This is a genomic window from Roseovarius tolerans, from assembly GCF_028885395.1.
Classification (GTDB): Bacteria; Pseudomonadota; Alphaproteobacteria; order Rhodobacterales; family Rhodobacteraceae; genus Roseovarius; species Roseovarius tolerans.
Genome location: NZ_CP118494.1, coordinates 2,361,625 through 2,583,228, shown reverse-complemented (window position 1 = coordinate 2,583,228; position 221,604 = coordinate 2,361,625). Strand labels below are relative to the sequence as shown.

At 63.6% G+C, this 221,604-nt stretch carries 232 protein-coding genes and 4 tRNA genes (2 of these 236 cut by a window edge); 141 read left to right on the top strand and 95 right to left on the bottom strand.

Features of this window, described 5'->3' with window-relative positions; translation table 11 throughout:
* Positions 1-684: the 3' portion of a dihydroorotase gene (gene pyrC, locus PVU19_RS12805; RefSeq protein WP_050662513.1), read on the top strand. It extends 597 nt beyond the left edge of the window; the window shows 684 of its 1,281 coding nt (coding positions 598-1,281); its start codon lies off the left edge, out of view; it ends in the stop codon at positions 682-684.
* The gene (gene plsY / locus PVU19_RS12800; RefSeq protein WP_050662514.1) at positions 684-1,292 is read left to right on the top strand and encodes a glycerol-3-phosphate 1-O-acyltransferase PlsY; all 609 of its coding nucleotides are present in this window, start codon (positions 684-686) and stop codon (positions 1,290-1,292) included. The genes pyrC and plsY overlap by 1 nt, the downstream gene beginning before the upstream one ends.
* A 334-nt stretch (positions 1,293-1,626) precedes the next feature.
* Here plsY and PVU19_RS12795 read toward each other — a convergent pair whose 3' ends face one another.
* From PVU19_RS12795 to PVU19_RS12785, 3 genes are read right to left on the bottom strand one after another with little or no spacing between them, the layout of a single operon-like run.
* The gene (locus PVU19_RS12795) at positions 1,627-2,673 is read right to left on the bottom strand and encodes a YeeE/YedE family protein (protein WP_050662634.1); all 1,047 of its coding nucleotides are present in this window, start codon (positions 2,671-2,673) and stop codon (positions 1,627-1,629) included.
* A 42-nt stretch (positions 2,674-2,715) separates the two neighbouring features.
* Positions 2,716-3,030, bottom strand: coding sequence for an ArsR/SmtB family transcription factor (locus tag PVU19_RS12790; RefSeq protein ID WP_082237557.1), 315 nt, complete (start codon positions 3,028-3,030; stop codon positions 2,716-2,718).
* 33 nt (positions 3,031-3,063) lie between these two features.
* Positions 3,064-3,432 (bottom strand): thioredoxin domain-containing protein, encoded by a 369-nt coding sequence (locus PVU19_RS12785; protein WP_050662632.1) that lies wholly within the window; start codon positions 3,430-3,432, stop codon positions 3,064-3,066.
* Between the two features lie 81 nt (positions 3,433-3,513).
* Between PVU19_RS12785 and PVU19_RS12780 the strand changes: the two genes are divergently transcribed.
* The 15 genes from PVU19_RS12780 to serS all read left to right on the top strand — a co-directional run bounded on the left by PVU19_RS12780 (position 3,514) and on the right by serS (position 16,979).
* Complete coding sequence (locus PVU19_RS12780) at positions 3,514-4,251, top strand: cytochrome c biogenesis CcdA family protein (RefSeq protein WP_050662631.1); 738 nt, start codon at positions 3,514-3,516, stop codon at positions 4,249-4,251.
* A gap of 14 nt (positions 4,252-4,265) precedes the next feature.
* Complete coding sequence (locus tag PVU19_RS12775; RefSeq protein ID WP_050662630.1) at positions 4,266-4,835, top strand: thioredoxin family protein; 570 nt, start codon at positions 4,266-4,268, stop codon at positions 4,833-4,835.
* 116 nt (positions 4,836-4,951) lie between these two features.
* Positions 4,952-5,422 carry a sulfur oxidation c-type cytochrome SoxX gene (soxX, locus tag PVU19_RS12770; RefSeq protein ID WP_050662629.1) on the top strand — a complete coding sequence of 157 codons (471 nt, stop codon included), beginning with the start codon at positions 4,952-4,954 and terminating at the stop codon, positions 5,420-5,422.
* Positions 5,423-5,467: 45 nt separating this feature from the next.
* On the top strand, positions 5,468-5,884 hold the full coding sequence (gene soxY / locus PVU19_RS12765) for a thiosulfate oxidation carrier protein SoxY (RefSeq protein ID WP_050662628.1): 417 nt from the start codon (positions 5,468-5,470) through the stop codon (positions 5,882-5,884).
* A gap of 24 nt (positions 5,885-5,908) precedes the next feature.
* Positions 5,909-6,238, top strand: coding sequence for a thiosulfate oxidation carrier complex protein SoxZ (soxZ, locus tag PVU19_RS12760; protein WP_050662627.1), 330 nt, complete (start codon positions 5,909-5,911; stop codon positions 6,236-6,238).
* Between the two features lie 30 nt (positions 6,239-6,268).
* The gene (soxA, locus tag PVU19_RS12755) at positions 6,269-7,126 is read left to right on the top strand and encodes a sulfur oxidation c-type cytochrome SoxA (RefSeq protein WP_050662626.1); all 858 of its coding nucleotides are present in this window, start codon (positions 6,269-6,271) and stop codon (positions 7,124-7,126) included.
* Between the two features lie 98 nt (positions 7,127-7,224).
* The gene (soxB, locus tag PVU19_RS12750) at positions 7,225-8,922 is read left to right on the top strand and encodes a thiosulfohydrolase SoxB (RefSeq protein ID WP_050662625.1); all 1,698 of its coding nucleotides are present in this window, start codon (positions 7,225-7,227) and stop codon (positions 8,920-8,922) included.
* A gap of 26 nt (positions 8,923-8,948) precedes the next feature.
* The gene (gene soxC, locus PVU19_RS12745) at positions 8,949-10,232 is read left to right on the top strand and encodes a sulfite dehydrogenase (protein WP_050662624.1); all 1,284 of its coding nucleotides are present in this window, start codon (positions 8,949-8,951) and stop codon (positions 10,230-10,232) included.
* Positions 10,216-11,268, top strand: coding sequence for a c-type cytochrome (locus PVU19_RS12740; protein ID WP_050662623.1), 1,053 nt, complete (start codon positions 10,216-10,218; stop codon positions 11,266-11,268). Before soxC ends, PVU19_RS12740 begins: the two co-directional genes overlap by 17 nt.
* Before the next feature lie 4 nt (positions 11,269-11,272).
* Positions 11,273-11,974 carry a c-type cytochrome gene (locus PVU19_RS12735; RefSeq protein WP_050662622.1) on the top strand — a complete coding sequence of 234 codons (702 nt, stop codon included), beginning with the start codon at positions 11,273-11,275 and terminating at the stop codon, positions 11,972-11,974.
* Between the two features lie 28 nt (positions 11,975-12,002).
* Positions 12,003-13,271: an NAD(P)/FAD-dependent oxidoreductase gene (locus PVU19_RS12730; RefSeq protein ID WP_050662621.1), complete on the top strand. Its 1,269-nt coding sequence runs from the start codon at positions 12,003-12,005 to the stop codon at positions 13,269-13,271.
* Positions 13,272-13,310: 39 nt separating this feature from the next.
* A complete protein-coding gene (locus PVU19_RS12725) occupies positions 13,311-13,739 on the top strand; it encodes a DUF302 domain-containing protein (protein WP_050662620.1) in 429 nt (142 codons plus the stop codon).
* Between the two features lie 136 nt (positions 13,740-13,875).
* Positions 13,876-14,940 carry a YeeE/YedE family protein gene (locus PVU19_RS12720; protein WP_050662619.1) on the top strand — a complete coding sequence of 355 codons (1,065 nt, stop codon included), beginning with the start codon at positions 13,876-13,878 and terminating at the stop codon, positions 14,938-14,940.
* 12 nt (positions 14,941-14,952) lie between these two features.
* Positions 14,953-15,570, top strand: coding sequence for an MliC family protein (locus PVU19_RS12715; RefSeq protein WP_050662618.1), 618 nt, complete (start codon positions 14,953-14,955; stop codon positions 15,568-15,570).
* 116 nt (positions 15,571-15,686) lie between these two features.
* Positions 15,687-16,979 (top strand): serine--tRNA ligase, encoded by a 1,293-nt coding sequence (gene serS, locus PVU19_RS12710; RefSeq protein ID WP_050662637.1) that lies wholly within the window; start codon positions 15,687-15,689, stop codon positions 16,977-16,979.
* 31 nt (positions 16,980-17,010) lie between these two features.
* On the opposite strand, the gene PVU19_RS12705 is transcribed toward serS, so the two are convergent.
* From PVU19_RS12705 to urtA, 15 genes are all read right to left on the bottom strand, one after another.
* Positions 17,011-17,955, bottom strand: a complete 945-nt coding sequence (locus tag PVU19_RS12705; RefSeq protein ID WP_050662617.1) for an MBL fold metallo-hydrolase — start codon at positions 17,953-17,955, stop codon at positions 17,011-17,013.
* Positions 17,956-17,959: 4 nt separating this feature from the next.
* The gene (locus PVU19_RS12700) at positions 17,960-18,874 is read right to left on the bottom strand and encodes an MBL fold metallo-hydrolase (RefSeq protein WP_050662616.1); all 915 of its coding nucleotides are present in this window, start codon (positions 18,872-18,874) and stop codon (positions 17,960-17,962) included.
* 84 nt (positions 18,875-18,958) lie between these two features.
* Positions 18,959-19,588 (bottom strand): urease accessory protein UreG, encoded by a 630-nt coding sequence (gene ureG / locus PVU19_RS12695; protein ID WP_082237554.1) that lies wholly within the window; start codon positions 19,586-19,588, stop codon positions 18,959-18,961.
* Positions 19,585-20,217: an urease accessory protein UreF gene (locus PVU19_RS12690; protein ID WP_050662614.1), complete on the bottom strand. Its 633-nt coding sequence runs from the start codon at positions 20,215-20,217 to the stop codon at positions 19,585-19,587. The genes ureG and PVU19_RS12690 overlap by 4 nt, the downstream gene beginning before the upstream one ends.
* Positions 20,217-20,714 (bottom strand): urease accessory protein UreE, encoded by a 498-nt coding sequence (locus PVU19_RS12685; protein ID WP_050662613.1) that lies wholly within the window; start codon positions 20,712-20,714, stop codon positions 20,217-20,219. Before PVU19_RS12685 ends, PVU19_RS12690 begins: the two co-directional genes overlap by 1 nt.
* A gap of 9 nt (positions 20,715-20,723) precedes the next feature.
* A complete protein-coding gene (gene ureC / locus PVU19_RS12680) occupies positions 20,724-22,433 on the bottom strand; it encodes an urease subunit alpha (protein ID WP_050662612.1) in 1,710 nt (569 codons plus the stop codon).
* 1 nt (position 22,434) lies between these two features.
* Positions 22,435-22,740: an urease subunit beta gene (locus PVU19_RS12675; protein WP_050662611.1), complete on the bottom strand. Its 306-nt coding sequence runs from the start codon at positions 22,738-22,740 to the stop codon at positions 22,435-22,437.
* Between the two features lie 10 nt (positions 22,741-22,750).
* Positions 22,751-23,317, bottom strand: coding sequence for a HupE/UreJ family protein (locus PVU19_RS12670; RefSeq protein ID WP_050662610.1), 567 nt, complete (start codon positions 23,315-23,317; stop codon positions 22,751-22,753).
* A 13-nt stretch (positions 23,318-23,330) separates the two neighbouring features.
* On the bottom strand, positions 23,331-23,633 hold the full coding sequence (locus PVU19_RS12665; RefSeq protein WP_050662609.1) for an urease subunit gamma: 303 nt from the start codon (positions 23,631-23,633) through the stop codon (positions 23,331-23,333).
* A 10-nt stretch (positions 23,634-23,643) separates the two neighbouring features.
* The gene (locus PVU19_RS12660) at positions 23,644-24,462 is read right to left on the bottom strand and encodes an urease accessory protein UreD (protein WP_050662608.1); all 819 of its coding nucleotides are present in this window, start codon (positions 24,460-24,462) and stop codon (positions 23,644-23,646) included.
* 130 nt (positions 24,463-24,592) lie between these two features.
* Positions 24,593-25,288 (bottom strand): urea ABC transporter ATP-binding subunit UrtE, encoded by a 696-nt coding sequence (gene urtE / locus PVU19_RS12655; RefSeq protein WP_050662607.1) that lies wholly within the window; start codon positions 25,286-25,288, stop codon positions 24,593-24,595.
* A 3-nt stretch (positions 25,289-25,291) separates the two neighbouring features.
* On the bottom strand, positions 25,292-26,032 hold the full coding sequence (gene urtD / locus PVU19_RS12650; RefSeq protein ID WP_050662606.1) for an urea ABC transporter ATP-binding protein UrtD: 741 nt from the start codon (positions 26,030-26,032) through the stop codon (positions 25,292-25,294).
* A complete protein-coding gene (gene urtC, locus PVU19_RS12645; protein ID WP_050662605.1) occupies positions 26,029-27,213 on the bottom strand; it encodes an urea ABC transporter permease subunit UrtC in 1,185 nt (394 codons plus the stop codon). The genes urtD and urtC overlap by 4 nt, the downstream gene beginning before the upstream one ends.
* A 3-nt stretch (positions 27,214-27,216) precedes the next feature.
* Positions 27,217-29,190 carry an urea ABC transporter permease subunit UrtB gene (gene urtB / locus PVU19_RS12640; protein WP_050662604.1) on the bottom strand — a complete coding sequence of 658 codons (1,974 nt, stop codon included), beginning with the start codon at positions 29,188-29,190 and terminating at the stop codon, positions 27,217-27,219.
* 73 nt (positions 29,191-29,263) lie between these two features.
* Positions 29,264-30,544 carry an urea ABC transporter substrate-binding protein gene (gene urtA, locus PVU19_RS12635; protein WP_050662603.1) on the bottom strand — a complete coding sequence of 427 codons (1,281 nt, stop codon included), beginning with the start codon at positions 30,542-30,544 and terminating at the stop codon, positions 29,264-29,266.
* 287 nt (positions 30,545-30,831) lie between these two features.
* Here urtA and PVU19_RS12630 point away from each other — a divergent pair, with 287 nt between their 5' ends.
* The 6 genes from PVU19_RS12630 to PVU19_RS12605 all read left to right on the top strand — a co-directional run bounded on the left by PVU19_RS12630 (position 30,832) and on the right by PVU19_RS12605 (position 34,348).
* A complete protein-coding gene (locus PVU19_RS12630; RefSeq protein WP_050662602.1) occupies positions 30,832-31,062 on the top strand; it encodes a hypothetical protein in 231 nt (76 codons plus the stop codon).
* A gap of 69 nt (positions 31,063-31,131) precedes the next feature.
* The gene (locus tag PVU19_RS12625; RefSeq protein ID WP_050662601.1) at positions 31,132-31,737 is read left to right on the top strand and encodes a VOC family protein; all 606 of its coding nucleotides are present in this window, start codon (positions 31,132-31,134) and stop codon (positions 31,735-31,737) included.
* Positions 31,734-32,213: a GNAT family N-acetyltransferase gene (locus PVU19_RS12620; protein WP_050662600.1), complete on the top strand. Its 480-nt coding sequence runs from the start codon at positions 31,734-31,736 to the stop codon at positions 32,211-32,213. The genes PVU19_RS12625 and PVU19_RS12620 overlap by 4 nt, the downstream gene beginning before the upstream one ends.
* Before the next feature lie 45 nt (positions 32,214-32,258).
* Positions 32,259-32,957, top strand: a complete 699-nt coding sequence (locus PVU19_RS12615) for a molecular chaperone DjiA (protein WP_050662599.1) — start codon at positions 32,259-32,261, stop codon at positions 32,955-32,957.
* Positions 32,938-33,945: an endonuclease/exonuclease/phosphatase family protein gene (locus PVU19_RS12610; RefSeq protein WP_050662598.1), complete on the top strand. Its 1,008-nt coding sequence runs from the start codon at positions 32,938-32,940 to the stop codon at positions 33,943-33,945. The genes PVU19_RS12615 and PVU19_RS12610 overlap by 20 nt, the downstream gene beginning before the upstream one ends.
* A gap of 28 nt (positions 33,946-33,973) precedes the next feature.
* The gene (locus PVU19_RS12605) at positions 33,974-34,348 is read left to right on the top strand and encodes a hypothetical protein (RefSeq protein ID WP_050662597.1); all 375 of its coding nucleotides are present in this window, start codon (positions 33,974-33,976) and stop codon (positions 34,346-34,348) included.
* 29 nt (positions 34,349-34,377) lie between these two features.
* Here the strand turns inward: PVU19_RS12605 and PVU19_RS12600 are convergent, their stop codons facing one another.
* From PVU19_RS12600 to PVU19_RS12590, 3 genes are all read right to left on the bottom strand, one after another.
* Positions 34,378-35,025: an SDR family NAD(P)-dependent oxidoreductase gene (locus PVU19_RS12600; RefSeq protein WP_050662596.1), complete on the bottom strand. Its 648-nt coding sequence runs from the start codon at positions 35,023-35,025 to the stop codon at positions 34,378-34,380.
* 19 nt (positions 35,026-35,044) lie between these two features.
* On the bottom strand, positions 35,045-35,467 hold the full coding sequence (locus PVU19_RS12595; RefSeq protein ID WP_050662636.1) for a DUF1178 family protein: 423 nt from the start codon (positions 35,465-35,467) through the stop codon (positions 35,045-35,047).
* A 71-nt stretch (positions 35,468-35,538) separates the two neighbouring features.
* Entirely contained in the window at positions 35,539-36,015 is a 477-nt protein-coding gene (locus tag PVU19_RS12590; protein ID WP_050662595.1) for an NUDIX hydrolase, read from the bottom strand.
* Positions 36,016-36,270: 255 nt separating this feature from the next.
* Here PVU19_RS12590 and hemP point away from each other — a divergent pair, with 255 nt between their 5' ends.
* Genes hemP through bfr form a run of 4 tightly spaced genes read left to right on the top strand, consistent with a single transcriptional unit; the run spans position 36,271 to position 37,648 of the window.
* Positions 36,271-36,435, top strand: coding sequence for a hemin uptake protein HemP (hemP, locus tag PVU19_RS12585; RefSeq protein WP_082237552.1), 165 nt, complete (start codon positions 36,271-36,273; stop codon positions 36,433-36,435).
* Entirely contained in the window at positions 36,432-36,902 is a 471-nt protein-coding gene (locus tag PVU19_RS12580) for a hypothetical protein (protein ID WP_050662594.1), read from the top strand. The genes hemP and PVU19_RS12580 overlap by 4 nt, the downstream gene beginning before the upstream one ends.
* Positions 36,903-36,921: 19 nt before the next feature.
* Positions 36,922-37,215 (top strand): (2Fe-2S)-binding protein, encoded by a 294-nt coding sequence (locus PVU19_RS12575; RefSeq protein WP_074786144.1) that lies wholly within the window; start codon positions 36,922-36,924, stop codon positions 37,213-37,215.
* Positions 37,163-37,648, top strand: coding sequence for a bacterioferritin (bfr, locus tag PVU19_RS12570; RefSeq protein ID WP_050662593.1), 486 nt, complete (start codon positions 37,163-37,165; stop codon positions 37,646-37,648). Before PVU19_RS12575 ends, bfr begins: the two co-directional genes overlap by 53 nt.
* Positions 37,649-37,696: 48 nt before the next feature.
* Here bfr and PVU19_RS12565 read toward each other — a convergent pair whose 3' ends face one another.
* Both PVU19_RS12565 and PVU19_RS12560 read right to left on the bottom strand, forming a co-directional pair.
* A complete protein-coding gene (locus PVU19_RS12565; RefSeq protein WP_050662592.1) occupies positions 37,697-38,401 on the bottom strand; it encodes a CDP-alcohol phosphatidyltransferase family protein in 705 nt (234 codons plus the stop codon).
* An 88-nt stretch (positions 38,402-38,489) separates the two neighbouring features.
* Entirely contained in the window at positions 38,490-39,086 is a 597-nt protein-coding gene (locus tag PVU19_RS12560) for a cytochrome P460 family protein (RefSeq protein ID WP_235575793.1), read from the bottom strand.
* Positions 39,087-39,316: 230 nt separating this feature from the next.
* Between PVU19_RS12560 and PVU19_RS12555 the strand changes: the two genes are divergently transcribed.
* The 3 genes from PVU19_RS12555 to PVU19_RS12545 all read left to right on the top strand — a co-directional run bounded on the left by PVU19_RS12555 (position 39,317) and on the right by PVU19_RS12545 (position 40,429).
* Positions 39,317-39,724 (top strand): universal stress protein, encoded by a 408-nt coding sequence (locus PVU19_RS12555; protein ID WP_050662590.1) that lies wholly within the window; start codon positions 39,317-39,319, stop codon positions 39,722-39,724.
* Between the two features lie 87 nt (positions 39,725-39,811).
* A complete protein-coding gene (locus PVU19_RS12550; protein WP_050662589.1) occupies positions 39,812-40,045 on the top strand; it encodes a TFIIB-type zinc ribbon-containing protein in 234 nt (77 codons plus the stop codon).
* Between the two features lie 42 nt (positions 40,046-40,087).
* Positions 40,088-40,429: a VanZ family protein gene (locus PVU19_RS12545; protein WP_235575791.1), complete on the top strand. Its 342-nt coding sequence runs from the start codon at positions 40,088-40,090 to the stop codon at positions 40,427-40,429.
* 4 nt (positions 40,430-40,433) lie between these two features.
* Here PVU19_RS12545 and PVU19_RS12540 read toward each other — a convergent pair whose 3' ends face one another.
* The 4 genes from PVU19_RS12540 to uvrB form a co-directional block, all read right to left on the bottom strand.
* Positions 40,434-40,733 carry a hypothetical protein gene (locus PVU19_RS12540; RefSeq protein WP_050662588.1) on the bottom strand — a complete coding sequence of 100 codons (300 nt, stop codon included), beginning with the start codon at positions 40,731-40,733 and terminating at the stop codon, positions 40,434-40,436.
* A gap of 63 nt (positions 40,734-40,796) precedes the next feature.
* The gene (locus PVU19_RS12535; protein ID WP_050662587.1) at positions 40,797-41,186 is read right to left on the bottom strand and encodes a PIN-like domain-containing protein; all 390 of its coding nucleotides are present in this window, start codon (positions 41,184-41,186) and stop codon (positions 40,797-40,799) included.
* Positions 41,179-41,856: a hypothetical protein gene (locus PVU19_RS12530; RefSeq protein WP_152911629.1), complete on the bottom strand. Its 678-nt coding sequence runs from the start codon at positions 41,854-41,856 to the stop codon at positions 41,179-41,181. The genes PVU19_RS12535 and PVU19_RS12530 overlap by 8 nt, the downstream gene beginning before the upstream one ends.
* Before the next feature lie 52 nt (positions 41,857-41,908).
* On the bottom strand, positions 41,909-44,107 hold the full coding sequence (uvrB, locus tag PVU19_RS12525; RefSeq protein ID WP_050662586.1) for an excinuclease ABC subunit UvrB: 2,199 nt from the start codon (positions 44,105-44,107) through the stop codon (positions 41,909-41,911).
* A gap of 414 nt (positions 44,108-44,521) precedes the next feature.
* Between uvrB and acs the strand changes: the two genes are divergently transcribed.
* The 13 genes from acs (at position 44,522) to PVU19_RS12460 (ending at position 59,182) form a co-directional block, all read left to right on the top strand.
* Positions 44,522-46,462 (top strand): acetate--CoA ligase, encoded by a 1,941-nt coding sequence (gene acs, locus PVU19_RS12520; RefSeq protein WP_050662585.1) that lies wholly within the window; start codon positions 44,522-44,524, stop codon positions 46,460-46,462.
* Positions 46,463-46,476: 14 nt separating this feature from the next.
* On the top strand, positions 46,477-47,163 hold the full coding sequence (locus tag PVU19_RS12515) for an adenylate kinase (RefSeq protein WP_050662584.1): 687 nt from the start codon (positions 46,477-46,479) through the stop codon (positions 47,161-47,163).
* Between the two features lie 69 nt (positions 47,164-47,232).
* Positions 47,233-47,493 carry a DUF4212 domain-containing protein gene (locus PVU19_RS12510; protein WP_050662583.1) on the top strand — a complete coding sequence of 87 codons (261 nt, stop codon included), beginning with the start codon at positions 47,233-47,235 and terminating at the stop codon, positions 47,491-47,493.
* Between the two features lie 14 nt (positions 47,494-47,507).
* Positions 47,508-49,292, top strand: a complete 1,785-nt coding sequence (locus tag PVU19_RS12505) for a sodium:solute symporter family protein (protein ID WP_050662582.1) — start codon at positions 47,508-47,510, stop codon at positions 49,290-49,292.
* A 119-nt stretch (positions 49,293-49,411) separates the two neighbouring features.
* Positions 49,412-51,253, top strand: coding sequence for a DUF294 nucleotidyltransferase-like domain-containing protein (locus tag PVU19_RS12500; protein ID WP_050662581.1), 1,842 nt, complete (start codon positions 49,412-49,414; stop codon positions 51,251-51,253).
* 3 nt (positions 51,254-51,256) lie between these two features.
* Positions 51,257-51,763 (top strand): hypothetical protein, encoded by a 507-nt coding sequence (locus PVU19_RS12495; RefSeq protein ID WP_050662580.1) that lies wholly within the window; start codon positions 51,257-51,259, stop codon positions 51,761-51,763.
* A gap of 34 nt (positions 51,764-51,797) precedes the next feature.
* Complete coding sequence (locus PVU19_RS12490; RefSeq protein ID WP_050662579.1) at positions 51,798-52,178, top strand: response regulator transcription factor; 381 nt, start codon at positions 51,798-51,800, stop codon at positions 52,176-52,178.
* The gene (locus PVU19_RS12485) at positions 52,175-54,241 is read left to right on the top strand and encodes a 3'-5' exonuclease (RefSeq protein ID WP_050662578.1); all 2,067 of its coding nucleotides are present in this window, start codon (positions 52,175-52,177) and stop codon (positions 54,239-54,241) included. Before PVU19_RS12490 ends, PVU19_RS12485 begins: the two co-directional genes overlap by 4 nt.
* 56 nt (positions 54,242-54,297) lie before the next feature.
* Positions 54,298-54,371 (top strand) — tRNA-Gly (locus tag PVU19_RS12480).
* Positions 54,372-54,459: 88 nt separating this feature from the next.
* Complete coding sequence (locus PVU19_RS12475; protein ID WP_050662577.1) at positions 54,460-56,256, top strand: ABC transporter transmembrane domain-containing protein; 1,797 nt, start codon at positions 54,460-54,462, stop codon at positions 56,254-56,256.
* A 190-nt stretch (positions 56,257-56,446) separates the two neighbouring features.
* The gene (locus PVU19_RS12470) at positions 56,447-56,758 is read left to right on the top strand and encodes an ETC complex I subunit (RefSeq protein ID WP_050662576.1); all 312 of its coding nucleotides are present in this window, start codon (positions 56,447-56,449) and stop codon (positions 56,756-56,758) included.
* Between the two features lie 96 nt (positions 56,759-56,854).
* Positions 56,855-57,307 (top strand): hypothetical protein, encoded by a 453-nt coding sequence (locus PVU19_RS12465; protein WP_050662575.1) that lies wholly within the window; start codon positions 56,855-56,857, stop codon positions 57,305-57,307.
* A gap of 382 nt (positions 57,308-57,689) precedes the next feature.
* Positions 57,690-59,182 (top strand): IS3 family transposase gene (locus tag PVU19_RS12460; RefSeq protein WP_274789769.1). Its coding sequence is split into 2 segments (ribosomal slippage): positions 57,690-58,119 and positions 58,119-59,182, totalling 1,494 coding nucleotides; the frame shifts between segments, so codons are not numbered across the junction.
* A 235-nt stretch (positions 59,183-59,417) separates the two neighbouring features.
* On the opposite strand, the gene PVU19_RS12455 is transcribed toward PVU19_RS12460, so the two are convergent.
* The 3 genes from PVU19_RS12455 to PVU19_RS12445 form a co-directional block, all read right to left on the bottom strand.
* The gene (locus PVU19_RS12455) at positions 59,418-59,762 is read right to left on the bottom strand and encodes a hypothetical protein (protein WP_050664450.1); all 345 of its coding nucleotides are present in this window, start codon (positions 59,760-59,762) and stop codon (positions 59,418-59,420) included.
* Positions 59,763-59,848: 86 nt separating this feature from the next.
* A complete protein-coding gene (locus PVU19_RS12450; RefSeq protein WP_162838269.1) occupies positions 59,849-60,019 on the bottom strand; it encodes a hypothetical protein in 171 nt (56 codons plus the stop codon).
* The gene (locus PVU19_RS12445; protein WP_152911729.1) at positions 60,009-60,626 is read right to left on the bottom strand and encodes a hypothetical protein; all 618 of its coding nucleotides are present in this window, start codon (positions 60,624-60,626) and stop codon (positions 60,009-60,011) included. The genes PVU19_RS12450 and PVU19_RS12445 overlap by 11 nt, the downstream gene beginning before the upstream one ends.
* Positions 60,627-61,363: 737 nt before the next feature.
* On the opposite strand from PVU19_RS12445, the gene tnpC (PVU19_RS12440) reads away from it, so the two are divergent.
* Positions 61,364-62,779 carry an IS66 family transposase gene (gene tnpC, locus PVU19_RS12440; protein WP_274789764.1) on the top strand — a complete coding sequence of 472 codons (1,416 nt, stop codon included), beginning with the start codon at positions 61,364-61,366 and terminating at the stop codon, positions 62,777-62,779.
* A 137-nt stretch (positions 62,780-62,916) separates the two neighbouring features.
* Here the strand turns inward: tnpC (PVU19_RS12440) and PVU19_RS12435 are convergent, their stop codons facing one another.
* The 3 genes from PVU19_RS12435 to PVU19_RS12425 all read right to left on the bottom strand — a co-directional run bounded on the left by PVU19_RS12435 (position 62,917) and on the right by PVU19_RS12425 (position 65,585).
* The gene (locus PVU19_RS12435) at positions 62,917-63,861 is read right to left on the bottom strand and encodes an IS1595 family transposase (RefSeq protein ID WP_274789768.1); all 945 of its coding nucleotides are present in this window, start codon (positions 63,859-63,861) and stop codon (positions 62,917-62,919) included.
* Between the two features lie 260 nt (positions 63,862-64,121).
* The gene (locus tag PVU19_RS12430; protein ID WP_274789767.1) at positions 64,122-64,691 is read right to left on the bottom strand and encodes a hypothetical protein; all 570 of its coding nucleotides are present in this window, start codon (positions 64,689-64,691) and stop codon (positions 64,122-64,124) included.
* A 555-nt stretch (positions 64,692-65,246) separates the two neighbouring features.
* Positions 65,247-65,585: a helix-turn-helix domain-containing protein gene (locus tag PVU19_RS12425; RefSeq protein ID WP_160316354.1), complete on the bottom strand. Its 339-nt coding sequence runs from the start codon at positions 65,583-65,585 to the stop codon at positions 65,247-65,249.
* Between the two features lie 381 nt (positions 65,586-65,966).
* Here PVU19_RS12425 and ppk2 point away from each other — a divergent pair, with 381 nt between their 5' ends.
* From ppk2 to PVU19_RS12405, 4 genes are all read left to right on the top strand, one after another.
* Positions 65,967-66,860, top strand: a complete 894-nt coding sequence (gene ppk2, locus PVU19_RS12420; protein ID WP_050662261.1) for a polyphosphate kinase 2 — start codon at positions 65,967-65,969, stop codon at positions 66,858-66,860.
* 73 nt (positions 66,861-66,933) lie between these two features.
* Positions 66,934-67,578 (top strand): DUF1007 family protein, encoded by a 645-nt coding sequence (locus PVU19_RS12415; protein ID WP_050662199.1) that lies wholly within the window; start codon positions 66,934-66,936, stop codon positions 67,576-67,578.
* On the top strand, positions 67,560-68,456 hold the full coding sequence (locus tag PVU19_RS12410) for a nickel/cobalt transporter (protein ID WP_050662200.1): 897 nt from the start codon (positions 67,560-67,562) through the stop codon (positions 68,454-68,456). The genes PVU19_RS12415 and PVU19_RS12410 overlap by 19 nt, the downstream gene beginning before the upstream one ends.
* 42 nt (positions 68,457-68,498) lie before the next feature.
* The gene (locus PVU19_RS12405; RefSeq protein ID WP_050662201.1) at positions 68,499-69,854 is read left to right on the top strand and encodes an MATE family efflux transporter; all 1,356 of its coding nucleotides are present in this window, start codon (positions 68,499-68,501) and stop codon (positions 69,852-69,854) included.
* Between the two features lie 238 nt (positions 69,855-70,092).
* Here the strand turns inward: PVU19_RS12405 and PVU19_RS12400 are convergent, their stop codons facing one another.
* The 3 genes from PVU19_RS12400 to PVU19_RS12390 are packed head-to-tail and all read right to left on the bottom strand — an operon-like array spanning position 70,093 to position 72,069.
* Positions 70,093-70,497, bottom strand: a complete 405-nt coding sequence (locus PVU19_RS12400; protein WP_050662202.1) for a hypothetical protein — start codon at positions 70,495-70,497, stop codon at positions 70,093-70,095.
* Between the two features lie 4 nt (positions 70,498-70,501).
* Positions 70,502-70,870, bottom strand: coding sequence for a bleomycin resistance protein (locus tag PVU19_RS12395; protein ID WP_050662203.1), 369 nt, complete (start codon positions 70,868-70,870; stop codon positions 70,502-70,504).
* Positions 70,867-72,069 carry a pyridoxal phosphate-dependent aminotransferase gene (locus tag PVU19_RS12390; protein WP_050662204.1) on the bottom strand — a complete coding sequence of 401 codons (1,203 nt, stop codon included), beginning with the start codon at positions 72,067-72,069 and terminating at the stop codon, positions 70,867-70,869. The genes PVU19_RS12395 and PVU19_RS12390 overlap by 4 nt, the downstream gene beginning before the upstream one ends.
* An 85-nt stretch (positions 72,070-72,154) precedes the next feature.
* Here PVU19_RS12390 and PVU19_RS12385 point away from each other — a divergent pair, with 85 nt between their 5' ends.
* The 3 genes from PVU19_RS12385 (at position 72,155) to PVU19_RS12375 (ending at position 73,407) form a co-directional block, all read left to right on the top strand.
* Entirely contained in the window at positions 72,155-72,556 is a 402-nt protein-coding gene (locus PVU19_RS12385) for a helix-turn-helix domain-containing protein (protein ID WP_050662205.1), read from the top strand.
* 34 nt (positions 72,557-72,590) lie between these two features.
* Positions 72,591-72,815 (top strand): succinate dehydrogenase assembly factor 2, encoded by a 225-nt coding sequence (locus PVU19_RS12380; RefSeq protein ID WP_050662206.1) that lies wholly within the window; start codon positions 72,591-72,593, stop codon positions 72,813-72,815.
* A 91-nt stretch (positions 72,816-72,906) separates the two neighbouring features.
* On the top strand, positions 72,907-73,407 hold the full coding sequence (locus PVU19_RS12375) for a MarR family winged helix-turn-helix transcriptional regulator (protein ID WP_050662262.1): 501 nt from the start codon (positions 72,907-72,909) through the stop codon (positions 73,405-73,407).
* Here PVU19_RS12375 and PVU19_RS12370 read toward each other — a convergent pair.
* Positions 73,401-74,057, bottom strand: a complete 657-nt coding sequence (locus PVU19_RS12370) for a DUF1194 domain-containing protein (protein ID WP_235575741.1) — start codon at positions 74,055-74,057, stop codon at positions 73,401-73,403. The two genes, PVU19_RS12375 and PVU19_RS12370, sit on opposite strands and share 7 nt — an antisense overlap.
* Positions 74,058-74,071: 14 nt before the next feature.
* Positions 74,072-74,500 (bottom strand): VOC family protein, encoded by a 429-nt coding sequence (locus tag PVU19_RS12365; protein ID WP_050662208.1) that lies wholly within the window; start codon positions 74,498-74,500, stop codon positions 74,072-74,074.
* Between the two features lie 172 nt (positions 74,501-74,672).
* On the opposite strand from PVU19_RS12365, the gene thyX reads away from it, so the two are divergent.
* On the top strand, positions 74,673-75,590 hold the full coding sequence (thyX, locus tag PVU19_RS12360) for an FAD-dependent thymidylate synthase (protein WP_050662263.1): 918 nt from the start codon (positions 74,673-74,675) through the stop codon (positions 75,588-75,590).
* A gap of 46 nt (positions 75,591-75,636) precedes the next feature.
* Here the strand turns inward: thyX and PVU19_RS12355 are convergent, their stop codons facing one another.
* The gene (locus PVU19_RS12355; protein WP_268784885.1) at positions 75,637-75,765 is read right to left on the bottom strand and encodes a hypothetical protein; all 129 of its coding nucleotides are present in this window, start codon (positions 75,763-75,765) and stop codon (positions 75,637-75,639) included.
* A gap of 2 nt (positions 75,766-75,767) precedes the next feature.
* Between PVU19_RS12355 and PVU19_RS19395 the strand changes: the two genes are divergently transcribed.
* The gene (locus tag PVU19_RS19395) at positions 75,768-76,160 is read left to right on the top strand and encodes an SLATT domain-containing protein (protein WP_200901847.1); all 393 of its coding nucleotides are present in this window, start codon (positions 75,768-75,770) and stop codon (positions 76,158-76,160) included.
* A 197-nt stretch (positions 76,161-76,357) separates the two neighbouring features.
* Positions 76,358-76,642, top strand: a complete 285-nt coding sequence (locus tag PVU19_RS12350; protein ID WP_050662209.1) for a hypothetical protein — start codon at positions 76,358-76,360, stop codon at positions 76,640-76,642.
* Between the two features lie 70 nt (positions 76,643-76,712).
* Here PVU19_RS12350 and PVU19_RS12345 read toward each other — a convergent pair whose 3' ends face one another.
* Positions 76,713-76,919, bottom strand: coding sequence for a cold-shock protein (locus PVU19_RS12345; RefSeq protein WP_050662210.1), 207 nt, complete (start codon positions 76,917-76,919; stop codon positions 76,713-76,715).
* A gap of 209 nt (positions 76,920-77,128) precedes the next feature.
* On the opposite strand from PVU19_RS12345, the gene PVU19_RS12340 reads away from it, so the two are divergent.
* Both PVU19_RS12340 and PVU19_RS12335 read left to right on the top strand, forming a co-directional pair.
* Positions 77,129-77,443: an arsenate reductase family protein gene (locus PVU19_RS12340; RefSeq protein WP_050662211.1), complete on the top strand. Its 315-nt coding sequence runs from the start codon at positions 77,129-77,131 to the stop codon at positions 77,441-77,443.
* Positions 77,444-77,489: 46 nt separating this feature from the next.
* Positions 77,490-77,858, top strand: coding sequence for a hypothetical protein (locus PVU19_RS12335; RefSeq protein WP_050662212.1), 369 nt, complete (start codon positions 77,490-77,492; stop codon positions 77,856-77,858).
* Between the two features lie 8 nt (positions 77,859-77,866).
* Here the strand turns inward: PVU19_RS12335 and thrS are convergent, their stop codons facing one another.
* Positions 77,867-79,813 carry a threonine--tRNA ligase gene (gene thrS, locus PVU19_RS12330; protein ID WP_050662213.1) on the bottom strand — a complete coding sequence of 649 codons (1,947 nt, stop codon included), beginning with the start codon at positions 79,811-79,813 and terminating at the stop codon, positions 77,867-77,869.
* A 266-nt stretch (positions 79,814-80,079) separates the two neighbouring features.
* On the opposite strand from thrS, the gene PVU19_RS12325 reads away from it, so the two are divergent.
* The 6 genes from PVU19_RS12325 to PVU19_RS12300 all read left to right on the top strand — a co-directional run bounded on the left by PVU19_RS12325 (position 80,080) and on the right by PVU19_RS12300 (position 84,464).
* Positions 80,080-80,325: a hypothetical protein gene (locus tag PVU19_RS12325; RefSeq protein WP_050662214.1), complete on the top strand. Its 246-nt coding sequence runs from the start codon at positions 80,080-80,082 to the stop codon at positions 80,323-80,325.
* A 24-nt stretch (positions 80,326-80,349) separates the two neighbouring features.
* Positions 80,350-81,585, top strand: coding sequence for an MFS transporter (locus PVU19_RS12320; protein ID WP_050662215.1), 1,236 nt, complete (start codon positions 80,350-80,352; stop codon positions 81,583-81,585).
* A 67-nt stretch (positions 81,586-81,652) separates the two neighbouring features.
* A complete protein-coding gene (locus PVU19_RS12315) occupies positions 81,653-82,411 on the top strand; it encodes an alpha/beta fold hydrolase (protein ID WP_050662216.1) in 759 nt (252 codons plus the stop codon).
* The gene (locus PVU19_RS12310) at positions 82,411-83,394 is read left to right on the top strand and encodes an alpha/beta hydrolase (protein ID WP_050662217.1); all 984 of its coding nucleotides are present in this window, start codon (positions 82,411-82,413) and stop codon (positions 83,392-83,394) included. Before PVU19_RS12315 ends, PVU19_RS12310 begins: the two co-directional genes overlap by 1 nt.
* A 97-nt stretch (positions 83,395-83,491) precedes the next feature.
* Entirely contained in the window at positions 83,492-84,220 is a 729-nt protein-coding gene (locus PVU19_RS12305; RefSeq protein WP_050662218.1) for an alpha/beta fold hydrolase, read from the top strand.
* On the top strand, positions 84,213-84,464 hold the full coding sequence (locus PVU19_RS12300) for a hypothetical protein (RefSeq protein ID WP_050662219.1): 252 nt from the start codon (positions 84,213-84,215) through the stop codon (positions 84,462-84,464). The genes PVU19_RS12305 and PVU19_RS12300 overlap by 8 nt, the downstream gene beginning before the upstream one ends.
* Here the strand turns inward: PVU19_RS12300 and PVU19_RS12295 are convergent.
* Both PVU19_RS12295 and dapE read right to left on the bottom strand, forming a co-directional pair.
* Positions 84,461-85,036: a TIGR04282 family arsenosugar biosynthesis glycosyltransferase gene (locus tag PVU19_RS12295; RefSeq protein ID WP_050662264.1), complete on the bottom strand. Its 576-nt coding sequence runs from the start codon at positions 85,034-85,036 to the stop codon at positions 84,461-84,463. The genes PVU19_RS12300 and PVU19_RS12295 overlap by 4 nt on opposite strands.
* A gap of 8 nt (positions 85,037-85,044) precedes the next feature.
* Positions 85,045-86,196 carry a succinyl-diaminopimelate desuccinylase gene (dapE, locus tag PVU19_RS12290; protein WP_050662220.1) on the bottom strand — a complete coding sequence of 384 codons (1,152 nt, stop codon included), beginning with the start codon at positions 86,194-86,196 and terminating at the stop codon, positions 85,045-85,047.
* A gap of 363 nt (positions 86,197-86,559) precedes the next feature.
* Here dapE and PVU19_RS12285 point away from each other — a divergent pair, with 363 nt between their 5' ends.
* Both PVU19_RS12285 and PVU19_RS12280 read left to right on the top strand, forming a co-directional pair.
* Positions 86,560-88,140, top strand: a complete 1,581-nt coding sequence (locus PVU19_RS12285; protein WP_050662265.1) for a Hint domain-containing protein — start codon at positions 86,560-86,562, stop codon at positions 88,138-88,140.
* An 82-nt stretch (positions 88,141-88,222) separates the two neighbouring features.
* On the top strand, positions 88,223-89,233 hold the full coding sequence (locus PVU19_RS12280) for a Hint domain-containing protein (RefSeq protein WP_235575742.1): 1,011 nt from the start codon (positions 88,223-88,225) through the stop codon (positions 89,231-89,233).
* A gap of 13 nt (positions 89,234-89,246) precedes the next feature.
* On the opposite strand, the gene PVU19_RS12275 is transcribed toward PVU19_RS12280, so the two are convergent.
* A complete protein-coding gene (locus PVU19_RS12275) occupies positions 89,247-90,533 on the bottom strand; it encodes a sensor histidine kinase (protein ID WP_050662221.1) in 1,287 nt (428 codons plus the stop codon).
* A gap of 127 nt (positions 90,534-90,660) precedes the next feature.
* On the bottom strand, positions 90,661-90,993 hold the full coding sequence (locus PVU19_RS12270) for a hypothetical protein (RefSeq protein ID WP_050662222.1): 333 nt from the start codon (positions 90,991-90,993) through the stop codon (positions 90,661-90,663).
* A gap of 120 nt (positions 90,994-91,113) precedes the next feature.
* Here PVU19_RS12270 and PVU19_RS12265 point away from each other — a divergent pair, with 120 nt between their 5' ends.
* A complete protein-coding gene (locus PVU19_RS12265) occupies positions 91,114-91,506 on the top strand; it encodes a rhodanese-like domain-containing protein (RefSeq protein WP_050662223.1) in 393 nt (130 codons plus the stop codon).
* Positions 91,507-91,829: 323 nt separating this feature from the next.
* On the opposite strand, the gene dapD is transcribed toward PVU19_RS12265, so the two are convergent.
* From dapD to PVU19_RS12220, 9 genes are all read right to left on the bottom strand, one after another.
* Positions 91,830-92,657 (bottom strand): 2,3,4,5-tetrahydropyridine-2,6-dicarboxylate N-succinyltransferase, encoded by an 828-nt coding sequence (gene dapD, locus PVU19_RS12260; protein WP_050662225.1) that lies wholly within the window; start codon positions 92,655-92,657, stop codon positions 91,830-91,832.
* A 324-nt stretch (positions 92,658-92,981) separates the two neighbouring features.
* Positions 92,982-95,429 carry a GcvT family protein gene (locus PVU19_RS12255; protein WP_050662226.1) on the bottom strand — a complete coding sequence of 816 codons (2,448 nt, stop codon included), beginning with the start codon at positions 95,427-95,429 and terminating at the stop codon, positions 92,982-92,984.
* A gap of 57 nt (positions 95,430-95,486) precedes the next feature.
* The gene (locus tag PVU19_RS12250) at positions 95,487-96,383 is read right to left on the bottom strand and encodes a homocysteine S-methyltransferase family protein (protein ID WP_050662227.1); all 897 of its coding nucleotides are present in this window, start codon (positions 96,381-96,383) and stop codon (positions 95,487-95,489) included.
* Entirely contained in the window at positions 96,380-97,432 is a 1,053-nt protein-coding gene (locus PVU19_RS12245) for an alcohol dehydrogenase catalytic domain-containing protein (protein ID WP_050662228.1), read from the bottom strand. The genes PVU19_RS12250 and PVU19_RS12245 overlap by 4 nt, the downstream gene beginning before the upstream one ends.
* Before the next feature lie 73 nt (positions 97,433-97,505).
* The gene (locus PVU19_RS12240; protein WP_160316355.1) at positions 97,506-98,135 is read right to left on the bottom strand and encodes a DUF429 domain-containing protein; all 630 of its coding nucleotides are present in this window, start codon (positions 98,133-98,135) and stop codon (positions 97,506-97,508) included.
* A complete protein-coding gene (locus PVU19_RS12235) occupies positions 98,132-100,576 on the bottom strand; it encodes a GcvT family protein (protein WP_050662229.1) in 2,445 nt (814 codons plus the stop codon). Before PVU19_RS12235 ends, PVU19_RS12240 begins: the two co-directional genes overlap by 4 nt.
* A gap of 12 nt (positions 100,577-100,588) precedes the next feature.
* Positions 100,589-100,960, bottom strand: coding sequence for a GFA family protein (locus PVU19_RS12230; RefSeq protein WP_200901845.1), 372 nt, complete (start codon positions 100,958-100,960; stop codon positions 100,589-100,591).
* Positions 100,960-101,580, bottom strand: a complete 621-nt coding sequence (locus tag PVU19_RS12225) for a LysE family translocator (protein WP_050662231.1) — start codon at positions 101,578-101,580, stop codon at positions 100,960-100,962. Before PVU19_RS12225 ends, PVU19_RS12230 begins: the two co-directional genes overlap by 1 nt.
* A 10-nt stretch (positions 101,581-101,590) precedes the next feature.
* Complete coding sequence (locus PVU19_RS12220; protein ID WP_050662232.1) at positions 101,591-102,163, bottom strand: helix-turn-helix domain-containing protein; 573 nt, start codon at positions 102,161-102,163, stop codon at positions 101,591-101,593.
* A gap of 178 nt (positions 102,164-102,341) precedes the next feature.
* On the opposite strand from PVU19_RS12220, the gene rnr reads away from it, so the two are divergent.
* Positions 102,342-104,600, top strand: a complete 2,259-nt coding sequence (gene rnr, locus PVU19_RS12215) for a ribonuclease R (protein WP_050662233.1) — start codon at positions 102,342-102,344, stop codon at positions 104,598-104,600.
* Between the two features lie 19 nt (positions 104,601-104,619).
* Here rnr and glmM read toward each other — a convergent pair whose 3' ends face one another.
* On the bottom strand, positions 104,620-105,960 hold the full coding sequence (gene glmM, locus PVU19_RS12210) for a phosphoglucosamine mutase (protein ID WP_050662234.1): 1,341 nt from the start codon (positions 105,958-105,960) through the stop codon (positions 104,620-104,622).
* Positions 105,961-106,145: 185 nt separating this feature from the next.
* Here glmM and PVU19_RS12205 point away from each other — a divergent pair, with 185 nt between their 5' ends.
* The 5 genes from PVU19_RS12205 (at position 106,146) to mltG (ending at position 111,710) form a co-directional block, all read left to right on the top strand.
* Positions 106,146-107,495: a UDP-glucose dehydrogenase family protein gene (locus PVU19_RS12205; RefSeq protein WP_050662235.1), complete on the top strand. Its 1,350-nt coding sequence runs from the start codon at positions 106,146-106,148 to the stop codon at positions 107,493-107,495.
* Entirely contained in the window at positions 107,492-108,253 is a 762-nt protein-coding gene (locus PVU19_RS12200) for an SDR family NAD(P)-dependent oxidoreductase (protein ID WP_050662236.1), read from the top strand. The genes PVU19_RS12205 and PVU19_RS12200 overlap by 4 nt, the downstream gene beginning before the upstream one ends.
* Before the next feature lie 170 nt (positions 108,254-108,423).
* Positions 108,424-109,167 carry a 1-(5-phosphoribosyl)-5-[(5-phosphoribosylamino)methylideneamino]imidazole-4-carboxamide isomerase gene (locus tag PVU19_RS12195; protein WP_050662237.1) on the top strand — a complete coding sequence of 248 codons (744 nt, stop codon included), beginning with the start codon at positions 108,424-108,426 and terminating at the stop codon, positions 109,165-109,167.
* 123 nt (positions 109,168-109,290) lie between these two features.
* Positions 109,291-110,550, top strand: coding sequence for a beta-ketoacyl-ACP synthase II (gene fabF, locus PVU19_RS12190; RefSeq protein ID WP_074787324.1), 1,260 nt, complete (start codon positions 109,291-109,293; stop codon positions 110,548-110,550).
* Positions 110,550-111,710 carry an endolytic transglycosylase MltG gene (gene mltG, locus PVU19_RS12185; protein ID WP_050662239.1) on the top strand — a complete coding sequence of 387 codons (1,161 nt, stop codon included), beginning with the start codon at positions 110,550-110,552 and terminating at the stop codon, positions 111,708-111,710. The genes fabF and mltG overlap by 1 nt, the downstream gene beginning before the upstream one ends.
* Before the next feature lie 115 nt (positions 111,711-111,825).
* Here mltG and PVU19_RS12180 read toward each other — a convergent pair whose 3' ends face one another.
* Complete coding sequence (locus PVU19_RS12180) at positions 111,826-112,413, bottom strand: riboflavin synthase (protein WP_050662240.1); 588 nt, start codon at positions 112,411-112,413, stop codon at positions 111,826-111,828.
* 137 nt (positions 112,414-112,550) lie between these two features.
* Between PVU19_RS12180 and PVU19_RS12175 the strand changes: the two genes are divergently transcribed.
* From PVU19_RS12175 to PVU19_RS12165, 3 genes are all read left to right on the top strand, one after another.
* The gene (locus PVU19_RS12175; protein ID WP_050662241.1) at positions 112,551-113,843 is read left to right on the top strand and encodes a capsule biosynthesis protein; all 1,293 of its coding nucleotides are present in this window, start codon (positions 112,551-112,553) and stop codon (positions 113,841-113,843) included.
* Positions 113,844-113,941: 98 nt separating this feature from the next.
* Complete coding sequence (locus PVU19_RS12170; RefSeq protein WP_082237502.1) at positions 113,942-115,090, top strand: polysaccharide biosynthesis/export family protein; 1,149 nt, start codon at positions 113,942-113,944, stop codon at positions 115,088-115,090.
* Positions 115,087-117,093: a capsular polysaccharide biosynthesis protein gene (locus PVU19_RS12165; RefSeq protein ID WP_050662242.1), complete on the top strand. Its 2,007-nt coding sequence runs from the start codon at positions 115,087-115,089 to the stop codon at positions 117,091-117,093. The genes PVU19_RS12170 and PVU19_RS12165 overlap by 4 nt, the downstream gene beginning before the upstream one ends.
* Before the next feature lie 270 nt (positions 117,094-117,363).
* On the opposite strand, the gene PVU19_RS12160 is transcribed toward PVU19_RS12165, so the two are convergent.
* Together PVU19_RS12160 and PVU19_RS12155 are read right to left on the bottom strand one after the other, a co-directional pair.
* Positions 117,364-118,227, bottom strand: coding sequence for a DUF2189 domain-containing protein (locus PVU19_RS12160; RefSeq protein WP_050662243.1), 864 nt, complete (start codon positions 118,225-118,227; stop codon positions 117,364-117,366).
* Positions 118,228-118,350: 123 nt separating this feature from the next.
* Positions 118,351-119,238: a LysR family transcriptional regulator gene (locus PVU19_RS12155; protein WP_050662244.1), complete on the bottom strand. Its 888-nt coding sequence runs from the start codon at positions 119,236-119,238 to the stop codon at positions 118,351-118,353.
* A 164-nt stretch (positions 119,239-119,402) separates the two neighbouring features.
* On the opposite strand from PVU19_RS12155, the gene PVU19_RS12150 reads away from it, so the two are divergent.
* From PVU19_RS12150 to PVU19_RS12125, 6 genes are all read left to right on the top strand, one after another.
* Positions 119,403-120,623 (top strand): pyridoxal phosphate-dependent aminotransferase, encoded by a 1,221-nt coding sequence (locus PVU19_RS12150; RefSeq protein WP_050662267.1) that lies wholly within the window; start codon positions 119,403-119,405, stop codon positions 120,621-120,623.
* 217 nt (positions 120,624-120,840) lie between these two features.
* Positions 120,841-121,959 carry a porin gene (locus PVU19_RS12145; protein ID WP_082237507.1) on the top strand — a complete coding sequence of 373 codons (1,119 nt, stop codon included), beginning with the start codon at positions 120,841-120,843 and terminating at the stop codon, positions 121,957-121,959.
* Between the two features lie 104 nt (positions 121,960-122,063).
* A complete protein-coding gene (locus tag PVU19_RS12140) occupies positions 122,064-122,897 on the top strand; it encodes a sulfotransferase domain-containing protein (protein WP_050662245.1) in 834 nt (277 codons plus the stop codon).
* Complete coding sequence (locus tag PVU19_RS12135) at positions 122,894-123,763, top strand: sulfotransferase domain-containing protein (protein WP_050662246.1); 870 nt, start codon at positions 122,894-122,896, stop codon at positions 123,761-123,763. Before PVU19_RS12140 ends, PVU19_RS12135 begins: the two co-directional genes overlap by 4 nt.
* A gap of 70 nt (positions 123,764-123,833) precedes the next feature.
* Positions 123,834-124,328 carry a hypothetical protein gene (locus PVU19_RS12130; RefSeq protein WP_050662247.1) on the top strand — a complete coding sequence of 165 codons (495 nt, stop codon included), beginning with the start codon at positions 123,834-123,836 and terminating at the stop codon, positions 124,326-124,328.
* A gap of 117 nt (positions 124,329-124,445) precedes the next feature.
* Positions 124,446-125,579: an ABC transporter substrate-binding protein gene (locus PVU19_RS12125; protein WP_050662248.1), complete on the top strand. Its 1,134-nt coding sequence runs from the start codon at positions 124,446-124,448 to the stop codon at positions 125,577-125,579.
* A gap of 128 nt (positions 125,580-125,707) precedes the next feature.
* Here the strand turns inward: PVU19_RS12125 and tkt are convergent, their stop codons facing one another.
* The gene (tkt, locus tag PVU19_RS12120) at positions 125,708-127,723 is read right to left on the bottom strand and encodes a transketolase (protein ID WP_050662269.1); all 2,016 of its coding nucleotides are present in this window, start codon (positions 127,721-127,723) and stop codon (positions 125,708-125,710) included.
* A gap of 213 nt (positions 127,724-127,936) precedes the next feature.
* Between tkt and PVU19_RS12115 the strand changes: the two genes are divergently transcribed.
* The 3 genes from PVU19_RS12115 to PVU19_RS12105 are packed head-to-tail and all read left to right on the top strand — an operon-like array spanning position 127,937 to position 129,260.
* A complete protein-coding gene (locus PVU19_RS12115) occupies positions 127,937-128,434 on the top strand; it encodes a hypothetical protein (RefSeq protein WP_050662270.1) in 498 nt (165 codons plus the stop codon).
* Entirely contained in the window at positions 128,434-128,829 is a 396-nt protein-coding gene (locus tag PVU19_RS12110) for a cell division protein ZapA (RefSeq protein WP_050662249.1), read from the top strand. The genes PVU19_RS12115 and PVU19_RS12110 overlap by 1 nt, the downstream gene beginning before the upstream one ends.
* A 29-nt stretch (positions 128,830-128,858) precedes the next feature.
* Complete coding sequence (locus tag PVU19_RS12105) at positions 128,859-129,260, top strand: DUF1499 domain-containing protein (protein ID WP_050662271.1); 402 nt, start codon at positions 128,859-128,861, stop codon at positions 129,258-129,260.
* Here PVU19_RS12105 and PVU19_RS12100 read toward each other — a convergent pair.
* Entirely contained in the window at positions 129,195-129,479 is a 285-nt protein-coding gene (locus tag PVU19_RS12100) for a hypothetical protein (RefSeq protein WP_050662250.1), read from the bottom strand. The genes PVU19_RS12105 and PVU19_RS12100 overlap by 66 nt on opposite strands.
* Positions 129,480-129,545: 66 nt before the next feature.
* On the opposite strand from PVU19_RS12100, the gene prfA reads away from it, so the two are divergent.
* From prfA to PVU19_RS12070, 6 genes are all read left to right on the top strand, one after another.
* Positions 129,546-130,592 carry a peptide chain release factor 1 gene (gene prfA, locus PVU19_RS12095; RefSeq protein WP_050662251.1) on the top strand — a complete coding sequence of 349 codons (1,047 nt, stop codon included), beginning with the start codon at positions 129,546-129,548 and terminating at the stop codon, positions 130,590-130,592.
* The gene (gene prmC / locus PVU19_RS12090; protein WP_050662252.1) at positions 130,589-131,434 is read left to right on the top strand and encodes a peptide chain release factor N(5)-glutamine methyltransferase; all 846 of its coding nucleotides are present in this window, start codon (positions 130,589-130,591) and stop codon (positions 131,432-131,434) included. Before prfA ends, prmC begins: the two co-directional genes overlap by 4 nt.
* Positions 131,435-131,663: 229 nt before the next feature.
* Positions 131,664-132,287, top strand: coding sequence for a DUF4167 domain-containing protein (locus tag PVU19_RS12085; RefSeq protein WP_050662253.1), 624 nt, complete (start codon positions 131,664-131,666; stop codon positions 132,285-132,287).
* Positions 132,288-132,452: 165 nt separating this feature from the next.
* Complete coding sequence (locus PVU19_RS12080) at positions 132,453-133,196, top strand: RNA methyltransferase (RefSeq protein WP_050662254.1); 744 nt, start codon at positions 132,453-132,455, stop codon at positions 133,194-133,196.
* 55 nt (positions 133,197-133,251) lie between these two features.
* Positions 133,252-134,400 carry a heme A synthase gene (gene ctaA / locus PVU19_RS12075; protein WP_050662255.1) on the top strand — a complete coding sequence of 383 codons (1,149 nt, stop codon included), beginning with the start codon at positions 133,252-133,254 and terminating at the stop codon, positions 134,398-134,400.
* Positions 134,397-135,863, top strand: a complete 1,467-nt coding sequence (locus PVU19_RS12070) for a carboxypeptidase M32 (RefSeq protein WP_050662256.1) — start codon at positions 134,397-134,399, stop codon at positions 135,861-135,863. The genes ctaA and PVU19_RS12070 overlap by 4 nt, the downstream gene beginning before the upstream one ends.
* A 255-nt stretch (positions 135,864-136,118) precedes the next feature.
* On the opposite strand, the gene PVU19_RS12065 is transcribed toward PVU19_RS12070, so the two are convergent.
* From PVU19_RS12065 to gyrA, 3 genes are all read right to left on the bottom strand, one after another.
* Entirely contained in the window at positions 136,119-137,630 is a 1,512-nt protein-coding gene (locus tag PVU19_RS12065) for a UDP-N-acetylglucosamine 4,6-dehydratase family protein (RefSeq protein ID WP_235575743.1), read from the bottom strand.
* A 149-nt stretch (positions 137,631-137,779) separates the two neighbouring features.
* Positions 137,780-138,628, bottom strand: a complete 849-nt coding sequence (locus PVU19_RS12060; RefSeq protein ID WP_050662272.1) for an NAD-dependent epimerase/dehydratase family protein — start codon at positions 138,626-138,628, stop codon at positions 137,780-137,782.
* Between the two features lie 14 nt (positions 138,629-138,642).
* Positions 138,643-141,339 carry a DNA gyrase subunit A gene (gene gyrA, locus PVU19_RS12055; protein WP_050662257.1) on the bottom strand — a complete coding sequence of 899 codons (2,697 nt, stop codon included), beginning with the start codon at positions 141,337-141,339 and terminating at the stop codon, positions 138,643-138,645.
* 229 nt (positions 141,340-141,568) lie between these two features.
* Between gyrA and PVU19_RS12050 the strand changes: the two genes are divergently transcribed.
* The gene (locus PVU19_RS12050) at positions 141,569-141,838 is read left to right on the top strand and encodes an usg protein (protein ID WP_050662258.1); all 270 of its coding nucleotides are present in this window, start codon (positions 141,569-141,571) and stop codon (positions 141,836-141,838) included.
* A gap of 166 nt (positions 141,839-142,004) precedes the next feature.
* Positions 142,005-144,197 carry a selenide, water dikinase SelD gene (gene selD, locus PVU19_RS12045; protein ID WP_050662259.1) on the top strand — a complete coding sequence of 731 codons (2,193 nt, stop codon included), beginning with the start codon at positions 142,005-142,007 and terminating at the stop codon, positions 144,195-144,197.
* Here selD and mnmH read toward each other — a convergent pair.
* Positions 144,188-145,225, bottom strand: coding sequence for a tRNA 2-selenouridine(34) synthase MnmH (gene mnmH, locus PVU19_RS12040; protein ID WP_274789766.1), 1,038 nt, complete (start codon positions 145,223-145,225; stop codon positions 144,188-144,190). The genes selD and mnmH overlap by 10 nt on opposite strands.
* Positions 145,226-145,359: 134 nt before the next feature.
* Between mnmH and PVU19_RS12035 the strand changes: the two genes are divergently transcribed.
* The 4 genes from PVU19_RS12035 to modC all read left to right on the top strand — a co-directional run bounded on the left by PVU19_RS12035 (position 145,360) and on the right by modC (position 148,370).
* Positions 145,360-145,743, top strand: coding sequence for a winged helix-turn-helix domain-containing protein (locus PVU19_RS12035; protein ID WP_050664368.1), 384 nt, complete (start codon positions 145,360-145,362; stop codon positions 145,741-145,743).
* A 62-nt stretch (positions 145,744-145,805) separates the two neighbouring features.
* Positions 145,806-146,585 (top strand): molybdate ABC transporter substrate-binding protein, encoded by a 780-nt coding sequence (modA, locus tag PVU19_RS12030; protein WP_235575911.1) that lies wholly within the window; start codon positions 145,806-145,808, stop codon positions 146,583-146,585.
* Between the two features lie 4 nt (positions 146,586-146,589).
* The gene (gene modB, locus PVU19_RS12025) at positions 146,590-147,285 is read left to right on the top strand and encodes a molybdate ABC transporter permease subunit (protein WP_050664370.1); all 696 of its coding nucleotides are present in this window, start codon (positions 146,590-146,592) and stop codon (positions 147,283-147,285) included.
* A complete protein-coding gene (gene modC, locus PVU19_RS12020) occupies positions 147,285-148,370 on the top strand; it encodes a molybdenum ABC transporter ATP-binding protein (protein ID WP_050664371.1) in 1,086 nt (361 codons plus the stop codon). The genes modB and modC overlap by 1 nt, the downstream gene beginning before the upstream one ends.
* Before the next feature lie 101 nt (positions 148,371-148,471).
* On the opposite strand, the gene PVU19_RS12015 is transcribed toward modC, so the two are convergent.
* Together PVU19_RS12015 and PVU19_RS12010 are read right to left on the bottom strand one after the other, a co-directional pair.
* Complete coding sequence (locus PVU19_RS12015; protein WP_050664372.1) at positions 148,472-148,930, bottom strand: DNA polymerase III subunit chi; 459 nt, start codon at positions 148,928-148,930, stop codon at positions 148,472-148,474.
* Positions 148,930-150,402 carry a leucyl aminopeptidase gene (locus PVU19_RS12010; protein ID WP_050664373.1) on the bottom strand — a complete coding sequence of 491 codons (1,473 nt, stop codon included), beginning with the start codon at positions 150,400-150,402 and terminating at the stop codon, positions 148,930-148,932. Before PVU19_RS12010 ends, PVU19_RS12015 begins: the two co-directional genes overlap by 1 nt.
* 150 nt (positions 150,403-150,552) lie before the next feature.
* Between PVU19_RS12010 and lptF the strand changes: the two genes are divergently transcribed.
* From lptF to rsmA, 6 genes are read left to right on the top strand one after another with little or no spacing between them, the layout of a single operon-like run.
* The gene (gene lptF / locus PVU19_RS12005) at positions 150,553-151,680 is read left to right on the top strand and encodes an LPS export ABC transporter permease LptF (protein WP_050664374.1); all 1,128 of its coding nucleotides are present in this window, start codon (positions 150,553-150,555) and stop codon (positions 151,678-151,680) included.
* Entirely contained in the window at positions 151,677-152,768 is a 1,092-nt protein-coding gene (gene lptG, locus PVU19_RS12000) for an LPS export ABC transporter permease LptG (RefSeq protein WP_050664375.1), read from the top strand. Before lptF ends, lptG begins: the two co-directional genes overlap by 4 nt.
* Positions 152,765-154,936, top strand: coding sequence for an LPS-assembly protein LptD (locus PVU19_RS11995; protein ID WP_274789765.1), 2,172 nt, complete (start codon positions 152,765-152,767; stop codon positions 154,934-154,936). The genes lptG and PVU19_RS11995 overlap by 4 nt, the downstream gene beginning before the upstream one ends.
* A gap of 5 nt (positions 154,937-154,941) precedes the next feature.
* Complete coding sequence (locus tag PVU19_RS11990; RefSeq protein WP_162838264.1) at positions 154,942-156,189, top strand: peptidylprolyl isomerase; 1,248 nt, start codon at positions 154,942-154,944, stop codon at positions 156,187-156,189.
* A complete protein-coding gene (pdxA, locus tag PVU19_RS11985) occupies positions 156,186-157,157 on the top strand; it encodes a 4-hydroxythreonine-4-phosphate dehydrogenase PdxA (protein ID WP_050663843.1) in 972 nt (323 codons plus the stop codon). Before PVU19_RS11990 ends, pdxA begins: the two co-directional genes overlap by 4 nt.
* Entirely contained in the window at positions 157,154-158,005 is an 852-nt protein-coding gene (rsmA, locus tag PVU19_RS11980) for a 16S rRNA (adenine(1518)-N(6)/adenine(1519)-N(6))-dimethyltransferase RsmA (RefSeq protein ID WP_050663842.1), read from the top strand. The genes pdxA and rsmA overlap by 4 nt, the downstream gene beginning before the upstream one ends.
* Positions 158,006-158,266: 261 nt before the next feature.
* On the opposite strand, the gene PVU19_RS11975 is transcribed toward rsmA, so the two are convergent.
* Positions 158,267-158,845 (bottom strand): retropepsin-like aspartic protease family protein, encoded by a 579-nt coding sequence (locus PVU19_RS11975; RefSeq protein ID WP_050663845.1) that lies wholly within the window; start codon positions 158,843-158,845, stop codon positions 158,267-158,269.
* Positions 158,846-158,862: 17 nt separating this feature from the next.
* A complete protein-coding gene (locus PVU19_RS11970) occupies positions 158,863-159,489 on the bottom strand; it encodes a MarC family protein (RefSeq protein ID WP_050663841.1) in 627 nt (208 codons plus the stop codon).
* Positions 159,490-159,737: 248 nt separating this feature from the next.
* On the opposite strand from PVU19_RS11970, the gene PVU19_RS11965 reads away from it, so the two are divergent.
* The gene (locus tag PVU19_RS11965) at positions 159,738-159,977 is read left to right on the top strand and encodes a hypothetical protein (protein WP_152911680.1); all 240 of its coding nucleotides are present in this window, start codon (positions 159,738-159,740) and stop codon (positions 159,975-159,977) included.
* 77 nt (positions 159,978-160,054) lie between these two features.
* On the opposite strand, the gene PVU19_RS11960 is transcribed toward PVU19_RS11965, so the two are convergent.
* Entirely contained in the window at positions 160,055-161,902 is a 1,848-nt protein-coding gene (locus PVU19_RS11960) for an ABC-F family ATP-binding cassette domain-containing protein (RefSeq protein ID WP_050663839.1), read from the bottom strand.
* Between the two features lie 135 nt (positions 161,903-162,037).
* Between PVU19_RS11960 and ndk the strand changes: the two genes are divergently transcribed.
* Positions 162,038-162,460 (top strand): nucleoside-diphosphate kinase, encoded by a 423-nt coding sequence (ndk, locus tag PVU19_RS11955; RefSeq protein WP_050663838.1) that lies wholly within the window; start codon positions 162,038-162,040, stop codon positions 162,458-162,460.
* Positions 162,461-162,748: 288 nt separating this feature from the next.
* Here ndk and PVU19_RS11950 read toward each other — a convergent pair whose 3' ends face one another.
* The 5 genes from PVU19_RS11950 to PVU19_RS11930 form a co-directional block, all read right to left on the bottom strand.
* Positions 162,749-163,798, bottom strand: coding sequence for a zinc-dependent alcohol dehydrogenase family protein (locus PVU19_RS11950; protein WP_050663837.1), 1,050 nt, complete (start codon positions 163,796-163,798; stop codon positions 162,749-162,751).
* A 106-nt stretch (positions 163,799-163,904) separates the two neighbouring features.
* Positions 163,905-164,786 carry a succinate--CoA ligase subunit alpha gene (gene sucD / locus PVU19_RS11945; protein WP_139194554.1) on the bottom strand — a complete coding sequence of 294 codons (882 nt, stop codon included), beginning with the start codon at positions 164,784-164,786 and terminating at the stop codon, positions 163,905-163,907.
* A complete protein-coding gene (locus PVU19_RS11940; protein ID WP_050663835.1) occupies positions 164,786-165,979 on the bottom strand; it encodes a malate--CoA ligase subunit beta in 1,194 nt (397 codons plus the stop codon). Before PVU19_RS11940 ends, sucD begins: the two co-directional genes overlap by 1 nt.
* A gap of 15 nt (positions 165,980-165,994) precedes the next feature.
* Positions 165,995-166,936, bottom strand: coding sequence for an HpcH/HpaI aldolase/citrate lyase family protein (locus PVU19_RS11935; RefSeq protein WP_050663834.1), 942 nt, complete (start codon positions 166,934-166,936; stop codon positions 165,995-165,997).
* A 12-nt stretch (positions 166,937-166,948) separates the two neighbouring features.
* Positions 166,949-168,154: a pyridoxal-phosphate-dependent aminotransferase family protein gene (locus PVU19_RS11930; protein WP_050663833.1), complete on the bottom strand. Its 1,206-nt coding sequence runs from the start codon at positions 168,152-168,154 to the stop codon at positions 166,949-166,951.
* A gap of 227 nt (positions 168,155-168,381) precedes the next feature.
* Between PVU19_RS11930 and PVU19_RS11925 the strand changes: the two genes are divergently transcribed.
* The gene (locus PVU19_RS11925; RefSeq protein ID WP_050663832.1) at positions 168,382-169,023 is read left to right on the top strand and encodes a LuxR family transcriptional regulator; all 642 of its coding nucleotides are present in this window, start codon (positions 168,382-168,384) and stop codon (positions 169,021-169,023) included.
* Here the strand turns inward: PVU19_RS11925 and PVU19_RS11920 are convergent.
* A complete protein-coding gene (locus PVU19_RS11920; protein WP_235575871.1) occupies positions 168,974-169,300 on the bottom strand; it encodes a hypothetical protein in 327 nt (108 codons plus the stop codon). The two genes, PVU19_RS11925 and PVU19_RS11920, sit on opposite strands and share 50 nt — an antisense overlap.
* A 341-nt stretch (positions 169,301-169,641) precedes the next feature.
* Between PVU19_RS11920 and PVU19_RS11915 the strand changes: the two genes are divergently transcribed.
* Positions 169,642-170,892, top strand: coding sequence for a Zn-dependent hydrolase (locus PVU19_RS11915; RefSeq protein WP_050663830.1), 1,251 nt, complete (start codon positions 169,642-169,644; stop codon positions 170,890-170,892).
* A 114-nt stretch (positions 170,893-171,006) separates the two neighbouring features.
* On the opposite strand, the gene PVU19_RS11910 is transcribed toward PVU19_RS11915, so the two are convergent.
* Positions 171,007-171,558, bottom strand: a complete 552-nt coding sequence (locus tag PVU19_RS11910; protein ID WP_050663829.1) for a cupin domain-containing protein — start codon at positions 171,556-171,558, stop codon at positions 171,007-171,009.
* 254 nt (positions 171,559-171,812) lie between these two features.
* On the opposite strand from PVU19_RS11910, the gene PVU19_RS11905 reads away from it, so the two are divergent.
* The 7 genes from PVU19_RS11905 (at position 171,813) to PVU19_RS11875 (ending at position 179,879) form a co-directional block, all read left to right on the top strand.
* Positions 171,813-173,426, top strand: coding sequence for an ABC transporter substrate-binding protein (locus tag PVU19_RS11905; RefSeq protein ID WP_200901874.1), 1,614 nt, complete (start codon positions 171,813-171,815; stop codon positions 173,424-173,426).
* A 65-nt stretch (positions 173,427-173,491) separates the two neighbouring features.
* Positions 173,492-174,433: an ABC transporter permease gene (locus tag PVU19_RS11900; RefSeq protein WP_050663827.1), complete on the top strand. Its 942-nt coding sequence runs from the start codon at positions 173,492-173,494 to the stop codon at positions 174,431-174,433.
* Positions 174,434-174,464: 31 nt separating this feature from the next.
* A complete protein-coding gene (locus PVU19_RS11895) occupies positions 174,465-175,349 on the top strand; it encodes an ABC transporter permease (protein WP_050663826.1) in 885 nt (294 codons plus the stop codon).
* A gap of 4 nt (positions 175,350-175,353) precedes the next feature.
* Entirely contained in the window at positions 175,354-176,406 is a 1,053-nt protein-coding gene (locus tag PVU19_RS11890) for an ABC transporter ATP-binding protein (RefSeq protein WP_050663825.1), read from the top strand.
* A complete protein-coding gene (locus PVU19_RS11885) occupies positions 176,403-177,380 on the top strand; it encodes an ABC transporter ATP-binding protein (protein ID WP_050663824.1) in 978 nt (325 codons plus the stop codon). Before PVU19_RS11890 ends, PVU19_RS11885 begins: the two co-directional genes overlap by 4 nt.
* Before the next feature lie 24 nt (positions 177,381-177,404).
* Positions 177,405-178,535 (top strand): M20 family metallopeptidase, encoded by a 1,131-nt coding sequence (locus PVU19_RS11880; RefSeq protein ID WP_050663823.1) that lies wholly within the window; start codon positions 177,405-177,407, stop codon positions 178,533-178,535.
* Positions 178,536-178,736: 201 nt separating this feature from the next.
* The gene (locus PVU19_RS11875; protein ID WP_050663822.1) at positions 178,737-179,879 is read left to right on the top strand and encodes a M20/M25/M40 family metallo-hydrolase; all 1,143 of its coding nucleotides are present in this window, start codon (positions 178,737-178,739) and stop codon (positions 179,877-179,879) included.
* A gap of 286 nt (positions 179,880-180,165) precedes the next feature.
* Here PVU19_RS11875 and tnpC (PVU19_RS11870) read toward each other — a convergent pair whose 3' ends face one another.
* Positions 180,166-181,581 (bottom strand): IS66 family transposase, encoded by a 1,416-nt coding sequence (gene tnpC / locus PVU19_RS11870; RefSeq protein ID WP_274789764.1) that lies wholly within the window; start codon positions 181,579-181,581, stop codon positions 180,166-180,168.
* Positions 181,582-181,914: 333 nt separating this feature from the next.
* On the opposite strand from tnpC (PVU19_RS11870), the gene PVU19_RS11865 reads away from it, so the two are divergent.
* The 7 genes from PVU19_RS11865 (at position 181,915) to PVU19_RS11835 (ending at position 187,787) form a co-directional block, all read left to right on the top strand.
* On the top strand, positions 181,915-183,225 hold the full coding sequence (locus PVU19_RS11865; protein ID WP_082237323.1) for a tyrosine-type recombinase/integrase: 1,311 nt from the start codon (positions 181,915-181,917) through the stop codon (positions 183,223-183,225).
* On the top strand, positions 183,222-183,755 hold the full coding sequence (locus PVU19_RS11860) for a hypothetical protein (protein WP_074784653.1): 534 nt from the start codon (positions 183,222-183,224) through the stop codon (positions 183,753-183,755). Before PVU19_RS11865 ends, PVU19_RS11860 begins: the two co-directional genes overlap by 4 nt.
* Before the next feature lie 330 nt (positions 183,756-184,085).
* A complete protein-coding gene (locus PVU19_RS11855; RefSeq protein WP_074784649.1) occupies positions 184,086-184,271 on the top strand; it encodes a helix-turn-helix transcriptional regulator in 186 nt (61 codons plus the stop codon).
* Between the two features lies 1 nt (position 184,272).
* Entirely contained in the window at positions 184,273-184,680 is a 408-nt protein-coding gene (locus PVU19_RS11850) for a winged helix domain-containing protein (RefSeq protein ID WP_235575657.1), read from the top strand.
* 91 nt (positions 184,681-184,771) lie between these two features.
* Positions 184,772-185,650 carry a DUF7146 domain-containing protein gene (locus PVU19_RS11845; RefSeq protein ID WP_050661283.1) on the top strand — a complete coding sequence of 293 codons (879 nt, stop codon included), beginning with the start codon at positions 184,772-184,774 and terminating at the stop codon, positions 185,648-185,650.
* Positions 185,647-187,149, top strand: coding sequence for a YfjI family protein (locus tag PVU19_RS11840; protein ID WP_050661282.1), 1,503 nt, complete (start codon positions 185,647-185,649; stop codon positions 187,147-187,149). The genes PVU19_RS11845 and PVU19_RS11840 overlap by 4 nt, the downstream gene beginning before the upstream one ends.
* A 305-nt stretch (positions 187,150-187,454) precedes the next feature.
* Entirely contained in the window at positions 187,455-187,787 is a 333-nt protein-coding gene (locus tag PVU19_RS11835) for an HGGxSTG domain-containing protein (RefSeq protein WP_074784647.1), read from the top strand.
* On the opposite strand, the gene PVU19_RS11830 is transcribed toward PVU19_RS11835, so the two are convergent.
* The 3 genes from PVU19_RS11830 to PVU19_RS11820 all read right to left on the bottom strand — a co-directional run bounded on the left by PVU19_RS11830 (position 187,722) and on the right by PVU19_RS11820 (position 190,058).
* Entirely contained in the window at positions 187,722-187,979 is a 258-nt protein-coding gene (locus PVU19_RS11830; protein WP_160316343.1) for a hypothetical protein, read from the bottom strand. The two genes, PVU19_RS11835 and PVU19_RS11830, sit on opposite strands and share 66 nt — an antisense overlap.
* 85 nt (positions 187,980-188,064) lie before the next feature.
* Positions 188,065-189,717, bottom strand: a complete 1,653-nt coding sequence (locus tag PVU19_RS11825; protein WP_152911572.1) for a hypothetical protein — start codon at positions 189,715-189,717, stop codon at positions 188,065-188,067.
* A gap of 251 nt (positions 189,718-189,968) precedes the next feature.
* Positions 189,969-190,058, bottom strand: a tRNA-Ser gene (locus PVU19_RS11820).
* 163 nt (positions 190,059-190,221) lie between these two features.
* Between PVU19_RS11820 and PVU19_RS11815 the strand changes: the two genes are divergently transcribed.
* From PVU19_RS11815 to PVU19_RS11780, 8 genes are all read left to right on the top strand, one after another.
* Positions 190,222-191,031 carry a DUF2059 domain-containing protein gene (locus tag PVU19_RS11815; RefSeq protein ID WP_050661299.1) on the top strand — a complete coding sequence of 270 codons (810 nt, stop codon included), beginning with the start codon at positions 190,222-190,224 and terminating at the stop codon, positions 191,029-191,031.
* Between the two features lie 2 nt (positions 191,032-191,033).
* Complete coding sequence (locus tag PVU19_RS11810) at positions 191,034-191,837, top strand: hypothetical protein (RefSeq protein ID WP_050661280.1); 804 nt, start codon at positions 191,034-191,036, stop codon at positions 191,835-191,837.
* A 198-nt stretch (positions 191,838-192,035) separates the two neighbouring features.
* Positions 192,036-192,677 (top strand): 50S ribosomal protein L21, encoded by a 642-nt coding sequence (locus PVU19_RS11805; protein WP_050661279.1) that lies wholly within the window; start codon positions 192,036-192,038, stop codon positions 192,675-192,677.
* Between the two features lie 11 nt (positions 192,678-192,688).
* Entirely contained in the window at positions 192,689-192,958 is a 270-nt protein-coding gene (gene rpmA / locus PVU19_RS11800) for a 50S ribosomal protein L27 (protein WP_050661278.1), read from the top strand.
* Positions 192,959-193,148: 190 nt separating this feature from the next.
* On the top strand, positions 193,149-193,688 hold the full coding sequence (locus PVU19_RS11795) for a GNAT family N-acetyltransferase (RefSeq protein ID WP_050661298.1): 540 nt from the start codon (positions 193,149-193,151) through the stop codon (positions 193,686-193,688).
* A 38-nt stretch (positions 193,689-193,726) separates the two neighbouring features.
* Positions 193,727-194,764: a GTPase ObgE gene (gene obgE / locus PVU19_RS11790; protein ID WP_050661277.1), complete on the top strand. Its 1,038-nt coding sequence runs from the start codon at positions 193,727-193,729 to the stop codon at positions 194,762-194,764.
* Positions 194,752-195,858: a glutamate 5-kinase gene (proB, locus tag PVU19_RS11785; RefSeq protein ID WP_050661276.1), complete on the top strand. Its 1,107-nt coding sequence runs from the start codon at positions 194,752-194,754 to the stop codon at positions 195,856-195,858. The genes obgE and proB overlap by 13 nt, the downstream gene beginning before the upstream one ends.
* A gap of 23 nt (positions 195,859-195,881) precedes the next feature.
* A complete protein-coding gene (locus PVU19_RS11780; RefSeq protein WP_050661275.1) occupies positions 195,882-197,147 on the top strand; it encodes a glutamate-5-semialdehyde dehydrogenase in 1,266 nt (421 codons plus the stop codon).
* Here PVU19_RS11780 and PVU19_RS11775 read toward each other — a convergent pair.
* Positions 197,144-197,743 carry a histidine phosphotransferase family protein gene (locus PVU19_RS11775; protein WP_160316342.1) on the bottom strand — a complete coding sequence of 200 codons (600 nt, stop codon included), beginning with the start codon at positions 197,741-197,743 and terminating at the stop codon, positions 197,144-197,146. The genes PVU19_RS11780 and PVU19_RS11775 overlap by 4 nt on opposite strands.
* A 32-nt stretch (positions 197,744-197,775) precedes the next feature.
* On the opposite strand from PVU19_RS11775, the gene PVU19_RS11770 reads away from it, so the two are divergent.
* The 3 genes from PVU19_RS11770 to olsA all read left to right on the top strand — a co-directional run bounded on the left by PVU19_RS11770 (position 197,776) and on the right by olsA (position 199,662).
* Positions 197,776-197,958 (top strand): DUF3553 domain-containing protein, encoded by a 183-nt coding sequence (locus tag PVU19_RS11770; RefSeq protein ID WP_050661273.1) that lies wholly within the window; start codon positions 197,776-197,778, stop codon positions 197,956-197,958.
* A gap of 106 nt (positions 197,959-198,064) precedes the next feature.
* The gene (gene olsB, locus PVU19_RS11765; protein WP_050661272.1) at positions 198,065-198,832 is read left to right on the top strand and encodes an L-ornithine N(alpha)-acyltransferase; all 768 of its coding nucleotides are present in this window, start codon (positions 198,065-198,067) and stop codon (positions 198,830-198,832) included.
* Positions 198,829-199,662, top strand: a complete 834-nt coding sequence (olsA, locus tag PVU19_RS11760; protein ID WP_050661271.1) for a lyso-ornithine lipid O-acyltransferase — start codon at positions 198,829-198,831, stop codon at positions 199,660-199,662. The genes olsB and olsA overlap by 4 nt, the downstream gene beginning before the upstream one ends.
* A 4-nt stretch (positions 199,663-199,666) precedes the next feature.
* On the opposite strand, the gene PVU19_RS11755 is transcribed toward olsA, so the two are convergent.
* The 3 genes from PVU19_RS11755 to rocF all read right to left on the bottom strand — a co-directional run bounded on the left by PVU19_RS11755 (position 199,667) and on the right by rocF (position 202,343).
* On the bottom strand, positions 199,667-200,203 hold the full coding sequence (locus tag PVU19_RS11755) for an isochorismatase family protein (RefSeq protein WP_050661270.1): 537 nt from the start codon (positions 200,201-200,203) through the stop codon (positions 199,667-199,669).
* Positions 200,204-200,353: 150 nt separating this feature from the next.
* A complete protein-coding gene (locus PVU19_RS11750) occupies positions 200,354-201,403 on the bottom strand; it encodes an ornithine cyclodeaminase (RefSeq protein ID WP_050661269.1) in 1,050 nt (349 codons plus the stop codon).
* Between the two features lie 10 nt (positions 201,404-201,413).
* Positions 201,414-202,343, bottom strand: coding sequence for an arginase (rocF, locus tag PVU19_RS11745; RefSeq protein WP_050661297.1), 930 nt, complete (start codon positions 202,341-202,343; stop codon positions 201,414-201,416).
* 119 nt (positions 202,344-202,462) lie between these two features.
* Here rocF and PVU19_RS11740 point away from each other — a divergent pair, with 119 nt between their 5' ends.
* Entirely contained in the window at positions 202,463-202,891 is a 429-nt protein-coding gene (locus tag PVU19_RS11740; protein ID WP_050661268.1) for an Lrp/AsnC family transcriptional regulator, read from the top strand.
* Between the two features lie 270 nt (positions 202,892-203,161).
* Here PVU19_RS11740 and PVU19_RS11735 read toward each other — a convergent pair whose 3' ends face one another.
* Positions 203,162-203,626, bottom strand: a complete 465-nt coding sequence (locus PVU19_RS11735) for a disulfide bond formation protein B (RefSeq protein ID WP_050661267.1) — start codon at positions 203,624-203,626, stop codon at positions 203,162-203,164.
* Positions 203,626-204,204, bottom strand: a complete 579-nt coding sequence (locus tag PVU19_RS11730; RefSeq protein ID WP_050661266.1) for a YqaA family protein — start codon at positions 204,202-204,204, stop codon at positions 203,626-203,628. Before PVU19_RS11730 ends, PVU19_RS11735 begins: the two co-directional genes overlap by 1 nt.
* Positions 204,205-204,336: 132 nt before the next feature.
* Between PVU19_RS11730 and PVU19_RS11725 the strand changes: the two genes are divergently transcribed.
* Positions 204,337-204,422: transfer RNA gene (locus PVU19_RS11725), tRNA-Leu, on the top strand.
* A 711-nt stretch (positions 204,423-205,133) separates the two neighbouring features.
* The gene (locus PVU19_RS11720) at positions 205,134-208,826 is read left to right on the top strand and encodes a Hint domain-containing protein (protein ID WP_152911571.1); all 3,693 of its coding nucleotides are present in this window, start codon (positions 205,134-205,136) and stop codon (positions 208,824-208,826) included.
* Positions 208,827-208,973: 147 nt separating this feature from the next.
* Here the strand turns inward: PVU19_RS11720 and PVU19_RS11715 are convergent, their stop codons facing one another.
* The 9 genes from PVU19_RS11715 to PVU19_RS11675 all read right to left on the bottom strand — a co-directional run bounded on the left by PVU19_RS11715 (position 208,974) and on the right by PVU19_RS11675 (position 214,838).
* Positions 208,974-210,050, bottom strand: a complete 1,077-nt coding sequence (locus tag PVU19_RS11715; RefSeq protein WP_050661295.1) for a 2'-deoxycytidine 5'-triphosphate deaminase — start codon at positions 210,048-210,050, stop codon at positions 208,974-208,976.
* A gap of 79 nt (positions 210,051-210,129) precedes the next feature.
* Positions 210,130-210,206: transfer RNA gene (locus PVU19_RS11710), tRNA-Pro, on the bottom strand.
* A 56-nt stretch (positions 210,207-210,262) separates the two neighbouring features.
* The gene (locus PVU19_RS11705) at positions 210,263-211,168 is read right to left on the bottom strand and encodes a MerR family transcriptional regulator (RefSeq protein WP_235575656.1); all 906 of its coding nucleotides are present in this window, start codon (positions 211,166-211,168) and stop codon (positions 210,263-210,265) included.
* 14 nt (positions 211,169-211,182) lie between these two features.
* Positions 211,183-211,485 (bottom strand): integration host factor subunit alpha, encoded by a 303-nt coding sequence (ihfA, locus tag PVU19_RS11700; RefSeq protein WP_050661265.1) that lies wholly within the window; start codon positions 211,483-211,485, stop codon positions 211,183-211,185.
* A gap of 63 nt (positions 211,486-211,548) precedes the next feature.
* A complete protein-coding gene (locus PVU19_RS11695; protein ID WP_152911570.1) occupies positions 211,549-211,737 on the bottom strand; it encodes a hypothetical protein in 189 nt (62 codons plus the stop codon).
* 69 nt (positions 211,738-211,806) lie between these two features.
* Complete coding sequence (locus PVU19_RS11690; RefSeq protein WP_050661264.1) at positions 211,807-212,781, bottom strand: beta-ketoacyl-ACP synthase III; 975 nt, start codon at positions 212,779-212,781, stop codon at positions 211,807-211,809.
* The gene (gene plsX / locus PVU19_RS11685; protein ID WP_050661263.1) at positions 212,778-213,884 is read right to left on the bottom strand and encodes a phosphate acyltransferase PlsX; all 1,107 of its coding nucleotides are present in this window, start codon (positions 213,882-213,884) and stop codon (positions 212,778-212,780) included. The genes PVU19_RS11690 and plsX overlap by 4 nt, the downstream gene beginning before the upstream one ends.
* Before the next feature lie 22 nt (positions 213,885-213,906).
* Positions 213,907-214,113: a 50S ribosomal protein L32 gene (gene rpmF / locus PVU19_RS11680; RefSeq protein ID WP_050661262.1), complete on the bottom strand. Its 207-nt coding sequence runs from the start codon at positions 214,111-214,113 to the stop codon at positions 213,907-213,909.
* Between the two features lie 167 nt (positions 214,114-214,280).
* On the bottom strand, positions 214,281-214,838 hold the full coding sequence (locus PVU19_RS11675; protein ID WP_082237321.1) for a YceD family protein: 558 nt from the start codon (positions 214,836-214,838) through the stop codon (positions 214,281-214,283).
* Between the two features lie 88 nt (positions 214,839-214,926).
* Between PVU19_RS11675 and PVU19_RS11670 the strand changes: the two genes are divergently transcribed.
* From PVU19_RS11670 to PVU19_RS11635, 8 genes are all read left to right on the top strand, one after another.
* Complete coding sequence (locus PVU19_RS11670) at positions 214,927-215,394, top strand: outer membrane protein assembly factor BamE (RefSeq protein WP_050661261.1); 468 nt, start codon at positions 214,927-214,929, stop codon at positions 215,392-215,394.
* 77 nt (positions 215,395-215,471) lie between these two features.
* Positions 215,472-216,203: a GNAT family N-acetyltransferase gene (locus PVU19_RS11665; RefSeq protein WP_050661260.1), complete on the top strand. Its 732-nt coding sequence runs from the start codon at positions 215,472-215,474 to the stop codon at positions 216,201-216,203.
* 41 nt (positions 216,204-216,244) lie between these two features.
* Positions 216,245-218,062, top strand: a complete 1,818-nt coding sequence (locus PVU19_RS11660) for an ABC-F family ATP-binding cassette domain-containing protein (RefSeq protein WP_050661259.1) — start codon at positions 216,245-216,247, stop codon at positions 218,060-218,062.
* Between the two features lie 64 nt (positions 218,063-218,126).
* Positions 218,127-218,891 carry a potassium channel family protein gene (locus PVU19_RS11655; protein ID WP_050661293.1) on the top strand — a complete coding sequence of 255 codons (765 nt, stop codon included), beginning with the start codon at positions 218,127-218,129 and terminating at the stop codon, positions 218,889-218,891.
* A gap of 160 nt (positions 218,892-219,051) precedes the next feature.
* The gene (locus PVU19_RS11650; RefSeq protein WP_050661258.1) at positions 219,052-220,245 is read left to right on the top strand and encodes a phage portal protein; all 1,194 of its coding nucleotides are present in this window, start codon (positions 219,052-219,054) and stop codon (positions 220,243-220,245) included.
* Entirely contained in the window at positions 220,238-220,477 is a 240-nt protein-coding gene (locus PVU19_RS11645; RefSeq protein ID WP_050661292.1) for a GTA head formation protein, RCAP_rcc01685 family, read from the top strand. Before PVU19_RS11650 ends, PVU19_RS11645 begins: the two co-directional genes overlap by 8 nt.
* Before the next feature lie 25 nt (positions 220,478-220,502).
* Positions 220,503-221,054, top strand: coding sequence for an HK97 family phage prohead protease (locus tag PVU19_RS11640; protein WP_082237319.1), 552 nt, complete (start codon positions 220,503-220,505; stop codon positions 221,052-221,054).
* A 36-nt stretch (positions 221,055-221,090) separates the two neighbouring features.
* A protein-coding gene (locus PVU19_RS11635) for a phage major capsid protein (RefSeq protein ID WP_050661256.1) crosses the window boundary here: on the top strand, positions 221,091-221,604 show its 5' end (the start). The gene runs 665 nt beyond the window's last position; 514 of the gene's 1,179 nt are visible here — the first part of the coding sequence; the start codon lies at positions 221,091-221,093; its stop codon lies off the right edge, out of view.

Below are 221,604 nucleotides of genomic sequence, written 5' to 3'. Positions count from 1 at the left end.
AGCCTGCGCGGCCTGCCTGCCGTCTCGCCGATGGCCGAGCGGATGGGGCTCGATCGGGACATCGCGCTGCTGGAGATGACCGGCGCGCGCTATCATGCCGATCAGATCACCACGGCGCGCGCTTTGCCCGCCCTGCAACGGGCCAAGCGCAACGGGCTGGATATCACCGCTGGCACCTCGATCCATCACCTCACGCTCAATGAGCTGGACGTGTCGGACTATCGCACCTTCTTCAAGGTCAAGCCGCCGCTGCGCTCCGAGGAGGACCGTCAGGAGGTGATCGAGGCGCTGCGCGAGGGGCTGATTGATATCGTTTCCTCGATGCACACCCCGCAGGACGAGGAAAGCAAGCGCCTGCCCTTCGAGGCGGCGGCGAGCGGGGCGGTGGCGCTCGAGACGTTGTTGCCCGCCGCACTCAGGCTTTATCATGCCGAGGCGCTCGATCTGCCGACGCTGTGGCGGGCGATGTCGCTCAACCCCGCGAAACGGCTGGGGCTATCCTGTGGTCGCCTGACCAAGGGCGCGCCCGCCGATCTGGTGCTGTTTGATCCGGGCAAGCCGTTTGTGCTGGACCGCTTCGCGCTCAAGTCGAAATCCAAGAACACCCCCTTTGACGGGGCGCGGCTACAGGGTAGGGTCACAGCGACCTATGTGGCCGGAACCCGCGTATACGAGGCCGAGTGATGCCCCCCTTTGACAGCGATTTGAGCGTTCTCCTGCTCTGGGCCGTGATTGGCTACGGTCTCGGCTCGATCCCCTTCGGCATTGTCCTGGCGCGCCTCATGGGGTTGGGCAACCTGCGTGACATCGGCTCTGGCAATATCGGCGCGACCAATGTGCTGCGCACCGGCAACAAGACGGCGGCGGCGCTGACGCTGTTGCTCGATGGCGGCAAGGGCGCGGTCGCGGTGCTGCTGGCGCGGGCCTATGCGGGGGGCGACGCGGTGCAGCTGGCCGCGCTCATGGCATTTGTCGGCCATTGCTATCCGGTCTGGCTGGGGTTTCGCGGCGGCAAGGGGGTAGCGACATTCCTCGGCATCATGCTGGCGTTGGCTTGGCCGGTAGGGATCGCCTGTTGCGTGACCTGGCTGGCGGCGGCCAAGCTGTCGCGGATCTCGTCGATGGGCGCGCTGGTGGCGGCGGCCTCGTCGGTGATCTGGGTGCTGCTGATGGGCTATGGCGGGGCCTTGGTGCTGGCGGTGCTGCTGACGGGGCTGATCTTCTGGCGACACCGCGACAACATCGCGCGGATCAACGCAGGGACCGAACCGAAGATCGGTCAGAAGGGGTGAGACGGATACGGTCTGGTGCTGGTTTGGTGGATTTGGGTTTGAAGCGGGCGTTGAAGTTCAGCCCCAATGCGCGGAATCAAGGTGCCGCAGGCACCGCCGCGCAGCGCCCGACCGCCCCGTCGCACCAAAGGTGCGCCGATAGCACCGGCACGCCTCCGGCGTGGCGGGCGGGCGCTTTTGCAACGTATCAAGCCATTGAAAACGCGGGAGTGCTTGGCTGGCATAAAGTGCGGTCCACCGAGGTTGCTGCGCCCACCCGGCGGTCGGGCCCCGCGCGGCTCGCGGCAACGCCAGCTCCAGGCCAAAACCGATGCCGCGCCCCGCTCGGTCCCCTTCAGGCAAAACCCGTGATCAGTTGCCGCAACCCGAGCGCCGCCCCCGCAAAGATCGCCGCAAACGTCACCGGCGCGCTGAGCGACAGCACCGAAAACGCCGAGATGCCCTGACCCACCGTGCAGCCGAAGGCCAGCACCGCGCCGAAGCCCATGCAGACCGCGCCGAGGATCTGCCGCTTGAGTTCGCGCGGGTCCTCGCAGGCCTCCCACCGAAAATGCCCCTTGATCAGGCTGCCACAGAACGCGCCCGCCAGCACGCCGAAGACCGAAGCCACGCCAAAGCTGAGCCCGCCACCGCTGGCGGTCATCAGGAACAGGATGGATTCGCCAAGTGGTGCGGAAAACGTGTGGCTCTGCACCGGTTGCAGCATGAAGCCATGCGTCGCCACCCATGACGTGCCGACCCAGCCCGAGGTGATGGCAAGGCCCACCAGCGCACCCCAGAGCATTGACCGGCGATCGCGCAGGAACCCGCGCGAGCCAAGCGCCAGAAGTGCTGCGCCGCCCGAAATGAGCAGCCCCGCCCAGATCATCGGCACCCCGGTCAGCCGCTCGACGATCTGGGCATAGCTTTGCGTGTCGAGCGCGGGCGTGGTGGCCTCGGTCGCCATGATCCGCAGCCGCGCCAGCGGGCCCGACATCATCGCATAGGCGGCAATGCCCATCACCAGCACGATTACGAAAGACCGCAGATCACCGCCGCCGAAGCGCGCCAGTGCGCCAAAGCCGCAATTCCCGGCCAGCGACATGCCATACCCGAACAGCAGCCCGCCCAAAATGGACGCAAACGGCGACCAGGGCGTGATCCAATAGGCGTTCATCGCGATATCGAACCCGCCGAGCGCCACGGCGGCAAAGGCCGACAGCCCCGCCACGCCAATCGCCAGCCCCCACATCCGCAGGCGCGTGTCGCTGTGCTGATAGAGATAATCCTCGATCGCACCAAGGGTGCAGAACCGCCCCAATCGCGCCGCGAGGCCAAGGATCAGCCCGCCGCCGAACCCGAACAGCGCAATCAGCAAAGGTTCCGGAATGCCGCCGGGCATGTGTCTCCTCCATGTGTCGCTGGCAAGGCCCCGGCTCCTCCGTCAAGGCTGCTTGCAAAAGAGATCGTAGACCACTTCGAGCATCGTGATCGCGCGGTGGTCTGTCAAACGGTAATAGATCGCCTTGCCTTCACGTCTGGGTGTGACAAGCTGCTCTGTCCGCAGCCGCGAGAGCTGTTGCGAGACCGCCGCCTGCCGCGCCGAAAGCAGGTCTTCGAGTTCGGTCACGGTCTTTTCACCGGTGGCAAGGTGGCACAGGATCATTAGCCGCCCCTCGTGGCTGATCGCCTTCAGAAACTCGGCGGCGTCATGGGCATGGCCCAGCATCGTGTCGAGGCTCTCTGACGTGATGTCCATGTTTGGCGGAGGGGCTTTGCGCAGCATGGCCGGTTACCGCAGGGCCGTGGCGTCGGGATGCGCGTTGAGCAACTGCCCCAGCAGGAACCAGAAAAACTCGGCGCCGGCATAGCCCTCCATCCGGCCCAACTCCTGACCCTCGTGGACCAGCACGAAAGTGGGGGTGAAGACCGGGCGCGAGGTGAACGCCACATCCTCGGGCAGATCACTGATCAGCACGCGGCGCAGCGGCGCGCGCGCGCCTTCCTCGGTGTTGGGGTAAGCCGGGGCGATCTCGGCGTTCCATTGCTCGCACCAGTGACAGCCGTGTTGTTCGACCATGATCAACTCTGCCGCCCGAAGCGGGCCGGTGAGGCCAAGCGTCAGCCCGAGGCTGACCAGAACGGCGGCGCATATACGCATTCTTTTGTTCCGATTGACGGAGGCAATAAAACATATAATAGTTTGAATGTGTTTCAGGATCAACCCATGTAAGGCTGCGTGATGTTCGATGTCTCCCTGCTCAGCGCGTTCATCGGCGGGCTGATTGTCTTTTTCTCACCCTGCGTGCTGCCGATCGTGCCGTTCTACCTGAGCTACATGGCAGGCGCCTCGATGTCGGAAATCAGCGCCGAGGGGCGGCTGGCCCCCGGCGTGCGGCGCCGCGCCTTTGCCGCGTCGGTGATGTTCTCGGCGGGGATCATCACGGTGTTCGTGCTGCTGGGGGCGGCGGCCTTCGGGCTCAGCCAGGCGTTTCGCGGGTTTCAGACCGAATTCCGGTTGTTCGCGGCATTGGTAGTGTTGATCCTCGGACTGCATTTTCTGGGCGTGCTGCGCATCGGGTTTCTCAACCGCGTTTTCCAGATGGAGGCGGGCGACACCAAGAACATGTCGGTCCTGGGGGCGTATGTGGTGGGCTTTGCTTTTGCCGCCGGGTGGACCCCCTGCGTCGGCGGCGTGCTGACCGCTGTCGTCTTTACCGCGAGCACCGAATCCACGGCGATGGAGGGGCTGGGGCTGCTGCTGGTCTTTGGCTTTGCGATGACCACGCCGTTCATGGCGGCGTCGCTTTTCATCGGGCCGTTCCTGCGGTTCGCGTCGAAATTCCGCCGCCACCTGCCCAAGGTGGAAAAGGCGATGGGGCTGCTGCTGATCGTGTTTGCTGCGCTGATTGCCACCGACAGCGTCAACCACATCGCGCAATGGATGCTGGAGACCTTCCCGGCGTTTCAAAATATCTAGGAGAGGAGGAGATCATGACACGTTTTCTGAGCCTGCTGGCGGCCTGTCTGCTGGCGCTGCCGGTTGCCGCCGCCGAGGTGGGCGATGACGGGCTGCACAAGACCGACTGGATGCGCGACACGTTCAAGGACCTGCGCGAGGATCTTGACGAGGCGAATGCCGAGGGCAAGCGACTGATGGTCATGGTCGAGCAACGCGGCTGCATCTACTGCACGCGGATGCATGAGCACGTATTCCCGCGCCCCGAGATCGCCGACTATATCCGCGAGAATTTCTTTGTCGTGCAGCTCAACCTGCATGGCGACATCGAGGTGACCGATTTCGATGGGGAATCACTGAGCGAGAAGGCCGCGACCCGCAAATGGGGTCTGCTTTTCACGCCGTCGATTCTGTTCCTGCCCGAAGAGGTGCCCGAGGGCCAGACGGCGGCGCAGGCGGCGGTGGCGCTGATGCCCGGCGCGTTCGAGGCGGGGACCACGCTCGATATGCTGACATGGGTGAACGAAAAGCGGTATGCGCTTGATACGGATGAAGATTTCCAGCGTTATCACGCAAGGCGCATTCAGGAACGCGCCGCGGAGTGATACGGGATAAGGCGTGTGCCGGATTACATTAAATTCAAAAATAAGAATTTATTGTTGTGCGCTCACTCCATTGTGTCCTATGATATACAAAAATGTGAATGTGTTAGGGAGGACGCATGAAACGAACACTGATGACGATCGCGCTGATCGGTGCCGCAACAGGTGCCGCAGCTGCCGAGATTGCCCCGGGTGAGGTCCCCTTCGAGGATGGTGCCGTCACCGTATCGCTGACCGGAGCGCCCGGTGATCCTGCCCGTGGCCGCGAGGTGGTGGGCAACAAATCGCTCGGCAATTGCGTGGCCTGCCACGCCAATTCCGACATGAGCGACATTCCGTTTCATGGTGAGATCGGCCCGATGCTCGACGGCGCGGGAGAGCGCTGGAGCGAGGCAGAGTTGCGCGGAATCGTGGCCAATGCCAAGATGATGTTCCCGGACTCGATGATGCCGTCCTTCTACCGCGTGGATGGCTTCACCCGCCCCGGCAACGCCTATACCGGCGAGGCGGCGGATGACAGTTTCGGCCCGCTTCTCACCGCGCAGCAGATCGAGGACGTGGTGGCCTATCTCGCCACCCTCAAATACTGACCGCCGCCCCTGCACCGGGTCGGCTTTGAACAGGAGTTCAGCACAATGACAATGACGAGACGTAGCGTGATGGTGATGGGCGCGGGCGCTTTGGTGGCCTTTGGCCTGCCGATGCGCGCGAGCGCCGCAGGCGAGGACGCCATCGCCGCATTCACCGGTGGGGCGGATATGGGCAGCGAGGGTCTGACCCTGACCGCGCCCGAGATCGCCGAGAACGGCAACACCGTGCCGATCGAGGTCGACGCACCCGGCGCCGAGGCGATTCTCGTGCTGGCGATGGGCAACCCGACGCCCGGCGTGGCCGAGTTCAAGTTTGGCCCGCTGGCCGGTTCGCACAGCGCCTCGACGCGCATCCGCCTTGCTGGCACGCAGGACGTGGTGGCGATCGCCAAGATGAAGGACGGCTCTTTCGTCAAGGCATCGAGCAACGTCAAGGTCACCATCGGCGGCTGCGGCGGCTGAGGCAGGAATTAGGAGAATCCGACAATGGCAGACAATGTGAAACCCCGCGTGAAAGCGCCGCGCAAGGCAAGTGCCGGCGAGACGGTCACGATCAAGACCCTGATCAGCCACCCGATGGAATCCGGTCAACGCAAGGACGCCGATGGCAACACCATCCCGCGGTCGATCATCAACCGCTTCACCTGCGAATTCAACGGCGAGATGGTGGTCGACGTGACCATGGAACCCGCGATCTCGACCAATCCGTATTTCGAGTTCGAGGCCGTCATTCCCGATGCCGGTGACATGAAGTTCACCTGGTACGACGACGATGGCTCTGTCTACGAAGAGACCAAGAACATCGCGCTGGGCTGATTGAGGCATCACCGTCAGGGAGGGACGACAATGAAAAAAACAGCACTGATAACAGCGCTTCTAGGAGCGAGTGCAATCACGGCGGGGGCGGCATGGGCCGAACCCGTCGAGGATACGCTGATCATCAACGAAGAGACCGAACTCACCACCTGGACCGACGCCCCGGCAGCGGTCGAGGGCGCGCTGCCCGAGGTGATCTCGGGCTGGCATTTCCGCGGCACCGAGACCCGCGCCATGCAGGCCGACGATTTCGACAATCCCGGAATGATCTTTGTCGAGCAGGCGATGGATGCCTGGGACACGGTCGAAGGTGAGGCGGGCAAGTCCTGTGCAAGCTGCCATGGCGATGCCGGAGAGAGCATGAAGGGCGTGCGCGCGGTCTATCCCAAGTGGAACGAGGACGCGGGCGAGGTTCGCACGCTGGAGATGCAGGTCAACGCCTGCCGCACCGAGAACATGAAGGCCGAGCCGCTGAAATACACCGGCACCGAGATGACCAGCATGCTGGCGCTGATCTCGTCGGTGTCGCGCGGCATGCCGATCAACGTGGCGACCGATGGTCCCGTGGCCGAGACCTGGGAGGCGGGCAAGGAACTCTACTACACCCGCACCGGTCAGCTGGAGCTGAGCTGCGCCAATTGCCACGAGGACAATTACGGCCGCATGATCCGCGCCGACCACCTGAGCCAGGGCCAGATCAACGGCTTTCCGGTCTACCGGCTGAAGAACACCAAGCTCAACTCGGTGCATGCCCGCTTCAAGGGCTGCGTGCGCGACACCCGCGCCGAGACGTTCAGCCCCGGCAGCCCCGAATTCGTGGCGCTGGAGCTTTATGTCGCGAGCCGCGGCAACGGTCTGTCGGTCGAGGGGCCGTCTGTCCGCAACTGAGTGAAGACCCCCGCCTGGCCATGGTCCGGGCGGGGTTTTTCTTGACTAAAACATTCAAAATTCCGCATGTGATCCCTGCGGTAGTGGAAAGGTCAGACATGATCTCGCGTCGCGATTTTCTTCAAACGAGCATGGCGGCTTCGGCCATCCTTGGGGCGTCGTCCTTCGGCAACTGGGCCAAACTGGCGGCGCAACAGGCGCTGACGCAGGACCAGCTCTTGCAGTTCGACACGTTCGGCAATGTCAGCCTGATCCACATCACCGACATTCACGCGCAGCTCAAGCCGATCTATTTCCGCGAGCCGTCGATCAATATCGGCGTGGGCGACAACAAGGGGGCTGTGCCGCATGTCACCGGCGCAGATTTCCGCAAACTTTACGGCATCGACGATGGCAGCCCGTCGCATTACGCGCTCTCTTCGGGCGATTTCAGCGCGCTGGCGCAGGGCTATGGCAAGGTCGGCGGGCTGGACCGCATGGCGACCGTGATCAACGCGATCCGCGCCGACCGCCCCGATGCGATCCTGCTCGATGGTGGCGACACCTGGCACGGCTCCTACACCTGCTATCACTCGCAAGGCCAGGACATGGTCAACGTGATGAACGCGCTCAAGCCCGACGCGATGACTTTTCACTGGGAATTCACGCTCGGCTCTGACCGCGTCCACGAGATCGTCGAGGGCCTGCCTTTTGCCGCCCTCGGCCAGAACATTTTCGACGCCGAGTGGGACGAGCCCGCAGAGCTTTTCCCGCCCTACAAGTTCTTTGAACGCGGCGGTGCCAAAATCGCCGTGATCGGTCAGGCCTTCCCATATATGCCGATTGCCAATCCCGGCTGGATGTTCCCCGAATACTCCTTCGGTATCCGCGACGAGAACATGCAGGCGATGGTCGACGAAGTGCGGGGCCAAGGGGCGGACCTCGTGGTCGTGCTCAGCCATAACGGCTTTGACGTGGACAAGAAGATGGCGGGCATCGTTTCGGGCATCGACGTCATCCTGACGGGCCATACACACGACGCGCTGCCCGAGCCTGTTCTGGTGGGCGAGACGATCCTCATCGCGTCGGGCAGCAACGGCAAATTCGTCAGCCGCGTGGATCTGGATGTGCGCGATGGCCGGATGATGGGCTTTCGCCACAAGCTGATCCCGATTTTCAGCGATGTGATCGAGCCGGACAAGGAGGTGGCCGCGCTCATTGATGAGCAGCGCGCGCCGTTCAAATCCGAGTTGGAGGAGGTGATCGGCCAGACCGAGAGCCTGCTGTATCGGCGCGGCAACTTCAACGGCTCGTGGGATGATCTCATTTGCGACGCGCTGATCGAAGAGCGCGAGGCGGATATCGCCATGTCGCCCGGCGTGCGCTGGGGGCCGAGCCTCATCCCCGGACAGGACATCACCCGCGAGGATATCTTCAACGTGACCTCGATGACCTATGGCAAGGCCTATCGCTCCGAGATGACCGGCGAATTCATCAAGGTCATTCTCGAGGACGTGGCCGACAACATCTTCAACCCCGACCCCTATTACCAGCAGGGCGGCGACATGGTGCGGATCGGTGGCATGGGCTACCGGATCGACATCAACCGGCCACAGGGCAGCCGGATCAGCGACATGGTGCTGCTCAAGACCGGCGAGGCGATCGATCCTTCGAAGAATTACGTGGTCGCCGGGTGGGCATCGGTCAACGAGGGCACCGAGGGGCCACAGATCTGGGACGTGGTCGAGAACCATATCGCCAAGCAGGGCACCGTGCGTGTCGCACCCAACGACAGCGTCAAGGTGATTGGCGCATGAGATCCAGTCGAGAGGAGGCATTCGAGATGTCTGAGCTTTTCAAGGGAAAACCCACCTCGCGCCGCGCGTTTCTGCGCGGCAGCGTGGCCGCTGCAGCCGGGGCCGTCACGGCGGGCGCGGCACAAGCGGGCACGCCTGATCCGTTGATCACGGATGTGCAGCCCTGGGCCACGGGCCTTGGCGACGGTGTCGATGCCTCGCCCTACGGCTTGCCCATCGAATACGAATCGGACGTGGTGCGCCGCAATGTCGAATGGCTGACCGCTGACACGATCTCCTCGATCAATTTCACGCCGATCCACGCGCTTGACGGCACCATCACGCCGCAGGGCTGCGCCTTCGAGCGGCACCATTCCGGTGCGATCGACCTCAAGAAGGAAGATTACCGCCTGATGATCAACGGGCTGGTGGATAAGCCGCTGGTGTTCACCTATGCCGATCTCGAACGCTTCCCGCGTGAGAATCACGTATATTTCTGTGAATGCGCTGCCAATACGGGCATGGAATGGGCGGGCGCGCAACTCAATGGTGCGCAGTTCACCCACGGCATGATTCACAACATGGAATATACCGGCGTGCCGCTGCGCACGCTGCTGGAAGAGGCCGGGCTCGATGTGGCGGGCGAGTTGCAGGACAAGTGGGTCTATGTCGAGGGGGCCGATGCGTCCTCCAACGGCCGTTCGATCCCGATGGGCAAGGCGCTTGGCGATTGTCTGGTGGCGTTCAAGGCCAATGGCGAGGCGCTGCGCAAGGAGCATGGATACCCTGTGCGCCTCGTCGTGCCGGGCTGGGAAGGCAACATGTGGGTCAAGTGGATCCGCCGTATCGAGGTGACGGACGGCCCGGTTGAAAGCCGCGAAGAGACCAGCAAATACACCGACACGCTGGCCGACGGCACCAGCCGCAAATGGACCTGGGTGATGGACGCGAAATCGGTCGTCACCTCGCCCAGCCCGCAATCGCCGATCACCCACGGCAAGGGGCCGCTGGTGATCACCGGGCTTGCCTGGTCCGGCCACGGCGCGATCACCCGCGTTGATGTCTCCAAGGATGGCGGCAAGACATGGGAGACCGCGCGCCTCGCCAAGGAAGGCGAGGCCAAGGCGCTCACCCGTTTCTATCTCGACACCACATGGGACGGCGAGGAAATGCTGCTGCAAAGCCGCGCGATGGATGACACCGGCTATATCCAGCCCACCAAGGCGCAGCTGCGCGAGGTGCGCGGCGAAAACTCGATCTATCACAACAACTGTATTCAGACATGGTGGGTGCGGCCCAACGGGGAGGCAGAGAATGTCGAAGTTTCTTAAGTTCACGCTGGTCGCAGGCATCACCGTCAGCGCCACCGCCACCGCCGTCTGGTCCGGCGAATACGGGCTGGGGCGCGAGGCGCTGCCCGAAGAGATCGCCGCCTGGGACGTCAAGATCATGCCCGACGGGCGCGGCCTGCCGGAAGGGTCGGGCGATGTGTGGACCGGTGACGAGGTCTTTGCCGAACATTGCGCCGTCTGCCACGGTGATTTCGCCGAAGGCATCGGCAACTGGCCCAAGCTGGCGGGCGGGCAGGGCACGCTCGACCGCAAGGACCCGCTCAAGACCGTGGGCTCGTATTGGCCGCACCTGTCGACGGTGTGGGATTACGTCAACCGCTCGATGCCCTTCGGCAACGCACAAAGCCTGACGCCCGACGATGTCTACGCGATCACCGCCTATATCCTCTACTCCAACAACCTCGTGGAGGATGATTTCGTCCTGAGCCACGAGAATTTCGCCGAGTTCGAGATGCCCAATGCCGACGGCTTCATCGTCGATGACCGGGCCGAGACCGAATACGCGATCTGGCATGGCGAGCCCTGCATGGAGAACTGCAAGGACAGCGTCGAGATCACGATGCGCGCCGCCGTGCTCGACGTGACCCCGGATGAGGAAGGCACCGAGACCGAGGCCGCAGCGCCCGCCGCCGAGGCAGAGCCGGTCGAGGCGGCCGCCACCGAGACTTCACCGGAGCCCGCAGCCGGCCCCGATCCGGAACTTGTCGCCGCCGGCGAAAAGGTGTTTCGCAAATGTAAGGCTTGCCACCAGGTGGGCGAGGGTGCCAAGAATCGCGTAGGCCCGCAGCTCAACGGTGTGGTGGGGCGTGCCGCCGGTGCCGTGGACGGGTTCAAGTATTCCTCGGCCCTCGAAGGCATGGCCGGTGACGGGCTGGTCTGGGACAATGAAAGCCTCGCCGCGTTTCTGGCTGATCCGCGCGGCTTCATGAAGGGGACACGCATGGCCTTTGCCGGGCTCAGATCCGACGAGGATATCGCGGCCATTGCCGCCTATCTCTCGACTTTCGGAGAATAACACGGTGCGGCCGCTCCTGCCCGCGCTGACGCTCGCCGCGCTTCTGGCGGCGGGTGGCGCGCGGGCAGAGCTGATCGGCGATGCCGAGGCGGGCGCGCAGGCCTTCAACGCCTGCAAGGGCTGTCATCAGATCGGGCAGGGGGCCGAGGACCGGATCGGCCCGCATCTCAACGGCATCTTCGGGCGGCGCGCAGCGGTGCATGACGGCTACGCCTATTCCGCCTCGATGGAGCGGGCGGGCGTTGATGGCCTGACCTGGACGCTGGAGACGCTCGACGCTTATATCGAAAATCCGCGCGCGCTCGTCTCCAAGACCCGGATGAGCTACCCCGGCATGAAGAACGAGCAGGCGCGGGCGGACCTTCTGGCCTATCTGCGGACCTTCTCGGACAATCCCGCCAACATCCCCGAGGCCGCGCCGACGGCGATCGGCACAGATCATTCGGTCGATCCCGATATTCTCGCGATTCAGGGCGATCCGGAATACGGCGAATACCTCAGCAGCGAATGCGTGAGCTGCCATCAGGCGGATGGCTCAGCCCTCGGCATCCCCTCGATCACCCGCTGGCCGGAAGAGGATTTCGTGATCGCAATGCACGCCTACAAGGATAGACTGCGTCCCCATCCGGTGATGCAGATGATGGCCGGACGTCTGTCGAACGAGGAGATCGCGGCACTGGCGGCCTATTTCAAGGACCTCGACTAAACGCGGTCCGTTTCTGGGAGGAGACACCATGACTTTCAACCGACGCAAATTCATTGCCGTGGGAACCGCTGCGGCTGCCACGCTTTCGGCACCCGCGGTGCTGGCTGACGGGCATGGCAAGCCGCGCGTTGTCGTGATCGGCGGCGGCTCGGGCGGGGCCACTGCCGCGCGCTATATCGCCAAGGACAGCAAGGGTGCGATCACTGTGACCCTCGTCGAGCCGTCGCGCAGCTATTTCACCTGCTATTTCTCCAACCTCTATATCGGCGGGTTCACCGACCTTGAGGATATCAGCCACACCTACGGCACGCTGGCCGCGAAATACGGCATCAACGTGGTGCATGACTGGGCGGTGGACGTGGACCGCGACAGCAAAACCGTAAGCCTCGCCGGTGGCGCGGTGCTGCCCTATGACAAGCTGATCCTCAGCCCCGGCATTGATTTTGTCGAGGATGCCGTTCCGGGCTGGTCGGTGGCCGCACAAAACAAGATGCCCCACGCCTACAAGGCCGGATCGCAGAGCGAGCTCCTGAAGGCGCAGATCATGGCGATGCCCGAGGGCGGGCGCTTTGCCATGGTGGCTCCGCCCAACCCGTATCGCTGCCCCCCTGGCCCCTATGAGCGGATCTCGATGGTGGCGCATGTGCTCAAGCAAATGAACCCGACCGCCAAGATCCTCGTGGCCGATCCCAAGCCGAAGTTTTCCAAGCAGGCGCTCTTCGAGGAAGGCTGGCAGCGTCACTACGGCGGCATGGTGGAGCGCATCGGCCCCGATTTCGGTGGTGAGAATGTGAGCGTCGACACCGAGGCGATGACCATCGACATCGACGGCATGGTCGAGAATGTGGATGTCTGCAACGTGATCCCGGCGCAGAAGGCGGGCCGCATCGCCGACATGGCAGGCGTCACCGAGGGCAACTGGGCCCCGGTGAATGCCGCCGACATGTCGTCGAAGGCTGACCCGGACGTGCATGTTCTGGGCGACGCCGCCGCACAGGGTGACATGCCGAAATCCGGCTTTGCCGCCAATTCACAGGCCAAGGTTTGCGCCATGGCGGTGCGCGGAGCGCTGACCGATTCCAAGGTGTTCCCGGCCAAATTCACCAATACCTGCTGGTCGCTCATCGCCGAGGATGACGGCGTCAAGGTCGGAGCCACCTACGAGGCGACCGAGGAAAAGATCGCCAAGGTCGACGGCTTCATCTCGCAGACTGGCGAGGATGCGGCGACCCGCAAGGCCACCTTTGAGGAATCGGTGGGTTGGTATGCGGGCATCACCACGGACATGTTCGATTGATCGGCGCGCGAACGCCTGTCTGACAAAGGAGTAAAGGCAATGAAACGGACAATTCTGGCCGGAGTTTTCGGCCTCATGGCGCTGCCCGCTATGGCGCAGGAGGCGGTGACCTACCCGTTCAACGGCACCTTCGGCGATGCGACCTTCGCGGTCGAAAGTGCCATCCTCGACCGGGGGCTGGTGATCGACCTGACCAGCCATGTGGGCGAGATGCTCAACCGCACCGGCGCGGATGTGGGCAGCGACGTCAAGATATTCGAAGAGGCTGATATCTTCCTCTTTTGCTCCGCCACCCTCTCGCGCGACGTGATGGAGGCCGACCCGATGAACATCGCGCATTGCCCCTACGGCGTGTTCGTTGCCGAGCGCGAGGGCGAGGTGATGGTGGGCCATCGCACCTACCCAGAGGGCGAGATGCAGAAGGTGCAGGCGCTTCTGGACGAGATCGTGCAGGACGCGCTGGAATAAAGCACCGGTGCCGGGCCGCCCCCACGCGGCCCGGATTGACCCCCCTGATTGACCCAAGTCCTGATTGACCCAAGTCAAGACATGCGCGCCCGTGAATGTGTATGCTGGCAGCATAACGTCATGATGGAACCCTGCCATGCTGGAAACACTCATCGATACCTACGGCGACGGGGCCGTGCTCGCGATGGCGGGCGCGCTCGTTGGCGTGATCTTCGGGGCGGCGGCGCAGCATTCGCGGTTTTGCCTGCGGGCCGCGACCATCGAGGTGGCCGAGCGCGGGCTGGGCCCGCGCCTGTCGATCTGGATCATCGCGTTCTCCGCCGGGGTTCTGGCGGTGCAGGGGGCCATCGCGACGGGTGTTCTTGACGTGAGCGAGGCGCGGCCACTGGCCGCCACCGGCAGCATGTCCGGCGCGATCATCGGCGGGCTGATGTTCGGCGCGGGCATGATCCTCGCGCGCGGCTGCGCGAGCCGTTTGCTGGTGCTGTCGGCGACCGGCAACCTGCGCGCGCTTGTCACCGGGCTGGTGCTGACCATCGTGGCGCAATCGGCATTGCGCGGGGCGCTGTCGCCTGCGCGCGAGGGGCTTGCAACGCTCTGGCTGGTGCCGGGCGGCGAGGCGCGCAGCATCCTGTCGCAGCTTGGCATGAGCCCTCTGGTCGCGGCTTGCATCGCCGCGTTGGTGCTGATCGCGGGCTTTGCGCTGGCGCTCGCGCGGCACGTCCGGCTGAGCCATGCGATTGCCGGAATGGCTGTCGGGCTGGCCGTGGGGCTGGGCTGGCTTGTGACCTACATGATCGCGCAGACCTCGTTCGAGGTGATCGCGATTTCCTCGGTCACCTTCACCGGCCCCTCGACCGACACGCTGATGGGGCTCGTGAACAGCACTTCGCTGCCCCTTGGGTTCGGCGTGGGCCTGGTGCCGGGGGTCTTCGCAGGTGCCGCCACGATGGCACTGCTCACCCGCGACTGGAAGATCGAACGCTTCGGCCCCGACACCCCGATGGAGCGCTATCTGATCGGCGCGGCGCTTATGGGCTTCGGCTCGATGCTCGCGGGCGGCTGTGCCGTGGGCGCGGGCATGTCGGGCGGCGCGATCTTTGCGCTGACGGCCTGGGTTGCCGTAGGATGCATGTGGATCGGCGCGATGGCCACGCATCTGATGCTGGGCCGGGGGGTCGTGATGGTGCCGACGACCTGAAGGGAGACGATCATGCGATACATCCTGTCCGGACTGCTTTTGCTGGTGGCCACCGGTGCCACGGCACAACAAGGCCCCTCGTTTGACTGCGCCAAGGCCGAGAGCTCAGCGGAAAAGCTTGTCTGTGAAGACCCCGAGCTTGCACGGCTCGACCGGCTGGTGGCGCGCCGGTTCGACGAGGCGGTTGCCGCGATCCGGGCCGCCGATGCCGGGGCCGAGGCGGGCGAGCGCGAGTTGCGCGCCTTTCAGCGTGGCTGGATCAAGGGCCGTGACGAGTGCTGGAAAGCGGGCGACGCGTTGCGCGATTGCGTCGAAGCCTCCTACTTGCGTCGTCAGGGCGAACTGGTGGCGCAATGGATGCTCGAGCCACCCGTCTCTACGGTGATCTGGGCCTGCGACGGCAATCCGGCCAACGAGGTTGTGACCTATTTCTTCGACACTGAACTGCCGAGCGTCCGCTTCGAGCGCGGCGACCAGATCGACACGGGCGTGCTTGTCCCGACCGCATCCGGAAGCCGCTATGAGGGCAGTTTTGGCCGCTCGATCTGGATCAAGGGCGAGAGTGCCACCTATCGCGAGCCAGACCCCGACGGGCAAATCTACGACTGCACACTCGCACGCACATTGTGAGGTAAAGCCGCGTCTGCCGCGGTTCGGAACGTGTCTCGCATCAACCCGCCCTACACATGGCCGCAAAACCGGTTTATCACGCGCTCAAACGACTCAGGCAGTTCGAGGACAGACCGATGCACGATATCCGCGCGATCCGTGAAAACCCCGCAGCGTTTGACGCCGCAATGGCGCGGCGGGGGGTGCAGAACGCGTCAGGCCCCGTTCTGGCCCTGGACGAGGCGCGGCGCGCCAGGATCCTAGCGGCAGAAACCGCGCAGGCCGATCAAAACCGCGCCTCCAAGGAAGTCGGTGCCGCCAAGGCGCGCGGCGATGAGGCCGAGTTTGCCCGGCTGCGGGTGCTGGTCGGCGAGAAAAAGGCCGAGGTGGCGGCGATGCAGGCCGAGGCCAAGGATCTCGACGCGCAGCTGACCGAGATGCTGATGGGGATGCCCAACCTGCCACAGGAAGACGTGCCCGATGGCGCGGACGAGGCCGACAATGTCGAGTTGCGCCGCTGGGGCACGCCGCCCGTGCTCGATTTCGAGGCGCGCGAGCATTACGAGATCGCCGGCGTCAAGCCGGGCATGGATTTCGAGAGCGCGGCCAAACTCTCGGGTAGCCGGTTTGTCGTGCTCTCGGGGTCGGTGGCGCGCATTCACCGCGCCCTCGCACAGTTCATGATCGACACGCATGTCGAGGAAAACGGCCTGACCGAGACATGGACGCCCGTGCTGGTGCGCGACGAGATGATGCGCGGCACCGGGCAATTGCCGAAATTCGGCGAGGACAGCTATCGCACCACCAATGGCTGGTGGCTGGTGCCGACGGCGGAGGTGACGCTGACCAACCTTGTGCATGGCGAGACGGTTGACGAGACCAGCCTGCCGCGCCGGATGGTGGCGCATACGCAATGTTTCCGCTCAGAGGCCGGATCGGCCGGGCGCGATACCGCAGGCATGCTGCGCCAGCATCAGTTCGAGAAGGTAGAAATGGTCTCGATCACTCACCCGGATGCCAGCCGCGACGAGCTGGACCGGATGACCGGCTGCGCCGAGGGTATTCTTGAACGGCTTGGCCTGCCTTATCGCACCGTGGCGCTCTGCACCGGTGACATGGGCTTTGGCGCGCGGCGCACCCATGATATCGAGGTCTGGTTGCCCGGACAGAACATGTATCGCGAGATTTCATCGGTCTCGGTCTGCGGCGATTTTCAGGCCCGGCGGATGACCGCGCGGTTCAAGCCTGCAGGCGGAGGTAAGCCGGAATTCGTGCATACGCTGAATGGCTCGGGGCTGGCCGTGGGGCGCGCGCTGATCGCGGTGCTGGAAAACGGCCAGCAGACGGACGGGTCGGTGCGCCTGCCCGAGGTCCTGCACCCCTACCTGCGCGGCCGGAGCGTGCTGGGCGCCGATGGCGTGCTGAGCTGACCCCGAAGGGTCAGCCCGGCGGGCTGTGCGCTCACTCCCACTCCATCTGCTCGTAGACGCGGCCCGCGTTCTTGGTCGCCAGTTCCTCGAACGTGTCGAGATGGCGGTAGGGGGACTGATCGACGTAATAGGCATCCGCAAGGTCGCCGCCCGCGTCGATATGCTCGGCGATGCGTGCGCGCAGATATTCGAGGTAGCCCTTGGTGTAGCGGCGCACCTGATCCATGTTGGTGGGGTGGCCGTGGCCAGGGATCACATAGGTCGCCCCGAGCGCCTCGAACTCCGCATCCCATGTCTCCAGCCAGTCGCGGGTGATCGTCTCGGGAAAGATCGGCAGCATGCGTTCGTGAAACGCCATGTCGCCGGAAATCACCAGGCTCTGTTTGGGCAGCCAGATCACGATATCGCCGGGGCTGTGGGCCGGGCCAAGATACCGCGCCTCGATGCGGGTGTCACCCATGTCGAGCGTGTAGTCATCCGAGAATGTCTTGGTCGGCAGCACCACCTCGGTGCCCTCGGCGCGCTCCTTGGTGACACGGCGGGCGGTCTCCAGATCCATTCCGCCATATTGCTCGATCTCGTGCAACGCGTCCTCATGCGCGATGACGGGCACGCCCTGTTCCACCCAGTAGGAATTGCCCAGCATGGCATGGCCCTGGCCGTTCTCGTTGAACACATGGGTGACGGGCTGATCGGTGATCGTCTTGATCTCTTCGTGCAGGGCACGGGCGAGGCCATACGAGGCCCCGCCATTGATCACCACGACGCCCGCGCCGGTGACGATGAAGCTCAGGTTGTTGTTATGGCCCGCGTTTTCGTAGGTGGGGGGCGCGGTGGCCCCGATCGCGGACCAGACGCCGGGGATGAATTCCACCGGTTTGGAATAGAGCAGTGAGTCGGGGTATTGATCGGCTATGTCCTCGCTGGCGAGCGCGGGGGCGGCGGCGAAAAGGGCGGCTATGAGGAGGCTGCGCATCGGCTCAGACCTCCGCCACAAAGCGGTAGGCGTCGCCGTTGCGCTCCACCCGGCCAAGACCGCCTTCGGGCAGGTGAAAGCCGACCATCGCCATCTGGTCGGTGGCCAGTTGGTCGAGCAGGCGCACGCGTGTCGCGATGCCCTGATCGGCGTCCTGATCCGAGCCGCTGGCCCAACCGGGGCGCGCGAGGGCAAGATGCCCGTTGCCGATGGCATCGCCCACCACCATCACGGCCTCTGATCCCTGACGCAGCTCAAACGCCATGTGCCCGGGCGTGTGGCCGGGGGTGTCATGCGCCATGATGCCGGGCAGCACTTCTTGTCCCCCGGCGATGAAGTCCAGTCGGTCCTCGATGGCGGCCAGGCGGCGGGCCGCGCCGACGGCAAAGCTGGCCCGCGCCGTCCCGATGCTGTCGACGGTGGCGGGGTCTGTCCAGTAGTCCCATTCGGCCTGTCCGATCATGTGGGCCGCGTTGGTGAAGACCGGATCGTCGAAATCGTCAAGCACGCCCCAAAGGTGATCGGGATGGGCATGGGTGAAGATGACATGGGTCACGTCATCCGGCGTCACGTCCAAGGCGTCGAGCGCGTCGAGCAGTTCCCCTGCGCTCGGCATGAAGGCATGGCCGGAGCCCGCGTCGAACAGCACCGTGTTCGTGCCGTCGCGGTAGAGGGTCAGGTTGCAGGGCGGCTCGACCGTGTCGCCGGTGATGCCGTATTCGGCCAGCACCGGCGCGGCCTTGGCCGGGTCGAGATCGCCCAGCAGGAAATCGCGCGGCAGCACGAGATGCCCGTCGCTGAGCGTGGTGATCGTGGCCTGCCCAAGAGTGGTTTCGGTCGCGGCAAAGCCCCCGCGAGGCAAGCCGCAGAGCGCGCCTGCGCCCATCGCCCCCAGCATCCGGCGTCTGGTGAATGTCATGATATCCTCCCTTGAAATTCGAATTTATGAATATGATGGGCGGATCAGAGAGTAAATACAAGTCCGAGAATGTGCGGGCCGAGATCAGGGGGCGAGCGGAACGCCGCCTTCGTCCTCGATGAAGCGGATCACCTGATCGAGCCCCGCACCGCTGCGCAATTGCGCCAGCACATAGGGCCGCGATCCGCGTGCGCTCGCCGTATCGGCCTCAAGCTGCACCAGATCAACGCCGACATGCGGCGCAAGATCGGTCTTGTTCACCACCAGCAGGTCGGATTTCGTCAGCCCGGGGCCGCGCTTGCGCGGGATGTCCTGGCCTGCGGCGGTGTCGATCACATAGATCGTCAGATCGGCCAGTTCCGGGCTGAACGTGGCGGCGAGGTTGTCGCCCCCCGACTCGATCAGCACCAGGTCGAGATCGGGAAAGGCGGTGTTGAGGTCGGTCACGGCGGCGAGGTTGATCGAAGCATCCTCGCGGATCGCCGTGTGCGGACAGCCGCCTGTTTCCACCCCGCGAATACGGTCGGCGGGCAGGACCTGCGCACGCACCAGCGCCTCGGCATCCTCGCGGGTATAGATGTCGTTGGTGATCACCGCCATCGAACAGCGATGCGCAAGTGCCCGCGCCAGCCCCTCGGTCAGCGTGGTCTTGCCCGCGCCCACCGGGCCACCAATGCCCACCCGCAGGGGGCCATTCATGCGATGTGCGCTCATGTCCTGAAAATCCTCACATCCATCCTCTCATGTTGCAGCGCCGCGAGGTCGCCCGCAAGAGCGCATGTGCCGAGCGTGTCGAGCGGCGCGCAGGCGGCGCGATCTGCCAGATCGTGGATCAGCGGCGCAAGGCGTGAGAGGACGGCCTGCCCCTCGGTCTGACCAAGCGGCACGTGGCGGATACCGATGGTGACGAGGTTCCCTGCAAAGCCTTGCAGATAGAGCGCGATCACGTCCTCACGGGCCAGACAGAGCGGCGCGGCTGCCTCCCCCACAGCCACGGGCAGCATCCGGGGTGGCAGCGCGCGCCCGGTGATGCCATTGACGGTGCGGGCGAATGCGGCCCCCTGTTCCAACCCCTCTTGCAGCCGTTCGGCGCAGGGCGCGAGGGCGCGGGCCAGATCGTCGAGCGCGTCGCACCCGCCCTCCAGCGCGTGGCTGAGCAGCACCGCATCCTGCCAGCCCGCACCAAACCGCAGGATGTTCTCCAGCCATGCCGCAAGGCTGGCAGCGTCCCTGACCACCCCCGTCGCGATCTCCCGCTCCAGCCCGTGCGAATAGGCGAAAGCCCCGGTCGGAAAGGCCGGGGAGAGCCATTGGGTGAGCGTGAGATGTGCGGGCGTGAGCATCAGGCGTGGTGATGGGTGTGGCCATGCTCGTGGCCCCCATGATCATGTCCGCCGTGATCATGCCCCATCGTGCGACCCTTGCCATAGGCCCCGCCCTCGGGCCGGAACGGTCCCGTGACGGGGGTCATATCCGCGCCCAGATGCGCCAGCATCGCCTCGATCACATGATCCCGGCGGATGCACAGATGATCCGCGCCGATCTGGCAGGGCGTGTGCCGGTTGCCGATATGCCAGGCCAGCCGCGCCAGATCGCCACGCACCTCGATCAGATCCTCCGGCGCCGGTTCCACCGCCACCGCCCGGCCATCGTCGAGCGCGAAACCCCAGTGATCGTCTAGGTTTGTGACCTCCGCCAGATCGACCAGAAAGATCAGCCCGGCCTTGCCCACCAGCCGCTTGCGCCGCATCAGCCGCGCGTCATAGTCGAGCACGACCGTATCGGCGATCCGGTCAGGGGCGTGAGGCAGCAGGTGGCGGGCAACGGGCAGGTCGGTCATGGCATGGCCTCAGAACAGGAAATAGCGTTGCGCGAGCGGCAGCTCAGAGGCAGGCTCGCAGGTGAGCAATTCGCCATCCGCCCGCACCTCGTAGGTTTCGGGATCGACCTCGACCTCGGGCGTCTGGTTGTTGTGAATCATGTCGCGCTTGGTGATAGTGCGGGTGTTCGAAACCGCCACCGTCTCCTTGGCAAGTCCCAGTGCCGCGCCGATCCCGTCCGCCTGCGCGGCCTCACTGACGAAGATCACCGAGGACCGTTCCAGAGACCGCCCATAGGCCCCGAACATGGGCCGCGAATAGACCGGCTGCGGCGTCGGGATAGAGGCATTGGGATCGCCCATCTGCGCCAGCACGATTGTGCCCCCCATCAGCACCATCTCGGGCTTTGCGCCAAAGAACGCCGGGTTCCACAACACCAGATCGGCGCGCTTGCCCGGCTCAATGCTGCCAATATGGGCGCTCATCCCGTGAATGATGGCGGGGTTGATGGTGTATTTGGCGATGTAGCGCTTGACGCGGACGTTGTCGTTGTCGCCGGTCTCTTCCGCCAGCCGCCCGCGCTGCTTGCGCATCTTTGAGGCGGTCTGCCAGGTGCGGATGATCACCTCACCTACGCGCCCCATCGCCTGACTGTCCGAGGCCATCACCGAAAACGCGCCCATGTCGTGCAGGATATCCTCGGCGGCGATGGTCTCGCGGCGGATGCGGCTCTCGGCAAAGGCCACATCCTCGGGGATCGCCTTGTCGAGGTGGTGACAGACCATCAGCATGTCGAGATGTTCTTCGATCGTGTTGACGGTGTAGGGCATTGTGGGGTTGGTGGACGAGGGCAGGATATGCTCATACCCCACCACCTTCATGATGTCGGGGGCATGCCCGCCGCCCGCGCCCTCGGTGTGAAAGGCGTGGATCGTGCGGCCCTTCATGGCAGCGAGCGTGTTCTCCACAAAGCCGCTTTCATTCAGCGTGTCGGTGTGGATCATCACCTGCACATCCATGTCGTCGGCCACGCTGAGACAACAGTCGATGGCGGCAGGCGTCGTGCCCCAATCCTCGTGCAGCTTCATCGCGCAGGCCCCGGCGCGCACCATTTCGACCAAAGCCTCGGGCTGGCTCGCATTGCCCTTGGACGACAGGCCGAAATTCATCGGAAAGGCATCCAGCGATTGCAGCATCCGCCCGATATGCCACGCCCCCGGCGTGCAGGTGGTGGCGAGCGTGCCATGCGCGGGCCCGGTGCCGCCGCCCAGCAAGGTGGTGATGCCCGAATGCAGCGCGTCCTCGATCTGTTGCGGGCAGATGAAATGGATATGCGCGTCAAACCCGCCGGGGGTGAGGATGCGACCCTCGCCCGCGATCACCTCGGTGCCGGGTCCGATGACGATCTCGACACCCGATTGCGTGTCGGGGTTGCCCGCCTTGCCGATGGCCGCGATCAGCCCGTCGCGCAGACCCACATCGGCCTTGGTGATGCCCTGATGATCGACGATCAGCGCATTGGTGATGACCGTGTCCATCGCCCCGCCCGCGCGGGGGATCTGGCTCTGCCCCATGCCGTCGCGAATGACCTTGCCACCGCCGAATTTCACCTCCTCGCCATAGGTGGTGAGATCCCGCTCCACCTCGATGATGAGATCGGTATCGCCAAGCCGCAGCCGGTCGCCCGTGGTGGGACCATACATGGCGGCATAGGCGGCGCGGGGGATGGTTGTGGCCATGTCAGAGGTCTCCCATCACCTTTTGATTGAACCCGAACACCCGCCGCGCACCGCCATAGGGGATGAGCCGCACCTCGCGTCTCTGCCCCGGCTCGAAGCGGACGGCGGTGCCTGCGGGAATGTCCAGCCGCTGCCCGCGCGCCGCAGTTCGGTCAAACGAAAGCCCGGCATTGGCCTCGGCGAAATGGTAATGGCTGCCCACCTGCACCGGCCGGTCACCGGTATTGGCGACCTCCAGCACGGTCACCTCCGCGCTCGCGTTCAGGGTGATCTCGCCATCGGCGGGAATGAGTTCTCCGGGGATCATGATCTACGCCTCATCCTGCGGCCACAAGCCACGCGCCGAGCGCCGCGACCAGCCCGCCGCCCCCGCGCACCACGCTTTGCGAGCCAAGCCGCATGACAAGCAGCCCCAGAGCAAGGCCCGCGAGATGCAGACCCATTGTTGCTATGGCAAAGCCCGCGAAATAGTCCAACGCCGTTGCCGCTCCGATTTCGGCGCCATGGGCACCGCCGTGAAACAGACCGAATACCGACACGATACCGACAGCCCAAATCGCGGGCAGCCGCACGGCGAGAGCCACCAGCAGCCCCAGGATCAGCACCGAGGCAAGGATCAGCGGCTCCACCGCCGGAAGGGTCAGCCCGAGCAGCGCGCCGCCAAATCCAACCGCCATCGCCGTGACGAAACCCACCGGCAAGAGCCAGATCGCGCGCCCCGAAAGCACTGCGGCCCAGAGACCGACAGCGAGCATGGCAAGCACGTGATCCGCCCCGAAGAGCGGATGGGTCGCCCCGGCAGCGAAAGAGCCATGCGCCCCAGGATCGAGATGCGCAAAGGCCAGTGAAGGTGTCAGCAGCAGAACGGCGAGGATGTAGCGCATCAGAATTATCCTTTCAGCGTATGGGGTTATGGACGGTCACCAGCTTGGTGCCGTCGGGGAATGTCGCCTCGACCTGCACGGAATGGAGCATTTCTGGAATGCCCTCCATGCAGTGCTCGGACGCAATGACATGCGCGCCCGCCTCCATCAGGTCGGCCACGCTGCGACCCTCGCGCGCGCCCTCGACCACGAAGTCGGTGATCAGCGCCACTGCTTCGGGGTGGTTGAGTTTCACGCCGCGCGCGAGCCGCCCGCGCGCCACCATGGCGGCGACGCTGATCAGCAGCTTGTCCTTTTCGCGGGGGGTGAGGTTCATCGCGGGTCTCCTAATTCTGCCAGACGCGGGGCAGGGGGCCGGGGCGCAGGGCGCTGACCAGCCGCATGATCTGACGGCGCAAGGGCCAGCCATCACCGGCCATGAGGCGGATCACCAGCTTGCCGTCAAAGCCCGAGGCGCCACCGGTGACGCCCGGCTCATCGAGCAGATCCCGCACGCGGGGCGCCGCATCCTCGGCCCCTTGCGCGACAAGCGCCAGCGTGGCGAAGGCGCGCGCGCCGTTCAGGATTGCGGGGCCAGCGGTCAGGGCATCGGTGGTGAGGTGGAGCGGCTCGACCAGAACCGGCTTACCTTCGCGCATGATGCGGCGGGTGTCGCACAGGGCGGTGCGCGCGACGGTTTCACCCATGGCGGCGCGGCCAAGGACAATCGACTCGAGGATCAGGCAGGAGGCATCCTTTGCCAACTCGATGGCGGTCTCGCGGTTAAGATGGCTGCCGTCGAAGAGGATCGTCTCTTGCGGCAGCCAGTCGAGATGCGCGCCGCTTGCGACCCGGTGATGCACCGTGACCCGCGCCGCCGCACCGGTGCTGCGATAGGCGCGCTCGGCGGTCTGCGTGGTGCCGGTGGCGCGACATCCCGCCGCCAGATCGAGCCGGTAGGACAGACGGTCGCCGCCTGTCAGCCCACCCGAGGTGTTGAGCAGCACGATCTCGGGGCCGGAGGGTCCGGGATGCAGAAATGCCTTGGCCGATCCCTTTTGATGCAGGCGATCGAGCCGCCCGCCATTCGGCCCGGGCAACAGCGTCACATGCGCGGCACCAAAGCTGCGTTCCTGTGACGGGGAGGTTGCGGGGCAGGCGGTCATGCGGGGTCTCGTACTATGGTCCACCCGAGGCTACCGCTCTTGCGCGGGACCGCCAGCGGTCGGCCGTGGACTTGCATGCGCCGCACGCATCCTCGATGCCCATATGCCCAAATAGCAGGCAGGTCGCCCATTAGATGGACACTTCGCGCAACAGCCGCTCACGCTCCACCGTGGCCGCAGGCTCCGAGAGCCGCACCTCGCCGCGATTGAGCACCACCAGATCGTCAGCCAGATCATAGGCGAAATCGAAGAACTGCTCGACCAGCACGATGGCGATCTCGCCCTCGTCGCGCAAAAGGCCGATCACCGTGCCGATCTGCTTGATGATATTGGGCTGGATGCCCTCGGTCGGCTCGTCGAGCAGGAGCACGCGGGGGCGTGCGATGAGGGCGCGGGCGATGGCCAGTTGCTGCTGCTGCCCGCCAGACAGATCGCCGCCGCGCCGGTCGCGCATCTGCTCCAGCACCGGGAAAAGCTCGTAGATGCGGGGTGGGATGGTGTGATCGGATTTCGGCAGGCAGGCAAAGCCGGTTTGCAGGTTCTCGGTGACCGTCAGCAGCGGGAATATCTCGCGCCCCTGCGGGACATAGGCGATGCCCGATTGCGCGGCTTGAGCGGCGGAGAGATGGGGCAATTCGCGCCCGTCGAGGCTGATCCGCCCGTCCGAGTAGGGATGCCGCCCGGCGATGGCCTTTAGCAGGCTGGTCTTGCCGACACCATTGGTGCCCATCACCGCCGTCACCGCGCCGGGCCGGGCGGTGAGGCTGACGCCGTGCAGGATCTGCGAAGCCCCGTAATGCAGGGTGAGGCTGTCGACGCTCAGCATGGATTATCTCCCGAGATAAACATCAATGACCTCGCGGTTTTGCGTGACGTGATCGAGGCTGCCTTCGGCCAGCACCGACCCTTCGTGCAGCACCGTCACCTTGCAGTCCAAACGGCGGACGAATTCCATGTCATGCTCGATCACCACCACGGCGCGGGTCTGCGCCGCGCGTTTGAGGATGTCGGTGGTGTGCTCGCGCTCGGCCGGGGTCATCCCGGCGGCGGGTTCATCCACCAGCAGAAGGCGTGGGTCTTGCGCTAGCAGCATGCCGATCTCCAGCCATTGCTTTTGCCCGTGGCTGAGGTCACCGGCGCGGCGGGGCAGGTCGTCCGCGAGGCCGATTTCCTGGGCCAATTCCGCGATGCGTGCGGCCCCCTTTGACGAACGGCGATAGAGCAGCACGTCAAACGGCCCGCGCTTGTTCTTGAGCGCCATGGCGAGGTTCTCGCGCACGGTCTGTTCCTCGAACACCGTGGGTTTCTGGAACTTGCGCCCGATGCCCGCCCGCGCGATGGCGCTTTCGCTCATCCCGAGAAGCGAGATGTTTTTCTCGCCCCACACAACCCGGCCCTCGTCGGGCCGCGTCTTGCCGGTGACGATATCCATGAAGGTCGTCTTGCCCGCGCCGTTGGGGCCGATCACCGCGCGCAGTTCCGGCTCTGCCACCTGAATCGAGAGGTTGTTGATGGCGCGGAAGCCGTCGAATGTGACCGAGACGCCGGAGACTTCGAGAAGGGTGGTCATGATTTCCTCACCAGCATGTCAAAGAGCCCGCCGATGCCGCGTGGAAAGAACAGCGTGACGGCCACGAAGCCGAGGCCCAGAAGCACCAGCCACCAGTCGGTCCAGTTGATCGTGTAGAACCCGAGGTCGATATCGGGCGCGCCGCCGCCGGTGAACCAGCTTGAGGCGAGGCTGACGACCGCTGCCCCGATTACCGCGCCGTAAAGCCGCCCGCGCCCGCCGATGGCGACCCAGACGGCGAGGTAAATCGACGCGATGGGCGCGATCTCGGCGGGGTTGATGATGCCAGCCTGCGGGTAATAGAGCGCACCGGCAAGGCCCGAGACCACCGCCGTCAGCGTGAAGATCACCAGCTTGTAGCTTTCGACGTGGTAGCCGAGGAAACGCACGCGGTTTTCATTGTCGCGGATGCCACGAATGACCGAACCGAACTTGCCCGAGATGAGCCACGCGAAGAAGAGATAGCCCAGGCCAAGGGCTGCGGCCGAGGCCCAGAAGAACCACAGCGCTATGGTGGATTGCGGCAAGTGCAGCAGGCCGGGGATGTTTTGCAGGCCCGAGAGGCCATTGTTGCCGCGCAGCCCGGTGTCGTTCTGGAAGAGGTAGAGCGACAGCGCCAGCGTCATCGCCTGTGTCAGGATCGAGAGATAGACGCCGGTGACACGGCTGCGGAAGGCGAGCCAGCCAAAGACGAGCGCCAGCAGCCCCGGCACCAGCACCACCAAGAGAAGCTGTATGAAAAGGCTGTCGGCGAAGGCCCAGATCAGCGGCAACTCGTTGCTGCCCACCACGCCGAAAATCTGCGTGGCGATGGCGTCGTTGATTTCCTCTTGCGTGGGCGGGATTGCGGCGTTTGCGAGCGAGTCCACCACGATACCTTCAGTGCGGGCATACATCAGCCACATGCCGATCGCGTAACCACCCAGCCCGAAAAAGGCGAAATGCCCGAGGCTGAGGATGCCGCAATAGCCCCAGACCACGTCCATCGCGACGGCAATCAGGCACAGGCAGAGCGTCATCCCGAGGATCTTGACCATCGAGGTCGACAGGAGCGCCACCCCGAACCCTTCGGCCAGCACGGTGACGCCGAGGGTGAAGAGGCCGAGCAGGCCCAGAAACCACATCACCGAAGGATTTTCTGCCAGAAAGCTGCGACGCGGCGTGATGTCAGGTTTGCTCATGGCTCAGTCCCCCGCCGCGCGGCCCTTGAGGGCGACGATGCCCTTGGGCCGGAATTGAATGAAGAGGATGACGAAGAGCACCATGTAGGTCTGTGCCGCCAGCGTGTTGGAGGGGTTGAACCATTCGATGCCCTTTTGCAGAAAGCCGATCAGCGAGGCCCCTGCCAGCGTACCCCAGACATTGCCGACACCGCCCACCACCACCGTCATGAAGCTTTGCACGATGTAATTGGCGCCCATCTCGGAGGTGACCTGCGCGTAGAGCCCGATGGCCACGCCCGCGATCCCCGCGATGCCGGAGCCGAGGCCGAAGGTGAGCATGTTGATGCGGTCCGGGTTGATCCCCATCGAGGCGGCCATGCCGGGGTTTTGCGTGACGGCCCGCACCTCGAGCCCCAGCCGCGTGCGTTTGAGAATGTAGAGCAGCAGCGCGAGGAAGATGAGGGCCAGCACGAAGATCGCCACGCGGATGGTCGAGATGCTGACGATGTCGTTGAGGGTGATCGCGCCGCCCAGCCAGTCCGGGGCGGTGAGAGGCCGCGCCTGCGTGCCGAAGATGTTCTTGGCCAGTTGTTGCAGGGCGATGGAGATGCCGAAGGTGGCCAGCAGCGTCTCGAGCGGTCTTGTGTAGAGGTGGCGGATCACCAGCCGCTCCATCGCGACGCCCGCGCCGAAGGTGACGACGAAGGCCAGCGGCAGGGCGATCAGCAGGCTGACGGTGTAGTCGGGGATGAAGAGTTGCACCACATAGCCGGTATAGGCCCCCATCATGATGAACTCGCCATGCGCCATGTTGATCACGCCCATCACGCCGAAGGTGATGGCTAGCCCGATGGCCGCGAGAAAGAAGATCGAGGCGAGCGACAGCCCGTCAAGCACAAGATCGGCGGTCTGGTAGAGGCCGAGGGTGCGCGAGGTGGCGGTGAGGGCATCCTCGGCGGCCTGCGTGATCTGCGGGTCGGGCTGCAGGTATTCGGCGTAGAAGACATGGGCGGCGACGGCCTGTGCCACTTCGTCGGGGGCAGCGCGGGGCGGCACGGCGCCTGCCTGTTCCAGCGCCTCGTAGGCGCGGGCGCGGGCGACCGTGGTATTGAGCTGGTGCAGCGGCACGCCGCCGACGCTGCCATCCACGATATGTTGCGCCAGCACGTCGCGCAGGCCGGTCGCGGTCTGGCGCGGTGGGGCGAGGTCTGCGGCCACGAGCCGGTCATGGGCCTCGGCCTCGGTGAGGTCGGTTCCGACCTCCAGCACGCGGGCGAGGTTTGCATCGTCCGGCAGGGTCTCGGCCACGCCGTCGCGGGTTGCGGTCAATTGGTTGAGCACGCTGCGCGCCTCGATGCTGGTATCGCCGCCGAGACCTGCGATGGCGTCGAGACGCTCGGATTTGGTCGCCCCGAATTGTGCGATCAGCAGGGTGAGCAGCCGCTCTTTGCGGGTCTTCAGGCCGGGGTCGGTCTCGCCCTCGATACTGCCTGCCAGCGGCGCGATCTGGCTTGCATCCGCGCTGCGCGTGATGGCCTCCAGTGCCTCTGCGCGGCGGGCGGGGTCGGGGGCGTTCAACTCATATGGCACGAGGGCTGCGGCGAGTTCGCGGCGCACGCCCGCATTGGGGCGTATCTGATCGACGTCGCGGCTGCCCACTTCGGCCACCGCCTCACCACTGTCGATGTCTATCAGGCGCAGGGTGTCGCCCGCGTCCTCGGCGTAGAAGAAGAGCCCATCATCGGGGCGCAGATAAACCTCGCGCGCCTCCCATTTGCGCAGGAAATCGGCCATGCCGGGGTGATCCGAGGCCAGCAGATCCGCGATCACCGGGCCAATGGTCTGGCGCGATGGCTTGGCGAGATCGGCCTGGTGCTCTTGCAGGAGCGGTTGCAACGTGGCCTGCGCCCTTGCCTCATCCGGGCGCAAGACCAAAGCGCAGGCGACGATGATCAGCAGCGCCACGGCGCGGGCAAGGAGGGCGGTGAAACGCATGGAAGGTTCAGTCCTGAGCGGGAAAACTGCTAAAAGGGGGCCGCGCGGGGGGTGATCCGCGCGGCCCGGCAGCTTAGTAGTTCGAGGTCATCTGCACGCAGGTGCCGGTCTCGGTATTGTACATGCCGCAGCCCAGCTCCTTCCAGTCGCTCTTGAGCGGCGCGCTCTCGGGCAGATGGTCGGTCCAGGCGTCGCCGGGCACTTCCGCAGTCTGGCTGATGATGTCGAACTGACCATCATCGCGGATCTCGCCGATCAGCACCGGCTTGGACAGGTGGTGGTTGGCGTTCATCACCGCCGTGCCGCCGGTGAGGTTGGGGTATTCCTGCCCCCACATCGCCGCGCGCACCGCGTCCACATCGGTGGTTCCCGCCTCGGTCACGGCGTTCACCCACATGTTGAAGCCGATATAATGTGCCTCCATCGGGTCGTTGGTGACGCGCTCTTCCCCGGCATAGGCCTTCCATGCCTCGACGAATTCGGCGTTGATCTCGGTATCGGCGGATTGGAAGTAATTCCACGCCGCGAGATGGCCGACGAGCGGCGCGGTATCGAGGCCCGAAAGTTCTTCTTCACCCACTGAGAAGGCCACCACGGGGATATCGGCGGCGTCGACGCCTTGCGCGGCCAGTTCCTTGTAGAAGCCGACATTGGCATCACCGTTGATGGTCGAGATCACGCCCACCTGCTTGCCCGACGCCCCGAGGGCGACCACGTCCGACACGATGGTGGCCCAGTCGGAATGGCCGAACGGGGTGTAGTTCACAAATATGTCCTCATCCGCGATGCCCTTGGACTTGAGGTAGGCGTCGAGGATGTTGTTGGTGGTGCGGGGATAGACATAGTCGGTGCCCAGAAGCGCGAAGCTCTCGACGCCCAACTCTTCGAGGAAGTAATCCACCGCCGGGATCGCTTGCTGGTTGGGCGCGGCCCCAGTGTAGAACACGTTCTTCGAGCTTTCCTCACCCTCGTACTGAACGGGATAGAACATCAGCCCGTTCAACTCCTCCAGCACCGGCAGCGCCGATTTGCGGCTGACGGACGTCCAGGAGCCGAAGATCACATCGACCTCGCTAACGGTCAGCAATTCGCGCGCCTTTTCGGCAAAAAGCGGCCAGTCGGAGGCGGGATCGACCACCACCGCCTCGATCTCGCAGCCCAGAAGACCGCCCTTTGCGTTCTGCTGTTCGACCAGCATCAGGACGGTATCCTTGAGCGTGGTCTCGGAAATGGCCATCGTGCCCGAAAGCGAGTGCAGCACACCCACCTTCACCGGGCAGTCCTGCGCCAGTGCGGGCGCGATAAAGAGTGCAGTTGTCGTGGCGAGGCTCGCCATCAGGGTCTTGGTTTTCATCTCTCGGAAACTCCCATGTCAGGGCTGCGCGGGCGGCACGGGGCGGCTTTCCAAGCCGATTTCCCGCTGCTAGGCTTGCGCGGCAGCATCTTGTGTGTTGTTGCCGTCCAGCGGTTTCTAGTCTGCCCGGACCGGGGCCGCTGGTCGGTATTTTCGCCCTATCGGGCAGCGTCATCCAACATCGCAAGATGAGGCTGCGCCAATGATTGGCGCTTGGTGGCGCGTTATATGCAGCGCGCAGCCGCTTTTTTGGGCGGTTTTGGTGCAACCTGCCTATTTGTTTCGCAGTGCCGCACGGCAAATTCGCTGCACCGCGGCATTTCCTGTCCTCGATCATGGTCTCGATCAGCGACTATCTGTCGGTTGCCGAAAAGCACGGCACCGTCGCCGCCCCCACACGCGCGGCGCCGATCTCGTTACGCATGATGGGCTGGAGTCCGTGGAATTCAGCATCGCGCCGCAGCTGGACGGCCTATTATCAATATGGTGGCGCGCGCGCCGTGGATGTGGTGGATTAAAGGGCGCTGCCCCCGTCGCGCCTGCGCGCGACTCCCCCGGGATATTTGCAGCAAGATGAAGGACAGGGCATGCGGCTGGATCATCTGGCAGTGGCGGCGAAAAGCTTGGACGAGGGCCGCGCCGTGGTCGAGGAGGCGCTGGGCCTGACCTTGCAGCCGGGCGGGCAGCACACGCATTTCGGCACGCATAACCTGCTGATGGGGCTGGCGGACGGCCTTTACCTGGAGGTGATCGCGGTCGATCCCGAGGCGCCTGTGCCGGGCTATCCGCGCTGGTTCGATCTGGACCGGTTCCATGGCGCGCCACGCCTGTCGAACTGGATCTGTGCGGTTGATGATCTGGAGGCCGCGATGACGCATCATCCGCAGGCGGGCGTGGCCGTCGATCTGGCGCGCGGCGATCTGCGCTGGCGGATGGCGGTGCCGGAGGGTGGCGTGCTGCCCTTCGACAACCGCTTTCCGGCGCTGATCGAGTGGCAGGCGGGCGGGCACCCCTCGGCGCGGCTGGCGGGGTCGGGCGCGCGGCTGGAGCGGCTGGTCGTGGCGCATCCCGAGGCCGCGGCGTTGCGCGCGGAGTTGAGTGAGTTGAGCGATCCGCGCGTGGTGGTCGAGCCGGGTGCGCCGGGCCTGCGCGCCGAGATCGCGACGCCGCACGGGGTGAGGGTGCTGGAATGATCATCCGGCGGGCGGAGACGGGGGATATCCCCGCGATCCTCGACATATGGAACCCTCTTATTCGCGACACTTCTGTGACCTTCACCACGGTGGAAAAGGCGGCGCCGGGGCTGGTGGATGATCTGGCCGCGCGCGGCGATGCGTTCCTGGTGGCCGAGGCGGCGGGCCAAATCCTCGGCTTTGCCACATATGGCCCGTTTCGCGGTGGGCCGGGTTATGCCCACACCGCCGAGCATAGCGTGATCCTCGCGGCGGATGCGCGCGGGCGCGGCGTGGGCCGCGCGCTGATGGCGCGGTTGGAGGCGCAGGCCCGCGCACAAGGCATCCACGTGCTGATCGCCGGGGTGAGCAGCGAAAATGAAGGGGCCATCGCCTTTCACCGCGCCATCGGCTTCACCCAAGGCCCGCGCCTGGCCGAGGTCGGGCGAAAATTCGACCGCTGGATGGATCTGGTACTTTTGCACAAGCGGCTGTGACGGTTTGCGCTGACACCGGTCGCGATTGGCGCTAGGCTCCGGCCCATGTCAATTTGGACACGCATATCAGAGGCGCTGCAGGCGCTGGCCAATGGCGAGAGCCTGACGGCTGTTTTCGACCGCCTGCGCAGCCCGCCCGAGCGCAGCGTCGCCTTTACCATCGCGGTGATCGCGCTGTCGGCCAAGATGGCCAAGGCAGATGGTCTTGTGACGCGCGACGAGGTGACGGCGTTTCGCGAGGTGTTCCAGATCGCGCAGGAGGAAGAGGACAATGCCGCGCGGGTCTTCAACCTCGCGCGGCAGGACGTGGCGGGATACGAGGATTATGCGCGCCGGATCGCGCGGATGTTTCAGGAGGCCCCCGATACGCTGAGCGATCTGATGGAGGGGCTGTTTCATATCGCGCTGGCCGACGGGATCTATCACCCCAAGGAAGATGCGTTTCTTGCGCGCGTGTCCGAGATTTTCGGGCTGGAGGAGGCGCGCTTCCGCCGGTTGCGGTCGCGCTTTGTCGAAGGCGAGCATCCTGATCCGTGGTCGGTGCTGGGGGTGACGGCGGACATGCCGCTGGATGACATTCGCAAAGTCTGGCGGCAGATGGTGCGCGATTGCCATCCCGACCGGATGCAGGCGCGCGGCGTGCCGAAAGAGGCGGTGAAGCTGGCCGAAAAGCGGCTGGTGGATATCAACCGCGCCTGGGAGGAGATCAGCGAGGCCCGTGCCGATGCGGATCGCCACCTATAACGTCGAATGGTTCAACGCGCTTTTCGACGATGCCGGGCGGATGCTGGAGGATGCGGAGTGGTCGGCGCGCTATGACGTGACGCGGGCCGATCAGCTGGCTGCACTTCGGGTGGTGTTCTCGGCGCTCGATGCCGATGCGGTGATGGTGATCGAGGCCCCCGACCAAAACGGGCGGCGCAGCACCGTGACGGCGCTGGAGGCGTTTGCAGACTGGGCCGCGCTCAGGGCGCGGCGGGCGCTGATCGGGTTTGCCAACGACACGCAGCAGGAGATTGCACTGCTTTATGATCCGGACGTGATGAGCGCCGTACATGACCCGCAAGAGGATGACGTGCCACGCTTTGACGGGCAGTTCCGGATCGACCTCGATATCGACGATCGCGCCGACCGGGTCAGCTTTTCCAAGCCGCCGCTGGAGGTGGCGGTGAGCATGGCGTCGGGCCGCACGCTGCGGCTCATCGGCACCCATCTCAAATCCAAGGCACCGCACGGGGCTAGGACCCGCGACGAGGCGATGCGCATCGGCATCGCCAACCGCCGCAAGCAACTGGCGCAGGCGGTCTGGCTGCGCCAACGGATCGAGGCGCATCTGGCGGCGGGCGATGCGCTGATGGTTATGGGCGATCTCAATGACGGTCCGGGGCTGGATGAATACGAGCATCTCTTCGGCCGCTCCTCGGTCGAGATCATCGCGGGCGAGGGCAACGACGCGGCGCAATCCCTCTATGATCCGCATGCGCGCGCGGCGCTGACGCAGAGGATCGGGGCAGGCCACAGCACCTCGCGGTTCTACCTGCGCGATCAGAAACGCTATATGCAGGCGCTGCTGGATTACATCCTGATTTCACCCGATCTGATGGCGCGGCGTCCGGTCTGGCGTATCTGGCATCCGTTCGACGACCCCGAATGCTGGGGCAAGCCGCTGATGCGCGACGCGCTGCTGACAGCGTCGGATCATTTCCCGCTGACGCTGGATATCGAGTTGTGATCTTAAAATCGTCATCGGGGGGTGTTATATGAAACACATGACATACCGGCCACTGATCCTTGCCCTCGCTCTTGCCCTCTCCGCTCCCGCCTTCGCGCAGGAGACCGAAGACGAGGGCCGCTCGCTCATGGAAGAGGGCGCGCGTCTGTTCTGGGAAGGCATCCGCCGCGAGATGGGCCCGGCGCTGGAAGAGTTTCAGGACCGCGCGCAGGAGATGGAGCCGGCGTTGCGCGAGTTTGTCGAGGAGATGGGCCCGGCGCTGCGTGGCCTGATGGATGAGGTCGGCGATCTGAGCGCCTATCACGCGCCCGAGGTGCTGCCCAATGGCGATATCATCATCCGGCGCAAGACCCCGCAGGAATTGCAGGACGCGCCCGCGCCGGATGGCGAAATAGAACTGTAAACGAGGCGGCAGACGGGCAAGGCTTGCGCTCAGTAGGCGTGGTCGTGCCCATCCCATGTCTGGAAACAGCCCGTGGCGGCCATATCGAGCGCGGCGAAGCGATCGAGCAGGCCGTCGGCCGCCTGATCCACCGAAATCTCGGCCGCGTCGCCGCCCATGTCGGTGCGGACCCAGCCGGGGTGATAGATGCCCACGGCGATCCCCTCGGTGGCCAGATCCGCGGCAAGGTTGCGCCCCAGGTTGAGGGCCGCAGCCTTGGAGGCACGGTAGATATAGCTGCCGCCGGGCGCGCGGGTATGGCTGGCCATCTGGCTGGAGATGATGGCGATCTTGGCACCCTGCGCGGCGCGCAGGTTGGGCAGCAGGCTCTGGATGCTGAGGAACACGCCGGTGACGTTGGTGGCGAAGGTTTCGGCCCACATCGCCGCCGGATAGCCGGTATCGAGCGGCTGGCCCTTGTCGGGATAGATGCCCGCATTGCAGATCAGCAGATCGACGGGGCGATCGCCCAGATGTTCTGCGAGGTTGGCGCAGGACACCGGGTCGGTCACGTCGAGGGCCAGCAGATCATCGACGGGCACCCGCGCGGTGCCGGTGACCTCATGCCCGGCGGCGCGGTAGCGGTCTGCCATGGCGTGGCCGATGCCGCGATTGGCACCTGTGATGACGATATGCATTGTGACGGGCTCCTCTGGGTCAGTTCGACTTGCGGCGCGGCACGAAGGGCAGGGGGGCCACCGGCACGCCGTCTTCGATCAGCTTGCGCGCCTCTTCGGGTTTGGCCTCGCCATAGATGCTGCGCTCGGGGGTGAGGCCGTCATGCATGTCGCGGGCCTCGCGGGCGAAGTTCACGCCGACGTAATCGGCGGTGCCCTCGACCTTTTGGCGCAGCGCGGCCAGGGCCTTCTCGCGGGGCGTGACCTCTGTTTCGGAGGCTGTGCTCGGAGCGGGACCGCCGGATTGGAGGCGCGGGGCCATCAGCGCCTTTTCCACGTGGGTCGAGCCGCAGACGGCGCAGCTGACCATGCCTGCGCCGAGCAGCTTGTCGAAGGCGGCGGCCGATTGAAACCAACTGTCAAAGTGATGGTCGGCCTCGCATCTGAGGCTGAAGTGAATCATGTTGCGATCCGTTTGATCATCCACGCATAATTACGCCGCGCGGGGGCAAGATCAAGCGTGTTCGGCGCGGCTCAGAGACCCAGCTTGCGGGGGTCGAAACTGCGGATGATATGCGCCAGTTCGGACTCGTCCACCCGTTTGGCGGCCTTCTTGCGGCGCATCCACTTGCTGCGGCGCTGTCCGGCCTCGGGAAAGTCCTCGGCCAGCGATTTGACCAGAATCGGGTAAATCATCACCAGACAGGGCAGGCCACGATCCGGCTCGACCTCCTTGGTATAGGAATAGAGACCGAGGGCCATGCTGTGCGCGATGCCACGCACGCCCGCCTCTTCCCAGGCTTCTTTCAGAACCATCTCTGTCGGGGTGAGCCCCGGCATCGGCCAGCCCTTGGGAATGATCCAGCGCCCCGATCCGCGACTGGTCACCAGCAGGATGTCCGGCTCGCCGTCCCGCATCCGATAGCACAGCCCGCCGAACTGCGTGCGCACTTCGGTCTTGGGGGCCGCCGGAAGGCTGAGCGGCATCTGCTTGATCGTCTGAAGGGTCATCGGCACATCCGGCCCGTTATCGCTGCTCGAACCCCAAGGGGTACACGAAAACGATAACGCGTGAACCCTGAGTCAGGCCAGCGGGAATTTATCTTTTTAATTCTGACTGAAAATATCAGAATTGACATTCCCTACAAGAATGATCAGAATTGAAAAGCCAAGCCAGTCCAGACCCGAGGCCAGCCCGGCGTAACAGCAACCAAAGGGAATCACCGGCATGGCAAATCCGATGACCGAACGTGCGAGGGCAGGGGCATGATCCGCGCGCAAACCAGAACCGAACCCGATCTGGTGGCCGAGGCCGCCTGTCACGACGCCCGCACCCTGACCGAGGGTGCCAATACCGCGCTCATCGTGCTGGATGGGCAGGTCTATACCCTGCGCATCACCCACGCGGGCAAGCTGATCCTCACGAAATGAAGCACGTGCGCACCATCACTCCCGACGCGCCGGTGGCGCAGATGGACGACATGACCGGCCTGCCCGGCATCGTCATCGCCTGTCTGCGCCACTGGAACCGCGGCGGTGCCGCGGCCGCCCTTGGTCTGCTGCGCGCGCATATGTCCGAGGCGACGGCCTGCGCCAGTTTCGAGGCGTTGCAGGACCTGACCGATGTGCTGGGTCCGCATATCCGCCGCCCGCTGCGCTGTCATGCGCCACAGTGCCAATGCGTGGGGCTGGACGAGGCGGCCTTTGCCCGGTTCGTCGAAGAGGCGGCGCTGGGCGAGCGCGAAGAGGCGCTGATGCTGGCGAGCCTTCTGGTCGCGCCGCGCGGCATCATGCCGCTGGCCGATGCGGCCCACCGGCTTGGCCTGACCCTGCATCGTGCTGTATTGCAGCAGCGCACGCAGGGGTTTCCTGACCCGGCAAACCAGACACGACATTGAGGCACAGGAGCACCCCCCGATGATGATCTGTCACTGCATGGCCATCACCGATGGTGATATTCATCGCGCCATGGACTGGATGCGTGCGTCGGATCCCGACACGCTGATCACCCCCGGCAAGATTTACCGCGCGCTGGGCAAGCGCGCCGATTGCGGCGGGTGTCTGCCGCTCTTCGTTGACACCATGCGCAAGGCAGATAGCCTTGGGATACCTATGCAATTGCGCGGACTTCGCCGCGCCACCACACAGGGAGACGCACATGAAGGGCGACGCCAAGGTAATCGACTATCTCAATCAGGCGCTCAGGAGTGAGTTGACCGCCGTCAGCCAGTACTGGCTGCATTACCGCCTGCAGGAGGACTGGGGCTATGGCCGCATCGCCGCCAAGTCGCGCGAGGAAAGCATCGAGGAGATGCATCATGCCGACAAGCTGATCGAGCGGATCATCTTTCTGGGCGGGCATCCGAACCTGCAGAAACTCGACCCGCTGCGCATCGGGCAGACCCTGCGCGAAACGCTCGAATCAGACCTCGCGGCAGAGCATGACGCGCGCACGCTCTACATCGAGGCGCGCGACCATTGCGACAGCGTGGCCGACTACGTCTCGAAGAACCTTTTCGAGGCGCTGATCGCCGACGAGGAAGGTCATATCGACTTTCTGGAGACGCAGATCGACCTGTTCGACGATCTCGGGGCCGAACGCTACGGGCTGCTCAATGCGAGCCCGGCGGATTCGGGCGAATAAGCCCGATCTGGCAGCAAACCGGGGCCGTCGCGATGATCCGCGGCGGCCTTAGTCGTTTCTGGCCGCCCTTTCGGGGATGAGTTGCTGCGCGATGCCTGCAAAGACCAGGTAGACGCTGGTCACCACCAGCCCCCAATGCGCCCAGCTTTGCGGGTCGAAATGCACCCAGGCCGCCCAGCCTGCGAAGAACGTCCAGGCCAGCGCCATCGGCAGGGTCAGCCAGCGCCAGCGCTGCGTGCGCACCGGATGCACGAACTTGAGCGGCAGGAACATCGCCACCGACAGGATCACCACCAGCGCGAGGATGATCCAGAAAGACGGCTTGATCGCGAACATCACGATCACCATCATGTTCCAGCAGCCGGGAAAGCCGGAAAAGGAATTGTCCGTGGTCTTCATCCGTGTGTCGGCGAAATACATAGCACTGGCATAGGTGATCACGATGATCGCCACCCACCCCGTCCAGCCCGGCAAGAGGTCGGAGCTGAAGAGCGCGAAGGCGGGGATGAACACGTAGGTCAGGTAGTCGATGATCAGGTCGAGCAGCACGCCGTCGAATTCGGGGGCGTATTTCTGAACGTGATACTTGCGCGCCATCGGCCCGTCGATGCCATCGACAGCAAAGGCCACCACCAGCCACAGGAACATCAGCTCCCACTCGCGGTCGATCGCGGCGAGCATGGCAAGCATGGCGAAAACCGCGCCGGTGGCTGTCAGAAGGTGAACGAGGAGGGCGCGGATCTGTGGTGTCATGCGGGTTTAATGGCGCAGCCATTCGGGATTTGCAAAGAAAAACCCGGCCCCCTTGCAGGGACCGGGCGGTTGCCGTGAGTGGAATGCCTCAGTTCGAGACGCGGACTTCTTCGAGCGGATAGGCGAGCATGTCCTGCGCCTCCCAGGCGACGTGGCAATCATGGCAGAAGCTCTGCTTGAACTTCATCGGCTTGCCGTTGGGCTGCACGCCCGCATAGACCCAGTCGGCGGTGTCGGGCGCGCTGCCCTCTTCGCCCTTGGTCATGATGAAGAGCGGGCCGGTGCGGGCCTCTTTCTTCTTGGAACTGATCGAGATGCTTTCCTTGGCCAGCACCGAGCCTGCGGGCATTTCCACGCCCTCTTCGGCGAATTTCAGGTATTGCTCGGCGGCGACGTCATTGGCGAAGGTCTGCAACAGGCGATTGCCATGCGCGCCCGCAACGGCGGGGCGGGTCGAGGACACGGTCCAGTCGCGATAGGCGGCGGCCACCTCGTCGCCTTCCTTGGCGTATTTCTCGGCCATCTCGTCCTTGAGGCAGGTGTAGATTTCGTCGATCGCGGCTGCGTCAAGCTCGAACGGGTCGGTCACGTCGACGGCACAGGCCGCATGTGCGAGCGGGGCCATCGTCAGGCTGGCGACAAAGGTCGCGGCGGCGGCGAAAAGCTGGCGTTTCATAATGTTCATTCTCCATGTCGGTCATTGGACGCAAAGGTCACCCGAGGCGGAGCGTTGCATAATTCGATTGTAATTGAACCTAACTATTGCGTGAGGAAACCGTGCCCTTGCGTGCGGGGCGGGGGTGTGTTGCGATCGTCAGTACGGCGTGCCCGTGATGATCCGTTGGTGATCTGGATCAAGGCGCGCGGGCCCGATCTGCGCGACTATTGCCCATCGACAACGCGAAAGGAAATCCGATGTATAAGCACGTTCTGGTTCCGGTTTCATTCGACAACGAGCGCGACGGGGCAGGGGCCCTCGCGGCGGCAAAGCTGCTCGCGGGTGACAGCGGCAAGATCAGCCTGCTGCACGTGATCGAGCAGGTGCCGAGCTATGCCATTTCCTACCTGCCATCGGGCTACCAGTCCGAGGCGCGCAAGGCGATCGAGGCGGAGCTGTCGAGCATGGCTGCCGCCCTGCCCAATGCCGATTCCTTCGTGGTCGAGGGGCATTCGGGGCGCACCATTCTGGACTGGGCCGAGGCGCAGGGCCCCGATTGCATCGTGATCGCGAGCCATCGTCCGGGCATGCAGGATCTGCTGCTGGGCTCGACCGCGGCCAAGGTGGTGCGGCACGCGACCTGCGCGGTGCATGTGATCCGCTGACCTGCGGCAGATCGCGCGCGCCCTTGCGGGGCTACGCGCGCGACCCCACCTGTCAGGTCGTGTTCAACAGCCGACAGGAGACCGTTCATGCAATGCCCGATCGATGGAACCGCGCTTGTGATCGCCGAACGTGCCGGGGTGGAGATCGACTATTGCCCGCAATGCCGGGGCGTCTGGCTGGACCGGGGCGAGCTTGACAAGATCATCGACCGGTCGGCCTCCGAGACGGTCGCACCGCAACGCTCGGATGATCGCGGTTATTCCGGCGGCAAACCGCGCAAGAAGCGGGGCGGCTTCCTCGAAGATCTGTTCGACTTCTGATCATCGCTTGATCGAAGCGGATCGCGGGCGTATGGCGCGGGCATGACCCGTTTCATGATCCATTGCGTAACCTTGGTGCTTGCCCTGATCATCGCCACGCTGACCCTGCTCCAGGTGACGCCCGGCCCTCAGGGGCTGCCCGGGCTGGACAAGCTGGCGCATTTTCTGGCCTTTGGCGCGCTCGCCGCGCCGTTGGCCTTTGCCTATCCCCGGCACTGGCGGGCTGTGGCGCTGGCGGTGCTGGCCTATGGCGGGTTGATCGAGATCGTGCAGCCTTATATGGGGCGCAGCGCCGAGTGGGCGGATCTGCTGGCCGATGGGGTTGGTGCCTTCCTTGGGGCGTGGGGCGCGGTACGGATCGGGCGCGGACGGCGTGCGGTGTGAACGATCACGGCTGATGGTGTGCGCCGAAATCTTGAAAAGATTTCGGTCCGATTTCTTTTGAAGAAATCGGGGTCGGCGTGAGCCAGCGGACCGGCGCGCGGTTGCAGAAGATGATGATCTGGCCCGAGTTTTCCGCCACCTGAAACCCGCGCCGGTCGATCTCGCGCAGGAACAGGTCCATCCCAGCGAAGCGCTCCACATCCCGTTTCTTTCGTCTGATCACGGTGCCTTGTTGCACCGCGCGGGAGGTGAACAGGTCATGCAGCCAGACCTCGGGCGAGAGCGGAGAGTTGCGGTTTTGCATGATGTGACCATGCGGGACGGTTGGTTAAGGGGAGGTTAATGGATGTAGGGTGGCTGGAAACGGTCAAAGCGACCTGAATTTTGACTTGTTCTCCGGCAACTGAAACAAGCCGTTCTCCACCGCGTTTCGTTGTACGAGTATCTTGTCCCAATGCCAGATGATTGCCGCTGCTTGCTCGTTAATCTTCTTCTTCAGCAAAGCTGGAGACAAATAGAAAGCAACCACTTTATTCCGTAGAATTGCCGCCCTTTCGGCCTTCTTTCGGGAGTTTTGTAAGTCTTTCGAAATCACTATCCATCCTATCCCCAATTGATTGAAGTAATCGATGTCCGAAATGTTGGTTGGGAATTTATCTCGAAGTGGAAAAGCTTCGTGGCCGTCGAGTCTTATTAGCTCATTCAGCGCACGAGCAATACTTGGAGGCATGTTGTGGTCAAAAAGTACCTTAGCCATGTGCCTCGTCTAAGCTTTGTTCAAACGAGATACATGCTTTTAGCTCGGCAGAGGGAATTTCGTAGATCTTTGAAAGATACGCCAAGTCATTGAATTCTTGAAACTCTCTCGAGACGACGCCAGTGGAAACGCCGTATTTATCCAAGATCGGATCGCCAAAATGACGAGATGGATCAATGATTACCGATGAAAACTGTCGCGGCCTCCACCTAGCTGCTAAGTTGCCTTCGTATTCCAAATCATTGAGCGATTGAGATATAATTTCGCGGAAGACTTTCTGGCCGGGCCGCTTCTTCGAAAGGCTAACGAATTCACCGTCTTTTTCTACGGCATCCATTAATATCTCAGTTCCGTCAGTTTTGAATGACTGTGAGGCCAAGGGCCGATCCAATTCGTATTTTTCTTCAGCAAAGGAAATTGCAAAGCGAATTGCCTGTAGCGAAATTGAGGCACGCCTAAGCGCCGCTACAACTCTTACCTCGACGAGATCAAGAAAGCTGATCTCGGTTATGTCCTCATCTAAGAATTGATAGTGTGCGTGCCAGAGGGGGGGATTGGGACCGCTTCCTCGTGTCCATCTTAGGACTTGCTGCGCACTCGTTCCAATGAGACGCGCTGCTTCCCTCGGTGTGTAAACACCTCTTCCAAGAATCGCGTCATCTAGCGGCATTCACGTCCTCCTAGCAGTCTTCTACCTCTGAAGTATTGCTCCTGAATAGTCCTTATCTCCCCCGCCGCTTCACATTCCCCCCGCGTTGGCCCGGCCTCCCCGCCGTTGACCGCCCGCGTGACCCGACAGCGGCGTCGCTGGCCTTTTCCACCGCCTGCTGCCGGGCCAAAGGATCATCCGCCACGGCCAGATCGACCGCCTCCAGCCGTTTGACCTCGTCGCGCAGCCGCGCGGCCTCTTCGAACTCGAGGTTCTCGGCGGCCTTGCGCATGTCGGTGCGCAGCCCTTCCAGCACCGCCTGCAGGTTGGCGCCTGCCATCGGCTTGTCGACCTTGGCGGTCACCCGGTTCATGTCCACATCACCCTTGTAGAGCCCCTGCAGGATGTCATCGACATTCTTGCGGATCGTGGCCGGGGTGATGCCGTGTTCCTCGTTATAGGCGATCTGCTTGGCGCGGCGGCGGTCGGTTTCGTCCAACGCGCGCTGCATCGAGCCAGTGATGCGGTCTGCATACATGATCACCCGGCCATCGGCGTTGCGCGCGGCGCGGCCAATGGTCTGGATGAGCGAGGTCTCGGAGCGCAGAAAGCCCTCCTTGTCCGCATCGAGAATGGCCACCAGCCCGCATTCGGGGATATCCAGCCCCTCGCGCAGCAGGTTGATGCCGATCAGCACGTCGAAGGCGCCAAGGCGCAGGTCGCGCAGGATCTCGATGCGCTCGATCGTGTCGATGTCGGAATGCATGTAGCGCACGCGGATGCCTTGCTCGTGCATGTACTCGGTCAGGTCCTCTGCCATGCGCTTGGTCAGCGTGGTGCAGAGCGTGCGATAGCCCGCCTCGGCCACCCGGCGCACCTCGTCCAGCAGATCATCGACCTGGGTGTCGACGGGGCGGATTTCGACTTGCGGATCCAAGAGCCCGGTGGGCCGGATCACCTGCTCGGTAAAGACGCCGCCGGTCTGCTCGATCTCCCACTTGGCGGGGGTGGCCGAGACAAACACCGATTGCGGCCGCATCGCATCCCATTCCTCGAACTTGAGGGGGCGGTTGTCCATGCAGGACGGCAGGCGAAAGCCGTGTTCGGCAAGCGTGAACTTGCGCCGGTAGTCGCCCTTGTACATGCCGCCGATCTGCGGGACCGAGACGTGGGATTCGTCGGCGAAGACGATGGCGCTGTCGGGGATGAACTCAAAGAGGGTGGGGGGCGGCTCGCCGGGGGCGCGGCCCGTCAGGTAGCGCGAATAGTTCTCGATGCCGTTGCAGACGCCGGTCGCCTCCAGCATCTCCAGATCGAACTGCGTGCGCTGCTCCAGCCGCTGCGCCTCCAGAAGCTTGCCGTCGCCGACCAGCTGATCGAGGCGGGTGCGCAGCTCTTTCTTGATGCCGATTATGGCCTGCTGCATCGTCGGCTTGGGGGTCACATAGTGGCTGTTGGCATAGACCCGGATCTGGTCGAAGTTGTCGGTCTTTTCGCCGGTGAGCGGGTCGAATTCGGTGATGCTCTCCAACTCCTCGCCGAAGAACGACAGCCGCCAGGCGCGATCCTCGAGGTGGGCGGGGAAGATTTCGAGGCTGTCGCCGCGCACCCGAAAGCTGCCGCGCTGGAAGGCCTGATCGTTGCGCTTGTATTGCTGCGCCACCAGATCGGCCATGATCTTGCGCTGGTCATAGCTCTCGCCGGTCTTCAGATCCTGGGTCATCGCGCCGTAGGTCTCGACGCTCCCGATGCCGTAAATGCACGACACCGAGGCCACGATGATCACGTCGTCGCGTTCCAGAAGCGCGCGGGTGGCCGAGTGGCGCATCCGGTCGATCTGCTCGTTGATCTGGCTCTCTTTCTCGATATAGGTGTCGGAACGGGCGACATAGGCTTCGGGCTGGTAATAGTCGTAATAGCTGACGAAATATTCCACGGCGTTGTCGGGGAAAAACCCCTTGAATTCCCCGTAGAGTTGCGCGGCGAGCGTTTTGTTCGGCGCGAGGATGATCGCGGGGCGCTGTGTCTCCTCGATGATCTTGGCCATGGTGAAGGTCTTGCCGGTGCCGGTCGCGCCCAAAAGCACCTGATCGCGCTCGCCCTCGCGCACGCCTTCGCTGAGCTCGGCAATGGCGGTGGGCTGGTCGCCCGCAGGCTCGAACGTGGTCGCCATTGTGAAGCGTTTGCCACCTTCGAGCTTTTGTCGGGTTTTCACATCCGGCGCGGGGTGGGCGAGGACCGCTTCGGAGCTGTCGGAATTGGCATAGGGCATCGCGGGTCTCCTTTGTGCCAAAGATGGCGTGTCTCGCGGCGGGTGCAAGCCCAATCCTGCGGTCGGTGCCCTGCGGTGCGAATCGTTGGCGGCAAATGTGACGCGACGTCATTTCAATGCCTTGCGGCAGAGTGCCGCAGTCGCGCTGATGCCGGGCTTTTGTTGCCGGAATGCGGCAGCGCAACATGGCTCACGCGTATAAATTGCGACGCCGGGTGCGAAAAACCTCAGGGAAAGTCAAATAGTAAAAGAATTTACAAAAAATCCCGAGAAAAAGTTAGAGATTTTCACACAATTTGTCATGTTTATGGCTGAACTGTTAATTTTTTACGCATTTCTGGGTATAGTATTCCATGGAGCACAACACCGCATGACCGGCTGTCATATGGTGTCAGGGATGGAGGAATTAAAGCCATGGATGATGTCATTAATGCTGCAGGCGCAACGGCGCGCGGGTATCACATCGACGCGGATGAGTATGCCCGCATGTACGCGCAGTCCATTCAGGACCCCGAGGGGTTCTGGGGTGAGCACGGCAAGCGGCTCGATTGGATCAAGCCCTACACCAAGGTCAAGAACACTTCGTTCGCCTATGACGACGTGTCGATAAAGTGGTTCGAGGATGGCACTTTGAATGTCGCCGCGAACTGCGTCGACCGCCATCTGGCGACACGCGGCGATCAGACCGCGATCATCTGGGAGCCGGATGAGCCCACCGACGAGGCGCTGCATATCACCTACCGCGAATTGCACGCGCAGGTCGGCAAAATGGCCAATGTGCTGAAATCGCTCGGCGTTGAAAAAGGCGACCGGGTGGTGATCTACCTGCCGATGATCCCCGAGGCGGCCTATGCGATGCTGGCCTGTGCGCGGATCGGCGCGATCCATTCCATCGTGTTCGCAGGCTTTTCGCCCGACGCCTTGGGCGCGCGGATCAACGGCTGCGACGCCAAGGTTGTCATCACCGCCGATCACGCCCCGCGCGGCGGACGCAAGACCAAGCTCAAGGACAACGTCAATCAGGCGCTGTTGCATGACACCGATGACGTCAAATGCCTCGTGGTGCAGCGCACCGGCGATCAGGTGGCGTGGCGCAATGGCCTCGATTTCTGGTGGCACGAAGAGGCCGAAAAGGTCAGTTCCGACTGCGCGCCCGAGGAAATGAATGCCGAGGACCCGCTGTTCATTCTCTACACCTCCGGCTCCACCGGCATGCCCAAGGGCGTGGTGCATAGCACCGGCGGCTATCTCACCTACGCGTCGATGACGCATGAATATATTTTCGACTATCACGAGGGCGATATCTACTGGTGCACCGCCGATGTGGGCTGGGTCACCGGACACAGCTATATCGTCTACGGGCCGCTGGCCAACGGGGCCACAACCGTGATGTTCGAGGGCGTGCCGACCTATCCCGATGCGGGCCGCTTCTGGCAGGTCTGCGAGCGCCACAAGGTGACACAGTTCTACACCGCCCCCACCGCCATCCGCGCGCTGATGGGCAAGGGGACCGCGCCGGTCGAAGGGTCGGATCTCAGCAGCCTGCGCCTGCTGGGGTCTGTCGGTGAGCCGATCAACCCCGAGGCGTGGAACTGGTATAACGAGAATGTCGGCAAGGGCCGTTGCCCCATCGTTGATACGTGGTGGCAGACCGAAACCGGCGGCATCCTGATCACCCCGCTGCCCGGTGTGACGCCCAACCCCAAGCCCGGCTCGGCGACCAAGCCGTTCTTTGGCGTGGCCCCCGTCGTGCTCGACGATCAGGGCAATGAATTGGACGGCGCGACCGAGGGCGTGCTGGCGATCAAGGATAGCTGGCCCGGTCAGATGCGCACCGTCTGGGGCGATCACAAGCGCTTTGTCTCGACCTATTTCGAGATGTTCAAAGGCTACTATTTCTCCGGCGATGGCTGCCGCCGTGACGCGGATGGCGATTACTGGATCACCGGCCGTGTCGATGACGTGATCAACGTCTCGGGGCACCGCATGGGCACGGCGGAAGTCGAAAGCGCGCTGGTTGCGCATTCGACCGTCAGCGAGGCGGCGGTCGTGGGCTATCCGCATGATATCAAGGGGCAGGGCATCTATTGCTATGTCACCCTGATGGACGGGGTCGAGGCCACGGACGAGCTGCGCACGCAGCTGGCCAACTGGGTACGTCAGGAAATCGGCCCGATCGCCAAGCCGGATGTCATTCAATGGGCGCCGGGCCTGCCCAAGACGCGCTCGGGCAAGATCATGCGCCGCATCCTGCGCAAGATCGCCGAGAACGACTTTGACAGCCTTGGCGACACCTCGACGCTGGCCGATCCCTCGGTGGTCGATGATCTCATCACCAACCGCACCGGCGCGTGAGAGGGGGCATGACAATGGACGGAACCAAGACAGCGCAAACCGCCGCCAATCTGGTCCTGCTCGGGCCGCCGGGCGCGGGCAAGGGCACACAGGCGCGGATGCTGGAAGACGCGTTCGGGCTGGTGCAACTCTCGACCGGGGATCTGCTGCGCGCCGCCGTCTCGGCGGGCACCGAGGCGGGCCAACAGGCCAAGGCCGTGATGGAAGCGGGCGATCTGGTCTCAGACGAGATTGTCATCGCGATCCTGCGCGACCGGCTGGCAGAGCCGGACTGCGCGCAGGGCGTCATTCTCGACGGCTTTCCGCGTACCACGGTGCAGGCCGAGGCGCTGGATGGGCTGATGGCCGATCTTGGCGCGGGCATCCGCGCGGCGATCAGCCTCGAGGTGGACGACGCCGCGATGGTGACACGGATTTCCGGGCGCTACACCTGCGCGGGCTGCGGCGAGGGGTATCACGACACGTTCAAGACCCCCGCTGTAGAGGGCACCTGCGACAAGTGCGGCGGCACCGAAATGATCCGCCGCGCCGATGACAATGCCGAAACGGTGGAGAGCCGCCTGCGCGCTTATCACGCACAGACCGCACCGCTGATCGACTATTACGACGGCAAGGGCGTGCTCGTCCGCGTCGATGCCATGGCCGAGATCGGCACCGTGGCGCAAGAGCTGAACACGATCGTCAAGCAGGCGACCGCGTAAGGGAAGGCCCGCGCCGGGATGGTCCCGGCCCGGGCAGGAGGAAACCTTTGACAAAAGGGAGGACACGCTTTGTCCGATAAGGAAGCCGCAAAGGCATATTGGAAAACCAATGTGCGTATTATTCTCTGGAGCCTGGTGATCTGGGCTCTGGTCTCGTTCGGGTTCGGCATTCTGTTGCGCCCCATGTTGTCGGGGATCGCCGTGGGCGGCACCGACCTTGGGTTCTGGTTCGCACAGCAAGGCTCGATCCTGGTCTTTCTGGCGCTGATCTTCTTCTACGCCTGGCGGATGAACAAACTCGATGCCGAACACGGCGTCGGTGAAGAATAAGGGAGCCGGGGACAATGGATCAGTTTACACTCAACCTGCTGTTCGTGGGCGCAAGTTTCGCGCTCTATATCGGCATCGCGATCTGGGCACGCGCCGGATCGACCTCTGAATTCTATGCGGCTGGCCGGGGGGTTCACCCCGTGACCAACGGCATGGCGACCGCCGCCGACTGGATGTCGGCTGCCTCGTTCATCTCGATGGCGGGCCTCATCGCCTTTACCGGCTATGACAACTCGACCTTCCTGATGGGCTGGACCGGTGGCTACGTTCTGCTGGCGCTGCTGCTGGCACCCTACCTGCGCAAGTTCGGCAAGTTCACCGTCTCCGAGTTCATCGGCGACCGGTTCTATAGCCCGACCGCGCGCATGGTGGCGGTGGTCTGTCTGATCGTCGCATCGCTCACGTATGTGATCGGCCAGATGACCGGCGTCGGCGTGGCCTTTGGCCGCTTCCTGGAGATCTCCAACACTGCCGGTCTGCTGATCGGGGCCTGTGTGGTCTTTGCCTACGCGGTCTTTGGCGGCATGAAGGGCGTGACCTACACGCAGGTCGCGCAATATGTCGTGTTGATCATGGCCTACACCATTCCGGCGATCTTCATCTCGCTGCAACTGACGGGCAACCCGATCCCCGCACTGGGTCTTTTCGGCGATCACGTCGCGAGCGGCGAGCCGCTTCTGGCAAAACTCGACCAGATCGTGCGCGAACTGGGCTTCAATGAATATACCGCCCATCATGGCGATACGTTCAACATGGTTCTGTTCACGCTGTCGCTGATGATCGGCACCGCCGGTCTGCCGCATGTGATCATGCGCTTCTTCACCGTTCCCCGCGTGGCCGATGCCCGCTGGTCGGCGGGCTGGGCGCTGGTCTTCATCGCGCTGCTTTACCTCACGGCCCCGGCTGTGGGTGCGATGGCACGGCTCAACATCACCGAGCTGATGTGGCCCAACGGCACCGATGCGCAGGCGGTCTCCGTCGAGCAGATCGAAACCGATCCCAAGTATGACTGGATGGCCACCTGGCAGAAAACCGGTCTTCTGGGCTGGGAAGACAAGAACGGCGACGGGCGTATCCAATACTACAACGACGCCAATGCCGAGATGCAGGAGAAGGCTGCGCAAGAAGGCTGGGCTGGAAACGAGCTCACGAACTTCAACCGCGATATCCTCGTGCTTGCCAACCCCGAAATCGCCAACCTGCCGGGTTGGGTGATCGGTCTGGTGGCTGCCGGTGGCCTTGCGGCTGCTCTGTCGACGGCTGCCGGTCTTCTGCTCGCGATCTCCTCGGCGGTCAGCCACGACCTGATCAAGGGTCAGCTCAATCCGGGGATCTCGGAAAAGGGCGAGCTCTTGTCGGCGCGTGTCGCGATGGCGGCGGCGATCGTGGTGGCCACCTATCTGGGCCTCAACCCGCCGGGCTTTGCCGCGCAAACCGTGGCGCTGGCCTTTGGACTGGCGGCGGCCTCGATCTTCCCGGCGCTGATGATGGGCATCTTTACCAAGGTGAACAACAAGGGCGCCGTGGCGGGCATGATCTCGGGTCTCGCGGTCACGCTGATCTACATCTTCCTGCACAAGGGCTGGCTGTTCATTCCTGACACCAACAGCTTTACCGACGCCGATCCGCTGCTTGGCACGATCAAGTCGACCTCCTTTGGGGCTGTGGGTGCGATGATCAACTTCGCGGTGGCGTTCACCGTGTCGAAGATGACGGCCCCGATCCCGCAAGAGATTGAGGACCTGGTCGAAAGCGTCCGCGTGCCCAAGGGCGCTGCGGCGGCTGCGGCCGATCACTAAGCAAACCGGGCAGGGGCGGCGCACAACGCCGCCCCTGTGTTTTCCGCCCGCCGATATTTTCGGCCATGACCGGGCGCTTTTAGGTTATTGATCCCGAACACCCCACGAAAGGCCCGGCGATGCCCGAGACCGACCCCGCCCTGATCGACACGCTGTGTGCGCAGGCCCCCTTTGACGCGCTGACCGATGCAATGCGCGCGCGGCTTGCCCCCGGTCTGACGGCGGTCGAGGTGGCGCAGGACGAGACGCTCTTTGCCAAGGGCGCGCCGCTCAAGGGGCTTTACGTGATCGTGTCGGGCGCGTTCGATATTCAGACCGGGGCCAATGACCTCGTGTCGCATCGCGGCCCCGGCGATATCATGGGCGAGCGCGGCTTGCTGCGGGACGGCACCGCGCAACTGACCGCCCGCGCGTCCGAGCCTGCGCGCCTCATCCTCATTCCCGGGTCAGAGTTCCTGGCGCTGATGGAGGAATGCGACGGGATCGCCCGCTGGTTCGCCCGCGCGCGGCCCACCGACCCCTCGGATGCCGGCCCCTATGCGACCGGCCTCACTGCGCTTCAGGTCTCGGACCTGATGGCGAAACATCCCGTCACTTGTGGCCCTGAGGCGACGATCACTGATGTCGCGCGGCTGATGCGCGATCACGTCATTTCCTCGGTCGTGGTGATGGAGGCGGGGCAGTTGACCGGCATCATCACCGCCCATGACCTGACCAATAAGGTCTTGGCCGAGGGGCTGGACGGCCAGATCAAGGTGGCTCAGGTGATGACGCCCGACCCGGTGACCATCGCGCCGAACCGTTTGGGCCTCGACGCGCTGATGCTGCTGTCGGAGTTGAAGGTCAACCATCTGCCGGTGGCACAGGGTGGCCGTGTGGTGGGCATGATCGGCAAGACCGACCTTTTCCGCCAACAGGCCGCCACGGCGAGCCATATGGTCGCCGATATCACCCATGCCGATACGCCCGATGACATGGCCCATGTGATGGAGCGGGTGCCGGGCCTTCTGGCGCAACTGGTGCAGGCTGGGGTGAAGCCCGCCTCGATCACCCGGCGGATCACCGATATCACCGATGCGATCACAAGGCGGCTCTTGCGGCTGGCCGAGACACGGCTGGGGCCTGCCCCGGTTCCTTACCTCTGGGCCGCCTGCGGTTCTCAGGGGCGGCGCGAGCAGACCGGCGTCAGCGATCAGGACAACTGCCTGATCCTGGATGATGCCTTCGATCCCGCGCACCACGACGCCTATTTCGCCGATCTCGCCAAGTTCGTCAGCGACGGGCTGGATACCTGCGGGTTCTTCTACTGCCCCGGCGACATGATGGCGACTAATCCGCGCTGGCGCCAACCGCGCCGGGTGTGGCGGGATTATTTCTCGCGCTGGATCGCGCAGCCCGACAACGAGGCGCAGATGCTGGCCTCGGTCATGTTCGACCTGCGCGCTATCGCGGGCGAGACGGCGCTCTTCGAGAACCTGCAGGCCGAGGTGCTGGCGCAGGCCAAGAAGAACTCGATTTTCGTGGCGCACATGATCTCCAATGCGCTCAAGCATACCGTGCCGCTGGGCCTCTTGCGGGGCTTTGCGCTCATTCGCTCGGGTGAGCACAAGAACACCATCGACCTCAAGCATTCCGGCGTCGTGCCGGTGGTCGATCTGGGGCGGATCTACGCGCTCTTGGGATCACTGGAAGAGGCGGGCACCCGCGACCGGATCGAGGGCGCGCGCGCGGGCGGCGTGATCTCCGAGAGCGGCGCGCATGATCTGCTTGATGCCTATGACCTCATCGCCGAGACACGGCTGCGCCATCAGGCGGCGCAGATCGCGGGCGGCAAGGTGCCGGATAATTTCATGAACCCGTCCGATCTGTCGGATTTGGAGCGCAATCACCTGCGCGATGCCTTCATGGTGGTCAAGACAATGCAATCGGCCCTCGGACAGTCGCGCGGGGCAAGAGGATAACCCATGTTCTTTGAACTCATCGCCACATTCGCCGCAGGCGCGGTCGCGGCCGGTCTCGCCCTCATCGCGGGGCATCTGAGCGGCGGGCGTCTGCCCAAATGGATCACGCCGGTCATGGCCGGGATCGCCATGCTGGGCTATGCGATCTGGTCGGAATATAGCTGGGCCGGTCGCACCACCGACGGGCTGCCCGAGGGGGTGGAGGTGCTGGTCACGGTCGAGGAAACCCGGTTCTGGAAACCCTGGACCTATGTCGTCCCGCAGACCACGCGGATCATGGCGCTCGATCGCGAGAGCGTGCAGACCAATCCCGATGCCCCCGGTATCCTGTTGGCCGACCTTTATTTTTTCGCACGCTGGACACCGCCCGCAAAACGCCCGCAACTTGTGAACTGTGCGCAAGCTACGCGCGCCGATGTCAGTGGCGCGGCGCTGGCCGACCCGTCCGAGGCCACGTGGAGGAGCATGGCCGAGGACGACCCGCTGAGCGAGGCGCTCTGCCAGACGTGAGTGCGTCGGACATGACCGGGAGAGGAGGCCCGCAATGTCGCAAAAAACCGTTCTGCTCGTCGAGGACGAGGATAATATCGCGCTGGCGCTCACCCATCTGATCGGGCGGGCGGGCTATGCCCTGCGCCGGGTGGCGAGCGGAAATGCCGCCCTCGAGGCGCTGGCCGAGGCGCGCCCCGATCTGGTGGTGCTCGACGTGATGCTGCCCGAACGTTCGGGCTATGAGATTTGCCAGCTCATTCGCCGGGACGCCGCCCTCAGGGGCATCAAGGTGCTGATGATCACCGCTGGCGGCGGCGAGGTGGAGCGGCGCAAGGGCATGGCGGTGGGGGCCGATGCCTTCATGACCAAGCCTTTCGCGGCTGCGGATCTGACTGCGCAGATCAACGCGCTGCTGGCGGAGGAGGGGGCATGATCGAGCGTCTGACCAAGCGGCTTGGCCTGCGTGTGCGCTTTGCGCTCTTCTTTGCCGCCCTCGGGCTGGGCGGGGCTGTGCTGATCGCGGGGGCGCTGATCTTTGGCTATTCCCGCGCGGGCGGGCCACCCGATGGCTACGTGATCGCTGGGCTGATCGGGACGCTCGGGCTGCTGGGGCTGGCGGCGTGGATCGGGCTGCTGTTCGATGAAAACGTCGCCAAGCCGATCCTTGCGCTCGCCTCGGACCTCACCACCCGCGCCCGCGCCGATGTGGATTTGCAGATCGACGAGGGGCAGGCCAAACATCTCAGCACGCTGGCCCCCGCCGCCAACGCGATCAACGCCGCGCTATCAGAGGCGCGCGCCGCGCGGCAACGCGCGGTCGAGCGTGAGACCGCTCGCATCGCCCGGGAAAAGGCGCTCTTCGAGGCGCTGTTTCGTGATCTGGGCGAGGGTGCTGTGGTGGCCACGCCCGACAATCGCGTGATGCTGTACAACCGCATGGCGCAGGACCTTCTGGGCGAGATCGGCCTTGACCGCCCGCTCTCGGCCTTCCTGCGGCCAGAGCCGGTGATGGATGCGCTGTCGCGGATGCAAAAGGCCCGCGTGCGCGGTGAGGTTACCGCCGAGACGTTTCTGGCCGCCTCCGCCGATGGCCACCGGTTCCTGTTGGGCCGTGTCAGCCCGATCCTGTCGGATGAGGAACTGTCGGGCCATGTCCTGATCTTCCGCGACGCCACCGAGGATCTGAGCGCCCATGCCGCCCATGATCACCTCTTCACCGCGCTGATGGAGGGGGTGCGCCGCCCCGCGGGCACCATCGGTGCGCTGCTTGAGGTGCTGCAATCGGTCGATGATCTCGCCCCCGAGCAGCGCGCGCAGATGCGCCAGGGGATCGAGGACGAGGTGGCGCGGCTGTTCTCCTGTCTCGATGATTTCAGCACCCGTCATGCCGCGATCAAGTCGCGCCGCTGGCCGATGTCGCCGGTCGCGGTCAGCCATGTGTTCGACGGGGTGCGGGCGCATTCCAATACGGATGTCAGGATCACCCGCAGCGAGGCGATGCTGGCCTGCGACGGCTTTGCCGTGACCACGCTTTTGGCGCAGCTCTCATGCCACCTGACCGAGGACGGCACGCGTGACGCGCTGACCCTCTCGGCAGAGGTTGAGGCAGGCGAGACCCGGCTCATTCTTGGCTGGCAGGGCGAGGCGGTGACTGACGGGCAGTTGACCGGCTGGCTGCGCGCGCCGCTCACCGAGGCCTATGGCGACTATTCCGGGCGCGACGCGCTCGCCGCGCATCAGACCGATCTCTGGGCCGAAACCGGTGCGGATGGCCACCGCATCGTGCTGCCCCTCGCCTCGGCCGCGCCCCCGCTGGCCCCCGGCGATGCGCGGCCTGAATTCTATGATTTCAACCTGCCCGAGGCCCCCGGCACCGATCTGGCCGAAACGCCGCTGTCGGATCTGAGTTTCGTGGTCTTTGACACCGAAACCACCGGCCTCTCGCCGCGTGGCGGGGATGAGATCGTGCAGATCGCCGGTCTGCGCATCGTCAATGGCCGCATTCTGCGCGGCGAGACCTTTGACACATTGGTCAATCCGGGTCGCGCCATTCCGCCCGCCTCGACCCGGGTGCATCACATCACCGACGCGATGGTCGAGGGCGCGCCGGACATTTCCGAGGCCGGGCAGCGGTTTCACGAGTTCTGTCGGGGCGCGGTGCTGGTGGCGCATAACGCGCCGTTCGATCTGGCCTTTCTACGGCTCAAGGAGCAGGTGATCGGGCGGCGCTTCGACAATCCGGTGCTCTGTACCGTGTTGATGTCGGCGGGGCTCTTCGATCACACCGGTCAGCACACGCTCGATGCGCTCTGCGACCGCTTCGGTATCACCATCCCGCCCGAGGCGCGCCATACCGCCATGGGCGACACGGTGGCCACGGCCGAGGTCTTTGTGCGCATGCTCGATCTCTTGCAGGCCAAGGGCGTGACCACGCTTGGCGGTGCGATCACCGAAGAGGGGCGCATGACCCGCATCCGCAAGGCGCAGAATTATTGAGCGCCGCTTGGCGTCTTGACCCTCGCCTCATGCTCCACTAACAACGGGGCCGTTGAGCGGGCGTTGTGTAATGGTAAGACCTCAGCCTTCCAAGCTGATGATACGGGTTCGATTCCCGTCGCCCGCTCCAATCCTTTCTCCCTGCGGCTGAACAGCCCCTTGACCCCGGCGCGCCCGCGCGCCAAGACCCTGTGCAAAACGACGAGGGAAGAGAACCGATGGTGCGAAAGGCCGAAAACGGGGCCGATCAGCTGGATCGCGAGAGATCGAAGCGGGTTGGGGCGCTGGCCGAATTATGGCCGTTCCTGCGGCCCTATCGCGCGCTTCTGGGCGCGGCGATTGCGGCGCTGGTGCTGACTGCGGCGGTGGCTTTGGTGCTGCCGATGGCGGTGCGCCGGGTGGTGGATAATTTCGGCACCGAGGACGGCGCGCTGCTCGATCAGTATTTCGGCGGCGCGCTCTTCATCGCGGCGCTGCTGGCGCTTGGCACCGGCGCGCGGTACCTGCTGGTCACCCGTCTGGGCGAGCGCGTGGTTGCCGATATCCGCAAGGCCGTGTTCGACCGGGTGATCGGCATGAGCCCCGCGTTCTTCGAACGGCTGATGACCGGCGAGGTGCTGAGCCGGATCACCACCGATACCACTCTGATCCTCTCGGTCATCGGCTCGTCCGTCTCGATCGCGTTGCGCAACCTGCTGTTGTTCATCGGCGGCATGGTCCTGATGCTGCTGACCTCGGCCAAGCTGACCGGGCTTGTCCTGCTGATCGTGCCGCTGGTGATCTTCCCGATCCTCTTTCTGGGCCGTAAGATGCGGGTGCTCAGCCGTGAGAATCAGGACTGGATCGCCAACAGTTCCGGCAACGCCTCCGAGGCGCTCTTGTCGGTACAGACGGTGCAGGCCTTCACCCATGAGGGCGAGAGCCGGGCGCGGTTCGCCGATGTGACCGAGCGCAGCCATGACGCGGCGCGCCGCCGGGTGAACACCCGCGCGCTGATGACGGTGATCGTGATTTTCCTCGTGTTCACCGGCATCGTCGGCGTGCTCTGGATCGGCGCGCGCGACGTGCGGGCAGGCGACATGACGCCCGGCAGCCTTGTGCAATTCGTGATCTATTCGGTGATGGTGGCGGGGGCCGTGGCGGCGCTGTCGGAAATCTGGGGCGAGTTGCAGCGCGCGGCGGGCGCGACCGAGCGGCTGGTGGAGTTGCTGCAGGCCGATGACCCGGTCAAGGACCCGGCCGCCCCGGTGGCGGTGCCGCGCCCCGCGCGCGGCGGGATCGAGTTCGACGCGGTGCGCTTTGCCTATCCCGCGCGGCCCGAGACCCCGGCGCTTGACGACTTCAACCTGAGCATCAAGCCCGGCGAGACGGTGGCGCTGGTCGGGCCGTCGGGGGCGGGCAAGACCTCGGTCATTCAGCTGATCCAGCGGTTCTATGACCCCGATGAGGGGCAGATCACGCTGGATGGCGTGCCGCTTTGGGATATGGCCCGGCACGCGTTCCGCGCCGATCTTGCGCTGGTGCCGCAGGACCCGGTGATCTTCGCCGCCTCGGCGCGCGAGAATATCCGCTTTGGCCGTCTCGATGCGAGCGATGCCGAAATCGAGGCCGCGGCGCGCGCGGCCAATGCGCATGACTTCATCTCGCGGCTGCCCGAGGGCTATGACACCTATGTGGGCGAGCGCGGCGTGATGCTCTCGGGCGGGCAGAAACAGCGCATCGCCATCGCCCGCGCGATCCTGCGCGACGCCGCCGTTCTGCTGCTTGACGAGGCGACATCGGCGCTCGATGCCGAGAGCGAGCGCGCGGTGCAGCAGGCGGTCGATGCGATGGCGCGGACCCGCACCACGATCATCGTGGCACACCGTCTGGCCACGGTGAAAAAGGCCGACCGGATCGTGGTGATGGACCAGGGCCGGATCGTGGCGCAGGGCACACACGACAGTCTGGTGGCGGAAAACGGGCTATACGCGCGGTTGGCGCGGTTGCAATTTACCGATGGCGAGGCGGCGTGACGGCGCGGAGTCGGGGCAGAGCCAAGAAATTTCAAAACTTTCTTGAGCGGAATTTTTTCAAAATTCCGTCGCCTGACAGGGCTTCAGGCACAAACCTGCAAGATGCGTCTTGCGGTCCCCGGCCATTCGCCCCTTGCCCAAACCCCTGCGATTTGGGATAACCTGCGGCAGATCAAACACGGAGAGGCTCATGCCCGCGCGCATCTACAAACCGGCCCGTAACGCCATGCAGTCCGGCACCGCCAAGTCCAGGCACTGGGTGCTGGAATTCGTGTCGGAGACCCGGCGCGAGGTTGATCCGCTGATGGGCTGGACCTCGAATGAGGACACGCAGGCCCAGGTGCGGCTGCGTTTTTCCACCAAGGAGGCGGCGCTGCAATACGCCAAGGAGCACGGTATTGACGCCGTCGTTCAGGAGCCGCACAAGCGCAAGACAAACATCCGCCCCGGCGGATACGGTGACAATTTCGCCACCAATCGTCGTCAGGTCTGGACCCACTGACAGAGGCGCTCTGACAGGGGCCCGCGTTTTTCCATAATCCTGCCGCTTTCGGGGGGTATTGCCCCTTGCGATGTATCTTGTCGCGAGGACCCCCTGATGACACCTACCATCGAATCCCCGCGCCCTGTCTGGGGCCTGGCCGGCGTCATCGCCGGTCTGATCGCTGTCGCCTTGGTGACGCTCAGCCTGTCGTCGATCTTTGCCGAGCCGCAGCCCGACATGGCCTCGCAGATCGGCGAAATGGCCGCTGAAATCCGCAAATCGGCCATGCGCAGCATGATGGGCGAAGCTCAACCGGTGCCCGAAACCCCGGCGATGACCCTGGCCATGATCATCACCCTCGCCATTCCGGTTGTAGCCGGAGGGGCCGCGCTGTGCGGGGCGATCGGTCTCTTTCGTCGTGAACCGCGCAGCCTGCCGCTCCTGGCCCTCGGCTTTGGAACCGGTGCCTTTCTGATGCAATACCTGTTCTGGATGGCGCTGTTTATCGGTGGGGTATTCCTGATGGTCGCGATCCTCAACAACCTCGACAGTATCCTCGACTTCTGAGGGCTGCGCCAAAGCCGTTTGCAAAGGCGATTGTATATTTGACAAACCCGTGAGGTAAAGGCACGCTTGGACTCCATTTAAAGGAGATTCGAGATGTCAGTTCTTCTGGTCGGTTATGACCTAAACTCACCCGGACAAAACTACGTGGATTTAATCGAGTCAATTGAGGAATACACTTGTTGCCACGCGCTAGACTCCATGTGGTTCGTTGATACACAAAAAGCCCCTAAGGAAGTTCATAAAGACTTAAGTGCTCACCTTGATAAGGGCGACCAACTATACGTTATGCGGCTACACAAGCACTGGGCGGCCCTCCGTGCCAATAATAGTGAGACATTCGACCGGCTGAAGTTTACACTTGAGGGCGCAGGAGAACGAACCGATGGTCATGCCCTCACGGACACCACTTTCATCGGATGCCGGGTCCGACGCCATTTCGCCCGACGTCACACCTGCCCGCGTCGTAGCCGCACCGGCAGCCCCCACGGCCGAGCTGACGCGCACGCCGAAGCGGCGCAGCTTCACTGCGAAATACAAACTGCGCATTCTGGATGAGACGGATCGAGCAGCAGGCACTGGCGAGGTCTCCAGCATTCTGCGGCGTGAGGGGCTTTATTCCTCGGCCCTGACCGATTGGCGCCGGGCGCGTGCGGCAGGCACGCTGGGGGCATTGCAGCCCCGCCGACGCGGCCCGCAACAGGCGCCGGTCAACCCGTTGCAGGCCGAGCTGGACAAGGCCAACCGAGAGGTTGCGGCATTGCAGCGCCGCCTGAACAAGGCGGAAGCCGTCATCGCCATCCAAAAAAAAGTGGCGGCGCTGCTGGAGGAGATGGAACAGACATCCGAGCGCGGCGGAACATCATGATGGCCGCGGCGATCGCCTTGCCAGCCGGCAGCGGTTTGACATCGGCCGTCTGTGCCGCGCTGCCGGTGTCGCGGGCAAGCGTTTTGCGGCACCGCGCGGCCCTCACGGCCCCGCCACGCGCAGCAAAGCCGCGCCCGCCGTCGCAACGCGCCTTGCCGGAGCGTGAGCGGGCTCGGGTCCTGGACTATCTGCGCAGTCCCCGCTTCGCCGATCAGACGCCCACGGAGGCCTTTGCGAGCTTGCTGGATGAAGGCACCTACCTGTGTTCGATCCGCACGATGTATCGGATATTGGCCGCGCAAGGCGAAGTTGCCGAGCGCCGCCGTCAACGCACACATCCCGTCTACCAAAAGCCCGAACTGCTGGCCGAGGCCCCCAACCAGGTCTGGTCCTGGGACATCACCAAGCTGATGGGCCCGGTGAAATGGTCCTACTTCTATCTCTATGTCATACTGGACATCTTCAGCCGCCGCGTGGTCGGCTGGCGCGTCGAGCACGCCGAGAGCGCAACCCTGTTCAAAGCCCTGTTCATCGACGCGATGGAAAAGCATGCCGTCCCGCGCGATCAGTTAACGCTGCATGCCGATCGCGGAGGGCCCATGAAGGCAAGGACAACCGCCCTTATGCTGGTCGATCTCGGCGTGCTCAAGTCCCACGGCAGGCCGCACACCTCGAACGACAATCCGTTCTCGGAGGCTCACTTCAAGACGCTGAAATACCAGCCGGAATTTCCCAGGAACTTCGAAACCATCGAACAGGCCCGCACCTTCTGCCGTCGCTTCTTCGCATGGTATAACCAGGAGCATCATCACGCCGGCATCGGGTTGATGACACCCGACCAGATCCACTTCGGACAGGCCGAAGCAATCCAGACAGCCCGTCAAGCAACCCTCGACGCCGCGTTCCTGAGCACGCCAGAGCGGTTCGTGCGCAAACCGCCGCAACCACCAAAAATCCCGACTGCCGTCTGGATCAACCCACCAAAGACAACCGAAGGAAATCAAGCTTAAAGTCCAGAAGCTGCTGTCTCAAAGTCGTTGACACGTTCCGCGGCGAGCTTCAAGGATCACTGCACGGAGTGGCTGAAGTCGTCATCACGGACTTGGGATTAGCGCCAAAAGGCAAGCCATTCACCTTGAAGGTAATGCCCAATAGGCGAGCGACAAAGCTGAGAAATGCAAGTTTCATAGGTATTATAATACCGCGCCTAACGCGGTATATCAATACCCAAAGCAATGCCTAGATTTACTCCATGACTTCGGCAGGTAGAACGCGGAACCCGGAAAGAAAATCCGTTGCCGCCTCTGGTTTCATCCCCCTATCAATGAATTCAGCGCGCACAGGTTCGGACGGGAAAACCCAAATATCCTTGCGGATTACAGCCGCATGGAACGCATCGTCCTCTGACACAGTGCCTGTCGCCATGAGGATGGATTTTAAGTCGGATTGATCAAGTTCAATTCTAGACTCCACTAAGTCAAACCTCCCGTCTAGATGCTCTTGCAAGTCCTCAATGGCAGTGGTGTTTTCATCAACCGCGGTTTTGAGGGTGGAGAGAGCCGTGTTGCTCTGCCCTAGCTGGTAACTCATGGTGAAGCCAGCGGCCACCAGAGCGAGAAAACCGCCAATGCAAATTTCGCCTATGTGTCGATTAGCCCAATTAGCCACGGTTGACCTCAATCACTGTCACGTCCCTTCCTATTACTTGGGTTGTCACCTCCCTCATCGCTAGTGCGGTTGCGAACGATCTTACGCAACTTCTTCTCAAAGCGATCTTCATCGTCGTCCGTCTCTAGCTGGCGGGCGGCTTCCTTGAACTTGTCGAGTTGGGATTTCTTATTGGACATTTCGGGTCAACAGCTTGTGAACTCCATCTGGGCCGGCCACCGTGGCTACATTTTGCAGAAGCAAAATATCTTCGGCGCTCAGGTCATTATTGTGCGCCACAATTTTATTTACCTGGGCGTCGTGGGGAACGTCTGCCAGTGCCACGTATTTTGAATTAACAGAAATCGCATGCGCGGTGACTGTTTCAATCAGCGTGATTCCACTCCTGGACTGAACAGCAAGGTCGAACTTGTAACGACGCCCGCTTGCCCCCTTATAAGGAAAGCCTTTTGTTATCGCACCCTTCGGCAAACTTGGCTCAAGTAACTGATATAGATTTTCAGCAAGGGCCTGTTCTGTTTTTTTGCTGTTTTCTTTAAGCGCATTTCGTGCGGACATTGCGCAAGTATTTGCAACAGAAACAATCGCAGTTTCCAGCCAATCTATGGCCTCAATTTTCAAAGATATACGACGCTTACCAAAGCTAAGCCCATATCGCTTACATTCTGATTTTATTATTTTCTTAGCAGTGTCTCCAGACTGACCATGAGCCATTATAACAGCAACTGTTTCCCCCGCATCGTGAACGATGAAGCCATCCCCCAGCTTCACGATATAAACGAACACAGGCTCAAAAGATGGATAGACGCACATGGTTCGCATCTGCGCGCCATTTTCCGTCTCGACGCAAGACGAGAAATTGCTGGTGCTTTTCTGTAGCGATTCACACAGTGTAAGCATTAGAAAAGCCCCTCTCGCGCAGGCGGGTTTAAATCCCTCTGGTCTGGACTAAATTGTATATTACATTCGCTACAAATGTAAGCCAGCAAATGTCCAAGCTTTTGAGTCGCTTGGGAAATTTCTTCCTTGATTGGGATTTCCCACTCATCTGCTGGTAACGCATCAAGGATAAATTGTCGGTTATTCTCCCATTTATGAATGTGCGTTCCAAAAACATGGGGAGGGAGGCCAAGTTTATCCGCTTGAGGCGGATTGCCGTCGCTAACGTCTGACGGCTTAATGTCTACACGACAAACTTTCTTGCCCTTGTAAATCAATGAAACGCTTGGTTGCCCAGTAGAGGCCCTGTTGTAGCGGAAGCTAAGGTGTGACCGACTAATCCCCCCATCTTCTATAATTGGCCACTTCGCATCTACTTGATCTAATCTTCCATTCTCACGCCAAATTGGGTGCTGCCCCTTTAATGACTTTGGCAAACGTAAAAATTCGTAACTCCCAAGCACCCCCGCGGTAGGGGTTATTGTCAGTTTCGGGGTGAGTCCAATTTGCCATTCGGCGCGTGAAGTTTTCGTTCCGGGCTGAATTCCGTGGCGCCGGGTCGATTTCTCTGAATCAGTGGTGGCATGGATCGGCTTACCACCCTTGAACAACAACTCGCCACGGCTCTGCGCAGGATCACTGAGCTTGAAGCCGCGTTGGCGACCATGGCGGAAGAAAACGCGGATCTGCGCCGACAGTTGGCCAAGAACAGCAACAATAGCAGCAAGCCCCCTTCGAGTGATGGCCTGAAGAAACCGTCACCGCGCAGCCTGCGTGGCAAGTCCGGCAAGAAAAGCGGCGGCCAGGTTGGCCACCGGGGCAACACCCTGCGCCAGACGCCAACACCCGATTTTGTCGAACGGCATGAAGCGACGCGTTGTGGCGCGTGTCAACGCGCCCTGACGGCGGAGATGACGAAGGGGATGGAGAAGCGTCAGGTGTTCGACCTGCCCGCGCCGCGCCTGGAGGTCACCGAGCATCAGGCGGCGGTTTATTGTTGCGACCATTGTCGAGCCATGACGACGGCTGGCTTTCCCGATGGCGTGAACGCGCATGTGCAATACGGCACGCGCATGCGGGCGGCGGCGGTCTATTGCAATGTTCAGCAGCTGATACCCGAGGATCGGGTCTGCCTGCTCCTGCGCGACCTGTTTGGGGCCACCAGCCTGTGCGCAGCCAGCGTGACCAACTGGGTGAACCGCGCGGCGCACACCTTGGGTGGCGTGGTCGAGCACATTCTTGCCCGCCTCACCAAAGGCGGCGTTCGGCATCTGGACGAGACCGGACTTCGTGTTGCCGGCAAGCTGCACTGGCTGCACTCGATCTGCGATACCGCCTTCACGCATTACCGCATCGACACCAGGCGCGGTGCCGTTCCAACCTTCCTGACCGGCGGGACGATCGTTCATGATCACTGGAAACCCTACTACGCCCATATGAGTGGGGTCGACGCCCACGCCCTCTGCGGGGCGCATCACTTGCGCGAACTCAAGGCCATCGAAGAGATCGAAAAGGAGCCGTGGGCGAGAGAGGTGAGCGCGGTGCTCAACCGCGCCAATCAGCTCAGGTGCGAGGCTCAGCACCGAGGCGAGACCGAACTTCCGGAACCGGTTCGCCAGGGTATCGTCACCAGATACATGGCGATCCTCGCCGAAGGGCTCGCCTTCCACGAACGTCAGCCCCCACTGGCCAAAAGCCCCGGCACCCGCGGCCGACAAGCCAGGCGGCCAGGCCATAACCTGCTCATCCGCCTGCGTGACTACCGCGACGACGTCCTGCGGTTCCTCGCCGACTTCGCAGTCCCCTTCACCAACAACCAGGCTGAACAGGACCTGCGCATGATGAAGCTGCGCATGAAAATCTCGGGCACCTTCCGCACAGTTGAGGGTGCGCAGGTCTTCGCCGACATCAGGTCCGTCATCTCGACGGCCAGAAAACACGGGCTCAATGTCCTCGACACCCTGACCCTGTCACCATCTCAGATCATCGCTCGGCTCTGAAGGCAGCCCCCCGCACAACCTTATCGGAGAGGGTGCTTGGGAGTTACAAAAATTCATCAATTTCACCGCATAGGCGAATCTTATCTTGCTTACTCATGCAGATAAATTACTCGCTGTCAGGCAGTGTGTCACTGCTATTAGACGTGAGCCCTTTGATAGGTAAGGCGCTTCCCAATCACGCCAGTAAGAGCAATCAAGCCCCGCTCAGCATCCTCAACACCATTCGCTGTCCGGTTATTGTAACGGAACTCAAATTCAGCCGCATAGCGGTGCAAGTGCTTCTTGCTGCAATGCTGATAGACGCCCTTCATGCCCCGCTTGAAGATGCTGAAATAACCCTCAATCGTGTTCGTGTGAACGTCGCCGCGCACGTATTCTTTGGCGCGGTGGCTGACCCACTCATGCGCGCCGAACTCTTTGCCAACTGCGGTGTAGTGCTTCGCTTCGTCTGTGTAGAGGTGCGCTTCCTTCGCCATGTTATCGCGCAGGATCGGGGCCAGCGTGTCCTTGCGCAGATCATCGACCACCATGGAGCGGGCGCGGCCTGTGTCGCGGTCTACAAGGCTCAGAACCTTCATTTTCCAGCCAATACCGCGCTTGGGAGACTGGCCCGGCTCTTTACCGATGAAGGTCTCGTCAACCTCGACAATGCCGCCACCCGCGCCGAAATCAACGGACGTGTCGCTGCGCATAGCCTCGCGGATACGGTGAGACATGAACCACGCGCTCTTGTGCGTGATTTCCAGAACGCGGTGAAGCTGGTGACTGCTGATACCCTTCTTGCTGGATACCATGAGGTGAATGGCTTGCAGCCACTTGTGCATTTCGATGTGGCTATCTTCAAAGATCGTGCCCTTGCGCACCGTGAACTGCTTACGGCACTCGCGGCACTTCCACAGACCATGACGCTCTTTGCCTTCGGGGTTCTTCTTGCTCGCCTTGGTGCGAACGCCAGTCAGGCGATAGGCGCTGTCCACCACTCCACAATGCGGGCAGACCGGGCCATTGGGCCAGATGATGCTTTCGACATGCGCAAAGGCTGCGGCTTCGTCGTGCATATACGGTTTGCTCAGAACAGACATAACAGGCTCCTAACTCTATGCACTAAAGATAGGATTCCGGGTTGGGTTTGTCAAGTATACAATCGCCTTTGCAAACGGCTTGAAACGCGGTTTTCAAACCGCGTTGCCAAGGTCTTTGCAAAGACCTTGCGCGCTCGGCCCGGACCAGCACTGAAAAAGGGAAGCAGCACCGGGGAGGGATCTGGGGGAACCCGCATCCCGGCGCTGCTTGCGCGGTCAGTGAAAGCTGGGGACTGACACTGACCGATCCTGTGCGGCGTTCAGCGGCACTTGCCGTTGAACGCCATATCCGCGGCCGTCTTGATGGCCAGCCAAAGCGTGGTCTGCGCGACCGGAGCCCTGAGCGTGATATCCCATTTGTCCTGCCAGCTCGGCGCGAAATCATTGGCCGCGAAATCCTCGGACATCACGATCACCGGGATGTCGTCGCAGGCCTCCTCGGCGGCGCTGAGAAAGGTGCCGAAGGCGGGCCGCTCGTCGGTAAAGCTATCGCGGTCGATCACCACGAGGTCGGTCAGACCCGCAAACCGGAACAGCCATTCATAGAAAAAGGACGGGTCATGGACCACCGTGACATCGAGCCCGAAGATCGATTCGAGCCAGATCTGAAGGTTGGTGATGTTATGCGACGGCTTGGCCAGGATAAGCACGCTCTGATGCGTGAACGCGCCGCGCAGCTCGATCTCGCGGGCGGTCGCCTGCGGGCTGTCCAGACCGACCGCGTCGAGGCGTCGCTCGCTTTCCCGGAACAGGCGGGTTGCGAGGCCGGGCAGGTGCGGCTCTTCCCAGCTGCGCGGCGCAGGTGCCGGGGCGGGCTTGAGATATGACACCAAGCGCTCGAAAAGCGATGACCGCAAGGGCATTTTTAGCGATTCAAAGCTCATTGGCATCCTCCATCTCAACCTTGATTCCAGTATATGTGATAAAACACATTAATCAAGCATATGTTACAACTTTAAGGGGAGCATTCAGGACATTTCATTATCCATGATGCACCTATAAGGTGTAAGCAATCATATTTTACCTTTAAAAACTGAATTTTCTCGCAGGAATGCTGACCTAGGCGAAATATTGCGCAACCTTAGGTAACCCATCACTTGCATTGACCGCTCAAGAAGATATGTGATTAATCAATGATGAGGGTAACAATTCTCAACACGGTTCAATGTATTTAAACCACCATTTTTGGTCATTGGCAGCTAGGGTTCATGCCCAGATTATGAGTTATCGGTTTCAGAGGGGGATATCTGTCGGTGCGCCAATCGTCCAGCAAGGCAATTGAGGTGCCCCTGCAATGAACGAAAGTCACTTCATGACAGAGTTCGACGCCACCATGGATGAGACGGCCCGCCTTATTTTCGCCATGAAGTTGAAATGCTCTGGATTCACATCTTGCGCAGCGATCGAAGCGTCACCAGCAGCTGTTGCTGCGTTGCTTCGTCAAGCTCATTCAGAAGCTCTTGCAATTCCGACGACACCGCCGCCGGACCAAAACCAAGAAGGGCCCCGGGACTGAGCCCGAGCGCCTTTTCGAGGGCCATCACCGTTTGCACGCGGGGGCTCTTGATGCGGCCTTGCTGAATATCGGTCACCGCACGGGCATTGAGCCCTGCACGTTTCGACAGTTGTGCAGGGTTCATGCCTTCCTGCGCCATGTAACGTGCAAGGCGCTTGCAAAATGCGTCCATGTCGAACTCGGCCTGTTCCGGATGTTCAAGCGGCATACTCGCGCGCTCCATACATACTCACCGTCCTCAAGTTTAGAATGCTTTCGCCCATCGTGGCAACAACGCCGGAGGATGGGAGGTTTCAGAGTGTCCTGTTTCCACATCTTCTGGCATAAATCACAGCACTCCGCGACTATGCATAAGTCTAGGTTTTGAATTCAAAATAGCACGTAAAATATAAATATATATATATTTCAGATGCTTGTGAGGCGAAGCTGTAGTTATGACGTAACGTCAATTATGCCGAATCATGCGGCAACAGGCTGGATTGACACGCATCAAGGCAGTTTTGCACCTGTTGCGGTAAGCTGCCTCTCATCAAAACAACAACAGATGAGGGATCGCCATATGACAGAAACTCAGACCGCGCCGACCGATATGGCGGACACGCAAACCCCTCCATCCCCGCCGCGCCAGCAAGAGGTGACCGCGCTCCGGTTGGCCTTCGAGAATGGCGAATACCCCTACGCGACGCGGCTCAGCCGCCGCAGCTATGAGGCGCAAAAGGCGAAATTGCAGGCGGAATTGCTCAAGGTGCAGCTTTGGGCGCAGGATGCGGGTGAGAAATTCGTGCTGCTCTTTGAGGGGCGTGATGCCGCGGGCAAGGGCGGCACGATCAAGCGCTTTACCGAGCATCTCAACCCCCGCACCGCGCGGGTCGTGGCGCTCAACAAGCCCACCGATCAGGAACGGGGCCAGTGGTATTTCCAGCGTTACGTGGAGCATCTGCCCACCGCCGGCGAAATCGTGCTCTATGACCGCTCTTGGTACAATCGCGCCGGGGTCGAGCGGGTGATGGGCTTTTGCGAGCCGTGGGAATACCTGGAATTCATGCGCCAGACGCCCGATTTGGAGCGCATGCTGGTGCGCTCCGGCATCCGGCTTTTCAAATACTGGTTCTCGGTCACGCAAGGCGAACAGCGCGCCCGTTTTGCCAGCCGCGAGACCGACCCGCTGAAACACTGGAAGCTGAGCCCGATCGACCGCGCCAGCCTCGACAAGTGGGAAGATTACACCGAGGCCAAGGAGGCGATGTTCTTTTACACCGACACCGCCGATGCGCCGTGGACCGTGGTCAAATCCAACGACAAGAAGCGTGCGCGCCTCAATTGCATGCTGCATTTCCTCAATTCGCTGGATTATCCGGGCAAGGATCCGAAAGTGGCGCATGCGCCCGATCCGCTCATCGTCTCAACCGCGCAGCATGTGCTGCACAAGAGCGATCACATCCTGGGCAAGTCGTTGCATCCCGGCGACCGCAAGCCGCGCTGATTTTTGCTGATCGCGGTCGGTCGGGCGTGCTGCGCGCTTGCCCGCGCGCGGCGGCCCGAGTAATCATGTCGCCATGATCTGGACCCGCCGCCTCGCGCTCGCGCTCTGCCTCTGTCTGCCTGTCGGCGGTGTGGGCGCCCATCCGCATGTATTTGTCGATGTGGCGCTGAACTTCACCGGCGACGGGGAGGGCAATCTCTCCCGCGTCGAGGTGACGTGGACCTATGACGATTTCTTCTCATTGCTGATCCTCAGCGATATGGGGCTCGACCCCGATGGCGATGGGGAACTGACCGAAGATGAACTGGCGAGGCTCAAGGGCTTTGATCTGGTGGAGTGGCCCGAGGGGTTCGAGGGCGATCTTTATATGCATCACGGCGATGACAAGATCGCGCTCGATCATCCGGTGCCCACCGGTATCGCGCTGGAGCAGGGCCGCATCGTCGCCACGCATGAGCGCAGCTTCGGCCCGGTGCCCGGCGACGGGCTCAAGGTCGAGGCCTATGATCCGACCTATTACGTCGAGCACACGCTGACCGGCCCGATCCGCCTGCCGCAGGGCTGCAGCTACACGATCCGCGAGCCGGATCTCGACGCCTCGCAACGCGCCTTCCGCGAGATGCTGGGGCAACTCAGTGCCGAAGAGCAATATGAGGGCGTCGAGGTGGGCAATCTCTTTTCACAGGCGATGTATCTGTCATGCGCCGCCCCGTCCTGAGCCTTGCGGCCCTTGGTCTGCTCGCTCTAGTGATCTGGCTTTGGGGGTTCGGCGGGGCCGGGGCCGTGTCGGCCTGGGCCAATGCCGGGCAGGCCGAGACGCAGCAGGCGATGGCGCGGCTGTTGCGCAGCCTGCGGGCGGGCGATCCGGGGGCGCTGACCGGTCTCATGGCGCTGTGTTTCGCCTATGGCTTTTTCCACGCGGCGGGGCCGGGGCATGGCAAGTTGCTGATCGGCGGCTATGGTATGGCCGCGCGCGTCAGCGCGCTGCGCCTGTCGGGGCTGGCGCTCGCCTCCAGTCTGGCGCAGGCGGCATCAGCGGTGGTGCTGGTCTATGCGGGCGTGTTCGTCTTTGATCTCACGCGCCAGCGCATGACCGGGCTGGCCGAGGATATCATGGCCCCTGCCAGTTATGCCGCCATCGCCGCCGTGGGGGCATGGCTGGCCCTTCGCGGGCTGCGGCGGCTGCGCGCCGCGCGCGTCGTGCGTCATGACCACGACGGCACCTGTTCCAGTTGCGGGCACACGCATGGCCCCACGGCGGACGAAGCCGCATCGGTCACCGGCTGGCGCGATGCGCTGGCGCTGATCGCCGCCGTGGCGATCCGGCCCTGCACCGGGGCGCTGTTCCTGCTGATCCTGACATGGCGCATGGGGCTGGAGATGGCGGGCATCCTCGGCACCTTTGCCATGGGGCTGGGCACCGCCAGCGTGACGCTTGCGGTGGCGCTTGCCTCGGTCACGCTGCGCGAGGGGGCGCTGGCGCGGTTTGCTGCGGGGCAGGGGGGCGCCCTTGCCCGCGCCCTGCCGCTCTTGGAGCTTGCGGCGGGTGTGGTGATTGCGGCGCTGTCGCTGCAACTCATGCTGGCGGTGCTTTGACGGGGCTTGCGCGCGAGGACGGCCCCGGCTAACGCCAATCCCATGCAACACCGTCTTTCATATCGCCAGCACGCCCGCGCCGTGATGGGCCTTGGCCTGCCGCTCGTCGGCAGCCACGTCGCGCAATTCGCCATCACCCTGACCGATGCGCTTATGCTCGGCTGGTATTCGGTCGAGGCGCTGGCCGCCGAGGTGCTGGGCGGCACGATGTTTTTCGTCCTCTTCATCATGGGCTCGGGCTTTGCCTGGGCGGTGATGCCGATGGTCGCCTCCGCCGAGGCCAGCGGCGAAGGCGCGCAGGTGCGCCGCGTCACCCGCATGGGGCTCTGGGCGTCGGTGCTCTTCGGCCTTGTCACATTGCCGCTGATGCTGGGTTCCGAGACGGTGTTCGGCCTCTTGGGACAGGCCCCGTCCACCTCGGCGCTGGGGGCCGATTACCTCATCATTGCCGGCTGGGGCATCCTGCCCGCGCTGATGGTGATGGTGTTGAAATCCTATCTCGCGGCGCTGGAACGCACGGCGGTGGTGCTGTGGATCACGCTGGCGGCAGTGGCGATGAATATCGTGGTCAACTACCTGTTGATCTTCGGCAATTTCGGATTTCCGGAACTGGGCGTGCGCGGCGCGGCCATCGCCTCGCTCGCGGTGCATATCGGCTCTCTGGTGGCACTGATGCTCTATGTGCGCCTCGTGGCCCCCGAACACGCGCTCTTCACCCGCCTCTGGCGGCCCGACTGGGAGGCGCTGACACGCGTCTTTCGCCTGGGCTGGCCGATCGGCATCACCAACCTGGCCGAGGTCGGGCTGTTTGCCGCCGCGTCGGTGATGATGGGCTGGCTGGGCACGCTGCCGCTGGCGGCGCATGGCATCGCGTTGCAAGTGACATCGGTGGTGTTCATGGTGCATGTGGGCCTCTCGAACGCCGCCACGGTACGCGCGGGTCAGGCGTTTGGCCGTGGCGACGGGCAGGGGTTGCGCGACGGGGCGCGGGTGGTGCTGGGGCTGTCGGGGGCCGTGGCGCTGGTGACGATGACGCTGTTTCTGGCGCTGCCCGACCCGATGATCGGCCTCTTTCTGGACCCCGGTGACCCGGACCGCGCTGCCGTGATCGAGATCGGGCGCGGGCTGCTGGCGGCGGCGGCGCTGTTTCAGTTGGTCGATGCGGCGCAGGTCATGGCGCTTGGTCTCTTGCGCGGGGTGCAGGATACCCGCGTGCCGATGGTGATCGCGGCGCTGAGCTATTGGGCCGTCGGCGTGCCGGTGAGCTACGTTCTGGGCTTTACCCTCGGCTATGGCGGGGCGGGCATCTGGCTTGGCCTTGCGGCGGGGCTGGCACTGGCGGGGGTGTTCATGCTGCTGCGCTTCTGGGGCTGGTCGGCGCGCGGCGTGGCGGCGTGAGGGAGAACAACGGATTCCGATTTAAGCACCAGCGCGATACGCGGCCGTCAGGCCGCCGCGCATCGTCATGCCAGAGGCATGCCTTCGGCCTGACGCCGCCCCGACGGCACGGCGATTTGGCTGCAACCTGGGCATCGCGTTAATGTTTTCCCAACGTGGCAGAGATAAAGGTCTACCAAACTAGCGTTGGATCGCCGCACCGCGGCCCGTCGATGCGCGGCTCACGGCGACATCCCCCTCACCCGTCCTTCAGCAACCGGTCCGCCTTCTTGCGTACCAGCACGGTGCGCAAGTCATGCATCGCCAGCAACAGCGCATCCGTCACCTGTTCCAACTGCTCTTCCGTGGCCCGCGACTGGGCCCAATGGGTTGTGGTGTTGAGATAATCCACCGCCCGCAGGATATCGTCGATATCGCGATGCTCGATCAGCTTGAGCCGCTCAGTCATCCACTCGGTGATCGCGGCGACATCCGCCTCGCTGAGTTCACGGTCGCCATGCGGCTTGATCTCGGATTTGCGGATGTTGACGACGGCGATCTGGTCCATGTCGATCCGGCGCTGACGGTTCTCGGTATCCACCCGGAACACGAACGCCCCGTTCTCTCGAACCCGAAAGTAATAGTCTGGAAGATCACCCGCCATCGCGTCACTCGCTTTCCAGCACGCGCCAGAGCGATCCATCGGGATCGACCAGCGCGAACATGCGCGGCGCGTCGGCCAGCTTGAACGGGTCCGTCAACCGGGGGATCGCGTCACGTGATCCAGTCAGGCCCGTTGTCGCGCGCCAATCGGCATGCAGTCCGTCGATCTTTGGCAGCCGCAGGCAGGCCGAGAAACAGCTCTGGCCAGGGTCCAGATCGGGATGCGGGAAGAATTCGACAGTCATGCCATCCCGGCTCAGGATCATCCAGCCGTCATTGCGAAAATCGGTCTGAAAGCCGAGCGTCGCGTAAAATCGCTCGGTTGCATCGAAATCCCGGCTGGGCAGGTTTGCGGTGATCTGGCCTGTGGTCATGTCATCCCTTCGCAGAACGCCTGTATCCGCCCGCAGGCCTCTTTCAGCGCCGTGTCGGAGGTAGCGTAGCTGACCCGGAAGTTCGGCGAAAGCCCGAAGGCGGCGCCGAAGACCACGGCGACGCCGGTTTCCTCCAGTAGCGCCGTGGCAAACGCCTCGTCATCCTCGATTAGCGCCCCCCCGGCACTCGTCTTGCCGATCAGCCCGGCAATCGACGGGTAGACGTAAAAGGCCCCGTTGGGCACCGGGCACTCGACGCCCTCGATCTCGTTCAGCATCGACACCACCAGATCGCGGCGGCGCGTGAAAACGGCGTTGTTCTCGGTGATGAAGTCATGGCTGCCATTCAGCGCCTCGACCGCCGCCCATTGGCTGATCGTGCAGGGGTTTGACGTGGACTGCGACTGGATCTTGCGCATGGCCCCGATCAGCCGCTCCGGCCCCGCCGCATAACCGATCCGCCAGCCGGTCATGCAATAGGCCTTGGAGACGCCATTGCAGGTCAGCGTCCGGTCATAGAGCGCCGGTTCGACCTGCGCAGGGGTGCAGAACTGAAAATCGTCATAGGCGAGGTGTTCGTACATGTCGTCGGTCATCACCCAGACATGGGGGTGACGCATCAACACGTCGGTCAGGCCCTTCAATTCGTCCCATGTATAACCCGCCCCGGTGGGATTGCTGGGCGAGTTGAAGATGAACCAGCGGGTTTTCGGCGTGATCGCCGCCTCCAGCGCCTCGGGCGTCAGCTTGAACCCGGTCTCGATGCCCGCAGGCACCACCACCGGCTCGCCGCCCGCGAGCAGCACCATGTCGGGATAGCTCACCCAATAGGGCGCGGGGATTACCACCTCGTCACCGGGATTGAGCGTCGCCATCAGCGCATTATAGAGGATCTGCTTGCCGCCCGAGGCGACGCTGACCTGTGCGGGCACATACTCCAGCCCGTTATCGCGCTTGAACTTGGCGCAGATCGCCGCCTTCAACTCGGCGATGCCATCGACGGCGGTATATTTCGTCTTGCCTTCCTCGATGGCGCGGATGCCCGCCGCCTTGATATGATCGGGCGTGTCAAAATCCGGCTCGCCCGCGCCAAGGCCGATCACGTCGCGCCCCGCTGCTTTCAACTCCTGCGCCTTCGTCGTCACCGCGATGGTGGGCGAGGGCTTCACGCGCGATAATGTCGCTGACAGATCGGACATGGCCGCCTCCGGTTTGAATTCACCTGACAAATCTCATAGGTTGCCGCCAAAGGTTGATCAAGGACGATCGCCGGAAAGGGATGAGATGACGACAGACACCAATGACAGCTGGTTCGACCCCGATGCCACCACCTTCGGCGATCGCGTAGCGGGCGCGCGCGAACGTGCGGGCATGACCCAAGGCGATCTCGCCAAGCGCCTCGGCGTGAAGCTCAAGACACTCAAGGCCTGGGAGGACGACCAGTCCGAGCCGCGCGCCAACAAGCTGTCGATGATGGCGGGGCTCTTGAATGTCTCGCTGCTCTGGCTGCTCTCGGGCGAGGGCGACGGGCCCGATACGCCTGCGGTCGGCGAATTGTCCCCCGATATCAGCCAGATGCTGACCGAAATCCGCGACATCCGCGCGCAGCTCACCTTTTCCACCGACCGTCTCGGCCGGATCGAGAAAAGCCTGCGCGCCAAGCTGCGGGAAGAAGCCGTTGAGTGACGAGCCGCGCGAGCACCGTCTCAAGCGTCTCTCTATGCGCTCCATGCGGCGCGGCATCAAGGAGATGGACATCATCCTGAGCCGCTATGCCGAGACCCGGCTGGCGGCAATGGACGATGGCACCCTCGGCACCTACGAATCGCTCCTGTCGGAAAACGATCAGGATCTCTACCAGTGGGTGACCGGCCAGGTCGCCCCCCCGCCGCGCTTTGCCGATCTGGTCAGCGATATCTCGGGCGTGGCCTGTTCGGGAAAATAGATCGGATTTTACACGTCATTGTCGCGATTTAACCGATTATTGGGCTTTTTGCCCCAGTTTCCGATGCGAGCAGACACGCACGGAGATGGATATGAGCTTTCAAAAACCCCTGAGCCCCCCGACCGGGCAGACCGCGTTCATCATGGCCTATCTCGACGCGCTGTCGCTGGTCGAACGGCTTCACCGGCTGTTGCTCGACGTCATCAAGGACGAGTTCGAGCGCGTCGGCATCCTTGATATCAACGCGGTGCAGGCGCTGCTCTTGTTCAATATCGGCGATCACGAGGTCACCGCCGGGGAGTTGAAATCGCGTGGCTACTATCAGGGCAGCAATGTCAGCTACAACCTCAAGAAACTGGTCGAGATGGGCTATATGCACCACCAGCGCTGCGAGGTCGATCGCCGCTCGGTCCGGGTGCGCCTGACGGAAAAGGGGCGCGGCATCCGCGATGTGGTGGCCGGGCTTTTCGCGCGACACGCCGAGGGGCTGGAAGGGCGCGGCGTGCTCGGCCCCGACGGGATCGACCAGATCACCTCGTCGCTGCGCCGGGTGGAGCGGTACTGGACCGACCAGATCCGCTATATCTACTGAGCGGGCAGCGCGCCCAGCACGATATCGCTGATCTCGCGGTACAGCTTGCGGCCCATGGCACGCTCGAAATCCTCGAACCCTTGCGCCAGTTCCAGAAACGCGCCGGGCCCGCGCAGCACCTCGTCGCGGTAATGCCGCAGCACGGTGGTATCATGCCCCAGGATCACCAGCCCGTTCACCGTGATCCCCTGAAACGGAAAATGCTTGTAGGCCAGCGCGGGCGCAAAACCCTGATTGTTGATCCCATCGCCCGACACGTCGATCACCCGCCGCGCACAATCGGGCGCGCGGGTCATCACCTGCGCGCCATAGCCCAGGGCCGAGCCGAGTGCCGTGGGATAATCCGAGGTCGAGCGTTCCATCCCGACCAGCACCGCCACAGCACGGGTGATGTCGGCGTGACCGCGCAGATAGGTCCAGTCGAGATGCAGCTTTTCCTGAAACCGCCCGCTCCATTCATAGACCGAGAGGGCCACATCGCCCTCGCCGGTCAGGATCGCGTGGCGGATATCGGGCGCATCGAGCGCCGCCGCCAGCCCCGCACGCTGCAGATCATATTCCCGCGCATCGACCGAAGACGACACATCGAGCGCCAGCACCAGCGCGAGGCGGCAGGCCGCCTCTGCCGGGGCCGCAATCAGCCCCGACAAAAGAACCGCCCATCTTACCAATGGCCGGTGTTTTCCATGCTCGCCCAAGGCTCGGCGGGCTCCAGCGCGTCGCCCTCCTGCAGCAACTCGACCGAGATATTGTCGGGGCTGCGCACGAAGGCCATGCGCCCGTCGCGCGGCGGGCGATTGATCACCACGCCATTGTCCTGCAGATGCTGGCACATCTCGTAGATATTGCCGACCGAATAGGCCAGATGCCCGAAATGCCGGCTGTCATCGGGCAGCGCATCATCGCCATCCCAATTATAAGTCAGCTCCACCGGGCACTCCTCCTGCCCCTCGGGCGCCATGAAGACCAGCGTGAACCGGCCCCCGTCATTGTCCCAGCGACGCGTTTCCTTCAGGCCCAGCAGGCCAAAGAACCGCATCGTCGCGTCCAGATCCTTGACCCGGACCATGGTGTGCAGATACCTGATTTTCATCGCGTGCCTCCTTATTTACGTCCCGCCAGAGGATAGTGGCCCGCGCCGCGATGTCGAGAGGCGCAATTCCGGCAGCGAAACCACCCGATATCGGCTTGGCGCATCGCCCCCCCGCAAGATATAGTGGGCAGCGACTCATCTCCGCCCTGACCAGCCCATGAAAGGCCCCGCCATGCCCCTCAGCCCAGACCAGCAGGCCGAAATCGACGCGCAACGCAGCGAGACGCAGCAGACCCTGCGCGCCACCGCCCCGGGGATGGAGAAACATCTCTATACCGCGCATCCCGTGCTCGACCACGGTTTCGTGCGGGTGATCGACTATATGGGCGACGATGCCGCGATCTGTCAGGCGGCGCGGGTGTCCTACGGGCGCGGCACCAAATCCGTGAGCAATGACGAGGGGCTCATTCGCTACCTCATGCGGCACTGGCACTCGACCCCGTTCGAGATGTGCGAGATCAAGCTGCATGTGAAACTGCCCGTGTTCGTGGCGCGCCAGTGGATCCGGCACCGCACCGCCAACGTCAACGAATATTCGGCCCGCTACTCGATCCTCGACCGCGAATTCTACATCCCCGCGCCCGACGCGCTCGCCGCGCAATCGACCACCAACAATCAGGGGCGTGGGGCGGCGCTCGAGGGCGAGGAGGCCGACCGCGTGCTGCGCCTGCTGACCGAGGACGCGATGCGCTGCTATGACCATTACGAGGCGATGATCTCGGACGAGGGGCAGCAGGGTCTGGCGCGCGAACTCGCCCGCATGAACCTGCCCGCCAATATCTACACCCAGTGGTATTGGAAGGTCGATCTGCACAACCTCTTGCATTTCCTGCGCCTGCGGGCGGATGCCCACGCGCAATACGAAATCCGGGTCTATGCCGACGCGATCTGCGACATCGTCGCCGATTGGGTGCCTGCGGCCTACAAAGCCTTCGCCGACTACCGTATGGGCGGTGCCACGCTGTCGTCCACCGCTCTTGATTGTATCCGCCGGATGTTGAAGGGTGAGCAGGTGACGCAGGAGAATTCCGGCATGAGCAAGGGCGAATGGCGGGAGTTTGAATTAGTGATTGGAGTACAAGATGTCTAAGCGACTGTTTATAAGCCATTCTTGGTCTTACAGTGAACGTTATGGTTCAATGGTTAATCTGCTTGATAACAGACAATAGCACGGCATCGGCAATCGAGCTGCCTTGCCCCTGCAACACTTCAACCTGCCGCAGCTTCAGCACGATCTCTTCGGGTTTGTCTCTCTTTCCAGCCATCTCTGCTCCTCCTGAAATGGGATAATACTATCCCAGTTGGTGGACCACTTCAGTGGGGGCACTCCAATCGAAGAAAGTTCTGGTTCGGATTTTCAGTTTTACTCTACATCGTAGCCGCAGTCCTGTTGCTCTCGGAAGAGCTAGATGGTCCCGACCTGACTTGGGGTTTTTCATTTCTTCTGGTCGTAGTGACATCGAGTTTTGGTTGGATTCAAGTGAAACGGCATGGTGAGTTGGCGGCAAGCTATACCCTTACGGCCCATGAAATTGGGTCTATACAAACGCTTGCATTAGAAATTAGCGATGAGACAAAACTGTCGGAATTTGTAAATGCCGCTGAGTTTGCGTTCTCAAGAGAACACACGCAATGGCAGGCTCGGCGCGATTTCGGCTAGGACATCTGAGTTTAGCCAACGAACGGTGGGATTCCAACCCACTACCCCCGCACGACACCCGCACACCATCGGCAAGGTGAAACCCCACCCTCCGCCCCCACACACCCAGAACACCTTGTTTACTCGAAAGAAATTGACAGGCGGGGTGGAGTGGTTACCATCCAAGCCACCTGCATCACCTGTTCAAGAGGTTTCCCATGCGCGTTTCCAAGACATCGCTTTTCCCCGCCCTGGCGCTCGCCCTTCTGGCCGGTCCGGCCCTCGCCGAGGCGCCGAAAGTCTATGCTTATCAAAGCCATGCCAATTACTGCCCCTCGGGCCTGCAACCGGTCAGCCTGAATGGCGTGATCTGCTGCGGCAAGCCGACCGCCGATCAGACCTATCAGCAGGCCAAGTCGCATCCGGTCACGTACAAGCCGCGCCCGACGCGCAGCGCGCGGGCGAATTTCGATTGCCCGATCGGGGCCAAGGGCTGTAACTGAGCCGGATCAGCGCATCCTCATGCAGGGGCACCATGGGTCGGCACCCCTGCATCTGGTGTGCGCCGAGGGCTCAGAGCAGTTTGAGATCGGACGCCATCTGCCGCCCGTCGCGCCCATCCTGAAGCTCGAAACCGACCTTCTGATTGTCCGCCAGCCCCGTCAGCCCGGACCGCTCGACCGCAGAGATGTGGACGAACACATCCTTGCCGCCGTCGTCCGGCGCGATAAAGCCGTAACCCTTTGTCGTATTGAACCATTTCACGGTGCCAGTCGGCATGCCGCTTCTCCTTTGTCTTCGCTTCCCGGGAAAATGCCCGACCATGACACGAAAAATCGCGCAAACCCCCGAAATCGCACGCAAAATCGGAGGTATTACCCGGATCGTGACGGTTACAATGATTGCACCGCCAATGTAAAAATCAAGCGAAACTCCGTGACCTGTGTGGAAATGCCGGATAAGCAGGCAAAAAATGACGAGGCGACGCAATGATCCTGTACGGCTTGAAAACCTGCGATACGTGCCGCAAGGCATTGAAATCCCTTGAAAAGGCCGAATTCCGCGATGTCCGCGCCGAGGGCTTGCCCAAAGATTTGGCGCAGGCGGCACTGGCGCAATTCGGTGACGCGCTGCTCAATCGCAAATCCACCACGTGGCGCGCGCTCCCCGATGATGACCGTAGCCGCGACCCGCTTGCCCTGCTGACCGATCACCCGACGCTGATGAAGCGCCCGTTGATCGACGATGGCGGCACGCTCTATCTGGGTTGGGGTGCGGACACGCAGGCCGCACTGCTTGGATAACGCGCGGCAATCCCTATATAGAACAGAGATTTAGGAGGTATAGTTCATGCGCAGCGCGGCAATGGTTCTGGGGATTATCGGTGGCTGTCTGGCGATCCTCGTGGGGTTTTTCAGCTATGGCTATACCGAGGCGGTCAACCGGTTTGGAGAGGTCGAGGGGCTGATGACGCAGGTGACCGACCCCGCGCTCATCCGCACCGCCAGCTTTCTCGCCCCGATGCTGGCAATCGCCGGCGGGGCGATGGCCAAGATTCGCGCGCTCAGCGGTGGCTTGCTGCTGATCCTGTCGGCGGGGCTGATGTATTACGCCTTCGGCTTCAACGTGTTCACCATGTTCCCCATCGGCATGACCGGTCTCGCCGGGCTGCTCGCGGTGACCGCGGGCAAGCCGGACGAGCCGAAATCACATTTCTGAGGCCGCCGTCAGAGCAGGTCCGGCGGCGTCGCCTCGCGCGCCAGCGCCTCGGCCATCTCGTCAAGCCCGCGCATGCTGGTCTGTTTTTCGCCAAGGCGACGAACCGATAGCGTGCGCTCCTCGACCTCGCGCATGCCACAGGCAAGGATCACCGGCACCTTGCCGACCGAGTGCTCGCGCACCTTGTAGTTGATCTTTTCGTTGCGAATGTCGGCCTCCGCGCGGATGCCGAGAGCGGTCAATTTCTCAACGACTTCATGCACATAGTCATCCGCCTCTGAGGTGATCGAGGCCACGACAACCTGACGCGGGGCCAGCCAGAAGGGCAGGCGCCCGGCATGTTCCTCGATCAGGATGCCGATGAACCGCTCGAAGCTGCCCAGCACGGCGCGGTGCAGCATCACCGGGCGATGCTTGGCCCCGTCGGTGCCGATATAGGTCGCGTCCAGCCGCTCGGGCAGGACGAAATCGACCTGCAGCGTGCCGCATTGCCAGTCACGCCCGATGGCGTCGGTCAGCACGAACTCGAGCTTGGGGCCGTAAAACGCGCCCTCGCCAGGATTGAGGCTGAAGTCGCAGCCCGCCGCCTCGGTCGCGGCCTTCAGGGCGGTTTCGGACTTGTCCCAGACGTCATCACTGCCGGCCCGCGTGTCGGGCCGATCAGAGAACTTGACCGAGAAATTCTCGAACCCGATGTCGCGATAGATGTCGGACAGGAAGTCGATGAAGCGGCGCGTTTCCGCTTCGATCTGATCCTCGGTGCAGAAGATATGCGCGTCATCCTGCACAAAACCACGCACCCGCATGATGCCATGCAGCGCCCCCGAGGGCTCGTAGCGGTTGCACGAGCCGAATTCGGCCATGCGCAGCGGCAGGTCACGATAGCTTTTCAGCCCCTGATTGAAGATCTGCACATGGCAGGGGCAGTTCATCGGCTTGAGCGCGTTTACCGATTTTTCGCGGGCGTGATCCTCGTCGACCTCGACGATGAACATGTGCTCCTGGTACTTCTCCCAATGGCCCGAGGCCTCCCACAGCTTGCGGTCGACAACCTGCGGCGTGTTCACCTCGACATAGCCGCCACGGGTCTGCTGGCGGCGCATGTAGTCCTGCAGCGTGGTGTAGATTTTCCAGCCGTTGGGGTGCCAGAAGATCTGACCGGGGGCCTCTTCCTGCATGTGGAACAGATCCATCTCACGGCCCAGCTTGCGGTGATCGCGGCGCTCGGCCTCCTCCAGAAAGGTGAGGTAGTCCTTGAGCTTTTCCTTGGACTGGAACGCCACGCCATAGATGCGTTGCAGCATCGGGCGGCTGCTGTCGCCGCGCCAATAGGCCCCGGCGACGCTCATCAGCTTGAAGGCGTCAGCGGGCACTTGACCGGTATGTTGCAGATGCGGGCCGCGGCACAGATCCTGCCAGTGTCCGTGCCAGTACATGCGCAGCGGCTCGTCGCCCGGAATGGCCTCGATCAGCTCGATCTTGTAGGGCTCACCGGTGCCGCGATAATGCTCGATGGCGCGCGGGCGCTCCCAGATTTCGGTGCGCACCGGATCGCGCAGGTTTATGATATCCTTCATCTTTTTCTCGATGAGGCCGAGATCTTCGGGGGTGAAGGGCTCTGCGCGGTCGAAATCGTAGTACCAGCCGTTCTGGATGACGGGGCCGATGGTGACTTTCACGTCGGGCCAGAGCTCCTGCACCGCGCGGGCCATGATATGAGCGAGGTCATGCCGGATGAGTTCGAGCGCCGGGGCCTCGTCCTTCACCGTGTTGATGCTGATCGCCGCGTCCTGCGCGATCGGCCATTGCAGATCCCAGTGCTGGCCATCGACATGCGCCGAAATGGCCTTTTTCGCCAGCGAGGTCGAAATGCTCGATGCGACTTCGGCAGGGGTGATGCCTGCCGGGTAGTCGCGCGCATTGCCATCGGGGAAGGTGAGGGAGATATCGGCCATTGCTCTGGCTCCTCGTCGGTTTGGCGCCCACGGAACGCCCGGTTGCGGGTATGGTTGCCGCCTAATGCCCGCCGCGCGCCTGCAGGTCAAGACCTGCCTCCGAAAGAGGCAGACCGCATCGGCGCAAGACACCATACCGATGCATACCCAAAAAGAATTGGACATGTCGGAATTGATGGCCTAAATGCCGTTTATCGGTCGCGAAACAATATTACGCTGCGCCTGCACAATAGCGGGCAGCAGCAAGGGCTGAGGAGGCCACAGACATGCCGGGTTACAATTCCAAATTCGAACTGTCGGTCGAGGATATGGATCTGATCGAGGCGGCGCTGCGTCAGACCAAATCCGAACTTTCGGCGCGTGTGCTGCCCGACATGGAACAGCACGACAAGACCGAGGACAGCATCGGCGAGGCCGATGAGACGCTGCGCCAGATCCACGATCTGCTGGGCCGTCTGCACAACCAGAAGGTCTTTTACCGTCCGCGTCGCGGGGCCTATATCGGCGGGTGATCGAACGGGCCTGCCGCTGATCTGATGTCTTTGCTCACCGACCGGCTGATCGCGCCGGATATGGCGCCGCATGAGGCGCGCAATGCCCGGCGGCACGTGGCGGCGCTCAGTCTTAGCAAGCTGTCGGACGGGCTGGTTGATCCGAAACTGGTCCTAAGCTGGCTGTTGGGCACCATGGGTGTGCCCGCCGCCTTCATCGGCATGCTGGTGCCGATCCGCGAAGCCGGGGCACTTCTTCCGCAGATTGTGCTTGGTGGCTGGCTGACCCGGTTGCGGCAACGCCGGTGGGTCTGGGTCACCGGCAGCGCCGTGCAGGGGGCTGCGGCCATCGGCATCGCGCTCGCCGCGCTATGGACCGGGGGCGTATTGGCCGGGGTGCTGGTCTGCGCCTTGCTTGCCTGTCTCGCGGTGGCGCGCGCCGCCTGTTCGGTCTCATACAAGGATATTCTGGGCAAGACCGTGGGGCAATCGCGCCGCGGCGCGGTGACGGGCCTTGCGGGGTCGGTCTCGGCGGCGGCGGTGGTGATTTTCGCGGCGCTGATGCTGACCGGGGTGCTGAAATCCCAAGACGCGCTGATCGCGGCTATCGCGCTCGCCGGGCTGGCGTGGCTGGTGGCCGCTATGGTTCTGGCGGGGCTGCGCGAGCAGGACAGCACCCCCGATGACGCCTCGCCGGTCGAGACCTATCGAGAGATTTTGCGCCGGGACGCCAACCTGCGCCGCTTTATTCTGGTGCGGGGCCTGCTGGTCTCGACCGCACTTGCCCCGCCTTACATGGTCCTGCTGAACGCACAGGAGGGCGGTGCATTGGGCACGCTGGGGGCGATGCTGCTGGCCTCGTCGGTGGCGGCGTTTGCCAGCTCCTACGTCTGGGGGCGGCTGGCGGATCGCGACAGCGCCCGGGTGCTTGCCCTGGCAGGCGGTTTTGCCGGGCTGGCGATGCTGGCGGCGATGGCGGCGCAGGTGATGGGGCTTGCGCAAGGGCCTGGTGTGATCCCGGCGATCCTGTTTGTGCTGATGCTGGCCTATCAAGGCGTGCGGCAGGCGCGCTCGGTCTACCTCGTGGATATCTCCGACCCGGAGTTGCGGGCGCAGAATGCCGCGATTGCCAATACCGCCATTGGGGGCATCCTGCTTTTGGCCGGGGTCATCGGCGGCGGGCTGTCCTTTGTCGGGCCGCTTGGCGCGCTGGCGGGCTTCGCCGCAATGGCGCTGGCAGGCGGTGCCTTTGCCCTGACGTTGCGTCGCGTGGCAAAGTGATCCGAAACCGGTTTGCCCTGATCGGGCCGCGCGTGCATGATCGTCCCGGACAACGCGGGAGGACACGATGCAAGAGCCGTCTTATCTGACCACCGCCGAGGGGCGTCAACTGGCCTATCACCTCACGCCGGGGCAGGGGCCGGGCGTGGTGTTCCTGGGCGGGTTCAAATCCGACATGGAAGGGACCAAGGCGCTCTGGCTGGAGGAGTGGGCGCAGCGCACAGGCCATGCCTTCCTGCGGTTCGACTATTCCGGCCACGGGCAATCCTCGGGGGCGTTCACCGACGGGTGCATCGGCGATTGGGCAACCGATGCAAGGGCGGCGATCGAGGCGCTGACCAAGGGGCCGCAGATCCTCGTGGGCTCATCCATGGGGGGCTGGATCGCGCTCTTGCTGGCGCGTGCGATGCCGCAGCGCGTGGCGGGGCTGGTCACGATTGCCGCCGCCCCGGATTTCACCGAGGATTCGATGTGGGCCGGCTTTGACGCGGCACAGCGCGCGACGTTGCAGACTGAGGGGCAACTCGCCCTGCCAAGCGACTATGGCGAGCCCTATATCATCACCCGCCGCCTGATCGAGGAGGGGCGCGAGAACCTGGTTTTGCGCAGCTCGCTCGATTTGCCCTTTCCTGTTCGATTTCTGCAAGGAACCGCCGATAAGGACGTGGATAAATCCGTTGCATTGTCGCTTTTGGACCATTCTATCGGGCCCGATATGCGGCTTGTTCTGGTCGATGGGGCCGATCACCGGTTCTCTGATCCCGACTGTCTGGCGCTGATCGGGGCCTCGGTCGAAGAGGTGATCGCACGGGCGGGACAGGTGTGATGCGGCGGGTACTGCGCGGGCTGGGGCGGCTGGCGCTGGGGCTGATCGCTGTCAGTGCCGTGGCGCTTGTCCTTGCCCCGCGCGAAGAGGTGGCCGCGCCCGCACCGTTCGAGCCGCGCAAGTTCGGCGAGGGGATCGGCGTTTATCTCGAAGTAGTCGAATCCGCCTATGACGACATTCGCCCCGACAGCGAAAAGCGCGTGATCTGGGCCGGGCAACGCGAGACGCGCACGCCGATTTCGATCGTCTATCTGCACGGCTTTTCCGCATCGAGCCAGGAAATCCGCCCGGTGCCGGACCGGCTGGCCGAGGCGTTTGGTGCGAACCTCGTCTATACCCGGTTTCGGGGCCATGGGCGCACGCCTGACGCCATGGGCGAGGCAACGGCGAGCGACTGGCTCGAGGACGCGGCCGAGGCGCTGGCGCTCGGCCGGGCCACCGGCGAGCGGGTGATCGTCATCGCCACCTCGACCGGGGCAAGCATCGCGGCGGTGGCGCTGCAGGAGGCGGCCCTGCGCGACGGCGTGGCGGGGCTCATCATGGTCTCGCCGAATTTCGGGATCAACAACCCGGTGGCGCCCCTGCTGACGCTGCCGGGCGCGCGTCACTGGCTGCCGCTGCTGGCCGGACAGAGGCGCAGTTTCGAGCCGCGCAATCCCGGACAGGCGGCGGAATGGACGACGGAATATCCCAGTGCTGCGGTCTTTCCGATGGCCGCCATCGTCGCCCATGCGCGTGATCTCGATTACACCGGCATGACGCTGCCTGCGCTCTTTTATTATTCCGACGCCGACCGCGTCGTGCGGCCCGATATCACGGCAGAGGTGGCGGCCCGCTGGGGCGGCCCGGTGACGCGCGGCACCCCCGATCTGGGTCCCGAGGATGATCCCTTTGCCCATGTCATCGCGGGCGATATCATGTCACCGGGGAACACGGCGCGCGCGATTGACGCGATGCGCGACTGGATTTCCGGCGTAATCTGACGCACCGGCGCAGCCGGGGCTTGCCCTTTTGCCCTGAGCGGTGTCATGCTTTGGCACAGTAGCGGGGGCGCAGACCCCCGGGAGAGCGAGATGTCCGATGAGCAGTGACCCGGTTGTGTTTCTTCCAGGCATGATGTGCGACGCGCGTCTTTTCGCGCCACAACTCGCCGATCTGAGCCGCGACATGGCGGTCACGGTCGCGCCGGTCACCGGCGGCGACCGGATCGAGGAAATCGCCTCGGGACTTCTCGACGTGCTGCCGCAGCGGTTTGCCCTGGCGGGGCTGTCGATGGGCGGTATCGTGGCGATGGAGGTGTTGCGCCGTGCGCCCGACAGGGTGACGCGCATCGCACTGATGGATACGAATTCCCTGGCCGAAACCCCGCAATCCGCCGCCGGGTACGAGCCTTTCATCATCAAGCTGCGCGCCGGGCGCATTTCTGAGGCGGTCGAGATGATGCTGGGGCGCGATGTTCTGGCACCCGGCCCGGCCCGGGCGGGCGTGATGTCGGCGCTGGTCGAGATGGCCGAAGATCTGGGCGTGGCGGCGATCATCCGCCAGACGCGTGCCCTGCAGCGCCGCCGCGATTACCAATCAGTGCTGCGTCGCTGCAAGGTGCCTGCGCTTGTGCTCTGCGGCGCGTATGACACGCTCACCCCGCTCAAACGGCATGAATTCATGGCCGAAATGATCCCCAATGCGACGCTGACGGTGATCCCGGATGCCGGACATCTGCCGGTGCTGGAGCAGCCCGAGGTGACGACAGCGGCGCTTCGGGGGTGGTTGAAACGGCCCTTGATGCTGCAGAACCGCGTGGATGCCTGAGAAAGACCAAAGGCCCGAGCCCTCTGCTAAGGGAAAGCTGCGGCAATGGCGACGCCGGGTGCAGCTGTGGACCGGGCGTAACCTGCCGCCCGGCCTGCGCCTTGTCGCGGGGCTGTTGCTGATCTGCGGCGGTTTTCTGGGCTTCCTGCCGGTGCTCGGCTTCTGGATGATCCCGCTCGGCCTTGCGGTTGCGGCGCTCGACGTGGTGCCGCTCTGGCGGTGGCTGCGGGGGCGGCGGCGCTAGCGGGCCAGGTCCGCGACCGTGTCCACGTCTTGCAGCCGGTCGATCAGGGCCACGCTTTGGCCGCCAAGGCTGCGCGCCGTATCATCGAGCGCGTGTTCGCTCGACCAGCGCACCCCGTCGAATAGCGTTGTGGGCACGCGCTGCGTGCGGCGCAACCCGACCAGCCAATAGCCGCCGTCATGCGCCGGCCCGAACACCGCGTCATGCCGCCCGAGAGCATCAAAGGCGCGCGCGACATGGGCGGCGCGAATGCCCGGGATATCCGCTCCGATGACACAGACCGGCCCCGGTGGCGCGCCGCGCAAGAGCCGCCCCATGCGGTCGCCCAGATTGCCCGGCCCTTGCGGGAGACGCGGCAGATGCGCGGGCCAGAAGCGACTTTGCAGGCCCGCACGGTCGGGGCTGACGGCAAGGCTCAGATGCCAGCGGGGGTCCTCCACCTCGCGCAAGAGCCGCGCCACCTGATGGCGAAACCACCACGCCGCCGCCGTCATGCCGATATCGCGCCCGAGCCGGGTCTTGACGCGGCCAGGGCGCGGTTCCTTGACCATGACGATCAGTTGCCGCCGCATCCGGTGCATCAGGCGAAATAGTCGCGCAGGATACGGGCATAGATCGCCTTGAGCTGGTGGATTTGCGCCACCTCCACGCGCTCATCCACCTGGTGCATGGTCTGGCCCACAAGGCCGAATTCCACCACCGGGCAGTGATCTTTGACAAAGCGCGCGTCCGATGTGCCCCCGGTGGTCGAGAGCACTGGGCTGACGCCGGTCTCGGCCTTAACCGCGCCCGCCACCAGATCCGAGAGCGGGCCGGGCGGGGTCAGGAACGACTCCCCCGAGACCTTCACCTGCATCGCGCCCGACACGCCGAATTCCTCCGCCACGCGGTCGATCTCGGCTTGCATCCATTGGGTGAGGCTGGCGCTGTCATGGGCATCGTTGAAGCGGATATTGACCGTGGCGCGGCACTCGGCGGGGATCACGTTGGTGGCCGGGTTGCCGGTGTCGATGGTGACCACGGCCAGCGTCGAGGGATCGAAATGCTCGGTGCCCTCATCGAGGGTATGCGAGGCCATCCGGTCCATCAGCCGGGCCATGGCAGGCAGCGGGTTGCAGGCGCGGTGCGGATAGGCGGAATGGCCCTGCACCCCGGTGATCGTGATCCGTGCGACAAGCGAACCGCGCCGCCCGATCTTGATCATCTCGCCCATGCGCTCTGGGCAGGTGGGCTCCCCCACGAGACAGGCGCTCATCCGCTCGCCATTCGCGTCCATCCAGTCGAGCAGGGCGGTGGTGCCGTCCACGGCGTCGCCTTCCTCATCTCCGGTGATGGCGAGGATCAGCGCGCCCTCGGGCGGGGTTTCGGCCACGAAATCCACCGCCGCCGCGACAAAGGCCGCGACGCCGGACTTCATGTCCGTGGCACCGCGCCCGTATAGCACGCCGCCGTTCTCGACCGCGCCGAAGGGCGGCACCGACCACGCCGCCTCATCGCCCACCGGCACCACATCGGTATGACCGTTGAAGCCGAAGCTGCGCGCCGCCGCCTTGTCGCCCCACCGCGCAAAGAGGTTGCTGACCCCGCCACGATCCACCCGCGTGCAGGCAAAGCCCGCGCCGTCCAGCACCTTTTCGAGCAATTGCAGCGCGCCGCCCTCTTCGGGGGTGACCGACGGGCATTTGATCAGATCAGCGGTCAGTTGCGCGGCATCGAGCGGGCTATGTGGCATTTCGGCGGGTCCTCTGAGATCGACATCCCCGACCGGTTAGCGCGGATCGCGCCCAAGCGCAAACCCGGACCCCGTGGCCGGTTTGCAAGGCTGACTCTGCGTCACGCGAATAAACCTTAACACCGATGGAAGTTTTTGGTATCTAAGGACAGTCAATAAAAAAACCCGAGGCAGGGCAAGACAGACTTACGGGCCACCAGTTCCGCAAAAGGACATAGATCCTCAAGGACAATGGCCCCGACATCCGGGCAGGCCGCGTGTCATCAGGCAAGGACGCGCGTCCCCGTCATTCAGGATCGGATGGCCCCGTTCGGGCCATGTAACGCTGCGTTTGCACTGCCTTTCAAAGAGGTGGGGCAGAGCATGGTTTCAGGCGTCGAGATACCGATCGACCGCGGTGCGTCCGCGACGGAAATGGCGCAGACGATCTTTGGCGACGGCGTCACGGTGATCGGGGCCTCCTACACGGGCGACCGCGACAGTTCGGGCATCTACACCAATGGCGACAGCATCTCGCCGGGGGTGACCCCGGGCGACACCGGCGTGATGTTCTCGACCGGCGATCTGCGCGGGTTCACCAACAATAATTTCTTCCAGTCGAACCAGAGCGCCAGCACGACGACGACGTCGAGCGGGCCCAACGGGGTCAACGACTTTGACAATGCGGCGGGCGCGCGGACGTACGACGCGTCATACCTCGATGTCGATTTCATCCCGACCGGCGACGTGATGACGATGCAATTCGTCTTCGCCTCCGAGGAATATCCCGAATTCGCCACCGGCGCGTTTCAGGATTTCTTTGGCGTCTGGGTCAACGGCAATCTCGTGCCGCTCAGCATCGGCGATGGCGATATCGACCCCAACAACCTCAATGCCGGGTCGAACGGCAACCTCTTCATCGACAACACGGCCGACCAGTTCAACACCGAGATGGACGGCTTCACCGCGACGCTGACGCTGACCATGCCGGTGAATGCGGGCGAGGTGAATTCGATCCGGATCGGCATCGCCGACGTGACCGACAGCAACTACGATTCCACGGTGATGATCGCGGCGGACAGCGTGCAGACCACGCTCGTGGCGGGCGATGACACGACCACGCTGTTTCCCGATGGCTCGCGCACGCTCGATCTTCTGGCCAATGATATCAACAACACGGCCGGAACGCTGTCGATCACCCATCTGAACGGGCAGGCGGTTTCGGCGGGCGATATCGTCACGCTCAATTCCGGGCAGCAGATCCAGCTCAACGCCGATGGCACGATCGAGGTGATCGGCGATGGCGATACCGAACTTTTCAACTTTACCTACGAGGTCGAAAGCAGCACCGGGCAGACCGATGTCGGCTTTGTCACGGTGGATTCGGTGCCCTGTTTCGTCGCCGGAACCCTCATCCGCACGCCCGGTGGCGAGGTGCCGGTCGAGATGTTGCAACCGGGCGATCTGGTCCTGACCCAGGATGAGGGCGCGCAGCCGCTGCGCTGGATCGGCCGGCGCCGCGTGATGGCGGCGGGCGATTTTGCGCCCATTCGCATTGCCGCCGAAACCTTTGGCACGCATCGCGAATTGCTCTTGTCGCCGCTGCACCGGGTGCTCATTCGCGACAGTCTGGCAGAGTTGCTCTTTGGCGAGCGCGAGGTGCTGGTGGCGGCGCGCGATCTGGTCAACGACCGCTCGGTCCGGCGGATCGAGGGCGGCGAGGTGGAGTATGTACATATCCTTTTCGACCGGCATCAGGTGGTGTTCTCCGAAGGGTTGCCAACCGAAAGCTTCCTGCCCGGACCGCAAACCGCCAACAGCTTCGAGGCCGAGATCGTCGACGAGATCTGCGCGCTCTTTCCCGAGATCGACCCGGCAACCGGCGCGGGCTACAGTGCCGCCGCGCGGCGCACGCTCAAGCGATACGAGGCGCGGCTTCTGATGACCCACGCGCGCGCGGCCTAAGATGGGCTGGATCGCGGTCACCGATCACGACGGCGGGCATTTCATGCCGCAGGGCCTCGGTGCGCCGTAATCGGACCGCGAGGTGATCCCGGATGCCAGCGATCTGATGGCGCGCGGCACCCTGATGATCGAGACGCGCCCGGCGATGGAGCCGCGCCCGCAGACCTTGCTGTCCTTCAGCCGCAGCCATCCGTGGCATGGCGGGTTCTCGCTGCAGGCGCTGCCCTCGGGCGGGATCAGCCTGATCGAGACGCAGGCGGGCGACGTGCGCCATGCCACGCTGCCCTACAGGCTCGATGATCGCACCGACAGCCTGCGCATCACCTATAGCTGGGATGCGCCCGCGCGGTGGGGGCGGCTCTCGGTCGAGCGGCCAGAGGTGTTCGGCGTGGCCTCGATCGCGCTGCCGCCGCCGCATCCGATACCGCTTTCGGACATGCGCACGGTCTTCACCGATCCGCGCCAGCGGCAGATGGACCGGGACGTGATCTTTGCGGCGCTCTCGTCGCGGATCGAGCCGGTCGGGCCGATGCCGGGGCTGAGCGGGTCGGTCCCGGTTCTCACGCCCGGCGGCTATGTGGCGGTGGGGCGGTTGAAGCGCGCCGACAAGGTGTTGACCACCGAAGGCGCGCCGGTGCCGGTGCTGCAAAGCCTGCATCGCCGGGTGCCCGCGTTCGGCAGCTTCCGGCCCGTGCGCTTGCGTGCGCCCTATTTTGGCCTGCGCCGCGATATCGTGGTGGCCCCGCATCAGCGGCTGGTGATCCGCGGCTCCGAGGTGGAATATCTCTTCAACTCCGAGGCGGTGCTGGTGCCCGCCCGGCATCTGGTCAACGGGTTTTCGGCGCTTTTTGCCGAGAGCCCGACGATGGTAAGCTATCACAACCTGCTGTTGCCGGGGCACGAGGAACTCGATGCCGCCGGAACGCAGACCGAGAGCCTCTATGTCGGACGGTTGCGACGCAAGCCCGATCTGGTCGGATTGAGCGTGCTGGCGGGATGTGATCGCGCCCGCCTGCCCGAACATCCCAAGCCGCTCTGGCCGGTGCTGAAACCCTATGAGGCGATCACCCTCGCGATGAACCGCGCGGCCTGATCCGGGGTCTCTCTCAGGCGCTGGCACCCGTGGCGCGGGGCAATTCGACCCAGACCAGCGCGCCTTGCGACACTGTCCGGTCAATGCCGACGCGGCCCTGCATGGCCTCGGCCTTGAGCCGCGCGATGGCCAATCCCATGCCTGCGCCAAAGGTCGTGCCGGTCGCCTGATCCAGCCGCTCGAACGGGGCAAAGGCCTGTTCGGGATCGTCGGTGAGAAACCCGGGCCCGTCATCGGCGACCGTCACCCTCACCTGATCATCCCGCGCCGGGGTGATGCCGATGCTGACGGTGCCCTCCGGCCCGCTGTAGCGCAGCGCGTTTTCAACCAGATGCGACAGGATGTCGGTCAGCATGGTCCGGTCCGCCCACACCTCCAGCGGGCTGTCCGCCTGCGACAGCCGTATCGCGTCCTCGCGCACCGTCGCGCGATACTGCGTGCGCACATCCTCGATCACCGTCGCGACGCGCACGGCGCTCGGCGTGACAGGCGCGCGCCGCGCGGCGAGATCGGCGAATTGCACCGTGTTCTCGATGGTCGACAGAAGCGTCTTACCGGCCTCCATGATGCGCCCAGCATAGAGCGCCTGTTGACGGTCCTCGCGTTTGGCCGCGTCCTCCTCGATCAGGTCCGCCAGCCCGATCACCGCGCTGAGCGGGGTGCGCATTTCGTGGCTGATACCCGACAAGAGCACGGTCTTGGCGCGGCTCGTCTGGTCGGCCTGACGCGTCGCCTCTTCCAACTCTGCCTCGTAGGTCTTTGATACAAAAGCGAAATAGAACACTTGAAAGATGATGATGCTGAAGGCCGTGGCCCCTGACATGGGGGCGTAGAACCGGGTGGCCATCTGCGCCCCGATCAGCGGCGACAGCCCGTCATGCAGCACGAACCACGTCACCCAAAGCAGCACCGGCACCGCGATCATCGCCGCGATATGCCCGCGCTCGCGGTGCAGTGAAAACACCGCGAAGGGAAAACCGGCCATCGGTATGAGGATCGTCGCCACACCGCCCGCCGGGTGCACCACGCAGGCCCCGAGGAAGATCGCCAGATTCGTCGAGCCGAGCCAGAGGGTGTTGCCCCAGGCAAGCGGCAGATGCGAGGCCAGCAGACGTGCCGCGACAAACCCCAAAAACGCAAGCGCGCCGATCAAAAAGACTGGCAATTCCCCGCTGAGCGCCGTGAGAGCGAGCCAGGCACTGGTAAAGACCAGTCCGAAGAGCACGAAGGCAAAGGAAATGCGGGCGCGGATGATCGCCTTTTCCGAGCCCTTGCGCGCCTCTGCCATGTCGTCAAGCATTCGCGTCTCTCCGCCAGTCTGGCCTTTGATGATCTTTCGCTGTGCAACGCGTGCCCGGCACGCGGGACGGTTTCGCTATATGCGCAGCGCGGAGCCGTCCTGCAAGCGCCGTGCCCCGCTCGGGAACCTAGTCGAAAAACGGGGTCATCTGCGCAACGATCACTGCATTCTCGTCGAGGGCCCGCTGCATCAGGGCGCGTTCCTCGTCTGATATCTCGTGGCCCTCGGCCTCGCGCTCTGCCAATGTGCCATAGCCCGACACGTCGAGCGGCGCGGTATCGGCCTGTTTGAGGATCGCCACCGTCTCGCGCACCGCTTCGGCCTCGTCCACGCCGGAGGCAAAGACCATGAGCGCGGCCCCGGTCGCCTTGGCAGGCAGACCGTCCCCGGCCTTGCGGCCAATCTCGACCAGCAGGGTATAGACCTGCTGGCGTTTCGGTTTCTTCTCGGTCTCGCTCATTTCCGGCCCTCCGTTGCCGCGCAGCCCTGCGCCAAGCCGCCCGTGAAGTCAAGCTGGCCGGGTTTTCATTGGGGCCGGGTGGCGTTAGCCTTGACGGGATCGTGACAGGAGGACGTGCGGATGAAACGGATCAAGGACATGGTGGCCGAAGCGAATGCGGTTGTGACGCATGCGCCTGCGGCGCAGATGCTGGACCTGCATGGCACCGAAGGCGTGACCTTCGTCGATCTGCGCGATCCGCGCGAGTTGGAGCGCGAAGGCATGATCCCCGGTGCGTTTCACTGTCCGCGCGGCATGCTGGAATTCTGGATCGACCCCGAAAGCCCCTATGCCAAGCCGCAATTCCAGAGCGGAGGGCGGTTCGTGTTCTATTGCGCGTCGGGTTGGCGCTCGGCGCTCGCGGCACGCACGGCGCAGGAGATGGGGCTGGCGGGGGTGAGCCATGTGAGCGACGGGTTCTCGGGCTGGAAGGCGGCCGGGGGTGCCGTGGCCGAGAAACCGCGAAAGGGCTGAACGGCTGGGGCAGTCGCGCCGTGAGGCAGCGATTGGCCTGGAGCGTACGTTTAGGTGCAGCCCCAATGCGCGGAATCAAGGTGCCGCAGGCACCGCCGCGCAGCGCCCGACCGCCCCCTCGGGCGGGCGCTTTTGCAACGTTTCAAGCCATTGATAACGCGGAGGTGTTTGGCTGGCATAAAGTGCGGACCACCGAGGGTGCTGCGCCCACCCGGCGGTCGGGCACCGCGCGGCTCATCTCTGAAATCGCCTAGGTCCGCTCAAGGCCAAAATCGCCTCGCACAAAACGAAACGCTTTCCTCGCCACCATGCCTGGCCCCGGATCAGTCGCGCAGCAACTCGTTGATCGCGGTCTTCGAGCGGGTCTGCGCATCCACGCGCTTGACGATCACCGCGCAATAGAGGTTGAGGTTGTTCTTGGTCGGCATCGAGCCCGAGACCACCACCGAATAGGGCGGCACCTCGCCGATGAAGACCTCACCGGTCTCGCGGTCGACGATCTTGGTCGACTTGCCGATATAGACACCCATGCCCAGAACCGAGCCCTCGCGCACGATGCAGCCCTCGACCACCTCCGAGCGCGCGCCGATAAAGCAGTTGTCCTCGATGATCGTCGGCCCCGCCTGCATCGGTTCCAGCACGCCGCCGATCCCGACGCCGCCCGACAGGTGCACACCCTTGCCGATCTGCGCGCAGCTTCCCACCGTGGCCCAGGTATCGACCATCGTGCCCTCATCGACATAGGCACCCAGATTGACGAAGGACGGCATCAGCACCACGCCGGGCGCGATATAGGCCGATTTGCGCACCACGCAGTTCGGCACGGCGCGAAAGCCTGCGGCGCGCCATTCGGCTTCGCCCCAGCCGTTGAACTTGCTGTCGACCTTGTCCCACCAGCCGCCCGCCTGCGGACCACCGGGATGAATTTCCATATCCTTGATGCGAAAGCCCAGAAGCACCGCCTTCTTGGCCCATTGGTTGACGTGCCAGTCGCCGGTCTCCTGCCGCTCGGCCACGCGCAGCGTGCCGCTATCCAGCGCGTTCAGCGTCGCCTCGATGGCCTCGCGGGTTTCGCCGCCGGTTTTGGGCGTGATGGTGTCGCGCGCCTCCCAGGCGGCTTCGATGGCGGTCTCAAGGGCTGCGTTGGACATGGGCGTTTCCTTCGGATCAATGGCGTGTGTCGTGTTCGCCTATAAGCGCAAGCCGGGACGGGATCAATGCGACCAACCGCAAAGCACGCGCGACCTCAGCCCGCCAAACCCCGTCATCCTCCGGCCGTACACGGCGAAACCTCAGGCCCCGACACTGCGTCATCCTCCGGCTTGACCGGAGGATCTCCCCGGCACCCGCGCGATGTCTGCCTGCGCGTGGCGCGACCTCGGCCGCTCCAAAGCCCGTCATCCTCCGGCCTGACCGGAGGATCTCCCGCTGCCCGACAGATACCCGCCTGCACCGCCATGACGGGGCGCGCGACCTCAGCCGCGCATGCGCTCGGATTTCGGGTCATACATCGGCCGCAGGCTGGCCTCGGCCTGCACCCGCGTGCCCGCCACGTCGATCTCGTAGCTTGAGGCCAACACCTGCTCCACGCTCTCACCCTTGCACGGCACGTAGCCCATCCCGATGGCAGCACCAAGATGATGGCCATACGCCCCCGAACTCAAATAGCCCACGATCTCGCCATCGCGCAGCACCGGCTCGTTGTGATAAAGCATCGGCTCCGGCTCGGTCAGCCGGAATTGCAGCAGGCGGCGCTCCAGCCCCGTCTCGCGCTTTCTCAGCACCGCGTCGCGTCCGATGAACTCGGGCTTGTCGGTCTTGACGGCAAAGCCCAGTCCCGCCTCCAGCACATGATCCTCGCAGGTGATGTCATGGCCGAAATGGCGAAACGCCTTCTCGATCCGGCAACTGTCCATCGCGTGCAGCCCGCACAGTGTCACCCCGTGATCCGCGCCCGCCTCGCTCAGCACCTCGAAGACATGGCCGCACATGTCGGCGCTCACGTAAATCTCCCAGCCAAGCTCACCCACGTAAGACACCCGATGCGCCCGCGCCAGCCCCATGCCGATCTCGATCTCGCGCGCCCATCCAAAGGCATGCGCCTCGTTCGACAGGTCATCCGGCGACACCGTCCGCATGAGATCCCGCGCCTTCGGCCCCATCACCGCCAGCACGCCCTCACCAGCCGTCACATCGGTAATGACGGCCTGCCGCCCCCCCAGATGCCGCCGCAGCCATGTCTCATCCGCCAGCCGTGTGGCGGCGGGGGTGACCACCAGATAAGCGGTCTCGCTCAGCCGCGTCACCGTCACATCCGCCTCGATGCCGCCGCGCGCATTCAGAAACTGCGTATAGACGATGCGGCCCACCGGCACGGACATCTCCGCCCCGCAGACATGGTTGAGAAACGCCTCCGCCTCCGGCCCCTCGACCCGCAGCTTGCCGAAACTCGACATGTCATAGAGGCCCACGCCCTGCCGGATCGCCCGGTGCTCCGCAGCGGCATTGTCGAACCAGTTCTGACGGCCCCAGCTATAGCGATAGTCGCGCTCCTGCCCCGGCGCGGCATACCAGTTCGCCCGCTCCCAGCCTGCCGTCTCGCCCATGACAGCCCCACGTTCCAGCAATTGCGCATGAAACGGCGTGCGCCGCACGCCGCGCGCGGTGGTCTTCTGCCGGTAGGGGTAGTGATCGGCATAAAGCAGCCCGAGCGTTTCCTTCGACCGCTCGAACAAATACCGCCGGTTGCCCTGAAACGGCTGCATCCTGGAAACATCCACATCGCCCAGGTCAAAGGGCTTCTCGCCATCCTCCATCCATTGCGACAGCGCATGCCCCGCGCCGCCCGCCGACTGAATCCCGATGGAGTTGAACCCCGCCGCGACCCAGACATTGTCCATCTCGGGCGCCAGCCCCAGATGATAGGCATCATCGGGGGTAAAGCTTTCGGGACCGTTAAAGAACGTGTGAATCCCCGCCTCGGCCAGCATCGGCATCCGGCTCACCGCGGCCTCCAGAATCGGCTCGAAATGGTCGAAATCCTCCGGCAACTGGTCGAATTCGAAACTCGCAGGGATGCCGTCCATACCCCAGGGCTTGGCGTTCGGCTCGAACGCGCCCAGCATCATTTTCCCGGCATCTTCCTTGTAATAGGCGCATTCATCCGGCACCCGCAGCACCGGAAGCTGTGACAGCCCGGCGATCGGCTCCGATACGATATAGAAATGCTCGCAGGCATGCAGCGGCACGTTCGTGCCCGCCATGCGCCCCACCTCATGCCCCCACATGCCCGCGCAATTCACGATCATCTCGCAGGCGATATGGCCCGCGCTGCCATCCTCACCGCGCCAGTCCACACCGGTCACGCGGCGACCAGCGCGGGCAATGCCCGTCACCTTCACCCGCTCCTGCACCTTCGCACCGCGCCCCCGCGCGCCCTTGGCCAATGCCAGCGCGATATTGGCCGGATCAGCCTGCCCGTCGGTGGGCAGCCAGACGCCGCCCGTCACGCCATCGAGGTTGAGATGCGAGTAGCGGTCCCCGATCTCGGCGGGCGACAACTCCTCCACCGGCACACCAAAGGCGCGCGCCATCGCCGCGCTGCGCTTGAGCTCCTCCAGCCGCTCGCCCGTCAGCGCCGCCGAGATCGACCCCACCTGCCGGAACCCCGTGGCGATGCCGGTCTCGGCCTCCAGCCCGGTATAAAGCTCGGCTGAATAGCGCGCGAGCCGGGTCATGTTGGCACTGGCGCGCAACTGTCCGATGAGGCCTGCGGCGTGCCACGTGGTGCCCGAGGTGAGCGCCTTGCGTTCCAGCAGCACCACGTCGGTCCAGCCCAGCTTGGTCAGGTGATAGGCGACGGAACACCCCACCACTCCGCCGCCGACGATGACCACGCGGGCCTGTGTTGGAAGATCGGTCATGTTTCGCCTCTCGTCAGCGTTGGGCATTGAGTATTTTTACCAAAAAGAAACGCCGGGTCAGACAATCTCATGCCCGGCCTCGCGAATGCGCCGCGCCAGTTCGGCGATGTGATCGGGGCCGACCTCGCAGCAACCGCCGACGATGCTGGCCCCGGCGGCGATCCAGCCCATGGCGGCCTCGGCATAGACGGCCGGGCCGAGATCGCCGCGCTGCTCCAGCGCATCGACGGTCGGGGCCGCGCCCAGAAACCCCTCGCTGATCCGGGTAAAGCCGTTGGCATAGGCCCCGAACGGCAGGCCGAACGCCGCGATATGCGGCAGGCCTTGGGTGATCGCCTCGGGCGGGGAGCAGTTGATCAGGATCGCGGCGGGCGTGAATTCGGCCAGCAGCGGCGCAAGCGCCGACAGCGGCTCGCCCGAGCGCAGCCGCGTGCCGTCCTCGTCCATCGCCGATACTGCCAGCCAGAGCGGCAGGCCCGCCGTCTGTGCTGCCAGACACGCACCGCGCGCCTGATCGACTGAACACATGGTCTCGAACAAAAGCAGATCGACGCGGGGCGCGATGGCCGCCACCGGTTCGGCATAGATCAGGGCCGCCTCCTTCGCCGGGGGGCAGAGATCGGGGCGGTAGGATTGCACCAACGGCCCCACCGCGCCCGCCACGCGCCCCGCGCCATGCGCGTCGCGGGCGGCGATGGCGGCACTGACAGCCACATCGGCAAGGTGCCCAACCTCGTCTTCCAACCCCACCCGCACCAGCCGGTCGCGCAGCACCGCGTAGGTGTTGGTGGTGGCCACCGTGGCCCCGGCGGCGAAATAGGCGTCATGCACGTCGCGCACGATCTGCGGGTGATCCATCATCACCTGCGTCGACCAGAGCGGCGTCGCCCGGTCGCCCGAGCGTTTGACAAGTTCCTGACCGATGGAGCCGTCGAGCAATGTGATGTCTGTCATGTGTCTGTCTCCGGTGGCAAGAGGACCAGCTTGCCGGCATGGGCCTTGGTCTGGAAATCCGCCTGCGCCCGCGCGATGTCGCGCAGCGGATAGGTGGTACTGATCCGGGGTCTTACCTCTCCGGCGCGGACCATGTCCATCAGTCGGGCAAAGACGCGGGGGGCCTGATAGGTGCAGCCGTGAATGGTGACGTCGCGCAGGTAGATGCGGCGCAGATCGGCATGAATCATCGGCCCCGCAATGGCCCCCGCCACAGCGTAATGCCCGCCCGGGCGCAGCGCGTCGATGAGCGCGGCAAAACCCGGCCCGCCCACAAGGTCGATCACCGCGTGATAGTGGTCCTGGGGCAGGGGGGTATCACGCGCAATGACCTCCGCCGCGCCCTCTTCGCGGACCGTCGCGGCCTTGGTGGGGGCCGCGATGCCGGTCACCTGCGCGCCCATCTTTGCGGCCAGTTGCACCGCCGCGAGGCCCACATTCCCCGAGGCTCCGGTGATCAGCACCTGCTGCCCCGCCTTGACCCCGGCGCGATCCAAGAGCCCCATCGCGGTGCCGAAACCGCAGGGGATGGCGGCGATCTCCACGTCCGACAGCGGCGCATCGGTCACATCGTGCAGGTCGTCGGCCTTCATCAGGCAATACTCGGCAAAGGCCCCGTCGATCTCCGAGCCCAGCGCCACGAACCCCACCGGGGTGTCGTCCGTCGGGCGGGGGATGTTGATCGGGCAGGTCACGCGCGCACCGAGCGCAGGCGTGGTGACACCGTCGCCGCGCGCCACCACCTCACCGCAGAGATCGCCACCCTGTATCAGCGGAAAGCGCAGCGCTCCCGACCAGCCGCCCGCCGCGACGCCCTCACCGGTCTCGCCCGTGGCCCCGGTCACCTCCGCCGCATACCAGCCCTCGCGGGTGTTGATATCGGTGTTGTTGACCCCCGCCGCCCGCACACGCACGAGTACCTCACCGGGGCCGGGACGCGGCACCGGGATATCTTCGCGCCACTCCAGCGCCTCCGGCCCGCCGTGGCGGGTGAGGTATACGCCGGACATGGTGGCGGGCAGGGTCAAAACTGCCTCCGGTCAGAAACAACAAGGCGGTGGCAGGCAAAGCGAGACTTAGGCTTCATGGCGAAATGGTCTCCGGCCAGAAATAATGAACAGGCGACGCCCAGTATTTTTTCGGATCTTGTTCTTCAGGGAACCTTTTCTCTGAGATGTCTACGTTCCAGTTTCCGTTGCCACCCTCGCGAACGGCCAAGGCCGCCAAGACAGCGTCTCTCTCATGATCGTCATCGCTAGCGTCATAAGAACCAAGCTGCACACCTGCCAAGCAATCAACGCCATCACGGCATGGACCTCTAAGGAGTGCTTTGGGGTGCGCTTCCGAGATCAAGATATCAGGGAATTCTTCGCGCAGTTTCTGGACGAGAAGTAGGCCTTGAGTTAAGACGGCACCCCTCAGCGAGTTTGGTGACTGTATGGTTCCAGATGAAATAGAGTAACGGCGCCGGAGTTTCTCATCGACAAGACGCCCGCCTCCTTCTCGCGCCGACCACCACAACGGCGCATCTATTCCCGCACCTTTGGGTTGTTCACCTAGCAGATAGCTCTTTGCGACTGAAATCGCTTCGAGAACGGAACTTGTCGTTCTGGTCGCAACGACACCATGGTCGTTGATGACCGCAATTCCGAAGGCTTTTTTGCCTCCAGGATCAAAGCCGAACCAGCAAGGTGACTGCGAATGAACGCTCACGCCCGCAGCCTTTCGTTCTCCGGGTCCCAAAGCGGCGCATCCGCCTGCACCGTGGCGGGAACGCGCTCGCCGAAGATTTCCACCTCCAGCTTGGTGCCCGGCACCGCCAGATCGGCGCGCAGCATGGCCAGCGCCACCGACACTCCGACCCGGTAGCCCCAGGCGCCCGATGTGGTCTCGCCCACGATCTCGCCACCGTGCCAGATCGAGGACATGTAGGGCGCATCCGCAGCCCCCGCCTCGACGATCAGCGGCGCGAACCGCTTGGTCACCCCGCGCTGCCTCTCGCTCAGCAGCGCCGCCTTGCCAGGGAAGTCCCGCGGCTTGTCGAGCCTGACGAACCGCTCCAGCCCGCCCTCCAGCAACGAGTAATCGGTCGAAAGATCGCCCTTCCACGCCCGATACCCTTTCTCGATGCGCAGGGAATTCAGCGCCCACATACCGAAGGGCGTGGCCCCCGCGTCCGTCACCGCATCCCAGATCACTGGCACCACCGCCGCGGGGCAATGGATCTCCCAGCCCAACTCGCCCGCAAAGGACACCCGGATCAGAACACAGCCCACACCGCACACGCTCGTATCCTGCACGCTCAGCCAGGGCAGCGACAGGTCCGCATCCGTGAGCGGCCCGAGGATATCGCGCGCCGCAGGCCCGGTGACCAGCAGGCAGTCATACCGGTCGCTCCGGTCGGTGACCGTCACCCCCTCGGGCAGGCCCCGCGCCAGCACGTCGCAGTCATGCCATTGCGCCGCCCCGGCGGTGATCAGCCAGATCTCGTCATCCGAGCGTGGGATCACCGACATCTCGGTCAGGATGCGGCCCCGTGCGTCAGCGAAATAGGCGAGCCCGATCCGACCCGGCTGCGGCAGCCGCGAGGCGGTCAGCGCATCGACATGATCGCGCGCCCCCGGTCCCTGCACGGCCAGCCGGGTAAAGCCCGAGATCGCGATGACCCCGGCGTGATCGCGCACCGCCTCGCATTCCTCGCGGATGCGCGCCTCCCACGGTCCCGCGCGGTCCCAGGTCTGCGTCGCCTCTTCCGAAGTGTCATCCCCCGGCCCGGCGAACCAATTGGCCCGCTCCCAGCCGTTATAGGCCCCCATCTGCGCCCCCGCCGACCTGAGCCGCTCATGCAGCGCCGAGACCCTGCGATCGGGGGCAGCGGGCCAGCGGTGCCACGGGAAATGCATCCCGTATTCGTGGCCGTAAACCTCCATCCCCTTCGCCACACAATACTCAGGGTCAGTGTAATCGGTATAGCGGCGCGGGTCACACGACCACATATCCCATTCCGGCGCGCCCTCGGTCACCCATTCCGCCAGCACCTTGCCCGCGCCACCGCCCTGCGCGATCCCGAAGGTAAAGACACAGGCCTCGAACGCATTCGGCACGCCGGGCATAGGCCCCAGCAAGGGCATCCCGTCCGGCGCATAGGGGATCGGCCCGTTGATGATCTTGCTGATGCCCGAGGTGCCCAGCAAAGGCACCCGCGCCATCGCGTCGGTCACGATCTCCTCGATCCGGTCGATATCCTCCTGCCACAGCTGAAAGCTGAAATCGTCCGGCATCGGGTCAGATGGGTCCACCCAATGCGCCCGGCAACGCGGCTCGTAGGGGCCGAGGTTGAAGCCGTGCTTTTCCTGCCGCAGATAATAGGACACGTCGACATCGCGCAACAGCGGCAGCTTGCGGCCCTGCTCCTTCGACCACGCCTCGATCTCGGGGATTTCCTCGGACAAAAGATATTGATGGCTCATCACCATCATCGGCACGGTGCGCCCGCCATAGGGCTTGAACCATTCGCCGACCCGCTGCGCATAATACCCCGCCGCGTTCACCACGATCTCGCAGCGGATCTCACCCTTCTCGGTCTCGACAATCCATTCGCCGTTTTCGCGCCGCACACCCGTGGCGGGGCAGAAACGGATCACCTTAGCCCCCATCTCGCGCGCGCCTTTTGCCAGCGCCTGCGTCAACTGCGCGGGATCAATATCGCCGTCGTTGGGATCATAAAGCGCGCCTTTCACATCATGCGTCTCGATGAACGGATAGCGCGCCTTGATCTCGTCGACCCCGAGGATTTCCAGATCCATCCCCTGATGCCGTCCCATCCCCTTGGCGCGCGCGAATTCCTGCATCCGCTCGTGGCTATGCGCCAGGCGGATCGAGCCGGTCTGATGATAGTTCATCGGGTAATCGACCTGCGAGCCCAGCCGGGCATAAAGCTCGGTGGAATAGCGCTGCATGTTCATCACCGACCAGCTTGTGGAAAACGTCGGCACATTGCCCGCCGCGTGCCATGTGCTGCCCGCAGTCAACTCGTTGCGCTCCAGCAGAACCGAGTCGGTCCAGCCCGCCTTGGCCAGATGATAAAGGCAGGACGCCCCGACCGCGCCGCCGCCGATGATGACCGCCCGCGCGGTGCTTGGTATGTCAGCCATGTCTCGCCTCCCTCAGCCCTTCTGCGGCACGCCGTCCGCGATGTCGTAATAATCGCCTTTGTCGGTGACGAAGATGTGCTTCTCCAACCGCAACCCGGTCGGCTCCTCCAGCGCACCGAGCGCAAAGCTCATCGTGTCCTCCGCGTCTGCCGCCCAGAACAGGAACGACCCGCAGCGCGGGCAGAACCCGCGTTTCGCCGTCTCGCTCGCGGCATACCATTTCACCTTTCCCGAAATACTCAAATCCGACCGCGCCACATAGGCCGACGCCCAGAGATGACCGGACTGCCTGCGGCACTGCCCGCAATGGCACACGCTCGGCCCTTGCGGGCTTGCGCCCACGGTGAATGTCACATCGCCGCACAGACACGCTCCTGTCAGCATCACACCCTCCCCGGTGTTGCGGCGCTGCCCAATGCCACGCCGTAGATCACGAAGGCGGCGGCCATCGCACGCCGCAGCCAGACGTTGAACACCGCCCCCAAGGCTGCCCGTCCCAGCCCCGCGCCAAGCGCGGTAAAGCCGGTGTAACTCAGCGCCGTGATGCTGAGGGCTGTGGGAAAGATCACCCACATCTGCTCCCAGATCGGCACGTCCGGTTGCACGAATTGGCTGAACGCGGCGAGGTACCCCGCCACGCTCTTGGGGTTGATCGTGGCCACCATGAAGCCGCGCCAGAATACCGAGCCGCCGCTTTGCGTGCCCGCCTCGATGGGCCGCGTGGCCCGCATCCAGCCGCGCACGCCCAGCCAGATAAGCACCCCCGCGCCCAGCAGTTTCGCCGCCTCGAACGCCATAGGCGAGGCGGCGATAATCGCTGTAATCCCCGCCGCCGAAAGGGTCAGGAACAGCACCGCCTGCACCAGGATCGCCGCCACGCCCCATAGGCCCCGGCGAAAGCCCACTGTCATGCCATTGGTGATGCAATTGACATGATTGGGCCCCGGCGTGGTGACGAACACCAGCCAGAAGAGCGCGAAGATGGTCCATGCGTCCCAACTCATGCGCGCGCCCTCAATAGACCGGCGGGGCGATCACCCAGATCGCAACGCAGGGCTCATCATAGGGGTTGGCCCAGCAATAGGGCTCGCCGCGAAATCGGAAACTGTCGCCGGGGCCAAGGGTGAAGCGCCGCTCGCCGATCTTCAGGTCGAGCCACCCCGAGACGATATAGCCCACCTCCTGCGTGGGCCGCTGCGCCGGGCGCTGCATTTGCGAGCCGGGGCCGAAGGTCGAATGGATCACCTCGAACTCGTCGGTCAGATCGGGCGACAGCAATTCCTCGATCAGCCCTTCCTCGCCCGAGCCCATGGGACGCCGCGCGCCCTCGCGCACCACGTAGCCCTGTTCCTCGGCGGGCGCGCTCGCATGCCCGAACAAAAGTGACATCGGCACGCCCAGCACCTCGGCCACCTGCCGCAGATCGCTGATCGACGGCTCCGACAGGTCGCGCTCAACCTGGGACAGCCAGCCGACCGACCGGCCAAGCCGCCCCGCCAACCCCGCCAGCGTCAGCCCGCGGGCCTTGCGCAGGGCGCGCAGATCGGCGCCGAGGCTCTGCATGCGCTTGATGTCGGACTGATGCATGGGCGATGAGGCTCGTGAAAATTCGTCGATAATTTTCACGCTGAGGCGATTCCGTGACAAAATCAATCTCTAATTCATGCGCGACCGTCGGACTGACGCAATACCGACGCGATACCGACGTGATACAGCCCCCGTTTTCGCGGATGACGCGCCGCCTGCATCGTGCTACGTGCGAGCCATGAGCCAGATGCCCAGCAAGGCGGAAATCCTCGAATGGATCTCCGACAACCCGACCCTCACCGCGAAACGCGATATCGCCAAGGCCTTTGGAATAAAGGGGGCTGCGCGGATCGACCTCAAGCGCCTGCTGAAGGAGCTGGAGGACGAAGGCCATCTCGAAAAGCGCAAGAAGACCTATCGCGACCCCGACCGCCTGCCACCGGTATCTGTATTGCAAATCAATGCGTTGACCCCGGATGGAGAGCTTCTGGCCAAGCCCCTCGAATGGCAGGGCGAAGGGGTGGAGCCGGTGGTGCTGCTGATCCCCCGCGCCTCTGATCCGGCCTTGGGCGAAGGCGACCGCATCCTTGCGCGCCTGCAGGAGGTCAAGGCCGAGGCGCATCATTACGAGGCCCGTCTGATCCGTCGCATTGGCGCCAACCCTCGGAAAGTATTGGGTGTTTTCCGCAAGAGCGAAGAAGGCGGCCGGATCGTGCCCATCGACAAGGGCGATGGCAAGGAATGGCAGGTCCCCCGCGACGCCACCGGCGGCGCGCAGGACGGCGAGTTGGTGGAGGCCGAACAGGCCGGCCCCAAGACCCGCCTCGGCCTGCCCCGAGCCCGGGTGCTGGAGCGGTTGGGCGATCCCTCTGCCCCCAAGGCGGTGTCGCTCATCGCCATCCATCAGCACGGCATTCCGGACGAGTTTCCCGACGACGTGATCGCCGAGGCCGACGCCATGAAACCCGCCGGTCTCAAGGGCCGCGACCACCTCCGGGACATGCCGCTCATTACCATCGACCCGTCCGATGCGCGCGACCACGACGATGCCGTCTGGGCGCATGCCGATGACGACCCGAAGAACGAGGGCGGTCATGTCATCTGGGTCGCGATCGCCGATGTGGCGCATTACGTGCGCCCTGGCTCGGCGCTCGATGCCGAGGCCAGAAAACGCGGCAATTCCAGCTACTTCCCCGACCGGGTGGTGCCGATGCTGCCCGACCGGCTGTCGGGCGATCTGTGCTCGCTGCACGAAGGCGTGCCGCGCGCCTGCCTGGCGGTGCGGATGCAGATCGACGCCCACGGCGAGAAGGTCGGGCACCGTTTCGTGCGTGGTCTGATGCGCTCTGCTGCCTCGCTGAGCTATCAGCAGATTCAGGCCGCGATGGACGGCGCACCGGATGACAAATGCGGCCCCCTGATGGACGAGGTGATCCGCCCGCTCTATGCCGCCCATGACGCGCTGCGAAAGGCCCGTCACAAGCGGCAGCCGCTCGACCTCGACCTGCCCGAGCGCAAGGTGGTGCTGAGCGACGAGGGCAAGGTTTTGTCGGTCAATTTCGCCGACCGGCTGGACGCGCACAAGCTGATCGAGGAATGCATGGTGCTGGCCAATGTGGCCGCCGCCGAGACGCTGGTGGGTCGCAAATCGCCGCTGCTTTTCCGCGTGCACGAGGAACCCAGCCCCGAAAAGCTCGACAGCCTGCGCGAGGTGGCCGAGGCGGCAGGGCTGGTGCTGGCCAAGGGGCAGGTGCTGCGCACCGCGCATCTCAACGCGCTGTTGCATGCAGCTCAGGACACCGACCATTCCGAGGTCATCAACATGTCCACCCTGCGCGCCATGACGCAGGCCTATTACGCGCCGCAGAATTTCGGGCATTTCGGCCTTGCGTTGCAGTCCTATGCGCATTTCACCTCGCCGATCCGACGCTATGCGGACCTGATCGTGCATCGCGCGCTGATCACCGCGCATGGCTGGGGTAAGGACGGGCTGAGCCCGGCTGAAATCGAGCAATTAGAGAACACCGCGCAGCATATTTCCGAGACCGAGCGCCGGTCGATGATGGCCGAGCGCGACACCAATGACCGCTATCTCGCGGCCTTCCTGTCGGAACGGCTGGGCGAGGAATTCTCTGGGCGGATCAGCGGCGTCGCCAAGTTCGGTGTCTTCGTGCGGCTGGATGAAACCGGCGCGGACGGTCTCATTCCGGTGCGCAGCCTTGGGCGGGAATTCTTCCATTTCGACCGCGAGGCCGGCACGCTGATGGGCTCGGATACCGGGCTGACCATCGGGCTGGGGCAGCGCGTGACGGTGCGGCTGGCCGAGGCGCTCCCGGTCTCGGGCGGCATCGCGCTTGACCTGGTGAGCATTGAGGGCGAGCAGATGCCCAAGGGCGGGCGTGGCAGCGGGCGCGGCAAGTCGCCCCGGCGCAAGCACGCGGCGGCCAAGCACAAGGCTGCCAAGGCCAAGCGCAAGGTGGCGCGCAAACGTGGCTAGGTGAACCGCCCGCGCGGCGTCAGCTTTCCTGCCGGACCGCGCCCACCACCTTGTCCATCACCTTGTCCAGCAGCCCGGGGTCGAGCGCCTCTGCCATCACGCGGATCAGCGGTTCGGTGCCCGATTCGCGGATCAGTAAGCGCCCGTCCTGGCCCAGTTCCTTTTCGGCCTCGGCCATCGCGGTCTGGACCAGATCGGTTTTCAGCGGCGTCTTGCCCTTGGCAAAGCGCACATTGATCAATTGCTGCGGCACCGGTTTGAATACCTGTGCCAGATCGCTCGCCCGCTGGCCGGTTTCGACCATGGCGGCCAGAAACTGAAGCGCCCCGATCAGCCCGTCGCCGGTGGTGGCGTAATCCGTCATCACGATATGGCCCGATTGTTCGCCGCCCAGATTGTGCCCGCCGGCGCGCATCGCCTCGACCACGTGACGGTCGCCGACCGGGGTGCGCTTGAGCTCGATCCCCTGTGCATTCAGATGCCGTTCCAACCCGAGATTGGACATCACCGTCGCCACCAGCGCATTGCCCGCAAGCCGCCCCTCCTGCGCCCACCGTGTCGCGATCAGCGCCATGAACTGATCGCCATCGGCGACCCGGCCCTGCTCGTCGATCAGCACCACGCGGTCGGCGTCACCATCAAGGCAGATGCCAAGATCGGCGCGTGTTTCCAGCACCTTGCGCGCGGCGGCCTCGGGCCGGGTGGAGCCGCAGTTGAGGTTGATGTTGAAGCCGTCGGGCTCTACCCCCATGGGTATGACCTCGGCGCCCAGTTCCCACAGAACCTCCGGTGCGGTGCGATAGGCGGCACCATTGGCGCAATCCACCACAATGCGCAGCCCGTCGAGCCGACGGCGATTTGGAAAGGTCGTCTTGGCATATTCCACGTAGCGCCCGCGTGCGTCATCGACGCGGCGCGCTCGGCCGATATGCTGCGGGGCTGACGGCGTCACCCCCTCGTTGAGCAGCTTTTCGATAGCGGCCTCGGCCTCGTCGCTCAGCTTGTAGCCATCGGGACCAAAGAGTTTGATCCCGTTATCAGAGGCAGGGTTGTGGCTGGCCGAGATCATCACCCCCACATCGGCCCGCAGGCTATGGGTCAGATAGCCGATGGCCGGGGTCGGCACTGGCCCCAGAAGAAACACGTTCATCCCCGTCGAGGTGAACCCGGCGGTGAGCGCATATTCCAGCATGTACCCCGAGAGGCGCGTATCCTTGCCGATCACCACCCGGTGTTCCTGCTTGTCCTGCCGGAAATAGCGCCCCGCAGCCGCGCCGAGACGCAGCGCCATGTCGGCGGTCATCGGCCAGCTATTGGCTAGCCCGCGCACGCCATCGGTGCCAAATAATTTCTTGCTCATAAGTGACTTCTCCTGAGTAATGACTTGCACGGCGGAGCCGACCCGGTATGCGCCTCATAGCGCGGCAGGCGGGGCCTGTCCAATCCTTGCAACACCGCTTGGCGGGGCATCGCCGGATCAATTGACAGGGCCGCCCCAGCCGCGCATACCGAATAAAAAGTGATAGAGCAGCGAGGGCAGGGGTCATGAAGATCGCGATGATCGGGACGGGGTATGTCGGGCTTGTCTCGGGGGTGTGTTTTTCGGACTTCGGGCATGACGTGGTCTGTCTCGACAAGAACCCCGAAAAGATCGCCATGCTGGAGCGCGGCGAAGTGCCGATTTTCGAGCCGGGACTCGATACGCTCATGGCGAAGAATGTCGAGGCCGGACGGCTGCGGTTCACCACCGAGCTGGAGACGGCCATCGATGGGGCCGAGGCGGTGTTCATCGCCGTGGGCACGCCGACGCGGCGCGGCGACGGGCATGCGGATCTGACCTATGTGATGGCCGCCGCCGAAGAGGTCGCGCGCGCCGCCAAGGACTATGTGGTGATCGTCACCAAGTCTACCGTGCCGGTGGGCACTAACCGAGCCGTCAAACAGGCGGTGAAAAAAGCCAATCCCGCCCTCGAATTCGACGTGGCCTCAAACCCGGAGTTCCTGCGCGAGGGCGCCGCGCTCGACGATTTCATGAAGCCCGACCGCGTGGTCGTGGGCGTGCAGACCGATCGTGCGGCAGAGGTCATGGCCGAGATCTACCGCCCGCTCTACCTGCGCGATTTTCCGATCGTTACCACCGATCTCGAAAGCGCCGAGATGATCAAATACGCGGCCAACGCGTTCCTCGCCACGAAGATCACCTTCATCAACGAGATCGCGGCGCTGTGTGAGCGCACCGGTGCGGATGTCAAGAAAGTGGCGCATGGCATCGGGTTAGACGGACGCATCGGCAACAAGTTCCTCCATGCGGGCCCGGGCTATGGCGGCTCTTGTTTTCCCAAGGATACCAAGGCACTGGCGCGGATCGGGCAGGACCATGGTCTGCCCATGCAGATCACCGAGAAGGTCATCACCGTCAATGAAGAGGTCAAGCGCCGGATGATCGACAAGCTGCTGGATCTCTGCGACGACACGTTCAACGGTAAAACGATCGCGGTGCTGGGTGTAACCTTCAAGCCCAATACCGACGACATGCGCGATGCGCCGTCGCTGACCATCATCCCCGCACTGGTCGGAGGCGGGGCCAAGGTCCGGGTCTGCGATCCGCAAGGCCAACGCGAGGGCGAGGCGCTGCTTCCGGGTGTGATCTGGCAGGACGACCCCTACAAGGCCGCGCACAACGCCGATCTGCTGGTGATCCTGACCGAATGGAACGAGTTTCGCGCACTCGATCTCAACCGCATGGCGCGCAAGATGGCGACACCGCGCATGGCTGACCTGCGCAATATCTACTCGTCGCGCGATGCGCGGCGCGCTGGGTTCGACGCCTATGAGAGCGTCGGACGCACAGGCTTTCGCCGTGACCCGGCAGAGACCGGACAGACCGCGACATGAGCGGTGCAGCACAAAAGACCGCCGTCGTCACCGGCGCGGCGCGCGGGATTGGTCTTGCCACCACGCGGGCGTTCCTGGCCGAGGGCTGGCGCGTGGTGATGATCGACCGGGACGCCCCCGCGCTGGAGGAGGCAGCCGCGCCGCTCGCGGGTGTCGATCCGGTGGTCTGCGATGTGTCGCAGCCCGGGCAGGTCGATCAGATGGCCGCCTATCTCGCCGAGACCACTGACCGCGTGGATGCGCTGGTGAACAATGCCGGTGTGGCCGATTTCGGACCCCTTGCCGAAACCGATTTCGCCCGCTGGCGCACTGTCATGGAAACCAATCTCGACGGCGTGTTCCTGATGTCGCAGGCGCTGCGCGAGGCGCTCTGTGCCGCGCGTGGAGCAATCGTCAATATCGCATCCATCTCGGGCCTGCGCGCCTCGACGCTGCGGGTGGCCTATGGCACTTCCAAGGCGGCGGTGAAGCACCTGACCCTGCAGCAGGCCGCCGAGCTGGGCGAGTTCGGCGTGCGCGCCAATTGCGTCTGTCCCGGTCCGGTGGCCACCAAGCTGGCCATGGCGGTGCATACGCCCGACATCATCGCTGCCTATCACGATGCGATCCCGCTGAACCGCTACGGCACCGAGGAGGAACTCGCGAATGTGATCTGCTTTTTGTGCTCGGAGAAAGCCAGCTACGTCACCGGTCAGATTATCGCTGTAGATGGCGGGTTCGAGGCTACGGGGATCGGCCTGCCATCGCTGCGCGGCTGAGGTCTGGACGCGCCCTTTGGCCTGCATCGTTTTACGGTGCAACCCGCGCGTGCGCGGCGCGAACAGCGGCTATGATGCCGATTTGAGAACAGCGCATGCCCGCAAGCGCGTGCAGGAATGGCCCGTCCCGGCACATCCGCCGGGGGCTTTACCTGACAAGGGGCCTGACGATGATCCTCTATCCGACTCTGGAAATTCTCAATGGCAAATGCGTGAGCCTCACGCGCGGTCGGCTCGACGAGCCGGTGATCTGGCATGTCGATCCGGTCGAGACCGCGCGCGGATTCGTACAGGCCGGGGCCGAATGGATGCATCTCACCGACATGAACGGTCTGCGTGGCGAGGGCGATGATGCGGCGCTGATCGAGGAGATCATCCGCGCCGTGGGCATCCCAGTGCAATTGGGCGGCGGGTTCCGGTCGCGCGAGGCGGCGAGCCGCTGGATCGACAAGGGTGCCGGCCGGATCGTGCTGGGCACGATGGCCATTCAGGACCCCGAGGGCGTCAAGGAACTGGCCAAGTATCACCCCGACCAGATCGTCGTTGCGGTCGATGTCTATCAGGGTCAGCTGATGAGCGATGGTTGGCGCTCGACCAGTGCGTTCGGGGCCGATGATTTCATCCGCGCCTTCGACGGTGTGCCCTTGGCGGGAATCATCATCACCGACATCGACGCCGATATCGAGGACAGCGACGGCAGCCTCGGGGTCATCTCCGGCCTTGCGGCCAAGACCCGTCAGCAGGTCATGGCGCGCGGCACGGTGCGCAGCGTCGATGACGTGGCGCGCCTGCGCTACATCCCCAATATTGCGGGTGCCCTGATCGGCCGGGCGCTGTTGTCGAAAGACGTTGATCTGTCCGAGGCGCTGGCCGTGGCGCGCCCGGCACCGGAACCGACCGCCGAATTCCAGTAACCCGGAAGCGCATGTGCGAGGTTTGAAACCGGCAGACGCTTGCGCGCAGCCCTCGCCGCTCTTGCCCCTTGGGGTCAACCCGGGGTAAGAGCGGCGAACGAACGAACGAGAAAGGGCAGCATGATGCGGCGTGTCGTTGTCACGGGTCTGGGTCTGGTGACCCCATTGGCCGATGGGGTCGAAAAAAGCTGGAGCAGACTTCTGGACGGGCAGTCCGGGGCCGGAACGATCACTCGATTCGATCCGGTGAACGTGATCACGAAATACGCATGCGAAGTGCCCTATGGCGATGGCAGTGACGGCACGTTCGACCCCGACCACTACATGGAGCCCAAGGAACGCCGCAAGGTGGACCATTTCATCCTGTTCGGACTGGCCGCCGCGCAACAGGCGGTCGAGGACGCGGGCTGGATGCCCGACGATGCCGAAAGCCTCGAACGCACGGGCGTGATGATGGGCTCAGGCATCGGCGGTCTGCGCTCGATCGAGGAGACCGCGAATATCATTCGTGACAAGGGCGTGCGCCGCGTGTCGCCGTTCTTCATCCCTGGTGCGCTGATCAACCTGATCAGCGGGCAGGTGAGCATCCGCTACGGCTTCAAGGGCCCGAACCATTCGGTGGTGACCGCCTGCGCGACGGGTGCGCATGCGATTGGTGACGCGGCACGGCTGATCATGTTCGGAGATGCCGACGTCATGGTCGCTGGCGGGGCCGAGGCCTCGATCTGCGAGATCGGGATTGCCGGATTCAATGCCTGCAAGGCGCTCTCGACCAAGCGTGCCGATGACCCGCAAGGTGCCAGCCGCCCCTATGACGTGGAGCGCGACGGGTTCGTCATGGGCGAAGGCGCGGGCGTTGTGGTGCTCGAGGAATACGAGCATGCCAAGGCACGCGGCGCCAAGATCTATGCCGAGGTGCTGGGGTACGGGCTGTCGGGCGATGCCTATCACATCACCGCTCCATCCGAGGATGGCGATGGCGGGCTGCGGGCGATGCGGTCGGCGCTGCGCAATGCCGGCATGGAGCCGTCGGATATCGATTACATAAACGCACATGGCACTTCGACCATGGCCGACACGATCGAACTGAAAGCCGTGGAGACCCTGTTGGGCGATGCGGCGGGCAAGGCCACGATGAGTTCGACAAAGTCCTCGGTTGGTCATCTGCTGGGGGCGGCTGGCGCGGTCGAGGCGATTTTCTCGATCCTCGCGATCCGCGATCAGGTGGCCCCGCCGACGATCAATCTCGACAACCCCGCAGTCGAAACGCCGCTCGATCTTGCGCCCAATGCCAAGCGCGAGCGCAAGATCGACGTGGCGTTGTCGAACAGCTTCGGCTTTGGCGGCACCAATGCCGCGCTGGTGCTTGGGAAGCCGCGCTGATGTGGCGTCATATCGCCTCGAACTTCCTGACGCTTCTGGTGGTGGTGGTGTTCCTGCTGGGGGGGGTGATCCTCTGGGGGCAAAGCCAGTACACAGCCCAAGGTCCGCATGGTGATCCGATCTGCCTGCGAGTGGAGCCGGGCAGCAACATGCGCATCGTGTCGCGCAAGCTGGAAAGCGAGGGCGCGGTCACCAGCGGCGCGATCTTTCGCATCGGCGCGGATTATGCCGAGAAATCCAGTGATCTGAAGGCCGGGAGCTGGCTTATTCCGCAGGGGGCCAGCATGTCGGATATCACCGACATCATCACCCGGGGCGGGGCCAGCAGTTGTGGCACCGAGGTGGTTTACCGGATCGGCGTGACATCGGCAGAGGTCGTGGTGCGCGAACTGGATACCGCCACGGGGCGCTACGAGGAGCGTGCTGCCTTTGATCCGATGGCTGAGGAGGTCAGCGCGCCCGCGATATTCGAACGGGTGCGCGATCAGGCCGACACACGCTATCGCATCGCCTTTGCCGAGGGGATCACCAGTTGGCAGGTGGTCGAAGGGCTGAAAGTCGTCGACGTGCTGGAAGGCGACGTGGAGGAGGTGCCCGCCGAGGGCAGGCTCGCGCCAAACAGCTATGAGGTGCGCGCAGGCGATAGCCGCGAAAGCGTGCTCACCCGCATGGCCGAGGCACAGGCCGTTATCCTTGCCGCCGCTTGGGAGGGCCGTGCCGAGGGGCTGCCGCTCGACAGCGCCGAGGAGGCACTGATCCTCGCCTCGATCATCGAAAAAGAGACTGGTGTTGCCGAGGAGCGGCGTCAGGTGGCGAGCGTCTTCGTCAACCGGCTGGAGCGCGGCATGCGCCTGCAAACCGACCCGACGGTGATCTACGGCATCACCGAGGGGCGCGGCGTGCTGGGGCGCGGATTGCGTCAGAGCGAATTGCGCGGGGCGACGCCGTGGAACACCTATGTGATCGAGGGGCTGCCGCCCACGCCAATCGCCAATCCCGGCCGCGCGAGCATCGAGGCGGCGGTCGATCCCGACAGCACGGATTACGTATTCTTCGTGGCCGATGGCAGCGGCGGGCATGCCTTTGCTGAAACGCTGGCCGAGCATAACCGCAACGTCGCGCGCTGGCGCGAAATCGAGGCGGAGCGGGCCGGGAACTGAACCGGACGGTGAGCGAGGGTAATTTTGGCCTTCAGCGGACATAGCACCTTCGGTGCGTTTCGCGCGGCTCACGGCAACGGCAGCAACAGGCCCCAAATGCCCGTTCAGTCCGCGCTTATCCCGCCTCGGCCAGCCGGGCGACATAGCGCGCCAACGTGTCGATCTCCAGATTGACCCGGTCGCCCACGGCGACGTCGCCCCATGTCGTAACTTGCTTGGTATGCGGGATGAAATTGATGCCGAACTCGCGGCCCGCGACCTCGTTCACGGTAAGCGACGTGCCATTCAGCGCCACGGATCCCTTGGCCGCGATGAACCTCGCGAGGTCTTCGGGCGCGCGCAGGGTGACGCGGGTGCTGTCGCCCTCGTCGCGCAGGTCCACCACCTCGGCGAGCCCGTCGACATGTCCCGACACGATATGCCCGCCCAACTCGTCACCGACCTTGAGCGCGCGCTCGAGATTGACGCGCTTGGCCTTGGCCCAGGTGGAGAGGTTGGTCTTCGACACCGTCTCGGCGGAGATATCCACGTCGAACCAGTCAGGCCCCAGACCGACCACCGTCAGGCATACGCCATCACAGGCGATCGAGGCACCGATCTCGATCTTCGCGGTGTCGTAGCCTGTGCTGATCCGCGCGCGCATGTCGCCGCGCTGCTCGATGGCACGGATACGGCCCATATCGGTGATGATCCCTGTGAACATGTGCGGCTCTCCCTCTGCTGTGCTCCGGACCTAGCCTCGCACCGCGGCCAAGACAAGCCGCGCCGTCAAACGGGGCTTATTTTCGCCAGGATTTCAGGCTATCAAGGCGAAAATCAACGTGAGGGGCTGCGTAGACGATGTCAGGGCTGACCGGCACAGGCCGCGCGTTCCTGTTTCTTCAGGGGCCGCACGGGCCGTTCTTTCACCGGCTAGGTGAGATGCTGCGACGCGCGGGCGTCGATGTCTGGCGCGTCGGCTTCAATGCGGGCGACGGCATGTTCTGGCGCGACGCGACGCGTTATATCGCCTATCGCGGGCGGGCCGAGGACTGGCCCGAGACGCTGCGCAGTCTGATCGCGGAAAAATCCATCACCGATATCGTGCTTTATGGCGACACCCGCCCGATCCATGCGCAGGCGGTCGAGATCGCGCGTGCGGCGGGGGTGACGGTGCATGTTTTCGAGGAAGGCTACATGCGCCCCTACTGGGTGACCTATGAGCGTGGCGGCACCAACGGCAATTCACGCCTGATGGAGATGAGTGTGCCCGAGATGCGCGCGGCGCTGGCGCAGTCCGACATGGACGCTGCCATGCCCCCGGCAAGCTGGGGAGACATGCGTCAGCACATCTTTTACGGTGCGCTTTATCATGGCTGCGTGCTGTTCCTGAACCAGCGGTATCGCGGATTTCGCCCGCATCGCGGCCTCAGCGTGGGACAGGAATTCTCGCTTTATCTCAAGCGGCTGCTCTTGATGCCGGTGCAGGCAATCGAGCGACGCATCACCACGCGGCGCGTCCGCACCGGCGGCTTTCCCTATCACGTCGTGTTGTTGCAACTGGAGCATGACGCGTCGTTCCAGGCGCATTCGCCATTCTCCACGGTCTCTGAATTTCTCGAGGCGGTGATCGACGGCTTTGCACGGGGTGCGCCGCCGCATCATCATCTGGTGATCAAGGCGCATCCGCTGGAGGACGGGCGTGCCCCCATTCGCGCCACGCTGCGCCGTCTGATCCGGCTGCAAGGGCTGCAGGGCCGCGTGCATTACCTGCGTGGCGGCAAGCTGGCGCGGCTGCTGGACGAGGCCCGCTCGGCTGTCACGGTCAATTCCACCGCCGCACAACAGGTGCTCTGGCGAGGCATTCCGTTGCGCACCTTCGGGCAGGCGGTCTATGCCAAGCCGCAATTCGTCTCGACCAAGCCGCTGCGCGATTTCTTCGCCGGGGCAGAGCGTCCGGACCGGAGCGCCTATGCAGATTACCGCCGGTTCCTGTTGGAAACCAGCCAGATCGCGGGCGGGTTTTATTCCTCGCGCGGGCGCAGGCAGGTGCTGCGGCAGGTGGTCGACATGATGCTTGCCCCGAATGATCCCTATGACGCGCTCAGCCGGGGCACCGCGGCACCACGGCAACAGTTGCGGCTGGTCCCCTGACGCAGGGGCACACAAAAGCTGGATTTTGGGATGCAACTCCGGTAACTTGGCAAAAAAAGAACTGAGGCAGAACAATAACAGGTCGAGGAGACCGAGCAGTGATATCCCGACATACCCGATGGGCGAAGCCCGTCGCGCTACTGGCGATCGTCTTGATCCTGGCCGGATGCGCGTTGCCCCGCGTGGGCCCCAACAAGCGAGAAATCTACGCCGGTTCGGTGCAGCGGCAGGGCGATGCCTTTGTCGTATCGGTCAATGACCGGGTGACGCGGGCCACCGCCGTGCAGCCCGCGCTCGGCTTTACCGACGCGTTCAAGAATGCAGGCCTTCTGGGGTCGGACACGATCAGCCCCGGCGACACGCTTGGCCTGACGATCTGGGAGAACGTCGATGACGGGCTCCTGGCGGGCGAGACGTCGAACCAGACCATCCTCGAAGAGGTGCAGGTCGATGGGTCCGGCTTTATCTTCGTTCCCTATGCGGGCCGCATTCGTGCGGCGGGCAATACGCCCGAAGGCGTGCGCCGGGTGATCACCGAAAAACTCGATCAGCAGACCCCCGATCCGCAGGTCGAGGTGCGCCGTCTGGCGGGCAACGGCTCGACCGTGGCGATCAGCGGTGCGGTCGGTGGGCAGGGCGTCTATCCGATCGAGGCCCCGACGCGCACGCTATCGGCGATGATCGCGGCGGCGGGCGGCATCGCGATTGAACCGGAAGTGGCGCAGATCACCGTCATTCGTGGCGATCAGCGCTCCAAGGTCTGGTTCCAGGATCTGTTCAAGCATCCGGATTTCGACATCGCCCTGCGCGGCGGTGATCGCATTCTCGTGGAATCCGATACCCGGTCCTATACCGCGCTGGGCGCCACCGGCACGCAGGCGCGCGTCACGTTCGACACCCAGACGCTGAGCGCGCTCGAAGCGATTGCACAGGTCGGTGGCCTGACCACATCGGCGGCCGATCCGCGCGGGCTGTTCGTCTTGCGCAACGAACCGGCGGAGATCGCGAACCAGGTGCTTGGACGCGATGATCTGGTGGGCGCGCAGCGTCTGGTCTACGTGCTCGACCTGACCAAGCCCAACGGCATGTTCATGGCCCGGGATTTCGCGGTCCGCGACGACGATACGATCTATGTGACCGAGGCACCGTTCACGCAATGGTCCAAGGTCATTGCCGCGCTGACCGGGACGCTCGGGGCGATCGGCTCTGTCTCGACGGCATCCAGCACCCTCTCAGGGGACTTTTGACGCAGTCACACGCGCATCGACCCGCCGGGGGGGAACACTCCTCCCGGCGGGTTTTCTATTTCAACGTGGGGTTTCTGCGACAGGCGCGGGTGCGGCGCATTCTGGCATTGGCCGGGTATGACCTTCGACTTGGGGTGCCTACATCGGATGACCTGATCGCGGTCTGGGGGCGCAGCCCCTATGCCGCGCGGGGAGAAGCGATGGCCGCGCGCACCGGCGCCGGGCTCTTGCGTATCGAGGATGCGTTCCTGCGCTCGCTTTTTCCGGGGCGTGCGGGCAGCCCGCCTCTGGGGTTGGTGATCGACACCCGGGGCATCTATTTCGATGCGAGCGGGCCATCGGATCTGGAACATATCCTCGCGACGCACCCCTTTGACGACACCGCGCTGCTGGACCGCGCGCGCGGCGGTATCGCCCGGATGCAAGAGGCGCATCTGTCGAAATATACCGGCTTTGATCCGGCGCTGTCCTGTCCCGATCCGGGCTACGTGCTGGTGATAGACCAGACGCGGGGCGACGCCTCGGTCACCCATGGTGGCGCGGATGCCAACACGTTTCGCGAAATGCTCTATTGGGCGCAGGAGGAAAACCCCGGTGCGCGCATCCTGATTAAGACCCATCCCGAGACATCACAGGGCCATCGCGCGGGCTATTTCGCGGCCGCGGATGAGAGCGACAGGGTGCGGCTTTTCAACGATCCGGTCAGCCCATGGGCGCTGATGGAGGGGGCTATCGCGGTTTATTGCGTCACCTCCCAACTGGGGTTCGAGGCGATCTATGCGGGGCACCGCCCGCAGGTCTTTGGCCAGCCGTTCTACGCCGGCTGGGGCCTGACCGAGGATCGGCACCCTCACGCGTTGTCGCGCCGGGGCCGCAGCCTCAGCAAGGCACAGCTGTTTGCGGGTTCCATGCTGCTCTATCCCACCTGGTATGATCCGCACCGTGACCGCTTATGCGAGGCCGAGACAGCGATTGAGGCGCTGGCCGCAGAGACCCGCGCCTGGCGCGAGGATCGCCACGGCTGGGACGCGTATGGCATGCGCCTCTGGAAACGCGCGCCGTTGCGGCGGTTTTTCGGCCGATACAGGCCGTTGAGCTTTGATAAACCCGCACGGGCGGATCGCCCCGCTATGGTCTGGGCGCCGCAGGTGGGGCCCGAGGGCGCGGTGCGCGTCGAGGACGGCTTTCTGCGCTCGCGCGGGCTGGGGGCCGATCTGGTGCCGCCCCTGTCGCTGGTGCTGGATGATCTTGGGATCTATTATGATCCGTCGCGCGAGAGCCGTCTTGAACGGCTGATCATGGAACGTGCGGTTCTGCGCCCCGATCAGGTGCTGCGCGCCGAAGCGCTGATCAAGGCGCTGATCCGCGACGGGCTGAGCAAGTATAACCTCGGGGCCGCCGCGCCCGACTTGCCGCCGGGGCATCGTATCCTGGTGCCGGGTCAGGTGGAGGACGACGCCTCGATCCGCTTGGGGGCGGGCGACGTGCGCAGCAACTTCGCGCTTTTGCAAAAGGTGCGCGCCGAAAATCCGGACGCAGTGATACTCTATAAGCCGCACCCGGATGTCGAGGCCGGTCTGCGCCCCGGTGCGATCGGGGCGGAGGGGTTGGCGGACATGACCGTCACCGGCTGTGATCCTGCGGCGCTTTTGTGCGCGGTGCAGGAGGTCTGGACGATGACCTCGCTTCTGGGGTTCGAGGCGCTGTTGCGCGGCGTGGCGGTGACCACGACAGGTGCGCCGTTCTACGCGGGGTGGGGCCTGACACGCGATTTGGGCCGCGTGCCACCACGCCGCCTGGCGCGGCTCTCGCTGGCGGGCTTGGTGCATGCGACGTTGATCGACTATCCGCGCTATTTCGACCCCGTGACAGGTAGCGCCTGCCCGGTCGAGATCATGGTCGAGCGCCTCGCGCATGGTCCGCTGTCGCGTGGTGGGCGCGGCAACCGCCTGCTGGCCAAGCTGCAGGGAGCGTTTGCGACCCACGCGCATTGGTGGCGGTAGGTGGCTTAAAGAGGGGTGCTATTGGCCTGTTGCTGCCGTTGACGCAAGCCGCGCATCGACGGGCCGCGGTACGGCGATCCAACGCCTGTTCAGCAGAACTTTATCTCTGCCACGTCAGGAAAACATCCACGCGATGCGCAGGTTACAGCCAAATCGCCGTGCCGTCGGGGCGGCCCGTCGATGCGCGGCGGTCTTCGACCGCGTATCGCGCAGGTGCCTCAATCCAACGGCAGCTCCAGGCCATTCTCAGCCTCGGCAGACCCTCGTGCGTCACGCCTCTCCTGGCACCGCCGCGCGATAGAGATGCCAGGTCGCATGACCCAGAACCGGCAGCACGATCACCAGGCCCAGAAAGGCGGGCAGGGTGCCAAGCACCATCACCACGGCCACCAGAAGCCCCCAGATGGCCACGATGCGCGGGTTCTCCCGCGCCACCTTCACCGAGGTAAGCACTGCCACCGTGACACCGGCGCGCCGGTCGATCAGCATCGGAAACGAGATCATGCTGAGCACCAGCACTGCCCCGGCAAACACGAACCCCACGCCCACGCCCAGCACCATCATTGTCCAGCCCTGTGCCGTGGTCAGCACATCGCCGAGAAAGCCGCCGACCGAGGCAGGCGGCTGCGGCCCGAGCGTGGCGTTGTAGATCACGCTCGCGGCGAACATCCAGGCGATGAAGATGCCCATCAGCACCATCCCCAGGACCAGCACCGGCACGATCACAGGGGCGGTCATCACCGAAAATGCCGCGCCCCAGCCGGCCTGTCCGGTCGCCTCGCGCTGGCGGCTCATCTCGTAGAGGCCGGTGGCGACCATCGGCCCCAACAGCGTGAATCCGGCCGCCAGCGGAAAGAGCATCGGCAGGCGCGCCATGTGAAAGGCAACCAGCGACAGTGCGATTCCGAGAATCGGGTAGATCGCGATCAGGAAGATGACGTCGCTGCGCAGCGATGTGAAATCGTCCAGCCCCTTGCGCAGGGCAGATTTCAGATCTTCGAGGGTAAGGCGGCGTACCTGCGGTGGGGCGCTGACCGTGCCGCGCAGCGCGTCGGTGGCCGCACCGGCGTGTCGGCCCGCGCCAAAGGCGGCATCCGCCATCCAGCTGAGGGGGTTTCCGATGGTTCGTGTCATGCTTGGCCTCCCTTTCATCGCGGCGTGCGCGGGCCGGGAGGGGCCCGAGCCCGTGGCACCCTTGCATGCGTCAATGTAGCACGCATGTGCCCCACGGCCAGTTCACGATTCGGCGACAGCCTGTCAGGCGTCGCGGCGCGCGGTGGCGGGATGGGCGTTGCGGATCGCCTCGGCGAGCACAAGGGCGGCGGGGGTCATCAGCTGCGCGGGCTGTGTCGCCATCCACAATTCGCGCCTTGCGCCCGGGCCCGGCAGGGGCAGAAAGGCCAGATCGCGATAGCCCGGCAGCACAGTGAGTTCCGGCAGCACCGTCACGCCGACGCCCGCCCGCACCAGGCTCAGGATCGAGGCGGTGTTGCGCACCATCAGCGGCGCGGCGGATAGGACCGGCGCAAAGTCGGGGTCGGAAATATACTGGCAGAGCCCGTTGGCGATGAACGGTGCGTCCCCGAGTGCGGTCCAGCCCTCTGCGGGCCATGTTTCAACCAGCGGGTCGTCGGCGCGGCAGACCAGACCGAACGCGTCGGTCAGCAGCAGATCGCGCTCCAGCCCCGGCATCGGCGGCAGGCTGGCCAGCCCGATATCGGCGCGTTCGGCCATGAGTTCCTGCTGCACGGTGGCGGAATCGCTGTCGGTGAGGTCGATCCGCACGCCGGGGCGCTCGCGTAGGAACCGCTCCAGCACCGGCGGCATGATGACCTGCGCCGCCGAGGGTGTGACCGCGAGGCGCACATGGCCGCGCTCGGCGCGCGACAGCCCCTCGATGGCCGCCAGCGTCCGGTCGAAATGCGACAACCCGCGCCCGGCCTCGTGCAGGACCAGATCGCCAAGCGGGGTGAGGCGCGACTTGCGCGCGGTCTCGAAGAGCGGTGCGCCGATATGATCCTCGAACTGCTTGAGCATCATCGACACCGCCGAGGGCGTGCGCCCGAGCACGGCGGCGGCCTCGGCGAGGCTGCCATGGTCGGCCACGGTGCGAAAGCAGCGGAGCATCTCGATCTTGATGGACATTTCAACCAGCCTTGATTTCGCGGGGGTAGCGTCATTCTGGTTGAAGTCTGTGCCCTGCGCGCGTGAAAGTCCATGCCCCTGCGCGCCGGTCTTTCGGCTTGCGGCGGGGGATGGCGCGCGCCAAGTTGCCCGCGGCGCAGACGATAGGAGAAAAGGGGCAGGGCATGCGGTTTTCGGCGGTCACGGAGCGGCTTGCGGGGCAGGGCGGGGCGAAATGGGCGGTGCATTTCCGCGCCGCGGAAATGGCGGCGGAGGGGCGCGACGTCATCCGTCTGACCATCGGCGAGCCGGATGTGCCCGCGCCTGACAGCCTGACCGAGGCCGCGACCCGCGCGATGCGCGCCGGGCGCACCGGCTATTCCGACGGGCGCGGCGAGATCGGGCTGCGCCGGGCGCTGGCCGAGCGATATTCCGCGGCGCGGGGCCGTTCCTTCAACCCCGATCAGGTGATGTGCTTTCCCGGCACGCAGACCGCGCTTTATGCCGTGATGTGCGCGCTGGCCGAGGCGGGCGACGAGGTGCTGGTGGGCGATCCGATGTATGCCACCTACGAGGGCGTCATTCGCGCGACCGGGGCCACGATGGTGCCGGTGCCGCTGCGCCCCGGGCGCGGCTTTCGCATGGCGGCGGAGGATCTGGCCGCGAAGATCACGCCGAGATCGCGGGCGATTTTGCTGACCACGCCGCATAATCCCACCGGCGCGATCCTGAGCGCCGGGGATATCGCCGCGATCGGCGCGGTCGCGCGGGCGCATGACCTGTGGATCATCTCTGACGAGGTCTATGAGGAAATGGTGTTCGCCGGCGCGCACTTCACCTCGCCTCTTGCCGATCCGGATCTGGCGGAGCGGGTGATCGCGGTTTCGTCGATTTCCAAGAGCCACGCCGCGCCGGGGTTTCGCAGCGGCTGGTGCGTCGGGCCGGAGGCCTTCACCGAGGCGCTGCTGCCGCTTTCGGAGGTGATGCTGTTCGGGAATCAGCCGTTTCTGGCGGACATGACCGAAGCGGCGATCCGCGCCGGATCGGCGGTGGCACCGGGCATGCGGGCGCGATTCGCGGCCCGCGCGGCGCGGCTGGCGGACCGGCTGGAGCGGGCAACCGGGTTGCGGGTCAATCGCCCCGAGGCGGGGATGTTCGCGATGATCGACGTCTCGGCCACCGGAATGAGCGGCACGGATTACGCCCTCGACCTGCTGGAGCGGACCGGCGTGGCGGTGATGCCGGGGGCGTCGTTCGGGGCCACGCTGGACGGCTGGGTCAGGGTCGCGCTGACGGTGCCCGAGTCGCAATTCGACCACGCAATAGAGAGAATCGTGGCGCATGCCGCGCCGCTTTCGGGGCAAACGGCCGGGGCGGCATCGCGCGCGGGCCAAATCGTTTCATAACAAAAGGATGGCGCGGCGGGCCGCATTCGCTGCACATCGGGCATTCAGGGCCTGTGCAAAGGGGGTGTGGTTTTGACGTCACATCTCCGGCAGGATGCCCCAGAGCAGGGGAGGTTGCGTTGACAGTTTGACCCCTCTTGGCGCATTTCATAGCCCAAGCCGTGTCCAATGACTGGTGCGGCGGATCCGAAAAACCTGCTTATGAGGAGGGACACCCTTGAAAAAGCAAATTCTGAGCACCAGCGCGATCGCACTCGGCGTCGCAATGGCCGCACCGGCATCGGCCCAGGAATGGAACCTGGACTGGGGCGGTTTCGCAAACACTAACGTCGGTATCTCGAGCATCGACCGCAATGCTGCTAATGAAGCTTTGTTTCCTGGCGTCGACAATGATGGCGTGAACATCTTCACAAACTCCGAGATCATCTTCTCGCCCTCCGTCACGCTCGACAACGGCATGACCTTCGGCTTCAACGTTCAGATGGAAGCACTGAACGGCGGCGGCGGTACGGACGGCATCGACGAATCGTATGTCACCATCTCCAGCGACACGCTGGGCCGCATCGACCTCGGCTCCGAGAACTCGGCCGGCTACCGTTCGATGGTTGCAGCGCCGCAGGTTGGCTCCATGCCGATCAACTCGCGTTCGACCTCGGCCTTCGTTCCGGTCACCGGTTCGGGCGGCTTCCGTCAGGCGGCTCTGTCGTCCTACACTGAAGTTGGCGGCAACAACGATGTGCAGCGCATCACCTACTTCACGCCGTCCTTCAACGGCCTGACCCTTGGTGTGTCCTACGCGCCCAGCAACGCTGGTAACGCGTCGAACAACGCGCCGGTGGACTTTAATTCGGCTGCTAACATCACCGACATCTTCGACGTTGGTGTGAGCTACAGCCAGTCGTTCAACGGCGTTGACATTGACCTCGGTGGCCGTTGGGGCACGGGTGATTCTAACCTTGCGGGCGTGTCCGATCCCGAAACTTGGGGTCTTGGTGCAGCGATCAGCGTCAGCGGCTTCACCTTCGGTGTGGGTTACGCTGAGAATGACAACGGTGCTGTTGGTGGCGTTGGTGATCAGGAGGGCCTGAGCGTCGGTGTTGCATATGACATCGCGGGCCCTTGGACCGTTGGTCTCGAAGGCTATTTCGGTGAAGTCGACAACGGTGCTGGTGTCGATTCCAGCGACTACGACGTCATCAAGCTGGCCGCGTCGCGCAGCCTCGGTGCTGGCGTGAGCTGGGACGTGTACTACTTCAATCAGGAAACCACCAACGGTAATACTGGTGGGAAGATCGAAGGCGACGTGGTCGCAACCGCGATCAACCTGAGCTTCTGATCCACGTGATCTGAAAACATTGGCGGCGGGGGGTGACATTACCCCCCGCCGCTTTTATTTGTGCGCATGGAAATTTACCCAGCAAAAGACGGGCGTCCCGGAGCATGAAGAAAAGTATCGTCTGGATGGCGTCCTATCCCAAGTCGGGAAATACTTGGACGCGGATTTTTCTGGCCAACTATATTGCCAACGCCACAGAGCCCGTCTCTATTAACCAGTCTTATCACGTAGCACTTGGCGACTCGATCACCAAGATGTATCGGATGGTCGCGCAGAGTCCAATTGATCCAGCGAATATCGAGGATATGCTGAATCTGCGCCCGCTCGTGCTGCGCGGGATCGTGGCGAACAACGCCGATATCAACCTCGTGAAAACGCATAATGCGCGGGTGGTCGCACGGGACGTGCCGCTTATTCCGGATGAACTCACGCGCTCTGCGATCTATATCCTGCGCAACCCGCTCGACATGGTGCTGTCCTACGCGCGCCATTACGGGATGAGCCACGAAGAGGCGGTCTATACCGTCAGCCATCCGGACAACGCGAACCCGCCGGATGCGGAGACAGTGACGCAATTCATGCGCTCATGGTCCGATCATGTGCGCAGCTGGACCACCGGGAAATCGCCTTATCCTGTTCTCGTGCTGCGCTATGAGGATATGCTGGCTGATCCGAAGACGTGTTTCACCAAGGTGGTGGAGCATTTGGGCATGCCTGTTGACGAGGCACGGCTGGACCGTGCGATCCTTTTCTCCAGCTTCAAGGAATTGTCGGAACAGGAGAAAAAGCAGGGCTTCATCGAGAAGTCGGAGGAGAGCGAGCGGTTCTTTGCCAAGGGTCAGCAGGGTCAGTGGAAGACCGATCTGGAGCCGCGCCTTGTCAAGAAGATGAAACATACGCATCGCAAGGTCATGAAACAACATGGATATTTGGAATGAGTGATCTGCGCCGAATTATCTGGCTGGCGAGCTATCCCAAGTCCGGCAACACGTGGATGCGCAGCCTTTTGGCGCATTATTTCATGCCGCCGGGGCAGGTGCCTGACCTCAACAACCTGCGCGATTTCACCACCGGGGATGTCCGAAGCGACTTTTTCGATGCCGCCGCCGGTGGGAAGTATACCGGCACTACTATCGAGGATTGGCTGGACATGCGGCCGAAGGCGCTGCGCCTGATCGCAGGGTCGAAACCGAACCATCATTTCGTCAAGACCCATTGCCAGACCATGCGCGTCGGTGACTACGATCTTATCCCGCCCGACGTGACCGCGGCCGCGATCTACATCATGCGCAACCCGTTCGATCTGGCCCCGTCCTTTGCCCGGCATCAGGCCTGTGATCTGGACACCGCAATCGACCGGATGATGAACCCCGATTCCATGGCGGGCACCGCGACCGGCATATTCGAGCCGCTTGGCCGATGGGACGATCACGTCTACAGATGGACCTCGGCCCCCGGTCTGCCGCGCCATGTGCTGCGCTACGAGGACATGCTGGCCAATACCGGCAAGGCGATGCGCGGGCTGATCGAGCAATTCTTTCGCATGCCGGTGGACAAGCCCAAGCTGGCCCGCGCCGTGAAGGCCACGAATTTCGAATCCATGAAAAAATTCGAGGAAAAACATGGATTCGCGGAGAAGCCTTCGGAGATGAAGGCGTTTTTCGCGAAGGGGCAGGCGGGAGTCTGGCGCGATGATTTGACACCTGCGCAAGTGGGCCGCATTCGCGAGGCGTTCCTGCCCACGCTGGAGAAATTCTACCCCGAGATGCTGAAGGACACCGCGCATTTCGCCGGGGCGGCGTGAAGGTGGTGCTTTGCAATTTTGCCTAGGATGCATATCTCTAGCATAGTGTTTTTCTACACCGGAGGCGATCATGATCCGAACAGCCAAAGCCCTTGCCGTAGGCGTTTTCCTGACCGCGTGCAGTGCCGCGACGGGACCGCAGACCGTGGCCCGCCTTGGGAGCGACCCGGTGCTGTCGGGCGGTAGCTATGACAGCGGCGGGGGACTGACCGTTGCGGTGGATTTGCAGGAAAACCAGGGCCGGACCATGGTGTGCGGGGTCTGGGCCCAGAGCGATCAGCAATCGATTCTCACCAAAGGCAAGGCCAAGGGGGTGCTGGACACCGGGTCTGTCGCAATCGGCCGCGATACCGTGGTGCGCGGCTTGCGTTTCATGAAAGAGGTGCCGCCGCTGGCCGATTACGGCAATCAGCAGGCCGGGTGTCTGATGACCGACCGGGCGTGGCAGCCGGGGCTTCGGGCCGATGTCCGTCTGCCGCGGCAAGTGGTGCATGTCGAAATCGACGAAATGGGTGGATTTACCGTGAGTTTCGTGCCGTCCGGCCCCGGCGCTGGCGGGTCCTGACGCCGCTGACATCTGGACCTTTGTCCAAACCTGTGGGATGCAAGGTGTGACGCTCCGACGAGGGGCGCGCAGAGACCGGGCGGGGTGCAACCCGCCTGCATCCAGGGAGACGGACATATGACATTCAGAACATTCGCCATGGCCGGGGCCACGTCGCTGGCCGCCATCGGTGCGCAGGCCGAGGTCAAGGTGGGCATGATCACCACGCTGTCGGGCGGGGGTGCCAGCCTCGGCATCGACGTGCGCGACGGCTTCATGCTGGCGGTGGAGCAATCGGGCCGTGACGACATCGAGGTGGTGATCGAGGACGATCAGCGCAAACCCGATATCGCGGTGCAATTGTCGGACAAGATGATCCAGGCCGAGAAGGTCGATGTGCTGACCGGCATCATCTGGTCGAACCTTGCCATGGCGGTGGTGCCGGGCGCGGTCGCGCAGGGCAAGTTCTATCTCTCGCCCAATGCCGGGCCGTCGGCGCTGGCGGGCAAGGGCTGTCACCAGAACTATTTCAACGTCGCGTGGCAGAACGACAACCTGCACGAGGCGGCGGGGGCCTATGCCAATGATGCGGGCTACAAGAACAGCTTTATCCTCGCGCCGAACTACCCGGCGGGCCAGGATGCCCTGACCGGTTACGAGCGGATGTATGAGGGTGATCTGGCGGGCGAGATCTATACGCAGCTGGGCCAGACCGATTACGCCGCCGAGATCGCGCAGATCCGCGCGAGCGGGGCCGACTCGGTGTTCTTCTTCCTGCCCGGCGGGATGGGGATTTCGTTCCTCAAGCAATATGCCGACAGTGGCGTCGATCTGCCGGTGGTTGGTCCCGCCTTCAGCTTTGATCAGGGCATTCTGCAGGCCGTGGGCGAGGCCGCGCTTGGCGTGGTGAATACCTCGCAATGGTCGAAGGATATCGACAATCCGACCAATGCCGCCTTTGTCGAGAGCTTTCAGGCCAAGTATGACCGTCTGCCCTCGCTTTACGCAAGCCAGGGGTTCGACACCGCGAACCTGCTGATTTCCGCGATGGAGAAGGCCGATGTTTCGGACGCGGATGCGTTCCGCGCGGCGCTGGAAGCGGCGGAGTTCGACAGCACGCGGGGCGATTTCGCCTTTGGCCCCAACCACCACCCGGTGCAGGACATCTATGTGCGCGAGGTGATCAAGGAGGGCGACGTGTTCACCAACAAGATCATTGGCGTGGCGCTCGAGGATCACGCGGATGCCTATGCGGCGGACTGCAAGATGTAAAGGCAGGCGCATCCTGCTGATAAAAAGGCCCGGGTCTATGCCCGGGCCTTTTTCGTGTGTGAGGCTTGAAACGCAGCGGCGATGTCAGCCGGGCAGGGGGCGTCAATCCATACGCGCGCCCCTGACACTCAGAGCAGTGCCTTGACCTTTTCGGCCACGGCCTCGGCGGTGATGCCGAACTGCTCGTAGAGCACTTCCGCCGGGGCGGAGGCGCCGAAATCGTGCATGCCGACGAATTCGCCCTTTTCACGTTTGCCGCGCTCGCCATAGAGCCAGCGATCCCAGCCGAAGCGGATCGCCGCCTCGACCGCGACGCGCACCGGGCCCGCTGGCAGGACACGGCGGCGATAGCTCTCATCCTGTTCCTCGAAGAGTTCCCAGCAGGGCATCGAGACGACGCGCGTGCCGATCCCGGTCTCTTGCAGGATGTCGCGGGCGGCCATCGCGATGGCGACCTCGGAACCCGTCGCCAGTAGGATCGCCTGACGTTTCCCTTCCGCGTCAGCCAGAACATAGGCCCCTTGGGCGGTGAGGTTCTTGGCCTTGTGCTCTCGGCGCAGCGTCGGAAGGCCCTGACGGGTCAGCGACAGGACCGAGGGTGTTTCCTTGGAATTCAGCGCCAGTTCCCACGCCTCGGCGGTCTCGACCGTATCGCAGGGGCGGAACACCCAGGTGTTGGGCGTGGCGCGCGAAATCGCGAGATGCTCGATCGGCTGGTGGGTCGGGCCATCTTCGCCCAGGCCGATGCTGTCATGGGTCATGACAAAGACCGTCGGGATCTTCATCAGGGCCGCCAGCCGCATCGAGGGGCGGGCGTAGTCGGTGAAGCACATGAAGGTGCCGCCATAGGGGCGGATGCCGCCATGCAGCACCATGCCGTTCATCGCCGCCGCCATGCCGTGTTCGCGGATGCCGTAATGGATGTAGCGGCCCTTGCGGTTGCCCTCATCGAATACCGTCATGTCGCCCGAGCGGGTGTTGTTGGAGCCCGACAAGTCCGCTGAGCCGCCGATGGTCTCGGGCATGATCGGGTTGATCACTTCGAGCACCATCTCGCTCGATTTGCGGGTGGCCACCTTGGGGGCCTCCTCGCTGACCTGCTTTTTCAGCGCCTTGATCCGGGCCGAGAGTTTCGACGGCACGTTGCGGGCAAAGATGCGCTCGATCTCGGCCTGACGCTGCGCTGACGCCTCTACCAGACGCGCCTGCCAGTCGGCGTAATCCGCCGCCCCACGTTTGCCGATCGCCTCCCATGCGGATTTCACATCCGACGGCACGTCGAAGGGGCCATGCGGCCAGCCATAGGCGTCTTTGGCCGCCTTGAGCTGATCGGCATCGGTCAGCGCGCCGTGACCCTTGGAGGTGTCCTGCGCGGCGTGGCCCAATGCGATATGCGTCTTGCAGGCGATCATCGAGGGTTTGCGCGTGCGCTTGGCCTCGGTCAATGCGGCGTCGATGGCCGCCGGGTCATGGCCGTCGATTTCCTGCACATGCCAGCCGCTGGCGCGGAAGCGTTTCACCTGATCGGTGCGGTCGGCCAGATCGACGGTGCCGTCGATGGTTATGTTGTTGTTGTCCCACAGCAAGATGAGTTTGCCCAGACCCTGGCGCCCGGCAAGGCTGATCGCCTCCTGGCTCACGCCTTCCATCAGGCAGCCGTCGCCGGCGATCACATAGGTGTGGTGATCCATCAGCTTCTTACCGAACCGCGCGCGTAGGGCCTCTTCGGCGATGGCGAACCCCACGGAATTGGCAATGCCCTGACCGAGCGGACCGGTGGTGGTCTCGATCCCCTCGGCGTGGCCGTATTCCGGGTGGCCCGCCGTCTTGGCACCCCATTGACGGAAATTGCGCAGATCCTCCAGCGTCATGTCCTGATAGCCGGTGAGGTGGAGCAGCGAGTAGAGCAGCATCGAGCCGTGGCCCGCCGACAGGATGAACCGGTCGCGATCCGGCCAGTCGGGGTTGGCCGCGTCGAATTTCAGGTGGTTTTCGAACAGCACGGTGGCGACGTCGGCCATGCCCATGGGCATGCCGGAATGGCCGGAATTGGCGGCGGCGACGGCGTCGAGGGTCAGCGCGCGAATGGCGGTGGCCTTCATCCAGTGATCGGGGTTGGCAGAGCGCAGGGCGGCGATATCCACGGGGGGTGCATCCTTTGGAAGTGGCAACAGATTGTCGCTGCATACCAGCCCGACACAGAAGATCAAGCGCGCGCGGCGCGTCAGGGGGGTGTGCGGCGTGCAACCGTGCCAAAGGACGCGCATTTCCCTGCGGTTTTGGCTAGACTTGATCAAAACCGGTCCGGTATGCGATTCGTCAGACAATCGGGCCAAGACAAGCGAGGGATCGAGGAGATGAGCCAGATAGACGAGTTGCAGGCGCGGATCACCGCAGCGCTGGACCGGATCACCAAGGGTCTGGACGGGCGCGAGGCTGCGGGTGATCCGGCCGAAATGGTCAAGCTGCGTCAGGATATCGAGGATGAAAAGCTGGCGAATGCCCAGCTTGAAGAGCGGGTGCGCACGCTGCGCGAACGGCTTGAGGCGCGCGAGGCCGAGTTGGAGGCCGCGCGCAGCACGCAGTCCGACAGCCTGCGCAAGCTCGATGCCGATCTGCAATCGCTCCGCAAGGCGAACCAGCAGTTGCGTGACAACAATCAGGCCCTGCGCGAGGCGCATCAGGCGGGCGTCGCCGAGCCGCATCTGATCAACAAGTCCATGCTGGCCGAGCTGGAAGGCCTGCGCGCTGCCCGCGCTGCCGACCGCGACGAGGTCGAGGCGGTGCTGACCGAACTGGGGCAGGTCATCGCCGAGGCCGGGGACGACACCGCAACCAAGACGGAGGACGCGTGATGCCCGAGGTGAAGATCGAGATCGGCGGCCGCCTGTTCGACGTGGCCTGTCAGGCGGGCGAAGAGCACTACCTGCATTCCGCCGCCAAGATGCTGGACGAGGAGGCCTCGGTTCTGGCTGCGCAGATCGGGCGCATTCCCGAGGCGCGGATGCTGTTGATGGCGGGGCTGATGCTCGCCGACAAGACCGCAGGCTTGCAGGACAAGCTGCGCGCCGCCGAGGACAAGCTGGCAGAACGCGAGGCGGAACTGGATCAATTGCGCAACGCGCCCGCCCCCGAGGCCGAGCGCGTGGAGGTGCCCGTGGTGCCGCAGGAGGTGACCGAGACGCTGGCCGAGATCGCCGCGCGTGCCGAGGCACTGGCCGAAACGGTGGACGGTGCACGCGCGGGCTGAGGCCCGTGAGTGGCACCGGGGGTAGGATGATGAAGCTGCTGGCCGTTCTTCTTGTTGTGCTGATCGCGGCGGCGCTGGCCTTTGTCCGGCTCGCGCCGTCAGACCCGGCACGCTGGCACCAGATGCCCGACAGCGTCACCGATCGAGATCTGGAGGGCGGCGCGATGCGCCGGGTCGAGGGCAATCTGGCCGCGCTGGATACGATCATCCGCGACACGGCCCGCACGCGGGTTCTGGCGGGGAGCGTGGATCAGGGCATGATCACCTATGTCACCCGCAGCCGGGTGTTCGGCTTTCCCGATTACACCACCGTGCGGCAGAGCGACGACATGCTGGAGATTTACGGACGGCTGCGTTTTGGCAAGTCAGATCTGGGCGTGAACGCTGCCCGTATCGAGCGTTGGCTCGACCGGCTCGGTCAGGCTGGATGACAGGCAACCATCGCTGACCTTGCGCCAGATCGGCACGTTGAGCGACATCGCACATTTGGCCATGAACATCTTGCCATCGACCCGCAGGCAGATCAGCTCGCCCATCTCGACGCGCGCGCCGCTGGTATCGGTGCAATAGCATTCGACGGTCTTGCCGCCGATGGTGGCATCCGAAAGCGCGGGCGTGGCCGCGAGGAGGAGGGGCCAGAGCAATCTCATCGCATAACGATATCACAGCTTTGCGCCCTTGACCAAGTCACAAGGATGGGACAGAGGATCAGCCCCATGGTGCCTTTGGACAGACTGGAACAGATCACGCAGCGTTTCGAGTATATCGAGGCGCAGATGATGCAGGGCGGCGGTGATATCGCGCAACTCGGGCGCGAATACGCCGAATTGCGCCCTGTGGTCGAGGAAATCCGCGCCTACCGGCAGGCCCTGGCGGATATCGAGGGCGCGCGCGCCATGCTCGATGATCCCGAAATGCGCGATCTGGCCGGTGCCGAGATCGAGGAGCTTGAGGCGCGTCTGCCCGCGATGGAGGCGGCGCTGCAACTGGCGCTTCTGCCGCGCGACGCCGCCGACAATCGCGCAGCGATCCTCGAAATCCGCCCCGGCACCGGCGGCGACGAGGCGGCGCTGTTCGCCGCTGACCTGATGCGCATGTATCAGCGCTACACCGAGGCACAGGGCTGGTCCTTCGAGGTGATCGAGGAGCAATGGAGCGAGTTGGGCGGCCTGCGAGAGCTGGTGGCGCGGGTCGGCGGCGACGGCGTCTTTGCTCGGCTCAAGTTCGAATCCGGCGTCCACCGCGTGCAGCGCGTGCCCGAGACCGAGAGCGGCGGGCGCATCCACACCTCTGCCGCGACCGTCGCGGTGCTGCCCGAGGCCGAGGATGTCGATATCCGGATCGACCCGAACGATCTGCGCATCGACACGATGCGCTCGTCGGGCGCGGGCGGGCAGCACGTGAACACCACCGATTCGGCGGTGCGGATCACCCATATTCCCACCGGTCTGGTGGTCACCAGTAGCCAGAAATCGCAGCACCGCAACCGCGAGATTGCGATGGACGTGCTGAAATCGCGGCTGTTTGACATGGAGCGCAGCCGGGTGGACGGCGAACGCTCGGCCAGCCGCGCCGCGCAGGTGGGCAGCGGTGACCGCTCGGAGCGCATCCGCACCTATAACTTCCCGCAGGGGCGGATGACCGATCATCGCATCAACCTGACGCTCTATAAGCTCGATCAGGTGATGCAGGGTGATCTTGACGAGGTGATCGACGCGCTGACGGCGGATGCGCAGGCCACGCTGCTGGCCGAGATGTCGTGAGCGCGCAGGCCGCCCTGATTGCGGCCACGCGGGCCTTGCAGGCGGCGGGGATCGAGGGTGCGGCGGGTGATGCGCGCGCGTTGCTGGCCGTGGCGATGGAGGTGCCGCGTGACCGGCTGACCTTGCATCTGGGCGATGATCTCGGTGCGGCGGCGGTGGCGCGGTTCGACAAGATGGTCGCGCGACGCATGGCACGCGAGCCGGTGGCGAAGATCATCGGGCGGCGCGCGTTCTGGGGGCGCAGCTTCGAGGTGACGGCGGATGTGCTTGATCCGCGCCCCGAAACCGAATGCCTGATCGCCGAGGCGCTGCGCGGCCCGGCCCCGGCGCGGCTGCTCGATCTTGGCACCGGCAGCGGGATCATCGCGGTGACGCTCCTGGCAGAGTGGCCCGAGGCCCGTGGCGTGGCCACGGATATCAGCGCGGCGGCGCTTGCGGTGGCAGAGCGCAACGCGGGCCGTCACGGGGTGGGCGCGCGGCTCGATCTTTGCCTGACTGACTGGTTCGCGCAGGTCACCGGAGTGTTCGATCTGATTGTCTCGAACCCGCCTTACATTGCGGCGGACGAGATGCCGGGTCTCAGCGCGGAGGTGCGCGACCATGACCCCGAGGGCGCACTGACCGATGGCGGCGACGGGATCTCGGCCTATCGCGCAATCGCGTCGGGCGCCGGGGCGCATCTGTGCCCCGATGGGCGCATCGCGCTGGAAATCGGCTGGCAGCAGGGCGCGCAGGTGCGCGATATCCTGATACGCGCGGGCTTTGCCGAGGTGGGCGTGCTGCCCGATCTCGATGGGCGCGATCGCGTGATTATCGGCAGATGGCCGGTCGATATCGGCTGATTTGCGCGGTCTGACCGCCAAAAACCGCGCAAATCGAAGAAAAACCGTGCTTTCCTCTTGTGCGCTGCGATTGGGCGTGTTTATTGAAAGACATCAAGACGGCGGATGCCCGATAAGGGCGGTCCCGCTTGGTGCCAAGCCAATACATGTCCGATCCGACACATTTCGGCGCACAGACGCGCCAGTCGGAGCAAGCGACGCATTGACCACAAGGCTGGACTGCAAAAATATGAGATCATCCAAGTCACGTTCGCGGAACAAGCCGAACCGCAACCGCTCGGTCGGGAATATCGTCAACCGGGTCTTCGACAGCTCCGGCCCCGAGGGCAAGGTGCGCGGCACGCCGCAGCAAATCATCGAGAAATACAATCAGCTTGCACGCGATGCGCAATTGTCGGGCGACCGGGTCGCCACCGAGAATTTCCAGCAGCATGCCGAGCATTACCTGCGCATGCTGGGCGAGGCGCAGAAGGAACAGGACGCACGACGCGAAGAGCAGGAGCGTCAGAACCGCGACCGTCAGGCCGACCGCGACCGTGATCGCGGCGATCGCCCTCACGGTGGACGCGACGGTGGTGCTGCACGCGATGACACGGATAGCGGCGCTCAGGAAGCACGTCAGGCGCAGCCCGATCCGTCGCGCAGCGCTCAACCCGATGTGATCGACAGCGGCAATGAAGGCGAGAGCGGACTGGTTGAGACACCGGAAAGCCAGGATAAGCCCGCCACGCAGAAGCGCCCGCGCAAGCCGCGCGCCAAGAAGCCTGCCAAACCAGAGGGCGGCGACGGTCAGGCGCAGGGCGGCGAGGCTAAGGATGGCTCCTCCGGTGGCCCGGCGGAAGCCGCCGAATAGACGATCCAGAGATCGACAGTCAAAGGGCGTGCGGCCGGTCAGGGCGCGCGCCCTTTTGCTTGGGTTTGGCATGAGTATTTTAAGAAAGGTGAATGGCAGGGGCTTTTCAGTGCCCCGGCCCTGTCCTAAACCCGGCGCGCCGCCTATCCGGAAAAGAGAGAGCCGATGCCCAGTGACCGACCGCAGCCCGCCTTCGTGCTCGTGCGCCCGCAGATGGGCGAGAATATCGGGGCTGCCGCGCGGGCGATGTGGAATTTCGGCCTCGACCGGATGCGTATCGTGGCCCCGCGCGATGGCTGGCCCAACCCCAAGGCGGTCGCGATGGCAAGCGGCGCGGGGCGGCTTCTGGACGAGGCGCAGCTGATCGAGACGACGGCCGACGGCGTAGCAGATTGCGCCTATGTCTTTGCCACCACGGCGCGGGCGCGCGGCCTGACCAAGCCGGTTTTCAGCCCCGAACGCGCGATGGCGCTGGCCGCCGAGAAGATCGCCGAGGGGCAAAATGTGGCCGTGCTCTTCGGGCCGGAGCGCGCCGGGCTGGAGAATGACGATATCGCGCGGGCCAACGCGATCATCAACGTGCCGGTGAACCCGGAGTTCGCCAGTCTCAACCTTGCGCAATGCGTGCTGCTGACCGCCTATGAGTGGCAGCGCGCGGCAGGCGAGGTGGTGCATGAGCGCATGGACATGGCCAAGTCCGACTGGGCCGAACAGATCGAGATCGAAAAGCTGGCGGAGCATTACGAGGAGCGGCTGGGCGAGGCGGGGTTTTTCTTCCCCGAGCACAAGGCCGAGAGCATGAAGACAAACCTGCGCAACCTCTGGAGCCGGATGCCGCTGACCCGCGCCGATGTGCAGATGCTGCATGGCGTGTTGCGGCAGATGGTCCGCTGGAAGGAGCGCGGTTGAAGCGGGAGGGGCCGCGACCTAAGCTGTCATGCGGTCAAAGTCTGAAAGGCGGGATATGAGCGGGAAACGCAGTATTTTCGAAGAGGTGGGCGGCACTGAGGCCCCCAAGCAGGCCCCCAAGGGTGGCATGATCGATTCCGGGCGGCGCGGCGCGCGGCGCGGCATTCGGCTGTGGCTGATGATCCTCTTTGCGCTGGTGGTGGTGATGATCGCCGTCGGCGGGCTCACGCGGCTCACGGATAGCGGGCTCTCGATCACCGAATGGAAGCCGGTGACCGGCGCGCTGCCGCCGATGTCGGAGGCCGTCTGGCAGGAGGAATTCGACAAGTATCGCGCGATCCCGCAATACGAATTGCTCAACAAAGGAATGAGCCTTGCCGAGTTCAAGGTGATCTACTGGTGGGAATGGGGCCATCGGCAGTTGGGCCGGGTCATCGGGCTGGTCTGGGCGCTGGGTTTCTTCGGGTTTCTGTTGGTGCGGCAGATCCCCAAGGGCTGGACCGGGCGCCTTCTGGGCCTCGGTGCGCTGGGCGGCGCGCAGGGCGCGATTGGCTGGTGGATGGTGTCCTCGGGCCTGTCGGGCGAGATGATCGCCGTGGCCTCCTACCGGCTGGCGACGCATCTGGGGCTGGCCTTCGTGATCCTCGGGCTGATTGCCTGGTATGTCTTTATGCTTGGCCGTGAGGAGCGGGAATTGATGCAGGCGCGGCGCGGGCGCGAGGCCAAGCTTTTCAGCCTCTCCACCGGCCTCATGCATTTCGCCTTTCTGCAAATCCTGCTGGGCGCGCTGGTGGCGGGGATCGACGCCGGGCGCAGCTATACCGACTGGCCGCTGATGGCCGGGGGTATCCTGCCGCCCGGCATGATGGACCTCACCCCGTGGTGGCGGAACTTTTTCGAGAACCCCGGCACGGTGCAGTTCATTCACCGGGTCAGCGGCTATCTGCTCTTGGCCTTTGCCGTGGTGGTCTGGCTGCGCGGTCGGCGCAGCGCACATGGGGTGACGCGTGGCGCGTTCACCGCGATGTTCGTGGTGCTGCTGTTGCAGATCGTTCTGGGCATCATGACGGTGCTCTATATCGCGCCATGGCAACTGGCGATTGCGCATCAATTCGTGGCGGTGGTGCTCTGGGTGCTGATGCTCAGGGCGCGGTTCCTGAGCCAGTATCCGCGCGCCACATCCATTCGGGGGGGCACGGCATGACGGCCTATGACGATCTGATGGCGCAGGAGCGCGAGACGCAAGCCTTGGCGCAGGTCGCGGGGCGGCTGGGCTGGGATCAGGAAACCATGATGCCGCGCGCGGCGGCCGAGCAACGGTCCGAGGAGTCGGGCGCGATGCAGGCGGTGCTGCATGCCCGGCGCTGTGATCCCCGGCGCGGCGATCTGCTGGCCGAGGCCGAGGCTCAGGTCAGCGACGAGGTGGCGCGCGCGCAACTGCGCCATATCCGCCGCGACCATGACCGCGCGATGCTGGTGCCCGGCGATCTGGCGGTGGCGCTGGCGCGACTGACCAGCCGCGCGCAGGGGCAGTGGGCCGAGGCGCGCGCGGGCGACGATTACGCCGCCTTCGCGCCGGTGCTGGCCGAGGTGATCCGATTGAAACGCGAGGAGGCGACGGCGGTGGCGCGGGGGCGCGACCTCTATGATGCCCTCATAGACGATTTCGAGCCCGACATGACGGCGACGCGACTGGATACGATGTTTGCCGAGATGAGGCCCCGGCTGGTCGATCTGCGCGCCCGCGCGCTGGAGCGCGAGTGGCCCGCGCTCGATGCGCATTTCGACGAGCAGGCGCAACTGCGTCTCTCGCGCGAACTGGCGCGGAATTTCGGCTATGATTTTGCGCGCGGGCGGCTCGACATGGCGGTGCATCCGTTCAGTTCGGGCAGCGGCGACGATGTGCGTATCACCACCCGGGTGAGCGAGCATGATCCGTTCAACTGCCTCTATTCGACGATCCACGAGGTCGGCCATGCCTGTTATGAGCAGGGCATCGACCCCGAGTATCGCCTGACGCCGCTGGGGCAGGGCGTGTCGATGGGCGTGCATGAAAGCCAGAGCCGGATCTATGAGAACCAGCTGGGGCGAAGCCGCGCCTATACCGGCTGGCTGTTCGAGCGGATGCGTGAGACCTTCGGTGAGTTCGGGCTGGACGAGGCCGAGACCTTCTACCGCGCGGTCAACCGGGTGCATCGCGGGTATATCCGCACCGAGGCGGATGAGGTGCAATACAACCTGCATATCATGCTGCGGTTCGATCTGGAAAAGGCGCTGATTTCGGGTGATCTGTCGACGGATGATCTGGAGGCCGCGTGGAATGACCGGTTCGAAGCCGATTTCGGCTATGCGGTGGATCGGGCCTCGAACGGGGTGTTGCAGGATGTGCATTGGTCGGTGGGGCTGTTCGGTTATTTCCCGACTTACAGTCTGGGGAATGTCTATGCCGGGTGCCTGTACAGGGCGATGCGCGGGGCGGTGCCGGATCTCGAGGTGCATCTGTCGCGCGGCGATCTGGGCGGAGCGACATCGTGGCTGTGCTCAAAGGTGCAGGTGCATGGCGGGCGGTTCGCGCCCGCCGAGGTGATCGCGCGCGCCTGCGGCGGGGCGGAGCCCACGGCGGAGCCGCTACTGGAGTATCTCGAGGAGAAATTCGGGGGGCTTTGAGGGGGTAGGTTTAGGCCTTTAGCGGACATACGCACCGCCAAAAGGTGCCGCGCGATCGCCATGCCAGAGGCATGACGCCGTCCCGCGGCCTGGCGATTTGATAGGGTGCGCAACGTGTTGAGGTTACAATGACTTGGCTGGCATAAAGCACCCACCATGACCGTTGCTTCGCCAGTCCCCGGCCCTGCGATCACGCGGCACCTTTTGGCGGGGTGCTATGTCCGCTTCAGGCCAATCCCAACTGCTCGAGCGGCCTCAATCGTTCACCGCCTCATCCGCCTCGACCTGCTCGATCCACTGCGCGAGGATCGAGCGCAGCAGGGCCACGTCGCGGGTCTCGATCGCCTCGGACAGTGACTTGAGCGCCTTGGCAAGCTCGATCTCCGACAGGTGCCCCTCCTGCGCGCGCAGAATGCGGGGGTGCGGTGTGGTCAGCATGTCCGAGCCGATCAGCAATTCCTCATGCAGCTTTTCGCCGGGGCGCAACCCGGTGATCTCGATCTCGATATCGCCGCGCGGATTGGCTGCGTCGCGCACGCTATAGCCCGAGGCCTCGATCATCCGGCGCGCGATGTCCTGAATGGCGACCGGTTCGCCCATGTCGAGCACGAAGACATCGCCGTCACGGGCAAACGAGCCCGCGAGAAGCACGAGGCGCACGGCCTCCGGGATGGTCATGAAATAGCGCGTCACCTCCGGGTGGGTCAGCGTCACCGGCCCGCCACGCGCGATCTGATCGGCAAAGACCGGGATCACCGAGCCCGACGAGCCCAGCACATTGCCGAAACGCACCATGGAAAACCGCGTTTTGTCGGACCGGGTGGCGAGATCCTGCACGATCATCTCGGCGAAGCGCTTGGAGGCACCCATCACCGAGGTCGGGCGCACCGCCTTGTCGGTGGAGACGAGGATGAACCGTTCGACCCCAGCCTCGCGCGCGGCATTGGCGACGGTGCGGGTGCCGATGACATTGTTGCGCATCCCCTCGATGGCGTTCGATTCCACCAGCGGCACGTGCTTGTAGGCGGCTGCGTGCAGCACCACGTCGATCTTCTTGGCGCGCATCAGCACGTTGACGAGGGCGGCGTCGCAGACCGAGCCGAGAATCGGGATGATCTCCAGATCCGGGGCAAGGTCGCGCAGTTCGCGGTCAATCTGAAACAGAAAATGTTCGCCGTGATCCATCAGGATCAGGGTTGTGGGGCGGCATTGTACCAGTTGACGGCAAAGTTCCGAGCCGATGGAGCCGCCCGCGCCGGTCACGAGAATGCGCCGCCCGGAATAGACGTCGTTCACATCCGGTAACTCGTTTTCAAGGGCGTCGCGGCCCAGAAGCGCCGCGGGATCGACGGCGCGGCCGGTGGGACGTGTCCCGCCGTCATGCCGCCGCCAGAGGTGGCGCGCGCCCGATACGAGCAGATACACGAGGCCCGCGGTGATGAAGAGCCGTGCCGATAGTCCGGCTGCCACCACCGCCGACAGGAGAATGCCGGTGAGGCTTGCGATCCCTGAGATAAGGGCAATCCGTCCCATGTCGCTGGTGAGGTGGCGGATCGGCGTGGCGCGGTGCAGGTCGAACGCGTTCCCCAGCCCCGCCGCGATCAACATCAATGGAAGCGCCCAGAGACCCCATGCGGCGAGTGCGCGCGCGTCACCAGTGAGCAGCGCCGCGAGGAGGAGGGACGACAGCATCAGCGCCGCCTCGATCACCGCGTGCAGGATACGCCCTCGCCCGGGGCGCGGAAGGCGGGTCAGCCGGTCGGGCATGGTCGTCTCCGCAGGAAAACACCCCCCAATATGCGGGGCAGATCAGGCAATAATAGGCATTGCGCGGGTCTTGGGGCAATGCTTCTCACCATGCCGTGACCGAATCCGGTGTGGATGTGAAGGATGTGACCAAAGCATGAGCCTGCGTGTCAGGCGATGCGACCCTGGGCGCTGTGCCAATCAGCGAGCATCTCGCAGGGGGTGACATGGTGCATCGCGCCCGGCAGGAGCTGTGCCAGCCGGTTGCTATCGAGCGAGACCTCCGCCTGCGCCTCGGGCGGCGCTGCACGCCAGATGATCGGGCAGCCCGCGGCCCGTGCCAGATCCTCCATCGCCACGGGCGCGGGCGCTGCGATGTTGAGCACATCGGGCAGCGTGTCGGGGGCCAGCCGCGCCAGCCCGGCCAGCACGCGCGCCAGATCGCCCGGCGCGATGTAGCTGCGGCGCGGTCCGGCACCATCTGCGAACCGGTCGAGCGTGATACCGCGTTCGGGGTGCTGCAATGCCGGGGCAAGACTGTCCGACCCCACCACGTTGGCCAATCGCAGGATCACATGGCGCAGACCGTCGCGGGGCAGGGCGGCTATGGCGCGTTCCATCTCAAGCTTGGCGCTGCCATAGGCATTGATCGGGGCCGGGATGCGCGACTCGTCCATCGCACGGCCCGGGCCGTAGATCGCGGCTGTCGAGATATGAAAGACGCGCTTTGCCCCGCAGGCATGGGCCAGTTTCACGCCCTGCGCCACGAGGTCCACGTTTTGGACAAGGGTCTGCGCGTCGCCCGATGTCTGCCCCCAGAGGGCCACAAGCGTCTCGCAGCGGGGCAGGTCGGGCAGCGGGGCATCGGCACCGGGCCAGAGGATATCCGCATCGCCGCGCCGGGCGAGCCAGATGGGCTGCGGGCTGTCCTCAGCAGGCCAGAGCGCGCGCAACAGGCGGCCAAGGCGGCCAGTCGCCCCGGTGATCAGGCAGCGAGAGGCCGGGGCAGCGCCTTGCATCTGCCCCGCCCCGCTCATTCCTCCGACGATGCCGTCTCGTCTTCGTCCTCGTCATCGGCCTGTTCGGCGATCCATGCGACAGAGACGACGACTTCGCCCTTCCCGGTGTCGAACACCTTGACGCCGCCCGCGCTGCGCGACCGGAAGGAAATGCCCATCACGGGCACACGGATCGACTGCCCGCGCGAAGTGGCGAGCATGATCTGATCTTCCAGCGTCACCGGGAAGGAGGCTACCAGCGGCCCACCGCGCATCGCGCGGTCGATGGCGGCGACACCCATGCCACCGCGTCCGCGCACCGGGTAATCGTGGCTGGAGGACAGTTTGCCGGAGCCATTCGCGGTGATCGTCAGGATCAGGTTCTCGGCGGCCTGCATATCCTCGAACCGCTCGGCGCTCAGGGTGGCATCGGCATTGCCTTCGTCCTCGGCCCCCTCGTCGTCAGGGGCACCGGCCGCGGCACGGCGCATCTTGAGATAGGCGGCGCGCTCGTCCGATGTGGCCTCGAAATGGCCTATCACCGACATCGACACGACGCGGTCGCTGTTTTGCAGGCGAATACCGCGCACGCCGGTGGATTTGCGCCCCTTGAAGACGCGCACATCGGTCACCGGGAACCGGATCGCACGGCCGGAGTCCGTGACCAGCATCACGTCATCCTCTTCCGAGCAGATCCGCGCATTCACCAGTTCCACGCACTCGGGCAGGTCCATCGCGATCTTGCCGTTGCGCTTGACGTTGGTGAAATCCGACAACGCATTGCGCCGCACGTCGCCCGCCGAGGTGGCAAAGACGATCTGCAGGTCGTCCCATTCTTCCTCGGCGCGGTCCACCGGCATGATCGCGGCGATCGAGACACCGGTGGGGATGGGCAGGATGTTGACGATGGCCTTGCCCTTGGAGGTGCGCCCGCCAAGCGGCAGACGCCATGTCTTGAGCTTGTAGACCATGCCTTCGGTGGTGAAGAACAGCAGTTGCGTATGGGTGTTGGCCACGAAGAGCGTGGTCACCACGTCCTCGTCCTTGGTGGCCATGCTGCTGAGGCCCTTGCCGCCGCGTTTCTGGGCGCGGAAATCCGCGAGCGCGGTGCGCTTGATATAGCCGCCCTGCGTGACGGTGACGACCATCTCCTCGCGCTCGATGAGGTCTTCGTCCTCCATGTCGCCGGACCAGTCGACGATCTCGGTGCGGCGCGGTACGGCGAACTGGTCGCGCACCTCCTGCAACTCGTCGCGGATGATCTGCATGATCCGTTCGCGGCTGGCGAGAATGGCGAGGTAGTCCTTGATCTTGCCTGCGAGGTCCTGCAACTCGTCGGTGACTTCCTTGACGCCCAGTTGTGTCAGGCGTTGCAGGCGCAGATCGAGGATCGCGCGGGCCTGCGTCTCGCTGAGGTTATAGCTACCGTCCTCGTTGGCGCGATGGGTGGGGTCGTCGATCAGCGCGATATATTCGAGGATGTCGCCCGCGGGCCAGCGTCGCTCCATCAGCTTTTTCCTGGCCTCGGCGGCATCGGCAGACGAGCGGATGGTGGCCACGACTTCGTCGACATTCGACACGGCGACGGCCAGACCGCAGAGCACATGCGCGCGTTCGCGTGCCTTGCGCAGATCATAGGCGGTGCGGCGCGCGACCACCTCTTCGCGGAACTGCACGAAGAGCGACAGGAAGCGATGCAGCGTCAGCTGCTCGGGCTTGCCGCCATTAAGGGCCAGCATGTTGCAGCCGAAGGAAGTCTGCATCGGGGTGAAACGGAACAACTGGTTGAGCACCACTTCGGCGGTGGCGTCGCGCTTGAGTTCGACCACCACCCGGACACCGTTGCGGTCGCTCTCGTCTTGCACATGGGCGATGCCCTCGATCCGCTTTTCGCGGGCGGCCTCGGCGATGCGCTCGATCATCGTGGCCTTGTTCACCTGATAGGGGATTTCGTCGATGACGATGGCGTAGCGGTCCTTGCGGATCTCCTCGACCCGGGTCTTGGCGCGGATGACGACGCTGCCGCGCCCTTCCAGATAGGCCTTTCGTGCGCCCGACCGGCCCAGCATGATGCCGCCGGTGGGAAAATCCGGGCCCGGGACGTATTGGATCAGGTCCTCGGTTTCGAGATCGGGATTGTCGATCAGTGCCAGCGTGGCGTCGATCACCTCGCCCAGATTGTGCGGCGGGATGTTGGTGGCCATGCCGACGGCGATGCCGCCCGCGCCATTGACCAGCATGTTTGGAAACCGTGCGGGCAGGACGGTGGGCTCGCGGTCCTTGCCGTCGTAATTGTCCTGAAAATCGACGGTCTCTTTCTCGATATCGGCCAGCAGGAAGGAGGCGGGCTTGTCCATCCGCACCTCCGTGTAGCGCATCGCCGCCGCGTTATCGCCGTCCATCGAGCCGAAATTGCCCTGACCATCCAGCAGCGGCAGCGACATCGAGAAATCCTGCGCCATCCGCACCAGTGCGTCGTAGATCGCGCTGTCGCCGTGCGGGTGATACTTGCCCATCACGTCGCCCACGGCGCGTGCCGATTTGCGGTAGGGCTTGTCATGGGTATTGCCGCCCTCATGCATGGCATAGAGGATGCGCCGGTGCACAGGTTTTAATCCGTCGCGCAAATCCGGGATCGCGCGGCTGACGATCACGCTCATCGCGTAATCGAGATAGGAGGTCTTCATCTCATGCGTGATGGAAACCGACGGCCCGTCATATGCGGGGGGCATTTCATCTGTGTTTTCAGGTGGTTGAGGCGTATCGCTCACGTTTTTTACCGTCCTGTGATCTGGCGCTATATATTGTTGGGCCGACTATATCAGAGCCATGATATGGGGTGCAATGGCGCAGCGGGGCGGCATTTGTCAGCCACGAAACGTGAGTGCCAACATACTGTTTTTATTGAAAAGTAATTTCTTTCGGGCATCATCGGAGGACAGGCAGTTAGTGGAGAGACATATGGAGACCTCTGAAACCGAACTGATGCTCAAGGGCTACGGGCTGACCACGGCGGAATTATTCTACCGGATGCCCGACTATCAAAGCGTGCTCAACAGTTATCTGTGGCAGGATTATGATCTGGCCCCGGATCATCCGAAACTGTTCGAGTTCATCGAATTCTGGCAGCGCGAGATCGAGGGGCCGCTGCATTCCGTGCGTTTCACGCATCGCAAGCTGATCGCGCCTGGCGAATGGCGCAACGTGACCGGCGAATTCACCCTGCACTAACCGGTGGATTGAGACGCGGGCCGGGTTTATTCAGGCGGAGTGGCGGGGCGATGCGCTCTGCATTCCGCTGGCGAGAGGGTCAGGGATTTCGCGACCGTGGCATTGTCGCACTTTTCGCCCGCTCGGATATGCCCTATGCCGACTCCGAAAATCGGAGGCCCGTTCCATGATGCAATCCGCCGCACCGCTGTCGCGCGACCTCGTCCTCGTGGGTGGCGGGCATGCGCATGCGCTGGTGCTGCGCATGTGGGGTATGGACCCGCTGCCCGGTGCGCGGCTGACGGTGATCGACCCCAATCCCGTTGCTCCTTATACCGGCATGCTGCCGGGCCTCGTGGCCGGTCATTACCGGCGCGAGGAACTGGAGATCGACCTCGTGAAGCTGGCGCGCTTTGCCGGTGCGCGGCTGGTGGTGGGGGCCGCCACGCGGATTGACACAGAGGCCCGGTGCATCACCGTCGCGGGCCGCGGTGAGATCGCCTATGACGTGGCCTCGGTCGATGTGGGCATTCATTCGGGCATGCCGAACCTGCCGGGCTTTGCCGCGCATGGCGTGGCGGCCAAGCCGCTTGGCCCCTTCGCGCAGGCCTGGGACGGGTTCGTCGCACGGGTGGCCGAGGAGGCGGCCGCGCCGCAGGCGGCGGTGATCGGCGGCGGCATCGCCGGGATCGAACTGGCGCTCGCGATGGCGCACCGGTTGCAGGGTGCGGGCGCACGGCCCGAGATCACGCTGATCGAGCGCGCCGCCGAGATTGCACCCGATGCCCCGGTGGCGCGCGCGCGTTTGCTGGCGGCGCTGCGGGGCTACGGCGTGCAGGTGCTGACCGGGGCCGAGGTGCGCGCAATCTCCAGGTCGGGCGTCGAGATGGCCGACGGCACGCCCATCCCGGCGGGTTTTGTCGCCGGGGCGGCGGGTGCGCGGGCGCATCCGTGGCTGGCTGGGTCGGACCTGCCGGTGACCGAAGCGGGCTTTCTGCGCGTCGGGCCCGATCTGCGGGTCGAGGGCCATGAAACGCTCTTTGCTGCGGGTGATTGCGCCCATCTGAGCCACGCGCCGCGCCCCAAGGCCGGGGTCTATGCCGTGCGCGCCGCCCCGGTCTTGCGCGACAACCTGCGCGCGGCGCTGAGCGGGCAGGCGTTGCGCCCCTTCCACCCGCAACGCCATTACCTCAAGCTGATCTCGCTGGGGCGCAAATCGGCCCTCGCCGAGAAAGCGGGTATCGCTTTTGCGGCACCGCTGCTGTGGCGCTGGAAGGACCGGATCGACCGCAAGTTCATGGCGAAGTTCGACCCTCTGCCGGAGATGCCGGAGCCGGAAGCGCCGCGCATCGCCGCACTCAATGAGAAGACGGCGCAAGAGCCGCTTTGCGGCGGCTGCGGCAGCAAGGTGGCCCCGGAGGTTCTGTCGGGGATGCTGGCCGCGCAGGGTGGTGCCGCGCGTCCCGATATCCTGACCGGGCCGGGCGACGATGCCGCCGTGCTCGATCTGGGCGGCGTGCGGCAGGTGCTGACCACCGATCACCTGCGTGGCTTTACGATGGATCACGGGCTGATGGCGCGGGTCGCGGCGCTGCATGCGTTGGGCGATATCTGGGCCATGGGCGCGTGCCCGCAGGCGGCGCTGGTGTCGATCACCCTGCCGCGCATGTCCGAGGTGCTGCAGGCCCGCAGCATGTCCGAGATAATGGAGCAGGCAGGCGATGCCTTGCGGGCAGCGGGGGCAGAGATCATCGGCGGGCATTCGACGATGGGGGCAGAACTGAGCATCGGCTTTACCGTGACCGGGCTGCTGGAAGGCGACGCGATGACCACCGCCGGGGCGCGGCCCGGCGATGTGCTAATTCTCACACGGCCGATCGGCTCGGGCACGCTGTTGGCCGCCGAGATGCGCGGGCAGGCGCGAGGTGGTGACATCCGCGCGCTCTGGGACGTGCTGGCCACCCCGCAGGGCGATGCGGCGGCGATCTTGTCGGACGCGCGGGCGATGACGGATGTGACGGGCTTTGGCCTTGCCGGGCATCTTTGGGCGATCTGCCGGGCCTCGGGCTGTGGCGCGGTGCTCGACCCGGCGGCGATTCCGCTCTTTGCCGGGGCGGAGGCGCTGGCAGCAACGGGCCTGCGTTCGACCATCTGGGCGGCCAATCGCCGCGCGGCCCCCCTGGCCGGGGCCGGTGAGGATGCGCGCGCCGCATTGCTGCACGATCCGCAGACGGCGGGCGGGTTTCTTGCGGCGGTGGCCTCTGACGTAGCCGGGGATCGGCTGCGCGCCCTGCGAGCGGCAGGCCATGACGCGGCGATCATCGGACAGATGGAAGAGGGCGCGCCGGGCGTACGCCTGCAGGGTGTTGCTCAGCCGTGATCGGCGATCAGGCGGCGCGCGGTTGCGGCCAGCGTCGCCTCTTCCAGGTCGGGCAGGCAAAGCGGCGCGGCCTGTCCCGGCCCGGCGATGCGCGTATAACGCGGGTCGTAATGCGTGACGATCAGCGACTCGACCAGCCGCGCCAGATCGCCGGTTGCGGCCAATGCGCGCCACTCCGCCACCTGGTCATGCCCGTGATAGCGCACCAGCCGCCCGAGGATGGTGTCGAGCGTGTCCGGATCGGCGACCAGGTCTGCGTAATCCGACAGAAGATGCGTGACCCGCGCCGCCATCGGTGCGGTGAGGCGCACCACCTCCGCCGCCTTCATCGCGCGGGCGAGCGCGGGCGGCAGGTTGATCCGCCCGATCCGGGTGCTTTCGGCCTCGACATAAACCGGGCGCGCGGGATCGAGCGCCGTGATATGGGCCGCAAGCGTGCTCTCGAACGCCTTTTGCGGCGGTTGCCCGCCTGCGATCGGGCCAAAGACAGAGCCGCGATGCGCCGCCATCTCCTCGAGGTCCAGAACCTGACCGCCCTGCGCCGCAAGATGTGTCAGCAGCCGCGTCTTGGCGGTGCCGGTGCCGCCGTCGATCAGAACCACGTGCGCCGGAAAATCCTGCTCGTAGAGCATGTCCGCCACGAGGCGACGATAGCTTTGATAGCCGCCCGCGACGGTGTCCGCCTGCCAGCCGATCTGCTTGAGGATGACGGTGAACGACCCCGACCGCTGCCCGCCGCGCCAGCAATAGACCAGCGGTCGCCAGCCGCCCCCGCGATCCGCCAGCGGCCCCTCGATATGCGCGGCGGCATTGCGCGCCACCAGCGCGGCCCCGATCTTGCGTGCGAGAAACTTGTCCTCCTGAACGTAGATGGTGCCGACGCGGGCGCGCTCGGCATCCGAGAGCACCGGAAGGTTGATCGCGCCGGGGATATGATCCTCGGCGAATTCCGACGGTGAACGCACGTCGATGATCTCGTCAAAGGGCAGCGAGGCGAGCGCGCCGAGGCTGTCGAGCGTGACCGGCATGATCAGGGCAACGGGATGGTGATGTTCATGCCCGTTCCATGCGCCGCTCTGCGCCCGAGTGCAAGGGGATTTGCTGGCAGTTCCGTCCTTCGATATATCTTGCAAGACCGAACGCGGACGGGGCATAAAGCGGCATGAGCGAGGATCAAGATACCGGGGCCACGGCCCCCCGCCTGCGTTTGCGCATCGTGTTTGGCGAGGATGCGATGCTGGGCCCGGGCAAGGCCGATCTGCTCGAGGGTATCCGCGAGACCGGCTCCATCGCCGCAGCCGGACGGCGCATGGGGATGAGCTACAAACGCGCATGGAGTCTGGTAGAGACCATGAATACGGCATTTCACGCGCCTCTGGTGACGTCTTCGCGCGGTGGCGCCAAAGGCGGTGGCGCGGCCCTGACCGAGACCGGTGACACGGTGCTGATGCACTATCGCAAGCTGCAGGAGATCACCGCCGAGGCCGGCGCGGCGCGGATCGGCGCCTTGCAGTCCCTGCTCGCCGATAGGTTTCACGGAAAATAACGCTTGATCGCGCGCAAGGCCTCAGCGATATGTTTGTTGAAGCATATCCAAGAGGAATTTTCGTGCGGTTTGACGTTTTGCGCTCCTCCATCCTGTCGCTTGCTGTCGGCCTCGCCGCGCTTGGCCCCTCCGGCGCGCGCGCTGAGGCCGTCACCGTCTTTGCCGCCGCCAGCCTGACCAATGCCATGGCCGAGATCGAGACGGGGTTCGAGGCTGCGACGGGGCATGATCTGGCGGTGTCGCTGGCCGGATCCTCGGCCTTGGCGCGCCAGATCCAGCAGGGTGCCCCGGCGGATGTGTTCCTCTCCGCCAATCCCGGCTGGATGGATGCGCTGGAAGCGGACGGGCTGATCGCGCAGGGCACGCGGCGCGATTTGTTGCGCAACAGCCTTGTCCTGATCGCCCATGATGCGGCTGCCATCCCGGTCGAGATCGGCCCCGACATGGACCTTGCCGCGATGCTGGACGACAACCGGCTCGCGATGGCGCTTGTCGAGGCGGTCCCCGCGGGCATCTACGGCAAGTCGGCCCTGGAAAGCCTCGGGCAGTGGGAGGCGGTTGGCCCGCGCGTGGCGCAGGCCGACAATGTGCGCGCAGCACTGGCGCTGGTCGCGGTGGGTGAGGCACCTTATGGCATCGTCTACGCGACCGACGCGGTGGCCGAGGAGCGCGTGACGGTCATTGGCACCTTCCCGGCGGACAGCCACCCGCCGATCCTTTATCCGGTTGCAGGCATCGCCGGGCGCGAGGGGGCGGGGCAGTCCGCCTTGCTCGCCTACCTGCACGGGGCCGAGGCGCGTGCGGCCTTCGCCCGGCAGGGCTTTGCCGTGATCGCGAACTAGGCGCATGCAGGACTGGCTCGGCCCCGAGGAATGGAAGGCGGTGGCGCTCTCGCTGCGGGTCTCGCTCTGGGCCACTGTGCTGAGCCTGCCCCTGGGTATCTTCACCGCCTACGCGCTGGCGCGCTGGTCGTTTCCGGGCAAGCAACTTCTCAACGGTCTGGTTCATCTGCCGCTTGTACTGCCACCGGTGGTGACGGGCTATCTGCTGCTTTTGACCTTCGGCACGCAAGGTCCGGTGGGCGGGCTTCTGGCCGAGGCAGGGGTGGTATTCGCGTTTCGCTGGACCGGCGCTGCGCTGGCGGCGGCGGTGATGGCCTTTCCGCTTATGGTACGGGCGATCCGGCTGTCGATTGAGGCGGTGGATCCGCGCCTGGAAGAGGCGTCGGCCACGCTCGGGGCCCGGCCTCTCTGGGTGTTTCTGACAGTGACGCTGCCGATGGCCCTGCCGGGGATCGTGGCGGGTGCGATCCTCGCTTTTGCCAAGGCGATGGGCGAATTCGGCGCGACGATCACGTTTGTCTCCAACATCCCCGGTGAGACGCGCACCATTCCTTCGGCGATCTATGCCTTTCTGCAGGTGCCGGGCGGTGAGGGATCGGCGATGAAGCTGGTGCTGATCTCGGTTGCCGTCGCCATGGGCGCGCTGCTGATCTCGGAGGCGGTGGCAAGCCGTGTCGCGGCCCGGGTGGGGGGGCGCTGATGCTGGAGGTGCGATTGACCCACACGCTCGGTGCGCTGCGGCTCGATGTGGCGTTCGAGGCCCCGAAGGGCGTGACGGTGCTCTTCGGCCGGTCGGGTTCCGGCAAGACCACCATCGTCAACGCCGTGGCGGGGCTGCTCCGGCCGGGTACTGCCCGTATCGCCATCGGTGAGCGTGTGCTCTGCGACACGGCACAGCGCCTGCATCTGCCGCCGCATCGGCGCAGGCTGGGCTATATCTTTCAGGAAGGGCGGCTTTTCCCGCATCTGAGCGTGCGGCAGAACCTCCGTTACGGGCAATGGTTCGCGCCGCGCGATGCCCGCGCCGAGGATATGGCCCGCGTGGTCGAGATGCTGGGTATCGGTGATCTTCTATCACGACGCCCCGGCGCGCTGTCGGGGGGCGAGAAACAGCGCGTGGCCATCGGTCGCGCGCTTCTGTCGGCACCGCGCGCGATCCTTGCGGATGAGCCTTTGGCCTCGCTCGATGAGGCGCGCAAGGCCGAGATCCTGCCCTATCTGGAGCGGCTGCGCGACGAGGTGGATATTCCGATCCTCTATGTCAGCCATTCGGCCTCCGAGGTGGCGCGGCTGGCGACGACGGTCGTGGCGCTCGATGCGGGCCGCGTGGTGGCGCAGGGCCGCGCCGAGGAGGTGCTGGGCGATCCCGCGATCACGCCCCTTGGTGCGCGCGAGGCGGGGGCCGTGCTGGCGGCACGCGTGATACGGCATCACGATGACGGGTTATCGGAGCTCGATGCCGGTGGCGCGGCCCTGTGGTTGCCGCGCGTGGACCGGGCGGAAGGGGCCGAGTTGCGTGTGCGCATCGCCGCGCATGATGTGATCGTGGCGCGCGGGCGGCCTGAGGGGTTGTCTGCGCTGAACGTGCTGCCGGGTATAGTTCAGGCGGTTCGCGAAGGCGCGGGACCGGGGGCCATCGTGGCGGTGGACACGAAAGCAGGTCGCGTGCTGGCCCGGATCACCCGGCGCGCGGCGGCGGAGCTCGCCCTTGCGCCCGGTGCCGAGGTGCATGTCGTCGTCAAGGCGGTGTCGGTCGCGCAGGCGGATGTGGGGGCTGCAGGGTAGGGGAGGTCGGCATGGGGCGACGTTGGAGCGATCCGTGCATCGGTAGCCAAGGGGCCGCGTCTCGCGCAGATGCCTCAATCGAATGACGGCTTGCCGCCAGATCATGCCTCTGCCTTTTTCTCCCATTTTCCAGAGGCTTCGGACCAGTATTGCGCCGAACAGCCCGCTGCTGTCAGGGCTTTCCACTGGCTTCGCGCGACGGTGACTGCGTCGGTATCATTGCCATCGAAGAGGATGCAGACCCGCTCCAGCGTTTGCACCTCGTCCGGGGCCACCTCGGCCCCGTCCACCGCCATCACGCATACGGCCCCGTTGGGGCGGTCCGCACCGGTGGTCAGCAGTACGGGTTGGTCGGCGTCATGCGGTCCGCCCGCCAGACCGTGCGGCAGAAAGCCGTCCTCGGGGCCCAACCACAGCTTTTGATCGAGCCAATCCAGCCGCGCGGGATCACGCCCGCGCACCGCCACGTGCCAGCCCGCCTGAAGCGCCTTGCCCAGAAGCAGGGGCAGGGTCACCTCGAGCGGGCGCTGCGTCAGGTGATAGAAATAGGCCGCGCCCATCAGTCGCTCTCAAGCATGTCCGCCACCAGCCGGTTGAGCGCCATCACCCCCCAGCCCGACGCGCCCTTGGGCCCGTAAGGCGTCTCGGCCTTCATGCTGGCGACGCCGGCGATGTCGAGATGCACCCAAGGCATGCCGTCCTGAATGAAGCGGTGCAGGAATTCGGCTGCCGTGATCGTGCCCGCAGGCCGCCCGCCGGAGTTCTTGATGTCGGCGATCTGGCTTTTCATCATGTCCGCATAGGCCTTGCCGAGGGGCAGACGCCACGCGCCTTCGCCTTCGGATTTCGCGGATTTGAGGAAGGCGTCGCAGAGCGCGTCGTCATTGCTCAGCACGGCGGCGTTCTCATGGCCGAGCGCCACGATGCAGGCCCCGGTGAGCGTGGCAAGGTCGATCACGCCGCGCGGTTTGTAGGTTTCCTGCGCATACCACAGCACATCGGCCAGCAGCAGGCGGCCTTCGGCGTCGGTGTTGATCACCTCGATGGTGTCGCCCTTCATCGACGTCACCACGTCGCCGGGGCGTGTCGCGCGGTCCGAGGGCATGTTCTCGACCAGACCGACGAGGCCCACCACGTTGGCCTTGGCCTTGCGCCGCGCCAGCGTGCGCATGACGCCCGCCACCACGCCCGCGCCGCCCATGTCCATGGTCATATCCTCCATGCCCTGCGCGGGTTTGAGGCTGATGCCGCCGGTGTCGAACACCACGCCCTTGCCGACGAGCGCAAGAGGGGCCTCGCCCTTGGGCCCGCCCTGCCATTCCATGACGGCCAGCTTGGTCGGGCTGATGCTGCCATGCCCGACCGACAGCAATGCGCCCATGCCGAGTTGTTCCATGTCCTTTTCCTCAAGCACGGTGATCTTGAGGCCAAGGTCTTTCATCGCGGCGATGCGGTCGGCGAATTCAGTGGTGGTGAGGTGATTGGCGGGTTCGCTCACCAGATCGCGGGTGAAGAACACGCCCTCGGCCACGGCGAGCGCCGGGGTGGCGTCGGCTTCGACCTCTTCGGGCTTGGCGACCATCACGGTGATCGGCCCGACCTCGGTCTTGTCGCCTGTCTTGTGATCGGTGAAGCGGTAGGCCCGCAGCACGGCCCCCAGAACCACCTCGACCGGACGCTTGAGCGCGCCCCCCAAAAGGGTCAGCGCCTTGTCGCCTTTGGCCCGGCCAAGCGCCACGCCGGCGCGGCGGCTTTCCTCGACGCTGGCGTTGCGCGGCAGCACGACGATGTCGAGCGCCTCGGCGGCCAGCCCCACGGGCCAGGCCAGCGTCACGATATCGCCGGGCTTTTTCTTTTCCAGCGTGCCGCTGTCGATGATACGCGCAAGAGTGCCCTTGGTCAGACGGTTCACCCGCCGCGCGGCCTGATCGAGCTTGCCGTCGGGGGTGACGCAAACCGCAACACGGCCCTCGGCAGTGGCGACGGCATCGAGGTCGATCTCGGTGAAGGCAACGGAAACGGGGGTGGTCATCGAAGGGCTCCTCTCTCACTTGGTTGTCCCAGACCTAACGCGGCTTGTCGCCGAAGGCCAGTTAGCAGTTTTCCCTCGCAATCAATTCCGCTAGGTTGCCGTGCAAGTCTGCTGCCGTGGGGGAAAAGAGTGACCAGATTCGACAGATACATGCTGTCGCAATTCATGGTTTTGTTCGGTTTCTTTGCGCTCGTTCTCGTGTCCATCTTCTGGATCAACAAGGCGGTGCGCATGTTCGACCGGCTGATCGGGGATGGCCAGCCCGCTTGGGTTTTTCTGGAGTTCACGGCGCTCACGCTGCCGGGGGTGATCGGTGTCGTTCTGCCGATCGCGGCCTTTGCGGCAGCGGTCTACGTGGTGCACAGGCTGTCGGCGGAAAGCGAGCTTACGGTGATGCAGGCCATGGGCTATTCGCCGCTGCGCCTGATCCGGCCGGTGCTGGTGTTCGGCGTAATCATCGCGCTGATGATGTCGATTCTGGCACATGTGCTGATCCCCAACAGCTTGAGCCAGCTGCGCCTGCGGCAGGACGAGGTGTCGCGCAATATCTCGGCCAAGCTGTTGACCGAGGGCGAATTCCTGCATCCCGCCCCCGGCATCACGTTCTACATTCGCGAGATCACGCCCGAGGGCGAATTGCGCGACGTGTTCCTGTCGGACCGGCGCGATCCCGAGAGCGCGGTCACCTATACCTCGTCGCGCGCCTATCTGGTGCAGGAGGCGGGCGGCACGCGGTTGGTAATGGTGGCAGGTCTGGCACAGAACATCCGGCGCGCGGGCAATCGCCTGTTTACCACGCATTTCGATGATTTCTCTTATGATATCAGCGCGCTGGTCAGCAATGACGCGATCAATCTCAACAAGGTCGCCTTTGCCTCGACCCTCGACATGCTGCGCGCGCCCGAGGCGGTCGCAGAGCGCACGGGCACCGAGATGGGGCTGGTCATGTCCGAACTGCATGGCCGGTTAACCGATGCGTTGATGTGCATTGTGGCGGCGCTCGTGGGGTTCTGCACGCTGCTGGTCGGCGGCTACAGCCGGTTCGGCGTGTGGCGGCAGGTGCTTACCGCCTTTGGCCTTCTCGTCACGATAAAAATCGTCGAAAGCGCCGTCGTCGCCCCGGTGTTGGTCAATGCCGCGCTCTGGCCCCTGCTGTATCTGCCGATCCTTCTTGGCGGCACGGTCTCGATCGGTATGCTGGGGCTGGCGGTTTATCCCGGGGTCCTGCGGCGGCTCACGGGACGGATGCGGCCTCGTGCGACGGGGGCCGGGGCATGATCCTACAACTCTATTTTGCGCGCCGTTTCCTGGCCAGCTTTCTGGGTGTGGCGCTGTCGCTCGCGGCATTGATCGCGCTGATCGAACTGATGGATGGGCTGAGCGACATGCCGGATCGACCGTTCTCGGACGTGCTCGGGGTCGTGCTGCTCAAGATGCCATGGGCCAATTACGAGATACTGCCGCTGGTTGTGATCCTCGCCTCGACCGCCCTGTTCCTGCGCCTGTCGCGCTCGTCTGAACTGGTGGTGCTGCGCGCCTCGGGGCGCTCTGCGTTGCGGGGATTGCTGGCACCGGCCTGTGTGGCGCTGATGATCGGGCTGTTCTGGTTGTCGATCGGCAATCCCATCGTCGCTGCCACGTCCAAGCGCGAGCACGACCTGTCGAACTCTTACCAGGGATCGGAAACCGCAGCACTCGCAATCTCGTCCGAGGGGTTGTGGCTGCGCCAGGGCGGGCCCGAGGGGCAGACCGTGATCTTCGCCCTGCGCGCCAGTTCCGATCTGGGCACGCTCTACGAGCCGAATTTTCTGGATTTCGACCGCGACGGCATGCCTGTCAGGCGGATCAACGCGGGCGCGGCGCAGCTTCGGGACGGGGAATGGTTCCTGCGGGATGCCAAGATCTGGGACCTGTCCGGCGGCGGCAATCCCGAGGCCGAGGCGACGCGCGCCGTGACGCTGACCATTCCGTCCGACCTGACGCAGGACCGCATCGTCGACAGTTTCGGCAAGCCGCGTTACATCCCGATCTGGGACTTGCCCGATTTCATCGCCGAGCTGGAGGAGGCGGGCTTTTCTGCGCGCCGATACGCGGTCTGGTTTCACAGCGAAATGGCGCAACCGGTCTTTCTGGTGGCGCTGGTTCTGATGTCGGCGGCCTTTACCATGCGCCATGCGCGGGGGGCCAATATGGGGGTGATGGTGCTGGCGGCGGTGCTTGCGGGCTTTGGCCTGCACTATATCCGCAATTTTGCGCATATCCTGGGTGAGAATGGTCAAATCCCCATTCTTCTGGCCGCGTGGGCCCCACCGTTGGCGGCGATGTTCCTGGCACTTGGCATTCTCTTGCATCTGGAGGACGGATGAGCAGGTTTGCCGGTCTTATCGCGGCGCTGATGATCTGGTCGGGCGCGGTTGTGGCGCAGGACGCACCGCCCGATCCGGCAATGCTGATCGCCGATGATGTGCAACTCACGGCCGATGAGCAATTGATTGCCACCGGCAATGTCGAGGCCTTGTACGAGGGCCGCCGTCTGACCGCGCAGCAGATCACCTATGACCGGGTCACAGATCAGTTGCGCATCGTCGGGCCGATGACCCTGACCGAGGCGCAGAACACGGTGGTCGTGGCCGATAGCGGCGCGCTCGACCGGGAACTGACAAATGGCATCCTGCGCGGCGCGCGGATTGTCATGCAGGATCAGCTGCAACTCTCGGCCAATCAGATGCGGCGCACCGATGCGCGGTTCAATCAGCTCTACAAGGCGTCCGTCACCTCTTGCCGGGTCTGCGAAAGCGGGCGTCCGCCGCTCTGGCAGATCAGGGCCGAGCGCATGATCCACGATCAACAGGAACGGCAGCTTTACTTCCAGAATGCGCAGCTTCGGGTTCTGGGCACCCCGGTGTTCTACCTGCCGCGCCTGCGCATGCCCGATCCGACGCTCGAGCGCGCGACTGGGTTTCTGAGCCCCGAACTCGTGACCTCATCGCTCCTTGGTACAGGGGTGCGCGCGCCGTATTTCATTCGCATCGACGATCACCGGGACCTGACAGTCGCGCCGTTTCTGGCCACGGATTCGCGACGGCTCGAACTGCGCTACCGTCAGGCCTTTCGCCGGGGCGAGATCGAATTCAACGGGGCGATCTCGGATGACGATTTCAGTGCAGAGGACACGCGCGGGTATCTCTTTGGCCAGGGGCGGTTCGAGTTGCCGCAAGATTTCATTCTGCGCTTCAATATAGAACTGACCAGCGACGACACCTTCCTTCTTGACCACGATTTCTCTGACAAGGACCGGCTTCAGAACGAGTTGTCCGTCGAGCGCGCCCGGCGGGACGAGTTCATTCGCGGGGCGATCACGCATTTCAATTCCCTGCGCGTCGGCGAAAGCAACGCAACTCTGCCGTCGCGCGTTGGAAATGTCGAATACGAGCGCCGGTTCTTTCCATCGCGTCTCGGTGGCGAAGTGCGGTTTTCCGCCGTCGCCCATGGTCATGCGCGCAGATCGGATCTGGTGACTGACGGTCCTGATCAGGATCGCTTTGCCGATGGTCGGGATGTGTCGCGGTTTACCACCAGCCTCGACTGGCGGCGCAACTGGGTCCTTCCTGCGGGTCTGTTGGCCAATGTCGAGACCGGGCTGACACTCGATCATTTCGAAATTTCTCAGATCGGCACGACGGCAGACGATCAGGCCACCGAACTCACTCCGAGTGCGGCGTTCCGGCTGCGCTGGCCGTTTATGAAAACTGCCGTCTCTGGGGTCACGCATGTCATAGAGCCGGTGGTGCAACTGGCCTGGTCGGGCGGGTCGAACCCGGATATTCCACAGGATGAGAGCACCGCCATCGAGTTTGATGAGGGCAATCTCTTCAACATCTCGCGGTTCAACGCGCCGGATCGGCGTGAGCGTGGCTATAGCGGTGCCTATGGCATCAGCTATGCGCGCTTTGATCCCAGTGGTTGGGAAGGGCGGTTGGCGGTCGGGCAGGTGATCCGTGATGAGCGCCTGCGAGAATCCACCGGTACGCCCACCTTTACCAAGTCTTCGGGCCTGCGCGATCAGACCTCAGATCTGCTTGTCGCCGGGCAGTATCGCAATGCCACTGGTCTTACGGTGACGGCGCGCGGTCTTTTTGACGAAATTTTCGATGCGACCAAGGCCGAGGCACGCGCAAGTTGGCAGAACGACCGGACCAATATCGGGGCAACATATATCTGGCTTGCCGAGGACCCGCGCGAGGGGCGCAATTCAACCGTTGCCGAATGGGCCATCGAGGGCAACTACCGTTTTGCCCGCCACTGGACGGCCAGCGCTGAATGGCGCTATGACGCGAGCACGGATCGCAGCGTCCGGGCCGGGGCGGGACTGACATATACCAACGAATGTGTCGATATCACGCTTTCCGTCTCGCGCCGCTTCACCTCATCGACTATCCTTGAACCCGAGACCAACATCGGTTTTACCGTGGCACTACGGGGTTTTTCCGCCGCGACCCAGGACAAGAGCTTTACTCGGACATGCAGGAACTGATCAGAATGACACCCAGCCTTCGCCGCATACCGGCCCTCGTGGCCTCTCTTCTTCTCGCGGCCCTGATGGGCGCGGCGCTGCCATCGGGCCCGGCTCTGGCGCAAAACCTGTTCGCGCCGGTCATCTTCGTCAATGATCAGGCGATTACCCGCTACGAGATCCAGCAGCGCGCACGCATGCTGACCCTGTTTCGCGCGCCCGGCGATCCGCAGCAACTGGCCCGTGAGCAATTGATCGAGGAACGGATCAAGCTCGACGCCGCCACCGGGGCAGGGCTCACCCTCGACGACGACGCGGTGCGCTCCGGCATGGCGGAATTCGCAACGCGCGCCAACATGGATGCCGAGCAAATGATTACCGCCCTCGGGCAATCGGGGGTCTCCGAGGAATCGTTTCGCGAGTTCGTGCGCGCGGGTATCACCTGGCGCGAGTTCACCCGCGCACGCTTTGCCTCGCGGGTCTCTGTCAGCGAGGACGATCTGGAGCGCGCGACGCGGACGCTGACCGGTGGTTCTTCGGTGCGGGTGCTGCTGTCCGAGATCATTCTGCCGATCAGCAGCATTGAACAGGCCGAGGCGCAGCAAAGTCTTGCCGCGCGCATCGCCACTGCGGATACCGAGGGCGCGTTCGCGGCCTTCGCCCGGCAGCATTCCGCCGCAGGCTCTGCAGGGCGCGGCGGGCGCATGAACTGGACACAGGTTTCGGATCTGCCACCGGCCCTGCGCCGGATCGTGCTTGGGCTTGCCCCCGGAGAAGTCTCCGACCCGCTGCCCATCGAAGGCGCGCTCGCGCTGTTCTTCATGCGCGACATCGAAGAGACATCCGTGTCGCCCCGAGAGTTCTCGGCCATTGAATACGCCGCCTACTACATCCCGGGCGGGCGCAGCGAAGAGGCGTTGCAACGCGCGGCCCGTGTGCGCGCCGAGGTCGATACATGCGATGACCTCTACGGTGTGGCCCAAGGCCAGCCGCCCGAGGTTCTGGAACGCGGCGCAAAGGCCCCCGAAGAGATCCCCGCCGACATCGCCTCGGAACTGGCCCGGCTCGATCCCGGCGAAAGTTCAGCCAATGTCACGCGCTCCAATGGGCAGACGCTGGTCTTTCTGATGCTTTGTGGTCGCACGCCCAAGCTGGATGGTGAGCAGCCCACGGTCGAGGATCTGTCGAACTTCATCCGCAACCAGCGGATCGAGTCTTTTGCCAACGGCTTTCTGGAGCAGCTGCGCGCCGAGGCGCGGATCGTCGAGCAGTGAGCGCCCCGGTCGCGCTGACCTGTGGCGAGCCGTCGGGTATCGGCCCAGAGATAGCCGCCGCCGCCTGGGGCGCGTTGCGCGGAGATTTGCCGTTTTTCCTGATCGGTGATCCTGCGCATCTGCCCGCAGAGACGCCGCATGTGGTGATCGACCACCCCGCCGAGGCGCGGGCGGCCTGCGCTCAGGCCCTGCCTGTGCTGCGCCATGCCTTTGACGGGGTGCGTAGCCCCGGCACGCCGAACCCCGCGCAGGCCCAAGCCGTGATCGACGTGATCGCGCGCGGCGTCGATCTGGTGCAGGCGGGCGAGGCGCTTGCGCTTTGCACTGCGCCCATTCACAAGCAGGCCTTGCAAGAGGGGGCGGGGTTCGCTTTTCCCGGCCACACCGAATACCTCGCGCATCTGGCAGGGGTCGGGCGCGTGGTGATGATGCTCGCCTCGGATCAGCTGCGTGTCGTGCCCGCCACCATCCATATGCCGATCAAGGATGTGCCGCAGGCCCTGACCGCCGACCTGCTGGAGCAGACGATCCTCATCACCCATGCTGCCCTGATCCGTAATTTCGGTTTGACCGCGCCGCGACTTGCGGTGGCCGGGCTAAACCCGCATGCGGGTGAGGGCGGTCGCATGGGGCGGGAGGAGATCGAGGTGATCGCCCCTGTGCTGGAGCGGTTGCGCGGCGAGGGGTTCGATCTGCGCGGGCCGCTGTCGGGCGACACGATGTTCCATGCGGCGGCGCGTGCGGGCTATGATGCGGCCATCGCCATGTATCACGATCAGGCGCTCATTCCGATCAAGACGCTCGATTTCGACCGGGGCGTGAATGTCACGCTCGGGCTGCCGTTCATCCGCACCTCGCCGGATCATGGCACGGCACTCGACATCGCGGGGCAGGGGATGGCCAATCCGACCTCGCTCATCGAAGCGCTGCGCATGGCGCAGGCCATGGGCCGGGCACGTCACGGATGAGTGGACTCGACAGCCTGCCGCCGCTGGCGCGCGTGATCGCGGCGCATGGCCTGTCGGCGCGCAAGTCTCTGGGGCAGAATTTTTTGCTGGATCTGAACCTGACCTCCAAGATCGCACGTCAGGCGGGCGATCTTTCGGGCTGCGATGTACTCGAAATCGGGCCCGGCCCCGGTGGGCTCACTCGGGGCCTGTTGCTGGAAGGTGCCCGCCGGGTGCTCGCCATCGAAAAGGACACGCGTTGCCTGCCTGCGCTGAACGAGATCGCCGAGGTCGCAGACGGTCGTCTGGAGGTGATCAACGGCGATGCGCTCGACATCGACCCGCTGGCGCATCTGACGCCACCGATCCGGGTGGTGGCGAACCTGCCTTACAACGTCGGCACCGAGTTATTGATTCGCTGGCTTACGCCGCGTGACTGGCCGCCGTTCTGGCAATCTCTGACGCTGATGTTCCAGCGCGAGGTGGCGGAGCGGATCGTGGCGGTGCCCGGATCGAAAGCCTACGGGCGGCTGGCCCTTCTGGCCGGGTGGCGCGCGACGCCGCGCATTGTCATGCATTTGCCGCCCGGGGCCTTCACCCCGCCGCCCAAGGTGTCGAGCGCGGTGGTGCATCTGACGGCCTTGGCTGAGCCGCGCTATCCGGCGGATCCGAAGATCCTCGAACAGGTCGTTGCGCGCGCCTTCAACCAACGGCGCAAGATGCTGCGCGCGGCGCTCAAGGGTGCGGCACCGGATATAGAGGATCGGTTGCTGGCTGCTGGTATCCAACCCACCGACCGCGCCGAGACGGTCGACCTCGAACGGTTCTGCGCCCTTGCCCGGCGTATGCCGGGCGGGTCCGAGGCGTGAGGGTGGTGGGCTTTCTGTTCTGGAGCGGACCTTTCTTACCGCCAGAAGGTGCCGCGTGATCGCAGGGCCGTGGACTGGCGATGCGACGGTCGTGGCGGGCGCTTTATGCCAGCCAAGTCATCCTGTACTCAACACGTTGCGCGCCCTATCATATCGCCAGGCCGCGGGACGGCCCGGCGATCGCGCGGCACCTTCGGTGCGTATCGCGCGGGTGCGGCATTGGCAGTACCAAGCCAATTATCCCGGCACCCTCCGACACTCTTACCGCGTCAGGACGAGTTTGCCCCCGGTGATCTCGATGCTGGAAAACCGCTGCAAGTAGCTCATCCCCAAAAGCGAGCCGCTCATCTCGCCCTCGTTTACCACCGCGCGGACACCCTCGTGCCGGACCGGCCCAACCTCGACGCTTTTCAGCCTGACCGGCGCGGTGCGCACCTCGCCGTTGGCCGTATAGGCCCGCCCCAGATAGGCAAGGCGCCCGGTGTCGATGCCGATCCGCTCCGCATCGCTCTGGCCCAGCACGATCTGGCTCGCGCCGGTATCGACGACAAATCGGATCGGCTCGCCGTTCACCTGCGCCGTCAGGTAGTAATGCCCGTCCTGCGCGCGCGGCAGTTCGATACGGTCCTCTGACACCACGCTCTGCATCGGGCGCACGGTCTGGCGGATGTCGTCCCAAAGCCCGACCACCGCGATGGCCCCGACAAAAATCAACACCCAGATCAGCGCCTGCTGCATCAGCTTGCCGATGGAATCGCGGTTTTGCACCACGAACCACAGCACCAGCACCGAGCCGAGGATCACCAGATAGGTCAGATGTGCGAAATCGATCTGTTGCATGATCCCGATATAGGCGCTCAACCCGTCAGACCAAAGCCGCGCAACCCGTCGAGCACGAATTGTACCGCGAGGGCCGCCAGAAGCATGCCCAGAAGGCGCGTGACTACGTTGATCCCGACCTTGCCAAGCGCGCGTTCCAGCAGGCTGCCCATCAGGAACATCACGAAGACCAGTGCCACAACCGACAGCATCACAGCTATCACCATGGCCAGCCCCTCGGCCCCGGGTTTCTGCCCTGCCAGAAGGATCACCGAGGCGATGGAGCCGGGCCCGGCGATGAGGGGAATCGCCAGCGGAAAGATCGACGGATCGTCGCCCTCATCCTCTTCGGCGGCATCCGCCTGACCCTTGCGCCGCTGCCCGCGCCGTTCGAACAGCATGTCGAGCGCGGTGAGGAACAGCAGCATCCCCCCGGCGATGCGAAAGGCGGGCATGGAAATGCCGATGAAGCCCAGCACCGCCTCGCCGAAGGCCGCAAAGACAATGAGCAACAGCGCCGAGGTGATGCAGGCACGGATCGCGATGGCGCGGCGGCGGGCGTTGCCCATGCCTTGCGTCAGAGCCACGAAGAGCGGCGTCATGCCGATCGGGTCGATGATCACGAAGAGCGTGACGAAGGCGGTGATCAGGAATGCGGTATCCATGGCAGGAGCCTATCGCGGTTTTGCGCGGTGCACCATGGCGCGCAATGTGGTTATACACGCGAAAAAAGTTTCCCCGATCTACTGACTTCGACCCGATGGTCGCTATGTCATTCGCCAAGGCAGGGCGCGCATCCTGACGCCCGCTGCGGGTGGCAGCTTGTCTTGCGATAGCAGGAGGTCGCGGTAGCGACGCGGATGCTCGTGAAAAGAGGCGATTGAAAGATGAAGTCCACAGGCAGGACGTGCACATGAACGCAAATTCCTACATGACTTGGGCGCTCTTCGGGGCCGCCGGTGGCGCTGGCTTTGGCCTCTTTGCCGTTCCCTTGATCTACATCCTGATCAATTTGTTCGACGGTGGTGTCACATTTGGTGAAACCGTTCGCTTTGCCGTTGCCAACGGTGCCGTTTGGGGCGTGTTGGGTCTTTTGGCGGGTGTTTTCTTCTGGGTGATCTACATGATTCAGAGGCCACCGAGGGAGGACTGACCACGGCCACGGAGAAGGGGCCAACATATGCGAGGCATGTGTTTGAAACTGAACCTGTTCCCGAGGCGAGGCGGCTTTTAGCGTTCAGCCTCTTCTAGCCGCTCGAGCGCCTCCATCCAGAGGCGTTCTGCGAGGGCCAGACCATCTTCGATCTCGGCATATTTCTTTTGCCATTCGGTCACGCCGTGCACGTCGTCATAGATTGCGGGATCGGCCAGTTTCTTGGCCACCCTGCCTTCCATTTCCGTCAGTTTTTCAACGCGTTGCTCGCACTTCTTCACCTCCTGCCGCAGTCTCAGGACGGCGTCGCGCGAGGGGCGTTTGGGCTTTTCGATCTTGGGTTTGGGAGCGGGTTTTGCGCTATCCGTACCCGAGAGCAGCATGGCCCGATAGCTGTCAAGGTCACCCTCATAAGGGCGCACCTCGCCCTTGTTCACCAGCCAAAGCCGGTCCGCCACGAGGCTGAGCAGATGCATGTCATGGCTGACCAGGATGATTGCGCCGGAATAGGCGGTGAGCGCCTCGACCAGCGCCTCGCGGCTTTCTATGTCAAGGTGGTTTGTGGGCTCATCAAGGATCAGCATATGCGGCGCGTCGAGCGTGGCGAGCATGAGGCTGAGCCGCGCCTTTTGTCCGCCCGAAAGCTGACCGACCGTTGTCTCCGCCTGCTCGGCGCCGATGCCGAAGCCGCCAAGCCGCGCGCGCAGGCGGGCGGGTGTTTCGGTGGGGCGCAGGCGGCGGATATGGTCGATGGGGGTCTCGTCGATGTGCAACTCGTCCACCTGATGCTGCGCGAAATAGCCGACGCGCAGCTTGGAGGCCTTGTGAACTTGCCCCTCTATCAGTTGAAGTTTGTCCGACAATAGCTTGGAAAGAGTAGATTTTCCCTCGCCATTTCGCCCCAGGAGCGCGATCCGGTCGTCCTGGTCGATCCTCAGGTTGAGCCGACGCAGAACCGGGACACCATCATAACCGACCGAACCGCTCTCGATCCGCAGGATAGGTGGCGAGAGTTCTTCGGGCGTGGGGAAGGTAAAGCGTTTGAGTGCAGCTTCTTGCGGCGTCGTGATCGGTTTGAGCTTGGCGATCATCTTGAGGCGCGATTGCGCCTGCACGGCCTTGCTCGCCTTGGCGCGGAAGCGATCGACAAAGCTCTGGAGATGCGCGCGCCGCGCATCCTGCTTCTTGGCCTCGGAGGCGGCGACGGCGAGACGGGCGGCACGCGTTTCCGCAAATGTCTCGTAACCGCCTTGATAAAGCGTGAGTTTCTTGGCCTCGAGATGCAGGATCGACCCCACGGCGCGGTTGAGCAGGCCACGATCATGGCTGACGATCAGCACCGTATGAGGATAGCGCGCGAGATAGGTTTCCAGCCAAAGTGCGCCTTCGAGGTCGAGATAGTTGGTCGGCTCGTCGAGCAGCAAGAGGTCGGGCGTAGAGAAGAGCACACCTGCAAGCGCCACGCGCATGCGCCAACCGCCCGAGAAGGCGGAGCAGGGCATCAGCTGTTGGTCGTCGTCGAAGCCCAAGCCCTTTAGGATGCTCGCGGCGCGCGCCTCGGCGCTCCACGCGTCGATATCGGCGAGCCGCATCTGAATCTCGGCGATCCGTGCGCCATCACTGGAGAGGTCGGATTCTGCCATGAGTTCAGTGCGTTCCGTGTCATAGCTCAACACGGTTTGCAACAGAGAGACATCGTTGCCGGGCACCTCTTGCGCGACACCGCCGATGCGGGCGCGGGGTGGCAGGGTGATGCTCCCGCCTTCGAGTGCCAATTCGCCCCGAATGAGGCGAAAGAGCGTGGTCTTGCCGGTGCCGTTCCGCCCGACAATGCCGACCTTGTGGCCCTCGGGGATGGTGGCCGAGGCTTGCTCGATCAGGGTACGGCCTGCAACCGAATAGGTGATATCATCAATGCGCAACATGCCCCCCGCATGCCGCAAGCGCGCGTCGCCGTCAATCGCGGCTTTTCAAGCTGTGCCCCTCATGCTATCGGAGCCGCGATCGAACAAGGTCGGGCAAGGGGCCGGACCAGTGATTTTAACTGAAAAGAGGCTGAAATGGCTGTTGAACGCACGCTGAGCATCATCAAACCCGACGCGACCAAGCGCAACCTGACCGGCAAGATAAATGCCAAGTTCGAGGATGCCGGGCTGCGCATCATCGCGCAAAAGCGCATTCAGCTGACCCCGGCGCAGGCAGGTGTCTTTTACGAGGTCCACAAGGAACGCCCGTTCTACGGCGAGCTGTGCGATTTTATGGCGTCCGGACCGGTCGTGGTACAGGTTCTCGAGGGCGAAGGCGCGATTGCCAAGAACCGTGAAGTGATGGGCGCGACCAACCCTGCGGATGCGGCACCGGGCACGATCCGCGCGGAATTTGCGGAATCGGTTGGAGAAAACTCGGTCCACGGCTCGGATGCGCCGGAGACGGCGGCAGCCGAGATCGCCTATTACTTCTCGGGGCTCGAACTGGTCGGCTAAACCTCGGTCGATACTTTAAGAAAAGGCCGCGTCTTGATGGGATTGCGGCCTTTTTCGTGTCTATATGCTTGCGAAGTCGCGAAAGATCGGTTTCGGGTCCTGACGCGGTGGCCGGGGGTACGGGGCGGTTTTTGCGCCGCTCTTCGGGGATGTTGCCTGTGGCATCTGCCTGCTCCTTTTTATGGGACAGGGCCACCGGCGGGACCGGCCCCTGCCTGGGGTAATCCTTTCAGGAAACCAGGGTTGATGGGCATGGGCGTGGCGGAATTGTGGCGAAATCAAGGCGGCTTAGCCGGTCATGTCGTCCACCACCGTGACGCCCGCGCCGGTATAGCCGTCCATCGCGGCAAGAGCCGTGTTGAGGCCGGAAAGCCCGATGCGATGGGTCACGAGGCGCGCGGGGTCGAGCCTGCCTGCGGCGATCATATCGAAGAGGACGGCGAAGCGGTCCGCACCGATGCCGCGGGTGCCGTGCAGGGTGATCTGCCGTGAATAGACCAGATCGAGCAGCGGCAAATCGGGCGTGGCGTGGGGACCGAGCGGCATGCCGATCTGGACGTGACGCCCCATCTTTCGCAGGCTTTTCAGTGAGTTGTGGAAGGTCGCCGTGATCCCGAGCGCGTCGAGCGAGACATGCGCGCCGCCCTGGGTCATGTCGCGCACGGCGGTGCCAACGTCCGGCACGTCGCTTGCGTTCAGGGTGGCGTTGGCGCCGAGGCTGCGGGCGAGGGTCAGCGCCTCGTCATTGACGTCGACGGCCAGAACCTGCGCGCCGATGGCGGTCCCGATCATGATCGCCGAGAGGCCGACGCCGCCGCAGCCGTGCACGACAAGCCATTCACCCGGTTGGGTTTTTGCCCTGTCCACCACCGCGCGGAACGAGGTGGTGACGCGGCAGCCCATACCTGCGGCGGCGGCATAGTCCATGGCGTCGGGCAGGCGGACGAGGTTGAAATCGGCGCGCGGGATGGCGACGCGCTCGGCGAACGCGCCCCACTGGCTGAAGCCGATCACCTGCTGGTGGTCGCAGATGGTGGGCTCTCCGCCCCGGCAATCGGGGCAGGTGCCGCAGCCGAGGATGAACGGGGCGGTGACCCGGTCGCCCACGGCGAAGGCGTGGCATTCCGCCCCGGTCTCAAGGATTTCCCCCGCGAATTCGTGGCCCATGACATGCGGCAGGTCCACATCCGGGTCAGCCCCTTTCCACGCGTGATGGTCGGAGCGGCAGACGCCGCAGGCGTGCACGGCGACTATAGCGCCGTCGCGGGGGCAGGCGGGATCGGGGACGTCGGTGATGTCGGTGGGCGTGTTGTAGCGGGAAAGGAGGGCTGCGCGCATCGGGCACCTTTGGCTGGAGTTTGGCGGAGCCTAGGATGGGGTGCGCGTGGCGGCAAGGCCGGATCGGGGCCGCCGCAAGGTGCGAACAGCCCCGGTTTTCGATGGATCAGGCGACCATGCGCTCGACCACCTCGCCGAAGGACGAGGGTGTCGGCACGATGGTGACGCCGGCCTCGGAGAGGATCTCGACCTTTTCCTGCGCCGATTCGCCAAACGCGGAGACGATCGCCCCGGCATGGCCCATGCGCCGCCCCTTGGGGGCCGAGAGACCGGCGATATAGGCGGCGACCGGCTTGGTCATGTGATCACGGATATAGGCGGCGGCCTCGGCTTCTTGCGGGCCGCCGATCTCGCCGACCATGACAACGGCGTCGGTATCGGGATCATTCTCGAAAAGCTCGAGAATATCGCGGAAAGACGAGCCGTTGATCGGGTCGCCGCCGATGCCCACAGAGGTCGACACGCCGATGCCGCGATCCTTCATCTGGCTTGCGGCCTCATAGCCGAGGGTGCCGGAGCGCCCGACGATGCCGACGCGGCCTGGCGCGTAGATATGCGGCGGCATCAGACCGGCGAATGCCTGGCCGGGGGTGATGATCCCGGCGCAGTTGGGGCCGATGAGGCGCATTCGGCGCTCGGCCTTGTAGCGGCGCATGTAGCGTTTCACTTTGATCATGTCGCGCGCGGGGATGCCGTCGGCGATGCAGACGCAGGTGGTGATGCCGGCATCCGCTGCCTCCATGATGCTGTCGGCGGCAAAGGGGGGCGGCACGAAGCAGATCACGAGATCGGCCTCGGTTTCGGCCACGGCCCCTTTGACCGTGTTGAAGACGGGCAGGCCGTTGTGCTTGGTGCCGCCCTTGCCGGGGGTGACGCCGCCGACGACGTTGGTGCCGTGCTTGATCATGTCCTCGGCGTGAAAGCTGCCGATGCGGCCCGTCAGTCCGGTGACAAGGACGCGGCTGCTCTGATCTATGAGAATGGCCATCATGCGGCTCCTTTCGCGGAGTTGGATTTGATGTCGGACCAGGCTCGCACCACCAGATCGGCGGCGTCGGCGAGTGTTTCGGCAGTGTGGATCGGCAGGCCGCTTTCGGCGATCAGGCGCTTGCCCTCTTCGACATTGGTGCCCGAGAGGCGCACGACGAGGGGCATCGTCAGCTCCAGTTCCTTGACTGCGCGGATGACGCCTTCGGCGATCCAGTCGCAGCGGTTGATCCCGGCGAAGATGTTGACGAGGATCGCTTCGACATTGGGGTCGTTGAGAACCGCCTGAAACGACATCAGCACGCGGTCGGGGCTGGCCCCACCGCCCACGTCGAGGAAGTTCGCAGGTTCGCCGCCCGCCATCTTGATCATGTCGAGCGTGGCCATGGCTAGCCCTGCGCCGTTGACGATGCAGCCGATCTCGCCCTCGAGCCCGATATAGCTGAGGCCGCGATCGCTGGCGAACGTCTCGCGCGGGTCTTCCTGGCTCTTGTCGCGCAGTTCCGAAATTTCGGGGCGACGGAAGAGGGCGTTGTCGTCAAAGCTGACCTTGGCGTCGAGCGCCATGATTTCGCCCGAACCGGTGACGACGAGGGGGTTGATCTCGACCATGTTGGCGTCGGTTTCCTCCATCATCTTGTAGCAGCCGATGATGGTCTTGACCGCCTGCGGGATGAGGGCGGCATCGAGGCCCAGTGAAAAGGCGATCTCGCGGGCCTGAAAGCTTTGCATGCCGACCGCCGGATCGACCACGGAGCGGATGATCGACTCCGGTTCCTGCGAGGAAATTTCCTCGATCTCCATGCCGCCCTGACCGGAGGCGACGACGACGACGCGCTCTTCCTTGCGGTCCATCACGAAGCCCAGATAGATTTCCTGCGCGATGTCCGTGGCCTCTTCGACATACAGGCGGCTGACCATCTTGCCTTGGGGTCCGGTCTGATGGGTGACCAGCATCCGGCCCAGCATCCAGCTTGCGGCCTCGCTGATCTCTTTTTCGGATTTGCAGATCTTGACGCCGCCCGCCTTGCCGCGCGCGCCGGAGTGGATCTGCGCCTTGACCACCCATTTGTCGCCCGACAGTTCCGAGGCGCGATATACCGCCTGTTCGGGGCTGTAGGCGATGCCGCCGCGCGGCACCTGAACGCCGAAACGCTTGAGCATGTCCTTGGCCTGAAATTCATGGATATCCATTTGATGTTCCTCCCTTTATCCCTTGGCGGCTATGGCGTCGGCGACGCTGAGCACGTTGTTGGCCATCCGCTCTGATGCCGCGTCGATCATCTTGCCGTCGAGGCTGGCGGCCCCCTTGCCCTCGGCTGCGGCTTTCTTGAGTTCCTCCAGGATGCGGCGCGCGCGGGTCACCTCGGCGTCGGGGGGCGAGAAGACGTCGTTGGCCAGTGCGATCTGGCTGGGGTGGATGGCCCATTTTCCCTCGATCCCGAGGGCGGCGGCGCGTTTGGCGCTGAGCGTGTAGCCCTCGGGGTCGGAGAAATCGCCGAACGGACCGTCGATGGCGCGAAGCCCATAGGCGCGGCAGGCGACGGTCATGCGGCTGAGCGCAAAATGCCACTGATCACCGGGGTAGTCGGGGTTGAGCCCGCCGATCACCACGGTGCGCGCGCGGTTCGAGGCGGCGTAGTCGGCCACCCCGAAATGCAGCGCCTCGAGCCGACCTGGGGCGGCGGCGATCGCCTCGACATTGGCCATGCCGAGCGCGGTCTCGATCAGCGCCTCAAGCCCGATCTGGTGCGTGAAGCCCATGGCCTCCTCGATCTGGCTGACCATGGTTTCCACGGTATAGAGATCGGCGGGCACGCCCACCTTGGGGACAAGGATGGTGTCGAGGTGCTGGCCCGCCTGTTCGACGATCTCGACCACGTCGCGATACATGTAATGGGTGTCGAGCCCGTTGATGCGGATCGAGATGGTCTTGCCCTTGGCCTTCCAGTCGATGTCATTGAGGGCCTGAATGATGTTGGCGCGGGCCTGAATCTTGTCGGGCGGGGCGACGGCATCTTCAAGGTCGAAGAAGATGTAATCGACATCCGAGTCCGCCGCTTTTTCGATCATCGTCGGATTGGAGCCGGGCACGGCGAGTTCCGAGCGTTGCAGGCGTTGCTTTTTCAGCGGGTGCAGGGTGTAGCTCATTGTGTGATCCTTTTACGCGGCGCGGATGGCAGTGCGGGCCTGCACCGGGGGGGTGGTCTGGCGAAACGCCTCTTGGGCGGCGGCCACGCCCTGACCGGGGGTGATGGCCGCGCCTGCATCGCAGAGAGCCATTTCAGCCGCCGACAGCGCGCCGCAGAGCATCACCGGATTGAGTGACCCGAGGTGGCCGATGCGGAAGGCGCGACCGGCGAGTTTTGCGAGGCCGGAACCGAGCGAGGTCTGGTATTTGTGATACGCCGTCTCGATCACCGTGCGGGCGTCGATGCCGTCCGGGGCGTAGATCGCGGACACGGTGTCAGAGTGCCATTCGGGGCCGTCGGCCACGAGGCGGCAGCCCTGCCATTCGGCGACGGCAGCACGCACGCCCGAGGCGAGGCGGTGGTGGCGGTCCCATACGCTTTCGATCCCGGCGTCGAGCAGCATGTCGAGCGAGACGCGCAGGCCGCGCAGCAGTTGGGTGGGCGGCGTGTAGGGGAAATAGCCGGTGTCGTTCAGGCGGATCATGTCGGCGAAGCTGAAATAGCAGCGCGGCATATTGGCGCGCTCATGGGCTGCGAGAGCCTTTTCACTCACTGCGAGCAAGCCAAGCCCGGCAGGAAGCATGAAGCCCTTTTGCGACCCTGCGACGGCAAGATCGACGCCCCAGTCCTCCATCTCGAACTCGATCGAGCCGATGGAACTGACGCCATCGACGAAGAGCAGCGCGGGGTGATCGGTGGCGTCGAGCGCGGCACGGATGGCGGCGATATTGGAGGTGACACCCGTGGCGGTCTCGTTATGGGTGGCGAACACTGCCTTGATCGTGTGGCCCTTGTCGGCGGCGAGGCGGGCGGCATAATCCTCGACCGGCACACCCTTGCCCCAGTCGACATCGATCACGTCCGCATGAAGGCTGAGCCGCTCGGCCATATCGACCCAAAGCATTGAAAACTGGCCGAAACGGGACATCAGCACGCGGTCGCCGGTGTTGAGCGTGTTGGTGATCGCGGACTCCCACGCGCCGGTGCCGGAGCCGGGGAAGACGAAGACGCGCCCGGTCTCGGTGCGGAACACCTTTTTCAGATCCGCCAGCAGCGGCGATACGAAATCACCGAAATCGGGGGCGCGCATGTCCTCCATCGGTACGTTCATCGCGCGACGCACCTCCTCGGGGATATTGGTGGGGCCGGGGATGAATAGATGGGTGTTGCCGTTCATGGGGTCCTCCTCTCAGGTTGCCCCCTTTATTGCTGTCGCATGTCCGCCCGGTAATGCCCGCGCGCATGGGAAAGCGCGGCCATGCGGGGGGCGTTGTGCCCCTGCGGGTAGGGGTGCCCTACCCGGTGGGGCAGCCCCGGCATGCGGTTGCATGCTGAAAAATTGTTTGATTTCAGAGTGTTCATTGGTCTTACTTGATCCCTACGGAGGAGGAGACCGTGCGAGACATGACGGAAGCGACCGCTCAGGACGCGGAACAGGGTGTGCCCGAGGTGATCGTGGCCGACCGGCAATTGATTGTCTGTCAGGGATTGGGGTCGCTCGTGGCACAGATGGCGCAGGTGCGGCTTGGCTCTTTCGCGACTGATCTGGCGAGCCTGCGAAAAGCCCTGGGCGCGCGCCACGGTCCTGCCATCGTGGTGTTAGGCGTGCGGCTTGCAGATGCCGATCTGGGCCGGGTTCTGGAGACGCTGCGTCGCGATCATCCGCGCGTGATGGTGGTGGTGGTGGCCGAGGAGAGCGAGTTCGCCTTTATCCGCACGGCAGTGAAGGCGGGGGCGCATTCCGTCTGCATGATGGGGCAGGTGCTGACCAGCCTGCCGCGCATTCTGGGGAACCTCGTGGAAGGGCACAGCCTGTTGCCGGTGGAGATCCTCAAGCGGTTGATGGGCGAGCAGGGCGATAGCCTGACCCGGCGCGAGCACGAAATTCTGGGGTTGCTGGTCGACGGGCTGACGAATTTCCAGATTTCCGCGCGGCTTGGCTTGTCGGAGAATACGGTGAAATATTACCTCAAGGCGATCTATCAGAAACTCGACGTCAATTCGCGCGGTGGAGCGATCGCAAAATACGTGGCGGGCACCTACTGAGGCGGTGACGGGTCGGGGCTGCCAACATCTCGCGCAGCCGGGCCGAGCGGCCCGCAGCATCGGATAAGCGCGTTCGTGGAGCCGATATGAGCGGCGGGCCTGACTTCGTCGAAGCCTTCGCCATGATGGCACTTGATTTTGAAGATCGAGCGTCTTCTGTGAGCGGGGAGGGTGGCGCGTTGATGCCGTTATAGACGCGGCCAGTTACGATCGGCGTGTCGGTGTCGCCTTGCAGGTGTGCGACGATCACCTCCATGCCGATGCGCGGAACCACCATACCGCCCCATCCGCGCGAGGCCCAGATCTGACTGGCCCGGCAGCGCATCGAATACGCGCCGTCAATATCCTAGTGGAAGCGCACGAGAATGCGGCCGAATTCGTCGCAGTCGATCCCGCCGTAGCCGACCACCACCGCCATCTCCGGACCCTCGCCAATCGGTCGGGGGCGCCGTTCGGGGCGCAGGGTGCTGTCGTCGTGACGGCATGGGAGTGAACCTGTCCCAATAGTGACGAGGTCAGACGGCGAGTTGATCCGCAAGGTCATTTTGACGTTGTTCTTCTTACCTTTTTACGCATGCTAGCCAGGAAATTCAGAACTCTGGAAGAGATGGTGCGACTATGGCAAGCGGTGAAAACCTGAAAAGCAATGGCGAACGGCTTTGGCGAAGCCTGATGGAAATGGCCGAAATCGGTCCTGGTGTCGCGGGCGGCAATAACCGGCAGGCGTTGACCGACGAGGATGGTCAGGCCCGGGCCGTTTTTCAGAAATGGTGCGAGGAGGAGGGCTGTACCGTCGGGGTCGATGACATGGGAAACATGTTTGCGCACCGGGCGGGCGGTGATCCGGATGCGCACCCGGTCTATGTCGGGTCCCATCTAGATACGCAGCCGACAGGCGGCAAGTATGACGGTGTTCTGGGCGTGCTGGCCGGGCTGGAGATCATCCGCACCTTGAATGATCTGGACATTCAAACCAAGCACCCGATCGTCTTGACCAATTGGACCAACGAGGAGGGATCGCGCTTTGCACCGGCGATGATGGCCTCTGGTGTCTTCGCCGGGGTGCTCGACAAGGATTGGGCCTATGACCGCACAGATGCTGCGGGCAAGCGGTTTGGCGATGAGTTGCAGAGGATCGGCTGGAAAGGCTCCGAACCCGCAGGTGCCCGCGAGATGCATGCGTTTTTCGAATTGCACATCGAGCAGGGCCCAATTCTTGAGGAAGAAGGCAAGCCGATCGGAGTGGTCACACACGCGCAGGGGCTGCGCTGGATCGAATGTACCGTCACAGGCAAGGGACAGCATACCGGATCAACGCCGATGTATATGCGCCGCAATGCGGGGCGTGCCCTCGCGCGGATAACCGAGCTGGTTCATGAAATAGCCCTGCAATATCAACCGAACGCGGTCGGTGCGATCGGCCATATCGATGTCTATCCCAACAGCCGCAACATCATTCCCGAAAAGGTGGTCTTCACCGTCGATTTCCGAAGCCATGTGCTCGAGACGTTGGAGGCGATGGTCACGGAGCTGAACGAGACCGCGCCGGGTCTTTGTGCCGACATCGGTGTCAAGTTCAGTGCCGAGCTCGTCGGGGCCTTTGATCCTCCTGCTTTTGATGCACGGCTCGTAGACCGCATTCGCGATGCGGCAGACCGCCTCGGGCATGCGCATATGGATGTCATCTCGGGGGCGGGGCATGATGCGTGCCGCATCAACGGTATCTACCCGACGGCCATGATCATGTGCCCGTGCAAGGATGGGTTATCGCATAACGAAGCGGAAGAGATCACGCCTGACTGGGCCAAGGCTGCGACCGATGTGCTGATGCATGCGGTGGTCGAGACAGCGGAGCTTATCCGGAGATAGGGGACTGATCCGGGGCACGTCCCGGGCGTTTCAAAACCCACGCTGGACTTGCTGCTTAGAAGACAGACCATGGTCCATCAAGGCGTCAGAACAGGCGGCGGACATGACCCTTCTTCAGAAGGTAGGCGGGGTGTTGGCCCAGAGAATGCGGGTCTGCGCCTCGCCGGGGTTGCGATAGGCGTGCTTGCGGCTGGAATTGAAGTGAAACGAATCATTCTTGCTCAGATGATAGACGTCGTCGTCCAGAAACAGATCGAGTTCCCCATCGAGGACATATCCCACTTCCTCGCCGACATGCTGAATGTGATCCTCGCTCGAACCGCCCGGTTCGATGATATGGATGTTGCATTGCAGAATGTGATCCTGAGAATGGGGAATGATCCGTTCCAGCCTGATGCCCGTGCCGCGACGCACCGGATCGAGGTCGATCACCGGCCGCTCTCCGGCGCGTGAGACGGGCCGCTCGTGGCCGTTCTTTTCATTGAACAAAAGACCGATCGTGACATCCAGAGATTGGGTGATCTTGTGCAGGACGCCGACCGAGGGCTGGGTCTTGTCGTTCTCGATCTTGGACATGTGGCCTTCCGATATCCCGACCTGATCCGCGAGTTGCTTTAGCGTCAACTTGCGCACTCTGCGAAGCGATTTGATCCTGTCTCCAATCATGCGGCACCGTCTCCCTGTTTTGTGATTTGGCGGTCAGTTTATGACTCGCGTTGCCGAATAAGGCATCAGTTACTTGGAAACATACCCTTTTTTGCAGGCGTGCGAAGTCGCTTGATGCAAGATACTTGCATCGCGCCCCTCTCTGAGCTTACGCTAAGGCATGTCGGCGCAAAGAAAGTCGACGTGCCAACAAAGCTGCTGACGACGGTGACGGCGAGGCCGCCACCGGGCAACGCAAATCCAGGGAGTTACCAATGCCCATGACTGCACTTGCAGACGCAATCAAGAAATCCGCACGAACGGCGGCGCTATCGACGCCGATCGCCGTAGCCGGACTGATGGCCGCCGCCGTTCCCGTGAACGCCGAGTCGGTGCTCAAGATCGTGCCGCATGCCGACTTGCGCAATGTCGATCCGATCTGGACGACGGCTTATATTACCCGGAACCATGGATACCTCGTCTTCGACACGCTTTTCGCACTCGACGAAAATCTCGAAGTTCAACCGCAGATGGCCGCTGGCCATGAGGTGAGCGAAGATGGACTGACCTACACCATCACGTTGCGTGACGGGCTGCAGTTCCACGACGGCGCGCCGGTGACGGCAGAGGATGTCGTCGCGTCGATCACGCGGTGGGGTGCCCGCGACGGCATGGGCCAAAAGCTGATGCGCGTGACCGAAAGCCTCGAAGCCGCGGACGAGAAAACCGTCGTTCTGACATTGTCTGAGCCTTACGGCCTTGTGCTTCAGGCGCTTGGCAAGATTTCCTCGAACGTGCCGTTCATCATGCCCAAGCGTCTGGCGGATACCGACCCGAATGCCCAGGTCGAGGAAATCATTGGCTCGGGGCCGTTCCGTTTCGTGGCGGATGAATGGCAGCCGGGCAATCAGGTCGTCTACGAGAAATTCGAGGACTACGTGCCTCGTGATGAACCCGCCAGCTATGCGGCAGGCGGCAAGGTGGCCAATGTGGACCGGGTCGAATGGCGCTACATTCCTGATGCCGCAACGGCGAGCCAGGCGCTCTTGGCCGGTGAGGTCGATTATTATGAACAGCCCGCGGTTGACCTGCTGCCGATGATCCAATCCGATCCTTCGATCAATGTCGAGACGGTCGATCCGCTTGGGACACAAGGCGTGATCCGCTTCAACTTCAAGTATCCGCCGTTCGATGACAAACGCGCCCGGCAGGCAGCCCTCTGGGCGGTTGAACAGGCCGACTACATGTACTCGATCATGGGCGATCCGAAATATTTCGAAGAGTTCTGTGGCGCGTATTTCATGTGTGGCGGCCCCTACGAGACCGATGTCGGCAGCGAGGCTTTGCGCGACAAGGACATCGAGAAGGCCAAGGCGCTTCTGGCCGAGTCAGGCTATGATGGTCGCGAGGTCTTGATCCTTGATCCAACGGATATTCCGGTTGCGCATGGGCAATCGCTGGTGACGGCGCAGGCGCTGCGCGAGATCGGGATGAACGTGAGACTGGTCGCCATGGATTGGGCCACCATGACGTCGCGCCGCGCGGTGCGCGAAGCCCCCGAAGACGGTGGCTGGAACATCTTCCCGACATGGTGGCTGGCCGCGGACCAACTGAATCCGATCACCAATATCTCGGTCGCGGCATCGGGTGACACGGCGTGGTTCGGTTGGCCGGAAAACCAGAAGATCGAAGACCTTCGCAACGCGTTTGCCAGAGAAACCGACCCGGCAAAGCAGAAGGCGATTGTCGAGGAATTGCAGGCCGAACTTTACGACTTCGTGCCCTATATCCCGACCGGCCAGTACTATCAGCCGACGGCATTCCGCGACAACGTCAAAGGCGTGCTCGAGGCACCGGTTCCGTTCTTTTGGAACATCTCGGTCGAGTGATGAACGCCACTGGGGGCGGCGCGCAATCGGTCGCGCCGCCTTTTCTTGAATAGGGCCCGTTCCAAATGTATGCCTACATCCTTCGCAGATTGTTCGCGACCATCCCGATCATGGCCATCGTAGCGGTGTTCGTGTTCATGTTGCTGCACCTGAGCCCGGGTGATCCGGCGGTCATCATCGCGGGTGATTTCGCAACCGAGGAGCAGGTCGACAAGATCCGCGAGCAACTTGGTCTCAACGATCCGCTGTATATCCAGTTCGGAGGCTGGCTGATCAACCTGCTGCAAGGCGACATGGGCCAGTCGATCTATTCCGGCTTGCCGGTCACCAAGCTGATCGGTCAACGGGTCGAGCCGACGCTGATGCTGACGCTCTGCACGATGATCATCGCCATCAGCCTTGCCATCCCGCTTGGCGTGATCGCGGCGTGGAAGGTCGGCACATGGATCGACCGTGCGGTCATGACCCTCGCTGTCTTCGGATTTTCCGTGCCGGTTTTCGTGATCGGTTATCTTCTGATCCTTGGTGGATCGCGCAGGCTTGGCTGGTTCCCGGTGCAGGGCTACACCAGCATCTTTGAAAGCGTGCCCGGCTTTCTGTCGCATATCACGCTGCCCGCGCTGACCCTTGGGGCGGTCTACATGGCGCTGATCGCACGGATGACGCGCGCCACCATGCTTGAAGTTCTGAATGAGGATTACGTGCGCACCGCCTATGCAAAGGGGCTGGCCACCCGAAAGGTGCTGGTCAAGCATGCGTTGAAAAATGCGATGGTTCCGATCAGCACCACCATCGGCCTCGGCGTTGCGCTGTTGATCGGCGGTGTGGTGGTGACCGAAAGCGTGTTTGCCATTCCCGGCCTCGGCCGCCTTACGGTCGATGCCGTTCTGCGCACCGACTACCCGGTCATTCAGGGCGTCATCCTGGTGTTTTCCTTCACCTACGTGCTGCTCAATCTGCTGATCGACCTGACCTACGTGCTGTTCGATCCGCGCATCCGGTACTGAGCCGGTTCTTCAGAAGTCAAAGGGTGTCCCCATGAGCTTGGAAGTCCAGGAATTGTCGTTCGGCGCGCGCCTGAAGCACCGTATCGGGGTTGTCGCGGAGGCGTTTCGCCGCAATCCCACGATGCTTTTCGGTATGGCGGTCCTGTTGCTGATGGCTGGGCTCGCGTTTCTCGCGCCTTGGCTGGGGCTGCCCGATCCGATGCAGCAGGCCCCGCGCAACCGCTTGCAACCGCCGTCATCCGAGGCATTCTTCGGCACCGACATGTATGGCCGCGACCTGTTCAGCCGGGTGCTTCACGGCGGTCAGGTTTCCTTGGTCGTCGGATTGTCGGTGGCGACCTTGGCGACGTCCTTCGGTCTGGCGATCGGGCTGGTTTCCGGGTTCATCCGGTCGGTCGATGCGGTGATCATGCGCCTGATGGACGCGCTCATGTCGATCCCGTCGATCCTTCTGGCGATCGCGCTTGTCGCGCTTTGGGGCAGCAGCGTTCCGAATGTCATTCTCGCGCTGACGATCCCGGAAATTCCGCGCGTCGTGCGCCTCGTGAGATCCGTGGTTCTGATGCTGCGTGACCAGCTGTATGTGCAGGCGGCGATCGCCTGCGGGACGTCTACGCCACGCATCCTGATCCGTCACATCCTGCCCAACACCATTCCCCCGCTGATCGTGCAGGCCACGTATATCTGCGCGCAGGCGGTGATTTTCGAGGCGTATCTGAGCTTTGTCGGGGCGGGCACCCCGCCAGAAATTCCCAGTTGGGGCAATATCATGGCCGAGGGGCGCATGTTCTTTTTCCAGACTGTCGGCATCATCCTATACCCGGGCGCGTTTCTCGCGCTGACGGTGTTTGCGATCAACACCTTCGGCGACGGTCTGCGCGACTCCCTCGATCCTCGCATGCAGAGAAGGGTCTGATATCATGACCGAAGAAACCGCTCTCAAAGACCGTGAAACGGCTACACCGGATCAGACTGAACCCGTGCTGGAGGTCGATGACCTGCGGACCTATTTCGACACGCGCGACGGCGTCGTGAAGGCGGTGGACGGTCTGAGCTTCACGGTGAAGCCCGGCGAGATTCTTGGCGTGGTGGGTGAATCCGGCTGCGGCAAGTCGATCACGTCACTTTCGGTGATGCAGCTTTTGCCGCGCCCACCGGCGCGGTTCGCCAGTGGCAAGATCCTGTTCAAGGGTCGTGACCTACTCAAGACCAGCGATGACGAGATGCGCAAGATCAGGGGCAATGAGATCTCCATGATCTTTCAGGATCCGATGTCGTCGCTCAATCCCGTGCTGAGCATCGGTGATCAATTGACCGAGGCGATCATGCTGCATCAGGGGCTGTCGCAGAAACAGGCGATGGACCATGCGGTCGAGATGCTCGATCTCGTGCATATTCCCGAACCGCGTCGGCGGCTTGGAGAGTATCCACACCAGTTGTCGGGGGGCATGCGGCAGCGCGTGATGATCGCCATGGCCTTGTCATGCAACCCGTCGGTGCTGATCGCGGATGAGCCGACAACGGCGCTCGACGTGACCATTCAGGCGCAAATCCTCGGGCTGATGGAGGAAATCCGCGACAAGATGAAAACCGCGATCATCCTGATCACCCATGATCTGGGCGTGGTCGCGGAAATGGCTGATCGGGTGCTGGTGATGTATGCCGGGCGCAAGGTCGAAGAGGCGGATGTGACCGAGATATTCGAGAACCCGCAGCATCCCTATACGCGTGGGTTGATGCGGTCGGTGCCGCGTTTGACGAGCGACTTCTCCGAGGCGCGAACCGAGCGGCTGTCGGAAATTCCGGGCATCGTGCCCGCGCTGACCAACCTGCCGGACGGCTGCACCTTCGCGGAACGGTGCAGCTTTGCGACGGATCACTGTCGCGCCGAGTACCCGCCGCTCGAAACGAAAAAGCCCAACCATGTTGCCGCCTGTTGGGAGAGCAAGAACTTGCCGGACTGGACCCTATGACCGTGAAATCCGACCCTCCTCTTCTTGAAGTCAGGAACCTGACAAAGCATTTCCCGATCCATGGCGGAATCAGGAATCGCGAAACCGCTCGGGTCTACGCCGTGGACGGCGTATCCTTCAAGGTGCATGCGGGTGAAACTCTTGGCATCGTGGGCGAATCCGGCTGTGGCAAGTCCACGACCGGCAAGGTCATTCTGCGTCTCGAAGACCCGACCAGCGGTCAGATACTTCTGAAGGGCACCGACATCACGAATGTCTCACGCCGTGAAATGCACCCGTATCGCCAACAGATGCAGGTCATCTTTCAAGATCCATATGCCTCGCTGAACCAGAGACTGCGCGCCGGGGACATCGTTGGCGAGCCATTGGGCAACTATGGCAACCTCTCGGCCACCGAGCGGCGCGAGAAGGTGGCCAATCTTTTTGCGCGTGTCGGCCTGCGGCAGGATGCGATGCATCGCTTTCCCTACGAGTTCTCAGGCGGCCAACGCCAAAGGCTGGGGATCGCACGCGCCCTTGCGCTCAACCCCGAGATCATCATTGCGGATGAACCGGTATCGGCGCTTGATGTTTCCGTTCAGGCGCAGGTGATCAACCTGATGATGGACCTGCAGGAGGACCTTGGATTGTCCTACCTCTTCATTGCCCATGATCTGGCGATTGTTCAGCATATCAGTCACCGCATTGGCGTGATGTATCTCGGCAAGCTGGTCGAGATCACGGACAAGCAGAGCCTGTTCCGCACGCCACAGCATCCCTATACCGAGGCCCTGCTGGAGTCGGTGCCGGTCCCCGATCCGCGCAAGCGCAAGAGCCGCACCGTCCTCAAGGGCGACGTGCCAAGCCCGCTCAACCCACCGAAGGGCTGCAACTTCAACACCCGTTGCCCGTTTGCGGTGGATCGCTGCTTTCACGAGGAACCTGAACTCAAGGAGGTGGCACCCGGGCATATGGCCGCGTGCCATCTTCGCTGACCTGTTACCCATCCGGAGGCCGAAATGACTGATATGACCGGGCTGGACCTGACCCGCAAGCTGATCGCATTCAATACCATCAGCCCACCGGGAAACGAGGCCGATTGCGCCAAGTTCATCGCCGCACTGCTGGAACCTGCCGGTTTCGAGATCACGTGGCATGACTGGCAATCTCGACGCCCCAACCTGATCGCGACACTGCCTGCGACCGAACCGGTCTCGCGGGGGGGGATTGTCTATTCCGGCCATCTGGACACCGTGCCTCTGGGGCAGGCGGCGTGGAGCGTTGATCCCTTCGCCGGTGAAATCAGGAATGGACGGCTCTATGGGCGTGGGACGTCGGACATGAAAAGCGGGGTCGCGGCAGCCATCCTGGCCGGTCTGAGGCTCGCGCATGAGCCGGTCCGGCGGTCAGAGGTAAAGCTCATTTTCAGCGCAGGCGAGGAAACCGGATGCGAGGGCGTGCTGGCTCTTGCGGAGCGCCCGGATATTCTTGGAACATGCGAGGCCTTGATCGTCGCGGAGCCCACCGACAACCGCCCCTTTGTCGGGCATAAGGGAGCGCTCTGGCTGTCTCTGGTGCATAAGGGGGTGACAGCACATGGTTCCATGCCGGAGAAGGGGGTGAACGCGATATTTGCCGCGTGCAAATCCATCGAGGCGCTGCGGCGGTTCGACTTTGGCGTCGCAGAGCATCCCGTCATGGGGGGCGCCTCCTTGAACATCGGCAACATGAGCGCCGGTATGAACGTCAATTCCGTACCCGATCTGGCGCGTGTAGGTGTCGATATCCGCTCGACCGTCGGGCAGAGCAACGCGCAGATCAGGGCACAGCTTGCCGCGCTTTTGGACAAAGATGTCGAGATCGAACCTCTGACCGACATGGATCATGTCTATACAGATCCGCAGACACCCTGGATGCAGGAGGTGTTTTCCGTGGTCGAGGACGTGACAGGTGTTGAGCCCTCTGTCGGTGCGGCGACCTACTTTACGGATGCCTCGGTGCTCAAACCCGCTATGGGCGACCCGACGACGCTGATCATGGGGCCGGGCGCGATGGCCATGGCGCATCAAACCGACGAATACTGTGAAACGGCGCTCATGGCACCTTGCATCGACGTGTTCACGCGCCTCGGTCAACAGCATGTAGCGTGATATGACGGACAAGACCCATTGCCTGAATTGCGGCTTCGCGCTGGATCGAAAATCGACCCATTGCCCGAATTGCCGCGTGGCCCAGCCGACACGGCCCATCGGTGGACTTGTCGGGCTTGTTCTATTGCTGGGCGGCCTTTGTGTCGTGACATTGGTCACGATATTACGGAACTAGCCGCCAACCCCGGATCGGAGACACCCATGCCGTCAGACCCTTTGAAATTGCCCTTTGACGTTGACGAGATGCTGTGCGGGTTGCGTCCCTGGATCGAAACCGAAAGCCCGACGTTCGATGCGGCCGCCGTCAATCGCATGATGGATCTCGTCCAACACGATCTGGCGACGCTCGGTGCGCGTGTCGAACGAATCCCCGGCCGCAGGGGGCTGGGTGACAGTGTGCGGGCCACCATGCCACATCCGCGTGCGGGCGAGGGTGGCATCCTGCTCTTGGGGCACATGGATACCGTGCACCCCATCGGCACGCTGAGCACCCTCCCGTTCCGCCGTGAGGGCGATATTTGCTATGGCCCCGGACTGATGGACATGAAGGGAGGAAACTACGTCTACCTCGATGCCCTGCGCAAGATCCTGCAGGCCGGTATCGAAACGCCACTGCCGGTGACGGTTCTGTTCACCCCGGACGAGGAAATAGGCACCCCGTCGACCCGCGACCTGATCGAGGCCGAGGCAAAGCGGCACAAGTATATTCTGGTGCCGGAGCCGGCCTGCCCGGATGGCAGCGCGGTGATCGGGCGCTATGCCATCGCACGGTTCAATCTGACAGCCAGAGGCACGCCCAGTCATGCCAGTTGGGCGCTGTCCGAGGGGCGTTCGGCGATTGCCGAAATGGCCCGGAAAGTCGCCGAGATCGAAGGCTTCACGACCGATGACTGTTCTTTCTCGGTGGGCGTCATTCACGGTGGGCAATGGGTCAATTGCGTCTCATCCACCTGCGATGCCGAGGTTCTTAGCATGGCCAAGACGCAAGACCTGCTGGAAGAGGGCGTGCAGAGGATGCTTGACCTGAACGGTGGCGACGATGCCGTTCGCCTTGAGGTCCGGCGTGGTGTGACCCGCCCACTCTGGCAAGAGGGGCAGCCGGGCACCATGGCCATGCTCGACGTCGCGCGCGGCATCGCGTCGGAGATCGGCTTTGATCTGCCTGCCTGTTCCGCCGGGGGCGGGTCTGACGGGAACTTTACAGGTGCGCTTGGACTTGCGACGCTGGATTCGATCGGCGTCCGTGGCAAGGGACTGCACACGCTGACCGAACACATTGAGGTCGCAAGCCTTGAGGAACGGGCCAAACTCGCCGCCGCGCTTTTTTGCCGCTTGGGCAGGTGAAGGAGACCGGCTCACTACACGCGACATGCGACGGCAGAGCAAAATCCCGAAAATTCCAATGTCGGGTTGTCCGGGATTGACTGGCAGAGCACCGGACCTGTTGCGCGTTTGGAGTCCCATGCGCTGATAACCCGGACCGCTCTAACTCAAGCGCTTATCGATAGCGCAACTCATCACCATGCAGCAGCAGACAACGTCAAAGATGAACATGCGTCGCTCCCCCTTATTGGTGCCGATTTGTAACTCCCAAGCACCCTCTCCGATAAGGTTGTGCGGGGGGCTGCCTTCAGAGCCGAGCGATGATCTGAGATGGTGACAGGGTCAGGGTGTCGAGGACATTGAGCCCGTGTTTTCTGGCCGTCGAGATGACGGACCTGATGTCGGCGAAGACCTGCGCACCCTCAACTGTGCGGAAGGTGCCCGAGATTTTCATGCGCAGCTTCATCATGCGCAGGTCCTGTTCAGCCTGGTTGTTGGTGAAGGGGACTGCGAAGTCGGCGAGGAACCGCAGGACGTCGTCGCGGTAGTCACGCAGGCGGATGAGCAGGTTATGGCCTGGCCGCCTGGCTTGTCGGCCGCGGGTGCCGGGGCTTTTGGCCAGTGGGGGCTGACGTTCGTGGAAGGCGAGCCCTTCGGCGAGGATCGCCATGTATCTGGTGACGATACCCTGGCGAACCGGTTCCGGAAGTTCGGTCTCGCCTCGGTGCTGAGCCTCGCACCTGAGCTGATTGGCGCGGTTGAGCACCGCGCTCACCTCTCTCGCCCACGGCTCCTTTTCGATCTCTTCGATGGCCTTGAGTTCGCGCAAGTGATGCGCCCCGCAGAGGGCGTGGGCGTCGACCCCACTCATATGGGCGTAGTAGGGTTTCCAGTGATCATGAACGATCGTCCCGCCGGTCAGGAAGGTTGGAACGGCACCGCGCCTGGTGTCGATGCGGTAATGCGTGAAGGCGGTATCGCAGATCGAGTGCAGCCAGTGCAGCTTGCCGGCAACACGAAGTCCGGTCTCGTCCAGATGCCGAACGCCGCCTTTGGTGAGGCGGGCAAGAATGTGCTCGACCACGCCACCCAAGGTGTGCGCCGCGCGGTTCACCCAGTTGGTCACGCTGGCTGCGCACAGGCTGGTGGCCCCAAACAGGTCGCGCAGGAGCAGGCAGACCCGATCCTCGGGTATCAGCTGCTGAACATTGCAATAGACCGCCGCCGCCCGCATGCGCGTGCCGTATTGCACATGCGCGTTCACGCCATCGGGAAAGCCAGCCGTCGTCATGGCTCGACAATGGTCGCAACAATAAACCGCCGCCTGATGCTCGGTGACCTCCAGGCGCGGCGCGGGCAGGTCGAACACCTGACGCTTCTCCATCCCCTTCGTCATCTCCGCCGTCAGGGCGCGTTGACACGCGCCACAACGCGTCGCTTCATGCCGTTCGACAAAATCGGGTGTTGGCGTCTGGCGCAGGGTGTTGCCCCGGTGGCCAACCTGGCCGCCGCTTTTCTTGCCGGACTTGCCACGCAGGCTGCGCGGTGACGGTTTCTTCAGGCCATCACTCGAAGGGGGCTTGCTGCTATTGTTGCTGTTCTTGGCCAACTGTCGGCGCAGATCCGCGTTTTCTTCCGCCATGGTCGCCAACGCGGCTTCAAGCTCAGTGATCCTGCGCAGAGCCGTGGCGAGTTGTTGTTCAAGGGTGGTAAGCCGATCCATGCCACCACTGATTCAGAGAAATCGACCCGGCGCCACGGAATTCAGCCCGGAACGAAAACTTCACGCGCCGAATGGCAAATTGGACTCACCCCGAAACTGACAATAACCCCTACCGCGGGGGTGCTTGGGAGTTACGCCGATTTTTCACTTAACAGCAATAATACATAGTAAAAAATGGCGGAGAGACAGCCCGCCATCATACATTCCGACCACGTCCCAGAACTTCCACTATAACACTGTATTGTTGTTATTATTGACATTTAACTACCGAGTCGGTCTTGCAATGTCCGCATGGTTCTCTCACATCTAGGGGGAAGGATAGGGGGAAGTGACATGCCGAATGGAGCAACGCGACGGGCAAGCAAGGCATTATCCGCGGCGATGGTGCGCGCAGTGCAGGAGCCGGGCAAATATCACGATGGTGGGGGCACCGGCCTTTACTTGCGGGTTGATCCAAACGGTTCCCGATTTTGGGTGCAGCGCGTCACGATACACGGCAAGCGGTGCGAATTGGGGCTGGGAAGCCCGCCTCTAGTCCCACTGGCCGAGGCGCGAGACAAGGCGACTGATAACAAACGCATTGTGCGAGCCGGTGGCGATCCATTGTCGGAAAAGCGGGCGACACGCAGCACCCTGACCTTTTCCGAGGCCGTGGAGCAATATCTGGAAGGAAAGATGGCCGAGTTTCGTAACGAAAAGCACTGTAAGCAATGGCGGGCAACACTTAGCACTTATGCCATGCCAAAGATTGGCCGGATGCAGGTTGAGACTATCGAGGTTCGCGACGTGCTACGCGTCCTGGAGCCAATCTGGACAACGAAAACCGAAACAGCCTCCCGCCTGCGTGGGCGTATTGAAAACGTGATGTCATGGGCAGCTGTCGCAGGATACCGAACCGGCGACAATCCTGCCCGGTGGAAAGGAAACCTTGCTGAGATCCTGCCCAAACCGTCGAAGGTAACTAAGGGTGGCAATCATCCTGCACTGGCGCTGGTCGACGCTCCAGAATGGTGGCGCAGCCTTGCCCGGCGCGAAGGCATGGCCGCACAGGCGTTGCAATTCCTTACTCTGACAACAGCCCGCTCTGGCGAGGTGCGTGGCATGGCGTGGGATGAGTTGGACTTAGGCACCGATGATGGATCTGATGCGCGTGCCATTGCGACAACTGCGACTTGGACGATACCAGCGACACGGATGAAGGGTGAGCGTGAACACCGCGTGGCCCTGACACCGCAAGCCGTGGCAATCCTGCGCGCGCTGCCCCGACTGGATGGCAATCCCTATGTCTTCTTTGCTCCCCGTGGCGGAATGTTGTCAGATATGTCTATTTCCGCTGTCATGCGCCGGATGCAGGAAAGCGAAGTGAAGGCAGGTCGCGCGGGCTTTGTGGATCCGCGCAATAAGCGAGCCGCTGTGCCGCATGGGCTACGTTCTACCTTCCGGCAATGGGCGGCCGAGCAAGGATACCCGCGCGACATGGCCGAAATTGCGCTGGCGCATTTTATCGGCTCCGAAGTGGAGCGTGCCTATCAGCGTTCCGACATGCTCGAACGGCGGCGGGCAATGATGGCCGATTGGGCTGGGTTCCTGCGTGGCGAGGCTGCACAGGGTGACGCCGTAGTGAAGTTGGGAGCTGCGGGATGACCATGCATGAAGCGACCCGCAAAGCTCTCCAAGAATATGTCGATGGCAAAGCTCAACACCCGAACATGAATCCTAACACAAAACGCGCGATTGGGGTGTTACTATATGTAGAAGAAAACAAGTCAGAGCTAGACGCATTAATTGCGGCACAGGAAGGTGATCCAACCAAACTCGCTGAACTGGTCGAAGCGAAGGGTCAACTGCATACAGCAGACGGACGGGCCTACGTCGCTGCACGCCTTCGAGGTGAACAGAGAACGAGGAAGCCCGCAATTGACAATACCTATCGAAGAATTCGTTTGTGGCAACGGGTGACGGACATAATGTATGAGGACGGGACAACGCAGACAGATGCGTTATACCGTTGCCTTGAAGACAAAACCGAGTTCGGTGGCTATCAAGGTTCGTTCGAAACGATCCGTTCTGACTTCAAAAGAGGTCGCGACGATTTCCGCAAAGTTTTGGAAGACCATGGCTTCAAGACAGGGCCGGCATTGCAGAAGAAGCAGATCAGGAAGGGGAAAAAATGAGAATGATAAAATTCGTACTCGCGGTGGTACTGATCGGTGGCTGCGCTCCGTCTGAGCCTTTGCGCAATCAGTGCGGCATGGAGCTTAGGCTTGGGCTTACCGTTCGCGATCAAGCATATAACGAGGCTTTGGATCGGATTTGTTTTGAGCAACTTGCGCGGGAGCGCGGTCAATCCGTGACGCGGTGCATGGAAACGCGAAATGGTCTCATCTGCGCATCAGATTAAACGCCGTGCCGGTGCAAATACATCCCCATATTTGCCCCAGACAAAGGCAATAAGTTTCTGCCAACTTCCTAGCGTACCCAATACGCCATAGGAGGAACTAAACATGACCGAAACACTACTGCGTCGCCCCGAGGTCGAAGCTCGCACTGGGCTTTCTCGCTCGACCATTTACGACTGGATGAAACGTGGAGGATTCCCCCAGCCCGTAAAACTGGGCGCGCGCCTCGTGGCATGGCGCGAAAGCGATATTGCTGCATGGCTCGAAAGCCGTGAAACACGGGTCACTTGATATGGGCGGCACAAACGAAATGGCCCGGAACCTGTTGGCGCAGGAACCGGGCCGGGTAGATTGCCAAGCGCTAGCGGCTGACACCCAAATCATAGCACAACGCAAACCAGCACGCCACAACGGCGGCACGTCCTACTCTGTCACAACAACCGATGGCGTCGCTTTCGCCATTCTTGTTTCTGGCCGTGTGCGCTGGGCGCTCGACCAGTTGCTTGAGGCGGGCACAACAGGCTGTACGACTATCCACAATTCTGCACCGCGTTGGAGCGCATATATCTTTGACCTTCGCGGCATCGGCGTTGAAGTCGAAACAATCACCGAAACGCACGCAGGCGACTTTCCGGGGCATCATGCAAAATACGTTTTGCGCTCTGGCGTGTCCCTTGGCCGGATTGGGGGTGCGGTATGAAGAGATTGCAAATCGCCTTCCTGATGCGCGCTCACGGGCTGAACGAGGCGCAGGCAAATGCTTTGGCCGCCCTGATTTGGGGGGCGACGTAATGATGGATGCAAAACACATAACGCAAAGACTGTGCGGGAAATGGTATGGCCGCTACGGCTGCGCACCCTGCCCGGTGTGCCAGTTCGAAGGCCACAAATCGCAGAATGCGCTCACTTTGGCCGATGGCACTGGCGGCAAGCTATTGTTGAATTGCAAGAAGGCCGGTTGCGACTATCGCGACATTGCGACAGCGGCGGGCATCACGCAGGGCACCTACACGCCGCCGGATCCGGCAATCTCTGCTCAGCGCGCAGCAGAACAGCGCAGGGCTGACGCAAAGCGTGCGCAGCAGGCGCACCGCCTGTGGATGGGCGCGCAGTCCGTCCTAGGCACAGTTGCGGAAAGCTATTTGAGGGGGCGGGGTATTACCTGCCCCCTTCCTAAAACTCTGCGCTTTGATCCGCAATGTTGGCACGCAACCGCCAAAACATTTCCGGCGTTGGTGGCGCTCGTAGAGGGTGGCGCAGGCTTCGCAGTGCATCGCACCTATCTACGCTGTGATGGCAGCGGCAAGGCCGATGTGACGCCATCCAAGGCGATGCTGGGCGCGGTGTGCGGCGGCGCTGTACGCCTGTCTGATGGGCCACAGACGCTTGCGGTGGCAGAAGGCATCGAAACCGCGCTGAGCCTGTCTAGCGGGCTATTGCGCGCCCCTGCGACTGTTTGGGCGGCGCTGTCCACATCGGGGATACGCGGGCTGCATTTACCGGACGAACCGGGGCGATTGACCATTGCAGCTGATGGCGATGCAGCAGGCCGCACAGCGGCGCAGGCTTTGGCGACGCGGGCGCACGGTATTGGGTGGCAGGTATCACTGCTGCCTGCCCCTGACGGGCGCGATTGGAATGACATTTTGACCGGAAAGGACGCGGCATGATGCACGTTCACGCAACAGAAACACCCTTCAACCCCGAAGCTCCGCAACCGCTGGTGCGCGAAACCGCTGCCGGTGCCGCGTATCCTGTTGAAGCACTCGGGCCGTTGCGCGACGCGGTAGAAGCCGTGCAGGGCATGACGCAAGCCCCTGTCGCCATCCCAGCGGCATCGGCTCTCACCGTGGCATCGCTGGCAGTGCAAGGCTTTGCCAATGTGGAGACGCTGGGCGGCATGCGCCCTTTATCGATTTACGCCCTGACCATCGCTCGAAGCGGTGAACGTAAATCAGCGTGCGACGCCCCGCTAATGGCTCCACTGCGCGACCACGAAAAAGAACGGGCCAAAGCTCAGCGCGAAGAAATGCAAAGCTGGACCAATGCGCACGCGCTGTGGAAAGGCGAACGCGACCACATTTTAATGGAAGCTAAAAAGGGCAAAGGCGAAAAGCGCACGGCGGCGCAAGCTGACCTTGAAGCGCTCGGGCCGGAACCCGAAGCGCCCGCATCGGCTGATAGGACAGTGACAGAACCGACCTTTGAAGGGCTGACCAAGCTATTTGCGGATGGAAACCCCAGCCTTGGGCTTTTCTCGGATGAAGGCGGGCAGTTTCTGGGCGGGCACGCCATGAATAGTGAAAACAGACAAAAGACGCTGGCCGCGTTCAATGACCTTTGGCAAGGCAACCCAATTCGGCGCACGCGCTCAGGGGATGGGCACTCGACGTTATACGGGCGGCGGCTGGCAGTACACCTGATGGTGCAACCAACCGTCGCGCTGGGCTTCATGGCGGACCCGCTGGCGGCTGACACAGGCTTTCTGCCCCGTTTCCTGATGTGTGAACCGCCCAGCGCAATCGGAACCCGAATGCAAGCCAACACAAAGCGCGATGATATGGCGATGGCGAACTTCTCAGGACGGCTGCGCGACATCCTCGATACAACACCGCCCATCGACCTGGAAACCCGCGAACTGCAACCGCGCATCCTTAATTTGACCCCCGGTGCCCGCGCGCAATTGTCTGCATTTTCGGACGTCATAGAAACCGCACAAGCGCCCGGCGGTGACTTGGCCCATATCTCAGGCACGGCATCCAAAACAGCGGAACAGGCTGCGCGCATCGCTGGTGTGCTGACCCTCTGGCGTGACCTGTATGCCCCAGAAGTGCAGGTTAGCGAAATGAACGATGCAATCTTGCTGGCGCAGTACTACCTTGCCGAAGCTTCACGGCTTTCCAGCGCTGCGCTTGTTTCCGCTGAAATCGACAACGCCGAAAAGCTGCGGCTGTGGCTTCTGACAAACTGGACTGAACCCGATGTGCTAGTGCGCGATGTCGTCCGGTTGGGGCCGAATGCATTGCGCGAAAGCCCAAAGGCAAGGGCTGCGCTGGAAATGCTTGAAAAGCACGGATGGCTAGTGCGTCTTGAAGCGGGAACAGTGGTCCGCGGATCCGCTCGAGTTGAAAGTTGGCGCATCGTAAGTGGGACGGGCCATGTGGTTTAATCCTCACGCCAAACTAGTAGAAATCGCGGAGCAACCCCCTGCGACTTCCGCGACAACTGCGACACAAGCCCCAGCTGCGCGCCCAATGTCGCAAGTGTCGCGACTGTCGCAACCCCTCTACTCCCAGAAACCCGCTTTTCGTGTCGCGGAAGTCGCAAGTGTCGCAGCCCCCTAGCGCCAAAACCAGAACCGCAGCCTAGGCCCCACTTTTGACAAATACCGAGCTTGTAGTGGGGCGCAGGATTTTGGAGCGGCATGGGCCAGACGGGCGGGATAGGTTGGCATAAGCTGGACGAGGGATTAAGATGAAAAGTAGAGATTTGGACCGCAAGTTTATCCCCGACATCGCGCGCGCGCGGGGTGGGGTATTAGAGCCGCCATCAACTCTATCGCCTTTGAGTGCCATCGTTTGCGGAGCCAAAACTCGGAAGGGAAAGCCCTGCCAAGCAAAGGCCATACCGGGCAAAACGCGATGCAAGTTTCACGGTGGTGCCAGCACCGGACCGCGGACGGACGACGGGAAGGCCCGCATCGCAGAAGCGCAACGCCGGCGGTGGGCCGCGCACAAAGCCTCAAAGAAAAAGACCCAGAAACTTGTTGGTACCAAAACCCAAGCCATAAAGAACTGCTGCGAGTAGTGCTTGCAATGGCAACGATGAAAGTAGAAAATCCCGGTAACTCACCCCCATTTCGCGCAGCCTTTCCACTCGCTCCGGTGGGGTATGCATTCCAATAAAGGTGTTCACGACCGCCAATGGCACTGCGAACCAAATGGAGTATTGCATGAACCCCAAGGCGATCAGTGCGATAAGTGATAGAGTTCCGATCACAATATTTCCACTCTCAAATCCGCCTACTTAGCAGGGCTCGGCTTGCTTGCAGCGACCGCCGCAGAGTTCCTCCAAAAATCATTATTCAACTCGACTGCGGCCGGAGTTCAGTGCAGCGCTCGCCTGCATACTTTCGGGCTGAGAAATTCGGCTGGTTCGATATGGGCGGCAGGCCTTTAATCCACGGGTCGTCGCCAAACGATACATAGCTCTCAAACATCTCATCGGCCGACTTGGCATCATTGGCCTCGAGGAAATCATCGACGATTTTCCGGCAGGCTGTAACTGCCGCATCGTAGCTGTCGAATGTCCCGAGGACGTATCGCTCGTCCTCATCCATGTAGTGGAAATTGTCGTCAACGTAGACGGTCCAAGCGCCCTTTGGATTGTGGAGCAATTCATGCTCGCTGAGGTCGGCGTGTTCTGCCCGAGTTTCGGTGCGTCCTCTGTTCTCTAGAACTTTTCGTTGAAGGTGCATCCAATTCACTTCGTGGACAAGTTCCAACGGGTCCGCATCGTCGTCTCGAACACGGTAAATCGTTGCGTTTCCCGGATAGTCGTTGAAGTGCCATTCCATGACCCCACCGGGCGCTTCGTCACGAACTATCACCGGAAAACCCAACAATAGCCCAGCCCATGCTGCGGCGTGAAGTCGCGCAGTTTTTTCTGCACCGTCAGGTAGCTTGGCCTTAAGCTGGACGATCTGGCTCGGCTGCACCGCGTGCTGAGCAAGCCTTACAAATTGCGCAGTACATGCTGGTGAATGTGTGCCATTTCTTTCAAACAAAAGGTTTTGGATGTCTTGGGCTGCCAGTCTTACAGCGTCACTCAGTACGGATCTTTGGAACAACTGTGTCCAGAAATCTTCCGCTATTGAATAGAAAAAGATCCGCCCTTGGTGCTCAACATAGTATCCCTCCGTTAAGCCAAAGACCGCAGCGTTGCTTAGGATTTCTTGCAGATTAACTTTGCGTTCCGATGTAATCATATCGTCGACCTGAGAAGTTAGTTCACGCATTCTCTCTGGTTTGATGTTCTGAAATGTCTCTCGCAGCTTTTCAGGGTCCATACCTGCCCTTCGACCGCCTTCGAGCAATCCATCCAAGTATTGATTGCCCTCAGGTTCTGATGATCTGTACGAGCTTAATCCTAGCGATTTCCAAGCCTCAGGATTTCTTGCCTCCAGATTCTGCATGATTTTTTTCTTTGCAATGCGAACAATCTCACTGGCTTCTGAATCGCCAAGGCCAAATTTCTCTTCCAGTTCGCTCTTCGCCTGATAGGGGTATGCGTCACTCCTTAATGCTATAATGGCGTACTCGAGAGGGTCGCCATTAGGACCCCCATTCACAGTTGTGAGACCCGCGAAGCCAGAAGTCGCGGCGCTCTCTGGGGGCCTGAAGCTTTTGTTTTCTTGAACAGGAATGGCTGTGCCCAAGAAATGATCGAGGTATATTTCCCATCCCTCGTTTGGTGTGAAAATCTTATCAAAGGGGAGTAACCGTTTGCTAGCACTCCCAAATTGGGATGCGAACGCTTTGCGTGCCTTCAAGTCTGCGTCGTATTCGCGCCGGAGGCTCCGGTTCATTTCCAGCGCATCCCCGATAATCATTGAAGGCAAGGGCTCACCCGAGCGAAGGTAAATCAGATAACCACTGCTGGTTTCGAGATTATCCTTATGTGCAGACGGAAATGGGGATGCAGACGTTAGTCCTGCTTCGATGGAGTTCTCTTCCAAATCCAATAGATGCCTGCAAGCCAAGTGATTTTGCGTTGCTAACTTAACTTGTTCTTTCCATTTTCGCTTTTTCAGAAAACCAAAAATGCTAAATCCCTCCGCTCAATGCGATCGCAAATTAGCATGTTGATGTAGGTATGTCATCCGGAACGTTCCGAGAGGATCTCGGTCGTTGCGGGGGAAGGATTGGGGGAAGTAAATCCTCACCAATCAAATAAAACTAACTATATCAATGGGATACGCAGTCTTTATGGCGGAGAGACAGGGATTCGAACCCTGGGACCCCGTGAAGGGTCAACGGTTTTCGAGACCGCCCCGTTCGACCACTCCGGCACCTCTCCGCGGGGGTCTGGAGGAGGCGTGTAATCGCCTTTGGCTGGAGGGGCAAGGGTGATTTGCATTGTTTGGCCTAGGAATTTACCTAGGTTGAACACCGTGATAGCGAGAAAGGAATCTGTGATGCAAGGCCCGCTTCGTGCTACGAGACCGCGTTTGCGCGCGGTGATGTTTGCCATGGGGTTCGCGGCCGCTGTGGTTGCTATCGCCGCATTGCCCGCACGCGCCGCTGATCGCGACCGTCTGCAAGCCTATCTGGAGGTCACGGGCTTCGGCGTGGCGCTCGATTCCATCGCGCTTGCCGCGGCGGATGCGCCGGTGATGCTGGGGCTCGAGGCCAGCGATTTCGGGCATGAGTGGGAACGGGTCGCAGGCGAGGTGTTCGACACTGGCCGGATGCGTGAGATGGCGCTCGACGTGTTGAGCGAGACGCTGGATGACGAGATGCTGGGCCATGCCGCCGAGTTCTACGCGTCGGATCTGGGGCAGCGGCTGGTGGCGGTCGAGAATGCCTCTCACATGCGTGCGGATGACGATGCCAAGCGCGCCGAGGGATTGAACCTGTTGACCGAGATGCCGGAGGCGCGCCGCGAGGTTCTGCGTGACATGAATGCCGCCGTCGACAGCGCCGGTACCGGGGTGCGCGCGGTGCAGGAAATCCAGGTCCGGTTCCTGCTGGCCGCGTCCTATGCTGGGGTGCTCGAATATGATCTCGACGAGCAGGCGCTGCGCGCGCTGATGGCCGAGGGCGAGGCGGAATTGCGGGCACAGATCGAGGCCTCGGCACTGGCCAATGCGGCGGTGACCTATGCGAGCCTGCCGACCGAGGATCTGGGCGCCTATGTCGAGGCGTTGGAGCACCCGGTGATGGCGCGTGTCTATGAGCTGATGAACGCCGTGCAATATGAGATCATGGCCAACCGCTTCGAAGTGCTGGCCGCCCGGATGGTTGAATTGCAGCCCGCGCAAGAGCTGTGACCATGCGCGCCCTGGCGGTGGCATTCGCCTGTGGTTTGTTTGTGCTGCCGCTGCGCGCCGAGGGCCTGGAGCGGTTGATGCAGGCGCTGCGATTCGACGACACCGTCGAGATCATGCAGCGCGAAGGGCAGCTTTACGGTGCGCAGGTTGGGCAGGACATGCTGGCGGGTTCCGAGCGCGAGAGTTGGGCGCGCATGGTGGCGCGGGTCTATCAGGCCGATGAGATGGGGCGCATTCTGCGCGCGCGCTTCGCCGAGGAAATGGCGGGCGTTGATCCGGCGCCGCTCACTGCATTCTTCGAGGGTCCGGGGGCCGAGGTGCTCGCGCTGGAACTGGCGACGCGGCGGGCGTTCCTTGAGCCCGGGACCGAAGCGGTTTCAGCGGCGGGATACCAGCGGTTGGTGGCCGAGGATGCGCCGCTGGTGCCGCAGATCGAGGCGATCATCGCCGATAGCGATCTGGTCGAGCGCAACGTGGCTGGTGTGATGAATTCCAACCTCGCCTTTTACCGGGGGGTGGCGCAGGGGGGCGGGCTTGGTCTGGGCGAGGGCGACATGCTGGCCGATCTCTGGGCGCAGGAGGACGAGTTGCGCACCGAGACGCGCGACTGGTTGCGTGGCTTCATGGCAATGGCCTATGCACCGGTCGACCGGGCGGATCTGGAGGAATATATCGCGCTCTGGCGCGATCCGGGTGGGCGCGCGCTCAACCAGGCGCTTTTCCTGGCGTTCGACGCGATGCACGAGGCCAATTCATACGAGTTGGGCCGCGCGGTGGCGATGCAGATGCAGGGTGAGGATTTATAGCTGCTCGGGCGTATTCGCCGGGTCGTGGCCCTTGACTTTGTGTGCCCGCTGTCGCATACGCCCGCAACCCGGCGGGATAATCTTGCCGGGTTCGTTGTTCATGACACCCTTGACGGGTGCGCCGTTCGAGGTGGCCATCGGGCCGGAAACACCTGCAAGGGCAGGGACCACAGAGCGCGGAAAGAAAAGGAAGAGCCCATGTTTGCGGTCCTCAAGACCGGTGGCAAGCAGTACAAGGTGCAGTCGGGTGACATGCTCCGTGTCGAAAAGCTTGCAGCGGATGCCGGTGAGACAGTTCAATTCAACGAAGTTTTGATGCTGGGCGGTGACGCGCCGGTGATCGGTGCGCCGCTTGTCGACGGTGCTGCCGTTCAGGCCGAGGTCGTCGATCAGGTCAAGGGTGACAAGGTCATCCACTTTGTCAAGCGCCGCCGTAAGCACGGCTCGCAGCGGACCAAGGGGCATCGTCAGCAGCTGACCCTGCTGCGCGTGACCGAGATCCTCGCCAAGGGTGGCGACAAGTCGGGTGTCAAGGCCGCCATCGGTGCGGGGTCCGCCGGGGCCGTGGCCGCCACCGAGACGAAGGCACCCGCCAAGAAAGCAGCGCCTAAAAAGGCGGAGGCCCCCAAGGGCGCTGCCGGTGGAGATGATCTCAAGAAGCTGTCGGGCGTCGGCCCCGCGCTTGAGAAGAAGCTGCACGAGAACGGTGTCACGTCCTTTGCCCAGATCGCGGCATGGACGGAGGCCGATGTTGCTGATATGGACGAAAAACTGTCGTTCAAGGGCAGGATCGAGCGTGAAGGCTGGATCGCGCAGGCCCAAGAGCTGACCAAAGGCTAAGGAGAGACCAAATGGCACATAAAAAAGCAGGCGGTTCATCCCGTAACGGTCGCGATTCTGCCGGTCGCCGCCTTGGCGTCAAGAAATACGGCGGCGAAGCCGTGATCCCCGGCAACATCATCGCGCGTCAGCGCGGCAACAAGTTCTGGCCCGGCCAGGGCGTGGGGCAGGGCAAGGATCACACGATCTTTGCCGTCGCCGAGGGGGCCGTGAAATTCCACAAGGGAATTAAGGGCCGCACCTTCATTTCGGTTCTGCCAGTGGCGGAGGCCGCGGAATAAGCCGTCCTTGACAGGTCAATGACATGAGGGGATCGGTGCTAGGTGCCGGTCCCCTTTTCCGTTTTCGGCCAAAGGGCGGTCAAGGATGGGTCACAATGCGGTGCGAAGAGGAGCGGACCATCTTGTGACGCAGCCAGGTGCCCCCATCTGGATGAGACTCAAGACGCGCCCGGAGCATGAGGAGGAGCGCATGAAACTGGAAACCATCGTCAATCAGCCGGTGATCGAGGCCGAGCGGTTCGATTTGCGGCCCTTGCGGGTGTCGGATGCGGGGCTGATCGCGCATAATGCTGGCGACGAGCGGGTAGCGCGGGCGACATCGTCGATCCCGCACCCCTTGCCGCCGGGCAGCACCGAGGCACTGATCGCCCGCGCGCAATCCGAGGACCGGGTCGAGGATATCTGGGCCATCGACGGCACCAAGTCGGGCCGCACCGAGGTCATGGGGCTGATCAGCCTTGGCCGCGTCGATGTGGGCCGGTCGGAAATCTCCTATTGGGTGGCCCCGGCCTATTGGAATACAGGCGTCGCATCGGCGGCGGTGGAGGCGGTTCTGGCCGCCAATCCGCACGAGGCGCAGGCGATTTTCGCAAGCGTTTTTCAGGACAATGCCGCCTCGGCCCGGGTCTTGACCAATTGCGGCTTTCAGTATCTTGGGGATGCCGAGAGCTATTCCGTGGCGCGTGGTGCGAATGTGCCCACCTGGACCTATAGCAAGAAGATGACATGAGGCCCGCCCGGGGCGTGGCCTTTGCGTAAGGACGACACATGAAATTTCTCGATCTCGCAAAGGTTTATATCCGCTCCGGTTCGGGCGGTGCGGGCTGTGTCAGCTTCCGGCGCGAAAAGTTCATCGAATATGGCGGCCCTGACGGCGGCGATGGCGGGCATGGCGGCTCGGTCTGGGCCGAGGCGGTGGACGGCCTCAATACGCTGATCGACTTTCGCTATCAGCAGCATTTCTTTGCCCAGAATGGTCAGCACGGCATGGGCCGTCAGCGCACCGGCCATACCGGCGATGACATCGTGCTGCGGGTGCCGGTGGGAACCGAGATCCTCGACGAGGACGAGGAGACGGTGATCGCCGACATGACCGAGATCGGCCAGCGGGTGCAACTGGCCAAGGGCGGCAATGGCGGCTGGGGCAATGTGCGCTTCAAGACCTCGACTAATCAGGCCCCGCGCCGGGCGAACCCGGGTCAAGAGGGCATTGAGCGCACGATCTGGCTGCGGCTCAAGCTGATTGCCGATGTTGGGTTGTTGGGGCTGCCCAATGCGGGCAAGTCCACGTTTCTGGCCGCCACATCCAATGCGCGACCGAAGATCGCGGATTATCCATTCACCACGCTGCACCCCAATCTTGGCGTTGTCGGCGTGGACAATGTGGAATTCGTCGTGGCCGATATTCCCGGTCTGATCGACGGCGCGTCCGAGGGGCGGGGCCTGGGCGATCTTTTCCTTGGACATGTCGAGCGTTGCGCCGTGCTCTTGCATCTGGTGGATGGCAGTTCGGGCGATCTCGTGGCCGATTATCAGACCATCATCAATGAGTTGGAGGCCTATGGCGACGGGCTGGCGCACAAGCCACGCCTGACCGTGCTCAACAAGATCGACACGCTGGACGAAGAGGAACGTGCGTTCCTGCGAGACGAATTGGAGGCGGCCTGCGGCACGCCGGTGATGTTGATGTCGGGGGTGTCCGGCGAGGGTGTCACGGACGTGCTGCGCGCGCTGCGTGAGCGGATCGACGCGAACCGGTTGAGGCACAGATCGGTAGAGGACGACGACGCGCCGTGGCAACCGTAAGAGACGCGAAACGGCTGGTGATCAAGATCGGTTCGGCGCTGCTGGTGGACCGGGCCACCGGCGCGTTGCGCGCCGAGTGGCTGGCGTCCCTGGCCGAGGATGTGGCGCGGCTGCGTGCACGCGGGACGGATGTGATCCTCGTCTCGTCGGGCTCCATCGCGCTCGGGCGCGGGGTGCTGGGACTGCCTGCGACGGATCTGAGCCTGGAGCAGAGCCAAGCCGCCGCCGCCGTGGGGCAGATCCGCCTTGCCGGGGCCTATGATGCCGCGCTTGCCCGGCACGGGCTGACCTCGGCGCAGGTACTGGTCACGCTGGAGGACAGCGCCGACCGCCGCCGCTATCTCAATTCCCGTGCCACGCTGGAGCAGTTGTTGCGCCTTGGTGCGGTGCCGATTGTCAATGAGAACGACACCGTCGCCACGGATGAAATCCGCTACGGTGACAATGACCGGATGGCGGCGCAGGTGGCGGTCACGGCGGGGGCGGATCAGCTGATCCTGCTGTCGGATGTCGACGGGTTCTATTCCGCCAATCCGATGCAGGACGCCGGCGCCCACCGCTTCGACGTGATCGAGGCGGTCACGCCCGAGATCGAGGCGATGGCGGGCGATGCCGGATCGGGCCTGAGTAAGGGCGGGATGAAGACCAAGCTGATGGCCGCCAAGACCGCCACGGCGGGCGGCTGCGACATGGCGATCACCCAAGGGGCGGTGCTGCACCCGGTGCGCGCGCTGGAAGAGGGGGCGGCGGCGACGTGGTTCCTGGCCCAAGGCGATCCGCAGCAAAAGCGCAAGGCTTGGATTGCCGCGATGAAGCCCAAGGGGCGGATCACCGTTGACGCGGGCGCGGCGGGGGCCTTGGCCAAGGGCAGCAGCCTCTTGCCCGCCGGAGTGGCGCAGGTGTCAGGCCGGTTTGGCCGAGGCGATCCGGTCGAGGTGGCCGATGAGGCGGGCCGCGTGCTGGGGCAGGGGCTCACGCGTTATGACGCGGGCGATGCCGACCGGATCAAGCATCTGCGCTCGGACCAGATCGAGGACGTGCTGGGCTATCCGGCGCGCGGGCCTTTGATCCATCGCGACGATATGGCAATCTGAGACGTGTTTTTGAGGGTGAGACCATGAAGGACCAGACCGATATTGCCGCGCTGATGGCCGAGATCGGCGCGCGGGCGCGTGCCGCCGCCGCCGAATTGGCCGTGGCCGATCCTGCTACCAAGCGCCGCGCGCTGAAGGCTGCCGCCGATGCGGTCTGGCAGGGGCGCGATGCGATTCTGAGTGCCAATGCCGAGGATCTGGCGCTTGGCCGCGACAAGGGGCTGTCTGCGGCGATGATGGACCGACTGGCGCTCGATGAAGCCCGCATCGCGGGCATGGTCGAGGGGCTGCGCGCGGTGGCCGCACAGGATGACCCGGTGGGCGAGGTTCTGGCGGAGTGGGATCAGCCATCGGGTATTCATATCCGCCGAGTGCGCACGCCCCTCGGTGTGATTGGCGTGATCTATGAAAGCCGCCCCAACGTGACGGCGGATGCAGGCGCGCTCTGCCTGAAATCCGGCAATGCGGTGATCCTGCGCGGCGGATCGGAGAGCTTTCATTCCTCTGGCGCGATCCATGCCTGCCTGGTCGAGGGGCTGCGCGCCGCCGGTTTGCCCGAGGATGCCATTCAGTGCGTGCCGACCCGCGACCGCGCGGCGGTGCAGGAAATGCTGACCATGACCGAAACGATTGATGTGATCGTGCCGCGTGGCGGCAAGGGGTTGGTGGGCCTTGTGCAGCGCGAGGCGCGGGTGCCGGTCTTTGCCCATCTCGAAGGGATCGTGCATATCTATCTCGACGCAGCGGCGGATCCGGAGAAAGCCCTGCGCGTGGTGCTCAACGCCAAGACGCGGCGCACAGGGATTTGCGGTGCCGCCGAATGCCTGCTGATCCACCGCGACTTGGTGGGGACTATCGGGCAAGGCGTGATCCGTGCGCTGATCGACGCGGGCGTAGAGGTGCGCGCCGACGAGGTGCTGTTGGGCATCGACGGCACTGTGCCCGCGGGCCCCGAGGATTGGGGCTGTGAATATCTCGACAGTATCATCGCGGCGAAGGTGGTGGAGGATATCGACGGCGCGATTGCGCATATTCGACGTTATGGCTCCAACCACACCGATTGCATCATCACAGAGGATGACGCGGCGGCGGCGGCGTTCTTTGCCCGGCTCGATAGCGCCATCCTGATGCGCAATGCCTCGACTCAGTTCGCCGATGGGGGCGAGTTCGGGATGGGGGCCGAGATCGGCATCGCCACCGGCAAGATGCACGCGCGCGGCCCGGTGGGTGCGGCGCAACTGACGAGTTTCAAATATCTCGTCGAGGGTGATGGCGCGACGCGGGCCTAAACAGCGACAGTGAACGCCCCGTCGGTCAGCCTGTGGTCAAGCGTCAGTCCCTGCACGGCAAGACAATAATGCAGCATGTTGAATTGCGCAGTGCGGGGGTCCGGTGCGGGTAGCGCCTTGCCGCTCTTCATACGTTCCCAAAGTGCGAGATCCGGGGTGAGCGTGTCGCCGAGGGCAGAGACCTCGATGCGCGGGTGCGCGCCTGTTGCGCGAAGTTGCCCGCCGCGTGGCAAGGCCCGCTCCACACCCAGACAGAGCAGCACGATAATCTGCGCATGAAGACGAGAGATAGGGCCTGTGACCTGCCAGTCCAGTGCCATTCTGGGCCGGTTGGCATAGTAGGCCGCGAGGGTGCCGTGCAGATCATGTGCGTCCAGCATGTCACCCGGCTCCGCGCGACCAAAGGCAAGGCGTGACAGGTCGAGCGTGGCCACGGCACCCCGCAGGCTGTCCTGAATGAGTGTTAGTTCCGCGCTCTTGCCGAGGCCGGAAAGCGAGAGCAGTTCAAGACCATTTGCAATCGCGCCAAGAGGGCTTGCCAGATCGTGGCAGATGCGCGAGCCTATCAGCGCGGAGAGCGCGGGATCATCCTGCACCATGAGGCCGGGCTTTCGCGTCAGGGGGTGGCATGAGCGATATGAATTCGATCCTAGAGCCGGGGATGCTGGTCGAACACCCCGGTCGCCCGGATTGGGGTGTGGGACAGGTGCAATCGAATATCGGCGGGCGCATCACGGTCAACTTTCGTGAAGAGGGCAAGGTTGTGATCGACGGATCACGAGTGGAACTTCTTCCCGTTCTTGATCCCTGATCAAGGTTATCAAATCGTTAACATCCGCCAAGCCCGCCTGCGCGGGCGGCGTTGCACTTTGTCGTGAGCTTGCCTAGAACCGCGGCAGAGTTCAGAGACGAGGCCGATGATTGCCAACGCCCCCCAATTCCGTGTCAAACTCGCTGAGACCGAAGACGACGTGCGCGCCGCGCAGCGGCTGCGCTACGAGGTTTTCGTGGCGGAACTGGGCAGCGACGGGCCGATGGTCGATCACGATGCGCGGCTGGAGCAGGACCGGTTCGACGCCTATTTCGACCACCTGCTGCTGATCGACACGGCGCAGGCAGATGCCGTGGTGGGGGTCTACCGGCTGTTGCGCACCGATCAGGCCGCGCGCGCAGGGCAGTTCTATTCCGAGGACGAATATGATCTGGGCGCGTTGCGGCAGAGCGGGCGGCGTTTGCTGGAACTGGGGCGGTCCTGCCTGGCCAAGCCCTATCGCGGCGGGCCGGGCATGTATCATCTCTGGCAGGGTCTGGCCGAATATATCGAGGTCCACGGCGTCGATATCCTGTTTGGCGTGGCGAGCTTTCACGGCACCGACCCGGAACCGTTGGCGCAGCCGCTGGCACTGTTGCATCACCGTCATCTGGCACCGCCCGAGTTGCGGGTGCGCGCCCGGCCCGACCATTTTCAGCGCATGGATCTGATCGCGAAAGAGGCGCTCGACCGGCGCACGGCGATGTTGCAGGTTCCGCCCTTGATCAAGGCCTATCTGCGGCTTGGTGGTCATGTCGGCGAGGGGGCCTATGTCGATCACGCCTTCAACACCACCGATGTCTGCCTGATCATGGACACCGCGCGGCTAAGCCCGACGCAACGTGCGATCTATTCAAAGGGGGCTGCACGGTGAGTGTGACATGGCGGTCTGGTGAGCCACCGCCCGAGGTGTCGCGCGGGGCAGGGCACTGGCCCCGGGTGGGGTTGCGGGGCTCGCTTCTGGTGATGCTTCTGGTGGTGGGCGTCTTGGCGACACTGCCGCTGCGGCTGATCGAGCGACCGCTCTATGGCCTGCACCGCCCGTGGTCACCGACGATCACCAAATGGGTGAGCCGCTGCGTTTTCGCGATCCTTGGCATGGCGCATCGTATCGAGGGGCAGCCGATGACCGGCCCCGGCGCGGTGGTCTGCAACCACGTCTCCTGGCTCGACATCTTTGCACTCAACGCGCGCAAGCGGGTGTATTTCGTCTCCAAATCCGAGGTCGCGGGCTGGCCCGGTATCGGCGCTTTGGCGCGGCTCACCGGCACGGTCTTCATCAAGCGTGATCGGCGTGAGGCGCGGGCGCAGACCGCGATCTTTGCCGAGAGGCTGGGGCTCAGGCATCGCCTGCTGTTCTTTCCCGAGGGCAGTTCAACCGACGGTATGCGCGTTCTACCTTTTAAATCAACGCTTTTCGAGGCGTTCTTTACGCTCGACGAGAGGCAGCCGATGCAGGTGCAGCCGGTGACATTGATCTACCATGCGCCGTCTGATCAGGATCGCCGGTTCTATGGCTGGTGGGGTGACATGAGCTTTGGCGGGCATCTGACGCAGGTGCTTGGCGCACCAAGGCAGGGCGGCGTGACGGTGCTCTACCACGCGCCGCTGCGGGTGGCGGAGTTCACGGATCGCAAGGCGCTTGCATCGGCGGCGGAGGCTGCGGTGCGATCGGGCATGCCGCAGGACCGCCGCGGGGTATGATGGTCTATTTGATCAGTTGCATGATCGCGCGGAACTGCGCGTGTTCGGCGGTGCCCAGCCATTCGAAGAGCACCATTTCCGTCGTCACGATCTCGGCCCCATGCGCGGCCATGCGGGCAAGAGCTGCGTCGCGGTTGGCGGGCGTGCGCGAGCCTGTTGCATCTGCCGCTACCGCTACGCGATGACCCCGGTCCAGCAGGCCCAGAACCGTTTGCAATACGCATACATGCGCCTCGCAGCCTGCGACGATCAGGGTCGCGTTCCCTGACAGGTCTTCGGTCACTGCGCTGTTGCGACAGGCGTCGAAACTCATCTTCGAGAGCACGGTTTCGCCCTGTTCCGGGGCGAGATTGGCGACGGTGCCGCCCAGTTTTTCGGCGTTCTGTTCGGTGTAGCTGCGCGGCAGGTCGAGGATGCGTGCGGCCGAGAGCAGCTTTGCCGCCTGCGTGGTCACCGTGTCTCCGTCATGGATTGCGGGCATCAAACGTGCCTGAAAGTCGATGAGCAGAAGGTGGGAGGTGGACGCATCCAGGGTGGGCATAAAGTGTCTCTTCAGCTTGGGTTTGACATCGGATCGCTGTGGCCGGGGTGTGGGCCAGAGTGTGTGCAATCCGGGCAGGTTGCAAGTGCTGTCCGGCGCGGCAGTTTGGCCAGATTGCAACCTGTGGCGTTGATCGCCGTCTTTGACCGTTCAAGGCGCGGCGCGTTGCAGCATGCCGAAAAGGTCGCGCGGATCGTCGGGGTCGGCCAACAGGTCGAGATCCATGTAATAATCAGTACCGCCGATATGGTCGCGGATATAGCGCAGGGCGCTGAAATCCTCGATCGCGAAGCCGACGCTGTCGAACAGCGTGATCTGTTCGGCAGAGGTGCGGCCCGGTGCCTCGCCCGAGAGGACCTGCCACATCTCGGTCACCGGGTGGTCGGGATCGAGTTGCTGAATTTCGCCCTCGATGCGGGTCTGTTCGGGATATTCGACAAAGATCGTGGAGCGCTGCAGAACCCCCGCCGCCAGTTCCGTCTTGCCCGGGCAGTCGCCGCCGATGGCGTTGATATGCACGCCGTTGCCGACCATGTTGTCGGTCAGGATCGTGGCATATTGTTTATCGGCGGTGCAGGTGGTGATGATCTGCGCGCCCTCCATCGCGGCTTCGGGGCTTTGGCAGGCGACCACCTCGAGCCCCATGCCGGTCAGGTTGTGCGCGGCCTTCTCAGTGGCTGCGGGGTCGATGTCATAGAGCCGCACCGATTTCAGACCCACAAGTGCCTTCATCGCGAGGCTCTGAAATTCCGACTGCGCGCCCGCGCCGATCATCGCCATTGTGTCGGCCCCCTTGGGGGCCAGATGCTTGGCCACCATCGCCGAGGTGGCCGCCGTGCGCAGCGCGGTAAGCACGGTCATCTCCGACAGAAGCACCGGGTAGCCATTGCCGACATTGGCCAGCAGCCCGAAAGCGGTGACGGTCTGCAAGCCCGCCTTGGTGTTCTTGGGATGGCCGTTGACGTATTTGAAGCCGTAAACCTCACCATCCGAGGTGGGCATCAGTTCGATCACCCCTTCCTCGGAATGCGAGGCGATGCGGGGGGTCTTGTCGAAGAGCGACCAGCGGCGGAAATCGGCCTCGATATAGTCGGCCAGACCGGCAAGCATTGGCTCGATCCCGATGTGATGCACCAGTTTCATCATGTTATCGACGGAGACGAAAGGCACGAGCGCCTTGTCGGAGGGGGCGAGAGTCATGGGGGTATCCTCAGCTATAGGCCATTGTGGGACGGTCGAAGACGCGGCGGCCAAGGGCCGAGGCCGCGAGATCGACCATCACCTGCGCGGTGCGGCCGCGATCATCGAGAAAGGGGTTCAACTCCACGAGGTCGAGCGAGGTCATCAGCCCGCTGTCGCAGATCATCTCCATCACCAGATGCGCCTCGCGGATCGTGGCCCCGCCCGGCACAGTGGTGCCGACAGCAGGGGCGAAGGAGGGGTCGAGGAAATCCACGTCGAGCGAGACATGCAGCGCGCCGCCCTGTGCGGCGACATGATCGAGGAAAGCCCCGAGCGGGCGCGAGATGCCCTGCTCGTCGATCACCCGCATGTCGTGATAGCGGATCTGCGTGGCCTGCAGCGCCTCGCGTTCGGCGGCATCGACCGAGCGCAGGCCGAGAATGCAGATGTTCTCCTCGGGCACCGGATGGGCCACGGGCGGAAACCCGTGAAAGCCCGCGCGCCCGGTGACATAGCCCAAGGGCGTGCCGTGCAGGTTGCCAGAGGCAGTGGTCTGCGGCGTGTGAAAATCGCTATGGGCGTCGAGCCAGAGGACGAATTGCGGGCGGCCCGTGGCGGCGGCGTGATTGGCCGCACCCGCGACCGAGCCTAGCGACAGGCTGTGATCGCCGCCCAGAAACACCGGCAGGCCGGTGGCAAGCGCGTCCTGAGCCGCCTCGGCCAAGGTCGCGGTCCAACCGGCGGTTTGCTCGGGCGCGTAGACATGCGGCGGCAGGGCCGGGTCCGGGGTGGCGGGCTGCGGTGTCAGATTGCCGGTGTCCGAGACGCGATGGCCGAGATCCATCAGCGCCTCGGCGAGACCGGCGGTGCGATAGGCGTCGGGGCCCATCAGGCAGCCGCGTCGATCCTTGCCGCTATCTACCGGGGCACCGATCAGGATGATGTCTTGCGGGGTCATGGGAACCTCTGCTGATTTGCGTGTCGCGCTGAGGGTGCTGCCGAAACGGGTTGATTTGAAGCGGCTGTTTTGCACTAATCGGGGTGTATTTGTACGATATGGAGTGAAAGACTTGCGAAATGGATGATACCGACCGGCGACTCATTTCTATGCTCCGGCACGATGCACGCGCCTCCCTGTCGGACCTGGCGATCGGGTTGGGGGTGTCGCGCACCACGGTGCGGGCACGGATCGAGCGGCTGCGGCAAAGCGGCGAGATCGTGGGCTTCACAGTCGTGCTGCGCGGTGACACGGCGCGCGATCCGGTGCGTGGGCTGATGATGCTGGGCATCGAGGGGCGCGGCACCGAACGGGTGATAAGGCAACTGAACGGGCTGAGTGCGGTGCGCGCCACGCATACCACCAATGGCCGGTGGGACGTGATCGTGGAGATCGGCACCGAGACGCTCGAAGAACTCGACCGGGTGCTGGCGCAGATTCGGCGGTTCGACGGGATCGCGAGTTCGGAGACGAGCCTTTTGCTGAATACGTGGAAATCGGGGGGGTAGGTGGGGTGCACATGGCCCTGTTGCTGCCGTTGCCGCCCCCCGCGCGAAACGCACCGAAGGTGCCGCGCGATCGCCGGGCCGTCCCGCGGCCTGGCGATTTGAGGGGTTTCGCTACGTATTGGAGTAACATTGTCTTGGCTGGCATAAAGTACCCGCCACGACCGTTACATCGCCAGTCCCCGGCCCTGCGATCACGCGGCACCTTCTGGCGGGTCATTCAACGACCGCTCCAGGCCCTCACCAGACCCGTTCGCGCCAGGCGCCTCTATCTCAGCGTGCCCGCAATGCCATCAGCCAGAACGTTGCGAGGCCGAGCGACACCACCATGTTCCAGCTGGCCATCGAAAGCCCGAGCATCTCCCATGGCACCTCGTCGCAGCGCACCAGCGGGGCGGCCATGATCTGGTTGAACAGCTCATCGGTGCTGAGCCCCGCCGCCCCTGTCGAGGAGCATTCAGAGGGCCCCTCCCACCAGCCGCGCTCGACCCCGGTGTGATACCCGCCCAAGGTGGCCGAGGCGAGTGCGGCCAGCAGCCCGCCAAATGCCATCAGGCGGGGTAGGGCGACGAGCGCCACCGCCCCGAGCGCAATCGCGATCACATGCGGCCAGCGTTGCCACAGGCAGAGCTTGCACGGAGCCATGCCGCCGATATGCTGAAAGGCGAGCGCGCCCAGCATCAGCGCGGCGGAACCGCTGGCGGCGATAAGGATCAACTGGCGTTGGCTGAGGCGCATCACAAGAACCTTGTCGCATAAAAGCCGCCGAACAGCAGCAGCACGAAGAGAATGGTCATCAGCCCGAGGCGGCGCTCTATGAAGTCGCGCACGGGTGTGCCGAATTTCCACAGCAGGGCGGCGACGAGAAAGAAGCGAATGCCGCGTGCCAGGATCGATGTGGCGATGAAGGTCCCGAGTGGCATCGCCGTCCAGCCTGACATGATGGTGATCACCTTGTAGGGGAAGGGCGTCACCCCCGCCGTCAGTACTGCCCAGAATCCGAAATCGTTGAACCGGGTGCTGAACGCAACCATCGCGTCGCCCTTGCCCAGTGCGGCGAGGATCGGCTGGCCAATCTCCTGATAGGCGAAGGCGCCGATGCCATAACCAAGCATACCGCCCAGTACCGAGGAAACGAGTGCGATGCCCGCGATCAGCCAGGCGCGTGAAGGCCGGGCGAGGATCATCGGGATCATCAGCACATCGGGCGGGATCGGAAAGACAGAGCTTTCGATGAAGCTGACACAGGCCAGCACCCAGAGCGCGTGGCGATGTTCGGCCATGCGCAGGGTCCAGTCATATAGCGATCTGATCATGTGGCCTGTCCTGAGCGGGTTTTCTGCGAAACAGCATGGGTGGCCCGTGGGGTCAAGTCCTGTGCAGAAAGCGATCTAAAATCACCGGGGCCTCTGGACGAAGCCTCCGCGCTCGGCTAAGCACTGCGCCGGGCCCAAGTGGCGGAATGGTAGACGCAGGGGATTCAAAATCCCCCGGTAGCAATACCGTGCGAGTTCGAGTCTCGCCTTGGGCACCAACCTCCGGAATTGAATGACGTAGTGGCGGCTGCACGCGAATCAGGCGCGTCGCGTCTTGTGCCTTTCAAACTGTTGAGTGCTTGGAAACGTTTCGCCCCGAATCTGCGGATTGACCCACTATCAGAATAAGTCTGTGTGACCGAATTTTGCCATGATTTGCCGGATCCGTGGCCTGCGGGGCTGAACGCTTTTTTGAAACAGTATCGGACCGGCTTGAGTGAAACGACGCCTGAAAATGCATCTCACAAGGTCGTTATCACTGGGTTCATGCCAATTTGATGCAAATTTCGAGAAACAATGCCGAATCGAGATTGTGGCGAAGCCATGGTAAATGCGGCGAATTTTGGGGCGCGCGAACATTGTTTCGGCACTTTTCGGCCCAAATTCCCCTTGGGGGTTCGCGAGGGCTGGCGTAGAAAGAATGCAGCCCAACTGGGGGGTGATGTTGCTAGGTCTGGGGGCGACCGCACGTAATCGGCGCGTGACATGTCACGTGTGCAAAAGTGTGATCGCTGTGTAGTTGGTTGGATAACCGACATTTCGATGGGACGTCGGGATCCGAAAGAGACCCGTTCGGTCATGGGCTACGCTGTCATTCTCCTTGCAATTCGGTTGCGACGGTCGTCCCGCGTGGTCGCATCGCCAACTTTGGGAATTTGAGTTTAGCACTTCGGGGTACATGCCGACCCCGTGTCTAGTGGGAGAAGAACATGGCGACGAACAGGGTTGAAGGCGACAACAGCGACAACCGTATCGATGCGACATTTGCTGCCGATCCGGAAGGTGAGGCCATTGATGCGGGCAATGGTCCGGGTGGCACGAACAACGACGTCGTCGATGGTTTTGGCGGATCGGACACCATCCTTTCGGGGGAGGGCGATGATTCTGTTTTCGCAGGCTCCGGCAGTGACTCGGTCGAGGGCGGTGCGGGCAATGACCTTCTGGTCGGGGACAGCAGCGACCCCGGTGCAGGGCGCGAAGTGTTTCAATGGGACCTCGCACCCGACACGAACGACGCCGATCCGATCGAGATGGGCGATCCGATCAGCGGCTTTGTGCAGGATACCGGCAGCGTAGATGTGACGTTTTCCGTGTTGCAGGCCACTGGACCGGTGAATACCACCTTTGCCGACAACCCTCAGAATGTGGACGGCGTCGAGACCGGTGGCACTCCGGCGGATGCCAACAGCTCGCTGGCGGCGTCCTTGCCGAGTGCGGGTGAGACCGACCTCAAGCTGGAGTTTTCGGCCCCCGTCAATGATGTGTCTTTCCAGGTCAATGATCTTGATGGCACTGAAAACGTTCAGATATTCGCCTTTGATGGCGATGACAACCTGATCCCGGTTACGCTGACCGGTGGCACGGATGTCTCGGTGCTGAGCGGCGAAGAGGCGACCGGTAGCGGCTCCGGCACGGATGCCGACGCGGCCAACGCGCTTTCCGTGAGCATCGCAGGGCCGGTGGCGCAGGTCGTCGTCCGCTACACGGATGCGGACGGGAGCGGTGATGGCATCAACCTGACGGATGTGTATTTCAACCCGCTCGGTGGTGTCGTTGATGGCGGAGCGCCGGGCGACGACACACTGATCGGCGAGGACGGTGACGACACCCTGCTGGGTGAGGGCGGCAATGACGTTCTGACTGGCGGTGCCGGGGCTGACTCGATCGTCGGTGGCGCAGATGAAGACACCATCATCGGCGGCACTGCAGGCGACGTGGTTGATGGCGGCAGCACCGGCGTAGACAATGACACGCTTGACCTGAGTGGCTCGGGCCCGCTGCGCGTGGCCGAGGAAACCGACGATCCCGACGGCAACTCCACCTCGGGGCGGATCGAGTTCATCGACAGTGATGGCACAGTCTCGGGCGAGATGACCTTTGCCGAGATCGAGAACCTGATCCTGCCCGAGAACGGCGCGCCGGTCACGCAGCCCGATACCGCAGTGACGGACGAGGACACCTCGGTCGATATTCCGGTCCTTGCCAATGACAGCGATCCCGAAGGTGATCCGCTGACCGTCGGCAGTGCCACCGCGACCAACGGCACGGTGACGGTCAATGCCGACAATACCCTGACCTACACGCCGAACCCGGATTTCAACGGCACCGACACGATCACCTACACCGCCGACGACGGCAACGGGAACACGACCCCCGGCACGGTGACGGTGACGGTCAACCCGGCGAACGACGATCCGGTTGCGGGCGATGATAGTGGAACGACCGAGTTCGAAACCTCGGTCGATCTGACGGTTCTGGGCAATGACACGGATGTGGACGGCGATACGCTGGTCGTAGACAGCGCCACGGACGGGGCAAATGGCACCACGACGGTCAACGCAGACGGTACGATCACCTATGCGCCCGATGTGGGCTTCAGCGGCACCGACACGTTCGACTACACGGTGTCGGATGGCAATGGTGGCACCGACACGGCCACGGTCACGGTGACCGTTGGTGATGCGCCTCCGCCGCCCCCGCCGCCCGAGCGCGACGGTATCATTGACGGCACAGACGGGCCCGATTTGATCGACACGTCCTATGATGGCGATCCCGATGGTGATTTTGTCGATGCGGGCGATGCGCTCCTGCCGGGGGCTGCACCTGATGATGACAGCATCCGGGCAGGTGACGGCGACGATACCGTCCTGGCCGGTCTGGGCGATGACGAGGTCGAGGGCGCAGGCGGCAATGACAGCATCATTGGCGATGTCGGCAGCGATACGATCTCTGGCGGGGCCGGGAATGACACGATAGACGCCGGTGCGCCCTTGTCGGCGACGCCGCTGCCCGATCTGGGCTTTCCGCCTGACGTTCCTGCGGATCCGTTCCCGGATGACGACCGCGATTTCGTCGATGGCGGGGATGGCGACGATGTCATCTCGACCGGCGACGATGCCGACACGATCCTTGGTGGCGCGGGCAATGACCTGATCGACGCCGGGATCGATGCCGACAGCGTCGAGGGCGGCGATGGCAACGATACGATCATCGGTGGCGAGGGATCGGACACGATCAACGGGGGAGCCGGGGATGATCTGATCTACGGTGGGCTCGATCCGTCCTTCCCCGACGAATTGAACATTCCCGACGCCACAGACCCCGTGACCAATAATGGTCAGGACGTCATCAATGGCGGCTCTGGCAATGACACGATCTTTGGCCAGGACGACGATGACACGATCTCGGGTGGCGAAGGTGATGACTTCATCGACGGTGGCATCGACAACGACTCGCTCGAGGGCAATGCCGGTAATGACACGATCCTTGGCGGTGATGGCGATGATTCCGTGCGCGGTCTCGCGGGTGAGGACATCATTGATGGCGGTGCGGGTGATGACACGCTTGCAGGCGGCACCGAGAACGACACGATCACCGGCGGGGAAGGCGACGACGACATTCGCGGTCAGGATGGCGACGATGTCCTGAGCGGCGATGCCGGCAATGACACCATGAACGGCGGTGCCGGGGATGACGTGATCAGTGGCGGCGATGGCGACGATCTGATCGTCGGCAATGACGGCAGTGACACGATCTCGGGAGGGGCTGGGGCGGATGTGCTGGCCGGTGCCAATGACCGCGATGTGTTCCTCGATGTCGGCGCGGGCGACACGATCGACGGCGGCGACGGTGACTCCACCGATGACGGCATCGACGACGATTTCGACACGCTCGACCTGCGCGGTCTTGGCCGGTTCGAAATCGTGGGGGAAACCGTCGATCCGGATGGCGACTCGACCAGCGGAACGGTGAATTTCCTTGCCGCCGATGACAGTGTCAGCGGAACGCTGGAGTTCAGCGAGATCGAGAACCTGATACCCTGCTTCACGCCCGGCACGCTGATTGCCACGCCGCGCGGGGAAAAGCTGGTGGAAGACCTGCAGCTTGGCGACCGGGTGATCACCCGCGACAACGGTTTGCAGGAAATCCGCTGGATCGGGCATCGCGCGCTTGGCATGCAGGATCTGCAGAATGCGCCGCATCTCAAGCCGGTTCTGATACGGGCAGGAGCGCTTGGTCATGGCCTGCCCGAGCGCGATATGCTGGTCAGCCCGCAGCACCGTCTATTGCTCAATTCCGAGCGCGCTGCGCTCTATTTCGAGGAGCGCGAGGTTCTGGCAGCGGCCAAGCACCTGACCGGCATGGAGGGCGTCGATCAGGTCGAGGCGAGTGGCACGACCTACATTCACTTCATGTTCGACCAGCACGAGGTGGTGTTGTCGAACGGGGCCTGGACCGAAAGCTTCCAGCCCGGGGAGCAGGTGCTGGATGGCATGGGGGCCGAACAGCGGGATGAGATTTTCGACCTCTTCCCGGAACTGCGCGAGGCACAAGGCGTCAAAGCCTATCAGGCGGCGCGCCGGTCCCTCAAAAAGCACGAGGCACGTCTGCTCGTGGAATAATAACCCTTTGCACCCGGTCGGCCCTCCATAGGGGCCGGCCAAAGAAATCGGTTGCGGGGGCTTGCCCGGTTTCGAGTGGGAACAATCCCGGCCATGTGCCGGGATTGTTTCTTTTTGGGAAACAAAAAGTCTGGCGCGGGCGTGTGCTCAGCTTTTGAAGTGTTTGGACAGCTTCAGGCCCTGACCCTGGTAATTGGACGCGATCCCTGCCCCGTAGAGCTGATCGGGGATCTGATCCATCTTCTCATAGACAAGCCGCCCGACGATCTGACCATGTTCGAGCACGAACGGGGCCTCGTGGCAGCGCACTTCGAGCACGCCGCGCGATCCGGCCCCGCCCGCCGCCGCATGACCGAAACCGGGATCGAAAAAGCCTGCGTAATGCACCCGGAACTCGCCTACCATGGCGACGTAGGGGGCCATCTCGGCGGCGTATTGGGGCGGGATATGCACCGCCTCGCGGCTGACGAGGATGTAAAAGGCACCGGGATCGAGAATGATGTGGCCGTTTTCGGCATGCACCTCTTCCCAGTAGTCGGCGGGTGCATAATGTCCGATCCGGTCAAGGTCGATCACGCCTGCATGCGGTTTGGCCCGGTATCCCACGAGGGTGCCGGTCGCGGGCCGCAGATCGACTGAAAATCCCAGACCTTCATCGATCACGGCGCTGTCTCCATCGACGAGCGGTGTGGTGGAGTGCAGCGCACGCAACGCGTCGTCACAGAGCACTGCCTGACCTGCGCGAAACCGGATCTGGTTGAGGCGCATGCCGGGGCGGACGAGCACGGAGAAGGAGCGCGGGCAGATTTCTGCGTAAAGCGGCCCGGCATAGCCGGGGGCTACGCGGTCGAACTCTACTCCGCCATCGGTGATGACCCGGGTCAGAAGGTCGAGCCGCCCGGTGGAGGATTTGGCGTTGGTCACGGCCTGCACGCCTTCGGGCAAGGCGAGATGTTCCATCAGCGGGACAACATAGACGCATCCCTTTTCCAGAACCGCCCCCGGTTCAAGGTCGATGCGGTGCATCTCGAATTCGCCGATCCGGTCGGCGACGGTGCGGCCGGTGCCGGTCAGGAAGGATGCACGCACGCGGTAGGCAACGGGCCCAAGACGCAGATCGAGGCTGGCCGGTTGGATCTGTTCAGGCAGGATATCGGATGAGGCCGAGAGTATGCCTGCGGCGATCATGTCCCTGATCTGCTGGCTTGAAACAACCCCGGTCATCGCCATCACCCTCTCGTCGTGCCCCGCATCCGTGTTGCGGTGCCCGAGGGGCCGAGGCGGGCGGGATCGTCGGTAAATTTGGTCGGGCTAGCAGGACTCGAACCTGCGACCTTCCGTCCCCCAGACGGACGCGCTACCAGGCTGCGCCATAGCCCGACGATGCGCCGTTCATACTGGTTTTCCGGGTAGGGACAAGGGGGAAATCCCAATTTTTAATCCTTGCCCGCACCGTTAGTGCCTTTTGACGTCCCGCTTCTGCGCAGGCGGGTTGCCAAGCCGGCAAGTTCGGCAGCTAAATCGCTGGACACCGGTCGTTTGAGCGTTGCGAGAGACGCCAGGGCACCGGCAGGAGAGGGTGTGCTGTCCGACGGATCGTCAGGCAGGGCGGGCAGCGGCGCGAGCGTGGCCGGTGGCTCGTCCGCGCTGTCCTGGGGGGCGGACGCGTTCCCGGACGCCGTGAAGAGGTTTTCCGATTCTGCCGACGGTCTCGGTTCAGACCCTTGTTCATTCCCGTATGTCGGGGGCGGTTCGGGCGATGTCGTGTCGTCTGCGAACATGTTGGGCATCGGGTCATCGGCACCCTGAGCGGCATCGGCGTCCGCAGGCTCAGACGCGTCGTCGTTTGCTGTCTCAGCCGCGGCGACGTCCTCCTCCTCGACCTGCTTATCAGAGGGCGTATGCTCTTCGGGTTTCGTCTCCGACTGCTGAGGGTCATCTGCGGTGATCCCAGGCGTGTCCTCGGCGCTCGCGCTTTCTGTCGGGCGCTCGAACGAGAGAACCTGCGCGGGCGGCTGCGGCTGAGGGGTCGCGGCGATATCGAGCGCCTGATCGCCGGACTCACCGCCCAGCCCTCGCGACAACGCCGCCACGTGCTGCACCCCCTCTTCGCGCAGGATTTTTTGTACGCCTTTGATGGTCATGCCCTCGTCATGCAGAAGTATCTTGATGCCGCCCAGAAGCCGCATGTCGGCAGGGCGGTAATAGCGTCGCCCGCCTGCACGTTTCACGGGTTTGACCTGCGTGAACTTGCTCTCCCAGAACCGCAGCACATGCGCCGGAACCTCCAGCCATTCGGCAACCTCACTTATGGTTCGAAAGGCGTCGGCGGATTTTGCCATATTGGGCGGTGTCCTTAGCTCTTGTTGCCGGCTGCGACCCGGTCTTTCATCAGATGCGACGGTCGGAAGGTCAGCACGCGGCGCGGGTTGATCGGAACCTCTTCGCCGGTCTTTGGGTTTCGGCCCACACGGGCAGTCTTGTCGCGGACCGAAAAGGTGCCGAACGAGGAAATCTTGACCTGTTCTCCCTCGACGAGCGCATCGGACATGTGGTCCAGAACGCTCTCGACCATTTGGGCTGCGTCATTTCGCGACAGCCCCACTTCGCGAAAAATCGCTTCGCTCAAATCCATTCTTGTAAGTGTCTTATGTCCCATTATATCCCCGCTGTTTTTCGCGATACTTTGCGGGAAGGTAATTTCCGAGTCAATGTCAACGACTTAGCCCTTGCCCTTGAAGTGCGGTTTTTTGCGCGTTTTTTCGGAATCCAAGGGCCGCAATGCCGCATGTGCGGTCAAAACATGGGTAAATGGGGCGGGCACGGCATATGTCAGACAGGACGCGGCATGACCAGCACGCCGATCGACGTCTCCGAGACGATCAATAGCTTTCCGGCGTTGCTCACCCATGCGCTTCTGCTCTGCTTGGCAAGTCGTCGCAGAATGGGCCGGGCGAAACAACTCAGAGTATGGCCGGGATCACCATCGCAGGACCACGGCACCCCAGGCCAGGCCGCCGCCGATCGCTTCGGAAAGTACGAGGTCGCCGGGTTTGATCCGGCCTTCGGCGACGCCAACCGACATGGCCAGAGGAATCGAGGCGGCAGAGGTGTTGCCGTGATCCTGCACGGTGACGATCACGCGGTCCATCGGCAGGCCCATCTTCTTGGCGGTGCCCTGGATGATGCGGATATTGGCCTGGTGCGGCACGATCCAATCGACATCGGGGCCGCTCAGCCCGACCTTGGCGAGGGCCGTCTCGGCGGTTGAGGTGAGTTTCTCGACGGCCTGACGGAAGAGCGGGTTGCCCTGCATCCGCAGCTTGCCCGCAGTGCCGGTGGATGAGACCCCGCCATCGACATAGAGCATGTCACGGTAGCGCCCGTCGGAATTGAGGTCCGAGGACAGGATGCCGCGATCCGCGTTGGTGCCATCGCCATCCCGCGCACCGAGGATCAGGGCGCCCGCACCGTCGCCGAAGAGCACGCAAGTGGAGCGGTCGGTCCAGTCCATGATGCGGCTGAAGGTTTCCGCACCGATGACCAGAAGCCGGTTCGCCTGTCCGGTCATAATGAGTGCGTTGGCGGTGGTCAGAGCGTAGATGAATCCGGCGCAGACCGCCTGCACGTCAAAGCCGAAGCCGCGCGTCATACCCAAGTCCTTCTGCACCATTGTGGCTACGGAGGGGAAGGTCAGGTCTGGGGTGGAGGTGGCGACCACGACACCGTCGATATCCTCAGCCGTCAGACCGGCCTGTGCCAATGCGGCTTTTGCTGCGCGAAGGGCGAGGTCCGATGTTGTCTGGCCTTCGGCGGCGAAGCGCCGACGCTCGATGCCAGACCGGGTGCGAATCCATTCGTCCGACGTGTCGAGAGTCTTTTCGAACTCGGAATTGGGAACGATGCGGTCCGGCAGGTAATGACCGATCCCCTCGATGACGGCGCGGCGGGTCATTGGGCCTCCTCATCCGGGGTGTTCTCGGCGCTGTCGCCCTGATCCAGGAGCGCAGCAGAGGCCACGCGCGCGGCGAGTCTTTCGGTGAAATGTGATTGCGCCAGCTCAAAGGCGAGCTTGATCGCCGAACTTACGCCGGTTGCGTCGGCCGATCCGTGCGACTTGACGACGGTGCCGTTTAGGCCAAGGAACACGCCGCCATTGGCGCGGCGCGGATCGACCCGTTTCTTCATGCGGCGCAGCGATGTGTAGGCCAGCACCGACGCGAGGCGGGAGAGCGGCGAATAGGCGAACGCCTCGCGCAGCAGATCGCCGACCAGTTTGGCGGTGCCTTCGCCGGTCTTGAGCGCCACGTTGCCGGTAAAGCCGTCGGTCACGATCACGTCGCAGACGGTGCCGGGCAGGTCGCGCCCCTCGACGAAACCCACGAACTCGAAATCCGCGGTGCGGGCGTTGGCAGCGATGAGATCATACGCTTCGCGGAGTTCGGCACGGCCCTTGTGTTCTTCGGTGCCGACGTTGAGCAGGCCGATGCGCGGCCGCTCCAGCCCGAAGCCGTTACGCGCGTAGGACGCCCCCATCAACGCGTATTGCATGAGATCCTTTGCGTCGGCGCGGATATCCGCGCCGCCATCAAGCATGATGTTGTGTTCTTGCGGGTTCTGCGACGGCCACATGACGGCGATGGCCGGGCGGTAGATGCCGGGCAGTTTGCGCAGGCGCAGCACCGACATCAGCATCAGCGCTCCGGTATTGCCGCAGGACACGCAGACCGTGGCCTCGCCGTTGCGCACCGATTCGAGGGCGGACCACATCGAGGTTTCGCGTCCGTGCCGCACGACGCTGCTCGGCTTGTCATCCATGGTGACGACGTCCGGCGCGTGGCGAACTTCACAACGCGACTCCAACCCCTTGCGCTTGGCAACAAGACGCTTGAGTTCATCGCCCGGGCCATGGACGATGAAGCCGATTTCGCGGTTTTTCTGTGCAGAATGGGCAATACCCGCGACAACTGCCGCGGGCCCCTGATCGCCGCCCATGGCGTCAACCGAGATGATTGTGCGGGCCGGGCCCGTCCTCGTCTGGTCTGTCCGAGCGGTCATTCGGCATATCGCCTTCGAGTGCTTAAGCCGCGTCGTCTTCCAAGTCGATCTCGTCAACGAGGCTCACGACTTCGCGATCAGCGTAGTGGCCGCAGGCGGCACAGACGTGATGCGGGCGCTTCAGCTCACCACAATTGGGGCATTCGTTTGGGTTGCCCGCAACCAGCGAGTCATGCGCGCGGCGGTTGTTGCGGCGCGATTTCGATACTTTGTTCTGTTGGACAGCCATGTCACAACCTCAATTCCTGTGGGCCAGATGGCCCGGTTTCACGGGTGTACGCGGCTCTTAATCCGTAGTGAGCCGCCGGTTCAACCCTCAATTCCGATGAGAGCGCGAAAATACAGAGATTTGTTGCCGGGGCAAGCGATTCTTGACGCGTTGCGGCGCGGCCGTCTTCACTCTTCCCCCTTGAGTTGATCGCGCAGTGTCTTGAGGCCGGCAAAGGGCTTGGTGTCCTCGTCGGTCAGTGGTTCCGCGCCCTCGGCGGTTGCGGTCATCTGGCCCAGTCCCGCGCCATCGCTGCGCGGCCAGGGCGGAAGCGCAAGGCTGAGCGCCTCGATCATCACCCGGCGCAGATCGATCTCTTGACCCAAGGGTTCCAGCGTGTCGTCCTCGGGCATCTCCATCTCTTCTCCGGGGGCAAGATCCGGCGGTTCGGCGTCGGGGGAGAATCGGCGTGTGACGGGTTCGTCGATGCGGGTCGTGACGGGGTCGAGCGTCACGACGCATCGCTGCACGACCGTGGCCCCCAAGGTGGCCGTTAGGAGCCAATCGGTGCGGCCCTCTGCGGAAATGCGCCCGCTGAGGCGCAATTTGCGCAGGTCGAGAAGTCCGAGATCCTCTGCGATCTGCTTGCGCCTGGCAGCATCCGGTGTGATCTCGAACGGCATCTCGTCCTTGCCGCGCAGATGCGCGACGCGGATCACTTCGGGATTTTGCGTCTCATCGGGCATGTTTCCCTCTGCTTCCTTTCTTGAACCTGCAGGCCACCTTGATGTAAGCGGGATAAAAGCCGCGCGCGGCCATGACAAGAGGGCAGACATGACAGGTACCACATCCCGACTGCTTCGCGGCCTTGTGCTGTGTGGTCTGCTGACCGTTGCGGCCTGTAGCGCCACCTACAAGAACCATGGCTATGTGCCGCCCGCAGATGACCTTCAGAACCTTATCGTCGGTGTGGATACACGCGCCACGGTGGATGATGTGGTGGGCCCGCCGTCGCTGTCGGGAATGTCGGACGAGGGTGACTACTACTATGTCCGCTCACGCAAGCGCACCTGGGGCATGTTCCGCCCGCAGGTAGTAGAGCGGACCGTGCTCGCGATTTCGTTCAACGATGATAACACCATCGCCAACATCGAGACGTTTGGGCTTGAGGACGGCAAGGTCGTGCCGCTGACGCGCCGTGTGACCGACAGCTCGGTCGTCGATAATGGCTTCTTGCGGCAGATGCTCGGTAACCTCGGGAACATCAATCCCTTCGCGAACGACACCGAATTCGGCAGCTAGCGCCGTCATGCGTCTGTCATGCCTTGTGTGCTAGCGGGGGCTTGGCTAGGCTCACGCTGGTATGTGAAGAGGCTGCAATGACAGGCGAGAGGCGGTATCTGGCGCGGCGCGGCGTCGGCGACGAGGATATCCGGCGGGCACAAGCCCTGCGGGTGGTCGCATTCCTCGGTCAGGACAGCGGGCTTGATGTCGATCCTTTCGATGATATTTGCGACCACATATTAGTCGAGGAGAGCGCGACGGGTCGGCTCGTCTGCTGTTTTCGTATTTTGACCCTCAACGATGGCTGTGAGATCGCACAGAGCTATTCGGCACAGTTCTACGAATTGTCGGCCCTTGAGGAGTTTGACGGCAAGATGGCCGAGATGGGCCGGTTCTGCATCGCACCCGGCCTGAACGACCCCGATATCCTGCGCGTTGCGTGGTCTGCGATGACCCGGTTCGTGGATGAGCAGGGCATCGGGATGCTGTTTGGATGTTCGTCGTTCAAGGGTGTGGACGCGGGCGATTATCTCGACGCTTTTGCCGTGCTGCGCGAGCGGCATCTGGCCCCGCGTCGCTGGTGGCCGCGCGTCAAGGCACCAAGCGTCTTTCGATTCGCGCAACGCCTCAAGAGGCACAAACCCGATCTGAAATTGGCCATGCGCCACATGCCGCCTTTGTTGCGCACATATCTGATGATGGGGGGCTGGGTGAGCGATCACGCGGTGATCGACCGCAACCTTGGCACGCTGCATGTCTTTACCGGGGTCGAGATCGGGGCCATTCCCGATACGCGAAAGCGGCTGTTGCGGGCGATGGCGGGCTGAGGGTGCTTGACCGCGCCGGGGCGGCGGGATAGCCCGCGCCCATGGCACGTGCACCGCTTCTCCAACTCAACGATATTTCCCTCACCTTTGGGGGCGAGCCGATCTTTGACGCGCTGTCGCTTGTCGTGCAGCCGGGTGACCGGGTGGCGCTGGTGGGGCGCAACGGATCCGGCAAATCGACGCTGATGAAGGTCATGGCCGGGCTGGTGGAGCCGGACCGGGGCGAGCGCATCGTGACGCCCGGGACATCCGTGGGCTACATGGAGCAAGAGCCCGAGATGAAAGGCTTTGCCACCCTTGGCGAGTTCGCGATGAGCGAGCTGGACGCGGGCGAGATGTACCGTGTCGAGATGGCCGCCGAGGGGCTGAAATTCGATCCTGACCGCCCCGTAGAGACCGCCTCGGGCGGGGAGCGGCGGCGCGCGGCATTGGCCAAGCTGATGGCTGAAGCGCCGGAGTTGATGCTGCTCGACGAGCCGACCAACCACCTTGATATCGAGGCTATCGGATGGCTGGAGACGCAGCTGCGCGAGACGCGCAAAGGGTATGTGCTGATCAGCCACGATCGCGCCTTTCTACGTGAGCTTAGCCGTGCAACCCTCTGGATTGATAGGGGAATGGTGCGCAGGCAGGAGCGCGGTTTTGAGGGATTTGAGGCCTGGCGCGACAAGGTCTGGGAGGAAGAGGACCAACAGCGCCACAAGCTCAACCGCAAGATCAAGGCCGAGGCCCGGTGGGCGGTCGAAGGCATCAGCGCGCGGCGCAAGCGCAACCAAGGCCGGGTGCGTGCGTTGCAGGAGTTGCGGGCCGAGCGCAGCAGTCAGATCCGCCGTCAGGGCACGGCTGCGATGGCGCTCGATTCCGGTCCGTCCTCGGGGCGCAAGGTGATCGAAGCGGACGGAATTTCAAAGCGTTACGACGATAAGCTCATCCTGAGTGAGTTCAGCATCAAGATCCTGCGCGGGGATCGTGTGGCCTTTGTCGGGCCCAACGGCGTGGGCAAGACGACGCTGCTAAAAATGCTGATGGGCGAGGTCGCGCCGGATACCGGACGTGTGACCCACGGCACTAACCTGCTGCCTGCCGTTTTCGATCAGGCGCGGGCGCAGCTTGCGCCTGAAATGAGCCTGTGGGAGAGCCTGACCGGCGATATCGACATGCGCGTCTCGGGGCAGGCGGATCAGGTTCTGGTGCGCGGACAGCCGCGCCACGTGGTGGGCTATCTCAAGGATTTCCTGTTTGACGAGCGGCAGGTGCGCGCGCCGGTCAAGTCCTTGTCGGGCGGGGAAAAAGCGCGGCTGTTGCTGGCCAAGTTGATGGCGCGGGAAAGCAACCTGCTGGTGCTCGACGAGCCGACCAACGATCTCGATATTGAGACGCTGGACCTGTTGCAGGAATTGCTCGACGATTACGACGGCACGGTTCTGCTGGTCAGCCACGACCGGGATTTCCTGGACCGCGTGGCAAGCACGACCATCGCGATGGAGGGCGACGGGCACGCCACTACCTATGCCGGCGGCTGGAGCGACTACCGCGCGCAGCGGGGCCGGGATGAGGTCGCGCCGATGGAAATAAAACCCGAGAAAACAGAAGGTAAAGCGGCAAAGTCAAAGCAGGACAAGTCCTCGAAATTGAACTTTACCGACAAGCATCGGCTGGAGGAACTGCCGGGGGTGATCGCGCGGCTGGAGGCTGAGATCGCCAAGCTGGAAGGGCTGCTTGCCGACGCCGATCTATTTACCCGGGAGCCGGTGAAATTCAAGAAGGCGACCGAGGCGCTGAGCGCGCGGCAGGCGGCTCTGGCGCAGGCCGAGGAGGAGTGGCTGACGCTGGCGGAAAAGGCCGAGGCTGAGGGCTGATTTCACCTGTAAGTCGCGGAGTTGCGCGGCTATGCTCGCCCCCATGAGTGGATCGGATCGCAGCATGAGGGATCGTGTCAGGCTCTTGTATGAGGGCCGCTCAAAACGTGCCACGCGGTTTCGCTATGCGCTTTTGATTTTCGATGCAGTCTCGATCATCTTTTTCCTCGCCACGGCGACCATGCCGCTCGGCGCGGAGTTGATTGCGGCGGATGCGGGGATTGCTGTGGTCATCCTTGCGGATTTTGCCTGCCGGTTGTGGATCGCCGAGAACCGTTTGCAGCATTTGCGGCAAGTCTATGTGATCATTGATGTTCTGGTTCTGGCCTCGCTGGTTGCCGCGCCGTTTCTCGGGCAGGGTTGGGCGGCGCTGCGGTTGTTGCGGGCGCTGCGGCTGGTGCATTCGTATCACCTGCTCAAGGACCTGCGGCGTGATGTGCGGGTCTTTCGGTTGCACGAGGATGCGATTGTCGCGGCGGTCAATCTGTTGGTGTTCATCTTTGCGATGACGGCGCTGGTGCTGGTGCTGCGCGGTGGGCAGGAGCCGGGGCTAAACACTTATGTCGACGCACTTTATTTCACCGTGACGACGCTGACCACGACCGGCTACGGCGACATTCTCATGACCACCGGCACCGGGCGATTGCTGGCCGTGGGCATCATGGTGGTCGGGGTCGGGCTGTTTCTGCGATTGGCGCGGGCGATCTTTCTGCCGGCCAAGGTGCGGCAGAAATGCGAGGGCTGCGGGTTGCTCAGGCATGACCCGGATGCGATCCATTGCAAGCATTGCGGGCGTGAAATCAAGATCGAGACCGAAGGCTCTGATTAGCGGGCTGTATCGCGTCGGTATTCTGTCGGTATTGCGTCGGTGCGTTTTGGCGGCGCGCGGTGCGCGCGGTCCGGTTCACTTTCCTTAAACCTTTCGGGGTCTGATCCTCATCAAGCGGGCAAGAGGCCTGAACCGATGCGGGATCAAGGAGAGTGGCACGATGATACTGGATTTCTTCCGGCAGGGTGGTGAGGCGGAGGCGCAGGCCGTCCCTGAGCAGAAGGCGAGCGCCACGGGACGCGTCGTCGCCTGGGGCGGGGCCGGTCGCGTGGCGTGGAGCCCGCGTGACGTGGTGAGCCTTGCGCGGACCGGCTTTGCGGGCAATCCGGTGGGGTTTCGTTGTGTCAAGATGATCGCCGAGGCCGCCGCCGCGCTGCCGCTGGTGATGCAGGACGCCGAGCAACGCTTTGCGGTGCATCCCGTGCTGAGCCTGATCAAGATGCCGAACCCGGCGCAGGGGCGGGCGGAGTTGTTCGAGGCGCTTTATGGCCAGCTGCTCTTGACCGGCAATGCCTATGTCGAGGCCGTGGGTGCGGGCGGCGTGCCGGTGGAGTTGCACGTGCTGCGTCCGGACCGGATGAGCGTGGTGCCGGGCGCGGATGGCTGGCCGGTTGGCTATGAATATGCCGTGGCGGGACGCAAGCATCGGTTCGATGTCTCCGACGGCGCCCCCTGCATCTGCCATATCAAGAGCTTTCACCCGCAGGACGATCATTACGGGCTGTCGCCGTTGCAGGCGGCGGCGCAGGCGGTGGATGTGCACAATGCCGCGAGCCGCTGGTCGAAGGCGCTGCTGGACAATGCCGCGCGGCCCTCGGGGGCGATTGTCTACAAGGGGGCCGAGGGGCATGGGGCGCTCGGCTCGGATCAGTATGACCGGTTGGTCGCCGAGATGGAGGCGCATCATCAGGGCGCGCGCAATGCAGGCCGCCCGATGCTGCTGGAAGGCGGGCTTGACTGGAAGCCGATGGGCTTCAGCCCGTCCGACATGGAATTTCAGAAAACCAAGGAGAGTGCGGCGCGTGAAATCGCGCTTGCCTTTGGGGTGCCGCCGATGTTGCTGGGTATTCCCGGCGACGCGACATTCGCCAATTACCAGGAGGCGAACCGGGCGTTTTACCGGCTGACGGTGTTGCCGCTGGCCACGCGCGTCAGTGCCGCCGTGGCGGCGTGGCTGGCGCGGATGGCGGGAGAGGCGTTCGAGTTGCGCCCCGATCTCGATCAGGTGCCGGCGCTGTCGGCGGAGCGTGATGCGCAATGGGTGCGGGTGGCGCAGGCGGAGTTCCTGACCGCGGCGGAAAAGCGCGATTTGCTGGGCCTGCCCGCATTGCCTGAGGGCGATGCCGATGGCTGAGGGCGCGCCGCCGCCGCGCTACGGGTTCGAGCCCTTCGACTGCGCGCCCGCGCTGCGGCTGGAGGCGCATGAACGGGTCTCGGAATTGCAGGTGAAGGCGACGCAGGACCGGCTTGAGCGGTTGGAGGCGGCGCTGGAGCGGCTGGAGCGGCGGCTGTGGCTGGCGGTGTACGGCGTGGTCGCGGCGATATTGGTGCAGGCGTTTCAGCCGATCCTGGCGGCGTTGCCGTGAGTTTGGAAACGAAAGGATGAGGTGGATGGAGAACGGACTTGAGCGCAAGTTCGCGCGACCCGAGGGCGCGGCGCTGAGCGTGACCGACGAGGGGCGGATCGAGGGCTATGCGAGCCTCTTTGACGCGCCCGATCAGGGCGGGGACGTGGTGGCCAAGGGGGCCTATGCCGCGAGCCTGAAGCGGCTGACCGCCGAGGGGCGGCGCGTCAAGATGCTGTGGCAGCACGATCCGGCGCAGCCGATCGGCATCTGGGACGAGGTGCGCGAGGATGCGCGCGGCCTGTATGTGAAGGGCCGCTTGCTGGAGAGCGTCGGACGTGCGCGCGAGGCGGTGGCGCTGATCGCGGCGGGCGCGATTGACGGGCTGAGCATCGGGTACCGGACGCTGCGCGCGACCAAGGGGGACAAGGGCCGCAGGCTCTTGCAGGAACTGGAGCTTTGGGAGGTGTCGCTGGTGACCTTTCCGATGCTGCCCAGTGCGCGGGTGGCGGCCAAGGGCGAGCGCCCGGCGGACGAGACCTTGCGTGATTTGGCGGCTGTGTTCGACGCGGCCCGCCGGGAGATGGCGCGGATGTAACCCCCGCGCGACCAGACCAAGCTGAAGGGAAAAACGATGACAACCCAAGCGCAGGCTCGGGCCGGGGAAGATCTGTCTCCGGCGGCAGAGGTGAGCACCGCCGTGGCGGGGTTTCTGAGCGAATTCAAGGGCTTTCAGTCCGAGATTCACAAACGGCTTCAACAGCAGGAAGAGAAGATGACCATGTTTGAACGCAAGACAATCGCCATGGCGCGCCCGCATCTGGCCGCCGCTGCCGACGCAGGCGCCCCGCATCGCAAAGCTTTTGATGCTTATCTGCGGGCGGGGGACGATGACGGGCTGCGCGGGCTGGAGCTTGAGGGCAAGGCGCTCAATACCTCGGTCGCCGGTGAGGGCGGGTATCTGGTCGACCCGCAGACAGCCGAGACGATCCGTTCGGTGCTGAGCTCGACCGCGTCGATTCGTGCCGTGGCCAATGTGGTGGCGGTCGAGGCCACGAGCTTTGACGTGCTCATTGACCATGCCGATGTGGGCCATGGCTGGGCCACCGAGACCGGCGCCGTGGCCGAGAGCGACACGCCGATCATCG

Bases quoted from the DNA above. Each gene is read 5' to 3' on its own strand.
- PVU19_RS12550 (WP_050662589.1), top strand. From the start codon at position 39,812: ATGCAATGCCCGATCGATGGAACCGCGCTTGTGATCGCCGAACGTGCC.
- PVU19_RS12335 (WP_050662212.1), top strand. From the start codon at position 77,490: ATGCGCAGCGCGGCAATGGTTCTGGGGATTATCGGTGGCTGTCTGGCG.
- PVU19_RS11940 (WP_050663835.1), bottom strand. From the start codon at position 165,979: ATGGATATCCATGAATTTCAGGCCAAGGACATGCTCAAGCGTTTCGGC.
- PVU19_RS12690 (WP_050662614.1), bottom strand. From the start codon at position 20,217: ATGCTCACGCCCGCACATCTCACGCTCACCCAATGGCTCTCCCCGGCC.
- PVU19_RS11740 (WP_050661268.1), top strand. From the start codon at position 202,463: ATGGATGATACCGACCGGCGACTCATTTCTATGCTCCGGCACGATGCA.
- bfr (WP_050662593.1), top strand. From the start codon at position 37,163: ATGAAGGGCGACGCCAAGGTAATCGACTATCTCAATCAGGCGCTCAGG.
- PVU19_RS11850 (WP_235575657.1), top strand. From the start codon at position 184,273: ATGGGCGGCACAAACGAAATGGCCCGGAACCTGTTGGCGCAGGAACCG.
- PVU19_RS12565 (WP_050662592.1), bottom strand. From the start codon at position 38,401: ATGACACCACAGATCCGCGCCCTCCTCGTTCACCTTCTGACAGCCACC.
- rnr (WP_050662233.1), top strand. From the start codon at position 102,342: ATGAGCCAGATGCCCAGCAAGGCGGAAATCCTCGAATGGATCTCCGAC.
- PVU19_RS11865 (WP_082237323.1), top strand. From the start codon at position 181,915: ATGCCGAATGGAGCAACGCGACGGGCAAGCAAGGCATTATCCGCGGCG.
- PVU19_RS12545 (WP_235575791.1), top strand. From the start codon at position 40,088: ATGACCCGTTTCATGATCCATTGCGTAACCTTGGTGCTTGCCCTGATC.
- PVU19_RS12300 (WP_050662219.1), top strand. From the start codon at position 84,213: ATGCCTGAGAAAGACCAAAGGCCCGAGCCCTCTGCTAAGGGAAAGCTG.
- PVU19_RS12155 (WP_050662244.1), bottom strand. From the start codon at position 119,238: ATGTCCATCAAGATCGAGATGCTCCGCTGCTTTCGCACCGTGGCCGAC.
- PVU19_RS12425 (WP_160316354.1), bottom strand. From the start codon at position 65,585: ATGCCGCTTGAACATCCGGAACAGGCCGAGTTCGACATGGACGCATTT.
- PVU19_RS11920 (WP_235575871.1), bottom strand. From the start codon at position 169,300: ATGGTGGTTCCGCGCATCGGCATGGAGGTGATCGTCGCACACCTGCAA.
- ureG (WP_082237554.1), bottom strand. From the start codon at position 19,588: ATGAGCGCACATCGCATGAATGGCCCCCTGCGGGTGGGCATTGGTGGC.
- PVU19_RS12110 (WP_050662249.1), top strand. From the start codon at position 128,434: ATGCCCGAGGTGAAGATCGAGATCGGCGGCCGCCTGTTCGACGTGGCC.
- PVU19_RS12320 (WP_050662215.1), top strand. From the start codon at position 80,350: ATGTCTTTGCTCACCGACCGGCTGATCGCGCCGGATATGGCGCCGCAT.
- PVU19_RS12100 (WP_050662250.1), bottom strand. From the start codon at position 129,479: ATGAGATTGCTCTGGCCCCTCCTCCTCGCGGCCACGCCCGCGCTTTCG.
- PVU19_RS11890 (WP_050663825.1), top strand. From the start codon at position 175,354: ATGACCGAAGAAACCGCTCTCAAAGACCGTGAAACGGCTACACCGGAT.
- PVU19_RS12415 (WP_050662199.1), top strand. From the start codon at position 66,934: ATGATCTGGACCCGCCGCCTCGCGCTCGCGCTCTGCCTCTGTCTGCCT.
- PVU19_RS12180 (WP_050662240.1), bottom strand. From the start codon at position 112,413: ATGTTCACAGGGATCATCACCGATATGGGCCGTATCCGTGCCATCGAG.
- PVU19_RS12725 (WP_050662620.1), top strand. From the start codon at position 13,311: ATGAAACGGACAATTCTGGCCGGAGTTTTCGGCCTCATGGCGCTGCCC.
- PVU19_RS12465 (WP_050662575.1), top strand. From the start codon at position 56,855: ATGACACCTACCATCGAATCCCCGCGCCCTGTCTGGGGCCTGGCCGGC.
- acs (WP_050662585.1), top strand. From the start codon at position 44,522: ATGGATGATGTCATTAATGCTGCAGGCGCAACGGCGCGCGGGTATCAC.
- PVU19_RS12475 (WP_050662577.1), top strand. From the start codon at position 54,460: ATGGTGCGAAAGGCCGAAAACGGGGCCGATCAGCTGGATCGCGAGAGA.
- PVU19_RS11720 (WP_152911571.1), top strand. From the start codon at position 205,134: ATGGCGACGAACAGGGTTGAAGGCGACAACAGCGACAACCGTATCGAT.
- lptG (WP_050664375.1), top strand. From the start codon at position 151,677: ATGATCCTACAACTCTATTTTGCGCGCCGTTTCCTGGCCAGCTTTCTG.
- PVU19_RS12390 (WP_050662204.1), bottom strand. From the start codon at position 72,069: ATGTCCGATCTGTCAGCGACATTATCGCGCGTGAAGCCCTCGCCCACC.
- PVU19_RS12700 (WP_050662616.1), bottom strand. From the start codon at position 18,874: ATGACATTCACCAGACGCCGGATGCTGGGGGCGATGGGCGCAGGCGCG.
- PVU19_RS12035 (WP_050664368.1), top strand. From the start codon at position 145,360: ATGAGCGAGGATCAAGATACCGGGGCCACGGCCCCCCGCCTGCGTTTG.
- PVU19_RS12495 (WP_050662580.1), top strand. From the start codon at position 51,257: ATGTTCTTTGAACTCATCGCCACATTCGCCGCAGGCGCGGTCGCGGCC.
- PVU19_RS12530 (WP_152911629.1), bottom strand. From the start codon at position 41,856: ATGCCGCTAGATGACGCGATTCTTGGAAGAGGTGTTTACACACCGAGG.
- dapE (WP_050662220.1), bottom strand. From the start codon at position 86,196: ATGCCACATAGCCCGCTCGATGCCGCGCAACTGACCGCTGATCTGATC.
- PVU19_RS12575 (WP_074786144.1), top strand. From the start codon at position 36,922: ATGATGATCTGTCACTGCATGGCCATCACCGATGGTGATATTCATCGC.
- PVU19_RS12560 (WP_235575793.1), bottom strand. From the start codon at position 39,086: ATGAACATTATGAAACGCCAGCTTTTCGCCGCCGCCGCGACCTTTGTC.
- urtB (WP_050662604.1), bottom strand. From the start codon at position 29,190: ATGCGTTTCACCGCCCTCCTTGCCCGCGCCGTGGCGCTGCTGATCATC.
- gyrA (WP_050662257.1), bottom strand. From the start codon at position 141,339: ATGCCCCCCGCATATGACGGGCCGTCGGTTTCCATCACGCATGAGATG.
- PVU19_RS12450 (WP_162838269.1), bottom strand. From the start codon at position 60,019: ATGTCCAATAAGAAATCCCAACTCGACAAGTTCAAGGAAGCCGCCCGC.
- serS (WP_050662637.1), top strand. From the start codon at position 15,687: ATGCACGATATCCGCGCGATCCGTGAAAACCCCGCAGCGTTTGACGCC.
- sucD (WP_139194554.1), bottom strand. From the start codon at position 164,786: ATGGCCATTCTCATAGATCAGAGCAGCCGCGTCCTTGTCACCGGACTG.
- PVU19_RS12265 (WP_050662223.1), top strand. From the start codon at position 91,114: ATGAAACGGATCAAGGACATGGTGGCCGAAGCGAATGCGGTTGTGACG.
- PVU19_RS12405 (WP_050662201.1), top strand. From the start codon at position 68,499: ATGCAACACCGTCTTTCATATCGCCAGCACGCCCGCGCCGTGATGGGC.
- PVU19_RS12065 (WP_235575743.1), bottom strand. From the start codon at position 137,630: ATGCCCGACCGGCTGACCCGCCTTCCGCGCCCCGGGCGAGGGCGTATC.
- PVU19_RS11660 (WP_050661259.1), top strand. From the start codon at position 216,245: ATGGCACGTGCACCGCTTCTCCAACTCAACGATATTTCCCTCACCTTT.
- PVU19_RS12115 (WP_050662270.1), top strand. From the start codon at position 127,937: ATGAGCCAGATAGACGAGTTGCAGGCGCGGATCACCGCAGCGCTGGAC.
- PVU19_RS12505 (WP_050662582.1), top strand. From the start codon at position 47,508: ATGGATCAGTTTACACTCAACCTGCTGTTCGTGGGCGCAAGTTTCGCG.
- PVU19_RS12050 (WP_050662258.1), top strand. From the start codon at position 141,569: ATGGAGACCTCTGAAACCGAACTGATGCTCAAGGGCTACGGGCTGACC.
- PVU19_RS12730 (WP_050662621.1), top strand. From the start codon at position 12,003: ATGACTTTCAACCGACGCAAATTCATTGCCGTGGGAACCGCTGCGGCT.
- PVU19_RS12345 (WP_050662210.1), bottom strand. From the start codon at position 76,919: ATGCCGACTGGCACCGTGAAATGGTTCAATACGACAAAGGGTTACGGC.
- PVU19_RS11810 (WP_050661280.1), top strand. From the start codon at position 191,034: ATGCGCGCCCTGGCGGTGGCATTCGCCTGTGGTTTGTTTGTGCTGCCG.
- PVU19_RS11995 (WP_274789765.1), top strand. From the start codon at position 152,765: ATGAGCAGGTTTGCCGGTCTTATCGCGGCGCTGATGATCTGGTCGGGC.
- fabF (WP_074787324.1), top strand. From the start codon at position 109,291: ATGCGGCGTGTCGTTGTCACGGGTCTGGGTCTGGTGACCCCATTGGCC.
- PVU19_RS12340 (WP_050662211.1), top strand. From the start codon at position 77,129: ATGATCCTGTACGGCTTGAAAACCTGCGATACGTGCCGCAAGGCATTG.
- PVU19_RS11695 (WP_152911570.1), bottom strand. From the start codon at position 211,737: ATGGGTGAGCAACGCCGGAAAGCTATTGATCGTCTCGGAGACGTCGAT.
- PVU19_RS11650 (WP_050661258.1), top strand. From the start codon at position 219,052: ATGATACTGGATTTCTTCCGGCAGGGTGGTGAGGCGGAGGCGCAGGCC.
- PVU19_RS11885 (WP_050663824.1), top strand. From the start codon at position 176,403: ATGACCGTGAAATCCGACCCTCCTCTTCTTGAAGTCAGGAACCTGACA.
- selD (WP_050662259.1), top strand. From the start codon at position 142,005: ATGATGCAATCCGCCGCACCGCTGTCGCGCGACCTCGTCCTCGTGGGT.
- PVU19_RS12795 (WP_050662634.1), bottom strand. From the start codon at position 2,673: ATGCCCGGCGGCATTCCGGAACCTTTGCTGATTGCGCTGTTCGGGTTC.
- PVU19_RS12595 (WP_050662636.1), bottom strand. From the start codon at position 35,467: ATGATTCACTTCAGCCTCAGATGCGAGGCCGACCATCACTTTGACAGT.
- PVU19_RS11690 (WP_050661264.1), bottom strand. From the start codon at position 212,781: ATGACCCGCCGCGCCGTCATCGAGGGGATCGGTCATTACCTGCCGGAC.
- ureC (WP_050662612.1), bottom strand. From the start codon at position 22,433: ATGGCCACAACCATCCCCCGCGCCGCCTATGCCGCCATGTATGGTCCC.
- PVU19_RS12175 (WP_050662241.1), top strand. From the start codon at position 112,551: ATGTCAGGGCTGACCGGCACAGGCCGCGCGTTCCTGTTTCTTCAGGGG.
- PVU19_RS12625 (WP_050662601.1), top strand. From the start codon at position 31,132: ATGCGGCTGGATCATCTGGCAGTGGCGGCGAAAAGCTTGGACGAGGGC.
- PVU19_RS12660 (WP_050662608.1), bottom strand. From the start codon at position 24,462: ATGACCGCCTGCCCCGCAACCTCCCCGTCACAGGAACGCAGCTTTGGT.
- PVU19_RS11965 (WP_152911680.1), top strand. From the start codon at position 159,738: ATGAACGCAAATTCCTACATGACTTGGGCGCTCTTCGGGGCCGCCGGT.
- urtD (WP_050662606.1), bottom strand. From the start codon at position 26,032: ATGACCACCCTTCTCGAAGTCTCCGGCGTCTCGGTCACATTCGACGGC.
- PVU19_RS11900 (WP_050663827.1), top strand. From the start codon at position 173,492: ATGTATGCCTACATCCTTCGCAGATTGTTCGCGACCATCCCGATCATG.
- PVU19_RS12435 (WP_274789768.1), bottom strand. From the start codon at position 63,861: ATGTCTGTTCTGAGCAAACCGTATATGCACGACGAAGCCGCAGCCTTT.
- PVU19_RS12355 (WP_268784885.1), bottom strand. From the start codon at position 75,765: ATGGCTGGAAAGAGAGACAAACCCGAAGAGATCGTGCTGAAGCTGCGG.
- PVU19_RS12490 (WP_050662579.1), top strand. From the start codon at position 51,798: ATGTCGCAAAAAACCGTTCTGCTCGTCGAGGACGAGGATAATATCGCG.
- PVU19_RS12615 (WP_050662599.1), top strand. From the start codon at position 32,259: ATGTCAATTTGGACACGCATATCAGAGGCGCTGCAGGCGCTGGCCAAT.
- PVU19_RS12245 (WP_050662228.1), bottom strand. From the start codon at position 97,432: ATGTCCGGCGTATACCTCACCCGCCACGGCGGGCCGGAGGCGCTGGAG.
- PVU19_RS12135 (WP_050662246.1), top strand. From the start codon at position 122,894: ATGAGTGATCTGCGCCGAATTATCTGGCTGGCGAGCTATCCCAAGTCC.
- PVU19_RS11735 (WP_050661267.1), bottom strand. From the start codon at position 203,626: ATGCGCCTCAGCCAACGCCAGTTGATCCTTATCGCCGCCAGCGGTTCC.
- PVU19_RS12455 (WP_050664450.1), bottom strand. From the start codon at position 59,762: ATGAGTTACCAGCTAGGGCAGAGCAACACGGCTCTCTCCACCCTCAAA.
- olsB (WP_050661272.1), top strand. From the start codon at position 198,065: ATGATTGCCAACGCCCCCCAATTCCGTGTCAAACTCGCTGAGACCGAA.
- PVU19_RS12080 (WP_050662254.1), top strand. From the start codon at position 132,453: ATGCCCAGTGACCGACCGCAGCCCGCCTTCGTGCTCGTGCGCCCGCAG.
- PVU19_RS11645 (WP_050661292.1), top strand. From the start codon at position 220,238: ATGGCTGAGGGCGCGCCGCCGCCGCGCTACGGGTTCGAGCCCTTCGAC.
- PVU19_RS11815 (WP_050661299.1), top strand. From the start codon at position 190,222: ATGTTTGCCATGGGGTTCGCGGCCGCTGTGGTTGCTATCGCCGCATTG.
- PVU19_RS12380 (WP_050662206.1), top strand. From the start codon at position 72,591: ATGCGCTCCATGCGGCGCGGCATCAAGGAGATGGACATCATCCTGAGC.
- PVU19_RS12015 (WP_050664372.1), bottom strand. From the start codon at position 148,930: ATGGGCGCGGCCTATTTCTATCACCTGACGCAGCGCCCGCTCGAGGTG.
- PVU19_RS12105 (WP_050662271.1), top strand. From the start codon at position 128,859: ATGAAGCTGCTGGCCGTTCTTCTTGTTGTGCTGATCGCGGCGGCGCTG.
- PVU19_RS12125 (WP_050662248.1), top strand. From the start codon at position 124,446: ATGACATTCAGAACATTCGCCATGGCCGGGGCCACGTCGCTGGCCGCC.
- PVU19_RS12305 (WP_050662218.1), top strand. From the start codon at position 83,492: ATGAGCAGTGACCCGGTTGTGTTTCTTCCAGGCATGATGTGCGACGCG.
- PVU19_RS12365 (WP_050662208.1), bottom strand. From the start codon at position 74,500: ATGAAAATCAGGTATCTGCACACCATGGTCCGGGTCAAGGATCTGGAC.
- PVU19_RS11805 (WP_050661279.1), top strand. From the start codon at position 192,036: ATGTTTGCGGTCCTCAAGACCGGTGGCAAGCAGTACAAGGTGCAGTCG.
- PVU19_RS11915 (WP_050663830.1), top strand. From the start codon at position 169,642: ATGGCAAGCGGTGAAAACCTGAAAAGCAATGGCGAACGGCTTTGGCGA.
- PVU19_RS12500 (WP_050662581.1), top strand. From the start codon at position 49,412: ATGCCCGAGACCGACCCCGCCCTGATCGACACGCTGTGTGCGCAGGCC.
- plsX (WP_050661263.1), bottom strand. From the start codon at position 213,884: ATGACCGCTCGGACAGACCAGACGAGGACGGGCCCGGCCCGCACAATC.
- PVU19_RS12785 (WP_050662632.1), bottom strand. From the start codon at position 3,432: ATGCGTATATGCGCCGCCGTTCTGGTCAGCCTCGGGCTGACGCTTGGC.
- PVU19_RS12285 (WP_050662265.1), top strand. From the start codon at position 86,560: ATGGTTTCAGGCGTCGAGATACCGATCGACCGCGGTGCGTCCGCGACG.
- PVU19_RS12705 (WP_050662617.1), bottom strand. From the start codon at position 17,955: ATGCGCAGCCTCCTCATAGCCGCCCTTTTCGCCGCCGCCCCCGCGCTC.
- modB (WP_050664370.1), top strand. From the start codon at position 146,590: ATGCAGGACTGGCTCGGCCCCGAGGAATGGAAGGCGGTGGCGCTCTCG.
- PVU19_RS11950 (WP_050663837.1), bottom strand. From the start codon at position 163,798: ATGCGCGCAGCCCTCCTTTCCCGCTACAACACGCCCACCGACATCACC.
- PVU19_RS11675 (WP_082237321.1), bottom strand. From the start codon at position 214,838: ATGCCCGATGAGACGCAAAATCCCGAAGTGATCCGCGTCGCGCATCTG.
- PVU19_RS12555 (WP_050662590.1), top strand. From the start codon at position 39,317: ATGTATAAGCACGTTCTGGTTCCGGTTTCATTCGACAACGAGCGCGAC.
- PVU19_RS11895 (WP_050663826.1), top strand. From the start codon at position 174,465: ATGAGCTTGGAAGTCCAGGAATTGTCGTTCGGCGCGCGCCTGAAGCAC.
- PVU19_RS11855 (WP_074784649.1), top strand. From the start codon at position 184,086: ATGACCGAAACACTACTGCGTCGCCCCGAGGTCGAAGCTCGCACTGGG.
- PVU19_RS12255 (WP_050662226.1), bottom strand. From the start codon at position 95,429: ATGACCGATCTTCCAACACAGGCCCGCGTGGTCATCGTCGGCGGCGGA.
- modC (WP_050664371.1), top strand. From the start codon at position 147,285: ATGCTGGAGGTGCGATTGACCCACACGCTCGGTGCGCTGCGGCTCGAT.
- soxZ (WP_050662627.1), top strand. From the start codon at position 5,909: ATGGCAGACAATGTGAAACCCCGCGTGAAAGCGCCGCGCAAGGCAAGT.
- PVU19_RS11670 (WP_050661261.1), top strand. From the start codon at position 214,927: ATGACAGGTACCACATCCCGACTGCTTCGCGGCCTTGTGCTGTGTGGT.
- glmM (WP_050662234.1), bottom strand. From the start codon at position 105,960: ATGAGCAAGAAATTATTTGGCACCGATGGCGTGCGCGGGCTAGCCAAT.
- uvrB (WP_050662586.1), bottom strand. From the start codon at position 44,107: ATGCCCTATGCCAATTCCGACAGCTCCGAAGCGGTCCTCGCCCACCCC.
- hemP (WP_082237552.1), top strand. From the start codon at position 36,271: ATGATCCGCGCGCAAACCAGAACCGAACCCGATCTGGTGGCCGAGGCC.
- PVU19_RS12350 (WP_050662209.1), top strand. From the start codon at position 76,358: ATGCGCGTTTCCAAGACATCGCTTTTCCCCGCCCTGGCGCTCGCCCTT.
- PVU19_RS12235 (WP_050662229.1), bottom strand. From the start codon at position 100,576: ATGGCTGACATACCAAGCACCGCGCGGGCGGTCATCATCGGCGGCGGC.
- PVU19_RS12275 (WP_050662221.1), bottom strand. From the start codon at position 90,533: ATGCTTGACGACATGGCAGAGGCGCGCAAGGGCTCGGAAAAGGCGATC.
- PVU19_RS11925 (WP_050663832.1), top strand. From the start codon at position 168,382: ATGACGGAAGCGACCGCTCAGGACGCGGAACAGGGTGTGCCCGAGGTG.
- PVU19_RS12200 (WP_050662236.1), top strand. From the start codon at position 107,492: ATGAGCGGTGCAGCACAAAAGACCGCCGTCGTCACCGGCGCGGCGCGC.
- PVU19_RS12315 (WP_050662216.1), top strand. From the start codon at position 81,653: ATGCAAGAGCCGTCTTATCTGACCACCGCCGAGGGGCGTCAACTGGCC.
- PVU19_RS12540 (WP_050662588.1), bottom strand. From the start codon at position 40,733: ATGCAAAACCGCAACTCTCCGCTCTCGCCCGAGGTCTGGCTGCATGAC.
- PVU19_RS11750 (WP_050661269.1), bottom strand. From the start codon at position 201,403: ATGACTCTCGCCCCCTCCGACAAGGCGCTCGTGCCTTTCGTCTCCGTC.
- PVU19_RS12775 (WP_050662630.1), top strand. From the start codon at position 4,266: ATGACACGTTTTCTGAGCCTGCTGGCGGCCTGTCTGCTGGCGCTGCCG.
- PVU19_RS12325 (WP_050662214.1), top strand. From the start codon at position 80,080: ATGCCGGGTTACAATTCCAAATTCGAACTGTCGGTCGAGGATATGGAT.
- PVU19_RS12610 (WP_050662598.1), top strand. From the start codon at position 32,938: ATGCGGATCGCCACCTATAACGTCGAATGGTTCAACGCGCTTTTCGAC.
- PVU19_RS12605 (WP_050662597.1), top strand. From the start codon at position 33,974: ATGAAACACATGACATACCGGCCACTGATCCTTGCCCTCGCTCTTGCC.
- PVU19_RS11845 (WP_050661283.1), top strand. From the start codon at position 184,772: ATGATGGATGCAAAACACATAACGCAAAGACTGTGCGGGAAATGGTAT.
- PVU19_RS11780 (WP_050661275.1), top strand. From the start codon at position 195,882: ATGAAGGACCAGACCGATATTGCCGCGCTGATGGCCGAGATCGGCGCG.
- PVU19_RS11910 (WP_050663829.1), bottom strand. From the start codon at position 171,558: ATGATTGGAGACAGGATCAAATCGCTTCGCAGAGTGCGCAAGTTGACG.
- PVU19_RS11840 (WP_050661282.1), top strand. From the start codon at position 185,647: ATGATGCACGTTCACGCAACAGAAACACCCTTCAACCCCGAAGCTCCG.
- soxX (WP_050662629.1), top strand. From the start codon at position 4,952: ATGAAACGAACACTGATGACGATCGCGCTGATCGGTGCCGCAACAGGT.
- PVU19_RS12580 (WP_050662594.1), top strand. From the start codon at position 36,432: ATGAAGCACGTGCGCACCATCACTCCCGACGCGCCGGTGGCGCAGATG.
- ppk2 (WP_050662261.1), top strand. From the start codon at position 65,967: ATGGCGGACACGCAAACCCCTCCATCCCCGCCGCGCCAGCAAGAGGTG.
- thrS (WP_050662213.1), bottom strand. From the start codon at position 79,813: ATGGCCGATATCTCCCTCACCTTCCCCGATGGCAATGCGCGCGACTAC.
- PVU19_RS12535 (WP_050662587.1), bottom strand. From the start codon at position 41,186: ATGGCTAAGGTACTTTTTGACCACAACATGCCTCCAAGTATTGCTCGT.
- PVU19_RS11655 (WP_050661293.1), top strand. From the start codon at position 218,127: ATGAGGGATCGTGTCAGGCTCTTGTATGAGGGCCGCTCAAAACGTGCC.
- PVU19_RS11990 (WP_162838264.1), top strand. From the start codon at position 154,942: ATGACACCCAGCCTTCGCCGCATACCGGCCCTCGTGGCCTCTCTTCTT.
- PVU19_RS11935 (WP_050663834.1), bottom strand. From the start codon at position 166,936: ATGAGCTACACCCTGCACCCGCTGAAAAAGCAACGCCTGCAACGCTCG.
- PVU19_RS12140 (WP_050662245.1), top strand. From the start codon at position 122,064: ATGAAGAAAAGTATCGTCTGGATGGCGTCCTATCCCAAGTCGGGAAAT.
- PVU19_RS12225 (WP_050662231.1), bottom strand. From the start codon at position 101,580: ATGAGTTGGGACGCATGGACCATCTTCGCGCTCTTCTGGCTGGTGTTC.
- PVU19_RS12205 (WP_050662235.1), top strand. From the start codon at position 106,146: ATGAAGATCGCGATGATCGGGACGGGGTATGTCGGGCTTGTCTCGGGG.
- plsY (WP_050662514.1), top strand. From the start codon at position 684: ATGCCCCCCTTTGACAGCGATTTGAGCGTTCTCCTGCTCTGGGCCGTG.
- PVU19_RS12375 (WP_050662262.1), top strand. From the start codon at position 72,907: ATGAGCTTTCAAAAACCCCTGAGCCCCCCGACCGGGCAGACCGCGTTC.
- PVU19_RS12160 (WP_050662243.1), bottom strand. From the start codon at position 118,227: ATGACACGAACCATCGGAAACCCCCTCAGCTGGATGGCGGATGCCGCC.
- urtC (WP_050662605.1), bottom strand. From the start codon at position 27,213: ATGAGCAAACCTGACATCACGCCGCGTCGCAGCTTTCTGGCAGAAAAT.
- PVU19_RS12485 (WP_050662578.1), top strand. From the start codon at position 52,175: ATGATCGAGCGTCTGACCAAGCGGCTTGGCCTGCGTGTGCGCTTTGCG.
- PVU19_RS12295 (WP_050662264.1), bottom strand. From the start codon at position 85,036: ATGCGGCGGCAACTGATCGTCATGGTCAAGGAACCGCGCCCTGGCCGC.
- PVU19_RS12590 (WP_050662595.1), bottom strand. From the start codon at position 36,015: ATGACCCTTCAGACGATCAAGCAGATGCCGCTCAGCCTTCCGGCGGCC.
- PVU19_RS11970 (WP_050663841.1), bottom strand. From the start codon at position 159,489: ATGGATACCGCATTCCTGATCACCGCCTTCGTCACGCTCTTCGTGATC.
- PVU19_RS12310 (WP_050662217.1), top strand. From the start codon at position 82,411: ATGCGGCGGGTACTGCGCGGGCTGGGGCGGCTGGCGCTGGGGCTGATC.
- PVU19_RS11860 (WP_074784653.1), top strand. From the start codon at position 183,222: ATGACCATGCATGAAGCGACCCGCAAAGCTCTCCAAGAATATGTCGAT.
- PVU19_RS12410 (WP_050662200.1), top strand. From the start codon at position 67,560: ATGCGCCGCCCCGTCCTGAGCCTTGCGGCCCTTGGTCTGCTCGCTCTA.
- PVU19_RS12780 (WP_050662631.1), top strand. From the start codon at position 3,514: ATGTTCGATGTCTCCCTGCTCAGCGCGTTCATCGGCGGGCTGATTGTC.
- PVU19_RS11905 (WP_200901874.1), top strand. From the start codon at position 171,813: ATGCCCATGACTGCACTTGCAGACGCAATCAAGAAATCCGCACGAACG.
- PVU19_RS12685 (WP_050662613.1), bottom strand. From the start codon at position 20,714: ATGACCGACCTGCCCGTTGCCCGCCACCTGCTGCCTCACGCCCCTGAC.
- PVU19_RS12150 (WP_050662267.1), top strand. From the start codon at position 119,403: ATGCGGTTTTCGGCGGTCACGGAGCGGCTTGCGGGGCAGGGCGGGGCG.
- PVU19_RS12250 (WP_050662227.1), bottom strand. From the start codon at position 96,383: ATGACAGACATCACATTGCTCGACGGCTCCATCGGTCAGGAACTTGTC.
- ctaA (WP_050662255.1), top strand. From the start codon at position 133,252: ATGAGCGGGAAACGCAGTATTTTCGAAGAGGTGGGCGGCACTGAGGCC.
- PVU19_RS12400 (WP_050662202.1), bottom strand. From the start codon at position 70,497: ATGGCGGGTGATCTTCCAGACTATTACTTTCGGGTTCGAGAGAACGGG.
- PVU19_RS11875 (WP_050663822.1), top strand. From the start codon at position 178,737: ATGCCGTCAGACCCTTTGAAATTGCCCTTTGACGTTGACGAGATGCTG.
- soxY (WP_050662628.1), top strand. From the start codon at position 5,468: ATGACAATGACGAGACGTAGCGTGATGGTGATGGGCGCGGGCGCTTTG.
- prfA (WP_050662251.1), top strand. From the start codon at position 129,546: ATGGTGCCTTTGGACAGACTGGAACAGATCACGCAGCGTTTCGAGTAT.
- PVU19_RS12515 (WP_050662584.1), top strand. From the start codon at position 46,477: ATGGACGGAACCAAGACAGCGCAAACCGCCGCCAATCTGGTCCTGCTC.
- PVU19_RS12385 (WP_050662205.1), top strand. From the start codon at position 72,155: ATGACGACAGACACCAATGACAGCTGGTTCGACCCCGATGCCACCACC.
- PVU19_RS12790 (WP_082237557.1), bottom strand. From the start codon at position 3,030: ATGGACATCACGTCAGAGAGCCTCGACACGATGCTGGGCCATGCCCAT.
- obgE (WP_050661277.1), top strand. From the start codon at position 193,727: ATGAAATTTCTCGATCTCGCAAAGGTTTATATCCGCTCCGGTTCGGGC.
- PVU19_RS12060 (WP_050662272.1), bottom strand. From the start codon at position 138,628: ATGCAAGGCGCTGCCCCGGCCTCTCGCTGCCTGATCACCGGGGCGACT.
- PVU19_RS11930 (WP_050663833.1), bottom strand. From the start codon at position 168,154: ATGAACGGCAACACCCATCTATTCATCCCCGGCCCCACCAATATCCCC.
- PVU19_RS11715 (WP_050661295.1), bottom strand. From the start codon at position 210,050: ATGACCGGGGTTGTTTCAAGCCAGCAGATCAGGGACATGATCGCCGCA.
- thyX (WP_050662263.1), top strand. From the start codon at position 74,673: ATGCCCCTCAGCCCAGACCAGCAGGCCGAAATCGACGCGCAACGCAGC.
- PVU19_RS12010 (WP_050664373.1), bottom strand. From the start codon at position 150,402: ATGACCACCCCCGTTTCCGTTGCCTTCACCGAGATCGACCTCGATGCC.
- tnpC (WP_274789764.1), bottom strand. From the start codon at position 181,581: ATGGATCGGCTTACCACCCTTGAACAACAACTCGCCACGGCTCTGCGC.
- PVU19_RS12740 (WP_050662623.1), top strand. From the start codon at position 10,216: ATGTCGAAGTTTCTTAAGTTCACGCTGGTCGCAGGCATCACCGTCAGC.
- rpmA (WP_050661278.1), top strand. From the start codon at position 192,689: ATGGCACATAAAAAAGCAGGCGGTTCATCCCGTAACGGTCGCGATTCT.
- PVU19_RS12130 (WP_050662247.1), top strand. From the start codon at position 123,834: ATGATCCGAACAGCCAAAGCCCTTGCCGTAGGCGTTTTCCTGACCGCG.
- PVU19_RS11665 (WP_050661260.1), top strand. From the start codon at position 215,472: ATGACAGGCGAGAGGCGGTATCTGGCGCGGCGCGGCGTCGGCGACGAG.
- PVU19_RS12470 (WP_050662576.1), top strand. From the start codon at position 56,447: ATGCCCGCGCGCATCTACAAACCGGCCCGTAACGCCATGCAGTCCGGC.
- tnpC (WP_274789764.1), top strand. From the start codon at position 61,364: ATGGATCGGCTTACCACCCTTGAACAACAACTCGCCACGGCTCTGCGC.
- rpmF (WP_050661262.1), bottom strand. From the start codon at position 214,113: ATGGCTGTCCAACAGAACAAAGTATCGAAATCGCGCCGCAACAACCGC.
- PVU19_RS12085 (WP_050662253.1), top strand. From the start codon at position 131,664: ATGAGATCATCCAAGTCACGTTCGCGGAACAAGCCGAACCGCAACCGC.
- urtE (WP_050662607.1), bottom strand. From the start codon at position 25,288: ATGCTGAGCGTCGACAGCCTCACCCTGCATTACGGGGCTTCGCAGATC.
- PVU19_RS11730 (WP_050661266.1), bottom strand. From the start codon at position 204,204: ATGATCAGATCGCTATATGACTGGACCCTGCGCATGGCCGAACATCGC.
- PVU19_RS12195 (WP_050662237.1), top strand. From the start codon at position 108,424: ATGATCCTCTATCCGACTCTGGAAATTCTCAATGGCAAATGCGTGAGC.
- PVU19_RS12070 (WP_050662256.1), top strand. From the start codon at position 134,397: ATGACGGCCTATGACGATCTGATGGCGCAGGAGCGCGAGACGCAAGCC.
- PVU19_RS11640 (WP_082237319.1), top strand. From the start codon at position 220,503: ATGGAGAACGGACTTGAGCGCAAGTTCGCGCGACCCGAGGGCGCGGCG.
- PVU19_RS12220 (WP_050662232.1), bottom strand. From the start codon at position 102,163: ATGCATCAGTCCGACATCAAGCGCATGCAGAGCCTCGGCGCCGATCTG.
- ihfA (WP_050661265.1), bottom strand. From the start codon at position 211,485: ATGGGACATAAGACACTTACAAGAATGGATTTGAGCGAAGCGATTTTT.
- PVU19_RS11880 (WP_050663823.1), top strand. From the start codon at position 177,405: ATGACTGATATGACCGGGCTGGACCTGACCCGCAAGCTGATCGCATTC.
- PVU19_RS11755 (WP_050661270.1), bottom strand. From the start codon at position 200,203: ATGCCCACCCTGGATGCGTCCACCTCCCACCTTCTGCTCATCGACTTT.
- PVU19_RS12665 (WP_050662609.1), bottom strand. From the start codon at position 23,633: ATGAACCTCACCCCCCGCGAAAAGGACAAGCTGCTGATCAGCGTCGCC.
- PVU19_RS12620 (WP_050662600.1), top strand. From the start codon at position 31,734: ATGATCATCCGGCGGGCGGAGACGGGGGATATCCCCGCGATCCTCGAC.
- PVU19_RS12670 (WP_050662610.1), bottom strand. From the start codon at position 23,317: ATGCGCTACATCCTCGCCGTTCTGCTGCTGACACCTTCACTGGCCTTT.
- PVU19_RS12675 (WP_050662611.1), bottom strand. From the start codon at position 22,740: ATGATCCCCGGAGAACTCATTCCCGCCGATGGCGAGATCACCCTGAAC.
- rsmA (WP_050663842.1), top strand. From the start codon at position 157,154: ATGAGTGGACTCGACAGCCTGCCGCCGCTGGCGCGCGTGATCGCGGCG.
- PVU19_RS11705 (WP_235575656.1), bottom strand. From the start codon at position 211,168: ATGGCAAAATCCGCCGACGCCTTTCGAACCATAAGTGAGGTTGCCGAA.
- PVU19_RS12230 (WP_200901845.1), bottom strand. From the start codon at position 100,960: ATGCTGACAGGAGCGTGTCTGTGCGGCGATGTGACATTCACCGTGGGC.
- rocF (WP_050661297.1), bottom strand. From the start codon at position 202,343: ATGACCCCGCAAGACATCATCCTGATCGGTGCCCCGGTAGATAGCGGC.
- lptF (WP_050664374.1), top strand. From the start codon at position 150,553: ATGCTGTCGCAATTCATGGTTTTGTTCGGTTTCTTTGCGCTCGTTCTC.
- PVU19_RS12270 (WP_050662222.1), bottom strand. From the start codon at position 90,993: ATGAGCGAGACCGAGAAGAAACCGAAACGCCAGCAGGTCTATACCCTG.
- urtA (WP_050662603.1), bottom strand. From the start codon at position 30,544: ATGAAAACCAAGACCCTGATGGCGAGCCTCGCCACGACAACTGCACTC.
- PVU19_RS11835 (WP_074784647.1), top strand. From the start codon at position 187,455: ATGAAAAGTAGAGATTTGGACCGCAAGTTTATCCCCGACATCGCGCGC.
- ndk (WP_050663838.1), top strand. From the start codon at position 162,038: ATGGCTGTTGAACGCACGCTGAGCATCATCAAACCCGACGCGACCAAG.
- mnmH (WP_274789766.1), bottom strand. From the start codon at position 145,225: ATGCCGGTCACGCTCGACAGCCTCGGCGCGCTCGCCTCGCTGCCCTTT.
- PVU19_RS12715 (WP_050662618.1), top strand. From the start codon at position 14,953: ATGCGATACATCCTGTCCGGACTGCTTTTGCTGGTGGCCACCGGTGCC.
- dapD (WP_050662225.1), bottom strand. From the start codon at position 92,657: ATGTCCAACGCAGCCCTTGAGACCGCCATCGAAGCCGCCTGGGAGGCG.
- mltG (WP_050662239.1), top strand. From the start codon at position 110,550: ATGTGGCGTCATATCGCCTCGAACTTCCTGACGCTTCTGGTGGTGGTG.
- PVU19_RS12395 (WP_050662203.1), bottom strand. From the start codon at position 70,870: ATGACCACAGGCCAGATCACCGCAAACCTGCCCAGCCGGGATTTCGAT.
- PVU19_RS11795 (WP_050661298.1), top strand. From the start codon at position 193,149: ATGAAACTGGAAACCATCGTCAATCAGCCGGTGATCGAGGCCGAGCGG.
- soxC (WP_050662624.1), top strand. From the start codon at position 8,949: ATGTCTGAGCTTTTCAAGGGAAAACCCACCTCGCGCCGCGCGTTTCTG.
- soxB (WP_050662625.1), top strand. From the start codon at position 7,225: ATGATCTCGCGTCGCGATTTTCTTCAAACGAGCATGGCGGCTTCGGCC.
- PVU19_RS11975 (WP_050663845.1), bottom strand. From the start codon at position 158,845: ATGCAACAGATCGATTTCGCACATCTGACCTATCTGGTGATCCTCGGC.
- PVU19_RS12600 (WP_050662596.1), bottom strand. From the start codon at position 35,025: ATGCATATCGTCATCACAGGTGCCAATCGCGGCATCGGCCACGCCATG.
- PVU19_RS11960 (WP_050663839.1), bottom strand. From the start codon at position 161,902: ATGTTGCGCATTGATGATATCACCTATTCGGTTGCAGGCCGTACCCTG.
- soxA (WP_050662626.1), top strand. From the start codon at position 6,269: ATGAAAAAAACAGCACTGATAACAGCGCTTCTAGGAGCGAGTGCAATC.
- PVU19_RS11770 (WP_050661273.1), top strand. From the start codon at position 197,776: ATGAGCGATATGAATTCGATCCTAGAGCCGGGGATGCTGGTCGAACAC.
- PVU19_RS12720 (WP_050662619.1), top strand. From the start codon at position 13,876: ATGCTGGAAACACTCATCGATACCTACGGCGACGGGGCCGTGCTCGCG.